Source organism: Pseudoalteromonas sp. CO325X (assembly GCF_004208955.1).
In the GTDB taxonomy this organism is placed as follows: Bacteria; Pseudomonadota; Gammaproteobacteria; order Enterobacterales; family Alteromonadaceae; genus Pseudoalteromonas; species Pseudoalteromonas ruthenica.
The window spans coordinates 57429-274675 of record NZ_SGPG01000022.1; the positions used below are offsets into that span (position 1 = coordinate 57429).

At 47.4% G+C, this 217247-nt stretch carries 191 protein-coding genes, 1 tRNA gene, 1 pseudogene and 1 riboswitch (1 of these 194 only partly in view); of the genes and pseudogenes, 126 read left to right on the forward strand and 67 right to left on the reverse strand.

From position 1 onward, the window contains the following. Nucleotides 1-372: the end of a sodium-dependent transporter gene (locus EXT46_RS12490; RefSeq protein ID WP_130147619.1), read on the forward strand. Its footprint begins 1053 nt before the window's first position; 372 of the gene's 1425 nt are visible here — the last part of the coding sequence; its start codon lies off the left edge, out of view; it ends in the stop codon at nucleotides 370-372. 20 nt (nucleotides 373-392) lie between these two features. Here EXT46_RS12490 and EXT46_RS12495 read toward each other — a convergent pair whose 3' ends face one another. Next, the gene (locus EXT46_RS12495; RefSeq protein WP_130147621.1) at nucleotides 393-1031 is read right to left on the reverse strand and encodes a CPBP family intramembrane glutamic endopeptidase; all 639 of its coding nucleotides are present in this window, start codon (nucleotides 1029-1031) and stop codon (nucleotides 393-395) included. A 59-nt stretch (nucleotides 1032-1090) separates the two neighbouring features. Further along, nucleotides 1091-1672 (reverse strand): inner membrane-spanning protein YciB, encoded by a 582-nt coding sequence (locus EXT46_RS12500; protein WP_130147623.1) that lies wholly within the window; start codon nucleotides 1670-1672, stop codon nucleotides 1091-1093. A gap of 133 nt (nucleotides 1673-1805) precedes the next feature. Between EXT46_RS12500 and EXT46_RS12505 the strand changes: the two genes are divergently transcribed. After that, nucleotides 1806-2084: an HU family DNA-binding protein gene (locus EXT46_RS12505; protein WP_022943797.1), complete on the forward strand. Its 279-nt coding sequence runs from the start codon at nucleotides 1806-1808 to the stop codon at nucleotides 2082-2084. Here the strand turns inward: EXT46_RS12505 and trpA are convergent. From trpA to EXT46_RS12535, 6 genes are read right to left on the reverse strand one after another with little or no spacing between them, the layout of a single operon-like run. Next, a complete protein-coding gene (gene trpA / locus EXT46_RS12510; protein WP_045978399.1) occupies nucleotides 2081-2887 on the reverse strand; it encodes a tryptophan synthase subunit alpha in 807 nt (268 codons plus the stop codon). The genes EXT46_RS12505 and trpA overlap by 4 nt on opposite strands. Further along, nucleotides 2884-4071: a tryptophan synthase subunit beta gene (gene trpB / locus EXT46_RS12515; RefSeq protein WP_045978473.1), complete on the reverse strand. Its 1188-nt coding sequence runs from the start codon at nucleotides 4069-4071 to the stop codon at nucleotides 2884-2886. Before trpB ends, trpA begins: the two co-directional genes overlap by 4 nt. Nucleotides 4072-4078: 7 nt before the next feature. Then, a complete protein-coding gene (gene trpCF, locus EXT46_RS12520) occupies nucleotides 4079-5443 on the reverse strand; it encodes a bifunctional indole-3-glycerol-phosphate synthase TrpC/phosphoribosylanthranilate isomerase TrpF (RefSeq protein ID WP_130147625.1) in 1365 nt (454 codons plus the stop codon). After that, entirely contained in the window at nucleotides 5436-6440 is a 1005-nt protein-coding gene (gene trpD, locus EXT46_RS12525; protein ID WP_053910392.1) for an anthranilate phosphoribosyltransferase, read from the reverse strand. The genes trpCF and trpD overlap by 8 nt, the downstream gene beginning before the upstream one ends. Nucleotides 6441-6443: 3 nt before the next feature. After that, nucleotides 6444-7034, reverse strand: coding sequence for an aminodeoxychorismate/anthranilate synthase component II (locus EXT46_RS12530; RefSeq protein WP_130147627.1), 591 nt, complete (start codon nucleotides 7032-7034; stop codon nucleotides 6444-6446). Then, nucleotides 7031-8608 (reverse strand): anthranilate synthase component 1, encoded by a 1578-nt coding sequence (locus EXT46_RS12535; RefSeq protein WP_130147629.1) that lies wholly within the window; start codon nucleotides 8606-8608, stop codon nucleotides 7031-7033. Before EXT46_RS12535 ends, EXT46_RS12530 begins: the two co-directional genes overlap by 4 nt. Before the next feature lie 483 nt (nucleotides 8609-9091). Here EXT46_RS12535 and EXT46_RS12540 point away from each other — a divergent pair, with 483 nt between their 5' ends. The 5 genes from EXT46_RS12540 to rluB are packed head-to-tail and all read left to right on the forward strand — an operon-like array spanning nucleotide 9092 to nucleotide 12898. Next, complete coding sequence (locus EXT46_RS12540; RefSeq protein ID WP_130147631.1) at nucleotides 9092-9925, forward strand: PHP domain-containing protein; 834 nt, start codon at nucleotides 9092-9094, stop codon at nucleotides 9923-9925. 25 nt (nucleotides 9926-9950) lie between these two features. Then, complete coding sequence (locus EXT46_RS12545; protein WP_022943563.1) at nucleotides 9951-10571, forward strand: L-threonylcarbamoyladenylate synthase; 621 nt, start codon at nucleotides 9951-9953, stop codon at nucleotides 10569-10571. Continuing rightward, nucleotides 10571-11389, forward strand: coding sequence for a ScpA family protein (locus EXT46_RS12550; RefSeq protein ID WP_130147633.1), 819 nt, complete (start codon nucleotides 10571-10573; stop codon nucleotides 11387-11389). The genes EXT46_RS12545 and EXT46_RS12550 overlap by 1 nt, the downstream gene beginning before the upstream one ends. A gap of 58 nt (nucleotides 11390-11447) precedes the next feature. Beyond that, complete coding sequence (gene scpB / locus EXT46_RS12555) at nucleotides 11448-12038, forward strand: SMC-Scp complex subunit ScpB (protein WP_022943561.1); 591 nt, start codon at nucleotides 11448-11450, stop codon at nucleotides 12036-12038. Then, the gene (gene rluB, locus EXT46_RS12560; protein WP_045978392.1) at nucleotides 12035-12898 is read left to right on the forward strand and encodes a 23S rRNA pseudouridine(2605) synthase RluB; all 864 of its coding nucleotides are present in this window, start codon (nucleotides 12035-12037) and stop codon (nucleotides 12896-12898) included. The genes scpB and rluB overlap by 4 nt, the downstream gene beginning before the upstream one ends. 58 nt (nucleotides 12899-12956) lie before the next feature. Here the strand turns inward: rluB and EXT46_RS12565 are convergent, their stop codons facing one another. After that, the gene (locus EXT46_RS12565) at nucleotides 12957-13706 is read right to left on the reverse strand and encodes a YciK family oxidoreductase (RefSeq protein WP_022943559.1); all 750 of its coding nucleotides are present in this window, start codon (nucleotides 13704-13706) and stop codon (nucleotides 12957-12959) included. Nucleotides 13707-13904: 198 nt separating this feature from the next. On the opposite strand from EXT46_RS12565, the gene EXT46_RS12570 reads away from it, so the two are divergent. Then, the gene (locus EXT46_RS12570; RefSeq protein WP_130147635.1) at nucleotides 13905-16310 is read left to right on the forward strand and encodes a VolA/Pla-1 family phospholipase; all 2406 of its coding nucleotides are present in this window, start codon (nucleotides 13905-13907) and stop codon (nucleotides 16308-16310) included. 100 nt (nucleotides 16311-16410) lie between these two features. After that, nucleotides 16411-17427 (forward strand): protease SohB, encoded by a 1017-nt coding sequence (gene sohB, locus EXT46_RS12575; RefSeq protein ID WP_130147637.1) that lies wholly within the window; start codon nucleotides 16411-16413, stop codon nucleotides 17425-17427. 54 nt (nucleotides 17428-17481) lie between these two features. Here the strand turns inward: sohB and EXT46_RS12580 are convergent, their stop codons facing one another. Further along, nucleotides 17482-18816 carry a dicarboxylate/amino acid:cation symporter gene (locus EXT46_RS12580; RefSeq protein WP_045978389.1) on the reverse strand — a complete coding sequence of 445 codons (1335 nt, stop codon included), beginning with the start codon at nucleotides 18814-18816 and terminating at the stop codon, nucleotides 17482-17484. A 165-nt stretch (nucleotides 18817-18981) separates the two neighbouring features. Between EXT46_RS12580 and EXT46_RS12585 the strand changes: the two genes are divergently transcribed. The 3 genes from EXT46_RS12585 (at nucleotide 18982) to topA (ending at nucleotide 25400) form a co-directional block, all read left to right on the forward strand. Further along, the gene (locus EXT46_RS12585; RefSeq protein WP_130147639.1) at nucleotides 18982-21873 is read left to right on the forward strand and encodes an Ig-like domain-containing protein; all 2892 of its coding nucleotides are present in this window, start codon (nucleotides 18982-18984) and stop codon (nucleotides 21871-21873) included. A gap of 168 nt (nucleotides 21874-22041) precedes the next feature. Further along, nucleotides 22042-22476, forward strand: a complete 435-nt coding sequence (tnpA, locus tag EXT46_RS12590; RefSeq protein WP_130147641.1) for an IS200/IS605 family transposase — start codon at nucleotides 22042-22044, stop codon at nucleotides 22474-22476. 278 nt (nucleotides 22477-22754) lie between these two features. Then, on the forward strand, nucleotides 22755-25400 hold the full coding sequence (gene topA / locus EXT46_RS12595; protein WP_130147643.1) for a type I DNA topoisomerase: 2646 nt from the start codon (nucleotides 22755-22757) through the stop codon (nucleotides 25398-25400). 75 nt (nucleotides 25401-25475) lie between these two features. On the opposite strand, the gene EXT46_RS12600 is transcribed toward topA, so the two are convergent. Continuing rightward, complete coding sequence (locus EXT46_RS12600) at nucleotides 25476-25712, reverse strand: hypothetical protein (RefSeq protein ID WP_130147645.1); 237 nt, start codon at nucleotides 25710-25712, stop codon at nucleotides 25476-25478. A gap of 187 nt (nucleotides 25713-25899) precedes the next feature. Continuing rightward, nucleotides 25900-27519: an alpha-glucosidase family protein gene (locus EXT46_RS12605; protein ID WP_130147647.1), complete on the reverse strand. Its 1620-nt coding sequence runs from the start codon at nucleotides 27517-27519 to the stop codon at nucleotides 25900-25902. Between the two features lie 652 nt (nucleotides 27520-28171). On the opposite strand from EXT46_RS12605, the gene EXT46_RS12610 reads away from it, so the two are divergent. The 6 genes from EXT46_RS12610 to EXT46_RS12635 all read left to right on the forward strand — a co-directional run bounded on the left by EXT46_RS12610 (nucleotide 28172) and on the right by EXT46_RS12635 (nucleotide 40172). Then, nucleotides 28172-30976: a TonB-dependent receptor gene (locus tag EXT46_RS12610; RefSeq protein ID WP_130147649.1), complete on the forward strand. Its 2805-nt coding sequence runs from the start codon at nucleotides 28172-28174 to the stop codon at nucleotides 30974-30976. Nucleotides 30977-31062: 86 nt separating this feature from the next. Beyond that, nucleotides 31063-32556 carry a tryptophan halogenase family protein gene (locus tag EXT46_RS12615; RefSeq protein WP_130147651.1) on the forward strand — a complete coding sequence of 498 codons (1494 nt, stop codon included), beginning with the start codon at nucleotides 31063-31065 and terminating at the stop codon, nucleotides 32554-32556. Further along, a complete protein-coding gene (locus EXT46_RS12620) occupies nucleotides 32556-34370 on the forward strand; it encodes a glycoside hydrolase family 13 protein (protein WP_130147653.1) in 1815 nt (604 codons plus the stop codon). The genes EXT46_RS12615 and EXT46_RS12620 overlap by 1 nt, the downstream gene beginning before the upstream one ends. An 82-nt stretch (nucleotides 34371-34452) precedes the next feature. After that, entirely contained in the window at nucleotides 34453-36285 is a 1833-nt protein-coding gene (locus tag EXT46_RS12625) for an alpha-amylase family glycosyl hydrolase (RefSeq protein ID WP_130147655.1), read from the forward strand. Then, entirely contained in the window at nucleotides 36285-37772 is a 1488-nt protein-coding gene (locus EXT46_RS12630; RefSeq protein ID WP_130147657.1) for an MFS transporter, read from the forward strand. Before EXT46_RS12625 ends, EXT46_RS12630 begins: the two co-directional genes overlap by 1 nt. Before the next feature lie 45 nt (nucleotides 37773-37817). Continuing rightward, nucleotides 37818-40172 (forward strand): glycoside hydrolase family 15 protein, encoded by a 2355-nt coding sequence (locus EXT46_RS12635; RefSeq protein ID WP_130147868.1) that lies wholly within the window; start codon nucleotides 37818-37820, stop codon nucleotides 40170-40172. 86 nt (nucleotides 40173-40258) lie between these two features. Here the strand turns inward: EXT46_RS12635 and EXT46_RS12640 are convergent, their stop codons facing one another. Next, nucleotides 40259-41284, reverse strand: coding sequence for a LacI family DNA-binding transcriptional regulator (locus tag EXT46_RS12640; protein ID WP_130147659.1), 1026 nt, complete (start codon nucleotides 41282-41284; stop codon nucleotides 40259-40261). Nucleotides 41285-41631: 347 nt separating this feature from the next. Between EXT46_RS12640 and glk the strand changes: the two genes are divergently transcribed. The 11 genes from glk to EXT46_RS12695 all read left to right on the forward strand — a co-directional run bounded on the left by glk (nucleotide 41632) and on the right by EXT46_RS12695 (nucleotide 53666). Then, complete coding sequence (glk, locus tag EXT46_RS12645; RefSeq protein ID WP_022945104.1) at nucleotides 41632-42648, forward strand: glucokinase; 1017 nt, start codon at nucleotides 41632-41634, stop codon at nucleotides 42646-42648. 12 nt (nucleotides 42649-42660) lie between these two features. Next, entirely contained in the window at nucleotides 42661-43701 is a 1041-nt protein-coding gene (locus EXT46_RS12650) for a LacI family DNA-binding transcriptional regulator (protein ID WP_022945105.1), read from the forward strand. Nucleotides 43702-44061: 360 nt separating this feature from the next. Then, on the forward strand, nucleotides 44062-45924 hold the full coding sequence (gene edd, locus EXT46_RS12655) for a phosphogluconate dehydratase (RefSeq protein WP_130147661.1): 1863 nt from the start codon (nucleotides 44062-44064) through the stop codon (nucleotides 45922-45924). Nucleotides 45925-45948: 24 nt separating this feature from the next. Then, nucleotides 45949-46569, forward strand: a complete 621-nt coding sequence (locus EXT46_RS12660; RefSeq protein ID WP_022945107.1) for a bifunctional 4-hydroxy-2-oxoglutarate aldolase/2-dehydro-3-deoxy-phosphogluconate aldolase — start codon at nucleotides 45949-45951, stop codon at nucleotides 46567-46569. A 16-nt stretch (nucleotides 46570-46585) separates the two neighbouring features. Continuing rightward, nucleotides 46586-47590 (forward strand): type I glyceraldehyde-3-phosphate dehydrogenase, encoded by a 1005-nt coding sequence (gap, locus tag EXT46_RS12665; RefSeq protein ID WP_022945108.1) that lies wholly within the window; start codon nucleotides 46586-46588, stop codon nucleotides 47588-47590. A gap of 113 nt (nucleotides 47591-47703) precedes the next feature. After that, the gene (locus tag EXT46_RS12670) at nucleotides 47704-49497 is read left to right on the forward strand and encodes a HAMP domain-containing sensor histidine kinase (protein WP_130147663.1); all 1794 of its coding nucleotides are present in this window, start codon (nucleotides 47704-47706) and stop codon (nucleotides 49495-49497) included. An 89-nt stretch (nucleotides 49498-49586) separates the two neighbouring features. Continuing rightward, nucleotides 49587-49919 (forward strand): metalloregulator ArsR/SmtB family transcription factor, encoded by a 333-nt coding sequence (locus EXT46_RS12675; RefSeq protein ID WP_130147665.1) that lies wholly within the window; start codon nucleotides 49587-49589, stop codon nucleotides 49917-49919. Between the two features lie 11 nt (nucleotides 49920-49930). Continuing rightward, on the forward strand, nucleotides 49931-50935 hold the full coding sequence (locus EXT46_RS12680) for an ArsJ-associated glyceraldehyde-3-phosphate dehydrogenase (protein ID WP_130147667.1): 1005 nt from the start codon (nucleotides 49931-49933) through the stop codon (nucleotides 50933-50935). 9 nt (nucleotides 50936-50944) lie between these two features. Further along, nucleotides 50945-52138 (forward strand): organoarsenical effux MFS transporter ArsJ, encoded by a 1194-nt coding sequence (arsJ, locus tag EXT46_RS12685; protein WP_130147669.1) that lies wholly within the window; start codon nucleotides 50945-50947, stop codon nucleotides 52136-52138. A 145-nt stretch (nucleotides 52139-52283) separates the two neighbouring features. Next, nucleotides 52284-52970 carry a signal peptidase I gene (gene lepB / locus EXT46_RS12690; protein WP_130147671.1) on the forward strand — a complete coding sequence of 229 codons (687 nt, stop codon included), beginning with the start codon at nucleotides 52284-52286 and terminating at the stop codon, nucleotides 52968-52970. A gap of 3 nt (nucleotides 52971-52973) precedes the next feature. Beyond that, nucleotides 52974-53666 carry an aspartate/glutamate racemase family protein gene (locus EXT46_RS12695; RefSeq protein ID WP_130147673.1) on the forward strand — a complete coding sequence of 231 codons (693 nt, stop codon included), beginning with the start codon at nucleotides 52974-52976 and terminating at the stop codon, nucleotides 53664-53666. 17 nt (nucleotides 53667-53683) lie between these two features. On the opposite strand, the gene EXT46_RS12700 is transcribed toward EXT46_RS12695, so the two are convergent. From EXT46_RS12700 to EXT46_RS12720, 5 genes are all read right to left on the reverse strand, one after another. Continuing rightward, nucleotides 53684-54280, reverse strand: coding sequence for a DUF998 domain-containing protein (locus EXT46_RS12700; RefSeq protein ID WP_130147675.1), 597 nt, complete (start codon nucleotides 54278-54280; stop codon nucleotides 53684-53686). Nucleotides 54281-54338: 58 nt separating this feature from the next. After that, nucleotides 54339-54818 carry a hypothetical protein gene (locus EXT46_RS12705; RefSeq protein WP_130147677.1) on the reverse strand — a complete coding sequence of 160 codons (480 nt, stop codon included), beginning with the start codon at nucleotides 54816-54818 and terminating at the stop codon, nucleotides 54339-54341. Nucleotides 54819-54886: 68 nt separating this feature from the next. Further along, complete coding sequence (locus EXT46_RS12710; protein ID WP_130147679.1) at nucleotides 54887-57673, reverse strand: ATPase; 2787 nt, start codon at nucleotides 57671-57673, stop codon at nucleotides 54887-54889. Then, a complete protein-coding gene (locus EXT46_RS12715; protein ID WP_022945119.1) occupies nucleotides 57674-58222 on the reverse strand; it encodes a hypothetical protein in 549 nt (182 codons plus the stop codon). Next, nucleotides 58219-59493, reverse strand: coding sequence for a hypothetical protein (locus EXT46_RS12720; protein ID WP_130147681.1), 1275 nt, complete (start codon nucleotides 59491-59493; stop codon nucleotides 58219-58221). The genes EXT46_RS12715 and EXT46_RS12720 overlap by 4 nt, the downstream gene beginning before the upstream one ends. 314 nt (nucleotides 59494-59807) lie before the next feature. Between EXT46_RS12720 and nhaD the strand changes: the two genes are divergently transcribed. From nhaD to lysC, 7 genes are all read left to right on the forward strand, one after another. After that, on the forward strand, nucleotides 59808-61055 hold the full coding sequence (gene nhaD / locus EXT46_RS12725; RefSeq protein ID WP_045978368.1) for a sodium:proton antiporter NhaD: 1248 nt from the start codon (nucleotides 59808-59810) through the stop codon (nucleotides 61053-61055). A 247-nt stretch (nucleotides 61056-61302) separates the two neighbouring features. Next, on the forward strand, nucleotides 61303-61722 hold the full coding sequence (locus EXT46_RS12730) for a GNAT family N-acetyltransferase (protein WP_130147683.1): 420 nt from the start codon (nucleotides 61303-61305) through the stop codon (nucleotides 61720-61722). A gap of 37 nt (nucleotides 61723-61759) precedes the next feature. Continuing rightward, a complete protein-coding gene (locus EXT46_RS12735; protein ID WP_240701131.1) occupies nucleotides 61760-62251 on the forward strand; it encodes a M23 family metallopeptidase in 492 nt (163 codons plus the stop codon). Nucleotides 62252-62262: 11 nt separating this feature from the next. Further along, complete coding sequence (locus tag EXT46_RS12740; protein WP_053910420.1) at nucleotides 62263-62607, forward strand: hypothetical protein; 345 nt, start codon at nucleotides 62263-62265, stop codon at nucleotides 62605-62607. Nucleotides 62608-62638: 31 nt separating this feature from the next. Continuing rightward, nucleotides 62639-63094, forward strand: a complete 456-nt coding sequence (locus tag EXT46_RS12745) for a hypothetical protein (RefSeq protein ID WP_130147687.1) — start codon at nucleotides 62639-62641, stop codon at nucleotides 63092-63094. A gap of 300 nt (nucleotides 63095-63394) precedes the next feature. Then, nucleotides 63395-63868, forward strand: a complete 474-nt coding sequence (locus EXT46_RS12750; protein ID WP_130147689.1) for a hypothetical protein — start codon at nucleotides 63395-63397, stop codon at nucleotides 63866-63868. Between the two features lie 157 nt (nucleotides 63869-64025). Next, nucleotides 64026-64198: riboswitch (Lysine riboswitch) on the forward strand. 80 nt (nucleotides 64199-64278) lie between these two features. Beyond that, the gene (lysC, locus tag EXT46_RS12755; RefSeq protein WP_130147691.1) at nucleotides 64279-65628 is read left to right on the forward strand and encodes a lysine-sensitive aspartokinase 3; all 1350 of its coding nucleotides are present in this window, start codon (nucleotides 64279-64281) and stop codon (nucleotides 65626-65628) included. Here the strand turns inward: lysC and EXT46_RS12760 are convergent. Further along, the gene (locus EXT46_RS12760; protein WP_165381120.1) at nucleotides 65600-66313 is read right to left on the reverse strand and encodes a 4'-phosphopantetheinyl transferase superfamily protein; all 714 of its coding nucleotides are present in this window, start codon (nucleotides 66311-66313) and stop codon (nucleotides 65600-65602) included. The two genes, lysC and EXT46_RS12760, sit on opposite strands and share 29 nt — an antisense overlap. A 90-nt stretch (nucleotides 66314-66403) precedes the next feature. Between EXT46_RS12760 and EXT46_RS12765 the strand changes: the two genes are divergently transcribed. Further along, nucleotides 66404-67726 carry a sodium-dependent transporter gene (locus tag EXT46_RS12765; protein WP_130147695.1) on the forward strand — a complete coding sequence of 441 codons (1323 nt, stop codon included), beginning with the start codon at nucleotides 66404-66406 and terminating at the stop codon, nucleotides 67724-67726. 18 nt (nucleotides 67727-67744) lie between these two features. Here EXT46_RS12765 and EXT46_RS12770 read toward each other — a convergent pair whose 3' ends face one another. Next, nucleotides 67745-68725, reverse strand: a complete 981-nt coding sequence (locus tag EXT46_RS12770; protein WP_130147697.1) for a 2-hydroxyacid dehydrogenase — start codon at nucleotides 68723-68725, stop codon at nucleotides 67745-67747. Continuing rightward, the gene (locus EXT46_RS12775; RefSeq protein ID WP_130147699.1) at nucleotides 68691-69203 is read right to left on the reverse strand and encodes a glutathione peroxidase; all 513 of its coding nucleotides are present in this window, start codon (nucleotides 69201-69203) and stop codon (nucleotides 68691-68693) included. Before EXT46_RS12775 ends, EXT46_RS12770 begins: the two co-directional genes overlap by 35 nt. A gap of 97 nt (nucleotides 69204-69300) precedes the next feature. Between EXT46_RS12775 and EXT46_RS12780 the strand changes: the two genes are divergently transcribed. Beyond that, the gene (locus EXT46_RS12780; protein WP_130147701.1) at nucleotides 69301-70185 is read left to right on the forward strand and encodes an NAD(P)-dependent oxidoreductase; all 885 of its coding nucleotides are present in this window, start codon (nucleotides 69301-69303) and stop codon (nucleotides 70183-70185) included. A gap of 16 nt (nucleotides 70186-70201) precedes the next feature. Here the strand turns inward: EXT46_RS12780 and sbcB are convergent, their stop codons facing one another. Further along, the gene (gene sbcB, locus EXT46_RS12785; protein WP_130147703.1) at nucleotides 70202-71653 is read right to left on the reverse strand and encodes an exodeoxyribonuclease I; all 1452 of its coding nucleotides are present in this window, start codon (nucleotides 71651-71653) and stop codon (nucleotides 70202-70204) included. A gap of 416 nt (nucleotides 71654-72069) precedes the next feature. Between sbcB and EXT46_RS19110 the strand changes: the two genes are divergently transcribed. The 4 genes from EXT46_RS19110 to EXT46_RS12800 all read left to right on the forward strand — a co-directional run bounded on the left by EXT46_RS19110 (nucleotide 72070) and on the right by EXT46_RS12800 (nucleotide 74144). Continuing rightward, nucleotides 72070-72201 (forward strand): hypothetical protein, encoded by a 132-nt coding sequence (locus EXT46_RS19110; protein WP_276319721.1) that lies wholly within the window; start codon nucleotides 72070-72072, stop codon nucleotides 72199-72201. A gap of 165 nt (nucleotides 72202-72366) precedes the next feature. Continuing rightward, the gene (locus EXT46_RS12790; RefSeq protein WP_130147705.1) at nucleotides 72367-72672 is read left to right on the forward strand and encodes a hypothetical protein; all 306 of its coding nucleotides are present in this window, start codon (nucleotides 72367-72369) and stop codon (nucleotides 72670-72672) included. Between the two features lie 153 nt (nucleotides 72673-72825). After that, entirely contained in the window at nucleotides 72826-73569 is a 744-nt protein-coding gene (locus EXT46_RS12795) for an AHH domain-containing protein (protein WP_130147707.1), read from the forward strand. Between the two features lie 8 nt (nucleotides 73570-73577). Then, a complete protein-coding gene (locus EXT46_RS12800; RefSeq protein ID WP_130147709.1) occupies nucleotides 73578-74144 on the forward strand; it encodes a hypothetical protein in 567 nt (188 codons plus the stop codon). A 364-nt stretch (nucleotides 74145-74508) separates the two neighbouring features. On the opposite strand, the gene EXT46_RS12805 is transcribed toward EXT46_RS12800, so the two are convergent. From EXT46_RS12805 to EXT46_RS18960, 3 genes are all read right to left on the reverse strand, one after another. Next, complete coding sequence (locus EXT46_RS12805) at nucleotides 74509-75036, reverse strand: cytochrome b/b6 domain-containing protein (RefSeq protein WP_130147711.1); 528 nt, start codon at nucleotides 75034-75036, stop codon at nucleotides 74509-74511. Continuing rightward, the gene (locus EXT46_RS12810) at nucleotides 75036-75311 is read right to left on the reverse strand and encodes a PepSY domain-containing protein (protein WP_205988243.1); all 276 of its coding nucleotides are present in this window, start codon (nucleotides 75309-75311) and stop codon (nucleotides 75036-75038) included. The genes EXT46_RS12805 and EXT46_RS12810 overlap by 1 nt, the downstream gene beginning before the upstream one ends. A gap of 138 nt (nucleotides 75312-75449) precedes the next feature. Next, nucleotides 75450-76673 carry an HD domain-containing phosphohydrolase gene (locus EXT46_RS18960; RefSeq protein WP_205988240.1) on the reverse strand — a complete coding sequence of 408 codons (1224 nt, stop codon included), beginning with the start codon at nucleotides 76671-76673 and terminating at the stop codon, nucleotides 75450-75452. A gap of 230 nt (nucleotides 76674-76903) precedes the next feature. Here EXT46_RS18960 and EXT46_RS12820 point away from each other — a divergent pair, with 230 nt between their 5' ends. Beyond that, complete coding sequence (locus EXT46_RS12820; RefSeq protein WP_053910432.1) at nucleotides 76904-78217, forward strand: PAS domain-containing methyl-accepting chemotaxis protein; 1314 nt, start codon at nucleotides 76904-76906, stop codon at nucleotides 78215-78217. A 17-nt stretch (nucleotides 78218-78234) separates the two neighbouring features. Here EXT46_RS12820 and EXT46_RS12825 read toward each other — a convergent pair whose 3' ends face one another. Beyond that, entirely contained in the window at nucleotides 78235-78978 is a 744-nt protein-coding gene (locus EXT46_RS12825) for an EAL domain-containing protein (protein WP_022946515.1), read from the reverse strand. A 223-nt stretch (nucleotides 78979-79201) separates the two neighbouring features. On the opposite strand from EXT46_RS12825, the gene EXT46_RS12830 reads away from it, so the two are divergent. Continuing rightward, entirely contained in the window at nucleotides 79202-79756 is a 555-nt protein-coding gene (locus tag EXT46_RS12830; protein WP_165381122.1) for a DUF922 domain-containing protein, read from the forward strand. An 82-nt stretch (nucleotides 79757-79838) separates the two neighbouring features. On the opposite strand, the gene EXT46_RS12835 is transcribed toward EXT46_RS12830, so the two are convergent. The 4 genes from EXT46_RS12835 to EXT46_RS12850 all read right to left on the reverse strand — a co-directional run bounded on the left by EXT46_RS12835 (nucleotide 79839) and on the right by EXT46_RS12850 (nucleotide 82859). After that, nucleotides 79839-80378: a DUF2937 family protein gene (locus tag EXT46_RS12835; RefSeq protein ID WP_165381124.1), complete on the reverse strand. Its 540-nt coding sequence runs from the start codon at nucleotides 80376-80378 to the stop codon at nucleotides 79839-79841. 92 nt (nucleotides 80379-80470) lie between these two features. Continuing rightward, entirely contained in the window at nucleotides 80471-81145 is a 675-nt protein-coding gene (locus EXT46_RS12840; RefSeq protein ID WP_022946520.1) for a lytic transglycosylase domain-containing protein, read from the reverse strand. A gap of 100 nt (nucleotides 81146-81245) precedes the next feature. Further along, entirely contained in the window at nucleotides 81246-82598 is a 1353-nt protein-coding gene (astB, locus tag EXT46_RS12845) for an N-succinylarginine dihydrolase (RefSeq protein WP_130147720.1), read from the reverse strand. Between the two features lie 45 nt (nucleotides 82599-82643). Then, entirely contained in the window at nucleotides 82644-82859 is a 216-nt protein-coding gene (locus EXT46_RS12850) for a hypothetical protein (protein ID WP_022946522.1), read from the reverse strand. Between the two features lie 439 nt (nucleotides 82860-83298). Here EXT46_RS12850 and EXT46_RS12855 point away from each other — a divergent pair, with 439 nt between their 5' ends. From EXT46_RS12855 to EXT46_RS12930, 16 genes and pseudogenes are all read left to right on the forward strand, one after another. Then, entirely contained in the window at nucleotides 83299-83859 is a 561-nt protein-coding gene (locus EXT46_RS12855) for a type 1 glutamine amidotransferase domain-containing protein (RefSeq protein WP_130147722.1), read from the forward strand. Nucleotides 83860-84390: 531 nt separating this feature from the next. Continuing rightward, nucleotides 84391-85341: a PIN domain-containing protein gene (locus tag EXT46_RS12860; protein ID WP_130147724.1), complete on the forward strand. Its 951-nt coding sequence runs from the start codon at nucleotides 84391-84393 to the stop codon at nucleotides 85339-85341. A gap of 120 nt (nucleotides 85342-85461) precedes the next feature. Continuing rightward, the gene (locus EXT46_RS12865) at nucleotides 85462-87135 is read left to right on the forward strand and encodes an AIPR family protein (protein WP_130147726.1); all 1674 of its coding nucleotides are present in this window, start codon (nucleotides 85462-85464) and stop codon (nucleotides 87133-87135) included. Nucleotides 87136-87207: 72 nt separating this feature from the next. Continuing rightward, nucleotides 87208-88221: a 5'-nucleotidase gene (locus tag EXT46_RS12870; RefSeq protein WP_130147728.1), complete on the forward strand. Its 1014-nt coding sequence runs from the start codon at nucleotides 87208-87210 to the stop codon at nucleotides 88219-88221. A 40-nt stretch (nucleotides 88222-88261) separates the two neighbouring features. Beyond that, nucleotides 88262-88522 (forward strand): hypothetical protein, encoded by a 261-nt coding sequence (locus EXT46_RS12875; RefSeq protein WP_130147730.1) that lies wholly within the window; start codon nucleotides 88262-88264, stop codon nucleotides 88520-88522. Between the two features lie 26 nt (nucleotides 88523-88548). Beyond that, nucleotides 88549-88917 (forward strand): hypothetical protein, encoded by a 369-nt coding sequence (locus EXT46_RS12880; protein ID WP_130147732.1) that lies wholly within the window; start codon nucleotides 88549-88551, stop codon nucleotides 88915-88917. A gap of 73 nt (nucleotides 88918-88990) precedes the next feature. Continuing rightward, nucleotides 88991-89380, forward strand: coding sequence for a hypothetical protein (locus EXT46_RS12885; protein WP_130147734.1), 390 nt, complete (start codon nucleotides 88991-88993; stop codon nucleotides 89378-89380). A gap of 242 nt (nucleotides 89381-89622) precedes the next feature. Beyond that, nucleotides 89623-89796: pseudogene (locus EXT46_RS19045) on the forward strand (colicin V production protein); the annotation flags it as partial. A gap of 12 nt (nucleotides 89797-89808) precedes the next feature. Continuing rightward, entirely contained in the window at nucleotides 89809-90897 is a 1089-nt protein-coding gene (locus EXT46_RS12895) for a hypothetical protein (RefSeq protein WP_130147738.1), read from the forward strand. A gap of 669 nt (nucleotides 90898-91566) precedes the next feature. Beyond that, a complete protein-coding gene (locus EXT46_RS12900) occupies nucleotides 91567-91869 on the forward strand; it encodes an isoamylase early set domain-containing protein (protein WP_053910444.1) in 303 nt (100 codons plus the stop codon). 2 nt (nucleotides 91870-91871) lie between these two features. After that, nucleotides 91872-93875 (forward strand): 4-alpha-glucanotransferase, encoded by a 2004-nt coding sequence (gene malQ, locus EXT46_RS12905; RefSeq protein WP_130147740.1) that lies wholly within the window; start codon nucleotides 91872-91874, stop codon nucleotides 93873-93875. Then, nucleotides 93856-96132 carry a 1,4-alpha-glucan branching protein GlgB gene (glgB, locus tag EXT46_RS12910; RefSeq protein WP_240701132.1) on the forward strand — a complete coding sequence of 759 codons (2277 nt, stop codon included), beginning with the start codon at nucleotides 93856-93858 and terminating at the stop codon, nucleotides 96130-96132. The genes malQ and glgB overlap by 20 nt, the downstream gene beginning before the upstream one ends. Beyond that, entirely contained in the window at nucleotides 96125-98200 is a 2076-nt protein-coding gene (gene glgX / locus EXT46_RS12915) for a glycogen debranching protein GlgX (protein WP_130147742.1), read from the forward strand. The genes glgB and glgX overlap by 8 nt, the downstream gene beginning before the upstream one ends. Continuing rightward, nucleotides 98197-100692, forward strand: a complete 2496-nt coding sequence (locus EXT46_RS12920) for a glycogen/starch/alpha-glucan phosphorylase (protein ID WP_130147744.1) — start codon at nucleotides 98197-98199, stop codon at nucleotides 100690-100692. Before glgX ends, EXT46_RS12920 begins: the two co-directional genes overlap by 4 nt. A gap of 2 nt (nucleotides 100693-100694) precedes the next feature. Further along, nucleotides 100695-101987, forward strand: coding sequence for a glucose-1-phosphate adenylyltransferase (gene glgC, locus EXT46_RS12925; RefSeq protein WP_130147746.1), 1293 nt, complete (start codon nucleotides 100695-100697; stop codon nucleotides 101985-101987). 2 nt (nucleotides 101988-101989) lie between these two features. After that, complete coding sequence (locus EXT46_RS12930) at nucleotides 101990-103507, forward strand: glycogen/starch synthase (protein WP_130147748.1); 1518 nt, start codon at nucleotides 101990-101992, stop codon at nucleotides 103505-103507. A 39-nt stretch (nucleotides 103508-103546) separates the two neighbouring features. Here the strand turns inward: EXT46_RS12930 and EXT46_RS12935 are convergent, their stop codons facing one another. Then, nucleotides 103547-104581, reverse strand: a complete 1035-nt coding sequence (locus EXT46_RS12935; protein WP_130147750.1) for a GGDEF domain-containing protein — start codon at nucleotides 104579-104581, stop codon at nucleotides 103547-103549. A gap of 318 nt (nucleotides 104582-104899) precedes the next feature. Between EXT46_RS12935 and EXT46_RS12940 the strand changes: the two genes are divergently transcribed. Beyond that, a complete protein-coding gene (locus tag EXT46_RS12940; RefSeq protein WP_130147752.1) occupies nucleotides 104900-107704 on the forward strand; it encodes a collagenase in 2805 nt (934 codons plus the stop codon). Nucleotides 107705-107758: 54 nt separating this feature from the next. Here EXT46_RS12940 and fur read toward each other — a convergent pair whose 3' ends face one another. The 5 genes from fur to EXT46_RS12965 form a co-directional block, all read right to left on the reverse strand. Continuing rightward, nucleotides 107759-108205: a ferric iron uptake transcriptional regulator gene (fur, locus tag EXT46_RS12945; RefSeq protein WP_053910451.1), complete on the reverse strand. Its 447-nt coding sequence runs from the start codon at nucleotides 108203-108205 to the stop codon at nucleotides 107759-107761. A gap of 137 nt (nucleotides 108206-108342) precedes the next feature. Then, complete coding sequence (fldA, locus tag EXT46_RS12950; protein ID WP_022946543.1) at nucleotides 108343-108870, reverse strand: flavodoxin FldA; 528 nt, start codon at nucleotides 108868-108870, stop codon at nucleotides 108343-108345. Nucleotides 108871-108884: 14 nt separating this feature from the next. Then, a complete protein-coding gene (ybfE, locus tag EXT46_RS12955; RefSeq protein ID WP_022946544.1) occupies nucleotides 108885-109163 on the reverse strand; it encodes a LexA regulated protein in 279 nt (92 codons plus the stop codon). Nucleotides 109164-109165: 2 nt separating this feature from the next. Then, nucleotides 109166-109387, reverse strand: coding sequence for a DUF2788 domain-containing protein (locus EXT46_RS12960; RefSeq protein WP_022946545.1), 222 nt, complete (start codon nucleotides 109385-109387; stop codon nucleotides 109166-109168). A gap of 125 nt (nucleotides 109388-109512) precedes the next feature. Beyond that, complete coding sequence (locus EXT46_RS12965; RefSeq protein WP_130147754.1) at nucleotides 109513-110289, reverse strand: alpha/beta fold hydrolase; 777 nt, start codon at nucleotides 110287-110289, stop codon at nucleotides 109513-109515. Between the two features lie 182 nt (nucleotides 110290-110471). Between EXT46_RS12965 and seqA the strand changes: the two genes are divergently transcribed. The 7 genes from seqA to EXT46_RS13000 all read left to right on the forward strand — a co-directional run bounded on the left by seqA (nucleotide 110472) and on the right by EXT46_RS13000 (nucleotide 118404). Further along, complete coding sequence (gene seqA / locus EXT46_RS12970; RefSeq protein ID WP_045978461.1) at nucleotides 110472-111017, forward strand: replication initiation negative regulator SeqA; 546 nt, start codon at nucleotides 110472-110474, stop codon at nucleotides 111015-111017. 10 nt (nucleotides 111018-111027) lie between these two features. After that, nucleotides 111028-112668: a phosphoglucomutase (alpha-D-glucose-1,6-bisphosphate-dependent) gene (gene pgm / locus EXT46_RS12975; RefSeq protein ID WP_130147756.1), complete on the forward strand. Its 1641-nt coding sequence runs from the start codon at nucleotides 111028-111030 to the stop codon at nucleotides 112666-112668. Between the two features lie 95 nt (nucleotides 112669-112763). Further along, a complete protein-coding gene (gene astE, locus EXT46_RS12980; RefSeq protein WP_022946549.1) occupies nucleotides 112764-113798 on the forward strand; it encodes a succinylglutamate desuccinylase in 1035 nt (344 codons plus the stop codon). A gap of 291 nt (nucleotides 113799-114089) precedes the next feature. Further along, on the forward strand, nucleotides 114090-115307 hold the full coding sequence (locus EXT46_RS12985; protein WP_022946550.1) for a thiamine pyrophosphate-dependent dehydrogenase E1 component subunit alpha: 1218 nt from the start codon (nucleotides 114090-114092) through the stop codon (nucleotides 115305-115307). After that, nucleotides 115307-116284: a transketolase C-terminal domain-containing protein gene (locus tag EXT46_RS12990; RefSeq protein WP_022946551.1), complete on the forward strand. Its 978-nt coding sequence runs from the start codon at nucleotides 115307-115309 to the stop codon at nucleotides 116282-116284. The genes EXT46_RS12985 and EXT46_RS12990 overlap by 1 nt, the downstream gene beginning before the upstream one ends. 10 nt (nucleotides 116285-116294) lie before the next feature. Then, nucleotides 116295-117872: a dihydrolipoyllysine-residue acetyltransferase gene (locus EXT46_RS12995; protein WP_130147758.1), complete on the forward strand. Its 1578-nt coding sequence runs from the start codon at nucleotides 116295-116297 to the stop codon at nucleotides 117870-117872. A 166-nt stretch (nucleotides 117873-118038) separates the two neighbouring features. Then, nucleotides 118039-118404: a DUF805 domain-containing protein gene (locus EXT46_RS13000; protein ID WP_022946553.1), complete on the forward strand. Its 366-nt coding sequence runs from the start codon at nucleotides 118039-118041 to the stop codon at nucleotides 118402-118404. A gap of 42 nt (nucleotides 118405-118446) precedes the next feature. Here EXT46_RS13000 and EXT46_RS13005 read toward each other — a convergent pair whose 3' ends face one another. Next, the gene (locus tag EXT46_RS13005; RefSeq protein ID WP_130147760.1) at nucleotides 118447-119622 is read right to left on the reverse strand and encodes a putative manganese transporter; all 1176 of its coding nucleotides are present in this window, start codon (nucleotides 119620-119622) and stop codon (nucleotides 118447-118449) included. Between the two features lie 61 nt (nucleotides 119623-119683). After that, on the reverse strand, nucleotides 119684-121312 hold the full coding sequence (locus EXT46_RS13010) for a M28 family metallopeptidase (protein ID WP_130147762.1): 1629 nt from the start codon (nucleotides 121310-121312) through the stop codon (nucleotides 119684-119686). Between the two features lie 108 nt (nucleotides 121313-121420). Here EXT46_RS13010 and EXT46_RS13015 point away from each other — a divergent pair, with 108 nt between their 5' ends. The 13 genes from EXT46_RS13015 to EXT46_RS13075 all read left to right on the forward strand — a co-directional run bounded on the left by EXT46_RS13015 (nucleotide 121421) and on the right by EXT46_RS13075 (nucleotide 133925). Then, a complete protein-coding gene (locus EXT46_RS13015; RefSeq protein WP_130147764.1) occupies nucleotides 121421-122230 on the forward strand; it encodes a DUF3025 domain-containing protein in 810 nt (269 codons plus the stop codon). After that, a complete protein-coding gene (locus EXT46_RS13020; protein ID WP_045978335.1) occupies nucleotides 122230-123021 on the forward strand; it encodes an ATP-binding cassette domain-containing protein in 792 nt (263 codons plus the stop codon). The genes EXT46_RS13015 and EXT46_RS13020 overlap by 1 nt, the downstream gene beginning before the upstream one ends. Beyond that, nucleotides 123014-124222, forward strand: coding sequence for an ABC transporter permease (locus tag EXT46_RS13025; RefSeq protein WP_053910460.1), 1209 nt, complete (start codon nucleotides 123014-123016; stop codon nucleotides 124220-124222). The genes EXT46_RS13020 and EXT46_RS13025 overlap by 8 nt, the downstream gene beginning before the upstream one ends. 100 nt (nucleotides 124223-124322) lie before the next feature. Further along, on the forward strand, nucleotides 124323-125597 hold the full coding sequence (locus EXT46_RS13030; RefSeq protein ID WP_130147766.1) for a hypothetical protein: 1275 nt from the start codon (nucleotides 124323-124325) through the stop codon (nucleotides 125595-125597). Between the two features lie 106 nt (nucleotides 125598-125703). Then, nucleotides 125704-126459, forward strand: a complete 756-nt coding sequence (locus EXT46_RS13035; protein ID WP_130147768.1) for a hypothetical protein — start codon at nucleotides 125704-125706, stop codon at nucleotides 126457-126459. Further along, complete coding sequence (locus EXT46_RS13040; protein ID WP_130147770.1) at nucleotides 126452-128440, forward strand: hypothetical protein; 1989 nt, start codon at nucleotides 126452-126454, stop codon at nucleotides 128438-128440. Before EXT46_RS13035 ends, EXT46_RS13040 begins: the two co-directional genes overlap by 8 nt. 135 nt (nucleotides 128441-128575) lie before the next feature. After that, nucleotides 128576-129016 carry a hypothetical protein gene (locus EXT46_RS13045; protein ID WP_130147772.1) on the forward strand — a complete coding sequence of 147 codons (441 nt, stop codon included), beginning with the start codon at nucleotides 128576-128578 and terminating at the stop codon, nucleotides 129014-129016. Beyond that, nucleotides 129016-129249: a hypothetical protein gene (locus EXT46_RS13050; RefSeq protein ID WP_130147774.1), complete on the forward strand. Its 234-nt coding sequence runs from the start codon at nucleotides 129016-129018 to the stop codon at nucleotides 129247-129249. Before EXT46_RS13045 ends, EXT46_RS13050 begins: the two co-directional genes overlap by 1 nt. Before the next feature lie 99 nt (nucleotides 129250-129348). Next, on the forward strand, nucleotides 129349-131019 hold the full coding sequence (locus EXT46_RS13055) for a hypothetical protein (RefSeq protein WP_130147776.1): 1671 nt from the start codon (nucleotides 129349-129351) through the stop codon (nucleotides 131017-131019). Nucleotides 131020-131469: 450 nt separating this feature from the next. Next, a complete protein-coding gene (locus tag EXT46_RS13060; RefSeq protein WP_130147778.1) occupies nucleotides 131470-131898 on the forward strand; it encodes a hypothetical protein in 429 nt (142 codons plus the stop codon). Nucleotides 131899-131976: 78 nt separating this feature from the next. Next, entirely contained in the window at nucleotides 131977-133116 is a 1140-nt protein-coding gene (locus tag EXT46_RS13065) for a hypothetical protein (RefSeq protein ID WP_130147780.1), read from the forward strand. Between the two features lie 12 nt (nucleotides 133117-133128). After that, the gene (locus tag EXT46_RS13070; RefSeq protein WP_130147782.1) at nucleotides 133129-133668 is read left to right on the forward strand and encodes a tetratricopeptide repeat protein; all 540 of its coding nucleotides are present in this window, start codon (nucleotides 133129-133131) and stop codon (nucleotides 133666-133668) included. A gap of 71 nt (nucleotides 133669-133739) precedes the next feature. After that, a complete protein-coding gene (locus EXT46_RS13075; RefSeq protein WP_130147784.1) occupies nucleotides 133740-133925 on the forward strand; it encodes a hypothetical protein in 186 nt (61 codons plus the stop codon). A 79-nt stretch (nucleotides 133926-134004) separates the two neighbouring features. On the opposite strand, the gene EXT46_RS13080 is transcribed toward EXT46_RS13075, so the two are convergent. From EXT46_RS13080 to EXT46_RS13090, 3 genes are all read right to left on the reverse strand, one after another. Then, nucleotides 134005-135261, reverse strand: coding sequence for an aromatic amino acid transport family protein (locus tag EXT46_RS13080; RefSeq protein ID WP_130147786.1), 1257 nt, complete (start codon nucleotides 135259-135261; stop codon nucleotides 134005-134007). Between the two features lie 209 nt (nucleotides 135262-135470). Further along, nucleotides 135471-137048 (reverse strand): peptide MFS transporter, encoded by a 1578-nt coding sequence (locus tag EXT46_RS13085; RefSeq protein ID WP_022946566.1) that lies wholly within the window; start codon nucleotides 137046-137048, stop codon nucleotides 135471-135473. Between the two features lie 177 nt (nucleotides 137049-137225). Next, a complete protein-coding gene (locus tag EXT46_RS13090; protein ID WP_130147788.1) occupies nucleotides 137226-138026 on the reverse strand; it encodes a UDP-2,3-diacylglucosamine diphosphatase in 801 nt (266 codons plus the stop codon). A gap of 356 nt (nucleotides 138027-138382) precedes the next feature. Between EXT46_RS13090 and EXT46_RS13095 the strand changes: the two genes are divergently transcribed. Further along, complete coding sequence (locus EXT46_RS13095) at nucleotides 138383-138589, forward strand: DUF333 domain-containing protein (protein ID WP_130147790.1); 207 nt, start codon at nucleotides 138383-138385, stop codon at nucleotides 138587-138589. 34 nt (nucleotides 138590-138623) lie between these two features. Here EXT46_RS13095 and EXT46_RS13100 read toward each other — a convergent pair whose 3' ends face one another. The 5 genes from EXT46_RS13100 to EXT46_RS13120 all read right to left on the reverse strand — a co-directional run bounded on the left by EXT46_RS13100 (nucleotide 138624) and on the right by EXT46_RS13120 (nucleotide 144304). Continuing rightward, nucleotides 138624-140351, reverse strand: a complete 1728-nt coding sequence (locus EXT46_RS13100) for a proline--tRNA ligase (RefSeq protein ID WP_130147792.1) — start codon at nucleotides 140349-140351, stop codon at nucleotides 138624-138626. A 75-nt stretch (nucleotides 140352-140426) separates the two neighbouring features. Further along, entirely contained in the window at nucleotides 140427-141134 is a 708-nt protein-coding gene (gene tsaA / locus EXT46_RS13105; RefSeq protein WP_130147794.1) for a tRNA (N6-threonylcarbamoyladenosine(37)-N6)-methyltransferase TrmO, read from the reverse strand. A 104-nt stretch (nucleotides 141135-141238) separates the two neighbouring features. Continuing rightward, nucleotides 141239-141835 carry an outer membrane beta-barrel protein gene (locus EXT46_RS13110; protein WP_053910470.1) on the reverse strand — a complete coding sequence of 199 codons (597 nt, stop codon included), beginning with the start codon at nucleotides 141833-141835 and terminating at the stop codon, nucleotides 141239-141241. A 249-nt stretch (nucleotides 141836-142084) separates the two neighbouring features. After that, nucleotides 142085-142552 carry an acyl-CoA thioesterase gene (locus EXT46_RS13115; protein ID WP_022946572.1) on the reverse strand — a complete coding sequence of 156 codons (468 nt, stop codon included), beginning with the start codon at nucleotides 142550-142552 and terminating at the stop codon, nucleotides 142085-142087. 105 nt (nucleotides 142553-142657) lie between these two features. Beyond that, a complete protein-coding gene (locus EXT46_RS13120) occupies nucleotides 142658-144304 on the reverse strand; it encodes an electron transfer flavoprotein-ubiquinone oxidoreductase (RefSeq protein WP_130147796.1) in 1647 nt (548 codons plus the stop codon). Nucleotides 144305-144535: 231 nt separating this feature from the next. On the opposite strand from EXT46_RS13120, the gene EXT46_RS13125 reads away from it, so the two are divergent. Beyond that, nucleotides 144536-145288, forward strand: coding sequence for an electron transfer flavoprotein subunit beta/FixA family protein (locus EXT46_RS13125; RefSeq protein ID WP_130147798.1), 753 nt, complete (start codon nucleotides 144536-144538; stop codon nucleotides 145286-145288). Further along, nucleotides 145285-146211, forward strand: a complete 927-nt coding sequence (locus EXT46_RS13130) for an FAD-binding protein (protein ID WP_045978322.1) — start codon at nucleotides 145285-145287, stop codon at nucleotides 146209-146211. Before EXT46_RS13125 ends, EXT46_RS13130 begins: the two co-directional genes overlap by 4 nt. Nucleotides 146212-146350: 139 nt before the next feature. Here EXT46_RS13130 and asnS read toward each other — a convergent pair whose 3' ends face one another. Beyond that, the gene (asnS, locus tag EXT46_RS13135; protein ID WP_130147800.1) at nucleotides 146351-147748 is read right to left on the reverse strand and encodes an asparagine--tRNA ligase; all 1398 of its coding nucleotides are present in this window, start codon (nucleotides 147746-147748) and stop codon (nucleotides 146351-146353) included. A 550-nt stretch (nucleotides 147749-148298) separates the two neighbouring features. Here asnS and EXT46_RS13140 point away from each other — a divergent pair. Then, complete coding sequence (locus tag EXT46_RS13140) at nucleotides 148299-148730, forward strand: ATP-binding protein (protein WP_022946577.1); 432 nt, start codon at nucleotides 148299-148301, stop codon at nucleotides 148728-148730. A 41-nt stretch (nucleotides 148731-148771) separates the two neighbouring features. Here EXT46_RS13140 and EXT46_RS13145 read toward each other — a convergent pair whose 3' ends face one another. After that, nucleotides 148772-150109 carry a lysine 2,3-aminomutase gene (locus EXT46_RS13145; protein ID WP_053910474.1) on the reverse strand — a complete coding sequence of 446 codons (1338 nt, stop codon included), beginning with the start codon at nucleotides 150107-150109 and terminating at the stop codon, nucleotides 148772-148774. 239 nt (nucleotides 150110-150348) lie between these two features. After that, entirely contained in the window at nucleotides 150349-151641 is a 1293-nt protein-coding gene (gene bioA, locus EXT46_RS13150; RefSeq protein WP_053910475.1) for an adenosylmethionine--8-amino-7-oxononanoate transaminase, read from the reverse strand. A gap of 97 nt (nucleotides 151642-151738) precedes the next feature. Between bioA and bioB the strand changes: the two genes are divergently transcribed. The 5 genes from bioB to htpX all read left to right on the forward strand — a co-directional run bounded on the left by bioB (nucleotide 151739) and on the right by htpX (nucleotide 156359). Further along, nucleotides 151739-152782, forward strand: coding sequence for a biotin synthase BioB (bioB, locus tag EXT46_RS13155; protein WP_130147802.1), 1044 nt, complete (start codon nucleotides 151739-151741; stop codon nucleotides 152780-152782). Continuing rightward, nucleotides 152782-153903 (forward strand): 8-amino-7-oxononanoate synthase, encoded by a 1122-nt coding sequence (locus tag EXT46_RS13160; RefSeq protein ID WP_130147804.1) that lies wholly within the window; start codon nucleotides 152782-152784, stop codon nucleotides 153901-153903. The genes bioB and EXT46_RS13160 overlap by 1 nt, the downstream gene beginning before the upstream one ends. Beyond that, nucleotides 153900-154655, forward strand: a complete 756-nt coding sequence (locus EXT46_RS13165; protein ID WP_165381126.1) for a methyltransferase domain-containing protein — start codon at nucleotides 153900-153902, stop codon at nucleotides 154653-154655. The genes EXT46_RS13160 and EXT46_RS13165 overlap by 4 nt, the downstream gene beginning before the upstream one ends. Next, the gene (gene bioD / locus EXT46_RS13170; RefSeq protein WP_130147808.1) at nucleotides 154652-155332 is read left to right on the forward strand and encodes a dethiobiotin synthase; all 681 of its coding nucleotides are present in this window, start codon (nucleotides 154652-154654) and stop codon (nucleotides 155330-155332) included. Before EXT46_RS13165 ends, bioD begins: the two co-directional genes overlap by 4 nt. Before the next feature lie 157 nt (nucleotides 155333-155489). Further along, entirely contained in the window at nucleotides 155490-156359 is an 870-nt protein-coding gene (htpX, locus tag EXT46_RS13175) for a protease HtpX (RefSeq protein WP_022946584.1), read from the forward strand. Nucleotides 156360-156422: 63 nt separating this feature from the next. On the opposite strand, the gene EXT46_RS13180 is transcribed toward htpX, so the two are convergent. Continuing rightward, nucleotides 156423-156626 carry a hypothetical protein gene (locus tag EXT46_RS13180; protein ID WP_022946585.1) on the reverse strand — a complete coding sequence of 68 codons (204 nt, stop codon included), beginning with the start codon at nucleotides 156624-156626 and terminating at the stop codon, nucleotides 156423-156425. Nucleotides 156627-156711: 85 nt separating this feature from the next. Between EXT46_RS13180 and EXT46_RS13185 the strand changes: the two genes are divergently transcribed. Beyond that, a complete protein-coding gene (locus EXT46_RS13185; protein ID WP_130147810.1) occupies nucleotides 156712-157230 on the forward strand; it encodes a GNAT family N-acetyltransferase in 519 nt (172 codons plus the stop codon). Between the two features lie 6 nt (nucleotides 157231-157236). Here the strand turns inward: EXT46_RS13185 and EXT46_RS13190 are convergent, their stop codons facing one another. Next, a complete protein-coding gene (locus EXT46_RS13190; protein WP_240701133.1) occupies nucleotides 157237-157773 on the reverse strand; it encodes a TetR/AcrR family transcriptional regulator in 537 nt (178 codons plus the stop codon). Nucleotides 157774-157855: 82 nt separating this feature from the next. On the opposite strand from EXT46_RS13190, the gene EXT46_RS13195 reads away from it, so the two are divergent. The 5 genes from EXT46_RS13195 to EXT46_RS13215 all read left to right on the forward strand — a co-directional run bounded on the left by EXT46_RS13195 (nucleotide 157856) and on the right by EXT46_RS13215 (nucleotide 163889). Next, complete coding sequence (locus EXT46_RS13195) at nucleotides 157856-158044, forward strand: hypothetical protein (protein ID WP_022946588.1); 189 nt, start codon at nucleotides 157856-157858, stop codon at nucleotides 158042-158044. 173 nt (nucleotides 158045-158217) lie between these two features. Beyond that, the gene (purE, locus tag EXT46_RS13200; protein ID WP_130147814.1) at nucleotides 158218-158700 is read left to right on the forward strand and encodes a 5-(carboxyamino)imidazole ribonucleotide mutase; all 483 of its coding nucleotides are present in this window, start codon (nucleotides 158218-158220) and stop codon (nucleotides 158698-158700) included. Nucleotides 158701-158711: 11 nt separating this feature from the next. Then, on the forward strand, nucleotides 158712-159851 hold the full coding sequence (locus EXT46_RS13205) for a 5-(carboxyamino)imidazole ribonucleotide synthase (RefSeq protein ID WP_045978314.1): 1140 nt from the start codon (nucleotides 158712-158714) through the stop codon (nucleotides 159849-159851). Between the two features lie 158 nt (nucleotides 159852-160009). Then, complete coding sequence (locus EXT46_RS13210) at nucleotides 160010-161203, forward strand: endonuclease/exonuclease/phosphatase family protein (protein ID WP_130147816.1); 1194 nt, start codon at nucleotides 160010-160012, stop codon at nucleotides 161201-161203. 199 nt (nucleotides 161204-161402) lie between these two features. After that, nucleotides 161403-163889, forward strand: coding sequence for a prolyl oligopeptidase family serine peptidase (locus tag EXT46_RS13215; protein WP_130147818.1), 2487 nt, complete (start codon nucleotides 161403-161405; stop codon nucleotides 163887-163889). A gap of 20 nt (nucleotides 163890-163909) precedes the next feature. On the opposite strand, the gene rrtA is transcribed toward EXT46_RS13215, so the two are convergent. Next, the gene (gene rrtA, locus EXT46_RS13220; protein WP_130147820.1) at nucleotides 163910-164500 is read right to left on the reverse strand and encodes a rhombosortase; all 591 of its coding nucleotides are present in this window, start codon (nucleotides 164498-164500) and stop codon (nucleotides 163910-163912) included. Between the two features lie 89 nt (nucleotides 164501-164589). Between rrtA and ggt the strand changes: the two genes are divergently transcribed. The 4 genes from ggt to EXT46_RS13240 all read left to right on the forward strand — a co-directional run bounded on the left by ggt (nucleotide 164590) and on the right by EXT46_RS13240 (nucleotide 170317). Further along, nucleotides 164590-166347: a gamma-glutamyltransferase gene (ggt, locus tag EXT46_RS13225; RefSeq protein WP_130147822.1), complete on the forward strand. Its 1758-nt coding sequence runs from the start codon at nucleotides 164590-164592 to the stop codon at nucleotides 166345-166347. Between the two features lie 184 nt (nucleotides 166348-166531). Continuing rightward, nucleotides 166532-168250 carry an NAD-dependent malic enzyme gene (locus tag EXT46_RS13230; protein ID WP_130147824.1) on the forward strand — a complete coding sequence of 573 codons (1719 nt, stop codon included), beginning with the start codon at nucleotides 166532-166534 and terminating at the stop codon, nucleotides 168248-168250. 169 nt (nucleotides 168251-168419) lie between these two features. Continuing rightward, nucleotides 168420-169493, forward strand: a complete 1074-nt coding sequence (locus tag EXT46_RS13235; RefSeq protein ID WP_045978310.1) for a histidine kinase — start codon at nucleotides 168420-168422, stop codon at nucleotides 169491-169493. Continuing rightward, nucleotides 169490-170317, forward strand: a complete 828-nt coding sequence (locus tag EXT46_RS13240; protein ID WP_022946597.1) for a LytTR family DNA-binding domain-containing protein — start codon at nucleotides 169490-169492, stop codon at nucleotides 170315-170317. The genes EXT46_RS13235 and EXT46_RS13240 overlap by 4 nt, the downstream gene beginning before the upstream one ends. Here EXT46_RS13240 and EXT46_RS13245 read toward each other — a convergent pair. Together EXT46_RS13245 and pyk are read right to left on the reverse strand one after the other, a co-directional pair. Continuing rightward, entirely contained in the window at nucleotides 170314-171303 is a 990-nt protein-coding gene (locus EXT46_RS13245) for an ATP-dependent 6-phosphofructokinase (protein WP_130147826.1), read from the reverse strand. The two genes, EXT46_RS13240 and EXT46_RS13245, sit on opposite strands and share 4 nt — an antisense overlap. Before the next feature lie 37 nt (nucleotides 171304-171340). Beyond that, nucleotides 171341-172777 (reverse strand): pyruvate kinase, encoded by a 1437-nt coding sequence (pyk, locus tag EXT46_RS13250; protein ID WP_022946599.1) that lies wholly within the window; start codon nucleotides 172775-172777, stop codon nucleotides 171341-171343. Between the two features lie 276 nt (nucleotides 172778-173053). Between pyk and gndA the strand changes: the two genes are divergently transcribed. Further along, nucleotides 173054-174427: an NADP-dependent phosphogluconate dehydrogenase gene (gene gndA / locus EXT46_RS13255; protein WP_053910488.1), complete on the forward strand. Its 1374-nt coding sequence runs from the start codon at nucleotides 173054-173056 to the stop codon at nucleotides 174425-174427. A 99-nt stretch (nucleotides 174428-174526) separates the two neighbouring features. Beyond that, on the forward strand, nucleotides 174527-176260 hold the full coding sequence (locus EXT46_RS13260; protein ID WP_130147828.1) for an amidohydrolase: 1734 nt from the start codon (nucleotides 174527-174529) through the stop codon (nucleotides 176258-176260). A gap of 123 nt (nucleotides 176261-176383) precedes the next feature. On the opposite strand, the gene ansA is transcribed toward EXT46_RS13260, so the two are convergent. Further along, nucleotides 176384-177394 carry an asparaginase gene (ansA, locus tag EXT46_RS13265; RefSeq protein ID WP_022946602.1) on the reverse strand — a complete coding sequence of 337 codons (1011 nt, stop codon included), beginning with the start codon at nucleotides 177392-177394 and terminating at the stop codon, nucleotides 176384-176386. Between the two features lie 54 nt (nucleotides 177395-177448). Further along, a complete protein-coding gene (sppA, locus tag EXT46_RS13270; RefSeq protein WP_022946603.1) occupies nucleotides 177449-179314 on the reverse strand; it encodes a signal peptide peptidase SppA in 1866 nt (621 codons plus the stop codon). 198 nt (nucleotides 179315-179512) lie between these two features. Between sppA and EXT46_RS13275 the strand changes: the two genes are divergently transcribed. The 7 genes from EXT46_RS13275 to EXT46_RS13305 all read left to right on the forward strand — a co-directional run bounded on the left by EXT46_RS13275 (nucleotide 179513) and on the right by EXT46_RS13305 (nucleotide 184863). Beyond that, complete coding sequence (locus EXT46_RS13275; RefSeq protein ID WP_130147830.1) at nucleotides 179513-181480, forward strand: NADPH-dependent 2,4-dienoyl-CoA reductase; 1968 nt, start codon at nucleotides 179513-179515, stop codon at nucleotides 181478-181480. A gap of 111 nt (nucleotides 181481-181591) precedes the next feature. After that, nucleotides 181592-182275, forward strand: a complete 684-nt coding sequence (locus tag EXT46_RS13280; protein WP_130147832.1) for a DoxX family protein — start codon at nucleotides 181592-181594, stop codon at nucleotides 182273-182275. A gap of 118 nt (nucleotides 182276-182393) precedes the next feature. Continuing rightward, nucleotides 182394-182945, forward strand: coding sequence for an NAD(P)H nitroreductase (locus EXT46_RS13285; protein ID WP_130147834.1), 552 nt, complete (start codon nucleotides 182394-182396; stop codon nucleotides 182943-182945). Nucleotides 182946-183174: 229 nt separating this feature from the next. Next, nucleotides 183175-183552 carry a hypothetical protein gene (locus tag EXT46_RS13290; RefSeq protein WP_130147836.1) on the forward strand — a complete coding sequence of 126 codons (378 nt, stop codon included), beginning with the start codon at nucleotides 183175-183177 and terminating at the stop codon, nucleotides 183550-183552. Between the two features lie 56 nt (nucleotides 183553-183608). Next, nucleotides 183609-183699, forward strand: a tRNA-Ser gene (locus EXT46_RS13295). A 90-nt stretch (nucleotides 183700-183789) separates the two neighbouring features. Beyond that, nucleotides 183790-184164, forward strand: a complete 375-nt coding sequence (locus tag EXT46_RS13300; protein ID WP_022946608.1) for a hypothetical protein — start codon at nucleotides 183790-183792, stop codon at nucleotides 184162-184164. Nucleotides 184165-184245: 81 nt separating this feature from the next. Then, nucleotides 184246-184863, forward strand: a complete 618-nt coding sequence (locus EXT46_RS13305; RefSeq protein ID WP_026111357.1) for an FKBP-type peptidyl-prolyl cis-trans isomerase — start codon at nucleotides 184246-184248, stop codon at nucleotides 184861-184863. A gap of 52 nt (nucleotides 184864-184915) precedes the next feature. On the opposite strand, the gene EXT46_RS13310 is transcribed toward EXT46_RS13305, so the two are convergent. Continuing rightward, a complete protein-coding gene (locus EXT46_RS13310; RefSeq protein ID WP_053910494.1) occupies nucleotides 184916-185434 on the reverse strand; it encodes a DUF2062 domain-containing protein in 519 nt (172 codons plus the stop codon). A gap of 108 nt (nucleotides 185435-185542) precedes the next feature. On the opposite strand from EXT46_RS13310, the gene EXT46_RS13315 reads away from it, so the two are divergent. From EXT46_RS13315 to tcdA, 7 genes are read left to right on the forward strand one after another with little or no spacing between them, the layout of a single operon-like run. After that, nucleotides 185543-187672 (forward strand): DNA internalization-related competence protein ComEC/Rec2, encoded by a 2130-nt coding sequence (locus EXT46_RS13315; protein WP_130147838.1) that lies wholly within the window; start codon nucleotides 185543-185545, stop codon nucleotides 187670-187672. Nucleotides 187673-187731: 59 nt separating this feature from the next. Next, the gene (gene msbA, locus EXT46_RS13320) at nucleotides 187732-189477 is read left to right on the forward strand and encodes a lipid A export permease/ATP-binding protein MsbA (RefSeq protein ID WP_130147840.1); all 1746 of its coding nucleotides are present in this window, start codon (nucleotides 187732-187734) and stop codon (nucleotides 189475-189477) included. Continuing rightward, nucleotides 189474-190472 carry a tetraacyldisaccharide 4'-kinase gene (gene lpxK / locus EXT46_RS13325; RefSeq protein ID WP_205988241.1) on the forward strand — a complete coding sequence of 333 codons (999 nt, stop codon included), beginning with the start codon at nucleotides 189474-189476 and terminating at the stop codon, nucleotides 190470-190472. The genes msbA and lpxK overlap by 4 nt, the downstream gene beginning before the upstream one ends. Next, nucleotides 190473-190670, forward strand: a complete 198-nt coding sequence (locus tag EXT46_RS13330) for a Trm112 family protein (RefSeq protein ID WP_022944513.1) — start codon at nucleotides 190473-190475, stop codon at nucleotides 190668-190670. It abuts the gene before it with no gap. Further along, the gene (kdsB, locus tag EXT46_RS13335; RefSeq protein ID WP_045978842.1) at nucleotides 190658-191407 is read left to right on the forward strand and encodes a 3-deoxy-manno-octulosonate cytidylyltransferase; all 750 of its coding nucleotides are present in this window, start codon (nucleotides 190658-190660) and stop codon (nucleotides 191405-191407) included. The genes EXT46_RS13330 and kdsB overlap by 13 nt, the downstream gene beginning before the upstream one ends. Next, entirely contained in the window at nucleotides 191404-192069 is a 666-nt protein-coding gene (locus EXT46_RS13340; RefSeq protein WP_130147842.1) for a TIGR01621 family pseudouridine synthase, read from the forward strand. Before kdsB ends, EXT46_RS13340 begins: the two co-directional genes overlap by 4 nt. A 5-nt stretch (nucleotides 192070-192074) precedes the next feature. Further along, a complete protein-coding gene (gene tcdA, locus EXT46_RS13345) occupies nucleotides 192075-192884 on the forward strand; it encodes a tRNA cyclic N6-threonylcarbamoyladenosine(37) synthase TcdA (RefSeq protein ID WP_130147844.1) in 810 nt (269 codons plus the stop codon). Here tcdA and EXT46_RS13350 read toward each other — a convergent pair. The 3 genes from EXT46_RS13350 to EXT46_RS13360 all read right to left on the reverse strand — a co-directional run bounded on the left by EXT46_RS13350 (nucleotide 192881) and on the right by EXT46_RS13360 (nucleotide 195903). Next, nucleotides 192881-193297: a SufE family protein gene (locus EXT46_RS13350; protein WP_053910499.1), complete on the reverse strand. Its 417-nt coding sequence runs from the start codon at nucleotides 193295-193297 to the stop codon at nucleotides 192881-192883. The genes tcdA and EXT46_RS13350 overlap by 4 nt on opposite strands. Beyond that, the gene (locus EXT46_RS13355) at nucleotides 193294-194541 is read right to left on the reverse strand and encodes a cysteine desulfurase (RefSeq protein ID WP_240701134.1); all 1248 of its coding nucleotides are present in this window, start codon (nucleotides 194539-194541) and stop codon (nucleotides 193294-193296) included. Before EXT46_RS13355 ends, EXT46_RS13350 begins: the two co-directional genes overlap by 4 nt. A 75-nt stretch (nucleotides 194542-194616) precedes the next feature. Further along, nucleotides 194617-195903, reverse strand: a complete 1287-nt coding sequence (locus tag EXT46_RS13360; RefSeq protein ID WP_045978838.1) for a citrate synthase — start codon at nucleotides 195901-195903, stop codon at nucleotides 194617-194619. Between the two features lie 428 nt (nucleotides 195904-196331). Between EXT46_RS13360 and sdhC the strand changes: the two genes are divergently transcribed. From sdhC to EXT46_RS13405, 9 genes are all read left to right on the forward strand, one after another. Then, nucleotides 196332-196709: a succinate dehydrogenase, cytochrome b556 subunit gene (gene sdhC / locus EXT46_RS13365; RefSeq protein WP_051034453.1), complete on the forward strand. Its 378-nt coding sequence runs from the start codon at nucleotides 196332-196334 to the stop codon at nucleotides 196707-196709. Further along, nucleotides 196700-197047 (forward strand): succinate dehydrogenase, hydrophobic membrane anchor protein, encoded by a 348-nt coding sequence (gene sdhD, locus EXT46_RS13370; protein ID WP_022944506.1) that lies wholly within the window; start codon nucleotides 196700-196702, stop codon nucleotides 197045-197047. The genes sdhC and sdhD overlap by 10 nt, the downstream gene beginning before the upstream one ends. Then, nucleotides 197048-198820, forward strand: coding sequence for a succinate dehydrogenase flavoprotein subunit (sdhA, locus tag EXT46_RS13375; RefSeq protein ID WP_045978836.1), 1773 nt, complete (start codon nucleotides 197048-197050; stop codon nucleotides 198818-198820). It abuts the gene before it with no gap. Nucleotides 198821-198831: 11 nt separating this feature from the next. Continuing rightward, a complete protein-coding gene (locus tag EXT46_RS13380) occupies nucleotides 198832-199548 on the forward strand; it encodes a succinate dehydrogenase iron-sulfur subunit (protein WP_022946093.1) in 717 nt (238 codons plus the stop codon). A 115-nt stretch (nucleotides 199549-199663) separates the two neighbouring features. Next, a complete protein-coding gene (locus tag EXT46_RS13385) occupies nucleotides 199664-202477 on the forward strand; it encodes a 2-oxoglutarate dehydrogenase E1 component (RefSeq protein ID WP_130147846.1) in 2814 nt (937 codons plus the stop codon). A 10-nt stretch (nucleotides 202478-202487) separates the two neighbouring features. Beyond that, entirely contained in the window at nucleotides 202488-204014 is a 1527-nt protein-coding gene (gene odhB, locus EXT46_RS13390) for a 2-oxoglutarate dehydrogenase complex dihydrolipoyllysine-residue succinyltransferase (protein ID WP_130147848.1), read from the forward strand. 180 nt (nucleotides 204015-204194) lie between these two features. Next, nucleotides 204195-205361 (forward strand): ADP-forming succinate--CoA ligase subunit beta, encoded by a 1167-nt coding sequence (gene sucC, locus EXT46_RS13395; RefSeq protein WP_022946096.1) that lies wholly within the window; start codon nucleotides 204195-204197, stop codon nucleotides 205359-205361. Further along, a complete protein-coding gene (gene sucD / locus EXT46_RS13400) occupies nucleotides 205361-206233 on the forward strand; it encodes a succinate--CoA ligase subunit alpha (RefSeq protein ID WP_045978833.1) in 873 nt (290 codons plus the stop codon). The genes sucC and sucD overlap by 1 nt, the downstream gene beginning before the upstream one ends. Nucleotides 206234-206592: 359 nt before the next feature. Next, complete coding sequence (locus tag EXT46_RS13405) at nucleotides 206593-208020, forward strand: DEAD/DEAH box helicase (RefSeq protein WP_130147880.1); 1428 nt, start codon at nucleotides 206593-206595, stop codon at nucleotides 208018-208020. A gap of 93 nt (nucleotides 208021-208113) precedes the next feature. Here the strand turns inward: EXT46_RS13405 and EXT46_RS19050 are convergent, their stop codons facing one another. The 7 genes from EXT46_RS19050 to EXT46_RS13435 form a co-directional block, all read right to left on the reverse strand. Next, nucleotides 208114-208260: a hypothetical protein gene (locus EXT46_RS19050; RefSeq protein WP_240701135.1), complete on the reverse strand. Its 147-nt coding sequence runs from the start codon at nucleotides 208258-208260 to the stop codon at nucleotides 208114-208116. A gap of 25 nt (nucleotides 208261-208285) precedes the next feature. Beyond that, the gene (locus EXT46_RS13410; protein WP_240701136.1) at nucleotides 208286-208588 is read right to left on the reverse strand and encodes an SRPBCC domain-containing protein; all 303 of its coding nucleotides are present in this window, start codon (nucleotides 208586-208588) and stop codon (nucleotides 208286-208288) included. A gap of 179 nt (nucleotides 208589-208767) precedes the next feature. Beyond that, nucleotides 208768-209139 (reverse strand): hypothetical protein, encoded by a 372-nt coding sequence (locus EXT46_RS13415; protein ID WP_130147850.1) that lies wholly within the window; start codon nucleotides 209137-209139, stop codon nucleotides 208768-208770. After that, nucleotides 209136-209987 carry an AAA family ATPase gene (locus EXT46_RS13420; protein WP_130147852.1) on the reverse strand — a complete coding sequence of 284 codons (852 nt, stop codon included), beginning with the start codon at nucleotides 209985-209987 and terminating at the stop codon, nucleotides 209136-209138. The genes EXT46_RS13415 and EXT46_RS13420 overlap by 4 nt, the downstream gene beginning before the upstream one ends. Nucleotides 209988-210322: 335 nt before the next feature. After that, nucleotides 210323-211891: an ATP-binding cassette domain-containing protein gene (locus EXT46_RS13425; protein WP_130147854.1), complete on the reverse strand. Its 1569-nt coding sequence runs from the start codon at nucleotides 211889-211891 to the stop codon at nucleotides 210323-210325. Between the two features lie 632 nt (nucleotides 211892-212523). After that, on the reverse strand, nucleotides 212524-214095 hold the full coding sequence (locus EXT46_RS13430; RefSeq protein WP_130147856.1) for a PepSY-associated TM helix domain-containing protein: 1572 nt from the start codon (nucleotides 214093-214095) through the stop codon (nucleotides 212524-212526). Beyond that, nucleotides 214092-214382 (reverse strand): hypothetical protein, encoded by a 291-nt coding sequence (locus tag EXT46_RS13435; protein WP_130147858.1) that lies wholly within the window; start codon nucleotides 214380-214382, stop codon nucleotides 214092-214094. Before EXT46_RS13435 ends, EXT46_RS13430 begins: the two co-directional genes overlap by 4 nt. A gap of 403 nt (nucleotides 214383-214785) precedes the next feature. Here EXT46_RS13435 and EXT46_RS13440 point away from each other — a divergent pair, with 403 nt between their 5' ends. Beyond that, nucleotides 214786-216840, forward strand: coding sequence for a TonB-dependent receptor (locus tag EXT46_RS13440; protein WP_130147860.1), 2055 nt, complete (start codon nucleotides 214786-214788; stop codon nucleotides 216838-216840). Nucleotides 216841-217247: the final 407 nt, after the last annotated feature.

The window sequence follows — 217247 nt, forward strand, 5'->3', positions numbered from 1 at the left end:
TTGTTAGTTCTAGCTGGCGCTATCGGCTTACTCACCATTGGCTGTACCGTATCATTTGGCATGGTCGACTGGTTGACTCAGTTCACCCACTACGGTGGTGATGATAAGAGCTTCTTTGATGTGGTTTATGACGTGTTTTATGACACCATTTTACCTCTTAACGGCTTGATGGTGTGTTTGTTTGTTATGTATCGTTGGAAGAAGGCGCGTTTGAATGATGAACTTTCGCAAGGCTGCGCTAGTTACGAAGGCTGCTTTATGCAAAAGTACGTGAATTTCTCACTATCAACCTTTATCCCAGGGATTTTGCTGCTGATTTTCATCAATACTGTGGCAACAAAGTTTTTCGCCATCAGTATTTTCGGCTTTTAATTTGCCGGTCGGGGGCTGGTTTAAATAGCCCCCGAATCTAAATAACTGCCAAGCCCCAAAGTAAACATCCACAACCCCCACAAACTATGTTCTAGTACACACACAAGTGTGGAGCGAGAGTGCGCATAGGTATAAGAAAACAACAGCCCACCGCAAAACGACAATACTATCGCAACCCAATTCCCATAAACCATGTGTGCCAAGGAAAATACGCTTGCACTTAACCAAATACGCCAAGTTTTGCTAGGAATGATGGGTTTATAGCGGTGAAAGAAATAAGTGCGAAAAATCAGCTCTTGTGGCAACACCGAGAGCAGCGGGTATAAAATCAGTAGCATCAACCAGCTCAATGGTGATTGCAGCGGGTAGCTAAACCAGTTTTCCTGATTGAGAATGCCATAGAGCACACCCGAGAATAATGCTCCGGTGAGGAAAAACGTGGCAATGCGCTTACGCACCGCTGAGAACTGCCCCATGGATGTGATGCGAAAGCGTTTAAAGTGGGGATCGGTAAGCAGAATAAAACAGCATACGGCGGTCAGGGTGATTAACGCAGGGATCAGCCAGTTATGCAAATACTCGCGCATCAGCAAGCCGGCAACCGGTAATAGGATAAAGATACAGAACAGTTCTAGCCAGCGATACTGCGCGTTATTCAATGTTTCAGCCCATTGCTACACTCAATATGTACTCAGTGTAGCAGGGCTGTACGACAGCTTTATGACTCTTCTTCAGGAAAGTAAGGGTAAAGACGCATAATTGTGGCAATAATAGCCACAAAGGTGATGCCGATAAGGCCGAACACTTTAAAGTTTACCCAAAAGTCGAGCGAGAAATTGTAGGCAACATAAATGTTGAGCACTGCAATAACGGCAAATAAAATAACCCAGAAAATGTTTAACTGCTCCCAAATCCGCTCTGGTACCGTAATCTCTTGGCCTTGTTCACCGCCTTGTTTCTCTTCTACCGACTTGAGCAACCCAGTGAGTGCCTTTTGCACTAGGTTCTTTTTGAAAAACAGCCGTGCGGCTAATAACACCAGCGCTAACAGCGCATAAATGAAGGTGGCCTTCCATTGGATAAAATGCTCATCTCGAAACAGAATGGTCATGGTTCCTAACACCAGGGCGATAGCGAAAAACACCCAATGACGCTTAGCAATATGGCCCTCTTTGAAATAGCCATAAGCAAGCTGCAGGGCACTGGTGCCGATTAATACGCCCGTTGCCCAGTAGATATCAACGAGTTTATAAACAGCGAAAAATAAAATTAGCGGAATGTATTCAATTAAAGTACTCATTCACGACGTCCATTACATCAGGTAGCAGCCGTTTTACCAGTATCTGAGAGCAAGCTCAAGCATCAGAGCGACATTGACATTTTCATTGTCGCCTTTTAGGCTGCGCGGCTTTGAGTTTTCAGTAGGTAGCACCGTGAATAAAAAGCAACTAATTGACGCCATGCATGGGCGCAGTGGATTAACTAAGCAACAATCTGCGGCAGCGTTAACATCTCTCATTGAGGCGATAACGCGGTCTTTACACGAAGGAGATGCGGTATTTATACCTAAGTTTGGTAACTTTTCGCTTAGCTATCACCCGGCGAAACGCGGTCGTAACCCGCAAACAGGAGAGGAAATAGAAATAGCAGGGCAAAATAAAGTGGCCTTTAAATGCGCCAAGGCATTAAAAGACCACATACAGCCAGGCTAACCCTTGGTCGCTTCTTTCATGGCGATAGTAAACACTTTCAGCTCTTCGCACATGGCCTCAGGGTGGTCCAAGTTGGCGGCAATAATTTTTACCACAGCTGAGCCACTGATAGCCCCGGCAGCACCACTGCTCAAGGCTTGGCTCACATCATCCGGAGTGCTGATACCAAAGCCAAGCAACGCGGGGGCAGCATGATATTCTTTTAGCTTGGCAATCATCGAGTCTGCCGGCATTTGTGCTTTGGTTTCAGTGCCGGTGACGCCTGCTCGGGAGAGCAAGTAGGTGTAACCTCGCCCGTAAGAGGCGCATTGTCGAAGGGTGTCGTCATCGGCATTGGGGGTGGCGATAAAAATCGGCTCAATGGCGGTTTCAGTGGCCGCTTGACGGAACATTTTCGACTCATGTAAGGGCACATCAGCAACCAAGATTGAGTCTACCCCAGCGTCTTTCGCTTGTTGGTAAAACTGCTGCGGTCCACGGGCTAATACCAAGTTAGAATACAGTAGTAAACCAATTGGAATATCTGCGTTATAGGCACGAATTTCGCGAATGATGTCAAAGCAATCATCGGTGCTAATGTTCGCCTCTAAGGCGCGAATATTGGCGGCCTGAATCACCGGGCCATCGGCAATTGGGTCGGAGTAGGGAATGCCCAACTCTAATGCATCGGCACCGCCATCAATCAGGCTTTTAATAATGGCAATACTTTGTGCTTTACCTGGATCGCCCAAGGTCACAAAGGGCACAAACGCGCCTTCATTGTGCTCGGCGAGGTTGGCGAAGGTGGTGGCATAACGACTCATGATATATCTCCTTTAGCAGCAAGCACTTGATGCACATGGGCCAAGTCTTTGTCACCTCGGCCGCTGAGGTTTACAACAATAATACACTCTTCACTTTGTTGCTCCGCGTACTGGAGGGCATAGGCCAGTGCGTGGCTCGACTCAAGTGCCGGTATAATGCCCTCATGGCGTGCCAGCGCCTTAAACGCATCGAGCGCCTCATCATCGGTGATCCCCACATATTGGGCGCGGCCGCTTTCATGCAGATGCGCGTGCTGAGGCCCCACTGCGGGGTAGTCTAAGCCTGCCGATACTGAGTAAGACTCTTCAATTTGGCCTTGCTCAGTTTGCATGATGTAGGTGTAAGCGCCATGCAAAATTCCTTTGCTACCACGACATAAGGTCGCGCCATGTTCACCGCTATCAAGGCCCTTACCTGCGGGTTCAACGCCGATCAGCTTGACGCTCGGCTCATCAATGAAATCGGTAAACATGCCAATGGCGTTAGAGCCGCCGCCGACACAAGCAATGACCGCATCGGGTAAACGCCCTTCGGTTTCAAGAACCTGTTGTTTGGCTTCTTCACCAATCATTTTTTGGAACTCGCGCACCACCGTTGGGAAAGGGTGTGGTCCGGCAGCGGTGCCGAGCAGATAGTGCGCCGTTTTATAATTCGCTGACCAGTCACGCAGCGCTTCGTTCACGGCGTCTTTCAAGGTGCCAGAGCCGGCGGTAACGGGTATCACTTCAGCGCCCATCAAGCGCATACGAAATACATTAGGCTGCTGGCGCTCGACGTCTTTAGCGCCCATATAAATGCGGCACTTTAAACCCAACAGCGCACAGGCTAAAGCCGTAGCCACACCGTGCTGACCAGCGCCGGTCTCGGCGATGACTTCCTCTTTGCCCATGCGTTTGGTGAGCAACGCCTGGCCCAACACTTGGTTGGTTTTATGGGCGCCACCGTGAAGTAAATCCTCACGCTTAAGGTACAGTTTGACCTTGGGGTTTTTCACCAAGTTACGGGTTAATGTTAAAGGTGTCGGACGGCCGGCATATTCATTGAGCAAAGAGTGAAACTCTTTTTCAAAAAGCGGGTCGTGTTGTGATTTATTAAACTCGGCTTCTAGCTGTTTAAGCGCCGGCACCAAAAGCTCCGGCACAAACATGCCGCCAAAATCGCCAAAATAGGCTGAATTACTCATAACCACCTCAATAATTCCGAATTGCCGCAAAGGCAGCATTAATTTTCTGTGTACATTTTTTACCGGGTGCGCTTTCTACGCCGGAATTAATATCCAGCCCGGTTGCGTTGTGTGCTAAAGCGTCAGCAATATTGCCAGGGGTCAAGCCGCCTGCCAGCATGAAAGGGGACTCAGCCTGCGCCAGCAGTTGCCAGTTAAATTGCTCACCGGTACCACCTTTCGCTTGTTTGCTATACGTGTCATAGAGAATACGGTCGACGCCCGCGAGCGCTTTAGGCAGCTGCGCAGCCACCGCTTGGGCTTTCCAAATTTGGCACGATAACGGCAGCGCTTGGCGTAACGACTGAATATAACGCTCATCCTCCACTCCATGCAGCTGCACGGCGGCCAGTTTTAATCGCGTGGCATAGTCGCTGACTTGCGTAATCGGTGCGTCAACGAAAACCCCTACGTAATGCAGCGGCGCACTATCAACAATGGCCTTAGCGCAATCAATGTCAACATAGCGGGGTGAGCCTGGGTAGAAAATCAGGCCACCATAATAGGCACCAGCTTGATATACCGCTTGTGCGTCTTGTGAGCGCGTTAGACCACAGACTTTATGCTCGCCAAAAATTAAGGCGCGACAAGCGCTTTCAATATCTGCTTGGGCCATAATAGAACTGCCAACCAGAAACCCGTCACACAAGGGGCTTAAGCGCTGCACGTCTTGATGGCTGTAAATGCCCGACTCAGAAATCACCACTTTATCACTGGGGATCAATTGGCGAAGCCGTTCAGTGGTCGCCAAATCGGTCGATAAGTCGCGTAAGTCACGGTTATTGATACCGATGATCTCGGCGTTCAACGCCAGCGCCCGAGTTACTTCCTGCTCATTACTCACCTCAGTTAATACATCCATATTCAGTGACTTAGCCAGTTTGCTAAGCGCCGTGTAGGTGTCGTCATCAAGCACTGAGAGCATCAATAAAATAGCATCACCGCCGTGTAAACGAGCCAAATAAACTTGATAAGGGTCGATAAAGAAATCTTTGCAAATCAGTGGCTGGCTGACTTTTTGTCGTACCTGGGTTAAGTAGTCAAAATGGCCTTGAAAGTACTTTTCGTCGGTCAGCACACTAATACAGCTGGCGTACTTTTTATAGACGGCAGTGATTTCATCTAGGTTAAATACATCGCGAATAAGCCCTTTTGAGGGCGATGCCTTTTTGCATTCCAGAATAAAGCTCGTTGGGCTCTGTTTCAGGGCACGATAAAAATCACGGTCGCTCGCAGTGATGTCGTCAATAAAGCTCGCTAACGGTTGCGTGCGTTGACGCTGCGCTACCTCATGGCGTTTATCGGCAACAATTTTTTCTAATACATTAGCCATGACTGACCTCAATGATGGTATCAAGCGTGCGTTGTGCTTGCTGGGATTGTAAAACGTCTTGAACCTGCGCGCTGGCCTCTTTGAAATTAGCCGCTTTGCCGGTCAATACTAATAACGCTGCGACATTGATCACCACCGCACTGGTGTGCGCCGGCTCTCCTTGGCCGCTTAAAATCGCCCGCGTGGCATTGGCGTTGTAGTCTGGCCCTTGACCACTGAGTTGCGCAAGTGAATAGTTTGCAAGTCCGAAGTCACTGGGGTTTAAGGTGTACTCATGCAGTTGCCCTTGGTTGAGTTCAACCACTTGAGTCTCACCGTGTAAGGCGATTTCATCGGTGCCGGCACCATGGACAACCATCGCCCGTTTGCACCCTAAGGTCTGCAGGGTCTTTGCCATAGGTAAGCATAAGGCAGGGTCGTACACCCCGAGTAATTGATAATCCGGTGCTGCCGGGTTAGCAAGCGGCCCGAGAATATTAAATAGGGTTCGTGTTTTAAGGGTGGTACGCACCGCCATCGCGTGCTTGACCCCTTGGTGGTAAAGCGGAGCGAACAAAAACGCAAAGCCGGTTTGCTCTAGCATCGCGGCGGCTTGCTCTGGGCTCATGTCGATATTGATCCCCAGGCTTTGTAACAAATCAGACGACCCTGAGTTACTCGATACACTGCGGTTACCATGTTTAACCATATTAATTCCACAGGCGGCGGCTACAAGCGCTGCCGTGGTGCTGATATTAATAGTGTTGGCACCATCACCACCGGTGCCACAGGCATCGACCAAGTGTTGCGCCGAGGTGTTAAAGGGCAGGGCATTGGCGCGCATAGCGGCGGCGGCCCCGGCAATCTCGTCGGCGCATTCACCCTTAATTTTCAGCGCGGTAAGCATGGCCGACAGGGTGATATCATCAATATCGCCGCGCATTACGCTATCGAACAGTTGCTGTGACTCTGCAAAGGTTAAGTCCTGCTGCTGATACAGCTTATTCATTACATCCATGAGCTACCCCTGTGCTGTTAAATATTCAAGGCTTTGCTGCAATAGTTGCGCACCATGAGGAGTTAGAATCGACTCTGGGTGAAACTGATAGCCAAGCACCTTATCTTGATGCTGACACACAGCCATCGGCATGCCCTGATAATGCGCGATAATCGCTAATTGCTCGCTTACCTTGGTAGCCACTAAGGAATGGTAACGGGCCACCACGAGGTGCTCGCCAAAACCATTAAAAGCGGGGTGGGGCATTAGGCTAATGGTGGATGATTTACCATGCACCGTTTGCTGGGCATGGCCAATTTCACCCCCATACGCCTGCGTTAATGCTTGTTGCCCGAGACAAATCCCAAGCATTGGGAAGCGTCCCCGACACAGGTCAATGAGCGCCATTAAACATCCCGCGCTGTCGGGCGCGCCGGGTCCGGGGGACAGCACGAGCACCACCGGCTGTGTTTCTGCGCACATGCGCTCGAATATGACTTCCGCCGCCACGGTATTGCGATACACCACCAACTCTTGGCGCAACTGCGCAAATTCATCCACCAAGTTATAACTGAAAGAGTCTTCGTTATCTAAGAAGTAAATCTTATAATTCATGCGTTTGTTGCTCCTTGGCTGGTGGCGATAGCGCGCAGTACGGCGCCGGCTTTAGCGCGGGTTTCATCGGCTTCACTTTGCGGGTCTGAGTCATAAACCACCCCAGCACCGGCTTGCACATGGGCCAGGCCATCTTTGACAAAAGCACTGCGGATAACAATGCAAGAGTCCATGGCTCCCTCACCAGTGAGGTAGCCGACGGCACCGCCATAGCTGCCTCGGCGTTTCTTTTCTACTTCACGAATTAAGCGCGCAGCGCTGACCTTGGGGGCGCCAACCAAAGTACCCATATTCATACAGGCAGAGTAAGCGTGCAGCGCATCAAGGTCCTCTTTTAACTGTCCCACCACTCGCGAAACAAGGTGCATGACATGGGAATATCTATCGACCTTGAGTAGCTCTTTGACGTGACGCGTGCCGGCCTGGCTGATACGAGCGACGTCGTTACGCGCTAAATCGACAAGCATGATGTGCTCGGCGCGCTCTTTGCCATCATTGCGCAAATCGAGCTCGATGCGCGAATCGAGGTCTAAATTTAAACGTCCATCGGCATGCTTACCACGCGGGCGCGTGCCCGCTATCGGATACACCTCAACTTGATTGCTCTGGGCGCAGTATTTTAAGGCCGATTCAGGCGAGGCGCCGAACAGCGTAAAATCTTGGTCGCGCAAATAGAACATATAGGGGCTGGGGTTCTGTGTTTTCAGCTGGGCATAGGCCGCTAATGGCCGTTGGCAAGGCAAGGTAAAGGTGCGTGAAGGCACCACCTGAAAAATATCACCGTCGATAATATGTTGCTTTAGTTGGCTAACTTGCGCCTTGAAGTCTTCGTCACTGATATCGACACTGGCTTGTACAGGCTGCGCCGTGGCCTGTGGGGGCGGTAGTACCTCAACGTCATCACAGAGGGTGTTTAAGCGTTCGACTTTTTGTCCCACCTCAAAGCAATTGGCATGCACTTGCGGGCCATTGAACACGTTACCGATAATTTCCGTGCTCTGTGCTTGGTGATCAACCACCACTAGGGTTTCAGCAAGGTAGAAAACATAGTCTGGGCAGCTGTTATCTTTTGCCTCGACGGCGGGCAGTTGCTCAACATTCGCGACCATGTCGTAGCCCATTACGCCGCCTAAGAAAATGGCAAACGGATTGTCAGAGTTGTTGCTGATGCGATTAATGCACTGACGTAGGGTATCAAAGGCGTTGGCCGCTTTGAGCTTAGCATGCTCATCTAAATCGCTGGCCACGGGCGGGTAGCTGATTTGCAAGGTGGTGTTATCGAGTGTGGTGGTGCCGGCATCGATGTGGCGCTGCAAATAAGGCAGCAGTTGCGCACCGTTATTGGATAGCGCGACGACACTGACCTCGCTGCCGTTACACTCTATGCGCAATGCGCTATCAACTAATACGATACTTTTTAAATTGGCTTTGGAGTCTATTTCTGCGGACTCCAGTAACAGGCTATTATCGGTATCGAGCTTGGCGAACAGGCTCAGCGCAGAGGGGATGTAGTCTCGCCGCTGGCTAATGCTGGTCACCTGACCGGGCTCGGTCGAGATGTGGCTAAAAATCATAAAAAGTCCTCATTCCCAAAATGTATTGCCATCGGTTTTATTGCTGCTAGCAATGATGATGGCCTAAAAACAAAAAAACCCGCATACTTCGAAAAGCTGCGGGTTGCAATTATGCTCAGCCGTAACAAGGCCCACCCGCTATCTCGAGTGCCACCACCAAATTACTGTTACGAACTGCGTTAAAATCATGTTACTTACCTTTGTTTAGATACAAAAAAACCCGCTTGCTGCGGGTTTTGTTAATCAGGCAGTACTCACTGCGCACGACTAATTCCACCCGCGTTTACGAGCGCCACCACCATGTCATATGTGTGTTATTAGCCTGTGACTGCATGAGCTTGATAATCCTAATTAATTGATGGCTGTTAGTTAAACCTAGCTGAGCATCAGTGTCAACCATTTTATAAATAAAAAGTTATTGCCGCGCTGCGGGGTGAAAAATGATAAGCTAATGGCATTATTGATAGCTGTTAAGAGGGCTGTGTGCTTAAGTACGATTTACATTGCCACAGTAATTTTTCCGACGGGACTTTAAGTGTTGATGAGCTGGTATCGAGAGCCGCCGACAAGGGGGTTGATGTACTCGCGCTCACCGATCACGATACCATTGCTGGTATCGCTCCAGCGCGCGCCGCGATTGCTGCACAGGCGCTCGACCTGGAATTGGTCGCCGGAGTAGAAATATCCACGCGCTGGCACAGCTTTGAAATTCATATTGTTGGCTTGCAGGTTGACACCCAGGCTCCGGAGTTGACAGCATTGTTGGCTGAACAGCAGCAAAAGCGCAGTGAACGAGCGATAAAAATAGGCGAACGTCTGCAAAAGGCAGGGTTTGAAAACACCTATGAACAAGCCTGTGAGCTGGCCGCTGAGGCGCAAGTAACGCGTGCCCATTTTGCCCGGGTGTTAATGGCGCAAGGCGCAGCGAAGACCTTTCAAGGCATCTTCAAAAAATACCTCAGTCGCGGCAACACCGGGTATGTACCAAGTACGTGGTGTGACATGCACACCGCCACTAAGGCCATTGCCGCAGCGGGCGGGCAAAGTGTGCTCGCGCATCCGGCTCGATACAAAATGTCGAATAAGTGGCTGCGTAAGTTAGTAAACGAATTCGCCACGCTCGGTGGCGATGCAATGGAAGTGGCCCAAACCCAACAAGCGCCTTGTGAAAGGCAGTTTTTAGGGCAGCTTGCGCGTGAGCATGGGCTGCTGTGCTCGCAAGGTTCTGATTTCCATTTTCCTTTACCTTACATAGAATTAGGAAAGAACCTATACTTACCTAAAGACTGTGAAGGCGTATGGCAGCGTTGGCAGTAGTCGTTATCACAAAGCAAGGATAAACATGAGTCAATTTTTTCATATTCACCCGCAAAACCCGCAGCCACGGCTGATCCAACAAGCGGTGGATATTGTGCGCAAAGGCGGCGTAATGGTCTATCCCACTGATTCTGGGTATGCCATAGGGTGCCAACTAGGGGAAAAGGCCGCGCAAGAGCGGATCACCCGAATTCGGGGTATCGAAAAGCACCATAATTTTACTTTGATGTGTCGCGATTTATCAGAGCTTGCGACCTATGCGCGCGTTGATAACCAGATGTTTCGGTTGATCAAGAATAATACCCCAGGCCCTTATACCTTTATTTTCAAAGGCACTAAGGAAGTACCACGACGAGTATTAAACGATAAAAAGAAAACCATTGGTATTCGGGTCACCGATCATCCTATTAGTAAGGCGTTGCTTGAAGAGCTTGGCGCACCCTTAATGTCGTGTTCATTGATTTTGCCTGGCGCTGAATTCACCGAGTCAGACCCCGATGAAATTCGCGATCGTTTAGAGAAGCACGTCGATGTGATCATCCATGGTGGTTTTTTGAGTGAACAGGCCACTACTGTGGTGGATTTGTCCGATGACGCAGTGGAGATTTTGCGTGTCGGTTGTGGTGATCCCAGTCCCTTTAAATAATGACCCAAGATACTTTGGTAGAGCAGCAAAAGCTGCCGCTGGCGTTTATTCGCGGCGAGGCCGTGGTTGAAAAGCCAGAAGATTTATATATTCCACCGGATGCCCTAGAAGTCGTACTCGAGACTTTTGAAGGGCCTTTGGACTTGCTGCTTTATCTTATCAAAAAGCACAAACTCGATGTCCTCGAGCTGTCTATTTTTAGCATCACCGAGCAATATATGCGCTATGTGGAAATGATGCGTGAGTTTCAATTGGAGCTCGCCGGTGAGTATTTGGTGATGGCGGCGCTATTGGCGCAGATAAAATCACGTTTACTGTTACCTGTGCACGAAGAGCTCGGTGAGGAAGAGGAAGACCCTCGTGCCGAGCTGGTCAGACGGTTGCAAGAATACGAGCAGTTTAAAAAGGCGGCGGAGCAGCTCGATGAATTGCCGCGCATGGAGCGCGATATTTTTACCGCTCATGCGTTAGTTGAAGAAGCGGCTATGCCTGAACCTTTATTTCCCGAAGTAGCACTGGAAGAATTAATGTTGGCATTGAGTGATGTTATGGCCCGAGCCAAAACCTTTGAGCATCATCATATCACCCCAGAGCAGCTATCGACCCGGGCACGCATGAGCGCTATTTTAGCGCAATTACAAAACCACTCCGGTTATGTTGATTTTGCCTTGCTATTTACCCCACAAGAAGGGCGCGCCGGTGTGGTGGTGACCTTTATAGCCATATTAGAGCTCACCAAAGAAGGGCTTATTCATTGCCAACAAGCTAATAGCGAAAGTGCCATACATGTGCGTTTAAAAGAGCATGCTGCAGCGTGATTTGCATTGCCTTATGGTGTAGCTCTGCCATAATAGCGCCCGCGATGGAGGTCTGAGCATGAGCACGCGACGCATTAGTGACGAGCAGCTTATAGAGTTGCTAGAGGCGGCAATTTTCGTTGCCCCTAAACCGCTGACAAAAAAACAACTCAAAGAAACTGTACTCAGTGATATTAATGTGTCTTCTAAGCGCGTTAATGAAGCTTTAGAGGCCATCAGCGCGCATTATCAAACCCGAGGGATCCGCTTAGTGCACGTTGGCTCAGGCTATCGCTTTCAAGCGTGCAGCAGCTTAAGCCCTTGGCTCAGCAAGCTATTCCAAGAACGCGCACCGAAATATTCAAGGGCGTTAATGGAAACCCTGTCACTGATAGCCTATCGTCAACCGATAACCCGAGGCGAAATTGAGCAAGTGCGTGGTGTGACTGTTGCTAGCAATATTATGAAAACATTGCAGGAGCGCGGTTGGGTGAAGGTGATTGGCCATAAGGAAGTCCCTGGTCGCCCCGCGTTATATGCGACGACGAATGAGTTTTTAGATTATTTTTCGTTATCTGGCTTAGAGCAATTACCGCCGCTCCCTGAGCAGCAACAAAGCCAGATAGACAAGTTATTACACGATCCTTCTGTGAGAGAACCATCTGAATGAGTGAAAAGTTACAAAAAGTCCTAGCCAGAGCCGGTGTCGGCTCCCGTCGCGAGATGGAAAAGTACATCGAAGCTAACCGCGTGAGTGTTGATGGCAAAGTGGCGCGCTTAGGCGATCGCGTTGAGCCCAATCAAACCATTCGTGTTGATGGCCACATTGTTAAAGTTGAAGAGCCACAAGAGCGAGTATGTCGGGTATTAATGTACCACAAACCTGAAGGTGAGCTGTGCACTCGTAAAGACCCTGAAGGGCGTCGTACAGTATTTGACAGACTACCGCGAATTGAAGGCGACCGCTGGATTGCCATTGGCCGTTTAGATATTAACACCTCAGGTTTGCTGCTATTTACTAATGATGGAGAGCTCGCCAATAGGGTGATGCACCCGAGCTACGAAATTGAGCGTGAATACTCGGTGCGCGTATTTGGTGATGTAACCAAAGAAGCTGTTCGCAACCTCACCAAAGGCGTGGAGCTCGATGATGGGCCGGCACGTTTTCACAGTGTTAAGCCTATGGGCGGTGAGGGCATCAATAAATGGTTTAACGTTACATTGAGCGAGGGACGAAATCGTGAGGTACGTCGTATGTGGCAATCTCAAGGGGTGGAAGTATCGCGCCTGATCCGCGTACGTTATGGCGAGCTGGAGCTCAATAAGCGCTTACCACAAGGTGGCTGGGAAGAACTTGAACTCAGTAAAGTGAATTACCTGCGTAAGACCGTTAAGTTAAAGCCTGAAACACAAACTAAGTTATCGGTTGACCCTATCAAGCGAAAAGACAAACGCGCTAAAGTGAACCGCATAAGAAAGGCTGTTAAAAAGCACAATCAGCGCGTGCAACAACAAAAGAAACGCCGTTAATTCAGACACAAAAAACGCCGCAATCAACGCGGCGTTTTTTACCTCTATGATGTGCTAATTATTTCTTTTTAATTTGCGCATCCAACGACTGACCATTAACGTCACTAGAGTCATCACTCATTAAATAAAGGTACGTGGGCATCAAGTCTTCAGGCGTTGCTAGCTTGTCTTTGTCTTCTCCCGGGTAAGCACTGGCACGCATACTCGTGCGGGTGGCGCCTGGGTTAATACAATTGATGCGAATATTGGTTTTATCGACTTCTTTCGACCACGTCTGCATCATGCCTTCGGTGGCAAATTTAGAAATAGCATAAGCCCCCCAAAATTCGCGGCCTTCGCGGCCAACGCCCGACGACGTAAACACAACCGATGCATTGTTTGATTTCTTTAACACAGGAAACAACGCTTTGGTCAGCATTGCTTGCGCAGTGACATTGACCTTCATGATGTTCTCGAAAGTGGATGTACAGAAATGTTCCATTGGGCCTAATGCACCCAGGATACCCGCATTGTTTAATAAGCCATCGAGCTTACCAAATTGCTGATCAATAGTGGCGGCCAGGTCACGGTAATTTTGCTGCGTGGCGCCTTTTAAATCTAATGGAACAATCGCTGGTTGTGGGCCACCTGCAGCGACGATTTCATCGTAAACTGCTTCGAGTTTTTTAGTTGTTTTACCTAATAAAATTACTGTAGCACCGTATTTGGCATAGGTTAACGCGGCAACCCGGCCGATGCCGTCGCCAGCCCCAGTAATTAATATGACTTTTTCATCTAATGCATTTGCACTTGCTTGGTAGTTTTGCATAAGCTGCACCTAGAGCATGATCTTTTTAAGAATTTTACCATACTCAAATAACAAGTAATCGATTTAATTACAAAATTAAGTGGCGAAAGGCATAGGTTTACGTTAAGTTAAACTGGTCTAATGTGTCATTAACATTTTGCTATCTTTAATACACACATAATAAGCAGATAACAATAAAAAAGGTTTGGAGCCAACAACATGAAAAAATTGCTACTTCCTCTCGCTGTAGCGTCTGCGCTCGCTGGCTGTGGTGGCGGAGAAACGCTCGAAGACGTTAAAAATGAAACACCTACGGTTGTTCCGCAATCCACAGTGGTGTTTGACCCCGGTGCCGGGGAAATCTCCGTACCCAATGATCTGCTTTTAAGCGGCACCACCGATGGCACCTTGAATATTCCTGGTGAAGGCGATGATTACACTAACCCTCAACTGGCGCTCGGCGCGTTAGATGGGTGGTCGACGCAAATGCCATATGCCATTGATTTCGATTTTTCCCCTGGTGTAAGCCTTGATGCAACATCGGCTGCAACACCGGGTAATGTGCGTATTTTTGAAGTTGTTATGGGCGCCGACCAAAGCTCACAAACCTGCGCTCAAGTACCGGCAGGCATTGCCTGTGAATATGTTAAAGAACTTAACTTTGGCGTTGACTTTATCACCCAAGCCAGTGGCAATTCCGTGGCTGTGGTGCCACTTAAGCCATTTACTCAAGGGCGCTCGTACATTACGGTATTGACCAACGGCTTGACCGATTCAGCCGGTAACGCCATTGCCCCGTCATCGACCTATGCTAGCGTTAGCAGTGAAGACCCACTTGTTACTGAGCAGCAACTGAGTTTGCAAGCGGTGATCAACAGTTATGAAGACGTTATTGTTGGCGGCAGTGACCTAAGCAAAGACGATATTATTTACTCAGCGGCGATGACCATGCAAAGTGCAGGTGAAGTGCTCGGCACGATTAAAAGCTTGCTTGCTGCGTCGCTCACTCAAGATAGCTTACCTAAGCCTGAAATGATGATCCCGCAACAGCCTGCGCTCACAGTAGGGCAGATTTTTGCGGCTCAAGGCATGCAAGACATTAATCCTGCATTTAACGCAGTGAGCTATGAAAAAGGCAGCATTGTTCTTCCTTACTACTTAAAAAGCCCACAAGGCAAAGAGCTCAGTGATTTAAACAACACTTACTGGCAAGCAAACTGCGACAGCGCTGTAACCGTGCTTGGTTATAAAGAGCAGGCTGGCGAAGCATTCCCTGAGCAACCAGTGAGTGAAAATGATGCAATATGTGCCGCTCTCAGCGGCGGTCAATTGCGTGATTTGAGCTTGGATGACAAACGTCACCTAACGAAATACAACACCATTCCGAAAGTGCAGAGCTATCGAAATATACCTGTACAGGTTACAAAACCGGCAGATTTAATGACCTTAAACGCTATCCGCAGTCAGCTTGGGCTTGATGCCATGAGCATGCCTGCTGCTGGCTGGCCAGTTGTTATCATGCAACATGGTATTACCAGCCGCAAAGAGGATATGTTGGCATTGACTGCGGCGCTAAGCATTCAAGGTTTTGCGACCGTTGCTATCGACCATCCGGCTCACGGTGAGCGTGGAATCGATGTCGACAACGATGGCACTGACGATTTTAATGCGACCACAGGCTCTGTGCTTGCGTATATGAATTTGAATTCATTGCTGGTGGCGCGTGATAACCTACGCCAATCAGCTGCGGATTTACTGGGTTTGCGTCTAGGTCTTAATTTTGCCAACGACCCCATGCTCAACACGATGGATGTGGGCTTCGTCGGTCACTCCTTAGGTGCGGTTGTGGCCCCGGCTTTCTTATCTATGACGAATGCGGAGCTTGACCCTCAGGTTGATCCATTGTTTAAAGTGAACACTGTGGCACTTGGCAGTGGCGGCGGCGGTATCGCCAATTTCTTACTTGCTTCAGATTCATTTGGGCCATTTATCCAAGGTTCAGTATTAGCTGGTGCAGGAACCGATGAGTCAGCAGCGTTTGGCGCATTCCTACAAGAAGGCGCAGTCTCTAGCTGTGCACAATTTATTGATAACCAAGAGGCGTATGTTGGCTGTGGTTACCAAGCGTTTTTAGCGCAGTTAACAGCTCAAGGTGACACTGCCAGCTTGGCTAATATTCAAGGGTTGTTAACGCAGTTTACCTACGCTGCACAAACATTGCTTGATGCTGGAGACCCAACCAACTACGCAATGCGTGTAAACGCACAGCAAACCCCAGTTTACACCAGCGTGGTTGTGGGTGATGGCATGGAAAACAAGCCGGATACGGTGATCCCGCCTATGGTTGAGAGCAACCCCATTGCCGGAACTATTCCACTTGCAATGATGATGGGCGCTGACAATGCAGCACAAACGCAGTTAGCAGATAGCCCACAAAGCTACCTTGTACGCTTTAGTAAAGGCCACCATGGTACACTTTTGACGCCAGCTGCAAACCCGCAAGCAGGAGCAAGTGCAGCAGATAGCGCTGCAGCGAATGCTGAAATGCAACAGCAAGTAGCGACCTATCTGAAATCCAAAGGTACGATATTGCCTATCACTAATGAAGATGTGATAGCTCAGTAAGCCCACTGGTTTCGACTATCAGCCGCGCAATTGCGCGGCTTTTTTGTGGCTAATGGCTGTGCTACATTGCCGTGCATCAACAATGAAAGAGGGACTCTAGGTGGAGTATATTTATGAATACGGGTTATTTTTTGCAAAAACCCTGACTTTTTTAGTGGCAATCGTCATTATCATCGCAATGATTGCAGGAGCGGCAAATAAACCTAAAAGTAAAGAAGGATCACTTCAGGTTGACGATCTCTCAGCAAAGTTAAAACAGTTGAAAGATGATTTTTTAGCAAACACCCTGGATAAAAAAGCCTTAAAAGCGCTCAAGAAAGAACAGAAAAAGGCAGCTAAAAGTGACAGCAGTGACATACAGCAAGGGCGCCTATACGTGATTGATTTTGTTGGCTCCATGGATGCTCATGAAGTCGAGAGCCTACGTGAGGAAGTCACGGCGATTTTAACATTGGCCGATAAGCAAAAAGATAAGGTATTAGTGCGCTTGGAAAGCGGCGGAGGCGTTGTCCATGGGTATGGCTTAGCAGCGTCGCAACTGGCCCGTTTGAAAGAGGCGCACATACCACTGACCATCGCCATTGATAAGGTCGCCGCCAGTGGTGGATATATGATGGCATGTGTTGCCGATGAAATCATTGCTGCGCCTTTTGCTATTGTCGGCTCTATTGGCGTGGTTGCGCAAATACCAAACTTTAATAAGGTGCTGAAAAAGAACGATATTGATCTAGAGCTCATTACCGCAGGGCAGTATAAGCGGACCCTTACTTTGTTTGGCGAAAACACCGATGAAGGGCGAGAAAAGTTCCGCCAAGAAATTGAGCAAACGCACCAATTGTTCAAACACTTTGTCAGCGAGCATCGCCCTGAATTAGACTTAGGCGCCGTCGCTACCGGGGAGCACTGGTTTGCGATTGATGCCAAAGAAAAAGGGTTGGTGGATAGAATCACGACCAGCGATGATGAGCTACTGGCACTGAGTAAAGAGCGACAAGCTTACAAAGTGAGCTATAAGAAAAAACAAGGCTTGGCGGATAAAGTCGCGCATAGCCTAAGCCTCGCGGTGGAAAAAGCAGGTTTAAAGATATGGTCTAAGGGTCAGCGCCTGAGACCTTAATTTAGACTTAAAAAAACCTCGCCACAACGGCGAGGTTTTTTTATACAAGTAAGGTTAGCTTCTTGCTTTAGGCTTATACTCTTCCAGTTCTTTAGCCGACTCGAGATCGTTAAAGACGGTCTCATCAAGCTGCCCTTCAGATTTGGCAACAACGCAGGTAACCATACAATCACCGGTCACATTAACCGCTGTACGCGTCATATCTAACAATCTATCGACGCCGATAATAATCGCGATACCTTCGACGGGGAGGCCCACCTGATTCAGTACCATCGCCAGCATAATCAAGCCAACCCCAGGCACTCCAGCGGTTCCAACGGATGCCAATGTGGCGGTAAGAATAACCATTAGGTAATCTGAAATACTTAAATCGACACCAAATACTTGAGCGATAAACACGGTTGCACAGCCTTGCATAATGGCGGTGCCATCCATATTAATAGTGGCTCCCAATGGCACAGTGAATGAGGCAACGGAGTTACTGGCACCGAGCTTTTTGGTCGCGGTCTCAAGTGTAATAGGCATGGTTGCACTGGAACTTGAGGTGCTAAACGCAAACAAACAAGTGTGCTTCATTTGTGATAAAAAGGTGACAGGATTTAAGCCAGTCAGCACTTTCAATAGGATAGAGTAGTTAATTAACCCATGGATCAGCAGCGCTGCGACCACCACACCGAAATACTTCATCAGGCTCCAAATAAGCCCCAGCTCAATGGTCGTAAATAGTTTTGCCATCAAACAAAAGACCCCGTAAGGGGCAATATTCATAAGTAAGGTAACCAATTTAAGAATGACATTATTGAGGTCCTCAAAAACGGCGCTTAGGCGCTGACCCGCTTCGCCACTGAGGGCCATAGCAATACCGAATAGTAGCGCAAAAACAATGACCTGCAACATGTTACCACTGGCCATAGCATCAATAGGGTTGGTGGGGAACATATTGATGATGACCTGAGCCAACGTCGGCGCTTCTTTCGCATCAAAGGTCGCATCATTTGGCAAGGTGACGCCATCGCCAGGGCTTACTAACAGCGCTAAGGTAATGGCGACGGTGATGGCAATGGCAGTGGTACCCACATACATGGCGATGGACTTACCACCTAAACGGCCTAAGGTTTTCGGATCACTGAGGCTACAAGTACCACAAACGAGGGACACAAATACCAGTGGCACCACCAACATTTTTAAGCTGGCAATGAAGATTTGCCCGCCAATATTGAATAAACCGTCAACAAAAAAGCCTTTAACAGGAAAGGCAAACAAGCCTAAATCAAGTAATAATTCGTCTTCACCGGCCAAAATCAACTTGAACAAAAAGCCGACAACAACACCTAGCGCCATACCAATCATAATACGCGTGGTGAGAGACATTGAACCTTTTTCAGACATAGGTATGATTCATCTTCGTTATTGTAATTCGCTATAGCCTATCAGCGAAAATCACTCAATGCAGCGAAAAACGACAACTTTTTTCAAAAAAGGAATGCGTAATTCACTCATCCTGGGTTAATATTAAGTAAATAATTTAAACAATAAAACGTTAGGGAGAAGTCAATGCGTTTTGTGCGATTGCTCAGTGCCTCTTTACTGAGTTTACTTCTAGTCGCCTGCGGTGGCGGCGGCAGTTTAGAAGAAGGTGGTGACACGGGGGGAGATGGTAGTTCTTCCGGTAGTTATTCCATTACCGTAACCGTGGTGGACAGTGAAGGCAATGCAATATCTGCCGAAAATCCTATTTCTAATGATAACCCGGCGCAAGCAGTAGCAACGCTCAGCGCAACTTCAGGCTCGGTCTCTGGTAAGGCCATTGAGTTTAGTCTGCAGCAAGTAAGTGGCAATACCTTAGGTGAGCTAAAACCTGCTTCTGCACAAACGAACGCAGATGGGGTTGCACAGGTCACCATTGGCCCAGGTCAAGTGAAAGGCGCGGGTCGTGTAACCGCAACTTACATTCCGGCTGCTGGTAACGAGGTAACAGCGCAAGCGGATTTTACCACCCAAGGTGATGACGTTGTTGTGACCGAGGAAACCGCCGATGTTGACGTGTTACTGCTCACTGGTTGTAACGCTGGTTGGGATGATGACCGTGATAACGTGATGCTTGACCCTCGTGACCCAAATACCGGTTGTAATATCGTAAACAGTATTTCTTCTAATGAAGTGGGCGAGATTTACGTTGAAGTAACCAGCATTCAAAGTGGCGACGGCGTAGGCTCGGCAATCGTTAATGCCGAGACATCTGTGGGTACGGTATTACCGTCGTCTGGTACTGCATTAACCGACTCATTTGGCCGCGCACTATTGCGTTTACAGCCAGGCAACCAAGGTGGCGCAGGCACGATTACCGCCGAAGCATTGGGCGTAACCGACACCACTAACTTTGCTGTGGGTGTGGTAGATTTAGAGCTGACAGTTGATAATGGCTTGGCTACGGATAACAACAATAATGTTATTCCACTTAAAGCCGGTGGCAGTACGGTTATCGAAGTGCAGCTTCGCGATGAGGAAGGCAACCTATTCCAAACTCCGACCGATGTGGAATTTAGCTCTACTTGTGCCGCCAGTGGTCAATCAACCCTGGATGACAAAGTAAAATCGCGTGCAGGTATTGCTACAGCAACGTACCGCGCAAACGGCTGTAATATTGACGACAATATTATTGTGACAGTTGAGACTGGTGGCAAAAACTATACTGAATCTACAACCATTCCCGTTGAGGCCTCACCTGTACAGTCTATCCAGTTTATGGATGTAAGCGAGGCGTTTATCGCTCTTCCTCCAGGTGAAGGCGGTGTACCTACACAATCTGTGGTGCGCTTTAAACTTCTTGATGAAGATGGCAACCCAGTCGCTCAAGACCGTATCGATTTTCGTTTGACTGACGGCACTGGTGAAGCAGCATTGACTCAGGCAACAGGTAATACCGATAACAACGGTGTTGTGCAAACTACAGTAACCTCTGGTGTGGTCCCAGGCGCCCTAGTAGTAAAAGCTTGCTATGTGCCAAAAGCCGATGTTGCCGCCTTGCCTGAAGGTGATGATTTGACCTGTTGGGTTGATGAGTATGAAGCGTGTCAAGCAGCCGATGCGCCAAGCTCTTGCCCTGAAGGCGAACTTCGACTTATTCCCCTAAGTGAGCAAATCAGCTCAGTGTCTAGCTTGCTTACTTTAAGCTCAGGTGTGACCGATCAGAACAGCTTCGATTTAAGCACCGACGTTATTAACTCTAACTCGCTTTATTACAACGGTGTTACTTCAAATTTAACGGTGTATTTTGGCGACCAGTTTAATCAGCTAAGTGGTGATGGTGTTGAAGCAACCGTATTAACTGAAGCCGGTGTTACTGGGGTGATCGATGGTACGCAGTTCAACCCCACCTTTAAATGTCAAACCACCGATGCCGTCTGTACCATCCAATGGCGCAGTCAAGGCGATCGACCGTTTTGGGATTATAAATGGGGCAACCGTATCGGCGATATCGATGGTGACCCTGCCACCACTGAGGGGATTAACCCTAAAACTGGTGTGCAAAACTGTGACCCGTACTTTGGCGGAGCTGCGCCTTGTATCAATGGTATGGTGCGCGCTAAAAATGACCCAAATGGTATCGCTATGGGTGGTCGCGTTACCGTGATAGCGGTAGCCAAAGGCCAAGAAAACTTTGTTGATGAAGAGTCGAGCGGTGGTGTCACTCGCCGTAATGGCCTGTTCGATATTGGTGAGTACTATCAAGAATATGACTTAACCGAGGCCTTTATCGACCATAACGAAAACGGCACCTTCGATAAAGCTAATTGTGACCCTGCACCTGGGCCTACTGATCCTTGCTCAGAGCTAATCTCGCGGGGTGGTCACAATGAAACTTGGCGTGACCTTAATAACAATGGCATCTTTGATGAAGCGGATGGTAAATACAATGGCTTATTGTGTTCACAAGAAGCTGAAGCGGCCGGAGAATGTACTCGTGAGCTGATTGAGGTGCGCAGCAGTGTTGAGCTGGTGATGTCTGGTGATGAGCCCTATGTGCGCTTTGCGATTGATTCGAATAGCTGTACAACCGATGCGCAGCGTGTGCTCGAGTCTACTAACGTTGATGGTAAATGTGATATTAGTCGTGTGAACGTAAGCACTGAAGCGAATAATGGTCTTGCTTCTCAAGACATCTATATTTACTACAGTGATGAGTTTGGTAACCCATTACCTGCCGGGACTGAAGTAGAAATCACCTCGACCAATGGTGAATTGGACTTTGTGAGCCATAGTGAAACTGTAGGCAATACAAGTCGTGATAAACCTTTAATGTCTATTGTTAAGGTATCTCGGGAGTCACAAGGAAACCAAAAAAGTGTAGGTGCTTTGACAATTACCTTCACTATTCCATCAGGATTTGATGATGGTGATGCCAAGGTTGTATCTGCATCAATGACTGTTGTTGATGATCAGTAGCAAGTTGCTTGATTAAACAAAATGCCAACCACTCGGTTGGCATTTTTGTTTTCGGCCCCTAAACCACCTACTTCAGTAGGTGGTTATCATCAATTTAGGCTTGGCCTGAAAAAGCTACCCATGTTAATTGCTCTGTTGATTTTTAGCGAAGTCAAAAGGACAAGAAACATGAGTAGATACGAGAAAGCATCGCATGTGTATTGGCGATGTCAATATCATATAGTTTGGACCCCAAAATACCGTTTCAGAATCCTGAAGAACAAGGTAGGTAAAGATGTCTATCGCTGTATTCACGTTTACAGTGAGCAACTTGGTTGCAAAGTGGTAGAGCTCAATGTGCAGTTAGACCATGTTCATTTAGTTATCAAGGTCCCACCGAAGTTGTCGATATCGAGCCTGAGGGGGACACTCAAAGGTAAAATAGCACTAAAGCTATTTAGTAAATACCCGTACTTGAGAAAAAATAAGATGTGGGGCAACCATTTTTGGCAACGAGGATACTTTGTCGATACGGTTGGAATAAATGAAGAGGTAATAAGGCGTTACGTCAGGCATCAAGAGAAAGAAGAGAAGCAAGAGCAAGCCCAATTAACGCTGGAGTAAACAACGCCCCCTTTGAGGGGGCAATCACAAAGCCACCTTCTTCAGAAGGTGGATTCTTTACTTTTATTCCTATATATTGCCCGGCGTTAGCCTGTGCATCGGTGATTAATCACCATAACGGACAAAATCACAGCAACAGCTGGTCAAAAAATCGCTGATTAGATAAAAGTTTAGCGTCAAAGCTTGTAACAATAGGTGTTTGTAGATATACCTATATTTATTCGTGCCCACGAACAAGGGCAATCATTATAAAAAGAGATAGGTCAACTTAGGCTATTATGGGCAAATCGCTAGTCATTGTAGAGTCTCCTGCAAAAGCAAAAACAATTAATAAATACCTAGGCAAGGACTATGTTGTTAAGTCCAGCGTAGGTCACGTACGCGACCTTCCCACCTCAGGGTCAGGTAAGGCGAAGGCGCCTGCGGCAAAATCTCCCGCCGAAGTGCGCAAAATGGCCCCTGAGGAAAAAGCCGCCTATAAAAAGAAGCGTGACTATCAAAACCTAGTTGCACGCATGGGTATTGACCCAGAAAAAGGTTGGGAGCCTCACTATGAGGTGCTACCCGGCAAAGAAAAAGTTGTTCAAGAATTAAAAAAACTCGCCGAAACGGCAGATGAAATTTATCTTGCAACGGATTTGGATAGAGAAGGGGAAGCCATAGCATGGCACCTTGAAGAGATTATCGGCGGTGATAAGTCGAAGTACAAACGGGTGGTTTTTAACGAAATCACCAAAAATGCCATTCAACAGGCCTTTTCTACCCCGGGCGAGCTGAATACCGATATGGTACAGGCTCAGCAAGCGCGACGCTTCCTAGACCGTGTTGTTGGCTTTATGGTCTCGCCTTTGTTGTGGCAAAAGGTGGCGCGCGGGTTATCTGCTGGGCGCGTGCAGTCCGTTGCCGTTCGTCTTCTCGTGGAACGCGAGCGCGAAATCAAGGCCTTTATCCCGCAAGAGTTTTGGGATATTCATGCTGATGTACAAGCCAAAGCCGATGCGTTACGTCTTCTGGTAACCAAAGAGCAAGGTAAAGCCTTTAAACCGGTTAATAAAGACCAGGCAGAGGCCGCTGTGGCGCAGCTGCAATCGGCTCAGTACCAAGTTGCCGACGTTGAAGAAAAACCGAGTAAAAGCCGCCCAAGTGCGCCTTTTATCACCTCCACCATGCAACAAGCGGCCAGTACGCGCTTAGGCTATGGCGTTAAAAAGACCATGATGCTAGCGCAGCGTCTTTACGAAGCCGGTTATATTACCTATATGCGTACCGACTCGACTAACTTGTCACAAGACGCTATCGCCATGTGTCGCGGTTATGTGGCCGATAATTTTGGCGACAATTACCTGCCGGAAAAAGCCAATATTTACAGCGCAAAAGGCAACGCACAAGAAGCGCACGAAGCAATCCGACCGTCAGATGTAAACGTTCTTTCAGGGCATGTTGAGGGTGTTGATGCTGACGCGAAGAAACTGTATGAGCTTATTTGGCGTCAATTTGTTGCCTGCCAGATGGTGCCAGCGCAATACGATTTAACCACAGTGACGGTCACAGCGGGTGAGTTTGAGCTTAAAGCCAAAGGCCGTGTATTGCGCTTTGATGGTTGGACCCGAGTGCAACCTGCTGTGCGCAAGAAAAGCGATGAAGAGCAAGCGCTGCCAGCATTGAGTGTCGGTGACGAATTAAGCTTAGATAAGCTGGACCCACAACAGCACTTTACCAAGCCGCCAGCGCGATACAGTGAAGCAAGCTTGGTTAAAGAGCTTGAGAAGCGCGGTATCGGTCGACCCTCAACCTATGCTTCGATCATCGGCACTATTCAGGACAGAGGCTATGTGCGGGTGGAAAACCGTCGTTTCTTCGCTGAAAAAATGGGTGAAATCGTCACCGATCGCCTTGTTGAGAACTTTACCGAGCTGTTGAACTACGACTTTACCGCCAAAATGGAAGAGCGCCTGGATGATATTGCCGAGGGCGAGCGTCAGTGGACTCAAGTGCTGGATAACTTTTATGCCGACTTCTCGGAAAAGTTAGCCATTGCCAGTGGCGATGAGGCGCAAGGCGGAATGCGTCAAAACCAAATGGTCGAGACTGACATTGATTGTCCTAGCTGTGGCAGAAAAATGGGGATCCGCACAGCATCAACCGGTGTGTTCCTAGGTTGTACTGGGTATAACTTGCCCCCTAAAGAGCGCTGCACCACCACCATGAACCTCACGCCTGGTGAGGAAGCGGTCAATGCCGATGAAGTTGAAGATGTTGAAACATCAACACTGATGCAAATGAAGCGTTGCCCTAAATGTGAAACCGCCATGGATTCATATTTAATTGATGAAACCCGAAAACTGCATGTCTGTGGTAATAATCCCGCGTGCAGTGGCTACCTCATTGAACAAGGGCAGTTTAAGCTCAAGGGCTATGATGGTCCGATTATTGAGTGCGATAAGTGTGGCGCCGATATGGAGCTGAAAAACGGTCGCTTCGGTAAGTATTTTGGCTGTACCAATGAAGACTGTAAAAATACTCGTAAACTGCTTAAAAATGGCGAGCCAGCACCACCTAAAGAGGACCCTGTGCACTTGCCAGAGCTTGAATGCGAGAAATCGGATGCCTATTTCGTGCTGCGTGATGGCGCTGCTGGTATATTCTTGGCTGCTTCTACGTTTCCTAAGTCACGGGAGACTCGGGCACCTAAGGTTTCTGAATTAAAGCGTTTTCGCGATCGTATATCACCTAAATTTTACTATTTAGCCGATGCGCCAGAGACTGACTCTGATGGTAACCCAGCGGTAGTACGTTTTAGCCGTAAGACTAAGTCGCAGTATGTAATGACAGAAGTCGATGGTAAAGCGACCGGCTGGAAGGCAACCTACGAAAATGGTAAATGGGTTGAAGAAGAGAAAAAGAAAGCGAAAAAGAAAAAGTAACCCGCAAAAAAGAAAAAGCCGCTCACAATGATTGAGCGGCTTTTTTATTCCCCTAGGCCCATATCAGGCAAGTGGCTATTTGATATTCACTTGTTGTACGTGCTGGTAACCATTGTCACTGAGTTCGTCATTGACACAGTCGAGCACATACTGATACTGGCTTTGCGCATCAATGTCATCTTCCGTGGCCCAGTCTAGGCACATCTGCGTGTGCTCCTTGATTATCTCCTCGGGGGCGACTGGTAGGTCATCGCTGGCAAAAGCACTGTGTAAGCTAATAGCAAACAGCGCACTTAAAACAAGGTATTTCATTGCATAGTTCCTCTTTGGAAAGTGCTTTATTTTTAGCGTAATCGTTGGTTTTTAGAAAGTGAGTTATTTTTATCGTCAAGATAACCGACGTTGTCCTTGGGTGAGCAACATGACTTTTGAGCAAGCACAAAAAAAGCACCCCGTAGGGTGCTAAAAAATGTCACGTTTTATGACACAAGGGAAGGGGTTAAAGACGAGCAAACCAACAGCCAAATGCAGGTAAATGCAGTGTTTGGCCTTGCAATCGCCCAGTGTGATGGCGCAACGAATCTTGATATTGATGACTGGGCGCGTGCGTTACTTCGACACTCACGGGTTGCTCCGATAGGTTAAAATAACAACATATGGACTCATCACCGTGGTTGCGGGTAAAGGCAAGAACGGGCTCATGAGTATCAATAAAGTGAATGTCACCTTCAATTAACGCACGATGCTGACGCCGCCAAGCCATAAATTCGCTGTAGGCATTGAGCGTTGAATGAGCATCCTGTTGTTGTTTGGCAACATGGTGTAGGCTGTGAGCATGGCTTACCGGCAGCCATGGTTTTACCGTGCTAAACCCGGCGTGCTCACCGTCTTGCCAAGGCATCGGCGTGCGACAACCATCACGGCCTTTGAAGTTGGGCCAAAAAGTGATGCCATAGGGGTCTTGCAAATCTTCGAATGCAACATCCGCTTCGCCTAATGCCAGTTCTTCACCTTGATACATACATACACTGCCACGTAGGGAGCCAAGCAGTGCGGTCAACATTTTTACTTGTTCAGGGTTAACTTCGCCGTTTTTTGCCCAACGACTGGCAACACGCTCCACATCATGATTACTAAACGCCCAGCAAGGCCAGCCCTCGAGCATATTCGCCTCTAAGGTCTCGACCGTTTTACGAATATAGGCGCTGCTGTAATCATCGGTTAGTAGCTCGAAACTATATCCCATATGCAGCTTGTCACCGCCGCTGGTGTATTCGGCCATGGTCGCAAGGGAATCCTCAGACGAGATCTCCCCAAGTGCTACCGTACCCGGGTACTTGTCGAGTAAGGCACGAATATCGCGCATAAAGTCGAGGTTTTCAGGTTGCGTGTTGTTGTAGTAATGGTATTGAAAAGCGTACGGGTTATCTTCGCTAAAACCACGGCCTTGACGCTTTTCTTTTGGCTTTGCCGGGTTATCACGTAATTGAGCGTCGTGATAACAAAAGTTAATGGCATCTAAGCGGAAGCCATCAACCCCTTTTTTGAGCCAAAACTCCACGTTATCAAGCACCGCTTGACGCACTTGCGGGTTATGAAAATTAAGGTCTGGCTGCTCGGTGAGGAAGTTATGCAAATAATACTGTTCGCGACGAGGTTCCCATTGCCATGCCGGGCCGCCGAAAATGGATAGCCAATTGTTAGGCTGCGTGCCATCTTCTTTAGCGTCTGCCCACACGTACCAATCGGCATACTCATTATTGTTTGATTCGCGGCTTTGCAAGAACCAGGGATGTTGATCAGAGGTGTGGCTCAATACCTGATCAATAATGATTTTAATATCGCGCTGATGTGCTTCGGCGATCAGTTCATCGAAGTCTGTAAGATCGCCAAAAATAGGGTCAATATCCCGATAGTCGCTGATGTCATAACCGAAATCCTTCATTGGCGATTTGAAAAACGGTGAGATCCACACCGCATCCACACCCAAGCTCTTTATGTAATCAAGGCGGTTAATAATACCTCGGAGGTCGCCAATTCCATCGCCGTTTGTATCTTGAAAGCTGCGGGGGTAAATCTGATAAATTACCGCACCTTTCCACCAAAGAGGGTTCGCCATGTTTCGCTCCAGAACATCGGTTAATTTTTTTGCTTGGCAAAGAATACGGCAACCTCAGAACGCTTGTAAAAAATCTGCATACGTATGCATGATGTATTCGTATGCAAAAGCGCATTAGGTGGCTTTAGTGTTTGCTTGGCTTTGTCACCAAATTGATACCAAAAGGCTGTTTACCAATGGAAACAGTGCCATTGAGTTGGCTGGTTCCGGTAATCGGGTCTTGCACTTATTTAAGGCGATTCAGCCCACTGATGCACTAAAGTAGTGCAAAAATAAATGGTAAGACCAATTACCACGCCACAGTATGGGCTCTTACTATCATGTTCTCAGTAGCCCTAACAGTAAGGGATGTGGGCTTATTTATGGGTTCAGGGAGCTGGCGTAGGCTAGGGCAGCGTATTGTTGGGGGTGTTAAACTGTAACTGTGCTGTAAAGGCTAGCAAGCTCGCATATTTACTGGATTGTTGCTAATTTTGATGTAACTAAAATGTAAAATATTGCAGCTGCAATTACATTGAATACGTATGCATAAGTTTGTTAATAATTTAAGACGAGCGTTAGTATTTTTTGCGACAACAACACGAGCCAAATTGGTGCAGCGCTAACTATCACCAATTGGTCCTAATAAAATGGTTAATCGGGATAAAACACTATGTCTATGTTCAAACCAAGTATGCTAACGCTTGCACTGTTGAGTGCCGGTTTAGGTAGCCAAGTCGCGTATGCTCAAGGCAACGAAGCGCAGGCGCAAGCCGATGAGCAGCAAGATGTTGAAGTGATTGAAGTACGTGGCTTTCGCCGCAGTGTCGTCGAGTCAATCAATACCAAGCGTTTTGCAACAGAAGTGGTAGAGTCAGTGTCTGCTGAAGACATTGGTAAATTACCAGATTCGTCTATTGCTGAATCTATTGCTCGCTTACCTGGTTTGACTGCACAGCGCTTAGACGGTCGCGCATCACGTGTCAGCGTACGTGGTTTTAGCGAAAACGAGAGCGCCACCACCTTTAATGGTCGTGAACAAGTTTCTATCAGCGACAACCGTGGCGTAGAATTCGACCTTTACCCGTCAGAAATTATGAGCGGTGTAACGGTTTATAAAACACCGAGTGCATCACTTGATGCTGAAGGCATTGCCGGTGTTATTGATATGCAAACAGTCCGCCCGCTAAGCAAGGGTGAGCAGGTCATTCAGTTTAACGGTCAGCTTGAGCAAACGAGTTTCGATAAACTAAATCCAGACGGCGATGACAAAGGCTTCCGTGGTACGGTTTCTTACATTGATCAGTTCGCTGATGATACCTTTGGCGTTGCTTTTGCCTATACAACAATGAGTTCACCCAACCAGGAGAAGCGTTGGAACTCATGGGGCTACCCTGAATTTACCACAGACTCAGGGGATACGTATTCAATCTTGGGTGGGGCGAAACCTTTTGTGCGCTCATCAACGCTCGAGCGTGACTCGGCGATGTTAGTGCTTGAATACGCGCCTAGCAGCGACTTGAGCATGACCTTTGATGCGCTTTATGTTGATTTTACTGACGAAAAAATTCTTCGTGGTATTGAAGTCCCGTTTGCATGGGGTCAAGGCTCAATCTCTCCTGAGAGCGCAACGGTTGATGCAGACAGCGGCTTTATCACCAGCGCCTTAACAGAAGGTCAACGCGTTGTCGTTCGTAACGATTTTGAAGAGCGTAAAGCGGATCTGAGTCAGTTTGGCTTTAATGTAGAATACCTCCTTAGTAACGACTGGGAGCTGGAATTTGATGCCAGCCGCTCCGAAGTAGAGCGTCAAGTATGGAGTATCGAAAGCTACTCAGGTACAGGTCGTGGTGATAATAACGGTATTTCCGATAACATCGGCTATGCCTTTGATGATGGCAACACCGGCGCCCAATTCTCGCACCAGCTTGATTACAGCGACTTCAATCTTATTCAATTAGGTGGGCCTTTATCTTGGGGTTCTAGTGCGGCATTAAATAATCAATATGGCTTAACCGGCACACCGTATGAGAATACCGCACAAGATGGCTTTATTAATGCCCCAGAAGTGGAAGACGAATTAACTACGTTGAAATTGGCCGCTAGCAAGGCAATGGATAACGCCTACATCAGCGGTGTGGAATTTGGCGTCTCTTATCGCGACCGTGAGAAAACCAAGGTCTCTGAAGGCTACTTTATGACCTTGGCTGATTTCTCTTACCCAGAGAACGTCGGCATGCTCGAAGTGCCTGAGCAGTATCGTCTAGGTAGTGCCGATTTAAGCTTTATTGGCATGGGCCCAATGGTCGCTTACGATACTCGTGCGCTCGTGGATGACGGTTACTATAATCTACTGCGTGAAAGCCTTACGGACTCTAAGCACTTAACACGTTCATGGACAGTGCAAGAAGAAGTCACCGCCGCTTTTGTACAAGCCAATATTAATGCAGAGCTAGGTGATATCCCAGTAACGGGTAATGTCGGTGTGCGTTATGTGTATACCAAACAGTCGTCACAGGGTAATGCCTTTAATGTCGTTGATGGCCTCGTTGTGGCCGAACCCACCGATATTAGCCACGACTATAGCAATCTACTGCCGAGCCTAAACCTTAACTTTGCTCTAGATGAGCAGCAAACGCTGCGTTTTGGTGCGGCGAAAACCATTTCTCGTGCGCGCTTAGATGAAATGAATGCCTCAATCAGCGCGTCGTACAATGCCCAGCAGCCAGATGAAAACGGCAATTATTGGTCGGTATCCGGCGGCAACCCGGAGCTTGAACCCAAAGAGGCGACGGGCTTCGACTTAAGCTATGAGAACTACTTTAGTGAAGAAGGTTACTTCTCGGCAGCGGTGTTTTATAAAGACCTGAACCAATGGATTTTTGACGGTAACTATGAGATTGACATGAGCGGCGTGGCGGACCCGGCTACTGGTGAAATTCCACCAAACAGCACCGGCACCGGCTCAGGTAAAATCAATGGCGGTGGCGGTGATCTATGGGGTTACGAGCTTTCCGTGGCATTACCGTTTAACTTATTCGCCGATGAGCTAGAAGGTTTTGGCCTACTGGCTAGCCATACCGGTGTTGAGCAGGATATGGAAGACCCCAATGGCAACGACTATGAATTGCCAGGTTTGTCTGACAGCATTCAAAGCTTAACCTTGTACTATGAGCGCTATGGTTTCACCGCACGTACGAGCATGCGTAAGCGTAGTGACTTTAAAGGCGATATCTACGGTGTGGGTTTTTCAACTGACCAAGTCGATATCCAAGGTGAAACCATCTGGGATGCACAGCTTGGGTATGACTTTGCTGATTCCGGTATTCAAGGCCTAGAGAGTCTAGAGATTACTTTCCAAGTGCAAAACATCACCGAAGAGCCGTTTATCTCGCTACAAGGTGACAATGCCCTGCAAGTACGTGATTACCAAGATTATGGTCGTACCTACTTGCTCGGTTTCAAGTATGAGCTATAACTCTTAACTGTCGTAACTTTTTTAAAAAGCCCTTGAATTTTCAAGGGCTTTTTTGAAGTTAACAGCTAATAGCGGGGCACACAGAGATGGCAAATATTAACCGGGTGGTGATCTTAGGAGGCGGAACAGCAGGGTGGTTAAGTGCCGCTTTGTTGGCAAAAATGCTGGGCAAACAGCTGAGTATTACCCTAGTAGAGTCCAGTGATATTGGAACTGTCGGCGTCGGTGAAGCGACCATTCCGCCGATTGTCGCCTTTAACAACGCCTTGGGTATTGATGAAAAAACGCTGATACAGCGCACCGGGGCGACGATTAAATTGGGGATCCAGTTTGAAAACTGGGGCCGCAAGGGCGACAGCTACATGCATGCGTTTGGTCATTTAGGTAAAGCGCTGCCCTTTTGTGATTTTCATCACCTTTTTCACCATGCAAAAGAGCAAGGGCTTGGCCATTCGTTGTGGGATTACTCACTTAATTTCCAAGCAGCAAAAGCAGGGCGCTTTGCACCACTGCGGCATTTACCCAATACCCAGTTAGCTGGTACTGAGCATGCGTATCATTTTGACGCCAGCTTGTATGCGCAACTGTTGCGCGAGCGCGCCGAACACTTTGGCGTTCAGCGTATAGACGCTAAGGTTAATAAGGTTGAGCAAAGTGATAACGGCGATGTGCAGGCGTTGGTGTTACAATCAGGCGAGCGCGTAGAAGGGGACTTATTCATTGATTGCAGCGGTCAACGAGCACTGTTGATAGCGCAAACCTTAGGGGTCGGTTTTGAGGATTGGTCACACTGGTTACCGTGCGACCGCGCCATCGCTGTGCAATCGCATCACGGCGACGATAAAGACCCGCTACCTTATACCCGCTCCATCGCTCATGATGGCGGTTGGCAGTGGCAAATCCCGTTGCAGCATCGCGTTGGTAATGGCTTAGTTTACTGCTCTCGCTATCTCGATGACGACCAAGCCAAGGCGCAGTTACTGGCAAACCTTCCCGGTGAGGCATTGCACGAGCCCCGGGTGATCCCATTTCGCACTGGTGCTAGGCGCCAGCAATGGCACAAAAATGTGGTCGCCATCGGTTTAAGCAGTGGCTTCCTTGAGCCCCTTGAGTCCACCAGTATCCATTTGATTCAAACTGCGGTGATCCGCTTATTGAAACATTTTCCACACCAAGGCATTGCCCCCGCCTCGGTGCGTGCATTTAACCGCTTATTTAGCACCGAAATGGCGCAAATTCGCGACTTTATCATTCTCCATTATGCCCAAAACCAGCGCCAAGATAGTCGTTTTTGGCGTTACTGCGCCGATATGGAACTGCCGCCATCTCTTGGCGAGCGTATCGCCCAGTTCCAACAAAGCGGGCAGGTGCATCGTTATCAAGATGAGCTCTTTGCCGAAGTGGCCTGGCAACAGGTATTTATCGGTCAAAACTGTTGGCCCCAACAGCACCACCCGTTGGCTGAGCAATTATCAAATGAGCAACTTGATGAATTACTGCAAAGTTTGCGCACACTGATTAATCAGGCAGTGCAAAGCATGCCGAGCCACCAACAATTTATTAAAAGGAATCTAAGCTAATGCGTGTATTTATGGTGTTATTAGCCTTATTGGCGCTACCCTGTCAGGGCATTGAAGTGGCGCCAAAACATTGGTGGGTAGGAATGCAAAACCCCGATGTGCAATTGCTGCTGCGTGCACCAAATACTGCCCAGCGGCAGTGGCAGTTACGCCCATACGACGGCGTTACACTAACGCGTCAGCATCATCTTGACTCCGACAACTATCAGTTTCTCAGTGTGCATATCGGTGTCCAGGCGCGTCCAGGTACACTGCAGTTTGTCGCCGACGATGGCGCGCAATTTGACTATCAACTCAAGGCGCGGGCGCACGATTCAAAGCAGCGTCAAGGGTTTAGCAGTGATGATGTGATATACCTTATCAACCCCGATCGCTTTGCTAATGGCGACGTGCATAACGATAATCACCCCAGCATGATAGAAAAAGCCGACCGTCAGGCGCGCGACGGCCGCCGTGGCGGTGATTTACAAGGGATAACCGAGCGTCTCGATTACCTAAAACGCATGGGCTTTACGCAACTATGGCTCACTCCAGCACGAGAGAATAATATGGCCTCAGGGTCATACCATGGGTATGCGATGACCAACCTGTATGCCATCGACCCACGCATGGGCGGCAACGAGGCCTATTTTGATATGGTGGCACAAGCTGCCGAGCGGGGGATCGGGGTGATCATGGATATGGTGCCCAATCACATTGGCGCCAATCATCCATGGGTGGCCGATAAACCGAGCCGAGATTGGATAAACAACGGCGGTGAGTTTTTGGCTAATAATCATCGCCGACAAACGGTGATGGACCCCCACAGCAGCGCATACGATCGCACTCGCTTTAACGACGCGTGGTTTGTGCCGGCAATGCCCGACCTGAATCAGCGTGTAGACGAGCTGAGCACTTATTTGATTCAGCACAGTATATGGTGGATTGAGCAGGCCGGGCTTAGCGGTATTCGCGTCGATACCAATTCTTATTCCGATAAAGCCTTTATGGCCCGTTGGAGTCAGGCCATTATGGCCGAGTATCCCAACTTCAGTATTGTTGGTGAAGAGTGGACCACCAATCCAGGAATTATTGCTTATTGGCAGCGCGGCAAACACAACCAAGACGGTTTTAGCACCGCCATCAATTCAATGATGGACTTCCCGTTGCAGGCGGCTCTAGTCAAGGCCCTCAATGAAGAGCCTGGTTGGCACACCGGCTGGGTGCGGGTGTATCAAAGTCTCGGTAATGACTTTATGTATGCCAACGCCGATGACTTGCTGGTGTTTGCCGATAACCATGACATGAGCCGCATATACACCCAGCTAGGGCAAAGCCTTAACAAAACCAAGTTGGCAATGACACTGATGCTCACTATTCGTGGCATTCCCCAAGTCTATTATGGTACGGAGGTGTTACTTGATAACACCCCTTCGGATGCCCATGGGGATATTCGTATTGAGTTCCCCGGCGGTTTCAGTGGCCATCAAGCCGATGCCATCACTGGGCAAGGCTTGAGCGTAGAGCAAACACAGATGCAAGGCTATCTGCGCACCTTATTGCAGTTGCGCAAACAATATAGCGCGCTGCGTCAAGGTCGGATGGTGCACTTTGCTCCTAAGGACAATGTCTACCTGTATGCCCGTATTGATAGTGAGCAGCGCATTGTGGTGATATTGAACAAAGGCGGCAAACAGCACCTAGAACTGGCGCCTTTTGCCGAGATTTTACAAGGCGCAAAGCAGGCTAAAAATCTGCTGAGTGGTGAGATATTACAGTTAAATCAAACGCTGGCAATCGGCGCTGAACAAGCCATGATTTTAGCACTGCAATAGAGTGAATACGTATGCACGGCATATCAAAGGGGCCGTGGAGAACGTAGTATTTTTGTCATAAAAGAAATAACAAAGTGTACCCATGAAAGACAACAAGTTAACAACCACGCTACTGGCTGGGTCATTGGCTGTAGCCCTGCTAGGCTGCTCTGAAAACACCAGTTCCTCGCACAGCAAAGACGCTGAAAAAGAGCTGCAACAAGATGCCGAGCAAGTACAAAAGCCGGTGGTCTACCAAGTGTTTACGCGCTTATTTGGTAACACCCAGCAAACTAATAAACCATGGGGCACGCTAAGCGAAAATGGCGTAGGCAAATTTGCCGATTTTGATGACAAAGCCCTCGCGGGGATTAAAGAGTTGGGAGTGACTCATATTTGGTATACCGGGGTGTTACACCACGCCACGGTCACAGACTACAGTGACTTCGGACTACCAGGTGATGACCCTGATGTGGTCAAGGGGCGGGCGGGCTCACCCTATGCCATTAAAGATTATTATAACGTTAACCCCGACCTAGCCGCGAAACCAAGCGATCGCTTGCAAGAGTTCGAGGCCTTGATTGCTCGTACTCATGAGCAGGGCATGAAAGTGCTTATCGATATTGTGCCTAACCATGTCGCCCGTGATTATCACTCGGTATCTAAGCCCGAGGGAGTAGCGGATTTCGGCGCCAATGACGATACCAGCGTCAGCTATCGCCGCGATAACAACTTTTATTACGTGGTCGGTGAGTCATTTAAAGTACCGCAGTCGCCGCAGTATCAAGTACTCGGGGGGATGAGCCACCCCAAGGCCGATGGTCATTTTGCGGAAACCCCAGCGAAATGGACCGGCAATGGCGCACGCAAGGCGCAGCCTGATATCAATGATTGGTACGAGACGGTAAAGATCAATTATGGTGTCAAACCCGATGGCAGCTATGATTTCCCGCGTTTGCCAAAGGACTATGCGAACAAAGATTACCGTGCTCACTACCAGTTTTGGCAAGATAAATCCCTACCGGATAGCTGGTATAAATTCCGCGATATCACTCAGTACTGGCTGGCCAAAGGCGTAGATGGCTTTCGCTATGATATGGCAGAAATGGTGCCGGTAGAGTTTTGGAGCTTCCTAAACTCCGCTATTAAAATGACCAACCCCGATGCCTTCTTACTTGCCGAAGTGTATAACCCAAGCCTATATCGCCCTTATATTCACCAAGGGAAAATGGATTACCTGTACGACAAGGTCGGGTTCTATGACACCTTAAAGGCCATTATTCAGGGCCAACAAGGTGCGGATGCTCTGCTTGCTAAGCACCACGAGGTGGCGGATATTGAGCAGCATATGTTGCACTTTTTAGAAAACCACGACGAGCAGCGTATCGCCAGCAGTGATTTCGCCGGCGACATGAACTGGGGCAAGCCCGCGATGACGGTATCGACCCTAATCGGACGCTCGCCAAGCATGCTCTATTTTGGCCAAACGGTGGGCGAGGATGGCTCCGAAGAGCCCGGGTTTGGCGACCCAACGCGCACCAGTATTTTTGACTACATTGGGGTGCCTGCTCATCAACAGTGGATGAATAACGGCGCTTTTGACGGTGCATTGCTGAGCCCAGAGCAGCGCCAATTACGGCAGTTTTATGTCCAACTTATGGCCCTTAATTCGTTGCCTGCCATTGTCGGCGGTGAGCTGCAAAGCGTGGCTAATTCACAACCAAAGCAGGTGGTTAGCTTTGTGCGCCAACTTGCGCAGCAGCGCATTCTCGTGGTGGCTAACTTCGCGCAGCAGCCACAGTCTGTGCGTATTGATATCCCCAGTGGCGAGGGGGAAACCTTATTAGGCACAGAGCCACAGTTCGATGCCCAAGGTATCAGCTTAACGTTGCCATATCAGGGTGTCAGTGTGGTGCAATTAGGAAGTAAACAATAATGCAAAATGAAAGACCCAGCTTAAGCTTTTGGCAAATATGGAATATGTGCCTCGGATTCATGGGGATCCAGTTTGGCTTTGCGTTGCAAAACGCTAATGTCAGCCGTATTTTCCAAACGCTCGGAGCAAAAATCGATGACATCCCCATTTTATGGGTGGCGGCGCCGCTTACCGGGCTTATCGTGCAACCCATTATTGGCTATATGAGTGACAAAACCTGGGGGCGCTTAGGACGTCGCCGTCCGTATTTCTTTTACGGTGCGATCGTCACCACGGCGGCCTTAGTGGTAATGCCTAACTCACCAACACTGTGGGTTGCGGCGGGCATGTTATGGATTATGGATGCGTCAATTAACGTCACCATGGAACCCTTTCGCGCATTAGTCGGTGATAACTTGCCGAACAAGCAACGTGCGCTCGGCTACTCTCTACAGAGCTTTTTCATTGGCGTGGGTGCGGTGGTCGCTTCCAGTTTACCGTGGATCTTGAGCAATTGGTTTGATGTCAGTAATACTGCGGCTGCCGGAGTAATTCCCCCTTCAGTGCAGTATGCCTTTTACGTCGGCGGTGCGTTTTTGTTGGGATGTGTTATGTGGACGGTGTTTACCACCAAGGAATACAGCCCAGAGCAGCTCGCGGCGTTTAATGATGACGCACAGGCCAATACCACTATCGATACCACGCAGATCATTAACTTTGCTCGCACTTTAGTGGTCAGCGGCCTATCAGGGGCGGCGATTATCGCTGCCGTTGGGGTGATGGACTTAGAGAAAGAGTTGTACTTGCTCGGGGGCTTACTGCTGGCCTTTGCCATGTTACAAGGTATCGCCGCTTGGCAACAGCGCCAAGGCTACACGGGTAACGGCTTCTTTGCGGTGGTACACGATGTTTTCACTATGCCCAAGGCCATGCGTCAACTTGCCTGGGTGCAGTTTTTTAGTTGGTTTTCGCTCTTTGCGATGTGGATTTACACCACGGCTGCGGTGACCAGCCACCACTATGGCAGTGTTGATGTTACTTCTAAAGCTTACAATGATGGTGCTGACTGGGTTGGCGTGCTGTTTGCCGCTTATAACGGCTTTGCTGCGCTGGCCGCACTGGTGATCCCGGTGATGGTGAAGCGCGTCGGTATTCGCATCGCCCATGCCCTTAACTTGCTCTTAGGCGCACTGTCGCTGGTCAGCTTTTTGGTTATTAGTGACCCAGCCTGGCTGATGCTGCCCATGGTGGGAATTGGTTTTGCGTGGGCGTCTATTCTTTCGTTGCCTTATGCCATGCTTTCGAGCGCGCTACCGAGCTCGAAAATGGGCGTGTATATGGGTATTTTCAATTTCTTTATCGTTATTCCGCAGTTGCTTGCAGCCAGTATTCTCGGGCTTATTTTAAAGCATGGCTTTGCCAATCAACCTATTTACGCGCTCATCATTGGTGGCGTGTCTTTTGTGTTGGCAGCGCTTGCACTTACGCGGGTGAAACTTAATCATTAATCTAAGGGTGATACAGTGAAAGTATTAAACGCAATTGCCAGTGCTATGGTACTGGCAACGGTGGCGGGGTGTAACAGTGCCGCCTCCACAGCGAACAGCGATAGCGCGCCGGGGGCTCCTGGCGATAAACCGTTTTGGGCGTATTCGGGCAAAACCGGTATTGGTACCTCTTATGAGGCTTATCAACAAGGTCGTTACGATGACAACAGTGCCACAGGCACGGTATCAAAAGTGTGGTTCTCCTTGGCAAAAGGGATGATCACCGAAACCATGTTTGGGTTGATTCACCAAGCGCAAATTCGTGACATGCAATTTATGGTCAGTGGTGCGGACTTCGTTGTCGCTGAAAGCGATGGTCTTAGCAATCGCGTGGAATACCTTGATGTCGACCCCCAAGGGCGACCGACATCATTGGCATACCGGGTAACTAGTGAGGATAGCCAAGGGCGCTTTCGCATTATTAAAGATATCTTTACCGACCCGGATGCGCAGTCACTGATGGTGCGCGTGCGTTTTCAGGCCAATGAGCCGGGGCTGCGAGCACATGTGCAGGTGAACCCTTATGTGAACAATGATGGCGTTGATGACCGGGCCAAAGTTGCTGACGATGCCCTTATTGCCTATTCCGGTGCCCATTATCTAAGCTTGCAAAGCGCCAAAGGTCTTAATGACGGCTCCGTTGGTTTTGTTGGTCAATCGGATCGCTACTCGCAGCTTAAAGCGCGCGGCGAATTTACGCGTTATCAGAGCACGGGCGAGCAAGCGGGGAATGTCGCCATGAGTGCCACACTCGGCGAGATAAGTGAAAACAGCCAGTTTGATCTGGTGTTAAGTTATGGCAGCAGTGAGCAAGAGGCGCTTGCCCAGGGTCAGAAGACGCTGAAGCGCGGCTATGACACGGTGCTTGCGCACTATAATGGCGATGGCGATGCCATCGGCTGGCAGGATTATTTGCAGAGCTTGCAGCTCGAGCGTCTCTATGATGCCAGCACCGATGGCGGCAAATTACTCAATACCAGCGCCTTAGTGCTCAAAGCGCAAGAAGACAAAACCCATGCTGGGGCATTGATTGCCTCTTTATCAAACCCATGGGGTGATACTGTGGCCGCAGAGCAAGGGCATACTGGCTATAAGGCGGTATGGGTACGCGACTTTTACCAAGTTGCTATGGCTTTTCTAGCTATGGGGGATACGCAAACGGCAAAAGCGGCGTTTAACTATTTACCTAAGGTCCAGGTACGAGAGGACACCCCAGGCAACCAAGGCGATACCGGCTGGTTTTTACAAAAGACCCATGTTGATGGTGAATTAGAGTGGGTGGGGGTGCAGCTGGATCAAACCGCAATGCCCATCATGCTCGCCTGGAAACTATACAAAGGAGGGGTGCTGTCGAAAAACGAACTCGCTCAGTGGTATCGCACCATGCTGCAGCCGGCTGCAGACTTTTTGGTCGATGGGGGATTGGCAAAAATCCTGTGGAATAACACCCAGATCACCCCGCCTTATACGCAGCAGGAGCGTTGGGAAGAGCAAGCAGGCTACTCGCCTTCTACTACCGCCGCCGTAGTGGCTGGATTGGTCAGTGCCGGGGAAATTGCCAAGCTAAGCGGTGATACCGACAATGCCCAGCGTTATTTGGCAACAGCGAAGCAGTATGAGCAAGACATTGAAGCCTTAATGTTTACTAGTAAAGGTACATTAACGGGTGAAGCCAGCGATGGCCGCTATTTTGTGCGTATCGCTCAGGATGAAAATACCAATGGTGATACCCTGCTGGCAGCAAACAATGGTCGTGCCGGTATGGACAAAAAGCAGATTCTAGATGGCGGCTTTTTAGAACTGGTGCGCTATGGCGTGCGTGGTGCAGACAGCGACTCGGTGACGGCGTCTCTGCCTGAGTACGACGACCAAAGCCTCGTCGATAATCTGCGAGTCAAATATACCTTTACCGATGAGCAGGGACGCGCTTATCCCGGTTGGCGTCGCTATGGTAATGACGGTTACGGCGAAGATGAAAAACGGGGCAGCAACTATGCCGAGGGCGGCAACAATACCGATGGTCAGCGCGGTCGGGTATGGCCCTTTTTCACCGGTGAGCGGGGTCACTATGAAATTGCCGCAGCCAATGCCGTACGTGGCGGGCTCACAGCGCAAGACTATCAGCGTATTCAGCACACCTATGTGTTCGGTATGGAAGCCTTTGCTAATAAGGGTATGATGCTGCCAGAGCAAGTGTGGGATGGTGTCGGCGTTAACCCGTTTGGCTATGAGCTTGGCGAGGGCACAAACTCGGCCACGCCACTGGCGTGGACCCACGCCGAATACGTGAAGCTACTGCGCTCATTGACTGATAAGACGGTATGGGACCATTACCCCATTGTTGAGCAAGCGTTGCAGTAAACGACTTTGATAAGTACAAGCCGCTGGCGTTATCGCAGCGGCTTTTTTATGAGTAACTTATCGGCAAAAGGCTGCGCGCAGTGGGACTAACGGCTGGATTGGCGCACGATAAGCTGCGGTGGCAAAATGCTATTCGCTAAGTCGACTTCTTGCTCACCAATCAGGTTGAGTAAGTTAGCCACCAACATCTGTCCGGCCAAAGTGGTATTTTGTTGGACGGTAGACAGCGGGGGCGTACAGAAGCGCGCCACAGCTAAGTCATCGAAACCAACGACAGACACATCATGAGGGACCCGAAGTCCCGCCTCTTGCAAAGCACGAATAGCGCCTATGGCGATTAAGTCGCTAGCACCGAATAAAGCGTTAAAGGTTATGTTGTTGGCCAGTAAGGATTTGGTCGCTTGATACCCCGATTCTTCGGTAGAAATAGCGGTGGCCATTTTACGCTCGCTTACATGTTTGCCGTTATCTTGTAAGCGCTGCTCGAAGCCCTTAAAGCGAGCGCTAAATTCTGGACTGTGGTGTGACGCATCTCCAATAAACGCACAATCAGTGCGACCCAATTCAATAAAGTGCTCTGCCACTAAGCGCCCCCCATACTGGTTATCACAGCTTACGGTGAGCTCTGGACGGCCATCCACATTAGCGCCCCAGCAAACGAACTTAGTATTGGTATCTAATAAGCGGGCAAATTTGGCTTGGTAGTCAATGTAATCGCCGTAGCCAAGCAAAATAATGCCATCGGCACGATGACTTTCAGCGTAATCGGCATGCCAGTCATTACTACTGGATTGAAAAGACACTAACAGGTCATAGCCTTCTTTGGCGCAAGCGCGGGTAATAGATCCCAGCATGGATAAAAAGAAAGGGTTAATTTGCGACTCGTCTGAAGTTGGGTCTTCAAACAAGAGTACCGCCAAAGTCGAGCTTTGTTGTGCTCGTAAATTACTGGCGTTTTTGTCCACCTTGTAATTTAGCTTGCGCGCGACTTCAACCACTTTACGCCGTGTCTCCTCATTGACCAATGGGCTCCCTCTTAGGGCACGGGAAACCGTGGACTGAGAAACCCCAGCATAGTGGGCAATGTCGAAAGAGGTGGCTTTACCTTTCATGTATTTCCTCATAGAGCGCTCGCAATAGTCCACGACAATACAGCCAAGTACCATTAAAGAGAAGCGAAGTGTCTGCAAAAAACGGGCATTTTGCTACATTTTTGCCGCAAACTGAAAATTTTTATTGATTCATAGCTGACACCGGTGTCATAATGTCGGCGTTTTATCATTTTGTTGTCACAAAACGGTTTGGCTGCCCGCTGCCCGGGCAGCACTTTTTTCAGTAGCGCGAAAAAAGTACAGCTAACATAAAGTTAATAAGTTTATACCAGTTAAGTCAATGGTGAAGAAAAGCGCGGCCTACACACCCACACCATGACGCTGGATAAATAACAAGAGAATACATTATGAGTCCAGCGAGTACACAGGCAGAGAGCAAGGTGCCATTCGCACCCATTTTGGTCGCTGATATTGGCGGCACTAATGCGCGTTTTGCGCTGATCACCGACTACCTACCCAACGACAACGAGTTTGTCATTAGCCATCGCCATACCTTTCCTAGCAGCGATTTCAGCACCTTTGAAGATGCGATCAGTGAATACCTAGCGCAATTATCAGAAATCACCATAAGCCGTGCTTGCCTCGCCGTTGCAGGGCCAGTTAAGGGTGAAGAGGTCATGCTGACTAATCTCGGCTGGCACTTCAACGTCACCCAGCTAAAAGCGCGCTTCGACTTTAGTAATTTACAAGTTATCAATGACTTCGCAGCGTTTGCCTATGCCGCGCCTTATCTTAATGCCAGCGATAACATTGTTGTTAAACAAGGCCAAGCACAGGCACAGGCTAATATTGCTGTGTTTGGTCCCGGCACCGGTTTCGGCGCGGCTTGTTTGGTGCGCTCTCAAGGGAATCAAGCGGTGATGAGCTGTGAAGCAGGGCATATTAGTCTTGCACCGGTGACAGAGCTGGACCGACAACTCCATAACGTGCTGCGCGATGAGTTGCAGCATGTTTCTGTTGAGAATGTGTTTGCCGGCCCCGGCATAGCGAGGCTGTATCAGGCCATGGCTAAGGTTGAAGGGGCGCAGGTCAATGAACTCGATGCAGCGCAAATTGCTGCACTTGCACAAAGTGGCGAGTGTCATATTGCTACCAAAACACTGAATCACTTCTGTGACTGGATAGGCAGTGTGGCTGGTGATATCGCCTTGAGCTTTGGCGCTCTGGGCGGTGTGTATATTGGCGGTGGTATTTTGCCGCGCATGCACGAGCGCTTGCTTAATAGTCGCTTTAACGAGCGTTTTATCGCCAAAGGCATGATGTCACAGTACAATAGTCAAATTCCGGTGACCTTGGTGTGCCAAGAGAATATTCCCTTTATTGGCGCTGCGGCGTGTATCCACCAAGGGCAGAGTAAGGACTAAGTTGCGCGGATTATGAAAAAGATAACAATTAATAGTGTTGCCAGTTACGCCGGCGTATCCAAAAAAACTGTGTCTCGGGTATTAAATAACGAGCCTAATGTCAGTGATGCGACCCGAGAAAAGGTGCTTAAAGCCTTTAAAGAGCTGGATTATACGCCGAATCCCATTGCCCGGGGGCTAGCGCGCAATCGCAGCTTTATTATTGGTTGTCTTTACGATAATCCGTCAAAAAGTTATATCACGCGTTTGCAAAGCGGTGCGCTGGCAGCGTGCCATGAGCATGGCTTTAATTTGTTGATCCATCCTTGTGAGTTGCGCGCAGAGGCGTTACTTGAAAATATAGAACAGCTGCTGCAAACCTCGCGTCTGGATGGTTTGGTATTAACGCCGCCATTTTCAGATCATGCGGAGTTGGTGGCGTTTTTGCGCAAAAAAGGCGTGCCATTCGCCCGTGTCGCCTCGGTGAAACTTGATGACGACTCTATTTCTGTGCGCAGTAATGACGAGCAGGGCGCTTTTGAGATTACCGAGCTATTGATTAATATGGGGCACAAAGATATCGCCTTTATCAAAGGTCACCCCGATCACAGTGCTACCGAGCAGCGCTTTAATGGTTATCGACGAGCGCTCAAGCAACACGGTATTGAATATCAAGAACGGTTAGTGGAAGAGGGTAACTTCTCCTACCATTCTGGTGCCGACAGTGCACGCACCATTTTACATTTAAACCCTCGGCCTACGGCGGTTTTTGCCTCGAACGATTACATGGCCGCTGCGGCGCTCAAGTTAGCAACGCAAATGAACTTGAAAGTACCGGATGATATTTCCATTGCGGGTTTCGATAACGCGCCGATAGCCCGTCATATTTGGCCCGGTTTGACGACCATCGCACAACCGGTTGAGGAAATGACGCGTCTTGCGGTTGACCACCTGATAGAACAAATCAATCATGCCACCGATGAGCAGCAAGAAGGCGAGCAACGTCAACCTCTGCAGCTGACCCTCGAAGCAGAATTGATCACCCGTGAGTCTACGGCGGCACCAAAAGCCTAAACAGCACCCAAATCCCAATTGCAACTGGCCCATATTCAGCTCGCTGATATGGGCCTTTTTGTGATCTAACCAACTATACTTTGAGTCACATTACACTCTGACTAGCGCTGTTATTTTTTCGTTTTTATTTGGTAAATAACTCGCAACATAGAAATTTTAAACTAAATTTATAGACAGGGTTGACACCGGTGTCAAAGGTGTGAGTTAATAACCCTGACACCGGTGTCAGCTTGGTTGTGAGAGACGAGTTGGCAGCGTACCTTTGAACGGGTAAATCAAAGCTGCTCAGTACTTCATTGCCTTGGAGTCGGTATTGAAGTACTGAGCCTTTTATCCACCAACGGCAAGAAGAGCAGAATTATGTTGCATCCGCGTATTAAAGAAGTCACCGAACGAGTTATAGAGCGCAGCAAGGCGACACGCCAAGCGTATCTAGCTCGTATGAACGAAGCCAAATCTCAAGAGCGCGTTCGAGCCGGTATCGGGTGTGGCAATTTGGCCCACGTGATGGCCGCCTGTAGCAGCGATGATAAAGCCCGCTTAAGTGGCGACGAAAAACCAAACCTCGCTGTCATTAACGCCTACAATGACATGCTTTCCGCGCATGTACCTTATAAAGAATACCCTGACCTTATTAAACAAGTAGCGAAAAAGTTTGATGCCACTGCGCAAGTCGCTGGTGGCGTACCTGCGATGTGTGATGGTGTGACCCAAGGCCGTGATGGCATGGACCTATCGTTATTCTCCCGTGATGTTATTGCTATGTCCACGGCAGTGGCATTGTCTCATGATGTATTTGATGGTGTGTTTTGCCTCGGGGTGTGCGACAAAATCGTCCCAGGCCTAGTGATTGGCGCTTTATCATTCGGTCATTTACCGGTTTACTTTTTACCAGCGGGGCCCATGCCTTCAGGCATTCCAAATAAAGAAAAAGCCCGTATTCGTCAAAAATTCGCGCAAGGATTAGTGAGTCGTGAAGAGCTCCTTAAGGCCGAGAGCGAGTCTTACCATAGCGCCGGTACATGTACCTTCTATGGCACCGCAAACTCCAACCAAATGCTAATGGAAATCATGGGCTTACATTTACCTGGAAGCTCCTTCATTAATCCTTATACAGAGTTACGCGATGGTCTTACTGCCAATGCGGTAGAAACCATGCTTAAGCAATTAGTAGAGAGTAAAGACGCAGTGCCCATGGCTGAGGTGATGAGCGAGAAAACCATCATTAACGGTCTAGTTGGTCTATTGGCGACGGGTGGCTCAACCAATCACGCCATTCACCTTGTGGCTATTGCCAAGGCGGCAGGGGTGGAACTGACGTGGAAAGACATGTCGGACCTATCTGAAATCGTGCCGCTGTTGACGCGCATTTACCCCAACGGCCATGCCGATGTAAACCATTTCCAAGCCGCAGGCGGTATGGGCTTTTTAATGAAGCAACTACGCGACAAAGGCCTATTGCATAACGATGTAAAAACCATCCTCGGAGAAGGGCTCGACCCTTACACCACAGAGCCTCGCTTAGATAAAGACAGCAACCTGATCGTTTCTGACGCCAGTGGCCCAAGTAAAGTGAAATGGGTGCCATGCCCTGAGAATTCTCATGATGAGGATGTGTTACGTCCAGCGGACAATCCTTTCCATCGTAGCGGGGGTTTACAGCTACTAAGCGGTAATTTAGGTAAAGCAGTCATTAAAGTGTCTGCGGTACAAGAGCAGCACCAGGTAGTGAGTGCGCCAGCCAAGGTGTTCTCAGATCAGGCCGAGCTTCAAGCCGCCTTTGGGCGTGGTGAATTAAACCAAGACTTTATCGCGGTTATCAAAGAGCAAGGTCCAAAAGCCAAAGGTATGCCGGAATTACATAAGCTGACACCCGTTATGGCCAGCCTGCAAGACCAAGGTTATAAAGTGGCGATTGTCACTGACGGGCGCATGTCTGGTGCTTCAGGCAAAGTGCCTGCGGCGATTCACTTGGCGCCCGAGGCAGTTGAAGGTGGCCTAATCGCAAAAATTCGCGAAGGCGATTTAATTACCTTAGATGCGCCAAGCGGCGAGCTAAAAGTACACGTCAGCGATGAAGAGCTTGCCCAGCGTGAAGTGGAGCTGGTGCACACAGGGCCAACCTTTGGCACCGGTCGTGAGCTTTTCGCTGGTTTTAGAAATATTGTCAGCAGTGCAGATTTAGGCGCGAGCGCCTTTGCGCCAGCTTACGAACAACAATAATTGCGCTGGGAATGAGGACAAACTATGTCAATTGAACAGATTTTAACATCGGCACCGGTCGTGCCAGTGGTTGTTATCGACCGCTTAGAAGATGCCGAGCCACTAGCGAAAGCTTTATACAACGGCGGTCTTAAAGCACTGGAGATCACCTTGCGTACACCCGTTGCTGCAGAAGCAGTGAAGGTGATGAAACAAGCCGTTCCTGATGCCTATGTAGGCACCGGTACGGTGATTGATAAAGCCACATTTGATGCCTCTATTGCAGCCGGAGCTGACTTTATGGTTAGCCCCGGTGTTAACGACCAACTGCTGGAGCTTGCTAGCCAGTGCGACACCCCTTTCTTGCCCGGAGCGGCCACGCCAAGCGAAGTAATGAGGCTCGCTGAGCGTGGCTTCTCTTTTTTGAAGTTTTTCCCTGCCCAGGCAGCAGGAGGCCCAGCGATGCTTAAGTCTATTGGTGGGCCATTACCTGGAGTGAAGTTTTGCCCTACAGGTGGCATTAGTTTAGATACCGCACCTCAGTATTTGGCCCTTAACAACGTAGTCTGTGTGGGCGGAACTTGGATGCTAGATAAAACACTTATTGAAAAACAGGACTGGCACGCAATTGAGCAGCTCGCACGTCAAGCCAGCCAACTGAAATAGTCGAGGGGAGAGTAAGATGATTAAAGTTGCTATTAACGGATATGGCCGTATTGGTCGCAACACTTTGCGTGCACTGTACGAGTCTGGTTTAAATACTGATATTCAAATTGTTGCCATTAATGACTTGGCGCCGGCGAACGTCAATGCACACCTAACACAGTTCGATTCCGTGCACGGCCAATTTTCGCAAAAAGTAACCTTGCAAGATGATGTGATGGTGATTGGCAGTGATGAAATTAAGCTGGTACAAGAGCGTGACCCAGCCAACTTGCCGTGGGCAGAGCTGGGCGTCGATATTGTCCTCGAGTGCACAGGCTTATTCACCAAACGTGAAGGCGCCGCTAAGCACATTGAGGCGGGTGCCAAGAAGGTGATTGTCTCAGCGCCAGGTACTGATATGGACGCCACCGTCGTTCATGGTGTTAACGATGATGTTCTCGATGCCAGCAGCACGATTATCTCTAATGCCTCTTGCACCACCAACTGTTTAGCACCGGTGGCCAAAGCACTCAACGACAGCATCGGTATAGAGCAAGGCAGCATGACGACGATTCATGCTTACACCAATGACCAAAATTTATCTGATGTATATCACCCCGACCTTTACCGTGCCCGTAGCGCCACGCAGTCGATGATCCCTACCAAAACTGGCGCTGCTAAGGCCGTTGGTTTGGTACTTCCAGAGCTGGCAGGCAAACTTGATGGCATGGCGGTACGCGTACCGACCATCAACGTGTCTTTGGTAGATTTGACCTTTGTTGCCAAACGCGACACCAGTGCAAGCGAAGTCAATGAAATTGTCAAAGCCGCAGCCCAAGGTGCGATGAGCCAAGTGCTTGATTATAACGAGCTACCGCTGGTTTCTATCGATTTTAATCATAACCCTGCATCATCAGTGTTTGATTCAACGCAAACCAAGGTCGATGGTAAATTGGTTAAAGTAATGGCTTGGTATGACAACGAATGGGGATTCTCAAATCGGATGTTAGATCAAGTGAAAAACTTAGCACAGTTTTTATAGTTCCATTGTTGTTAAGTGAAGCCGCCTTGAGCGGCTTTTTTTATGCTTGGCATTTTGACTTGTAGTTGAAGCCAACTATGCTCTTAACTACGCCAACTCTATAAATCAATACATTGAAATTACAACGTTTTGCAACCTGGCTTTTGGGCTCAGCTGTGCTCATTATTGGCTCCTTAATTGCCGCCACAACTTATGTTTACTTCAGTTTGCACACCTTAACTGACGTGCAGCGTCAGGTGCAGCAATATCAGTCTTCTGTAGACCGATTAGTGATATTAAAAAACGAGCTGTTACTGAATCGCGACGAAGCCAGCGTGCAGGCACTGCATCGGCAAATAGACAGTCATATTGCCGCGCAATTAAGTAACCCTTTTAATGCCCAAACGCATGCCCAATCTGCACTTATCACTGAAACTCAGCAAGCCCTAGAGGAATACATCGCACACCTCAATACCTTGGTGAGTTTGTTAACGCGTATGGGACTCAATGAGGATAAAGGTCTACGCCAGCACTTTCGTGCCCAAGCACATAAACTGCAAGAGTTAGCCGAAGAGCAGAACAACGTCACACTTAATAACGAAGTATTAGAGCTAAGAAGGCGTGAAAAGGATTACTTAATGCGCTTTGATGACCAGTACCTGGCGCAGCATCGCCAGCATTATGACGCCATCCTCACCCTCATAGAGCGCCAGCAACTAGGCAATAGTGCGTCTCTTATACTTAAAAGTTATGGGCAAAACTTTGCAGAAGTGGTGGCGCTGTTTAACCGCATTGGTGTGCATGGTGATGAGGGGATAAGGCAGACGTTGAGGCAGCAGGAAAGCCGCATCGAGGACCTACTGCAGCGACTCGATATTCAATATACTCAAACGCAAATCGATGATGCGTTGCTTGCGATTACTGCTACCTTGGTGGTTGTGGTTCTTGTTGCCGTGGTGCTGTTAGCGTTCTTGCAGCTTTTGAGTATGCGCGTCAATGATTCACTCACGCGCTTACACCGACAAATCAGGCAAGTCATGGACGAAGAGGACTTCTCCTCACGCACTGGCCTGGATGGGCGCGATGAAATAGGGCGGTTAGGTCAGGATATCGATCAACTCTTCGCCTTTATTGAAGAGCTACTTGAACGCTTAGCGAACGCACAAAATAAGCTGGTCGAGGAGGCTAAGCTTGCCAGTTTAGGCAGTATGGTCAGTGGTTTTGCCCATGAGCTTAATACGCCAATTGGCGTTGCCATTACTAGCCAGTCATTGTTGAAAGACCAATTTTCCTTACTGAAAACAGATTTTTCCTCCGGTAAGTTGAAAAAACATACTCTCAGCGCGCTTATTGATAACGCCGAGCAATCATTAGCGCTGTTGGAAAATAACCTCAACCGCAGCGCTAGTTTGATTGATACATTTAAAATGATGGCGGCACAAAACCAGTATGACAAAGAAGGTCTATTTAATGTGCGCACTACTGTGAGCCATATCATGACTAGTTTGCAGTCTGAGTTTGATTCGGCTGTGGCTATCTACCACATTGATATTGATGAGCAGCTTGAGTTAGTTTCTTCACCCGCAGCGCTGACCCATATTATAACCTGCTGTGTGCGCAATAGCTTGATGCATGGTAAGACAAACGAGCGCACGCTGGAAGTCGGTATCAGAGTGAAAGAGCAAAATGGCGCGTTGCACTTGTTTATAGAAGACAATGGGCCCGGCATTGAGGAGCCGTTATTGAACAAAGCATTTGAGCCTTTCATTACCACTAAGCGTCATGAAGGTGGCACAGGGTTGGGTTTGGCGATTGTTTACAACCTAGTCCGTAGTAATTTAGATGGCCAAATCACCTTGCACAACCTACCACAACGAGGTTTAAGCGTGCATGTGACCTTCACACCAAAGTCTATCCAGCGCGGGTAGCTTATATATAAGTTTCCATATATACGTTATTGCATATATCCAACGTTAAGAGTAAGCTAGGTATATTCGATATTTCGTATATATAGTCTATGGCTGTACTTTTTTTTAAAGCGCTCAGTGATGATACCCGTCTACAGACGTGTTTACTTATTGCCGAGCAAAAAGAGCTATGTGTGTGTGAGTTGGTTTGCGCCTTGGCACTGAGCCAACCGAAAATATCTCGCCATTTGGCGCTGCTAAAAGAGGCGGGAGTATTGGCGACACGGCGAGACCGCCAATGGGTGTATTATCGTATTGACGACACCCAACCACAGTGGCGGCAGCAGATTATAACCACCACGCTAAATAACCAAGCTGAATTAATAGAAGATGCACTGGCGCGATTACAGGCAATGGATAATCGCCCTTCGTGCTGCGATTAATGGAGAAAATCATGACATTGAAAGTAGGCATTAATGGCTTTGGCCGCATGGGCCGGTTGGTGTTGCGCGCGGCCTATGACTGGCCGGAAATAGAGTTTGTTCATATCAACGACCCTGCCGGTGATGCTGCTACACTCGCGCACTTATTGGAATTTGATTCGGTGCACGGACGTTGGCAATATCCAGTTAGCGCTGATGGTGAGGTTTTGTGCATCAATGAGCAGCGAATCCAATGCAGCGCTAATAAGGCGATTGCTGATACCGACTGGTCGCAGTGCGATATTGTTATAGAAGCATCAGGAAAGATGAAAAGTACCGAGCTGCTGCGCCAATATCTCGCCCAAGGTGTGCGTAAAGTGGTGGTCACCGCTCCGGTTAAAGAGCAAGGCGTCCTGAATGTGGTGATGGGTGTTAATGATGCGCTTTATTGCCCAGATAGCCATGATATTGTCACAGCGGCTTCATGCACCACTAACTGTCTCGCGCCGGTGGTTAAAGTGTTGCAAGATAAAATTGGTATTAAGCATGGCTCCATGACCACTATCCACGATATCACCAATACGCAAACGATTTTGGATGCCCCTCATAAGGACTTACGCCGAGCGCGCGCCTGCGGTATGAGCCTGATCCCAACCACTACTGGCTCGGCTACAGCCATCACCCATATCTTTCCTGAACTGAAGGGCAAGCTTAATGGTCACGCAGTGCGAGTGCCTTTGGCAAATGCGTCGATCACCGACTGCGTGTTTGAGCTTAACCGTGAAACCACTGAACAAGAGTTAAATACCTGGTTTAAAGAGGCTGCTCAGGGCGAGCTCAAGGGCATCCTAGGTTATGAAGAAAAGCCACTGGTATCCATAGACTATCGCACCGACCCGCGTTCAAGCATCGTCGATGCACTATCGACCATGGTGGTCAATGGCACCCAGGCGAAGCTGTACTTGTGGTATGACAACGAGTGGGGGTATGCCAATCGCACCGCCGAGCTGATGCGCAAAGTCGCCAATAGCCTGTAGGGACCCGCTATGAACGCATCGCCAATTCAGCAGTATGGCGTGATCACCGCAAATTATTGGGCCTTTACGCTCAGCGATGGCGCGCTGCGCATGCTGGTGGTTTTGTACTTCTACCAGCTTGGCTATGCGCCCTTGGCCATTGCCATGCTGTTTTTGTTTTACGAGTTTTTTGGCGTGGTAACCAACCTTGTGGGGGGGTGGCTTGGGGCCCGTATCGGCCTCAATCGCACCATGCAAATAGGCATGGCATTGCAACTGATTGCTCTGGCCATGTTGTTAGTGGATAAAAACTGGCTCAGTGTGCCCTGGGTGATGGCGGCGCAAGCACTCAGTGGCATTGCCAAAGATCTCAATAAAATGAGTGCGAAAAGTGCCATTAAAACCGTGGTCAGTGACACACAACAAGGGCGCTTATACCGCTGGATAGCGTTACTTACCGGTTCTAAAAATGCCTTAAAAGGAGCGGGCTACTTTGCCGGTGGTGCGCTGCTGTCGTTACTCGGTTTTAGCGGTGCGGTGATTGCGTTAATGGCTTTGGTGGGAGCCGGTTTTATCCTCAGTGCCCTGTTGCTCGGCGAGGATTTAGGCCGTAGTAAGTTTAAACCTAAATTTCGGCAATTGTTTTCTAAAAACGCGGCACTGAATCGCCTCGCAGCTGCGCGTATGTTGCTCTTTGCCTCTCGCGATGTCTGGTTTGTGGTGGCCTTACCGGTGTTTTTTATTAGCGAGCTAGGATGGCAACACACCGAGGTTGGCAGTTTTATGGCGCTGTGGATTATCGGCTATGGCGTCGTGCAAAGTATCGCGCCGCGCTTGAGCCGTCATGCCCGAGTGTCGGTGTTTCACCAAGCAACTGGATTTAGTGCGTTGTTGACGCTAACAACGGCATTGTTAATAGCTGTGTGGTTGCTGTTTGCCACCACCCAGGGTATGCAAAATCTTGTCTTGGTGGTCGGGTTATTTTGTTTTGGTGCGGTGTTTGCGGTTAACTCATCGCTGCATAGCTACCTGGTCGTCAAACTCGCAGACAGAGATGCGGTGTCTTTGGATGTGGGCTTTTATTATATGGCCAACGCCATGGGAAGGCTTATTGGCACCGTGTTATCGGGATGGTTATACCAACAAAGCGGCCTACTGGCTTGTTTAGTCAGCGCGTTATTGATGCAAATAGCCACCTGGTGGGTGATCCGAAAGATAGTCTAAATATGCGGCCAAGCACTCGTTAGCGGCCGCTCTGGCAGCATTGTCGCTTTGTTTCTTGTCAATCAGGGGCAACCGCACACACTCTTTTACATTTTTCGCCGAACTTTTTGTGCTCGCGTCCACCTAAGGCAAAAAGGAGTGAACCATGTCTCGACCAGCTAAACGCACCCATTGGGCTGCGCAATTAATTAAAAATAACCGTGGATTTATCTGTTTTATTATCGGCATGTCGGTATTTCGCAGCGCTTTTGCCGATTGGTATAGCGTACCGAGCGGCTCTATGCTGCCAACAATAGAAGTGGGTGACCGTATTACCGTCAATAAGATGGCCTATGATTTGCGGGTGCCTTTTAGTGATGTTTCACTGTTACGAATGGGCGAGCCTGAGCGTGGCGATATTGTGGTGTTTGATTCCAAAGCAGCGGATAACCGCCTCATTAAGCGTGTTGTGGGAGTGCCTGGCGATACCATCGCGATGCGCGATGAGGTGTTAATTATCAATGGCCAGGCGCAGCGTTATAAGGTGACAAAGGAGGATGCTAAGGCGTTATTTGCCACCGAGTTGCTCGGTGAGCTTGCCCATGCCATTCGTATCGATAAAACCCGTGCCATGCATGCTGGTAACTTTGCGCCGATACTCATCCCTAACGATCACTATCTAATGATGGGCGATAACCGCCGTAACAGTGCCGACTCACGCTATTATGGCTTAGTGCCACGGGGAGAGTTAAAAGGGAAAGCTCATCACGTGGCCTTTTCTTTGGACTATGACCATTATTACCTGCCTAAGCGAGAGCGCTTTGGTGAATCCTTATACAGCTACAGTGAGTAAGCGATGAACACCCTAGGCATAATCGGCGGCATGAGCTGGCAAAGTACACAAAGTTACTATCAACTTATTAATCAAGGCGTAGCGCAGCGATTAGGGGGGCTGCACAGTGCTCAATTAATTCTCAATAGTGTCGACTTTGCCACTATAGCGCAGCTACAGCACGACAATCAGTGGTCGCAACTGGCGGATCGCCTCGGCTATGCTGCAACACAGTTACAGCGTGCAGGTGCTGACTGTGTGCTTATCGCCACCAATACCATGCATAAAGTGGCCGATGAGGTAAGCGCCCATATTGATATACCACTTTTGCATATCGTTGATGCGGTCGGTGAAGCGCTGCAACAACAGGGGGTTACCACCGTAGGTCTATTGGGCACGGCGTTTACCATGGAGCAGCCTTTTTACCGTCAGCGCTTGTATGAGCAGTTCAATATCAGTGTCCTAGTGCCGAATGCTCAGCAGCGCCAGCGCGTTCACGAGGTGATTTACCAGCAATTGTGTAAAGGGCATATATGTCAGCAGGCCAAGTCTGATTACCTAAACATTGTCACTGAGCTCGGCCACCAAGGAGCTCAAGGCGTCATCTTAGGGTGTACAGAAATCGGGTTGTTGCTAAAGCAACAAGACACCGCCATGGCATTATTTGACACCACGGCACTGCATGCGCAAGCGGCGGTCAATTTTGCCTTGCGCTAAATGACACAGCGGTGTGTCTAGTCAGTTATATAAAATGAGAACGCCACCAACCATAAGATTTGCCAGCCGTAACTCAAACGTTGATATAGGCCTGGGTAAGTGCGGGCTTTAAAAGCTAGATGAAGCCGATAGCAAAAATATAAGCAGGCGCAGACACACAGTAGCGAGAATCCCCGCATAAGCGATGTGAACTCCGATGATAAGGCGACTATGCTCGGGGCAATGAGTAATGAAAGCAACATCAGCGCCCCACAATAGGAGTGAATGGTGCAGCGCAGGGTAGGGTGCTCAGTATAGGGGTCGCTATCCATCGCAAACAGCCCGCATCCCCAGGTTGATACCCCATGCACAATGACTAAGATGCCGATACTCAGATAGGCGAGTGAACCGTCGCTGACGCTGATGACATAAGCGCCAAACAGAGTAAAGAGCAGCCCTAATGGATAATTATTTATCAGCGGTGAGAGGGTATGTGTCGGGCTGCCTGTGGCGCCAAGCTCGCTACAAAACTGGCGAGTATGGCTGTATTGAGGATAGAACAGTGACGCAACATAGACCCCAATGATGAGCCAGATAGAGGCAGCGATCCCCGAATATTGCAACATGCTTTGCATCGTTTTCTTCCCTGATTCGTTACTATTAACGTGTAGCTATCAAAGTATCACTTTTTACTTAATCACACATGATAAACGCTTTTTGAGCCTGGTCACTGCGAGCATCGGCTAGTTGAGCAACTTGGAGTAGCTCGGGGGGTGTTGCAAATTCGGCTCCTGTGCCTGGCCAATAGAAGTCGCTAGGGATGCTATCATCATCGTTTAAGCACAGTGTTAGTAACACCGGAGTTGCAGGGAGCACCGCTTCTTCGCTTTTTTCCACCGCCATTGCGTAGCTAATATCACCACTTTGTTGCCCCCGTATCGGGGTAATAATTTCGCCACGGTAGATATGCCACACCATAGTTGCATCATCGGCAACGGCGGTACTACTGACGCTATGCACGTGCACCACCGCGCTAAATGGGGTTTGTTGTACACTTCTTTGCAAAAAGCGTTGCTGGGCATCAACCACACTCGCGCTTGGCGCTTGCCCAGCATAACTGCAATTAAACGGCAAAAACGCCGCGACTAACAAAGACAAAAATCCTTTTCTCATTCTATGCTCCCAGCGTGGTAGCTAATTTAAAGGCGACAGAAATAAGTGCCTTCCATCGCAGTCATTTTTTAGCTAGCTTGGTCTTGCTCTACTTTAATCCAGTCACGCTCGTCAACCCAGTTCTGTTTACCATCACCTAGGGTGCGAATTGGGACGATATAGTCGCAGCTTATTTGCGGCTTCACCGAAGCAAAAATAGGCACAAAGCCAAAGCTCAGTGCGGTTTCAATGATCGCCTGTTGGTTTTGTGGGTCAATATCAGCCGCCTCATCAATATATAAAGGCACGCGATAAAGGCTCTTTTCTTTGTCGGATAGCAAATGGCGTATAAATAGCATGCCACATAGCAGTTTAATGGTGATACGGGTGCCATTGGAGCCAGCGGAGTCTATTTTATCGAAGTATTCGGTTTCGCCAGCGCGATTAATCACCTGAAAGCGAATATCGAATAAATCACTCAATGTCAGCCCAGCCTTTTCCGAGGCGAGCTTAATTAATTGATCTTTCGCCTCATTCACCTGCGACTCGTTGATATGCTGCTCTGAGAGTAAATCAAGGCTGTCACCTTGTTCATAGAGATCAGAGGTCGCCAAAATGGTATCAATGCTTTGCACTAGCATCTGCCTAGGCAGCACATCAATTTTAAAACCTTGCAGGTTAGAGATTTGCTGCTCGCTGATGCCATCGTTAAATAACCGCATCTCTGCCGTTAACCTATCCAGGTCTTGGCGTAACCCTTTGATCGTTGCCGCTACCTCAGTGAGGGCCACACGGGCCTGACGGTTGACGGCTTCGCGTTCGTTATCAATGTTGTGATAGGCACTGATGAGTTTTTGATATTTACTCAGCTCATCGCTTTCGTTGTCGAACTTGGTAATACCAGCATTGTAGATGTGCAAGTAGGTGTTGCGAATATTAATATCGAAGTTGCGCAGCTCTTGGCAATCTTTGTTAAAGGTATGAATGGTGTCAGCCAGTGAATCAAAATCAAAGGTAATGTCGATTAAGTACGGCGTCACCTTACCGCCTACAACATCTAACGTGTGGTCGATACGCTCGCTTTTAACCTGCTCTAAGCGTGCCTTTTGTCGTGCCAGGGCTTCAATCTTGGAGTTCACAATCGCGCGGCTATCGGCAATCCCCGCTGCACTTTGCTGTACCTCGCTGAGATAACCATCCACCTCTTCTTGTTCACCGTTCAGGGTCTCCATCAGTGCCTGCTGCGCTTGCTGCGAGCGCTGCATCACTTGGTATTGCTCATAGCGCTTTAATGCTGCCTCTTGGGCCATCAACTGTTCATAAAGGGCGTCACGCTCAGCTTGTTTGCCGGCGACATCGGCGGCTACGTCACGCTGCGCTTTTAAATCGGTTAATGAATGCTCCAATGACTGCAATTGCTCGGTGAGCTGCGCTTTATCGGCGCCACTTTGCATTTGCACCACAGGCAGTTTTTTAAGCTTGATGGTGGCACCGGGCAGCACTAACTCACCGCCGCGTATCGCCTCGCTCAACAGGCTTAAGAAGTCGCCAAAGGCGTGCTCATCGTCTATGCTAATTTCGCCGCCGCTGGTGGTGGCAAAAGAGAGCAAGTCTGGGTTTAAAATGCGCGAAATTTCTTCAACCTCTTTAAGCGATAAATCTTCGCGCATACGAGTAAACAGGTTGTACTCAAGGTTTTTGAGTTGTAATTTCAGGCTTTTAATTTGCTTTTGCGTTTCCTTAATACGGAAATCTAAGGTGTGTAAGCTTTGTCCTTCGGCGCTTTTCAACGAGTGACTAAGGGTTTCATATTCACCTTTCAGTGCTTTGAGCTCGCTGTGTAAGGTATCACTATTAGCGAGTTCAAACTCATGATGCAGGGCATCGAAATCACTAAACCAGGCGTTGAGTTCGGTAATTTTACGCTCAATATCCCGAGATTGTTGCACATATAAACGCTGTTTTTGCTCAAACTCGTGCTTTTGCGACTCAATGGCCGAGAGTTGCTCATTGAGCTCGTCATTTTGCGCGTCAAAATACTCGGCGTACTCACCCAAGGCAACATCTATTTTCGGCCCATAGGCGCCTAGCTTCCCCTTGAGCGCGCTTTGATGTTCCAGCATATTTTCCAAGGCGGCAATGGGCTCTTGCATGGTCTCTAAGGCATTGAGCTCGCGGCGGGCTCGGTTAACCTTATCAAAGGCGCGTTGCCACACTTCGTAGAAGTCTACATGGGCATTGGACATATGGCGTTCAAATACACGCAGCATAAAGCGTTTAACATCGCCGGCCCCAAGCTTATGAAGATTAAGCATACGGCGAAAAATTTCTTTGTAAGTAGGCGCGTCGCTGACATTATTAAGCGGGATCATGCGTAAATTGATATCGCCGTCAAAGGGTGTAGCACCGCCAATCAGCAAGGCATTGAGCTCTTGCGCCTTAAGCTCGAGCGGCTTATAGCCTTTGTCTTGTAAATGCTTAAATAACCGGGTGTACTTAACGATGCGTTTATTGTCGGTAAAATCCTCTAAATTTAAAGCGCCGTTATAGCAAAAGTACTGATGAGCGAAGCCCGCGATTTTACCCAACCCAGCGACGCCGATGACCACTTTGCCATGGGGAAGATCGGCCTCCAATAAAATGTAGGATTGGTCGGAGGCAAAATAAAACTTTCGGGTTTCCTCTAAGTCATGGCCGTCCCACTCGGTGAGCCGCAAATCGTTAATCAAAGGAAACTGTAAGGCATTAATGACCGAGCTTTTTCCGGTGTTGTTAGGGGCACATATGGAGCTACTTTTATGCAAAGGGATAACGCACTTGGCATAGCCGGCAGTATTTAACAAGGCGAGTTTGCTTAATCCGTGTAACTGCTGCATTTATAGCTCCTCGGCGCTTTCTAGCGCATCACTGTTTACTTCTAATAGGGCATCTAAATAGCGATGGATAGGCGCGAGCAGGCGAAAGGCATGGTCTTTTTCTTTGCATAGCCCTAAGCGCACCATGCGCATTAACACGTCTTTGCGCAGGTCGGTGCCGGAGAAAATCTCCAGTTGGTCAAACAGCACCTTGTTGTGTAATACCAACTCTTGGCATAGCTCTAAATCCACCTCACTGTCGAAGAGTGCACGCATTGGATCTTTACCGGCATTGGCGTAGTGTTCGATTAAGGTGTAGATAAAAAGCGCAATGGCCCGCGATATTTTGCCCATATTGGCGGTGCCTTCATCCATAGCGAAGTAATAAAAGCCTCGCGCATCATGCACAAGGGTGTGGCCTAAAGCCGTAAATAGCAGCTCGTATTGGTCTCGCTGTTGGTCTAGCTCTTGCCAGGCCAAGTTGTCTTGCTCGCTGATGTGGTAGCCACTGACTAGTTTTTTGTTAATGTAATGCAGTTGCGTTAGCTGCGATAAATCAATCTGACTCATACCGGGTCATTACTCTCATTAGTGGGCTCGCTGGCGGCAACGAAGGGATACAAGGTAAAGCGCTTGCCAGCGAAGGTCTTTTGTTCGGGGTGGGTATCTTGCTCGAGTGCTAAGCTCGCGTCGTTAATAAGCTTTTGATACAGATAAAGTAGCTCATCGGCTTCTAGTTCTGGGTAGGAGCCACTGAGTACATCGATAACCTGTTGTTTGCCTGCGCGCTTTTTATTGTTGCTTTTAAACAGTGCGCGTACATCGCCATAAGCGGGGATCGCTGGCGGTGTATAGGGCGCAGCTTGGTCGCCATCGGGCAGCTCAAAGTCGTGCTCTTCAAATTCAGCCAACCCAGCCATATAGGCTGTTAGCTGAGCATTGCTGCCGAGCTGGTGGCGCATCGGATCGGAGGCGAAAAACGGCTGGTGGGCACTCATAACCGTGTCTAACCCGCGCTTTCTTATGTGTGCCAGTACTTTTGCTGCCTGACGGGTGAACAATGTGTTTTGTCGTAACTCCTCACGCAGTGGCATGAGAATATCGGCGCTGTGGCGCAAGCTTTGCTGACCCACTTGATGCATATCGAGGATACGAGTGCGCAGCTGCTCAAGCATGCGAATACTGGCGCTGTCACGGCCACTTTGCTTTAGCGTGTACAAGTGCGTGCTGAGGCCCTGCTCAATGGCATCAAAGCACAGCTGAAATGGGCCGTTAATATCGAGCATGGCTAACATCGGCTCGATGTACTCATCGAATGCTTCAATAACGGCTTTGTAGCGTTTTGCCAGCGACAAGTGCGAGGCGTCAGACTTGGCTTGTTCAACCAAGTTGTAAATGGCATTTTCGTTATGTCGATAGAGCTTAACGATTTTGCGAACCCGTTCATCCATAATTCGGCTGTAACGACTAATATCCATGTAATCAGCATCATCTACCGCTTGTGCCAATTTAGTGCTTAAGCGTTGCAGGTCCTCCACCAAAACGTGAATCTCTGCGGCCACACCGAGACTTTCATCTTGCAGCAAGTAAGCGGCAAAATCACTAATGGCGCGGTTAATCTCCAACTGCGAAGACTTGGCCAAGGGCACCAAGATATCTTGATTGAGTAGGCGGTTAGTTTCTTTGTATATTTGCGCGCCGGAATAGTGGGGAAAGTGCTGCTTCACTATACTCTGCACTTCTTTAATACTGAAATCGCCCATCTTGTAGCGTTTGATCAGAGTTTCCAGCACCGGCCATAGCTCTGTCAGCGTATTGAGAACGCGCTTGGCTAGTATCATGTTATGTATTCTTTGTGCTTGGCAATGGGGAGCGATTATAACGAAAGCGAACTAAGGGTAAAACAGCTTTTGCGCCGTTGCGCAAGCTTTACACGAGGGGAGTAAAAAAATTGTCATATTAGCGTATTTGGTAATAGCCCCGGGACATAAGCGGTGTTAGAATTCGCGCCGCTTGCAGACCAAAAACTTGTTATTGGTCTGACAATTAACCCAGGGTACTCCTAAGTTTGTTTTTTGTAGCGCGGGTGTGTGCATACGGGCAGTAAACTTAGCAGTATTGTTCTATTCGCCTATAGCAAGGAAAAATACCAAAAATGGTCAGTGCGCTCATCTTGACGCTCATTGCCGTGGCCTTTGTGCTTATTGTCGTGGAAGATGTCATCCACGTGAATAAGGCTAAAACCACGCTGTTTTTCGGCACCCTGTGCTGGATCATCCTCTTTATCTCCCCACTAAACGGTCACTCCCTCGACCACATTAAGCATGAACTCAATGAGAATATTTTAGAAATTGCCACCCTTTGGCTATTTTTAATGGCGGCAATGACCTTTGTTGCCTATCTCAATTCCAAAGGGTTCATTCAAAACTTAGTGCAACGCGTATTGCCCAGCGAGATCAGTGAGCGTAAATTAATGTTCCTGATTGCTGGTTTTGCCTTTTTGTTTTCGTCGATTTCCGACAATATCACCGCAACCTTAGTGTCGCTGGCGGTGGTGATGTCGTTGAAGTTAGATGGGCGCAAACTGGTCAAGTACGCCACGTTAATCATCTTCGCGGTTAACTCAGGGGGGGTGTCGCTTATTACCGGTGATGTCACTACGCTCATGATCTTCCTTGCTGATAAAGTCACCATCGCCAACTTACTGCTGCTAGTGGCCCCAGCAGCACTGAGCGTTATTGTACTCGCTGCGTTGCTATCGATGAAAATGAATGGTCGAGTGAGCTTCGCTTTGGGCGAGCCTAAAGCGATAGAAAAGACCGATATCACCATTGCGGCGATTTTTATCTCCACCATTGTCGGTACTCTAACCATGAGTGTGCTGTATTCCATCCCGCCTTTGCTGACCTTTTTGTTCGGGCTTTCGGTGATGTTCCTAAGCGCCCAGTTCTTGATGCGTAAAAAAGACGTGAATAAAAAAATCATCGACTATATTCGTGAAATTGAATACGACACCTTACTGTTCTTTGTCGGTGTGTTGCTGTTGGTCGGCGCGCTAAAAGAGGTTGGGGTGCTGGCGCAATTTACCCACTTGTATGAAGTATTGGCACCAAATCAAGCCAACTACTTGATGGGCATACTCTCGGCAGCGGTGGATAATGTGCCACTGACCGCAGCGTTATTAAAAGCGGACATTCACATGCAAACCCGCGACTGGCTCGCGTTTACCTATGCCACTGGCGTGGGTGGGTCGATGCTGGTTATCGGCTCGGCGGCTGGGATCATTGCCATGAGTAAGGTGCGTGACCTTACCTTTATGAGCTATCTACGCAATACGGTGTACTTATTAATTGCTTATTCAGTAGGTTACAGCGGAGCCTACATGATGGGGGCGTTTGTTTAAGTACTACAAAGTGGTATATCATTGACAGCATGAGGGCCATTATTTTGGCCCTCATAATGCACACATATAGGCATGGATTGCGATTACACGGTAAAAAGGATTGGCGCCAATTTTTTAGTTATTAGCAGTGATGTGCACCTTGGTTCTTAGAACTGGTCGTTGATCGCTGCAAAACATTTCCTTTCTCTGTAAGCTTCGCTTTTTATATCGGTGTTTAATTAGTTGCATCTATGTATTCAGAGGTCATATGACGTTAGAAGTAATACAGAATCCAGAACAAGACTTACTCGACTTTATTGCTCAGCAAATCAGCCAATACAATTGGGCCCATTGGCAAAATGTAGAACGTAAGCCTATAGCGGTTAGCTGGCGCGATGAACAAGGCGAAGTAAAAGCCGGAGCCAGTGGCCGTACCTTTGGTCATTGGTTGCTATTGGATTATCTTTGGGTGAGTGACACATTACGTGGGCAAGGCATCGGCTCACAGTGTCTCACTGCCATAGAACAAGCCGCTAAGGCGCGCGGGTGCACGTATGTGCTGCTCGATACCTTGGATTTTCAGGCGCAACCGTTTTATGAACGCCATGGCTATGAAACACAATGGGTGCAACAGCAATATCCGCTTAACGGCAAAAAGTATTTTATGAGCAAACAGCTTCATGAATAAGCCGATACGGTACTTAAAAAGAACAAGGAGGTTAGTTTTGGCGGCATTACTGTTTGGTTTTATATTCGCGTTTCTAGTGCCCGAGCCGGTGACTATTCCCGTGCATGGGGCAAGTAGTGCTGATTGGCATCAAGATACTTTTTGGTATGAACCTTGGGGAAGCTCTGGGGTGCATAAAGGGGTCGATATTTTTGCCAATAAAGGCACTGATGTGGTGGCCGCTTCACATCACTTGGTGATTTATCGTGGACAGTGGCCAAAGGGCGGCAATGTGATTATCGCCCTCGGACCAAAATGGCGATTACACTATTATGCTCATCTAGACAGCTTCAATGATAGCGATCGTCGTTGGTTTAGTGGCGGTGAGCAAATAGGCAGTGTTGGCACCAGCGGCAATGCCCAAGGTAAAGCTGCTCATTTACACTACTCATTGGTGACTTTAATTCCTTACTTTTGGCTCATTGATAGCGCCCCCCAAGGCGTCAAGAAAGCCTTCTACCTCAACCCAATAACTTATTTCGATAACTAACGGAGCAACGGATGCGATTAGTATTACTGGCTTTGGCGTTTATTTTACTGCTATGCAGTTGCGCAGAACCCGTCCCTGTGCAAAAGCGCGATTATGTCGGGCACTGGCAAAGTCCCAGCATGAGCTTATTGATTCTCGAAGATGGCACAGTGGCCTATAAACGCTATAAAAACGGGGGTTCTACCTCAGTGGAAGGGCCGTTGCAATCATTCGAGGGTGACGACTTCAGTGTTGGCATTGGTTTTTTCAGCACCACCTTCATCGTCAACGAGCCACCGAACAACAACGACGGTCAATGGACTATGGTCGTTGACAATGAACGGCTAATAAAACAACCGTCTGCCTACAGCCACTAAATTCAGTTTTCATCAAACAAGGAAGACCCCAGTGAGTCAACTTACCCGCAAAAAGCAATTTGCCACGCGTGCGGTGATCACCCGCGCTTTATACACCGGTGCATTGTTTATCTATGTACTGTTTTTTATTAACTTTATGATGGAGCAGAGCTTTTGGGCGCAAGCGATATCGGTGTTGATATTTAGCTTTATGCTCAGTGCCCAGTATCAATGGAGCATCGAGCCCATACGCAGTAGTGCCATATTTGTTGAGCATGGGGTACTGAACTTACTTGATACGCCGATAAAGCTCGCTGATGTCAAAGAGGTGATTTACTGCCAGCACCAGCGTTATGAACATATTGCTCGTTTTCGCTATCACAATAAAACTTTTCAAGACTTTGAGCTTTCCTCAAGTGACCTGATAGCTGATTTACAGCTTTATCATTTTTTAGTGGCCCAAGGCTTGGTGGTGCGCATGACTGAGGACAGTAGTCAGTTTTCTTAGATATTGGCGAGTGCTCACTATTAGCTTATTTCATGACGATTTTATTCACAGAAAAGGTAACTTTATTTTGCACACAATATCAGGCGTTTATTTCTTAAAATAAAGTTTTTATAAATTGATTGTTGCGTAATTAAGGAGTTACAACGTTGGCATTTTTAATGAAAAAGAGGTGTTTAGGTTTATTTTTTGTCGATAAGGTAATAGTGGTTTGGGTGAAAAATAATCAACTCAGTTTTTGTTTATATAAATGATAGTTTTATGTAGCATTTTTGTTTCCAAACTATTGTTAAGGAAATAAAAATGAGACAAAAAATTTTATCAGCTTGTGTGGTGGCGTTGCTCGTTTTCGTGGCCAATAATGTATTTTCATCTAGCTCACAAATAAAAGTAACAGACTACAATACCTTCTATGATACCCAAGTAAACAGTGCAAATTGTGGAGGGTATTGGGACGAGCGATTAGTGAGAGTCTGTGATTATAGAACCGAGTTAGTAGACGTTTCTTATAAACGTTGTCACTACAGGCTTACTGCTCCGGCTCCTAATAGCGATGCGCCAGAGTGGGAAACTCGCGTTGTATTATCAACACAAAGTTGCCCAGCAAACTGGACAATTGCCGGACCTTCTGGCCAGGCTCCCGGTGGCGTGTATATGCATCAACACAACTCCTATTTCACTCAACAAGAAGAGCAAACCGTCGAATATAATTGTCGTATGGAAACGCGAACTGTTTGGGTGCCAGTTGATGGTGAGCATTGCCCCATACAACCTTAATGAGAATCCATAATAGGCAATACACAGGCAGGCTGCGGCCAACCTGTGTATCCAAGCAATCATTAACCGCCAGAACACCATCCAGTGAAGTGTGATATTGACTTCTAGCCGTCTGCTAGGTACATTGCTGATTCACATTCGGTCTCAAGACCGAATGTGTCGCAGAAGAGGTGCGATAGCTAGGTAGTAAACGTGAGGCCGACGACCGCCAATGACCGTTTATGAGGGAGACTATCGCCGAGGAAGTGCATTGTGCGTCGCAATGGCTTTCGGTTCTTGAGGCTGAATCCTCGGAACTGTCACCTGTAGGGGTGGAGGGCTTCTGGCAATGGACATTCTTACCTTTTTAGTCTTGCCAAGTTCTCCTGATTGTATTTGAAAAATAACTCGTTTTTCATCTCGGAGAGATAATGAATCAGGAATATTCTGTCGCCAAGTTTGGCGGCACTTCAGTAGCCGATTATGGCGCTATGAGCCGGTGTGCACAAATCATCGCTGCTAATAATAATGTGCGTGTGGTGGTCGTCAGCGCCAGTGCCGGGGTCACCAATCACCTTGTAGCGTTATGCCAAAGTGCATTAACGCCTCAGCAGCGCCAAGCGCACATCGATGGGGTGATCGCTATCCAGCTTAATATTCTCGAATATGTTAGCCTTGATGCCGATTTAGCCCACGGCTTTGATGTCACCTTGAGCGCCTTTCGCAGCAGTGCTGAGCAAGCACCACAATCGAGCGCTCACAGCGATGAGCTACTGAGTTTTGGCGAGTGTTTCTCTTCTTATTTGTTTACTCAGGTATTACGCGAACATGGCGTGGCGGCAACGCGCTTTGATGTGCGTTCGGTGCTCAAAACAGATAGTCAGTTTGGCAAAGCCCAGCCCAATATTAAAACAACAGCGCAGCAAGCCCATGCCCAATTGCTGCCGTTGCTTAAAGATCAAGTGGTTGTCACTCAGGGCTTTATGGGCAGTGATGACTATGGCGATACCACTACCTTAGGGCGCGGGGGGTCGGATTACAGCGCGGCCCTACTAGCCGAGGCGATTGGCGCGAACAGCGTATATATTTGGACCGATGTGGTCGGTATTTTCAGTACCGATCCCAGAGTCTGTGCCAAAGCCGCACCCATTGCCTACTTAAGCTTTGACGAAGCCGCCGAAATGGCAACCTTTGGCGCTAAAGTCTTACACCCAGCGACTATTTTACCCGCTGCACGCAGTGGCATCAGTGTGTTTGTCGGCTCCAGTCGCGAACCACAAGGAGGCGGGACGTGGATACAAAAAACGCCACAAGAAGATACTTTAGCGGGTGTTCGCGCTGTGACTCAGCGTAAAAACCAAATTCTCTTAACCCTGAAAAGCCCAGAAATGTTACTAGCGAGCGGCTTTTTAGCGCGGGTGTTTACTATTTTGAGTGAGCATAACATTTCCGTTGATTTGGTCACGACTTCGGAGATAAGTGTCGCACTGACGCTCGATAATGCCCCGAATGCCAGCCGGCCGGAGCTGGATCAACAAGCTCTTGAGCGTTTAAGCGAGTTTTGTCATGTGTCAGTTGAGAATAACCTCACATTGGTGGCGTTAATTGGCTCGGAGATTGTGCTGCGCCAGAGCGAGTTGAATTTAATGCAGGTGCTCAGTGAGTTTGATATTCGCCTTATTTGTCACGGCGCATCGAAACATAACCTGTGCTTCTTGGTTGAGCAAAGTCAGTCTGATGCAGTGGTGCAAACTATTCATCAACGGCTGCTGGAAGGTTAACAGTGAGCACCGGGCGCTGCGTATCGGTGATAAGACTGATATCAAAGTGCCCGGCAAATAGCTTCTGACAATACACTTGGCCACCAAGGGGGGCGATAAGCTCCAAGATGGGTTGGCCTAACAAGGTGGCAATCGGTTGCTTAGTCGCTTTTGCGTAGGCTTCTTTTAATGTCCACACCCGGAAAAAGGTCTCAACATCGCTGCCAATATCTCTTGCCTCGGCCTCGGGATAATAGTGCGCTGCGAGCTTCTTAAAGGCGCGAGAGTTGTCAATTTTCTCAATATCCACACCTAATAAGGCTGCACCGCGCGTCATCGCTACGGCAATGTGGCCATGAGCGTGGCTGATGACTATCCGTGCATTGAGGGATTGGCCATCAATGCTCAATATCAGCTGCGCCTGGTCAACGTCAAATTCACTGCACCAGGCAGTAAGAGGGTAATCGCGATACTGCGGGTACAGTTGTCGCGCAAGCTGTTTTATGGCCCAGCGTGTGGCGCGATACTCCTGCTGCGCCTGCGTCTTTTTACGCTTTGCTAAGACCGCTTGCTCTGTACGGTGCAAATGTGAGTCATCTAATTCACCGTGCGCTTTAGCACAATAAAGCAACACCACGTCGCTGTGCTTGGCATGTTGCTCGGTATCGGTCGGTAAAGGTGAAAAGCAATAGGCAGGGTTTAGCATCAAGGACATTCCGATAAGCGTGGCTATGACTACTTTGTTACGGGTAATTATGATTTAATAGCGGCAAAACAATAACAGATATCCCTGCGAATGACGAATAAGCGTGACGGTTTCCAAAGCCGTATAGGTTTTGTACTAGCGGCAGCTGGTGCAGCAGTAGGCCTAGGTAATATTTGGGGTTTTCCAACTCAAGCAGCGAATCACGGTGGCGGTGCTTTTTTATTGGTGTATTTCATTGTCATCTTTGCCTTGGCACTACCGGCACTGTTCACTGAGCTGTACTTGGGCTACGCCGCTCAAGCCAACCCGGTACAAGCACTTAAACGTGCTTGGCAACCAAAAGCGGAAAAAATAGGGGCAGGGGCTGGTTATATCGGTTTAGCCGGGGCCATTGTCATGCTGAGCTTTTATTCTATCGTGGCTGGGTGGATGTTGGCCCATGCCTTAGCGCCGCTGTGCGAGATGCTAGGTATGAATGACGCTGCCGCATTTCTAAGTGGCGATTCTCTTGCCCGTAACCTTATTTTCACGCCGCTGATGTTGGTGTTAACCGCAAGCATTATTTTAAAAGGGGTTAAATCAGGGATTGAAGCTTGGTCGCGGCGATTAATGCCGTTGCTTTTGGTGCTGTTAGTTGGCTTGATTTTCTACATCGGCTCGTTACCCGGCGCCGGTGAAGGCTTTAGTAATTACCTGCAACCTGACTTCACTAAGGTGTGGGACCCAGATTTAATCATTGCTGCCATGGGACAAGCGTTTTTCTCATTGTCGCTGGGGGTAGGGTGCATGATGATCTACGGCTCTTACTTAAAGCCTGGGGCTAATATCGGCAAGCTGACCCTGAGTGTGGCCGCCCTTGATACATCGGTGGCGTTTTTGGCCGGCCTGCTTATTGTGCCCGCGATTTTTGTCGCCAGCCACAATGGCGTGGAAGTATTCCAAAACGGCAAACTCATTGGCGAAGGGCAACTGATCTTTGCGGTGCTCCCGCAATTGTTTAATACCATGGGCAGCATGGGGCTGGTGATTGCTTTGGCCTTTTTCGTTCTCATGTCTATTGCTTCGCTGACCTCGACCATTTCTTCGACCGAGATCCCGGTGGCGTTCTTGGTGGAAAATCATGGTATCGGCCGTAAAGCAGCCACTTGGCTGGTTAGCGCCGTAGTGATGTTGGCATCGCTCACCATCGTATTTAACTTCGATTGGCTGTTTGGCTTAGTGATCCAAGTATTTACTCAGTACCAGTTGCCTTTGATGGGATTGTTCTACTTTCTTACCCTCGGCTGGGTGTGGCGTCGTGGTAATCAATTAGCGCAATCTGACAAGATGAGTATAGTGGCGCTGCGCTGGTATATACGCTTAGTATGTCCAGTGCTGATGACCGCCGTGTTTATTAATGTGGCGCTGAAATAGCCGGCGCCACTTAGTGTTTTAAGGGGCGCAAACGCGATTGGTTAGCATTTCACCCTTGGCGTATTGCAGTAAATTATCAAAGGTGGTTTGCACTATTTGCTGCAACGCTTCTTCGGTGAAAAAACCCTGATGCCCGGTGATCAACACATTTTGGAAGGTAAGCAGGCGGGCGAAGACATCATCTTGAAGAATCTCCTCTGAGCGGTCTTTAAAAAACAATTCCGACTCTTGCTCGTACACATCTAACCCCAAATATCCAAGCTGACCGCTTTTTAGCGCATTGATACAGGCTTTGGTATCGAGCAGCGCGCCGCGCCCGGTGTTAATCAACATAGCACCGCGTTTCATGTGGCTCAGTGCGTCGCCGTTTATAATATGGTGGGTTTGCTCGGTTAACGGGCAATGCAAGCTAATAATATCGCTTTGCGCTAATAATGTGGCTTTATCAACCAGGGTAAAGTCGCCTTCAGGTTTTGCTGGGTCGACCACCAGTACCTTGGCACCAAAGCCGTTCAGTATGCGGCACAGCGCCAGCCCTATTTTACCACAGCCGATAAGCCCCACGGTTTTGCCGTGTAAGTTAAAACCCAGCAGGCCGTTGAGGTCGAAGTTATCCTCACGCACACGGTTATAGGCTTTGTGGGTTTTACGCGATAGGGTCAAAATCAGAGCGACACAATGCTCAGCTACAGCCTCTGGACTGTAGGCGGGCACCCGCGCAACCTCAATACCTAAGCGTGCGGCGTGGTCTAAGTCAACGTTGTTAAAACCTGCACAGCGCAGTAAAACCAGCTTAATACTTAGCTCGCTGAGCTTATCAAGTACCTGCTTATTGACCACGTCATTTACAAATACGCAGACGCTGTCGCACCCTTGCGCCAGCGAGGCAGTGAGCTCACTCAGTTGAGCATCAAAGAAATGGACCTCGACGTTATCTGGACAATGTTCGCTGAATGCGTGTCGCTCATACCTTTGCGAGCTGAATAGGGCTAATTTCATCAAGTTGACTCTCTATTACCGCACGAAGGGTATCGGGCTTGGTCCGAGGTGCGTAGCGGTTCACCAGTTGGCCCTGAGAGTTTATTAGAAATTTAGTAAAATTCCATTTTATTGCCCGGTTTTGTGCAATACCCCGAGTGTGTTCTTTTAAATAATTAAACAGCGGGTGGGCGTCAGGACCGTTGACCATTACCTTACTAAACAATGGAAAGCTAACATTAAATGTGCTGGTGCAAAAGGCTTTTATATCCTCATTTGAGCCTTGCTCATGGCGGCCAAATTGATTGCAAGGAAATCCCAATACCACTAAGCCCCGCTCTTGGTAGTCACTAAAAACACGCTCTAACGCACTATATTGATTACTAAAGTTACAGGTACTGGCGGTGTTTACAATGAGTGCTACGCGTCCTTGTAACTGTTTAAATGAATAGGGCGTGCCATCGATAAGGGTGGCATTGAAATGGTAAATACTATCCATTGTGAGCTCCATAACTCAAAACAAGGCGTTTTTGTAAGATGCCTTTGTTATACTTTTTTGCGTATTCTCGAGGCTATCAGGCAAATAGGTCAAAATTATGTCAAAAATGTGTACCTTTATTGGTTTAGGCGTCATGGGCTACCCCATGGCCGGGCACCTGCAACAAGCAGGGTTTGATGTGTGCGTATACAACCGTACAGCGTCAAAGTCGCAGCAGTGGGTTGAGCAATATGGCGGGCGCAGTGCCGCAACGCCAAAACAAGCGGCTCAAGGCGCAGACTTTGTGCTTGTGTGTGTTGGTAATGATGATGACGTGCGCAGCGTGATTTATGGTGAACAGGGAGCGCTGGCGGGCATGCACGAGGGCGCCTTGCTTGTTGATCACACCACCACCTCCGCCGAGCTTGCCCGTGAGTTGGGTGATGCCGCTAAAGCCCAAGGTATTGCCTTTATCGATGCGCCGGTCTCAGGTGGTCAGGCGGGGGCCGAAAATGGCGTACTAACCGTGATGTGTGGTGGCAGCGATGCGGCTTTTGCCAAGGTGCAACCGGTGATGGCAGCCTACAGTCGCTTTAGCCAATTACAAGGTGATATTGGCAGCGGCCAGCTCTGTAAAATGGTAAATCAGATTTGTATTGCCGGTGTGGTACAGGGCCTGGCAGAAGGTTTACATTTTGCGAAGAAAGCCGGGCTCGATGGGGATAAGGTGGTAGAGACCATCGCCAAGGGAGCCGCTGGGTCTTGGCAAATGGAGAATCGCCACCAAAGCATGTGGCAAGGAGAGTATGAGTTTGGTTTTGCCGTCGATTGGATGCGCAAAGACCTAGGTATTGCTCTTGATGAGGCGCGCAACAACGGTGCCAGCCTAGGTCTTACGGCATTGGTGGATCAATACTACAGTGACGTACAAGCCATGGGCGGTGGCCGTTTCGATACCTCCAGCTTACTGGCGCGGCTGGAAAAGCTAAACCCCAGTAAGTAGCGGTATACGCCATAAGCTACAGGCTTTGGGCGTAGTGGTACAGAGCTTTGAGTACCGCCATATTGCGCTCATTGCCTTCATTCTCGTGCACTAGGTTTTCTAGGCTGAGCATGAAGTCTTGCGCGCCAATAGAGGGGCTGTCCTCGCCATTCATTAGTTTGTTTTGACAGTACTTTCGCCACGAATCAAGCTCGCTGGGGGTCAGCGTTTCCGGCCAATTACGGGCGCGATAACGAAACAGCAAGGTGGCGAACTTATCATCTTCAAAGTCTATGTCTAAACCGGCGAGCTGCATGGGTTCAGTGGCGCGAATAATATCAAACTTAGCCTTATCACTGTTACTGATAAAACCACTATAAAGTTGATAGTCGGGGTTGCCGGTATTAGCAAAATGACGCGTGTCGTTAAACACTTCGGCGACCTTATCGCGTAGCTCGGGGTGGGCCTTAAGCACCTTTAAATGGGCTAAACACTGTTCGCGATCGATCCCCAAACGTTCGGCGTTCTCTGGCAACAAGGTTTTCGCAGGGGCAAGAATAGGGCATTTATTGACATGCACTAATTTCAAGCCAATCGGCGCTTGCCCAGGGGGCAGTTCATCGTGACGGGTATAGAGATACTCCCGTAACTGATCGACACTTAGATCCAACAGCGGTTGCGGGTCTTGCGTTAAATTAAAGCACACCACCGCGTTTTTATTACTGGGATGAAAGCTCATTGGCGCAATCCAAGTCGTGCAGCCTTGGCTTGCAGGAATACGCGATGAGGTATGCACTAGTGGCGTCATGTTATAAACGTCCACCAAATCAAGCAGCGCTTTTTTATGGCGCAACGAAAAAAAGAAGTGATACAGCTTGGGCTGCGTGTCTTTAATCAGTTTTGCCAGTGCAATTGTGGCTTTTACATCGCTCAGGGCATCGTGGGCATCGGCGTGCTCAATGCCATTGGCTTTGGTTAGGTCTTCAAGGCGGAAGCTGACGCTGCCATCTTCTTTTTGCGGCCAGTTAATACCTTGCGGGCGTAGGGCATAACAGGCACGTACTAAATCAATAATATCCCAACGGCTATTGCCATTTTGCCATTCACGAGCGTAAGGGTCATAAAAATTACGGTATAAAGTGTAGCGGCTAACCTCATCATCAAAACGAATACTGTTGTAACCAGCCACACAGGTATTGGGGCGGGCGAATTCGTCATGAATTTTAGCGATAAATTCTGCTTCATTAAGGCCATGACGCAGCGCATGCTGCGGCGTGATCCCCGTGACTAAACAGGCCTCGGGGTGGGGGAGATAATCCGGCGCCGGACGGCAATACTCAATAAGCGGCTCACCAATGATATTCAGATCTAAATCGGTGCGAATACCAGCAAACTGACTGGGACGATCTTTTTGCGGGTTTGCCCCCCAAGTCTCATAATCGTGCCAGTAGATTGTACTCTGGTCATTGTCGTTTCTGAGTTCTGCCATATTATTACTTTTCCATATAAATCAGTGTCTTGCTGCTTTACTACTTTGCCTGTTGTTATTATGTGTCGTCGTAATCGTCGCGCTGTGTGTATAAATATGTGTATACTTTTTCGCGAAAAAGGTGTCTATTTTTAACGCTGCTTAGCGGCATACGATGATGCAAATTGCTCGGCAAAGAATATGCACTAGGCATACTAACACATTGGAATAGCCAGAGAGTAATACTGTCAAAGAAGCGCAGTCTTATATTTCGGAGTTTAAAAGTGGCTGGCTAAAGCTTTGGCTTGGGCACCGTGAACACTTTAGGTTGTATCATAATAGTGGTACAAATAGAGCTGTAAAAAGAAAGAGCAAAAGCCTAGCAGGTGTATAAATACAGTAAGTGAAAGCAACCCCATGTAACAAAGTAGATGCGCATGGCTATTTATGTCGGAACACGAGACTTAAGTGGTTTAGCTAAAGGAACCCACCAATTTATTGTTCTTGCTTTTGAAAGTCCAACCCCTCCTTTGCAGATTGGACTAAAAATGGTGGCTGCAAACCGTTAGGTAGAGTAATTCACGGTATTGTCATTGGCGCCCAAAACAGAGTTACTGTAGATGGAGATATTAAAGGCCTCGACATATCAAACTCAAAGAGAGTACCAAGAACTTACTTTATGCCATTTTGTCCAGTAGCACCTCGCGTTAAAGTTAACTAAATGGTGACCAAAGATGAATAAGAAAAAATTTATTACAGCGGTACTGATTTGGTTCTTGGGCTTACCGCTAGGTATTGCACTAAGTTATGGATTAAGAGTGGTTGGTGATTTTCACAGTCTAGGCATGCCAGAATTAGTATGGTTCACAATGCATATAAGTCTATACATAGTATCGGTGGTGGCTATATACATCTCATTACAAGGGGTTACATTGATGAATAAGCTGCTAACGATGGTGACCATGTCACTTATTTACGCAATCACCTACTTTGGCGTTACCTGGTTCTACATCATCGAATCAAATGTAGATTCTATGTAATGAAAATCGCATGTATACAAACACAAGCTTAATATTAGACACCTAGGCTTTGAATTTCTTGGCTCAGCTTATTTCAGTGTTGGCAGAATACTTGAACTGGTAATCATTATAGGTAAGAATTCAAGCTCATCATTAATAGTGAAAGGAAATACTATGTTAGACCCTCATTTATATCCTAAGCCTGACCGGCCTGATAACCCTACACCATTAGAAATGGCTATTTATAACTACGAGCTAAAAGCTCGTTCACATTATGAACAAAGAATGGGTGGCTCAACAGATGGGGAGCTTTTAGAAAAACTGGAGCGCGATTTGAAGCACCTACAAAACGAGAAACGGCGATTGTTGTCGATTGCAGTCGCCCAAGAATCGCTGGAAGGGTATCGTAAGTATACGGAAAGCTCTTCTACCGGTGAACTTGAATCAGAAGGCCATCACCCCACAGATAAACTAGCCAAATTTTTAACAGCTGAAGGGGAATTTAAGCCTACGCGAAATCACCAAGCCCATCATATAGTTCCAGGCAAAGGACAATATCAACAAATGCTAATGCTAGATGCAAGGTTATCTCTGCACCAGTGCGGTATTGGCATAAACGATCCACGAAACGGAGTTTGGATGTTGAATTATAAAAAGAACAAAGAGGATGATTGGGCGACCGCAGACTCTGTGCCCCATGCGAATATTCACCGTTATAACTACGAGACTTGGATAGGGGAGCGGTTTGCTTCATTGCAGCAGACAATTTTTAGTGGAATAGACCCAAACATAACGCATGAAAAACAAAGAGCAATTGTTATTGGTCGGCTGAAAGATGTGAAAACAAGGATAAAGCTTAATTCAATGCCCTCAGAAGTAATGACAAAGAAAAACATTACGTGGGATGGTAAATCATGATTTACAGAATGAATCGTGAAAGTGGTAAAGCAGATATTATTGACTTAGACGTCCGACAGCTAACCAATAGATTAAAGCCATTTGCTCCCGAAAAGTTGGACTTAATGGAGTATATACTCAGGGCGCCAAGCACGAATAATCGGCTTTCGGATATCTGGCCTGAACAAAGCCTGGAGTGTAACTTCTTTGCTAACTCTAAGAACACTTATAAGGATATCAACCCATACTCCCGCTTTCTCGTTTTGACCGAAAATGCGTATCAAACTTTGCGGAAAATTTTGGAACAATCCGGTGAATGCCTGAAGTTAAATGTTGAGGGTGTACCTATGGTTTTGTTCAACCCTTTGGTTTTTGGGAATGAAGATCCCGAGTTAACGGTAATGGAATACGAACAAGGCGTCATGGTGGGAGTCAAGAAACTAATTTTTAAAAAGGAAGTCGAAAACTTACCCATATTTAAGTCAAAATATACTGCAAACATGTGCATGTATTGTAATGAGGAATTTAGAAATATAGTTAAGGAAAATGGCTTTGAAGGGATCTGTTTCCAAGAAGATTTGGACAATATTTTTTAAGCTCCAGCAACCCCCTAATAAAATTATGTTTTAATTTCACTTAATGAGTTATTTATCGAGCCTATTAATGCGTCTATGGCGAAACTGCTTACGCTAGTTTTTTTAAGGAGAAATGCATGACTGAACCAAGCAACTTAAAAGCTATCTCTAAAGCTCACTATTTGAAATAAATACATGCTTAACATTGATTTCGGATGGCTCTGGAGGTTATGAACTTGAGAGAACATAGATAGATGCCTTACTACTTTTTTAACTGCTAAATGAGTGTTTAGGGCCATAACGGGGAATGAGAGCCTAAAGGCACTCACTATAAAACGCGTGTAAACAGCTCGTTTATTTAAGCTTTCAACCTATTCGCCAAAGGCTAGTCGCGTTTTTTTCGTTGCCCGGTGATCATGGGTGGTATTAGCGGGATGCGCCCCCACCAGCCAACCACGATAACCGCAATAATATGGATAATGGCGATAGCATACAGGGTATTAGCTGCCAAGGCATGGAAGTCTTGCAGTAGCGAGTTACCGAATAGGGCATCGATTTCCTCAAGCATAAACCCAGTTACGGCAAGTGCAATAAATAGCAGCCAAGTTGCAAATACCATTAGCCAGCCAATAGGGTTGTGGCCGGATTCGGTGGGGATATGGCGCTCTTTGAGGTGAGTGATGTGCGCGCTTATCGCAGCGCGGTTGATAATGGCTGCGCGAATACGGGCGTAGCCCGAGGGAAAGAGGCCCCAAATTAGTCGCAGTAACACCAGGGTGGCAGCGCTGTAACCTAGCCACTGATGCCACGAGCCACCAGCTTCAATAATGAAGTAATTGGTAATAAAGATGCCAACGAGGGACCAATGGACGATACGTACCACCGGATCCCATATTTTAATTGTGCTGCTCACTAGTGCGCTTCTTGTTTAACTACCGAGCCGTCGACTGGATTAAAGTAAATTTCTACCTTGTTGTTATCTTTATCGGTGCCATAAATTTCATAGCAGCTGCCATCGGTCACTTTAAACTCATTGATGCTATAGCCCTTGGCTTGCAGTGTTGTTTTAAAGTCGCTTTGATCCAGCCATTGGCTTTGCGGCGCATCAGTACAGACGGTGACATCATTGGCAACGCCACAGCCAGATAGCATTAATATCGCTGCTGTAAGCGAAAGAGCTCGTTTAATACACATAACCCGTTTCTCCTTTTTTGCTGTTGTATCACTAAAACAAACCTGGGTCAGATGATCAATGCGCTTGATCAATAAATATGCAAATTACCTAATGCCGCCTACAAACCAAAAACACTATCAGCGTTGCCAAGCTTAGTTGGTGGGCTGCGAAAGCTGGTAGCCTTGCTCACGAAATAAGCTCAATGCCGCGTTAACAACCTGGGGGTCATATAATTTACCGGCGTTGGTTTCTATTTCCGTAAGGGCTGCGTCCAGTCCCAGTGCATGGCGGTAGGGCCGAGATGTGGCCATTGATTCAATCACATCGGCAACGGCAATAATGCGCGCTTCAAGCAAAATATCCTCGCCTTTCAAGCCTTGCGGGTAGCCGCTGCCATCCATGCGCTCATGGTGCTGATAAGCGACTTGGGCGATAGGCCAAGGAAAAGGAATACTCTTTAAAATTTGATAGCCATGCTCTGCATGCGTTTTAATAATGGCAAACTCGCTGTGGCTTAAGCGCGTGGGTTTGGTCAAATATTCAGAGGGGATGCTGATTTTGCCAATATCATGTACTAAGCCTGCAATGCGTAAACCGTATTGAGTGTCGGCGTTGAGCTGCATTTGCTTAGCAATTTGCACCGCTAAATCACCCACTCTGGACTCGTGGCCAGCCGTGTAGGGGTCGCGTAGTTCAACCATGCTTGAGATAGCTTCAACCGTGCCAAGTACGGTATTTTCTAACCGGCTAGAGTAGTGTCTTACCTGATTAAGCGCGCCTTCCTCGGCGCTAATATCGCACAAAATACCAATATAGCGCTGCGGGTGAGAGCCGCTCACTAAGTGCATTTCGTCATGAATATGAATATAGTGGCCATCTTTGTGCTTGATGCGGTAATAGTGGTGTCCGCCACCGGCGCCGATAATACGATGACTTTCTTCTTGAGCACGGAGTCTATCGTCTGGGTGTAGACTTTTCGACCACCAACCTATGGCCATTGCTTGCTCAGCTTGGTATCCCAGCACTTTGGTGACATTGTCACTTACCCACACGGTTTGGCTGCGCTGAGCAGACACCTCAATGGCGTAGGTGACAATAGGCATGTGTTTAAAGTAGTTGGGTAATTTGTACAGGAGCAGCTGCTCATCGCTTTTGGCGGCAGAGACCAAGGTTTGAGCGTTATTGAGCTTCTTCAGTAACAAGTGCAAGGCCACAGACATTAGCAGGACAAAACTCACTCCTTTGCCAATAGAAAGCGCCAACGAGTCCTCAAAGTCTCCCCATACTAATGCCAATAACCAATCGCTGGAAACTATCCAAAGAGTGCTAATGAGAGCATAGAGGACAACTATTTGATTTCGAGTTAGTCCTCTCATATATTGCTCTTTAAAGTATCCGCTGAACCCATTTTTTACACTCGTCGCATTTTACTGTTCGCTATATCTGCATAATAATACAATAATAAATCAAGGGTGAGCATTTAACTTAAGGGGAATGCTATGCGCTATATCAAATGGCGCAGCGATAAGCTGCTTTATGATCCACCGCACCATGCAAAACGTTCTTAAGCGCTAGCTCTTTTATTATTTACTTTGATGGTACCACCATGTTTCTGCGAAAAAGTCACCTCGCTGAGCTGAAAAGCTTGCAAGATGAAGTGCTTACTTACAAGCAAATATTCTCTAGTTTAAGTGAAGAGATGATCCATCTAACTTTGGATTTGCAGGGGGTGATTATCTCTGCCAACACACTTTTTGAAACTGAGACCCAGATTAGCAGCCACGCGTGGCAGGCCAAGGCGTTGCTCGACTTCGTGCCAAATTTGGCGCGCAACACAGAGCACTATAAGGCACTTAAAAATGCGCTAACTCAGCGCAAACACTGGGCTGGTGCTTTGGAAATGCAAAACAATGACCAGCACTTATGGTTACGTGTGATATTGCAGCCGATTGTGGATGCCAGTGGGCACTGTACGCACTTTGATCTGTTCGCATCGAACCTAACCCGCACCATTAATACCTCAAGGCACAATGAAAATGTCATCAACGCTATTGAGCGTTCTATGGCCGTGATCCGCTTTAACCCTCAAGGAAATATTATCGACGCTAACGACTTATTTCTAAACACTGTGGGTTATCGCCTTGAAGAAGTCAAAGGCAAGCACCACAGCATGTTTTGTGAGCCCGCACTGGCTAATAGCCATGAGTATCGTGAGTTTTGGCAAAAACTTAATCGCGGAGATTACATTGCCGATCGTTTTAAGCGTATCGACAAGCAGGGACGAGAAATTTATCTCGAAGCCTCTTATAACCCCATTTTCGACAGCCATGGTCAGCTTTATGAGATAGTTAAGTTTGCCACCGACATCACTGCGCAAGTAGAGCGCGAAAGCCAGGTAAATCATGCAGCTCAAATCGCTTACGACACCTCAATTAACACTCAAAGTAGTGCCAGTAGTGGGGCTGCGATTATGGAAGAAACCGCAGCGGTTATGAGCCAATTAGCGGCAAAGATGGATAGTGCGTCTGAGAAAATCAATGCCCTTGAAGCGCAATCGGCGCAAATTAATAAAATTGTTCAAGCTATCAGCGGTATCGCCGAGCAAACCAACTTATTGGCGCTTAACGCCGCCATTGAAGCTGCGCGGGCAGGTGAGCTTGGGCGCGGTTTTGCGGTCGTTGCCGATGAGGTCAGAGAGTTGGCCTCGCGAACCTCAAAGTCGACCGAAGAAATCATTGGGGTGGTCAATGATAACGCGCAACTGACCTTGGAAGCAGTGCAAACCATAGGTGAAAATAAAGACACAGCCACCGAGGTGGCTGAGAAAGTCAATGATGCCAGTGCGGTAATTGAGGAAATACGCGAAGCGTCTCAAAAAGTCGTGGATGCGGTATCACAATTTGCTAACCGGCTGTCTTAAGGCAGCCGCTCAAGCGTTCAGTGACTCGGTATATGTACCTCTGGGAGCCCTTCAAACTGGGGCTTCGCCAACAAATAACCCTGCATTAGATTAATGCCGGCTGCTCGCAACCAATGATATTCGCCCTCTGTTTCAATGCCTTCGGCAAGCACCTGAATACCCAGCTCACGCAGCAAATTCACGCAGTTTTTTATGATGATCTGTCGGGTTTTATCCTGGTCGATATTGCGGATCATCAACATGTCTAATTTAACAATGTCGGTTTGAAAGTCAGCTAATAAGTTAAGGCCTGAATAACCGGCGCCAAAATCATCCGTGGCGGTCATAAAACCCAATTTACGATAATACTCAACGATGCGTTTGATATGGTGCGCATCACCTACCTTTTCAGCTTCGGTAAACTCGAACATAATTCGCTCGATAGGAAACTGGTAACGCTCAGCGGCTTCCAGAGTTGTTTTGATACATCGTTCAGGTTCATAGATGGCATTCGGTAAAAAGTTAATGCTCAGCATCGACGGTATTTGCAGCTTGGCAGCCAAAGCAATGGCTTTAATGCGGCAATGCTGATCAAACATATATTTATTTTCATCGGTAAGCTGGCTTATTACCGCACCGGCCGGTTCATTGTTAACACCACGCACAAGCGCTTCATAACCAAATACCTCGCCTTGTTGGCAATCAACAATGGGTTGGAACGCCATGGTAAAATCAAAAGGGAGAGGGGGCGTGTTAATGCAGCGGCGACACTGAGATGCCATCAATGAATTCTCTTATTATTAACTTCAAACACTAGTATAAACACTAGCTGGTATTCGTGGACTGTACAAGCTAAGTCGATGATTTTTAGAAAGACCTGAGCATAATCTCCACAGTTAGCAGCAAATTTATGATATTTCACACAATTGTTATCTTTTAGTGGTACAAACCCACGTACTTGATAAAATAGCGGCGTTAACAAGCCAACGCCAAAAAGGAACTCTTGTGCGCTATCTCATCTTTTTACTTTTTTCATTTTCGCTTCATGCTCAACTTGTCATTGATGAAACCACACAAAACTATGCCGTCAGTGCCGACGCGCCCGATGGTCTTTTACACGCACTCGATAGTGCTTCGCCGGTAAAGCGTGATAACAAGGTTGTGCATGGTTACACCTACTACGATATCCGCTGGCAGTTTTGGTTTGATAGTAAGTCTCGCCAATGTGATATCAATAAGGTAACCACTACGTTAGAGCTGGAATACACGCTGCCACAATTAACAGATAGTACTGAGAGTGTGAAAAAAGCGTGGTCGCAGTGGTTTTCGTTTTTGGCCGAGCATGAGCATGAACATGGCCGTATGATAAAGGCGATGGCACAGCGCATCGACGAGCAACTAGAGGCCATTCCCGAGCTGGGCAGTTGCCGTGTGATTGAGCAACAGGCCGCGCTTATCGGCAATGCGCTGAAACAAGAACTAGCGCAGCAACTGCAAGCATACGACGAGCAAACCAATCATGGCCGCACTGAAAAGGCGTGGCTGGTGGATCACCTTTAGTACTTCACTTAAATGGCAACCGCAGCTGCTTTTTTCCTAGAGCAGCTGCCAATAACCCAGCTCAGCTATCTATGGTGTGGCTTTATGAAGGTTTGCTTCGCACATTTATAAACAGCGATAGCAAAACGAGTAGGGCACTGGTTAATAAAACAAACAGCCCTTCAACACACCAAGTAATCATTAACGCCACCACTAAGGCACTGCCCAAAGAGGCCATGTTCAGTTGGATTTGCGGGCGGTAGGATTGCCATACCGACTGGCCAACATCAATCACCGGCGCAGTCAGCAAGTGCCAATAAGGGTTACTTTGATAATCGGATACTGCGTTCTCTAGTTGCTCTTGGCGCTCCAAGAGTAAGGCTAAGTTGTTACCGCCTTTGGCGTAAATGCGGTCGTCACTTTGTTGATAGTGAGCCAACAGTTTTTCTAAGGATCCATCAAAGAATTGTTTTGCGTCGTCTTTAAACGGGGCAATGGCCTGTGTTACCTCGTCGCTGCTTGCACGCAGTGCATGGCCATAATCGTCAACGAAGCCCGGCACTTGCAAACCCAGCAACGCGGCAATAAAAAACACGCATAAACGCACATAATGACGACACCAACGAATAATATCTTTAAGCATACACATCCATCTACGGGCACATTGCCGCACTGACTCCAGTTATGGTGATTAAGTTATCACTTCACTTACACAATTGGTATGTCTGAGCTTAGCTAGCGCGCTGCACTGAGCAATCCGTTCGGGTATTGGCGTGGTACTGTTAAAGTTAATAGCTGTTGATGTTGGCGGTAACGATTATGGAGAATATCGACACGTTTAACGAAGTCGCGGGTTTGCTGAAAAGGAGGCACGCCACTGTAATGGGCAACGTTGCCAGGGCCGGCGTTATAGGCCGCTGCGGCCAGTTTCGTATTTCCTTTAAAGCGCTTTAATAGCTTCGCAAAATAGGCGCTGCCGGCGGCAATATTGCTATCGGGGTCGAAGGGGTTATCGATATTGTAGGCTTTGACTAGTAAAGGCATGAGTTGCATCAGCCCTTTGGCGCCCTTATGTGATTGCGCATTAGGGTTAAAGCCCGATTCGGCATGCACTATGGCTTGTAACAATGCCACATCTAAGTCATTTTTGAGCGCTTCTTCGTACAAGGTTTGACGAAACTTGTAGGGGTGCAAAGGGGTTGAATACCAGCTTTGATAACGCGATTGCTCGCAGCGTTGGCATTTTACTTCAACAACACGAAAGCCACTGACTTTTGGTTTTTGATCGGTGAATACCGCAATGCCCTCGCTGTTGTAATAGTGGTAGATCACCGGATCGTTGGCGCCAAAGGCGGATATGGAGCAGGCCATCCAAATACTGGAGGCGAAGATGATGCGCGTTAACAACATAGTGCCAAACCCTGTGATAAACGTTCTTTAAGCCTAGCACAGGGTCAGCCTTTTGGCTGATAAAATAGCCATTGCACGATCGCTTTAAGGCGCTAAGCGATCACTGCTGAAAATCATAAATACTGCCTAAATTCATAAGCTTAGTTAATTCATCTAAGGCGGCGTAAGATTCTTGGAACAGCAGTGGATCGCGCAGATCGTCCTGGCATAGCTGGTCACGATAATGACGCTTCACCCAATCACTTAGGGTGTGATGTAACTTGTCAGAGAATAAACAGGCTGGGTTTGTGGCAGCCAATTCCTGTTCATTTAACACCACTCGTAAGCGCAAACAAGCTGGGCCACCGCCATTTTGCATACTTTGTTTGATATCCACGTAATGGACTTCATCCAAGGTATCTGGCTGTGTGAGTAAATCATCTAAATACGCCTTAACCGCTGGGTTCTCAGCACACTCCTGCGGCGCAATCAGCGCTGTGGCATTGCTAGGCAGGGTAATAAGCTGGCTATTAAACAGATAACTGCTCACGGCATCGGCAACACTCACCGCCTCGGTGGGTACTTCAACAATACTAAGGCGATGGGCGTCGTTATACAGTGCACTGTAAGCAGAGCTTATTGTATCCAGGGCTTGGTGTTGCTTATAAAAGGCTTGCTCGTGGCAAAAAAGCAGCTGCTCATTACCAACGGCAATGACATCATTATGAAATACGCCTTGGTCGATCACCTCTGGATTCTGCTGAATATACAGCTGTTGGCTATCATCGAGCTGGTGCAAGCGGGCAATCGCAGCGCTGGCCTCAAGGGTATGGCGGGCAGGGAATTTTTGTGGTTTCACGCCGCCTTCATTAAAGGCCTCACGCCCATACACAAATAAATGCAAGCCTTTATCGCCGTGCTTTGGGCATAAGCGGGTATGATTTGCAGCGCCTTCATCGGCGAAATGGTCGTGCCCAGGTAAGGGGGCGTGATGGGCAAAATAGTTTGAACTAGCGAACGTTGCTTGTAATACCCGGCCTGTGGTTGGCGCTTCAATGGAACGATGCAACTTATTGCTTAAATTGGCCGCCGTAAAATGAACGCGGTTATCAGCACTGTCGCTTGAGGGGGATACGGTGGCAGCATTCGCACTCCACATTGCTGATGAAGAAAAGCACGCACTTAATAAAGTCGGGTTATATTTGTACGCTTTTTCGAGTATTTGTGCATCCGAGCCAGTAAACCCCAGCTGCTTTAACAATGCCATATGAGGGCGTGCGTGAGGGGCCAGTACACCTTGGTGTAAACCCAGCTGGCGCATCGTGCGCATTTTCTCAAGCCCCTGCAAGGCCGCTTGTTTAGGGTTAGATGGCTGCGCTGCAAAACGCTTAGAGGCAACATTACCAAAAGACAATCCGGCGTAGTTATGGGTGGGGCCCACTAAGCCGTCAAAGTTTACTTCATAGCTGTGCATAGTACTCCTTAAAAATGCCTGTAACAGTAAAGGGCAGCTTTAAACCTACCGGTGATGTTGTGCAAGTGCAATGTCAACGTCATTGAGTTGTTTTAATAGCTGCTGGCGCCGCTTGAGCAAAGTGCCCCGCGATGAGCTTTGGTCGTGCATGCGTAGCGCCTTATATATTTCCCGTTTAGAGAGCTTAGTATGAGCGGCCGCTTGCGAGACGCTAATTTGCTTATTCAACAAGCGGGGCATCACAGACGCGAGGCTATTCATCGTCTTTACCCTGCGCATAGTCATGAATTTGCCAAATACTAATATCGAAATGCCAAAGTAGGTAAAGGGTTTCACGTAGCTGTTGCATAACGGCGCTCCTAAGGTGGGTGACACAGTAGTTAATGAATAATCTGTGCCATTAATACAAAGAGTAATAAATACAGAGGCCTATAGCTTGATGGGGGTATTTAAAAGGGGTGTTAAGCACTGTTTTGGGTCATTTTTAACTGTGGTTGCACCATGCTTTTGCACAGTGTGTGCAAGTATTAAGCACCCGTCGTTTAGTCATGTAAGTGTTTCATTAAAGCCTGAAAGCTTTGCAGGCAAGCTGTCACTAAAAATATAGCCAAAAGATATAAAAGCTATTAACTTCAATGATTTATTAATTTGGCATGATGGCTGCTCATACTTAAATGTGTTTAATTTAAAGGAGATTAATATGAGTACACCTTTAGCAGGTAAGAAAGTAGCCATCCTAGCCACTGATGGGTTCGAACAAAGCGAACTGGTATCTCCTCGTAAAGCGTTACTCGATGCAGGTGCCGAGGTAGACATTATCTCTATTAAGCCAGGCACTATTCGAGGTTGGGAGGACGACCACTGGGGTGAAGAAATAAAAGTAGATAAGCTAGCGCAAGAAGTCAGCGCGGTTGAATACAACGCCTTGGTGCTGCCCGGCGGCTTATTTAACCCCGATGCACTGCGCCAAGACACTGAAGCAAAACGCTTCGTGGATGGTTTCTTCCAAGAAGATTACATCAAACCGGTTGCAGCTATATGCCACGGCCCGTGGATGCTAGCGGAAATTGATAAACTAAAAGGGCGCAAAGTCACCTCGTACCCAAGTATACGCACCGACTTAGAAAACGCCGGAGCCGATTGGGTAGACGAGCAAGTTGTGGTTGATAATGGCCTGGTCACTAGCCGCAAGCCTGGCGATTTGCAAGCCTTTAACAAAAAACTAGTTGAAGAGGTATGGGAAGGTCGCCACAGCGAATAATTAGCCCTTTTACTTCTCAATATAAAAGCCAGCAGCCTCACTGCTGGCTTTTTTGTGGATGCAATAAATGAAGCAATATTTTAGTAAACCCACGAGTAAACATAGCGAGATTGTTTATATGAAAAGCAGCAGACTCAGATTTTTAAGCGCTACTTTTTGGGTATTAATATTTCTTCTTAATAGCCATATGGTTTTTTATGCTTCACCACATTGGACATGCTCATAGGTGAAGCGCCCGAAAACCTATCCAACAGGGCGTGTTATGGAATGTAATACCAGCCAAAAAAAGTAAATAACAACTCCAAATATCTGAAATTAAAGAAGTTATCTATTTTCATAACATGCGAAGCTTATCTTATTGTGTGTTTTCCACAACAATCCCGGTATCGACATCAGCCCCAAGCGCTGATAGCTTAATGTTTTATTAATAATAAATGAACGTTAGCGTGGTAAAAATACAAAAAACCTATTCGGCTTAACCCGAAATGCACGCTAATAAGCTGTTATGCATCACAAGGACCTATCGAAGTAATGCAACTATTTATCGATACAAATATCTTTTTCACATTCTTTAATCTATCGAGCGAAAGTATTGATGAATTAAAAAAGGCTCTTGTTCTTCATGAACATGAACGCCTCACTCTATGGCTGCCTGAACAAGTAGAAGATGAGTTTTGGCGAAACAGGGAGTCTGTCATCAATCAGGTAATTTCAGAATTTAAGAAAGAGTCTCAGAACGGGCAAGTTCCACAGATTGTTAGATATTCTGATAAAGCAGATGATTTGATTCAGAATCTCAAGGAATACAAAAGGCTGAAGCAGAGTATTCTCAACGATGTTAGTGAAAAAATTGAAGCACAGAATTTAGAGGCAGACGAGGCAATTAATGAGATATTTAAATCTGGAAAAAAGATTGAACGAACACAGGAAATAACAGATTCTGCACTTCTTCGTTATGATCTTGGAAATCCTCCTGGAAAAAAAGGGTCTTACGGGGATGCAGTAAATTGGCTGAGTTTGTTGCAAGCAGTCCCGGACGATAATGACCTACACATAGTTACTGATGATGGAGACTACTTCAGTGAGCTTCAGAAAGACCAAGCAAATGAGTTCTTGAGACGAGAATGGAAGAAAAGAAAGAGCGGTGAACTATTCGTTTATAAGCGACTTTCTCAGTACATATCAAAAAACCATCCAGAAGCGACGAATGTGGCCGAGATAGAAAAGAACATTGCTATAGAAAACTTGCAAGATTCTGGGTCATTCCAGCGCACACATTCTGTCATTTCAGAGCTAAGTTCATTTGGGTCCTTTAATCAGTCTCAGGCAATGAAAATTATCGAAGCATATCTTATAAATGAACAAATTAACTGGATTGCAAAGGATGCTGATGTGAAAGCTTTTGGCGAAAAAATAGCAAAAGCCCATAAAGATGATATTGAAGAAGAAAAACTCAATGAATTTAAAGAGTTGTTCGTGTAAAAGCTTAACAAGCGCATGCTGAGGGAACGTTTTTCCGCTCCTTCGTAGCTATAAGTCGTCCGCAGTTGCGGGCGTTAGCTCCACCGAGAATAAACTTCATCACAAGGATCGAGAGTTCGAATGAATCAAAAAACAAACGACCAGATAATACTTGCACAGATAATCGAGGAAAAGTGTGCGGAATCAGCAGATGAACTTACAGTAGCTGAATATTTCGAGATTTACTCGTCCTCAGAAATTCTCAAAGATCACGACTTGACCTATGACGATGTAGCATACGGAATCGTTGGTGATGGCGGCGATGGTGGAATTGACTCAATATATACGTTTGTGAACGGAGAGTTACTTAAAGAAGACATGGAAATCAATCCTAACCAAAAAAAGAACCATATTGAGCTTGTTGTAATACAGTCAAAAACCTCTGCTTCATTCAAGGAAGACGCTGTTATAAAGTTCCGTGAATCGGCAGAGGATCTACTCAACCTTGCAAACGACCCAGATGACTTTACAGCCCGCTACAATGCAGATCTTATAGATAAAACAAAACTATTTAGAAATGCCTATTCCAAATTAGCTGGGACATTTCCTCGCCTGGAAATACATTATTACTACGCCACGCAGGGCGATGAAGTCCACCCTAATGTTGAAGGAAAGGTTCCTAAGCTTCATGAAGATTTAGGGAAAATGTTTGGTGGTGCTGAATTTTCCTTTGAGTTTGTGGGTGCTTCAAAGCTGCTAGAATTGACACGTAATATCCCTTCAACTTCGCGAATTCTGGATGTATCGGAATCGCCTATTGGAACCGATGCAGGAAGCTATTTATGTCTTGTTTCTCTGTCAAAGTACTATGAGTTTGTTTCTGATTCTGGGGCATTGGCTAGAAGTATATTTGAGTCTAATGTTCGTGATTATCAAGGAAGTGTTGTCGTAAATACAGGTATCAGGAAAACATTAGAAAATGCTGAATCTGAAAATTTTTGGTATCTCAATAATGGGGTTACCATAATTACACCCAAAGCAGTTTTAGCTGGAAAGCAATTGACTATTGAAGACCCACAAATTGTTAATGGGCTCCAAACATCTCATGAAATCTATCAACATTTTTCCCAGCTAGATGACCCAGCAGGTGATGAAAGGTCTGTTTTGGTTCGTGTTATTTGTGAAGAAGATGAAGAAGCGAGAGATAGAATAATTCGTGCAACAAATAGCCAAACCTCTATACCTCCTGCATCGCTAAGAAGCTCTGATGAAATACACCGCAATATAGAGGACTTCCTAAAAGCCAATGGTTTCTATTACGATAGAAAGAAAAATCATTATAAGAACCAAGGAATGCCAGTCGGTAAGATTATTAGCATCCCTTACATGGCACAAACAATGATGGCTACAACATTGTTAAAGCCAGACAGTGCTAGAGCTAGGCCATCTACACTTATAAACTCTGATACAGAGTATAGAAAAATATTTAGCTTAGATTTCCCTATTGATATTTATTTAAAAGTTATTCAGATAATGAAGTCAGTGGAAATCTACCTTAAACCAGACCAGTGCGGTATTGAATTAGAGAGAAAGACAATAACTAATATTAAATACTATGTAGCAATGATGGTTAGTATTGGTCTAGCTGGAGGGAAGGAAGACGTATCTGCAAAATTGTCTGCTCTTCCCGTAATTTCAATAACACCTAAATTGCTGGCGGAGTCGTTGGAAACCGTACTTAGTTGCTTCAATGATTTGGGGGCAACTGATCAAGTTGCGAAAGGTTCTGAGCTAGTCGGGAAGTTATTGAGCTAACAAGAAAAGGCAGGGGAGGGTGAACCGTCGCTGCTTTTGGAATTAGCTTCTCATCTGAAATAAGGGATATCTATGCCAATCGAACTATCAAATACGCTAGTTATTGGAATTTCAGCGACGGCACTATTTGATCTTTCAGACGCAGATAAAGTGTTCAGGAAGAAAATGGCTGAAGATCCGGAAACAGCGATTGTCGAATACCGAGAATATATGCTAGAGCATGAAAATGAACCATTGCAAGATGGTACAGGAATGCCACTAGTTAAAGCACTACTAGGTTTAAATAAGCATCAAGCCGAGAGTGATAAAGATCCAATTGTTGAAGTGGTTGTAATATCTAAAAACAGCCCAGAGACTGGCTTTAGGGTTTTAAAAGAGATAAGACGTCGAGATCTCGCAATAACTCGATCAGCATTCACAGCAGGGGAGCCGAGCTCCGATTATTTGGAAGCTTTTTATGTTGACCTATTTTTAACCACAGATGAGAAAGATGCTCAAAGTGTGGTTGACAGCAAAGTATGTGCAGGTGCGATTGTAAAGGAGCCCCCGAAATCTTCCCATGAACTGAGAGATGATCAAGTAAGGATTGCTTTTGATGCAGATGCAGTTCTATTTAGCGAAGAAAGTGAGTTAGTCAATCAGACTGAAGGTCTCGGCAAATTCTGGGAAACTGAAGACCTCCAAAAAGAAATCCCTCTCCAAGAAGGTCCTCATGCCAACTTACTTAGAAAGCTTTCAAAAATACAAGAAAGGCTTCCTGGCCGGATTGAGTACTCTCCGGTTAGACTAGCAATAATGACCGCCAGAAATAGTCCAGCGGAAATGAGGGTTATAAACACTATAAGAGCATGGAATGTTTATATTGATCAGGCATTTTTTCTTGGTGGGTTACAAAAAAGTAGGTTCTTGAAAGCGTTCAAGCCACATATTTTCTTTGATGATCAGGATTCACATTTGGATGCAGCGGCATTAGATGTACCGAGTGCTAAAGTCTTGTATCCAAGTGATTCTCCATTGAAAAAGATATTCGAAGAAAAACAGGCTAACAAATCAATCCACCCACCCGCAGACGCGCCGGCTGATTGAGGCATTCCCTCCAGGACTCGTAGATAAAAGGATTTATATTTTGCCTTCACAAAATGATGAAGATTTAAAACTCGTTCATATTCCTGCGTTAGTCGCAGTGCTATTAAACGCCGAAACGAAAAAAGGCGCTCCCTTAACTGAGCAAGAAGTGTTAGGTATAAGAGACTCTTCACAATGTATGGCAATGCCACTTGATGTTGCTGTGGAGCTGGCAGAAGAAAGAGGTTATGCCGATATCGACCCTGAGAATGCATGGGATGAATGGCAAAGTGTTAGATTGGAACTGCTTTATGGCACTTAAAGGTTGATTTGGACCACTCAGATCCCATGGAAAAATTAAAAACACTAATTCTAGGATTACTAGCCGCTTTTGTTTTGAGCTCATGCTCAACTATCCACTGGGCCAGTGTAAAAAATGCGACAGCTGAAGAGCTCATGGTCAAAGTAACTTTTAAAACCCAGTATGGGATTCAGGTAATGGACATGCCTTTACAAGCGGGTGAAGTGAATATTTGGCAATATGACCAGTCATCACGTGAGTCAAAAGCGATGGATAAAAACCTGCATTCAATTGAAATAAGTGGCGCAGGCAGTTGCTACTTAGTTTTTAACAAAGAGCAGATAAAAGAGAAGGTTAAACATACAACGCGGCAAATCGTCATTTCTGCTGAGGACTTTCAAAAAGCATGTGATTAAAAAGTATAGTAATTGATAGTTGTAAAATACTTGGTGTAGATATTAAACGGTTAATATGGGATTAGGTCATACAATGGAAAGAATAAGGCGTAGATCCGAGTATCTGTTGGGACTACCCATACTTATATTTCTTGGTGCGTGTTCAAATACGTATTGGGGGATAATAAAAAACGAGACCGATGGGGTTGTTAAAGTAAAGCTTACATTAGTCAATGAACACGGTACCCAAGTTTTGGAGCTATTGCCCATTGAACCTAAAGACAGCAGTATCTGGGAGTATGAACAATCATCATTTGTAATCAGCAAAATAGATAAAGATTTATCTTCGGTTGAGGCAACGAACACACAAGGGTGTACCGTTACATTTGCTCGCAAAGCAATAGAGGAACATGTTGCACGGCACAGACAAAAAATTGTCATTGGCCCTCAATACTTTATCGATGCTTGTGGAAAACAAAAATAGTCCATATGAACAGTTCGACAACTGCCCGATACCACCTAAGCAAGATGCTATTAGGCAGTTGTTTTATCAAATAAAATGATTAACCCAGCCAGTAGCTAGAAGCGCGTTTTAAGATACCTCAGGCTAGGTTTCGGTTTACTCACTCTTTCTAAACTTTAAACGCTTAATAACAAGCTTTCTCGGTCCTACTATGGGGTATATCTACTGCGCCTTTATGAGTTACAGGTTGGTTCGTGACCTATTATAGGAAACCCAAATTATTATTTTTGGATAAGGCTACTAGCCACCTTGACGTTGAATTAGAGAGGAAAATAAACGATTCAGTACGTCAACTAGATATAACGAGGGTAGTTATCGCCCACCGAAAAGAAACGATAGCAACATCAGACAGGGCTATTGCTCTTTGGGATCTATAGATAGGAAAGGTAATGAATAGTTTTAGTCGAAGTATTTTTGGTCTTCTTTCTATGATGTGTATGATGAGTGAAGGCCTTTTCGCAATGAGCCTGCCAGACATCCTTTCGACACATAATCTAAGAACACTTGATACGAGGAGCAACTATAATTTTCATAGCATGTATGTCGAAGTGGGCAGCGAAAAATTCATACTATTTGAACAGGTTGAAAACATAAATTTTGACCGAATAAATGTTAAGTTGTTTAACTTAAGTGCACATAATGACCTTAACTCACAGCCTATGGAAATAGAGGGATTTACAAAGCAACCAAATTATTTAACCTTAGTAGGTCATGAATATGAAGGCCCTATACTTTGGGTTTATTTCAGCTTTGCAGACGGTTACGATGAAGCAGCTCAAATCATGAAAGGTCGATTGACAAGGCAAGGTAAGTTGATTGATCTTGTTGCTTTGAATTTAGAGCAAGAGCTAATCGGAGGTAGCTGGCCTAGGTACCACAGATTAACTGAATCGACGAGTGCGATATCTCTTAGAGCACCGAAATGTTGCGGTTTAGCACTTATGAAAAGCAGCGATGGAGTTAGCTATGTTAGAGATAATTCGTTTCAGCAATCGGGAACGATGCCTGTCATAAGCTCTTTTGAAAGTGGAAACCTAATTTATAGTTATCAAAGGAGCTTCCCCACCGACAAAAAAACGAGTAAGGGTAAAACAAAATATGTGCAAAAATCTCGATTCAAAATAGCCCAACAAAATAGCTGGTCTCCAGAATATCTAGTTTCAGAAAAAACGTTTGAAATACACGATGCTTTTCCATTTAAACGACTGGACGGTAGGGTAGACCTTTACTACGTAAATGACTATGGTCGAGAGCCTAATCAATTATCAGTTTGGAGAAGGTGCGTCGATGAGCTTGGAAACTTGGGTAAAGAAGAACAGATCACAGATGAGCGTATTGGGAATGTAGCAAAGCCATACACATACAGAAATAGCAGAGGAGAAATTTTTTTTCTTTTTATAGAACAAGGGGAAGGGTTAAATACTGGCTCGATACAACAAGTTACTACATTGACCAAAGATGCAGCTTGCTCTTTATAACTTAGAGGGAATAAAATATGGGCCGGTAGCAAATAATCATTATTCTTTTCGCGATATTCCCGGGTCAAGTACAAATTAAATCTAAATTAATTGCCCCTGACTCAACTGTATACTCTTGTTATACCCCCGTAACGTATCCACCGGTAATCGCCACGTTCAATTGATAAGTTAGCTACGACATGGTGTTCTCTTTGCCACGAAAAATGAGCATGCAGCAACATCAACCAAGAGAGGTGCAAGGCTGGTTCAACTCATTTGAACGACAAAAACAAAGCGGACACTGCCCCGGGTTGTCGGTTGCAGCCAGCAATAGCGGACCTTTAACTTAAAGCGCACTTGCACAAATAGTTCTCGCTTAGCTGCTCGCAAGCACGCGTGAAAATATCTCATTATGCGTTTTGTTGGTTTGTTTCTATTATCCCTTGTATCTATTTGAGGTTCGCAGCAGCTGCCTTGGCACTTATCCTGCTAACAGCCTATAAGTGACGGGTGACGCCCTCACTTTTCGGCGTGATTGCACCGAGAAAGCGCATTTTATGCACTGTAATAATGCGTCCATATTTCTTTGCTAACCTCGCCATCAGACTTTGCAAAACACACCGATTTGCTGAGCAGTATCCATAGCACATTGATGTGGCGAACAAATATACACTTGTTTGGAGCCCAGCTATGTTAAAGAAGCGTTTTTTCAAAACAAAAAACGAAGCAGAAGTCACCTTTGAGTATGAGCACCCACACGCGGCCCGTGTTGCGCTCGTGGCGGAGTTTAATCAATGGCAACCGTTGCCCATGACCTGCTCGAAAAAAGGCAGCACATTTCGCGTTAAAACGCGCCTTCCTAAAAACAGCGAGTTTCATTTTCGTTACTTAATTGATGACCATGAGTGGGATAACGACCACCAAGCCGATGCTTATGTTGCCAATGCATATGGCACTGACAACAGTGTGGTATCAACCCACGTTCAGCCTTAACAATGCAGACGCTGGCACAAAGCCTCTATCTGATGGGGGTTGGCGACAGCTACGTGGATTACCAAGGGCAACAGCAACAATTTGATCAAGCGTTGCGGGTAAAAGTGCTTGAGGCCATGGGGGTCGATGTTGATAACCTCGACGCCTTAGCTGCGCTTAACTATCAGCTTGACGCGGCCCCTTGGCAGCAACTTTGCGATGACATTATGGTTATCTCGGAGCCTTCGCCTCGTTTAGTTATTCGCCTGAGCGAGGTGCAGTTTCAGCGGCAGCAGGTTGCGAGCTTGCACCTAGAGGTGAACGCACAACACGCTAACTGGCGCATTAGCCAAGGGCAAGTCACCGGTGACTACGTGATTGATGGCTGTCGCTACCTCTCACTTAGCTATGAACTGGGTCAAGGTTGGTTGGCGCCTGGGTTTTACGCCGCTCGGGTCCGCGTCGCAGAGCATAGCGCTGAGCTAGAGCTGTGGTGGGCGCCACAACACGTTTATCAAGGCGCTTATGGCCAGCAAGCAGCTGTTAAAGGTGTGGGGTTATCGTGCGGCTTGTACACCTTGGTAAGCGAATACGGGGTGGGCATGGGTGATTTTGCGGATCTCAAAGCGCTGCTGCGCGAAGCCGCTGCGTTATCCATAGATTATGTGCTACTTAATCCCTTGCACTTACTCGATTGTAATGATGCCAGTAGGCATAGCCCGTACAGCCCTAGCAGCCGCATGCTTATCCACCCGCTGTACATTGCCGTTCAGGATTCGCCCGAATGTGATGCGGCGATTTTAGCGCAGCTCAATGAGGCCAAAAGAAACTATAGCAATGTAGTAAGTGCGCCTTGGCTTGATTATGAGCAAGTCTATGCGCTTAAGCTGCCATTATTACGCGCTCTATTTGAGCGTTTTTGCACCACGGCAAGTGCTGAGCGCAAGGCCGAATTTGCACAGTTTAAAGAGCAGCACCGTGTGGCTCTTGATACCCTGGACGACCCAGATGATGAGCAGGCTTGTTATTGGCAATGGCAAGCCTGGCTGCAGCGCCAAGAATGCCAAAATATAGCGCAAGAGGCGGGTATGAAGTTGGGCCTTATCAATGATTTGGCCGTTGGCGTGAGCGATAGGGGTGGCGAGTTTAATCGTTACCGAGCACTGTTTACCCCCCATGCCTGTATTGGTGCGCCGCCGGATGATTTTGCGCCACAGGGGCAAAATTGGGGCATGCCAGCATTGTTGCCGCAAGCGATGAAGTGCCATCGGTTTGCCTATGCCAAAGCGTTATTTAGCGCCAATATGCAAGGGGCGGGGGCGCTGCGCATCGATCATGTGATGGCGTTGATGCGCATTTGGTGGTGTGTAGATGAGCAGGGCTGTTATGTCTACTACCCCTTCAACGAGCTGTTAGCGCTAATAAAAATACTCAGCCATCAACACCATTGCGTGGTGATTGGTGAGGATTTAGGAGTGGTGCCCGAGCAAGTACGACAGGCCTTGGCACAAGCGCAGATATTCTCCAATACCGTGTATTACTTTTGTTACCAGCACTCAGCCTTTAGCGCGCCGCAACACCTTGATGAGCAGACCTTATTGATGATCAGCAACCATGATTTACCGCCTTTTGCCCAGTGGTGGCAGGGTGATGATCTTAATCAAGCACTGCAACTGGCGCTTATCAGTGCAGAGCAAAAACAGTCGTTATATGAGCGACGTAAAAACCATAAAAGCGCGCTGATTGAGCGACTCACTCAACAAGGGCAGTTGGTCTCGTTACATAGCACCAGCGCCGATGTGTATCGCGCCTTGTGTCGGGCTCTCGCGCAGGGAAGTAGTAAGTTGTTGACCCTGCAACTTGATGATTTAGACGGCCAACATGCGCCGGTCAATATCCCCGGTACGCACCGTGAATACCCAAACTGGCGACGACAGTTGAGCCAATCTGCTGTCGCTATTTTACAGCAGCAACAGCAGTTTATCTGTGAACTGACTAGGAGTCGTCATGGAACATGCGATGATTGATAATACGCCACTTCCTGATTTAGCCGATGCTGTTTGCGCCCTTGAAGAGGCGCAAGTGGGTGAACCGCGACAGCTATTGGGCCATCAACGCATTGACGGCAGCTGGTATGTGATTCTCTACAAGCCCGGCGCTTTGGCGGTGGAGGTGCAATTTGCCACTCACACTTGTATTGCCCAGCGCTATTCAGACTCAGAGGTGTTTATCGCGCCGGCGCCGGCGGAATTTGTTCCGTATCAGCTCTGTGTTACTTACCCAGAGGCGGTGGTGGTTCAGGCCGACCCATTTTGCTTACCCTTAGGGCTCAGCGCCGCCGATTTATATTATTTCCGCCAAGGCACAGAGCAACAGGCACAGCGCCACCTTGGTGCTCATATGATGACGTTGCAAGGCCACCGTGGCGTGCGTTTTAGCGTGTGGGCTCCTAATGCCCTCGCGGTGAGCGTGACTGGGGATTTTAACCACTGGGATAGTCGCCAGCATCCTATGGCGCGGGTTGAAGACAGCGGTGTTTGGGCCATTTTTATACCTGATGTAGCGCCGGGCCAATGCTACAAATACCATATTCGCACGTTATCGGGTGAGGCCTTACTAAAAGCCGACCCCTATGCATTTGCTACAGAGCTGCCGCCAAATACCGCCTCACGCGTCAGTGCTGTTACGTTGCCCAAAGCGCTGGATGAGCAAAGCTATGAGCAACGCGAGCGCCGCAATGCCATCGATGCGGCCATTAGTATTTATGAGCTGCATATTGGCTCTTGGCGGCGCACCGCCGATAACCAATTTTTAAATTACCGTGAGTTAGCCGCGCAATTAATTCCGTATGTTGAAGAAATGGGGTTTACCCATATTCAATTAATGCCCGTTAGCGAGTTCCCCTTTGATGGCTCTTGGGGGTATCAGAGCACCGGCCTTTTCGCGCCCACCTCGCGCTTCGGCAGTGGCGATGATTTTGCCTATTTCTGCGCGCAATGCCGAGCGCACAATATTGGTGTGCTAATAGATTGGGTGCCGGGGCATTTCCCGGCAGATGCTCACGGTTTGGGGCGTTTTGATGGCACGCATTTGTATGAGCATGCCGATCATCGCCAAGGGTATCATCCAGATTGGCATACCTATATTTACAATTATGAGCGCCAAGAGGTACGTAGCTTTCTCACCTCTAGCGCCAGCTTTTGGTTAGAGCAATACGGGGTAGATGGGTTGCGCGTGGATGCCGTGGCATCGATGTTATACCTTGATTACAGCCGTGAGCATGGGCAGTGGTTGGCCAACCACTTGGGCGGGCGAGAAAACCTCGGCGCTATTGCTTGCCTTCAGCAAATCAACAGTGTGTGCTATGGGCGAAATCGCGGCATTATGATGGTCGCAGAGGAATCGACCGCGTGGCCTGGAGTCACACAAACCACCGACAGTGGCGGCTTAGGGTTCGGTTTTAAGTGGAATATGGGGTGGATGAATGACTCATTACGCTACATGCAGTTAGACCCGATTTACCGCCAATACCATCACCACGACATGACCTTTTCCATGGTCTATGCCTACAGCGAAAATTACATTTTGCCTTTAAGCCATGATGAAGTCGTTCATGGCAAAGGGTCGCTGCTTAGCAAAATGCCAGGAGATAGTTGGCAGCAACATGCGAACCTGCGCGCCTATTTAGGTTTTATGTGGGCTCATCCTGGCAAAAAGCTGCTATTTATGGGCGGCGAGTTCGCTCAGCAGCGCGAGTGGGATCATAACCATGCGCTGGATTGGCACCTGCTTGATGACCCAGCGCACCAAGGCATGCAGCGTTGGGTTAAATGCCTGAATCAGCTTTATCGTTCTTACCCGGCTCTGCATGAAAATGACTGTGATGAGCGTGGGTTTCGGTGGTTAGATGGGAATAATAGCCAGCAAAGCATTTACAGCTTTGTACGTATTGCCAGTAGCCTCCCGCAAGTCGTGCTCGCGGTTGTGAATATGACGCCTCAAGTACATCATGATTTTCGCATTGGTGTGCCTCACGCTGGTAGTTACCGAGTTATCGCTAATAGCGATGAGAGTCAATACTCCGGCAGTGGCGTTAGGGTGTGCGCTGAGCGACCTGCAAATGAGCAACCATCCCCTTCGGAGCCACTCCCATCGGAGCCACTCTATTCAGAGCCACTCCTTTCGGAGCCTCTACCCTGGCATGGGCAAAGTCAGTCTATCAGCATCTGTGTGCCGCCATTGGCTTGTGTTTATCTGTTGTGGGAGGCACCTGATCATGAGTAAATTTATTACCAAGCCTGGCGTTGGTGCTCCCTTGGGGGCTTATATTGATGACCAAGGGGTTAATTTTTGCTTGTACTCGCGTCATGCCAGTGCCGTGTACTTGTGTCTGTATGATGCTTCTGGGCACAGTGAAATTGCACGCATAGCCCTACATAAAGGTGAACCCGGGTATTGGCATGTTTATGTTGCAGGGGCTGTAAAAGGGCAGCTATATGGCTATCGTGTGGATGGTCCTTTTGCTCCTGAACAAGGGCAGTTGTTTAATATTAATAAGTTGCTGCTCGACCCTTATGCACACTCGCTATTTGGTGATTTTCAACACAGTATTCGCCACCGCGCTATTGATGAGCAAGGTAAGCTATGTCCGTTTGATAATGCTCACTTAATGCCTAAAGCACAGGTAACCGCGCTGAGCCAGTATAAAGGTAAACGCCCGGAGATTGCCTGGCATGAGACTGTTATTTACGAATGTCATGTTAAGGGGTGGTCGCAGCGCCACCCCGATATTGAGAACGCCCAACGCGGGTGTTTTGCAGCCTTGGCAACGCCGCAATTCATTGAGCATATCAAGGCGCTAGGTGTGACCAGCATTGAGCTTATGCCAGTGCAGCAGTTCATTAGTGAAGCGTTTTTACAGCCACTCGGGCTGAGTAATTATTGGGGCTATAACACCCTGAGCTTTTTCACTCCGCATAGTGATTATTTGGTTAGCGGCGATGTGCACGAATTTCAAGCCATGGTCGCGGAGTTACATCAACACAATATCGAAGTGCTGATTGATGTGGTTTACAACCACAGCTGTGAAGGCGAAGCCCTTGGCCCTTGTTGCCACCTAAGGGGCATCGATAATCGCAGTTATTATCGCCTTGATGAGCAAGGTCATTACATTAACGACACCGGCTGCGGTAACACCTTAGATTTAACCCAACAGGGTGCGTTGCGCTTGGTCATGGACAGCTTACGGCATTGGTATCAGGTATATGGGGTTGATGGCTTTCGCTTTGACTTGGCCAGTATTTTAGGCCGAGAGCGCCATGGTTTTAGCCCTGAACATGTCTTTTTTCAATGCCTTGCACAAGACCCGGTATTACAACACGCGAAACTGATTGCCGAGCCTTGGGATATTGGCCCCGGAGGTTACCAGCTTGGCGCTTTTCCTGCTCCATGGCGACAGTGGAATGACCAATATCGCGATGTTGTCAGGCGGTTTTGGCGCGGCGATAGCGATTTACTGGGCGTGTTAGCCAAGCGCTTGCATGGCTCTGCCGACATTTTCAGCGCCACCGGGATGGTGCCAAGCTACAGCATTAATTTTATCACCAGTCATGATGGCTATACCTTGGCCGACCTTGTCAGCTACGAGCAAAAGCATAATCACGCCAACGGAGAGCACAATCAAGACGGCCATAATGCCAACTACAGTTGTAATTATGGTGTGGAAGGGCACAGCGACGATGCCCACATCAAGTTACTGCGTTTGCGAGCACAAAAAAACTTACTGCTCACCTTATTACTTTCCAAAGGCGTGCCTATGCTCAGCGCTGGCTCGGAAATGGGGCACTCACAGGGGGGCAACAATAATGCATATTGCCAAGATAACGCCATTAATTGGCTTAGTTGGCACGATGTCTCTCGCCACCATCCGTTAGCTCTGTTTATCAGCGATGTGCAAAGGCTGCGTCGTGAATTCGCCATTTTTACGCACCCGGAGTACATCCATGACAACGACCCGCGCTTTGTGATTGCTTGGTATCGCCCTGACGGGCAGCCGATGAGCAATGACGATTGGCATGACCCCTCGCTGCATACCTTGGTGTATTACAGTATCGATACCCAGGCCCATCACTATTTATGTGTGGTACTGCATCGCGGCGGGCGCGAGCAAACGCTGCGCTTAGTGAGCCCTGATAATACGCCACTGCAATGGCACCTGCGCTTGAGTACGGATGAACACAGTGTGTCTGCAACGCAGGGCATCGCTGTGGATCAAGAAATAACCTTAACTCCCTGTAGTGGTTGGGTGTTTAGTAACGTTGAAAACAAACACAATACAAGGCAAACACTATGACTACGTCTGGCACTGTATGCCACCCTGTGGATTGGCAGGATGCGCCGCTACTTGATAGCGAAACGTTGGCCGATGATTTGGCTCGTCATTTTCACTATACCCTCGGGCGCGACAAGGTGGGCGAATCGCAGCATTATTTGTATCAAGCACTGGCGCTGACAATACGTGATAGGCTGGTGGCCCGCATGCGACAAACCCGCAATGTCACCACCTCAGTGCCAACACGAAGAGTGGCCTACCTGTCGTTAGAGTTTCTCATCGGACGTAGCTTAAATAACGCTATTTTAAACCTAGATATGGCTGCTGAGGTGAGCGCCGCATTAGCCAATTACTGCGCCGAGCTCGAACATATAGCCAGCGCTGAGCACGACGCCGGTTTAGGAAATGGTGGTTTAGGGCGTTTGGCTGCGTGCTTCTTAGATAGCTGTGCGACCATGGCCTTACCGGTCACAGGTTATGGTATTCGTTATGAATACGGCATGTTTAATCAACGCATTGATAATGGTCAGCAAATAGAGCAGCCCGATCATTGGCTGCGTGAAGGCCATCCGTGGGAATTACCGGCACCGGATAAAACCGTGCGGGTGAAGTTTTTTGGTCATGTCGATATTTATCGAGACCAACAAGGCCGCGAGCACCGCCAATGGCTGGACACCCAAGATGTGTTAGCTGTGCCTTATGATGTGCCCGTGCCAGGCTATGGTAATGATATCGTCAATACCTTACGGCTGTTTAAAAGTGAGGCCACCGATGAGTTTGACCTTGGTGAGTTCAATGCTGGTGGCTATGCCGAGGCTGTGGCGCAAAAAAACCTCGCTGAGCAAATTTCCATGGTGCTGTATCCGAACGACAGCAGTGAAAATGGCAAAGAGCTGCGCCTGCGCCAACAATATTTTCTCTGTAGTGCCGCACTGCAAGACCGGCTCAACCAATGGATAGCAATTAAAGGCGCACAGTTTACAGATTTTGCCGATTATCATGTATTTCAACTCAACGATACGCATCCCAGTATTGCCGTAGCTGAATTAATGCGCCTGCTTATCGACGAACACTGCTTGAGTTGGGACGATGCTTGGCAGATAACCACTCGTACCATGGCCTACACCAACCACACCTTGCTACCTGAAGCGCTGGAAAAATGGTCTGTGGCTTTAATGCAACGGCTACTGCCGCGTTTGATGCAAATTATCTATGAAATTAACGCACGGTTCTTAATCTTAGTCGCCAAACAGTGGCCCGGGTGTGCACAAAAACAGCGAGCTTTGTCGCTTATTGAAGAGGGGCCAAACCCTCAGGTGCGTATGGCTTATTTAGCCATTGTTGGCAGCTATTCCGTCAATGGGGTGGCGGCGCTGCATAGCCGCTTACTGAAAGAACAGCTGTTTGCAGATTTTTATGCGCTGTGGCCACAGAAGTTTAATAACAAGACCAATGGGGTCACCCCCAGGCGTTGGCTATCTCATTGTAACCCCGAGTTGGCACAATTGATCACCGCCAAAATAGGCGATGATTGGGTAAAAGATTTCGCGCATATTAACCGTATTCGCCGTTACTACGATGATGATAGTTTTATTGCCGCGTGGCAAAAGGTAAAACAAGCCAACAAAGCGCGGCTGTGCGAGTTGGTGCAACAGCGCTGCGCTGTGCAATTTGACTCGACCATGCTATTTGATGTACAGGTCAAGCGCATTCATGAATATAAACGCCAGTTGCTCAATATTTTGCATGTAATTCATTTATACCGGCGCATTTGTGATGGCGATACGCAAGGCATGGTGCCCCGTTGTGTGCTGTTCGGGGGCAAAGCGGCCCCCGGTTACGATATGGCTAAGCGCATTATTAAGTTGATATGTAATGTTGCTAACACCATTAACGATGACCCTCGTGCGAAGGCGTGGTTAAGGGTGGCGTTTTTACCGAATTACAATGTCACCGCGATGGAAACAATTTGCCCTGGAGCGGATTTATCAGAGCAAATATCCACGGCGGGTAAGGAAGCGTCAGGCACCGGCAATATGAAGTTTATGATGAATGGCGCACTGACCATAGGCACCCTGGATGGCGCCAATGTGGAAATGCTTGAAGCACTCGGTGGCGAGCACTTTTTTACTTTTGGCGCCAAGATTGAGCAAATTGACGATATCCGCAGGCACTATAGCGCACGCGCTATTATTGAGAACGACCCGCAGCTGCAAAAAGTAATCGCCTTGCTACAAAGCGGTCATTTTAATTTGTGTGAGCCGGATATTTTCGCTCCCATTATTAATCTCCTTTATGACGATAGCGACCCTTGGCTGACCTGTTATGACTTTGCCAGTTACTGCCAAGCTCAACAAGCTGTCAGCGAAGCTTATCAAGACCCTAAACACTGGACTCAAATGAGTATTTTAAATACCGCTGCCTCTGGTCAGTTTTCCAGTGATCGCACTATTGCCCAATACAGTGAAGACATATGGCAGTTACAGGCCATGCCAACGCGCCAAGGAGAATAACCATGCCAAGTTATGCAAATCGATACATTAGTACTTTAACCCGTGATACTTACGCCTTGATCCTCGCCGGAGGCAGGGGATCGCGGTTACATGAGCTGACCAACTGGCGCGCCAAGCCGGCCGTGTATTTTGGGGGTAAACATCGCATCATCGATTTTCCACTGTCGAACTGCATCAATTCGGGGATACGCAGGGTCGGGGTGGCGACTCAATATAAGTCGCACTCGTTAATTCGTCATGTGCATCGCGCTTGGGGGCATTTCAAAAAAGAGCTCGGTGAGTCAGTAGAGATTTTACCTGCGTCACAGCGCTACGGCGATGAGTGGTATTGTGGCACCGCCGATGCGGTATTTCAGAATATGGACATCATTCGTCATGAGCTACCCCGTTATGTCATGATTTTATCAGGCGATCATGTTTACCGTATGGACTACGGGGCGTTACTGGCAAAACATGTGGAAACGGGCGCCGATATGACGGTGTGCTGTATTGAAGTCGACACCGAAGAGGCTGCCAACACCTTTGGCGTTATGACCGTGGACGAACAAAACCGTATTCGTCGCTTTGATGAAAAGCCCGCTGTGCCGAATGAAATTCCAGCAAAGCCGGGTCGCTGCTTAGCGTCGATGGGCAACTACGTGTTCAACACTGAATTTCTATTTGAACAATTGCAAAAAGATGCGCAAAACAGCTGTTCGGGGCGTGATTTTGGTCACGATATCATTCCGGCAATCATCGACAATCACCAGGTATATGCCTTTCCATTTACCGATCCGGGCATGTCTGGGCAGCCCTATTGGCGTGATGTTGGCACCTTAGATTCGTTTTGGGAAGCGAATATGGAGTTGGTTGAACCGGAGCCGAAATTGGATTTGTACGACCCTAGCTGGCCAATTTGGACCTACCAAGAGCAATTACCGCCAGCGAAGTTTATTTTTGATGACGATGAACGCCGGGGGATGGCGGTGGATTCAACGGTTTCCGGTGGCTGTATTATTTCCGGCTCGCAAGTGCGCAAGTCGCTATTATTTTCTAATGTGCACGTGCACTCTTTTTGTCAAATTGAGCAAGCGGTGGTGCTGCCGGGTGTGGTCGTTCATCGCGGTTGCCATATTAAGCGAGCGATCATTGACCGGGGCTGTGAAATACCAGAAGGACTGACCATTGGCTTAGATCATGAGGAAGATATTGAACACGGCTTTCGCGTATCCAAAAATGGCATTGTGCTGGTAACGCGCGATATGTTGGCGGCGCTTGCGCAAAAAACCGATGCCCAGAGTCAGCAGCGAGCGTAATAATGAAGTCAGTGTTATTTGTTTGTGCTGAAAGCAGCGCCATTGTCGGCGCAAAAGTGGGTGGGGTGGCTGATGTGGTGGGCAATGTGTCAAAAGCGCTGGCCGAGCAAGGCACCCGAGTCGATGTGATCTTACCGCATTACCAATGTATGGAGCTCATTGAGGCGCAGCCCTGCGCCGAGGTGCAGGTTCACTTTGCCCACCAACGGCTTAATATACAACTTTTGTTGGTGAGCAAACGCGATGGGGTCAGTCACTATGTGTTATCGCATCCGTGGCTGTGCAGTGAGCATGTTTATCACCACGATGAAGACGGCCGGCCCTTTGCTGCTGATGCCAGTAAGTTTGCCTTATTTTGCTTGGCGGTGGCACAGGCGATAGAGCAAGGTGTGCTAGCGGCTGATGTGTTGCATTTACATGATTGGCACAGCGCCACGTTGGCGGTGCTTCGTGCTTATGGCAATGATTTTCAAAGACTAAAAGCCATGCACACGGTGTACACCATTCACAACTTAGCATTGCAAGGAGTGAGGCCGTTTGCCCACGACCCGTCGGCGCTTGAATCGTGGTTTCCATGGTTAAGTTACGATGGCCAGCGTATTTGCGATCCGCGCTATCCCCATTGCTACAATCCGATGCGCGCCGCCATTGAACTATGTGACAAAGTACATGTGGTCTCGCCCCAGTATATGCAAGAAATTCAGCGTCCAAGCAATATGCAACACGGTTTTATCGGTGGAGAAGGGTTGGAAAATCAGTTGGTTGCCGCGCAGCAGCAAAATCGGTTGGTGGGCATCCTCAATGGCTGTGACTACCAAAGCGAGTCGGTAAATTACACTCAAAAACGGTTATGGCAGCTCGCTGAGCAGGCTGTATTACAATGGATGGGCAAGGCCAATCAGTTAAGCGCGAGTCATTACATCGCCCATGTTCGCCTGCAACAATGGCGTGCCAACGAGGTCACACCTTGGCTATGCTCTGTAGGGCGGATCAGCCCGCAAAAAGTCGCGCTATTGCTTGATGATGATACGCTGGGTGAACTGTTGCGATGTTTAGCTGAGCAAGGCAAGCACTTTATGATGCTGGGCTCTGGCGACCCGGCGCTTGAAGCGTTGCTAACACAGGCGATGGCCGAGCATGACAACTTCTTGTTTTTACGTGGTTTCGCCCTGGAATTGGGTGATGCGATGTACCAGCTTGGGTCATTATTTTGTATGCCCAGCTCATTTGAACCATGTGGCATCAGTCAGCTTTTAGCGATGCGCGAGGGCACGCCCTGCTTAGTACATCAAGTGGGCGGCCTTAAAGACACCATTGCCGAAGGCGTCAATGGTTTCACCTTCACGGGGAATAGCCCAAAACAGCAAAGTCGGCAGCTACTCACTGCCTTGCAGCGTGCTCTTGCTGTTTACCATAACGAGCCAGCTCAGTGGCAGACATTGTGCGCGCAAGCCAAAAACACGCGCTTTGACTGGCACCAAGTCGCCGTCAGTTACCTTGAGCAGTTGTACACCCATTAGCTGCGGCGCAAACGACTCAGCGACACCTTGGGGAGCGGCCTAAAACAGGTCGATATCCCCTTCATCCTGATTAGCATTGTCCGGTGAAATCGCACCGGATTGCACAAGATCATCAAAAAAGTGCAGCTGATCACGGCCATAATTTTTTGCATAATAAAGTGCTTTGTCGGCGTTCTCTAATACGCTGATGGGGAAGTCATAAGGGCTGATACGAGCCATCCCCACACTGACTGTCAGCGTTTTTACAAAGGGGAAGTGGGTGTTGCGCACATGGTCCATAAACGCCTGCATTTTTTCATTGATATCTTCTTGTTTGCAAGGCTCAAATATAAGTACAAATTCTTCGCCGCCGAAGCGAAACATTAAGTCTGAAGCGCGGAAGAAGCCGCGCATCTGCTGCGCCAAGATAAGCAATACCTCATCACCACAGACATGACCATAGTTATCATTAACTTGTTTGAAGTGGTCGATATCCACCATTGCTAACCACGAGTAACTCTCGGGTTGGCGCTTGCGGTTATTATTCGCTCTGTTTTGGGCTTTTTGGTTCATCACTTGCTTTTCTAGCAGGCGTTTAAATTTACGCTCAAAGGTTTGCCGATTTAATAATCCGGTCAGCTTGTCGCGCTCATTCTCATGTAAAATGGTTAGGTAATTTTCGTAAATACGGCAAAAGGCGTTTAGTAACACTTGCTGTGATGAGCTCAAGTGATTACTGACCACCTTGATGGCGACCACAGGTTTATCAAAAATCGAAATGGGCAGCCAGCGATGCTCAATGCCATTGTTGTTCTGTACGGTAATGATACAAGCAGATTGTAAACACGAGAGAAGTTCAGATTCAGGGGATTCTACAATGTGTGTGTCGTGCCATTGATATTGACCGGCATTCTCATGGTGGAGCACCAGGCTGCACTCGATGACCTTGCGGCCAAAGTCTTGTAAGTCCTTATAGACTGCTATCTCTTGGCACTGTATGAATTCTTGTAGGGTGGTTACTAGGCTGTATTCGAGGGAGTTTACATCTCTGGTTTTAGTGATTTTGATAACCGAGTTTAATAATTCTTCTTGCATGATTCGGTAGGCCCTATAAATTTACCACATAATGCGACCTACATGGTCGCTAGCCCTGAGTATAGTCAATATATAAAAACCGGGACGTCCATTTCCGTCATTGTCATATTTTCTTCTCTTTATTGTTCCGACCCGTACCGTACGCTTGGCATCTTGCAGCTCGGCTCGCAGCGAGCAATGGCCTAACATGTCGCTTGTAATCAAAAAAGGGAATTTGAATCTAACGATATAACCACAACGAATATAAAATATATTGTATACACTATTAACTGGGTGTTAACTTTGCCCCGAGTTCAATCAACCCAGAAAAGGTACATTATGAGAAAATCAGCAATTACGTCGGCACTGATGGTTACGCTTGGCTGCGTAGCTGGCCACGTTAGTGCGCACCCGGGCACCAGTGATGGCAAGCGATTGTTTAAACCTATAAGTGCACAGCATTCATTGGCCGTTGCCCATGAGGCGGATCAGCAGAGGCAACATATCGCGCCACCAACGGCTGATAGGCAAAAGCAGCTTTCTTCAGTCCATTTAGTTAATGAGCTATCACATTCCAGCTTGATGGCAGATGCGAGTGCGCAGTGTGCCTTGCAGCAACTGGCTGACGCGTCGAGCGCTACCATCGCCGAGCAAGTGACCAGCCAAGGTGTGGATTGCGTCAACGCGCTATTTAGTGCCAGCAATGAAGTCGCTGGACAAATTGTTACTGATGGTAAAATGTTAGCAGTTGCTGATAGAGCGCTTGTGCTTGCCAGCAATTATAACGGCCAAGGCAGTGCTGATTTGGAAGCGCTATTTTTGTTTCTGCGCGCTGGCTTCTATGTTGAGTTCTATAACGATCAGGTAAGCTTATCGCCAGCTGCAACTGAGGCGACCCAGCAAGCACTGGATGCGTTTGTTGCCAATACCCACTTTTATGCCAACAGCGACGCCCATGGCAAGACGCTTAGTGAAGTGATCATCACTATGGATAGCGCTGAATTACAACACCGCTACTTACCGCAAGTTAAACAATGGCTAAGTCGTTGGGACCAAAGTTATGGTAATAGCTGGCATATGCGCTCGGCGGTAAATGGTATTTTTACCATTTTGTTCCGAGGCCAATGGAATGATGAATTCATGGCGCTGGCAAAAACCGATACTGAGCTGGCACGACTGTTAGGTGAGTTCACAGCGCAAACCTGGATGATAGGTAGCGACAGTGAATATCTGATCACCAATGCGGCAAGGGAGTTAGCGCGGTTAAAAATGCACAGCGGTGAGCCAATAGAAGATGAGGCCGATAAGCAGCTTAGCGCACTATTTGCCCGTTATAACATGGTTGGCTACGGTGATGCCCTCTGGTTAGGCGCAGCCGATATCGTCGATTACTACGGTGCCTGCGCGCAGTTTGAGGTGTGTGGTTTTAAAGAACAGGTTGAGCAGCAGGTATTGGGTCAAATTCACCAATGCAGTGACACCATTCGCATTCGGGCACAACAATTAAGTGCCAGCCAACAACAAGCAGCCTGTGAAAAAATGGCCTACGAAGAAGGGGTATTCCACGACAAGTTAGCCACTAATAATCAACCTGTTGCCGATGATTTGAACTCCTTCTTACAGGTGAATGTGTTCAATAGCAGCGACGATTATAAAAAATATGCTGGGGTTATTTTTGGCATCGATACCAACAATGGCGGTATGTATTTAGAGGGGGATCCGAGTAACCCGGACAATCAGGCCAACTTTGTTGCTTACGAGGCCAGCTATGCCAACGCTGAACACTATGTCTGGAATTTAGAGCATGAATATGTTCACTACTTAGACGGGCGCTTTAATCTTTATGGTGACTTTAACGCCCCGACAGCCGATATAGTTTGGTGGAGTGAGGGAGTGGCTGAATATGTCTCGTTACTTGAGGACAACAGCGCTGCAATTGAGACCATAAAAGATGGCAGCACCTACCAATTAGGTGAGGTGTTTGCCACCACGTATGCCGGTTTTGACCAAGATAGAATTTATCGCTGGGGATACTTGGGGGTGCGCTTTATGTTTGAGCGTCACCGCAGCGAGTTGGCCAACATGCTAGCGAATACTCGCCAGGGCAACTGGCAAGGCTATCAAAGCCAAGTGAATAGCTGGGCGGCGAGTTATGGCAATGAATTCACAACTTGGACACAAGCGCTCGCCGGTGGCGAGAACAATACCGCGCCAACGGCCCGTATTAACGCCCTCGATACCGGGGTTGTGAATCAAAGTATGACCTTTGATGGCAGTGCGAGCAGCGACAACGAAGGCGCTATCGCAAGTTATCTTTGGGACTTTGGCGATGGCACATCAGGGCGAGGGGCTATTGCACAGCACAGTTATAATCAGCCGGGCAGTTACACCGTGACCTTGAGTGTGAGTGATGAGCAGGGCCTGAGCCACAGTGTTAGTCACAGTATTACCATTGAGGCCGATAGCAGCGGCGGTATTACTGAGCTGAGCAATGGGCAAAGCGTATCTATCAGTGGAGCACAAGATAGCGAGCAAGTGTTCCGTATCACATTGCCGCAAGGCACTTCAGCGCTTGATGTGACCCTTTCAGGAGGCAGTGGTGATGCTGACCTTTATGTTCGTGAACAGCAATCCCCCACCACAGATGAGTTTGACTGTCGTCCGTATATTGGTGGTAATGAGGAACAATGCCAGCTCAATCTAGGTAGCGCGACCAGTGAAGTGTATATCATGGTCAGAGGGTATAATGCGTTTGTAGATGTGAGCCTAACAGCCAGCTATCAGGCGTCTTCTCACATCGATGATATGTGCGCGCAACAAGGACCGCGTACTGATGGGCACTTAGTGGCCGGTGAGACTATCTGCTTAGGTGCGCAGGCACCGATGTGGTTTAGTATTGAAAATGTCGCCGCAGCGCAAAGTGTGCGTATCGAAGCGGCCCATGGCAGTGGCGATTTAATGCTGGAATATGCCAACCAAGGCTGGCCCAACGGCAGCAATGTTGAGGCGCGCAGCGATACATCAGGAAACGTGGAGTGTTTATCGGTGAGTGGTCAAAGCAACTACTGGGGGTATTTAAAAGTATCTGGCAACAGCGCTGGAGCGAGCTTGAAACTTAGTATTGATGAAGGCCATTGTCAGTAAACTAAAGACACAAAAAAAAACCTGCGTTAGCGCAGGTTTTTTTCATATAAGCAATTAGTTATTGCTTATCTCGGCGTAGTTCTTACACGCTTCAACATCTTTACACTCGCCGTATAAATAGAGTGAGTGATTGGTTAGCGTAATGCCGTTTTCTTCTGCGATTTCTACCTGACGACGTTCAATCATGTCGTCTTCAAACTCGATCACTCGACCACATTTCAAACACACTAAATGGTCGTGGTGCGTAGAGCCGGCCAATTCAAATACCGATTTGCCGCCTTCGAAGTGGTGGCGGGTGACAATGCCAGCGTCATCGAACTGGTTTAAAACGCGATAAACAGTAGCCAGACCGATCTCTTCGCTGTTATCAAGCAGGATTTTGTAGACGTCCTCGGCACTGATGTGCTGGTTATCCGGAGACTGGAGGATTTCTAGGATTTTAATACGCGGTAGCGTGACCTTTAAGCCCGCTTTTTTAAGCTCTAGATTATGATCAGTCATTCAACTTGTTCTCGATTTTAGATTCTTGGTTGCACCGCTAAGGGACAGCAAGCGGTGCGTGCGACGCATAATAATGGCTAAGAATAACGTGCTTTACTATCAAGTGTAAAGCCAAGTTACCCTTAGCGTTTTTGTTCTTAGTCGGCAAGTTCTGCTAGGCACATTTCATCAAAAATCTGCTTACACCAGGTTTTCACACGCTCATCGGTCAGCTCTGGTTGACGGTCTTCATCAATGCCCAAGCCAACGAAATGCTCGTCATCAACCAGCCCTTTTGATGCTTCAAAATCATAGCCTTCGGTAGGCCAATTACCGACTACAATAGCACCACGCTCGGTGATAATGTCGTTGACCATGCCCATGGCATCAAGGAAGTACTCGGCGTAATCTTCTTGATCACCACAACCAAAGATAGCACATAGCTTGCCGTCAAAGTCGATTTCTTCTAGTTCAGGGAAAAAGTCATCCCAGTCACACTGCGCTTCGCCGTAGTACCATGTGGGGATACCAAAGAGCAGCAGGTCAAACTCTGCAATCTCTTCTTTGCTGCTTTTCGCGATGTCGTGCACGGCTACCATGTTCTTGCCGAGCTCTTTTTGGATCATTTTTGCAACGTGCTCAGTGTTACCCGTATCACTACCAAAAAATATACCTACACTTGCCATGAATAAATAACCTTTTATGTATCTATAGCCAATCGTTCTTGCAAAATGGTTTCAATCAACGCACTACGGCTAATATTTTGCGCATCTGCCATATCATTTAATGCTTGATACAGCTCTGATGAAACTTTAAATTCGACGCGTTTCAAGCCCCGCGCTTTATCGCGCTTGAGCTGGTTACGCTTATTTACTTTCAGTTGTAACTCCCGAGGGAGCGGGTTAGTTTTTGGACGACCCGGGCGTCGCTCATACTCGAATAAATCGAGCGTGGTTCTATCTAGCTCTGACTTGGCCATGGTTAACCCACACCTGCTCCTTGCCAGAAGACTTGAATAAGCCCTTTGGCGATAAAGCCGGAACAGCCTAAAAACAACACAAGCCAGACAATATAACGACCAAATTTAGGCACATCGCCTTTTTTAAGTACGTCTTGAATTGCCATGCCGATGAAAAAAAAGATGCCAGCAAGGCCAAAATATAACCCGAGGGTATCGATCTCATTGATTAATTGGTCGACCATTGACTGCTACCTATCTGTAAAACGGCGCGCATTGTAGCACAGAAAAATCCAATAATTTAGGTGATATTGAGGCTTTTAGCCTCCGTTATACTAACCCTAAATTACGCCCATACTATTGATATGGATTAACGTGTTAAAAAATCAACGATGGATTTATTTACTGCTGCCGGTTTTTCAGCGTGTAGCCAATGTCCGGTGCCTTGAATTACTTTTGCTTTGGCATTCGGGAACAGGGTCATGATCTGTTCTTTGTGCTCAGGCAAAATATAATCTGAGTCGCCACCTTTAACGAACAGTGTATCACACAAACAAGAATCATTTACAACTGGCTGCGATAGGATATTAGCATATTGCTGTTTTAGCACTGGCAAATTAAATTGCCATTCTAAGGAGCCTTTGTCGGTTTTTTTCAAACTTTTAGCCAAAAACTGGCGTACACCCGGTGTGGCTATGTATTCACTCATTAACTCATCCGCTTGCGAACGTGAGCTAACCGATGCACTGGCAACGCTTTCAAGCGCTTGAAAAATGGCGTCATGACGGGAGTGGTAACTCACTGGAGCCACGTCAAGTACAACGAGCTTGCTGACGCGCTCGGGTGCATCTATTGCTACTTGCATAGCCACTTTGCCGCCCATGGAATGACCCACAATGTGCGCTTGCGCGATCTCCAGCTCATCCATCAGCGCAATAATGTCCTCGGCAATAGCCGGGTAGGTCATGGTCTCACTGTGAAAAGATTGACCGTGATTGCGCACGTCCACGTTAATTACATGAAACTGCTCACTGAGGGCTCTGGCAACGACTTTAAGATTATCTAATGAGCCAAATAAACCATGAATAACAAGCACAGTGGGCGCATTTTTCGGCGCCTCAGAGCTGCTTTGATAATTTAGTAACATAAACACGTTATCATCGATGAAAGTAGGTAAATTGTGCCCACTGGGCGCGCGCAATGCAACACTTGGTCAAACACTGCTCAGTTGCTAAGGGCCTATACAGGGCACGCCCCCTAGCTTATTCAGGTAACTTGGGTATAATTCTGCAAAGCATTTGTAAACTTGGCAGTAATGACAGGAATATCATGAAAAAAATAGAAATAGACGACGAGCTATACCAATATATTGCCAGCAATACCCAAAGCATTGGCGAAAGTGCCTCTGAGATTTTGCGTCGTTTATTGAATTTGCAAAGCGCAGCGCCCATAGCTGCGCCAGCCACTGTAGAAACCGATGTAAGCGATGAGCCCGAGCAGCAGCAAGCGCAGCCCATAGCTGAAGCTGATGATAGCCAAGCCAGCGTGTTCGACATTCTTAATAAAGAAGAACTGGCGATGCAAAAGGGCGTTGTTGGCCGCTTCTTGTTTATTCTTGCAGCGCTGCACCGCACCCATAAAACCACATTCCACCGCGTACTGAATATTAAAGGCCGTGACCGTCGATACTTTGGTAAAAGTAAAGAGGAGTTGCAGGCCAGTGGTAGCAGTCTAAACCCAAAGAATATCGATGACAGTCCTTTTTGGGTAATGACCAACTCTAATACCACCCGTAAGAAAATGATGTTGCATGAAGCGGCGTTAGAGCTGGGTTACACTAAAGAGCAAGCAGAAACTATTCGCGACTATTTATAAGGAATCAGGTATGGCCCTTCACCCCAATGCCGGAAAACTCGCCAAGCAAGCCGATCTTGTTAATGTACCTAAATTAATGAGCGCTTATTATCTCAACGAGCCTGATGTGGAGCAATTTCCAGAGCACCGGGTCGCATTTGGTACTTCCGGTCATCGTGGTTGTTCTTTTAATACGCAATTTAATGAATCTCACATTTTGGCTATTACCCAGGCTATTTGTGATTACCGCAAAAAAGAGAATATTTTCGGGCCACTGTTTTTAGGCAAAGATACGCATGCGTTGTCGGAGTCGGCGTTTAATTCTGCCATTGAGGTATTGGTCGCCAACGAAGTGCAAATCATTACCCAGCAAGACGATGACTTTACCCCCACTCCGGTGATAAGCCATGCGGTAGTGAGCCACAATAAAGCCCACCCACATGAATTGGCCGACGGCATTGTGGTGACGCCCTCACATAATCCACCTCAAGATGGTGGTTTTAAATATAATGCACCCAATGGTGGGCCTGCTGATACCAACGCTACAAAATGGATTGAAGATAGAGCGAATCAGTTACTCATTGAAGATCTGGTGGAAGTGGAGCTTTTCCCCTTTGCTAAGGCCGTGCGCTCTGGTTTTATCAAATACGTGGACTTAATAACCCCATTTGTTGCTGATTTAGCCAATGTCGTTGATATGCACGCGATCGCCAAATCAGGGATCACCATAGGTATCGACCCCCTCGGTGGTTCGGGAATTCATTATTGGCCGCATATTGCCAAGCAATATGGATTAAACCTCACGGTTGTGAACGACGCGATAGACCCGCGTTTTGCGTTTATGCCACAAGACAAAGATGGCAAAATCCGAATGGATTGCTCATCCCCTTATGCGATGACCAATTTGGTCGCACTAAAAGACCGCTTCGATATTGGCATTGGTAACGACCCAGATTATGACCGCCACGGTATTGTTACCCCAGACGGATTGATGAATCCCAACCACTTTCTTGCCGTCGCTATTGATTACCTATTAACTCATCGCAGTGCGTGGCCGGGCGATGTGAAAGTCGGTAAAACCCTGGTTTCCAGTGCGATGATTGATAAAGTGGTACAAAGCCACGGTAAAACCTTGTTTGAAGTCCCTGTGGGCTTTAAGTGGTTTGTTGACGGTTTGCACAGCAGAGAATTGTGCTTCGGCGGTGAAGAAAGTGCCGGAGCTTCGTATCTACGCTTAGACGGCTCGGTATGGAACACCGATAAAGACGGATTTGTTATGGGGTTACTTGCTGCTGAGATTCTCGCCGTTACCGGTAAAACGCCTTCGCAGTATTACCAGCAGCTAGTGGCAAAATTTGGTGAGCCAGTTTACAAACGCATTGACGCCCCTGCTAATAGTGAGCAAAAAGCGAAACTGAAAGCACTCAGTGCTGAGGCCATTACGGCCACTGAACTGGCCGGAGATGCGATCACAGCCAAGCTGACTCATGCGCCAGGTAATGATGCTCCGATTGGTGGTCTAAAAGTAGTGACTGAAAATGGCTGGTTTGCGGCCAGACCGTCAGGCACCGAAGACATTTACAAGATTTACCTTGAGTCCTTCCAAGGTGAAGAACATTTACAACAATTAGAACAAGCAGCCAAGGCGTTGGTTGATAACGCCATTGCTTAACCCGCTCATATAAGCCAGTCGTTCGACTGGCTTTTTACTGTTTATCTTGATAACGCTGCCGATAGGCGGCGAAGCTCTCACAATAAAGGTGTACTATGTATTTACAGCGTCTGAAAGAGACCGGTGACTTCCTTAGCATAACCCGTGAAAATGAATTCAATCTGCCGCCAGAGCAGTTCACGCTTGATAATGGCACAATTGTAAAGGTCCTTGACACAGGAGTCATTGAATTCACTCCAGCGCAATACGGTGATAAGGATTTTGTTTTCTCCAGTGCCGTGCATGGCAATGAAACTGCGCCTATAGAAATTTGTGATCAACTGATACAAGCCATTATCGCTGAACACATTACTTTAACTCACCGTGTGCTGTTCATTTTTGGTAATCCGAAATCAATTAATATTGGTCAGCGTTTTGTCGATGAAAACCTTAATCGTCTATTCTGCGGCAAGCACAGCGAGGGTGGGGTAGATAACCCTGAGCGTCAGCGCGCGAAAAAGCTTGAACACTATGTAGAGCAGTTCTTTACCATGGCGGGGCAAGGGCGCTATCGTGCACATTATGACCTGCATACCGCGATTCGCGACTCCAAGAACGAGAAATTTGCGGTGTATCCGTTTTTACATGGTAAACCCCATAAACGCGAACAACTACAGTTTTTGCTTAGTTGTGGTGTACAAACGGTGTTGCTAATGTCTGAACCCGCATCCACCTTCAGTTATTTTTCTTCCCGTCATTTTGATGCAGATGCGTTTACTATTGAATTAGGGAAAGTGCGTCCTTTTGGTGACAACGACATGAGCCGTTTCGCTAAAGCCAAAGCCACCCTTGAGGCATTGATCACGCAAGAAACCGTGACTTACCCTGAACTTCATGCGGATGATGTTGAGTTATTTTCGGTTTATCGCACCATTAATCGCCATCATGAAGATTTCAGCTTTACCTTTGCCGACGATGTGCCTAATTTCACTGGCTTCGCCAAAGGTGAATTATTAGGTCATGATGGTGAGCAAGAAATTCGTGCCGAGGTAGAGGGTGAGGCGATTATTTTCCCTAACGCTAAAGTCGCATTGGGGCAACGAGCTTTGCTCACAGTTGTCCCCACAAAACTCACCGATGAGTTCATCTGATCCGACCACTTTGCTCCGTAATATTCATTTATTTCAATACGTTACGGAGCGTACACGGAACTTGCCAAGGCCCCATTCTCAATGATGTGAATATTCGGCTATCATTAGTTGAATATACCTTTACGTTGACGTAAAGTGGCGGCAGCATAATTTAAACTAAGCGCGTGTAGTGGAAGATTTAGACCACTATTTACTAACTGAAAGACTAACTATTGCAAGTTAGTCTTTCAGCAAAGCAACAATAACAACATCTCAACGCTTAGCTTGGTGACAACAACAGAAGGGAAGGTTATGACTAACCCCAATAATGTTTCGTTGAATATTAATCACGAACTAGAATTTATTGATGGCCATGGCCTCGATGTGCCTACTTATCGCGTTCTTAGTGAACAAGGTAGTGTGCTTGAGGGCGCAAAAGAGCCAGAAATTGATAAGCAAACAGCGCTAAAAATATACGATACCATGCGCTTCATTCGTGCCTTAGACGAGCGTATGCAAGCAGCACAACGCCAAGGGCGTGTCAGCTTTTATATGCAGTGTTTAGGTGAAGAAGCTGCGGTAACCGCCAGTGCGGCGGCGCTTGATGATAATGATATGATCATGGCGCAGTATCGTGAGCAGGCGGCGCTACGCTACCGAGGTTTTACCCTAGAGCAGTTCATGAATCAGATGTTCTCAAACGAGCAGGACTTGGGTAAAGGCCGCCAAATGCCAATCCACTATGGCTCACGTGAACTCAACTACATGACCATCTCGTCACCGCTGGGCACGCAAATTCCACAAGCGACTGGGTATGCTTATGGGCAGAAACTGAAGCACGTCAACAAAGACTCCGGCGAGCTCGATAGCACTATTGATAATGTCACCATTTGCTATTTTGGCGAAGGGGCGGCATCAGAGGGTGATTTTCATGCCGGGTTAAATATGGCCGCTGTACATAAAGCGCCAGTGCTGTTTTTTGCTCGTAACAACGGTTATGCGATTTCCACCCCCGCCGATGAGCAGTTTGCCGGCGACGGTATTGCATCGCGTGGTGTGGGTTATGGTATTAAAGCTATCCGTGTAGATGGAGCCGATGCCTTAGCCGTTTATGCGGCGACCAAAAAGGCACGTGAAATTGCCACCGAAACCGGTGAACCTGTGCTAATTGAATCCCTCGCTTACCGTTTAGGGGCGCACTCAACTTCGGATGACCCGAGCGGCTACCGCTCTAAAGATGAAGAAGCAGGCTTTCGTGAAAACTGTCCAGTCGCACGTTTTCGCAATTGGTTGCTGAGTAAAGGCTGGCTTGATGAACAAGAAGACGAGCAAGTTAAAGAGAAAGTGCGTGAGCAAATTCTTGAAGCTTTGAAGGCGGCAGAGAAAGTGGCTAAGCCACCGTTGGAGGACCTTATTAGCGACGTGTATGACACGCCCATCCCGAGTCTTGAAAAGCAATACAATGAATTAAAGACTCATATTAAGAAGTACCCCGATGCCTATCCAACAACAGCAGGGAGATTGAAATAATGAAAACAATGAACATGCTTCATGCTATCAACTCGGCGTTGGATATCACCATGGCGGAGCACGACCATGCCTGTATTTTCGGTGAGGATGTTGGCTACTTTGGCGGTGTATTTCGGGCCACGTCCGGATTACAAGAGAAATACGGGAAACACCGGGTATTCAACACGCCGCTAACCGAACAAGGGATTGCTGGATTCGCCAATGGTTTAGCTGCGTTTGGTGCGCCAGCGATTGCTGAAATTCAGTTTGCGGATTACATTTTCCCTGCGTTTGACCAAATCGTTAATGAGTCAGCGAAGTTCCGTTACCGCAGCGGTAACGAGTTCAATGTCGGTAATCTTACCATTCGTACACCTTATGGTGGTGGCATTGCCGGTGGTTTATACCATTCGCAATCGCCTGAAGCGTATTTTGCGCACACCCCGGGGTTAAAGATTGTAGTACCGCGTAACCCATATCAAGCCAAAGGCTTACTGCGCGCTGCTATCAAAGATGACAACCCAGTGCTGTTCTTCGAACCAAAGCGTCTCTATCGGGCCTCTACTGGCGAAGTGCCTGAGGAAGATTACACCATTGAGCTGGGCAAAGCTGAAGTGGTGCAAGAAGGTAAAGACGTGACTGTATTGGCCTGGGGTGCACAGATGGAAATCATTGCAGCAGCGGCTGAGAAAGCTAAAGAGCAGGGGATCAGTGTGGAGCTGATAGACTTGCGCAGCATCCTTCCTTGGGACGTCGATACCGTTGCTGAGTCTGTGAAAAAGACCGGTCGACTCGTGGTGAGTCATGAAGCGCCTATTACTAACGGTTTTGGCGCCGAGATTGTGGCGACCATCCAGCAACAATGCTTCCTTTACTTGGAATCACCCATCACGCGTGTGTGTGGCTTGGATACACCGTATCCATTAGCATTAGAAAAAGAATATATTCCAGATGCGCTGAAGGTATTCGAAGCCATTAAAAACGCGGTTGAGTTTTAAGGGGATAATCATGGCAAGAGATTTTATTTTACCAGATATTGGTGAAGGCATTGTTGAATGTGAAGTGGTTGAGTGGTTGGTGGCAGTCGGTGACGAAGTCAAAGAAGACCAGCCTATTTGCGATGTCATGACTGACAAAGCCCTAGTGCAAATCCCAGCGGTACATGATGGCGTGATCACTGAGCTTTATTATGCCAAAGGGGATATTGCTAAAGTACATCAACCCTTGTTTGCAATGGATGTAAACGGCGAGCAAGAAGACAGCTCCAAGGCGCAAAGCACCGAGCAAGAGCCCGAAGTGAAGCAAGCGAGTGCAACGTCTAACAGCGCGGGTACTCAGCGCGAGGACTTTATCTTGCCTGATATTGGCGAGGGCATTGTCGAGTGTGAAATAGTTGAATGGTTGGTGAGTGAAGGCGATACCATTAAAGAAGACCAAGCGGTATGTGATGTGATGACCGACAAGGCGTTGGTACAAATCCCTGCTAAGTACGACGGTCAAGTGGTCAAGCTCTATTATCAAAAGGGTGATATTGCTAAGGTGCACAGCCCGCTATTCCAAATGGAAATTGCCGGTTCGACAAACGCCGAGCAAAGCAGCGAGAGCAGCGACTCGGCAGCGCAATCACAGCACAATGAAGCAGCCTCAGAGACCTATACTGACACCTCAGTTGCCCAAGGCAAAGCATTAGCCTCACCGGCTGTGCGTCGCCGTGCGCGTGAGCATGATATTGACATCAGTAAAGTTCCTGGCAGCGGTAAAAATGGCCGTGTATACAAAGAAGACATTGAACGCTTCTTGGCATCTGGTGACACAGCGCAAAGTGCTTCGCAGCAAGGACCTAGCAACACTATATCGAGTAACGCCAATCAACAAAGTGGCGGGTCTCGTGTAGAGCCGATCAAAGGTATGAAAGCGGCCATGGCGAAGCAGATGTCGGCGTCGGTTTCCACGATTCCGCACTTTACATACAGTGACGAAATTGACCTTACGGACTTAATCGCATTGCGCGGCGCGCTCAAAGAGCAGTATAAGCAGCAAGGCGTGAAGTTAACTATGATGCCATTTTTCATCAAGGCGTTATCACTGGCGATGCAAGAATTCCCAGTGTTAAACGCGCAAGTCAATGATGAGTGTACCGAGTTAACTTATTTCGATGACCACAACATTGGCATGGCCGTTGACTCTAAACTTGGATTGCTGGTACCGAATGTAAAACAAGTGCAGAACAAATCGATTGTTGATGTGGCTAACGAAGTAACTCGCCTTACCGACAGTGCCCGAGAAGGGCGTGTGGCGCCAGCCGATTTGAAATCAGGGACTATCTCTATTTCTAACATCGGTGCTATTGGCGGCACGACAGCTACACCGATTATCAATAAGCCTGAAGTAGCCATTGTTGCCCTTGGTAAAGTACAGCAATTGCCGCGCTTTAACGAAGCTGGTGATGTTGAAGCGCGTGCAATAATGCAGGTCAGTTGGTCAGGGGATCACCGTGTAATTGATGGCGGCACCATCGCCCGCTTTAATAATCTATGGAAAGATTTCCTAGAGCAGCCAAGTAAAATGCTGATGGCAATGCGCTAACTGGTCCAATTAGCTGAACAAAAACTGAAAAAACTAGCTCCGGCTAGTTTTTTTTATAGCCATTTTCCTCTATTATTATCCTAACTTTTGCGCTGCAAAGGTGGCTTGCTCTGACGTACATCGCTCAGGACAAAGGAATTTCAAAATAACTAATAGGAAAATAGTGATGAACTATTATATTGAAGCGTTTCAACGCTTTGCTGATTTTAAAGGCCGTATCCGTCGTAAAGCTTACTGGATGTTCTTTTTATTCAACTTCATCTTTAGCATCGTTACTGCGGTGATTGATGGCGTTTTAGGCACGGCTTTTATCGGTTCAATCTACTCGTTAGTGCTACTTGTTCCAAGTTTAGCTGCGGGTGCTCGTCGCTTACACGATACTGGCCGTTCTGGTTGGTGGCAACTACTTTACCTTATTCCAATTATCGGTTTTATCGTAGTTATTATCTTCCTTGCGCAAGACAGCCAAGAAGGTGACAACGATTGGGGTGCAAACCCTAAAGAAGGTGATATCGAAGGCGCCACTGCCTAATCGATAACGAGATATATAGAGCCGGTTTAGTACCGGCTTTTTTTATGTCCACAGCTTTATAAAATACCAGCCATAGCCTAAAACGAGCGCCGGTATCAAGGTATAGACTGTAGCAATAAATGCGGCCTTGGGTGACAGGGCGATGGCAGGGAATAAGGCATCCCCATCATTTGAGATGGCATTGGCCAACAAGGCACTGAATGGGAGCCCACCTTGAAGGTATAGGCCAGTGACAACGATCTGCGGGCCACAACCGGGGATTAAACCAATCAGCGCAGCGATTAAGGGCGTCCATAGTGCATACTGATTAAACCACACCGTTAAATCAAGCCCTGCGAGGGTGCTGACAAGTTCAAAAGCAATAAACGCAGCCACCACCCAGACAGTAATAAAATGGGTATCTTGTATGGCTTTGAGAGTTGCAGATTCAGGCTCGGGCGGACAGTCTTCACAGGCAATAGATTGATAATTACCCTCATTTTTGGTGAGCGCCCACACCAGCATCGACGCCACCGCTAAAAAACTACCGCCATACAGCACCATGGTATCGGCACCTTGGAATAGGGTTGCCGGCTCGATATTAAACGCCAAAACGAGGGCAACAAGTAATAGCAATGGTAATGCCCATATCCATATTTGCTTTGTCGCCATCAGTAACGGGCTTGCAGGCTTGCCTTGCAATACATCGGGGTCTGGTTTTTTATGGTGAAATTCGATATCAGCGTGTATTTTATTAACTAGCGTGCCCATTAACGCGCCCGCCACCAGGCTAATAGCAAGGACTAACAGGGCATCAAAAGGACTGGCTGCCAAGAGCAAAAAGGCTGCATCCCCCATTGTGGCGCTTAACACCGCAACAACGGCACCGAAACTGACTTGCCCCCGGGTAAATTGGGTCACGACAATAATGGCGCCACCACAGCCAGGCAACGCGCCTAAGAACGCCGCGAATAACACTTCAAATTTAGGGTAACGCTGAGAGAACTGCCCTAATTCCAGTAAAGGATAACGCTTTATCAGCAGGTAGTAGAGCAGTAGGGTAGCAGCGACAAAGACACTGACCTGAAAGAACGCATCACTGAGCGCCGTTAACGTCAGTTCGCGGGTGCTAGGTAAGGCCAACAGTAGCGCCAAACCAAGAGGGAAAAATAACCGTTTATTAATGACTTTCATCCAATTGGTTGTAAGAACACAGGGTGAGAGAGTCGATACGGGCATAATGTGTAACCTAGATCATAAACTAGGTTACACTATAATTTAATCTAAATGATAATTAAACCTATTTAGATCTTTGGAATTCTGCGTCTGCATACCACTGCGGCCATTCGCTTTGCTGTGAGATGTCATAGCCCACTTTGTAGAACAGCTGCAAATCCTGTACTGCACCGGATAAATCCCATTCATCGCGATAGCGATCGCAAGGTTGGTGATAACAGCCGCGCAACACTAGACCCATACGTTTACGATACTTAGCCGTTTGCGCATCTGCAGGCTCACTGCCACCCCCGGCGTACATCGCCGGCACACCCATGTTGGCAAAGGCAAAGTGATCAGAGCGATAATACCCACCTGAGCTTGGTTTAGGATCGCCAGACACACTACGCTGCTGCATTTTCGCGGCTTCGCTTAGCATATCATCAAGTTCAGACTTACCCATGCCGACAACGCTGATGTCTTTAACTTTACCGAGTAGGTTCAAGCTGTCCATATTGATATTGGCAACGGTTTTATCAATATCGATAACTGGATTAGCAGCGTAGTATTTTGCCCCTAACAGACCTTGCTCTTCAGCAGTAACGGCTAAAAACGTCATCGAACGGTCTGGGTTTTTGGGCAATGTGGCAAAGGCTTCAGCGACTTCAATCATACCGCCAGTGCCGGTGGCATTATCATGTGCGCCATTATAAATCTGGTCGCCCTTACGATTCTTATCGGTTCCTAAGTGATCCCAGTGCGCGGAGTAGATAATGTGCTCATCAGGTTTCGTGCTGCCCGGTAGCGTGGCGATAAAGTTATAGGAAATCGATTTTTTTATTTCGCTGTTTACTTCAACGCTGGCAGTTAAATCGCCCATATCAACATGGTAAGCACCTTCGCTTGCACGTTGTTTAGCTTGGTCAAAATCCAGACCGGCTTTTGCGAATAGCTCTTTGGCTACATCCACAGTCACCCAGCCTTCCACCGCTACGCGGTCCATATTGTTGTTATCTTTTTGGAAGCCAAACTGGGGGCCGCTCCACGAGTTTTCGACCACCGACCACGGATAAGATGCAGGTGCGGTCTCGTGCACAATAATAGCACCAGCAGCGCCTTGGCGGCTTGCTTCTTCATATTTATATGTCCAGCGGCCATAGTAGGTCATGGCATCGCCGGTGAACAACTCCGGATCCTTGGTAGCGAATCCTGGGTCGTTAACTAGCATCACTACGGTTTTACCTTTTACATCAAGACCTTCATAGTCGTTCCAGCCATATTCTGGGGCGTTCACACCATAGCCGACAAATACCAGCTCAGAATCGTTAATGGCCTCTTTAGCGCTAATACGGCTGGTCCCCATGACCATGTCTTTTTTATATTGGTAGTCTTTTCCGCCAATATTGAGGGTCATGTTGGGGTCGGCTTCAATCGAGACCAGCGGCACTTCTTGTAAGAAGCTATTACTATTGCCGGGCTTAAAGCCTAGGGCCGTAAATTGTTCGGTTAAGTAGGCGAGTGTGAGTTCTTCACCTTTGGTTGACGGAGCTCGTCCGCCAAATTCATCCGAAGCCAGTGTTTTAACGTGCTGCGCGAGTTGTTCAGCATTGATGCTGTTCCAGCCCGCCATAACGTCTTGTTCAGTAATTTGTGTGCTTGCACAGCCAGCAAGGATGCCGCCAGCAAGTAAAGTCAGTGGGAAATAGCGTTTCATATTTATTCATTTCATTGCTATAAGACGACAGCCAGTATAAGGATAGCGATGAAATTACACCAGTTTTTGCGCTAAACTAGGCAAAATTTACGGTTAAAATAAGTAGTAATGAAACGTTTTACCCCCTATCCGCAGTGGCGCACTGATTGTTTACAAGGCGGTGCATTTGCCCACCTCAACGCCCTGTTTGCCTTAGAGCAATATCGCGACTGGCCGAGTTTGAGAGAGTTAAACCAAGATCAATTGGTGAACGCCCAAGGTTTGGCTATAGAATTTATAGCCAATAGCGAGTTTGAACTGGATGGGCGCTATTATGAGCAATTCATTTATGAAACTGGCAAAGTCCCCACGCGCAGCGAAAACTGGCATGACTTATTTGGTGCCTATATATGGCGGCTATTTCCTAAAACCAAGGCCTTACTCAATCGCTTACATATTGAGGAAATGGCTCTGCAAACCTGCTCTAAGCGCAGTAAAAAACGTAATGCACTGACCTTATTTGATGAATGTGCCGTGGTATTAGCGGTGAGTGATCCCAGTTGGATAACCGCCTTTCGCCAACACCAGTGGCAGGAGGTATTCGTAGAACGCAAAGAGCAGTGGCAACATAGCATTCGTGCCTATACCTTTGGCCATGCCAATTATGAAATGCTGACACAGCCGTTTATTGGCTTAACAGGTAAAGCGTTATTTATCGACGTTGACGCTGATATATTTTGTAAAGATTTAAGTGCCCAATACCGCTACCTCGATGCGCGCCTATATGAGATGATAGCCGAGCAAAATGTGTTGGCTGATAACTCTCAGCTATCCCCGCTTCCCTTGCTCGGGGTACCGGGATGGTATGACGATAATGTCGACCCAAATTTTTATGCCAATACGGATTACTTTCGACCAAAACGAAGGAACACAAAATAATGATAAGAGTGAATGGGCTACAAAAAAAGTTCAAACTCACCAAAGACCATAAGAAAAATGTCAAAGAGTCGCAGCAAGACCCCCGTGAAGACAAAGACTTTTTCCATTCGGTACGCGATGTCAGTTTTCATTGCAATCAAGGTGAAGTACTAGGGTTACTTGGGCCTAATGGCGCCGGTAAAACCACCACGCTACGAATGTTATCAACCGCATTAAAACCCGACTCAGGAAGCATTGAAGTTAATGGCGTGGACGCGGTTAAAAAGCCCTTAGCGGGGCGCAAAGCCATTGGTTTTCTCTCAGGGTCTACAGGCTTGTATGGGCGCTTAACAGCGAAAGAAAATGTTGAGTACTTCGCCAAGCTCCATGGCCTCAGAGGTTCGGCGCTCGCAGAACGTTGTGAAGAGCTATTTACCTTGTTGGATATGCACAGCTTTTTGGATAAACGAGCCGATAATCTGTCTACCGGAATGAAGCAAAAAACCAATATCGCCAGAGCCGTGGTACATAAGCCCGATGTGGTGATATTGGATGAGCCCACCACAGGCTTGGATATCATGACCACGCAAACGGTGATTAACTTTATTAAAGGCCTTAAAGAGCAGGGCACACCGGTGATTTTCTCGACCCATCATCTCGATGAAGTTGCGTTATTGTGTGACCGCGTCAGTGTTATTGACTTAGGGGTCACTTGCTTTGACGGCACCTTAGCGCAGTTTAGCGAGCAAGGGCGCGCGACAGCGCTGAACGACGCGTTTATGAACATTCTTGAGGATCATCGCCATGTATGAAGTATTTTTAAAGGAAATAAAAGAGCTGTTACGCGATAGAAAAACGCTGATGTTCGTGGTTGCGCTGCCGCTGCTTATTTTTCCGATAATTTTTGCGCTTATTGGCTTTTTAGCATCGCAGGCCGCGCTTGAGGCCAAGCAGGAAGTGCACACATATGCCATCGTTAATGCCCAATATGCAGAGCCTTTCGCGAAGGAAGTCTTTTTTCATAAAAGCTTTAAAGAGCTTGAACAAAAGCATTCATACCAGAGCATTGATGACTTAAAAGCGGCGGTGGAAGCAGGAACCATCGATGTCGGTATTTATATTCCACACGATGCGCAAGGCGCGCTGGATAACGGTGAACAGAGCACCTGGCAAGTTATATTTAATGATGCGCAAACCATCAACTTCTTATTTACCAACTTGAAAGAAGTGGCGGACAAATACGCGCAGCAACTACAAAGTGCCAAGCTTATTGAGCTTGGGGTCAGTGAAGATGCCCAGGCGGCGTTGCTACAGCCCATCGAGCTTGAGAAGGTCAATACCGCCGATCAGCGCGAAAATCTCGGTGAGAAAATCGGTGCCTATATCCCTTATCTGCTGCTACCTTTAGTGCTGACGGGCGCCATGTATCCAGCCATTGACTTAGGGGCCGGTGAAAAAGAACGCGGTACTTTGGAAACGCTGTTATTGACGCCTCTATCACGTACTCAAGTGGTGCTCGGTAAATTCTTAACGGTATTTTGCAGTGGCATTACCAGTGCCATGGTCACCGTACTCAGTTTTGGCTTATGGATCACCCTGGCTGGGCAATTTATTGAGCTTGATATGCTTAAAGAAGCCTTTGGTACGGTAATGGTGACCGACTTATTATTGATTTTGTTGCTATTAATTCCGGTTGCCGCGATTTTTGGCTCTTTAGCGCTGACCATTTCTATTTATGCGCGCAGCTTTAAAGAGGCACAAAACTACATGTCGCCGCTGTCATTTTTAGTGTTCATCCCTATCATTGTCGCCATCATGCCGAATATGGAATTGACCGCTAAAACAGCGCTGATCCCTATCACTAATATTTGCCTGGCTATCAAAGAGATCATTAAAGGCACAGTTGATTTGGGCTTAGTGGGACTTATCTTTGCAGCCACAGTGGTGCTTGCCGGGGCGTTACTGGCATTTTGTACCTACTGGTTTAATAAAGAGGATGTGCTGTTTCGCTAAGTTAGGTAATTTAGTTAACTAATTGTTACCCGATGTAATATCTATATAAGGCGTTCCTTCTATACTCAGCACTACGCTAAATGGTATAGAAGGAACCGTCATGAATCTTACCCAACCGCTCATCTTGGCGACTAGCATCGCGCTGGTGCTTAGTGGCTGTAACAATGCGACCCCAGTGGCTGATGAAATCCAAAGCGGTGATCCGCTGTTTTGCAAGGCCAGTCAGCAGTGGGTTACCAACCCCAGCAACCCACCGGCAGAAATTCCGGGGGAGGGTGAGAACCTATGCCAGTTTTATCAATTTTCTTGGCAGTGGTTTATCAATCTAATGGCAGCGCCACAATCGACACGCAATTTCCTTGATTCCGTCCAATATCCCGTGTTTTTGGGGACTGAACAAAACTCCTGTGCAACAAATACCGTTGCGTCAAAGCTTTTTATTCGCACTCAGAAAGACAGCCACACTAGCAGCAGTGATTTCACTTTGCCTAGCGGCACCAACCAGGCGCTCAACGACGCAGTTATTTATGACCAACAAGGTAACGTCGTTCTCTACGAGGCTCGCTTTAATAAGAACATGTGTAATGTTGCATCAACCTCGACAACACTGCCTGCTGGCACGACAGAGATAAAGTCGTCTTGGCGCAAGATCAGCGAACAAGAGAAAAGCGACTATGTGTGGATCCAATCTGATACTAACGCCAACGGCAAGCTTGAGAGCGACGAGATTTACGGTATGGTGGGTTTTCATTTAGTAAAAAGTACGGCGCTGCACCCAGAGTTTATTTGGGCTACGTTCGAGCACCGTAGCAACGCCCCCGACTGTCAAACTAAGCCACAAACGTCGCAAGGGTGGAGTTTTGCCAGTAGCCAATGCGCAAGTTCCTTACCTAACCCGAAAGCGGGCTGTGACTTCAATAAAACAGCGGATATCTCCGGCAGCACCCCCTTAACTGGCACGCCAACCGAAATTTGCCAAGTTTACGCACAAGGTACACGCGCAGGAGATAACCAAGCGACAAAAAATCGCGCTAATATCACTACCATTAATAAGCAGTTACAAAGCAGCTTTGCCGCCTTGCCTAGTAGTAGTGAGCTCCAGGTACTCAGCCAATACAAGTTAGTTGGGGCATTGTGGGTCAGTGATCCCAGTCAACCCAGTAGCCTTGAGAATCAACGAGGCTCTATTCAACTTGCTAATACCACCATGGAGACCAATGCTCAGCAAGGCTTTGGTGAATTGAGTTACAGTGGTAATAGTAACCTGCAACCCGCAGCTAATTGTTTTGCTTGTCATGGCTATAGCGGACCGCAAAGTAATGCGCAAGTTAGTCATATCTTCACCCATATTCACGGTAGCGGCGAAGGAAAATAGTTAAAGGGTTTTTTAGCCATGCGCCCTTAGCGGCGCTTTACTTGGCAGCCTAGTTTGCTAATATCGTCCATTATTCAAAGGATTGCTTTATCAGTGGACGATATCTATGCGCTTATTATTGGTATGGCTGGCGATGGTAGCCAGCTCTGCTTCAGCCCAGTCACTTACCCTCGTTTATCAAGTGGACAATCGCCACACCAGTGAGCGCGGTGAAGCGGTGTTACATATATCCAATTCGGCCATTGCCAACCACTACCGCTTGCCCGATATGCAGTTATCGCAAATCACCCGGCAAGGTGAGGGTCAGTATGTGCTTATTCATAGCCACAAGCAGATCTTGTTTCGCGACTTTCAGCCTTTTTATGAAAATGCCAGTCGCCAACTTAAAGCGATGGCCGAGAGAATGGGCAAGAGTGAGCAACAATTATGGAAGATGATGCTCGACCCTAGCAACGACCCCAGTGCGGCCACTTTCTCTCAAATAAACACACAGCAATACCAAGGAGTACGTGATGAGGTTGTGGTATATCGTGTGCAGACTGAGCAATCGCGACTTAGTGCCTCCGAGCTTGATTGGCTCAAAACTCGTTTAGAGCAGCAGATGAGAATTCCCCAGTCAGGACTGGGGTTAATGGCCGACAACGTCGATGAGTTACTGCGATTATTTACCTATGATCACAATGCGATTCCAAGTCGCATTGAGGATCTTGATAGCGGCTATGTATTGACACTACAAAAGCAAAAATGGGGGGCGCTAGAGCCGTCTGCCTTTTCTTTGCCCGCAGGGTATCTCAAAAAAGACATCACTGAACAAACTCTCAACCTCATGAAATATTTACAAGGCTTGAACAAGGATGAATAAAGTAACTATTTTGCTGAACCTATGTGCGTTACTGGTATTAACGTCGAATATGTCAATGGCTTCTACTAAGTCATCAAGCACTCCCCCAGAAGTGAAAGGTTCATGGGCCAATAAGGATGAAGATGGCGATGGTATAGCAGATGAGCTTGATAGTGCGCCATTTGACGACAGTGTTGGCGAGTGGGTTGTGTTGAGTGATATTGAGCCCAACAATTCACACCTTAGTGCAAATAACGAAGACGTGAATTTACCTTTTAAAGTTGAAGGAGTGATTAGTCAGCGAGAGGACAAAGATACTTATCGTTTCACAGTATTAGCTCCAACTCAGTTGAGTGTTGTGATTCACAGCCAAAACTCAGTCTTCAGCCCTCGTGCATTTATTCTGGGCAAGGATAATTCATCACTTCAAGCTTACAAAGGCATTGCCGAGCCTTTCGGCCAGATGAGGTTTATAGCATCGTATCAAATTCAAGAACCAGGAGATTACCATCTTTCCGTGTCTGATTTGCATTTTAGGGGGAAGCAATCATTCTCTTATGATGTAGCAGTCTTTGAGGATAGCTCTGTTAATGGCGTCCCAGACTCTATTGAGAATGCGCTCAGAATGACAGGAAGATATAGCCATGATAAGGATGGCGATGGAATAAAAGATGCCGCAGAATTTTACATTTATAAATATGACCGTAATTATGATCATGATGTAGACCGAGATGGCATCCCCAATTGGCAAGACGAAGACGCAGACGGCGACAGTCTACCTGATAGTTTAGAAGGTGCTACAGATACCGACAAGGATGGGCGCCCAGCGTTTGCTGACCTGGACTCTGATGCCGATGGCCGCGATGACTCGGCGCATAGCAATGAAACTCCTCTTAAAGATGCTGATTTTGATGGCCAGCCAGATTACAGAGACATAGATGATGACGGGGATTTAGTCAACGACAATCATGATAGTGACATCACTCAGAAGGTATCAGTACCAGAGTTCCTGAGTGATGATTATATTGAGATTAGTAATATTAACTACAACTATCAGAATACTGTTTTAATACCAGATTTGGCTATCGAAAACGAATCAGCCATATTACGCATTAACGGTTCTATTAGTGATGGTTGGCTCTCCATTCAGTTCGATGAAGGATTTATCAACATACCTGCAAAATCTGTTAATGGCCGAGTCAAGTTTGATATTCCTTACGGCGCTAGAGCAGTGTTTTTCACTGACGGTTCACGCAAAACCAATACAATAGAAGTAGCAGCATCCCCTAAAGGTATTCCAATAGTTCTGTCTGATCAAGATATCCTAGATGGGAAGAAACGTATCTCTAAACATGTTGGAACTACACTTGTTATCGAAGGTGACTACTTCTACTCAGACTCTCTAATAGTAATCGGTGATGAGGAGTACACTCCCAAATCGCAATCGCTGAAAGAATTAACAATAGACCTAAATTCAGAAATAGAATCAGGTGAGTTGCGTGTAAAAACTAGTTATGGCTATTCAAATAGTGTGAGTTTGCAGGTAATAGAGTCTAAGGTAGTCAACCTAGCGCCGATATTTGAAAATATTGAAAGTGAAATAGTTTTGAGCTCTTTTACTGGTCAAGACCATGAGTTTAAAAATGGTGTAGCGACACTATCAACACAAGGGCACTTTTATTCTGGGTTTTATGTTGCAAGTAAGTCTAATGTTAATATGCCTTTTTATATGTACCTAGAGGGGTTGGAGAATCCGTTTTCACCCTTACATTTGGCTATATCGAGTATCTGGCATGACGTCAGGCCAGATCAAGTGCTTTCAGAGAAAGACTCGCTGGACTATTACAACCTTTTATCTAGCATGGATGAAGTACTTTTATTGTCAGAATACATAAATGCCCACTCAAATACGGTTAATATCATTAATGATGAATATGAGCGACTACGTACACTAGCTATCAAAAGGGCACAAAAGCAAATTGCTTCTTTCGATAAAAGATGAATAACATGATTTGTTTTTAATATAAGTTAAAATTTATAAGGGAATTATTTTTACCTCTCATTTCGAGGGGGAATAGCAAGCCTTTAAATTTCAAAATTTAATTGTTGACTAATAAAAAAGGTGAGTTGATATATTATGGATAAACTTATAGTTATACCTTGTTTGGTTATTCTTTCTTTGCTTTCAATGCCGGCTAGGGCTAATGATATTCCGCCAGAGTTGGTGGTCAAAAGTAAAGCAGTTATTGATAGCTATTTTACCGGTGACAGTAGTGAATTCTTAAAGCAGTATCATCCTGTGCTTGGCAAAGCGATGGAGGAACACTCAAAAGGCATGGTTGAGAGATTATACCATAGTAAACGTGAGGAAATAGTTGAGTATGATGATTGGGATAACATTGCTTTAGAATATAGTAAATCAGGCGCTCGACGGTTTGATTCGCCGATGAAGAAGCGTTTTTTCCCGGCTATGGAAACTAAGCATGTTATCTTTTTTGTATTTGAAAGAGAAAAACTGACAGTAACAGAGAGTTTGTCTTATGTTAAAGATGATGGTAAATGGTACTTAGTAAACTAATGAAAGACTCACTTTCAAAGCTTATTAACAATAATATGGAATTACCTGCTTTTGCGAAAGCAGGTAATTACCAGCTTAGAAACACTGGATTTTGGCCACAGAAAACTAAGTTACAGTGGGCGATATTTTTTATTGTCAATTTTGCCGTATCTTTAGGTCTTGCATCACTGGCCTTAGACCTTTTCTCACAGCAGCGTAATCAAAGCACTACTGAACCCACATGCGACTTTTGAAAGGCGAATGCTTTTTCTTGTTAGCGCGTGGGGTCATGGCACCAAACATAACCCAACAAACTCTCAACCTCATGGAATATTTATAAGGCTTGAACAAGGATGAATAAGGTAACTATTTTACTGAACGTATGTGCGGTACTGGTATTAACGTCGAATATGTCAATGGCTTCTACTGAGTCATCAAACATTCACCCAGATTTGAAAGGTTCATGGGCCAATAAAGATGAAGATGGCGATGGCGTATTGGACGCTGAAGATGACTTTCCTTTTCTACCCCAATACACCAAGTACCCTCACACCGTAGAGAAAGAATTCAATAATAATGTGGCCCAAGCGAACACTGTGGGTAAGCTTCCCTTCTCAGTTGAAGGGGTGCTTTCTCTTTCTGCCGATATCGACGACTTTAAGTTTATTATAACAGATGCTGATGTTGAAGCTGGTAAGTCTGTTAGTTTTGTGGTTATTGAGCAATCACCGCGATTCCACCCTCAATTGGGTATATTTAAAAATAATGGCCGAGTTGTACAACATATAGATATTGCTATAGATAAGGTTACGCCTATTGGCACTGCTATTGCCTTTACGCCAAAACAAAGCGGTGAATATAACCTCTCAGTGCTTGATTATCATGCTAACCATGCAGATGACTTTAAGTATCAAGCCTACGGATTTGTGGACACCGATAAAGACGGTGTACCTGATAATAAGGAACAAGCACTAGGCCTGAATTACAAGATTCAAGACTCCGATGGTGATGGAATTGCTGATGGTAATGAATACTGGATATTGAGTGAAAACGGTGAATTTGTTCATGATGTAGATGCGGATTCGAAGCCGAATTGGTCTGATGATGATTCAGATGGCGATGGTATCTTAGACACATTAGAGGGGACTGTTGATGATGACAGGGATCAGTTGCCAGCATTTGCTGATTTAGATAGCGATAACAATGATATTTCAGACTCTGAAGAGCAACGAAATAATGCTGGTATCCTTATAGACACTGATAACGACGCTCTACCCGATTATATAGATATTGACGATGATGGTGATGCGGTCCTCGACATTAATGACAGTAGACCAAAGGAGACGCTCTTCTATAATCGGCTGACGAGTGAACCAAAAATAAAACTTGGCGTCACTATTTATGAGTTAACTAAAAAAATTAAGTTCATCAACAAAGCAAGGGTCTCAAAACACTTAAAACTCAAGGGCGAAAATATACCGCAACAAGGTGGGTTAGCTGTTATTACCAAGGGAGATGAGCGACTTCCAGTCGTCAATATTCCGCTTGAACCGCAAAGTCAGCAACAGGCGAGCATTATCTTGCCCCATTATGACGATGTTTCCCTTGGAGGTGAGGAGCTCACACTGTTCATTGTTAATGATAATATTCGTAGCAACGACATCACAATCAAGCTGTTGCACCCAAAAACACCGCTCATAAAGTCAATTTCTACTCATCGGGCAGAACCAAGTGAACAGGTTCAAGTTAGAGGGGAAAATATAGATGATTTCGCAGAGCTTGTGATGGGAGAAAATCATTATGAAGTTGACTGGATATCTAGCAAGTTAGCTACGTTTGATGTTCCAAAGGAAGCGATAAGCGGCCGCTTTTACCTTCAAAATGTATATGGTAAGAGCAATTCACTCCACATTAATATCGTGAATAATCGCGATGTAAAAATTGAAATAGCAGCTCCAAGTGCCTATGAATCGTTGCATGGCGAGGTTAAGGTGCTTCCGCATGAAAAAAGTATGCAGAATTAAATAGTGTTGCTGGTCAGCAATTAGAGGTAGATAGGCGTACTTCAAGCATCTCTATTTGGCATAACGGAATGGCCGTTTTGTCCTCCGTTTTAGTCGGTAACGAAAACTCATTGACCATGAGCCTTGTGAGCACTGCTGAGCACTATGTACTCCAACCGCTGTTTATCTCGGCTTCGATTGGCAAAAGAAAAAAGCTGCTAAGTTGTCTGCGCTCGTCATCACACTACGAGAGTTATATAAACTATTTCAAGGGAGGCGTAGAAGAAAACTATAAAGCCTTTTTTTCCGATAACAACGTAAAGCGCTCACTTAAGGTGATAAATCTGAGAAATAGAGTTAACTCCTGCGCACGCTCGAGATAGTTGAATATGGGGCTGTGCTTTCTTGCCCTTGTAATGAAAATACTCTACTGAATTGAATTTTAAACTAACCAAAATGATGGATCAGGTGATGTTAAAAGAACGAGTGTTGTGTACTTCTTTGCTATTTTTGAGTGCAGTTGCAATGGCAGATGAACCGAATGTAGAGTTTTATGCCAAAGACAATCAGGCAAAAATTTTCATTGAAAAATGTCATCTTTGGCGCGGTGCTATGCGAGATGACAATAAAGAATTGATGTGGAGTTTTGTTGAAGAAAAATATAAAGGCACCCTCAAGCCTAAAATGGCCAATAAAATGGGTAAGGTCGCAGAAAATTATCGCGAAGCGCTCGCCTCAGCAGGAAATTATGTAGGAGAGAAAGTCGCTTTGTCTAAAAAAGCGCCAGCGAATTATTCAGAGGTTATATTGAAGTGGAGTAATGGGGACAAGAAACATTTCAGGGATAGCTGTATATTCGAACGACTACCAAACACATCTAAATGGGTGTTAGATATATAAAAAACGATTTAACAATCGTATAAATGCTTAAGCCAGCGGCCAGCGTCGCTGGTTATTTAGTGCACACAAGGAATAAAAATGAGCCAAGGATTACAGATAAAATCGTTGCGGGAGTGGATAGCGACCATTTTAGCTGGCTTCTTTTCACTGTTAGTCGTCCTAGCTATCGTGAGCGGTGATATTGAGTCAGTTTTAATAAACACGCTGCTTACCTTGTTGCTTGCGGCTTATCAGCGGCGCTTTATACTCGATAACGACGCTCTGCTAATTCGCAGCCAACTAAAGTTGTTTGGCATCGGGATGATAACCTTTAGCGTAAAGCGTATTGCGCTGTCATCGCTCAATGAGCTTGTGCTAACGTTTGGACGCGCTAAAAACGAGTTAATGCTTACCTTTTCATCTGAGCATAGCACCCAAGTGGAGCGCTTCGACTTTAGAGGCCAAGGTGAACTGATCAAGCGTTTACTCGCGGACTCAGGCATTGATTATACCCTACGTAGTAAGGGGACAGCGAGTAAAAAGGGGCACAAAGCCGGTGCAGCCAGCAAAGACACTGTAGCTGATATTTTCTATCGCCATACCTCTCCTGGCGAGATACTCTCAAGCCATAGCGTGTCGCGCTTTGCGATGCCACTGCCAAACAGCCAACGTAAGACTGTATATATTGCGGTCGCTTTTGGTTTGCTAATAACTATAGGCGTTGTGAGCTCATCCCAAAACTGGATTGCTGGGTGTGTTCTTTTAGCGCTGACCTACCTGAGTTATTGGCTGGTTCGAGCCCATTTATGTAATCAGTATTACTTTATCGCCCAATCACCTCAAAGCGATATTGTGGTTGACGAGCAGTATTTACAACTCCCGGCACTGCTGTTTGCAGATAAAAAAGCGCGTAAGGTAGCAAAGGAGCACGTCCGCTCGATAGAGGCAAGATGGAATTATTACGTAGTAGATAGCGATTCCATTGGCTGGTCTCGACGCAAAATTAAACGCCCACACGTGGTGTCATTAACCTTTATAACCGACGAAGGCCCGACTATTGCTGTGAGCAATATGGCCATCAATGGTCAAGCGCTGTTATTAGCGCTTACGCATAAGAATTATCCGGTATCGCTTGAGCGCTCAACAAAACAGGCACTGCCGATGCTGTTTCATATACGTATTGCCGTTTTATTGGGCGTTGTTGGCATTATCATCTCATCGATGATTCGTTTTCTATAAATAAGGATTGTTATGAAAAAACTAACGTTAATAGTCTTGCTGGGGATTATCAGTAGCACCGCATCTTATGCTCAACAAGTGAAAACTGATAACTCACTGAAAGCCACGTTGTTTGGCAAAGACGATAGTAATCTTGATATCCAACTGGAGAAAGCTAAACAGGGGGATGCACAAGCTATGGCTCGCTCTGGTTGGCTTTTTGCTCTAGGGTTGAAGCCAGATTATGATAAGTCGCACTATTGGCTCAATAAAGCTATCGAAAACGGAAACACAACCGCGTTCTATTTTTATGCAAAATTATATGAAGAGGGAAATTTTGGGGAAAAGAATCCTAAAAAGGCGTTCGATTATTATCAGCAGGGCGCTGACAATGGCAATTTAACCGCTATGTACTACGTATATGAAGCCTATCGAGATGGCAAAGGTGTTGCCGTGGATGAGCAAAAAGCCGAGGAAGTGCTCAATGAGTGTGCCAAGGCCGGTGGAGAGCTTTGTTCTGGATGGAAAGAGTTTAAAGACAACCTCAAACGTTCAAGAAAACAATCAAACTAAGCGGGGACAGCTAATCTAGCACTGTTCGCTCAGTTTCAATGTGCATAAAGATAAAAGAAGGAAAGAAATAAATGAAAGGACAAGGATTAGGGCTGTTAGTGGGGACTGTGGGGATCTCATTACTGTCATTTGCTGCGATGAAGCTATTTTTATTTGTTGAACCCCCTGGATTTATCAATATTGGAATGATGGCCGTGGGCAGTATACTGTGTTTATCGAGTCTCTTTCTCGTTACGCGTAAATCCCTAAATCTTTAAGCGTTCCGCTTTCTAGATAAAGGTATAAAAGGGTTTACGGGAAATCAGCGGCAGCCGTCATGGTTGCCGCTGCAAATAACTAACCTATCAAGTTATACAGAAGCGCAGAGACCGCCAGTACACCTACAAGTAACACAAAGTAGGTACTGAGCTTGCCTTTGTAACGTGCAAGGGAAGGGACTTTGTACACTGCAATCATCGGCATAATAAATAAGATCATCGCGATGATTGGACCTGAAATCGCCCCCATCATATCCAAAATACTGGGGTTATAGATGGCGCAAATCCAAATCGCCACAAACATCAAGGCAACACCTAGCTTATCCGCCCCCTGATAACTTAACTTCGAATGCTTAACCGCTAAGCCATTAAAGCTCTCGCGTGCTCCCAAGAAGTGACCAAAAAACGACGAGGTGATGGCAATAAAGGCCACCAAGGGGCCAACATAGGCCAAAAGGGGGTTGTCATAGGTATTAGCAAGATAAGAGAGCACGGAAATATTGGCTTCCTTTGCGGCTTCAAGTTGTTCAGCACTGAGCGCAAAAACACATGAAAATACAAAAAGAAGTACAAAACTTATCAGCATAATTGCAGTGTACTTGAGGGTTTTGTCAGACTTTACACGTGCACTTTGGCCATAATGACGACGCTGTGCATTGGCAAAGCTGGAGATCGCCGCAGCATGACTAAAAGAAAATACGATAACAGGCACGGCCAGCCATAAGTTCTCAATAAACTGCGGTGCTTGGGCGATATCTGTACTGGGGATCTGCCAGTGTGGCATTAAATACAGAGATAAACCAAACAGTACCGCAACTAAAGGGTAAACCAGGATGGCAAAGGCGCGCAGCATTAGCTTTTCGCCTCCGAGCATCACGGCCACCATGGCCGCCACCAGTACGCCGGAGAGTAGCGCTCGAGGCGGTTGTGCAAAGCCCAGTTGATGCACGATAAAGTCATTCACGGTGTTGGTCAGGCCGACTCCGTAAATAAGTAAAATAGGGAAGATAGATAAAAAATACAGCAGTGAGATTAATCTGCCCGCGCCAGCACCGAAGTGTTCTTGCACCACATCAGTGAAGTCACTGTCGTCGTGTTTAGACGATAACACAAAGCGTGCTAAGCCTCGGTGCGCGAGGTAGGTCATTGGGAATGCGGCACAGGCCATAATGATGAGAGGCCAAAAGCCGCCGAGGCCGACATTAATGGGTAAGAATAAAATACCTGCACCTACTGCGGTGCCAAATAAACTTAATACCCAATGGGTATCGTGGCGAGACCACGCCGGTGCTGTGGTGGTGCCTTCACCGCCGAGCACATGTTGAGAGGAACTCATAGATACTACCTTTGAACTGCATAAAAACGTGGCAATCATACAGAATTTGGCAAGGTAATTCATACTTATGCCAAAAATTGTTATAGCAATCCAACTTTGGTCGTATTAATTAGAATAACTAGCTAAATGATGTTCGTTTTTCAGCCAAAGAGTGTGGTGTTGAAATAAAAACGGCCCTATTAAGGGCCGTTGGCAGTTGTGATTTGGTATTAAATCTTTTGCTCTGCAGGTTGTTCGCTTGGGTTTGGTTCAGGAACTTCTGGGGCATTTTGGCCCGCACGCTCCCAATACTTCGCTTTGAAGTTAAACAATACCAAGATAATACCTACACCAATACTGAACAAGGCAATTTGCATGTACAGACCAGGGATTTCTTGAACGTTCTCTGGGTCAAAGCTACCAGCTAGTAAGCCAGAAATAATATTACCAATGGAGTAGGTAAGAACAAATACGCCCATCATTTGGCCCACATAACGTGCTGGTGACAAGCGGCTTACCGCACTGAGTGCGACTGGGCTTAGGCATAGCTCACCTACCGTATGTAGGAAGTAAGTGGTAATAAGCCAGTAAGGTGCGACTTTCAGACCATCAGCAGCATATTGCGCGGCAAAGAACATGACCAAAAAGCCGGTTGCCATAATGATAAGACCCACGGCACATTTAACGCTGTACGATGGCGTGATCATGCGTTTGGCAAGGTTAATCCACAGTGCTGCAAAAAATGGTGACAGTATGATGATGAAAAATGAGTTCGCTGACTGGAACCATGCTGTTGGGATCTCAAAAGAGCCCAGCATACGGTCGGTGTAGTCGCGAGCGAACAAGTTCAAGGACGAACCAGCCTGTTCGAACCCTGACCAAAAACACGCTGAGGCCACACAGACTAAGAACAGTGCCCACATGCGTTGCTTTTCATCGTCTGTTAGCTCACCTAAAAAGTAGATGTAGCCAAAGTAAATGAAAAAGGTGATGGTAAAGACGATGGCTACCGAGCCCGCTAAAGCGACCGGGTCAATGACCAGCCAGCCATTGTGTGCAGCGTAAACAGTCAGTGCGACCATCGCAATTGACGCGCCAATAACAGTCCAAGCAAGCGATGCGCCCTTGGTCGACAATGGGTTTGCTGGCTTATCATTGATGCCGCGAATACTACCTTGAGTCAGGCGGTACTGCACTAAACCGATGGCCATGCCCACGGCTGCCGCACCAAAGGCCCAGTGCCAACCGACATTTTCCATAAAGTAGCCACATACACCGTAGCCAATCATAGAGCCGAGGTTGATGCCCATGTAATAAATCGCGTAGCCACTGTCGCGACGCTCATCTTCGGTTTTATACAGCTGACCTACCATGGCACTGATGTTTGGTTTTAATAAACCGGTACCGGTAGCAACAAATATTAAGCCGATAAAGAACGAACTAGGGTGGGGAATTGCGAGGATAATATGGCCGATCATAATAACGATACCGCCATACCAGACAGTTCGCTGACCGCCTAACAGGCGATCTGAGATCCAACCACCGGGTAAGCCAAGGAAGTAGACTGCACCGGTATAGAGGCCGTAAATTGCCGCAGCAGACGCTACCGTGAAGGCCAAACCTTCCTCTTGCAGCGATGCGGTCATAAACAGCACTAGCATGGCACGCATGCCGTAGTAACTCATGCGTTCCCACATTTCTGTGAAAAATAGGGTTTGTAACCCTTTGGGATGACCGAAAAAGGCGGTATCCAATTTTGAATCCCCAGCCGCCGAAGTCGGTGGCGTGGGTATCTGCTCATCAGACATAGATTCACTTCCATTATTGTCGTTATAGTGAGCAGTTATTAGTACGTGAAATAAGCTCAATATGCAACCAAATCGCGCCTTACAGAGGCTAGATGGTTAGATTTATAGCAATAGCTGTGAATAAATTAATCAACCTCGGGCGTGTCGTTGAATAATGCCTACGGTCACGTAATGAATTTATGCTGCCTTGCTATTCACTTCGCTTAACGGGTTTGAAGCCATCACATGCTGGGTGTCTGACCAATGTAAAAGCTCAATACGGCCCTGATGATTCTCTACCAAGGCGCTACAGTTCTCTATCCAGTCGCCGTCGTTACAGTAAATAATACCATCACTGACACGTAGTTTGGGTTGGTGAATATGACCACAGACAATGCCATCATAGCCCCGGCGCTTGGCCTCGTAAATGGCCGCATCCTCGAATGCAGTAATCGCTTGTTGAGCCTTGTGTACACGAGATTTTAACCACGCTGCTAAAGACCAATAGCGGCCACCAAAAAGGCGGCGTACGCGATTATGCCAACGATTTAAAAACAGCAAAAAGTCATAGGCGGCGTCGCCGATAATACTAATCAGTTTGCTGTAACGCGTTGCAGAATCAAAGTCATCACCGTGCAAGATAACAAAGCGCTTCCCATTACCTGTGGTATGCACAAACTGACGGTGTACTTCCACGCCCATGAGCAACTCTTTATCATATTTACGAAAGGTCTCATCGTGATTACCTGGTACGTAAATGACCCGTGTGCCTGCTTTTACTTTCTCCTGCAGCGCTTGCAATACATGGTAGTGACTGGAATGCCAAAAAAACCGCCTTTTCATTGACCATAAATCAATAATATCGCCCACTAAATAAAGTGTATCGCACTGAATATGGGCTAAGAAATCGAGTAAATAGTCGGCTTTACAATCTTTGCAACCTAAATGAATATCAGAGATAAATACGGCCGGGTAATGGGTGGTTTTACGTTGTTTCATAATGGTGTGACTCGCAGCGTAATAATAGTGAGGCTAGAGCGTAGCGATGACAAAAAAAAGACTAAAAAAAGAACAATTCGTGACAACTATCGGATCTGCTTGTCTAACGGTATGAGCCTGATTATTATTGCGACCTTCAGCCAGCCTTGGTGAGCAAGTGCTGGGAGACAATGAGCCAATATGACAGCAAAGCAATGATTTATTCGCTTTAACAGGCTTTACGCTTTGCAAGAGCCGGTCATTTTGTCAATGCTTTAGCAGTGCCTCGTCGATCACAAACACTTGTGTAACGAGGATAAACGCGTAAAGCGTAATAGGAGAGCAACATGAAGTATCGTTTAGCTGGGCTGTGAATCGTGTTAACAGCTGCGCTTAGCGGTTGCCAAGACGAGCCATTAACGCAACAATTGCCTGTGGATATGAGTAATCCCGCTGCAAAATTCTGTGTTGATCAGGGCGGTCAATACCTTGTTGAGCACCAGCCCCAAGGCGAGAGCAGCTTTTGTGTATTGGATAACGGCTCAAAAGTTGACGCGTGGGAGTTTTTCCGCAAATACCAGTAACAAAAAAGCCAGTCTCTCGACTGGCTTTTTTCGTTTATGCTTTAGCAAGCTCGGCAACAATGGCGGCTACCGCACCATCAATATCCAGCAACTGCTTTTCACCTGTACGGCGGTTTTTAAGCTCTACCTGATCGTTATCGAGATTACGCTCACCAATCACTAAGGTCAGCGGCACACCCAGTAGTTCCATATCGTTAAACATGACCCCAGGGCGCTCTTTGCGGTCGTCAAAGAGTACATCAACGCCAGCTTGTTGCAATTCGCTGTAAAAGCGCTCAGCAATATCAGGGATACGATGTGACTTGTGCATATTCATGGGCACGATAGCCAGTTCGTATGGAGCGATATTTTTCGGCCAAATAATGCCGTATTTATCATTGTTTTGCTCGATGGCAGCGGCAACGATACGGGACACACCGATACCATAACAGCCCATGGTCATGGTCTGGTTTTTACCACTTTCTGCCAAGACTCCGGCTTTCATAGCTTCGGAATACTTGGTGCCAAGCTGGAAGATATGACCAACTTCAATCCCTCGTTTAATACTCAAAGTACCGTGACCACAAGGGCTCGGATCGCCATCAACCACGTTACGAATATCCGCAACTTGGTAGTCATTGACGTCGCGGTCCCAGTTGATGCCACTGAAGTGCACATCATCTTCGTTGGCACCGGCGACAAAATCTGCCATCACCGCCGCTGAGCGATCAACAATAATCGCCGTATTTAAGCCAACAGGGCCTAAAGAGCCGGGATGAGCGCCTACTGTTTTAACAATGTCCGCTTCGCTCGCCATTTCCAGTGGAGCCTGCACGCCTTCAAGCTTCTCTGCTTTGAGTTCGTTGAGCTCATGATCGCCACGCAGTACTAAAGCAACCAATGGGCGTTGCTCTTGCTCGTCTGCTTCGCCGTAAACAAATAAAGTTTTTACGCCACGGTGCGGCTTAACGCCATAATGCTCTTTAAGGTCAGCAATGGTTTTTGCTTTCGGGGTATCGAACTTTTGCAATTCTTTGCTCGGCTCAGGACGGGCTTCGCTCGGGGCTTTTGCCTCTGCCTTTTCGATATTTGCGGCATAATCACTGCCATCACTGAAGGCGATAGCATCTTCACCGGATTCGGCCAATACGTGGAATTCATGAGACAAATTACCACCAATGGAACCAGTGTCTGCAAGAACTGGGCGGTAATCTAAGCCTAAACGGTCAAAAATATTGCAATATGCTTGGTGTAGCTTTTCATACGTTTGCGCTAAACACTCGTCACTTAGGTGGAACGAGTAAGCGTCTTTCATAACGAACTCGCGCGAGCGCATGATGCCAAAACGAGGACGAATTTCATCGCGCACTTTGGTTTGTATTTGGTATAAGGTGATTGGCAGCTGTTTGTAGCTACTAATTTCTTTACGCACGCAATCAGTGATCACTTCTTCGTGGGTAGGTCCTAGCGCAAAAGGGCGTTTATGACGGTCTTCAATACGCAAAAGCTCAGGACCATACTGTTCCCAACGGCCCGACTCCTGCCACAACTCTGCAGGTTGAATGATGGGCATGAGCATCTCAATGGCGCCAGCCTTATTCATTTCTTCACGAACAATGTTTTCAACTTTTTTCAGCACTTTAACGCCGGAAGGCAGCCAAGTGTATAGGCCGGAGGCGAGTTTGCGGATCATGCCCGCACGAAGCATGAGCTGGTGGCTCACCACCTCGGCATCTGAGGGCGTCTCTTTCAGGGTCGCAAGTAAATACTGACTGGTACGCATGAATATTCCGTTTTTTATTTAATGATTAATAGGTAAGAGCGCTAGTTTAGCAGCGCTCGGGCGCAGGGCAAAGCGCTAAAGCGGGCAAATTTCGAGAACATGATTGTGCTCACCGTCTACTTGCCAGCGAATATTAAAATCATACAAGGTCATGCCGTAGTGCTGCACCCCAGCTTGACTCTTTTTGTACGCTGGCCGTGGGTCTTGCTGAAGCACTTGCGTGATAAAATGCTCAAGCACTAGAGCGGGGTCGCTGTTGTCGATAACACTTTGTGCTTGTTCAGAAAAGCTGACACTCATCTGGGTGTGTGGCCGGGTATCGGCAAAGCCAGCACTGGCATCCATCATGGCATCGGAATAAGGCAGATAGGGCTTGATATCAATAATTGGGGTGCCATCGAGTAAGTCGATTCCCCCTAAACGAAGACTAAGCTGCCCGTGTTGGTAATTCACACCCAGTAGTTCGACAGCGCTCATGCCAATGGCGTTGGGACGGAATGTTGCTCGGGTAGCGAACACGCCTTTGCGAGCGTTACCTCCTAAGCGAGGAGGGCGAACTAACGGTGAATAGCCTTTATCAGCCGTTTCATGAAAACGAAACAACAGCCATAGGTGGCTAAACTCCTCGATACCACGCACAAACTCTTCTCTATTAAATTCATCGGTAAAGATAAGATCAGCGCGCGCCGCGCTAACTAGCCGGGGTTGCCGGGGAATAGCAAACTTTTGTTTATACGGAGAGCGAATATGGCCAATGGCGGTGATTTGATACTGGGAAGACACAATGTTTTACACAGCGAATTAAGGTGAGCGCAGTGTAATCATGGCATCGGGTAAAAACAAGGGGCACAGGGCCCCTTGTACAAGTAGGGAAAGCGCAGTGCTACTTAGAATAGGTATTCAACCGAAACAGACGCAACGTCCATTTCAGGGTCAATTTGTTCGTCTAGTTCATAACGCTCGTATTCAAGGTTGAAGCGTACTTGCTCTGTCATCGCGAACTGTACGCCAGCGCCATAAAACACATCGCCGCCATCAGCTTCCGTAGTAGCAATAGTTAAGTCATCAAGTTGCGCACGTAGGTCTGCATCCCATTCTAGCCAACCGGCGGTTGCGTAAACTTTGAAACGCTCACTAACAGGCAGAGCGAGTTTGGTTGATAGCGAAACACCATCTAATTCTGCTTGTTGGTCGATATCAGACACTTCATCAAAGTTGTGATAGCCGAGCTCGAAACTCCAATAATCATTGAGCTGTGTGCCTACGTAAGCTTCAAGCATACCGGCATCGTCATCAAATTCAGTATCTAGGTCATCATTGTCGAACTCAAATGAGTATTGGCCGTAACCGATACCGGTGTAGAAACGAGGGTTCACTTCACTGCTTGGTTCATAACTTGAAGGGGCAGCCATCGCTGTGGTTGTCGTCAAAGCCATCGCTAAAGCGCAAAGGGAAAAGCGAGCAGTTTTGTTAGTGTGTTTCATCTTGATTCTCCATTTTGTTAGTTCATGCCTAACAAAGCAGAGGCCATGCCAAGAGTCTTAAAACAACTAAAATAAGGTGTTTTATTAATATATAATTCAGTTAGTTACACAAAAGCGCAGGGTTATTTACAAAGCCTTAAGGAGTGTAACGCGCCGCTGTTTTGTGTGGACCTGAAAAAGGTGTAAAATTTTCCGGTAAATGTCAAAATTACACCCTGAATTAAACCTAACTAATTGATTAATAGTCGATTAACAGGTCTTCTGTAAAAGTGTTTCGGTTTCGATGGCTATCTCTTTCATTTTAATCGCATACGCCTCTAGGCGCTTCTGCTCTTCTGTTTTTGCCTTAAAGCATGGCACCTCTACTGGGTAGCCAGCTTGGTCCATAGCGACAAAACTGATCACGCAATGGTTAGTCTCGACCATATGTTGCGTCTTGGGGTCACCACAGCGTACTTGTATAAATATTTGCATACTGGTTTTACCGGTATGCGCAATAGAGGCGTTAACTTCAACTAATTGACCCACTAACACTGGCCGGCGAAATTTTACTCCCGCCACAGATACCGTGACACAGTAATGACCGCTCCAACCTGCCGCACAGGCATAGCCAGCTTGATCTATCCATTTCATGACGACTCCGCCGTGGACCTTACCGCCGAAATTGACATCAGTAGGCTCGGCTAAAAATCGAAAAGTAACCGTATCTTGACTCATAGAGCTCCCCAAATATGCTCAACCTGTTACAGCAAGTGTAGTGTATATAAATAAAAAAGGGGCTTACGCCCCAGTTGCAACTTAGGATAAAGTACTTAATAACAACTACATATTAGGGTAGTTGGGACCACCCGCTCCCTCAGGGGTGACCCAGGTGATGTTCTGGCTGGGATCTTTGATGTCACAGGTTTTACAGTGCACACAGTTTTGCGCATTGATCACAAACTTTGCCTCACCTTTACTGTCATCCACTTCGTAAACCCCAGCTGGGCAGTAGCGCTGTGCGGGTTCATCAAAGCGTGGCAAATTAACCGTAATAGGTATCGCAGCATCCTTTAATTGTAAGTGACACGGCTGAGACTCTTCGTGATTGGTATTAGACAAAAAGACCGATGAGAGTTTGTCAAAACTAAGCTCACCATCTGGCTTTGGGTAGTCAATTTTCGGTGCTTGTGAGCTGCTCAGCAGGGTCGCGTAATCAGGGGTGTTGTCCTTAAAGGTAAAAGGCAGCTTTCCTGCGAATAGGTTTTGGTCCAGCGTGTTATATGCGCCCCCGAAGAACTTACCCAATTTGTGCATCGCCGGCCCAAAATTTCGTGAGCGGTAAAGCTCATCATACACCCAAGAGGACTCAAAACGCTGCGCGTAGTCAGCCAAATCAGTGTGCTGATCACCGGCTTTTATTGCCGCGAAAATACTTTCGGCTGCCAACATACCGGATTTCATTGCAGTGTGATTGCCTTTGATTTTGGCAAAATTCAGCGTACCTGCGTCACAGCCCACGAGTAGGCCGCCTGGGAAGTGCATTTTCGGTAGCGAATGTAACCCGCCTTTGGCTATTGCACGCGCGCCGTAGGCTAAGCGTTTACCGCCATTGAGCACATCAGCGAATACAGGATGATGTTTCATACGCTGAAACTCATCAAAAGGACTTAAGTGCGGGTTGGTGTAGTTAAGGTCGACAATGAGGCCCACCACCACTTGATTATCTTCGCAGTGGTACATAAATGCACCGCCATTGGTATCTCCACTAAGCGGCCACCCCGTGCCATGAACTACTTTTCCTTGTTGATGTTGCTGTGCATCAACTTGCCAGATTTCTTTAAAACCCAGACCGTAGTGTTGCACAGAGCGGTCTTTATCTAGGGCAAATTGGTTGATCAGTTGTTTACCCAAGTGGCCACGGCAGCCTTCTGCGAAAATGGTGTATTTTGCTCTGAGCTCCATCCCCGGCATAAACCCAGGCTTTTCATTGCCCTCTTTGTCACGGCCCATATCACCGGTAATGATGCCTTTGACGCTGTCGTCTTCAATAACTAGCTCGTGCGCGGAAAAACCAGGGAAAATTTCGACGCCTAATTGTTCTGCTTGCTCGGCTAAAAAACGACAAACGTTGCCCATAGAGACGATATAGTTGCCATTATTATGAAAGGTTTTTGGCACCATAAAGTGGGGCAGGGATTTAGCTTTTTGCTCATCACTGAACCATAAAATTTCGTCTTCGGTGACTTGGGTATGCAATGGCGCGCCTAGCTCCTGCCAATTAGGGAGTAGCTCATCGAGTGCGCGAGTTTCGAAAACGGCACCAGAGAGCACATGAGCACCTACCTCAGAGCCTTTTTCAACCACGCAAATCATCAATTCTTGTTGTTGTTCTTGTGCTAATTGCGCGAGCTTAATGGCGCTAGCAAGGCCGCTAGGCCCTGCACCGACGATGACCACGTCAAATTCCATGGTTTCGCGTTCTACCATAATGATCCCCTGCTTTATATGACGGTATAAGGTGTTACGAAATGCAAATTAATCGTTACACAAAAGGTTATTGTCCAAGGTTATTTTAGGTTGACGTTTACGTCAACAGGAAGTAGTCTGATTTCATCAAATAAATAAGTTTACGTTAACGTCAGGTGTGGGCGTGTCAGTAGTAACCGCGCAGGTTACAGCCGCTTTAAAACGTCCACTCGCGTGTCAACAGGAGCAAATATGAAAGTATTAGTGCCCATCAAACGTGTCATCGACTACAACGTCAAAGTACGCGTAAAGGCAGATAACAGCGATGTCGATTTGGCGAATGTGAAAATGGCGATGAACCCATTTTGCGAAATCGCCATAGAAGAAGCTATTCGCCTAAAAGAATCAGGTAAGGCAACGGAAGTGGTTGCTGTGACTATTGGTGATAAGTCATCGCAAGAGCAGTTGCGCACTGCACTGGCTCTGGGTGCCGACAGCGCCATTCATATCGAAAGTGATGAGAAGCTAGACTCACTGCATGTGGCAAAACTACTCGACAAGTTAATTGATGAGCAGCAACCCGATTTGGTTATCTTAGGGAAGCAAAGTATCGACTCAGACAATAACCAAACTGGGCAAATGCTGGCTGCACTACGCGGATGGGGGCAGGGTACTTTTGCCTCAAAAGTGGATATTAACGATGGCAAAGTGAACGTGACGCGTGAGGTTGATGGTGGCTTACAAACTGTAGCGCTCGCGCTTCCTGCGATTGTCACGACTGATTTGCGTTTGAACGAACCCCGTTATGCATCATTGCCTAACATTATGAAAGCAAAACGCAAACCTTTAGATGTGAAAAGCGCTGCGGATATGGGCGTCGACCTTGCTGCGCGAGTGCAGTTGGTGAGCGTGGAAGAGCCTGCTCAGCGTCAAAGTGGTGAAATCGTCGAAGACGTTGAAACCTTAGTGAATAAGTTAAAAAATGAAGCAAAGGTGGTGTCATGAAAGCATTAGTGGTAGCTGAGCACGAGTACGGTGAACTAAAGCCTGAAACCGCGAAGACATTAAGCGCGGCGCACAAAGTAGGCGCTGATATTGATGTGTTGCTGGTTGGTGAAAACCTTAATGACGCAGCCGAACAGGCCAGCAAGCTAAGCGGTGTCAGTCGCGTGTTGGTCGCTGACAGCAGTGACTATGCACACCAACTAGCTGAAAACACCGCTGATTTAATTGTGAGCCTAGCGGGTGATTACAGCCATTTATTTGCCAGTGCGACGACCACCGGCAAAAACATTATGCCACGGGTTGCGGCGCTGTTAGACAAAGCGCAAGTATCGGACATTATTGATGTTATCGACGCTGATACGTTCAAACGCCCGATTTATGCTGGTAACGCCATTGCGACGGTGAAGTCACTTGAGTCTGTGCATGTTATTACTGTGCGTGCCAGTGCCTTTGATGCGGTGAGTAGCGACGGCAGTGCCAGCATCGAAAAGATTGACAATAGCATGGCCTCAACGAACAGTGAGTTTGTCTCTAAAGAGCAAACTGAGTCTGAACGCCCTGAATTAACCGCTGCTGATGTGGTTATTTCCGGCGGTCGAGGCATGCAAAATGGTGAAAACTTCAAACTGTTAGAAGGTATTGCCGATAAGCTCGGTGCGGCTATTGGCGCTTCACGCGCTGCGGTAGACGCGGGCTTTGTGCCGAACGATATGCAAGTAGGGCAAACCGGCAAAATTGTCGCTCCTGATTTGTACATAGCCGTGGGTATCAGTGGTGCCATCCAGCATTTGGCAGGTATGAAAGACTCAAAGGTCATTGTAGCTATCAACAAAGACCCAGAGGCACCGATTTTCCAAGTAGCTGACTATGGGTTAGTGGCTGATTTATTCGATGTTCTACCTGAGTTAGAAGCCAAGCTTTAAAGCGCAACTAATTTACAAAAAGCCCGCGACTGTTTTTGTGTTGTGGGCTTTTTTGTAGGTAATGTTGTTTCAACAGCTTAGGCGCAAATAAAAACCCGCTACGTGAGCGGGTTTTTGATGTCTATAGCGTGCGCCGTTATTAGTAAGTAGCGCTGCCTTTAGTGCGTGGGAAGGCAATCACGTCACGGACATTGCCCATACCGGTCACGTAAGCGACTAAACGTTCAAAACCTAAACCAAAGCCTGAGTGAGGCACCGTGCCGTAGCGGCGTAAGTCGCGATACCAGCTATAGTCTTCTTTGTTTAAGCCCATTTCCTCTAAACGAGCATCAAGTACATCTAAACGTTCTTCACGCTGCGAGCCACCGATGATCTCGCCAATCCCTGGGGCAACGACATCCATTGCTGCAACGGTTTTGCCGTCTTCATTCTGGCGCATGTAGAAGGCTTTGATATCGCGCGGGTAGTTTTTGATAACCACAGGTGCTTTGAAGTGCTCTTCAGCCAGATAACGCTCATGTTCAGACTGTAAATCCACACCCCACTCAACAGCGTATTCAAACTTCTTACCGCACGCCTTAAGAATCTCGATAGCGTCGGTGTAATCAACCTGTGCAAAGTCCTTGCTGACGAATTCCTCGAGACGACTGATGGCGGTTTTCTCGATACGTTGCGCGAAGAACTCCATATCATCACGACGCTCTTCCAATACCGCAGCAAAGACATACTTAAGCATGTCTTCTGCAAGCTTAGCGATGTCGTTTAAATCGGCGAAGGCCACTTCCGGCTCGACCATCCAGAACTCTGCCAGGTGGCGCGAGGTGTTAGAGTTTTCAGCACGGAAGGTGGGGCCAAAGGTGTAGATCTTTGACATTGCGCTGGCATAGGTTTCACCGTTGAGCTGGCCTGATACCGTTAAAAATGCTTCTTTACCGAAAAAGTCTTCGCTGTAGTCAATATCGCCCTTATCAGTACGTGGTAGGTTCTGCATATCCAATGTCGACACTCGGAACATTTCACCAGCGCCTTCGCAGTCACTGGCGGTAATGATGGGAGTGCTGATCCACATATAGCCACGCTCATGGAAAAAGCGGTGGATAGCCTGCGATAAGCAGTTACGAACACGGGTAACCGCGCCAATCACGTTGGTACGTGGACGCAGGTGGGCGTGCTCACGTAGGTACTCAATACTATGGCGCTTTGCTGCCATAGGGTACGTATCAGGATTTTCTACCCAGCCAATTACTTCAACGCTGTCCGCTTGAATTTCAAAGGCCTGACCTTTACCGGCTGACGCAACGAGCTTACCGGTTACGCTTACCGAGCAGCCGGCCGTTAAACGGGTTACTTCATCATAATTATTGAGCGAATTAGGCACTACAGCTTGGATAGGATCAAAACTCGAACCGTCATGAACGGCTAGAAACGAAATACCTGCTTTAGAATCGCGACGTGTGCGCACCCAACCTTTAATGTTGACCTGGGTGTCCACGGCAACGGCGCCTTTTAATAGCTCGGCGATTGCTGTATGGCTCATTTTCACTCCAATGATTACTATTGCCCACTGTGCTGCACCTTGGCAGCAGCAGTATTATGATGAAAGTTAAGAGGCCTATCTTAACCGTGATTTAGGGAGAAAAAAACTGCCAATTGCCTCAATCAGGGCAGAAATACGTAAAAGCGTAGAAAATATCACCTAAACTAATCATATATAACTTATTATTGAGACGCTTTAGCATGTTGAGGGGAGATAAACCGGGCCCTTTTCGATTAGTCGCTTGGTGTGCAGGTGTAGGCTGGGTGCTTTTTGTTGTGGTATTAGTATTGATTCACTACGCTCGCCCTGATGTAGATTACGGCATATTACGTTATTTCGACGTGCCCATTCGCGAGCATTGGCTCTTAAAACCGAAAAATAGCGCCTTAATCATGCTAATGCTGTGTGGTCTTTGCTGCGTTTGTGGCATTATAAGGGCAAGAAATATAAATAAAATGATGCATCTGGCTGCACTTTCGCTTATTGCTTTAGCGTTTTTGTGTGTCAGCTTTACCCTTGCAATCTTAAGTTAAAACGCAGTGAGTAGTTAATGAAACAAGCTTTTATCCTACGCGGCTTGCCAGGTAGTGGTAAAACCCACTATGCGCAGAGCCTTGCCGACGACCTCGTTGCCGGCGATGCTAGCCAATACTTTATTTGCAGTACCGACGATTTCTTCGTGCAAGATGGCCACTATCAATTTGATAAGCACAAGTTACCTGAATATCACAATCTTAATTTAGCCCGTTATATTAAAGCGCTCGCGGAGGGCATTCCGTTAGTGATTGTTGATAACACCAATATCAAAAAGTGGGAATTTATCGCCTACATTGAAGCCGCGCATGCGCTCGGTTATCAAGTCAAAGAGGTGATCGTTGGCGAGGTAAAAGACAAAGCAATGCAACACCTATATGCTCAGCGCAACACCCACAAAGTAGCGCTGCGGACGATAGCGAAAATGGCCTATCAATTTGAGTGGTAACTATAAGTCGTAAAAAAACCGCCTCAAGGGCGGTTTTTTTATTACATGGCGTTGTATTCGTCTTCCCAGAAGAACTTTTCTTCGCCAAATGCAGGTTTTAAGTCATTAAGCCATGTGGCGTTTTCGTCATACTTAGCAAAGAAAGGACGCTGAACCCAATCTGGGTTGCGAGCTTGAATAAAGCGCAGTACGAAGACCTTTTCACCGGCAATCTCGCTGACGCCAGATACTTCCACTTTACCTGGGCCGGCACTCATAGATGGGCCGCGCACGGTACGACTGACACCGGATACCTGTTTATAAGCTTCGCGGAAGGTTTCCCAAGTTTTATAAAGTGGTAGCTCAAAGTAACGCTTGGCCCCGGTATCACGTTCAATAAACATGTAGTACGGGATCATCCCTAGCTGCGTTTGCTCTTTCCACATTTCCGCCCACATATTCGGGTCGGTATTAATGTTATTAAGGAGTGGTGCTTGGGTACGGATTTGCGCGCCGGTTTTGCGCAATAGGGCAATCGCTTCACGTGTAGCGGCGGTGCGCAGCTCTTGCTTATGGTTTATGTGGGCCATAATGGAAACGTGCTTGCCTGCATCCACAAGCTCTTTAATCAAGGCCAGTAAGTCTTGCGCATCAGGATCGGTTAAATAACGGAACGGCCAGAAAGTCAGTGACTTGGTGCCAATACGGATGGTGCGAATATGGTCAAATTCGGGCTCTTTAAGCTTTTCAAGGTAGCCACGAAGCTTGACGGTACGCATTACCATTGGGTCACCGCCAGTGACGAGTAGATCGGTAACCTCTTTGTGCTCACGCAGATAGTTATGCAGTAAGTCCGCATCGTTGTTATTGAAACGTGTCGCTTTACCAACAAACTGCGCCCAGCGGAAGCAGAAAGTACAGTAAGAATGACAATATTGTCCTTGTGCTGGGAAGAACAACACGGTTTCTTTGTACTTATGTTGGATGCCTTCAACGCGCTCACCATCGAGCTCGGGCACATTCTTTTCCATTTGCCCGGCAGGGTGCGGGTTCAGCTTGTTACGGATCTGTTGTGCCAGTTCCATTACCTGTTCAGCGGTTGGGTCCGTTCTATGCAGCGCAGCCATTTGCTCGTACGACTCGTCATCTAACATACCACGCTGAGGAAACGTAAGTTGGAATACCGGATCATTGGGAACTTTATCCCAATCAATCAATTCTTCAATTACAAAGTTATTTACGCGGAATGGGAATACACTGGCCACGACCTTCATCTCAAAGCGCATATGCTCTGGTAGTTGGTGTAGGGCTTCAATTTTATCAATTTGACGGTGTTGATACACGGTAAACCTAGGCGGGACAAAGGTTTCCGCTGGCTGTATTTGAACGGTTTGCTGCATATATTTTCACTTGCTAGTTGAAAAGGTTGGTACTCTAACAAAAAGGTCAAGCCAATTCCTAGTCCTAAGTGCGAATATAATTGCGCTGTAACACGCAAAGAGCGGCCTTTGGCGCGCTCAAGCGTGTGTGAAATTGCTACGCAGTGAAACTAATTGTTCAGCGAAAAGTAAGCTAACTCTTTGAGCTGATTATAAACTGTGGCGATAGCCAGCTCAAAGGGGCAACAGTCACCACCTCATTAGTAATGGCCCTGAGCGATAGCATCGTATATTGCCGTGGCTAAGCGCTGAATGTCGCTTTCGCTGCTAACAAACGGCGGCATAAGATAAATCAATTTACCAAAGGGGCGGATCCAGACTCCTTGGCTGACAAAGAACTGCTGGATCTTGGCGACATCCACAGCGCTATTGAGCTCAACTACACCGATGGCGCCAAGGCGGCGTACATCAACCACGGCGGCTAATTCGCGGCAGCGCTCTAAGGCACCAAGCCAATGATGAATATCCTTTATTTGTCCATGCCAATTATTATCGAGCAACAATTCGAGACTTTTGTTGGCCACGGCGCAGGCCAGCGGGTTACCCATAAAGGTGGGACCGTGCATCAAAACGCCTGCTTCGCCTTCGCAAATACCGCGTGCTACATGACTCGTGGTCAGTGTTGCGGCTAAGGTCATATAGCCACCGGTAAGAGCTTTACCCACACACATAATATCTGGAGTAATATCGGCGTGTTCAACAGCGAACAAGGTACCGGTGCGGCCAAAGCCAGTGGCAATTTCGTCGCAAATAAGCAATATCTCGTAGCGGTCGCACAACTGGCGCACAGTTTTTAAATAGTCGGGATGATAAAAGTTCATACCGCCGGCATTTTGGACGATGGGCTCAATGATAAAAGCCGCCACTTCATGATGATGTTTGGCAAAGTATTGCTCTAGGGTGTGCGCCTCTTCTGCGTCGAAGTGTTCATTAAAACGGCTACGGGGTGGCGGCACAAAGATTTGTTCGGGTAAAAATCCGCGATACATACTGTGCATTGAGTTGACCGGGTCGCACACACTCATCGCGGCAAAGGTATCGCCGTGATAGCCCTTTTGCGGGGTCATAAGCTTATGCTTTTGTTTATGGCCTTGGCTATACCAATATTGCACTGCCATTTTTATTGCCACTTCCACACTTACTGAGCCGCCATCGGCAAGAAACACCTTGTCGAGCGCTTTAGGAGTCATCGCCACTAATTTTTTACACAGTTCAACTGCTGGCGCGTGAGTGATACCGCCAAACATAACATGGCTCATATTGTTGCTTTGGCTTTGCAGCGCTTCATTTAGTTTGGGGTGATTGTAGCCATGCAGGGCACTCCACCACGATGCCATACCATCAATTAAGGCTTCGCCACTTTGCAGATAAATGCGGGTTCCCTCAGCATGGGTAACGGGGTAATTGGGAAGAGGGTTGAGCATTGATGTGTAGGGGTGCCAAATGTGCTCACGATCAAACTCAGTGTCGATATGTGTATAATTATTGCTCATAGGTAAACTTCAAATGTCATTGCAGCGTTGACAATACTAAGGCAACTCGTAGACTGATACAAAATTAAATTCTACCGTCGATAATAAAGAGAACTCTATGGAACAGGCCGAAATCCGTTATAACTGGACGCACGAACAAGTTAAAGCCCTTTTTGACATGCCATTTAATGATTTGCTGTTCAAAGCGGCAAGCATTCACCGTCAACACTTTAACCCTAACGAAGTGCAAATTTCGACTTTATTATCGATTAAAACCGGCGCCTGCCCAGAAGATTGTAAATATTGCCCTCAGTCAGGGCACTACAAAACCGACCTCGAGCGTGAACGCTTGATGGAAGTAGAAAAAGTGGTTGAGCAGGCCAGGGCCGCCAAGTCAAAAGGCGCGACCCGTTTTTGCATGGGCGCTGCATGGTCAGACCCTAAAGACCGCGATATGCCCTACATTGAACGCATGGTCCGCGAAGTAAAAGAGCTTGGTTTAGAGACCTGTATGACACTGGGTAAGCTCGATAACGATAAAGCCAAGCAGCTGCGCGGGGCGGGGTTAGACTACTATAACCATAACCTTGATACTTCACCTGAATACTATGAGCAGATTATCACGACGCGCACTTACCAAGACCGTTTAGACACACTGGATCATGTGCGTGATGCCGGCATGAAGGTTTGCTCCGGTGGCATTATCGGTATGGGAGAGCAGGCTTCTGATCGCTACGGCCTACTGATCCAACTGGCAAACTTGCCTAAGCAACCGGAAAGTGTACCGATTAATATGCTGGTCAAGGTTAAGGGCACGCCTTTAGAAAACGTCGATGATTTAGACCAGTTCGAGTTCATTCGCACCATTGCTGTGGCGCGTATCATGATGCCGAAAAGCTACGTGCGTTTATCAGCAGGGCGCACGGCAATGAATGAGCAGATGCAAAGCATGTGTTTCTTTGCCGGAGCAAACTCCATCTTCTATGGTGACAAATTGCTGACCACCGATAACCCAGAAGCCGATGCCGATATGAACCTTATTCGCAAACTGGGGATGCGCCCAGAGCAGGCTCAGGATTACTCAGACGAGGCCTATGAAGCGTCATTAAGTTCAGCTATCGCTGATAAGAAAACATCAGAGCTGTTTTACGAAGCACCCTAATGGCGTTTGAATACATTGATAATGTGCTCGAGGGGGCCAAAGAGCAGCACTTACTGCGTCAGCGCGTGGTCGTCGATGACATGTGTGCGCGCACCTTGGCCGTAGATGGTCGACGCTATTTAAATTTTGCGTCCAATGACTATCTTGCCTTAGGCGATCGGCCGCTGCCGCCATTAAAAGGGCGCAGTGGCGGGCACAGTTCGCCGTTGGTTACTGGGTACAGTCGTCAGCAAGCAGAGCTAGAGCAACGTTTTTGCGCACTTTATGGCTTTGAGTCAGCGCTGCTGTTTGCCAGCGGTTTTAGTGCGAATGCCAGTGTGCTAAAAGCCTTGTTTGCTCAAGCCCGTGAAGGCTTGATTGTGCAAGACAAACTGAATCATGCCAGTTTAGTCGATGGCGGCCTTGCTGCTAACGCACAGATGCAGCGCTTTAATCACAATAATATGGCGCATCTGGATGCGCGCTTGGGCAAATCCAAAGCCCACCATAAGCTGGTGGTGAGCGAGGGCGTGTTCTCAATGGATGGCGACTGCGCGCCCCTTGAACAGCTGCGAAGTCAATGTGAGAAGCACCGGGCCTGGTTAATGCTTGATGATGCCCATGGGTTTGGGGTACTCGGTGGAGGCAAAGGCAGCGCTGCAGTGCTTAAGCCCGATATTTTAGTGCTCACCTTTGGTAAAGCACTAGCCGCTAATGGTGCTATTGTACTAGCTAGCAACAAGGTCATTGATTTGCTGCTGCAAAGTAATCGCGATTACACTTACTCCACGGCACTGTCCGCTTTGCAATGTGAGGTGATTGACGAGCGACTAACGCAGTTGTTGGCGGCCGACGCCGAGCGCCAACATTTATCAGCACTGATTGATTACTTTAAAAGCCAATGTGCGGCGGCTCATTTAGCGCTGATGCCCTCAGATACACCGATACAGCCGTTGATCGTCGGCGATAGTGAATCAGCGTTGGTGATGCAAAATCAACTTCGTGAAAAAGGCATATGGCTTAGTGCTATACGACCGCCCACTGTGGCCCACAATACTGCGCGTTTGCGTATTACCTTAACGGCGGCTCATACTGAGCAAGATATCGACACCTTAGTCAGCGCCTTGGAGCAATGCCGATGAGTGCGGCGTTAAAACTCACTACCCAGCGGCAATTCTCCAAAGCGGCAACGAATTATCAGCAGCATGCGCGGGTGCAAGCCGCGAGCAGTAATGTTTTGTTAGACTACATTGGCCCCAGACATTTGGGTGTATGTTTAGACTTAGGCGCGGGTCCCGGCGTCAATAGCCATGCGCTCAGTGTCAGGGCACAGCAGTTAGTGTCTCTTGATTTATCAGAATCCATGCTCCAGTGTGCACGAACCTTAGGTGGCGATGACAATCATGTGGTGTGCGCAGATATGGACACGCTACCAATACACAGTGCAGCGATAGATACCGTCTTTAGTAACTTTGCGATGCAATGGTCTGCTGATTTAGCTGCCTTACTTTGCGAGTTACACCGTATTTTAACGGCGAATGGGCGGGCATATATTGCCGTGGTGAGCGAGGGCTCCCTTGAGGAAGTGAAAGCTGCTTTTGCCACGGCAGGGGTGCCAGCCATTAACCAATTTATACGTGTTGGCGATTTGACCCTAGCGGCAAAGCTAGCTGGGTTTAAGGTGCAATGGCAGCATGAAGCAAGGTTATTCGATCGCTTTGACAGTGCTAAACAGGCGTTAAAAAGTTTGTCGGCTATTGGTGCCAATAGCTGTGAGCATGGCCACCGTCACTTATCGAAGAATCAGTATATGCAGATTCTCAACCATTTGCAGGGATCGCAGCCGGGCGTGGAGTTAAGCTATAACGTCGCATTTTTGGAGCTCATTAAATGAAACAGTTTTTTGTTACCGCAACCGACACCGATGCAGGTAAAACCCATGTTACCAGCTTGCTACTGAAACTCGCTGTACAGCATAAAAAGAAGGCGGCCGGGTTTAAGCCCATCGCCGCTGGTGCTGAGGAGGCGTTTGGCCGACTGGTCAATACTGATGCACTGACACTCATCGAAAGCGGCAACACCAATGTGCTCTATGAGCAAGTAAATCCGTTTATTTTTGCGCCACCGATTGCACCTCATATTGCTGCTGCGCAGCAAGGAGAACATATTAGCATTAGCAAGTTACGCAGCGCATACAACGAGTTTAAAAGTTGCGGTGCCGATATTCTCATTACCGAAGGCGCCGGAGGTTGGCTACTACCCATCAACGACACGGAGCTGTTAAGTGATTGGGTGCTTGCTGAGCAGCTGCCAGTCATTTTAGTGGTGGGTATGAAACTCGGTTGCCTCAACCATGCATTATTAACGATGGAAGTGCTGGCGCATCAAGGTGTACACGTCGCTGGGTGGGTAGCCAACCAAGTGGATCCACAGATGCAGGAATACGATGCCAATTTGGCCACTTTGAAAGCAAGGCTGCCAGCTCCATTTCTTGGTGAAAGCCCTTATACCGAGCACACACCAAAGCTAAAAATCCACCGCGCTCTAATGGAGCTATTCGAGTTAGGTTAAGGTTACAGTTGCTTACAAATCCGTTTGCCGAAATAACTTGATACCGTAAACATCTGCCTATATATATTGAGCATAACGCGTCGATAGGGTGACGCTATCCATTATGGATCACTCGATGATCCCTAATGAATAATCTTACCCGTTGGAGAAATGTAGTATGAAACGTGTTGTGCTCTTTTTATTGACCAACCTTGCCGTTATGTTAGTGCTGGGTGTGGTGTTATCTATCGTATTCTCGGTGCTGGGGATATCAAGTCGCAGTATGGGAGGGATCCTCATCATCGCCGCTGTGTTTGGTTTTGGTGGCTCCTTTATCTCATTGTTGATGTCTAAGTGGATAGCTAAACGCTCCACTGGCGCATATGTTATTGAGCAGCCGCGCTCCGGTACCGAGCAGTGGCTGGTAAACACGGTTGCCGAGCAAGCGCGTCAACGCGGTATCAACATGCCAGAGGTTGCTATTTACGACAGCCCAGAAATCAATGCTTTTGCTACTGGACCATCGAAAAACAACGCGTTAGTCGCGGTAAGCAGTGGCTTGCTTCACAACATGAGCCAAGAAGAAGCCGAAGCGGTACTCGCTCATGAAGTCTCTCATGTGGCCAATGGCGACATGGTGACATTGACGTTGATTCAAGGAGTCGTGAATACCTTCGTTATCTTCTTTGCTAAGGTATTGGCTGGCATCGTTGATAATTTCCTCAATGGCGATGAGGAGCAAAGTGGCCCCAGCTGGACCTATTTTATTTTCGATATGGTTTTTCAGGTGTTATTTGGCATACTCGCTTCTGTGGTCGTTGCTTACTTCAGCCGCAAACGTGAATTTGCCGCAGACAGAGGCGCAGCCGAGTTAGTGGGCGCACATAAAATGCGTGCCGCACTAGAGCGCTTAAAAGGCAACCATGAGTCACAGCTAGAAGGCTCAATGATGGCCTTTGGTATCGCACCAGGGCGCTCTATTGGTGAGCTATTTGCTTCACACCCGCCATTGGATGCGCGAATTCATGCACTGTCAACGCAAAGCTAACGGCTGTTGTGGAACTAAAAAAAGCGCACTTTGGAGTGCGCTTTTTTGTTTTCAGTTAAGCAATTACGCGCTTTGTTGCTGGCGTTGCTGCTGGTTGGGGATCAACTCCTCAACCACCTCTTTGGCGCTTAGGGTGTAGCGGACGCCATCAAACATCACTGAAACGAACTCCTCAATGCCAGTGATCCCTGTTAACGTCCAGCCCTCGCCGCGTTTAGGGCAGTACACCGTGGTAGTAGGAGGAACCATAATAAAATCATCAGCCATGAGTGTTTTTAACTTCTAGTGCTTGCTCTTGAGCATAGTTTAAGGCAATAATTCGCTAACTCAAGCCCGATATACTCTTACCGCTATGAATCGCTGCCCATCTCGCGGGCTCAGTTTACGCCCCATAGGCCACAAAGATGCACCGGCAATGTTTGCTATTCTCTCGCAGCCTTTGGTTTTTCGCTTTAATGATTATTTACCACCGAAAACTAAAACTGAGGTGCGTAGTATGATTCAAGCGGACATCGAACTACTTCTAAAAGGGCAAGGCGTGCGCTTTGCTATCATTCACCAGCACCAGGTCATTGGTAGCTGCGGCTTATATAATATCGCCCAAGGTTGCGCGGAGCTCGGCTTTGAACTTCATCCTCAGCATTGGGGTAAAGGTTATATGCAAGCAGCAATAGCTTTGCTATTAGCCGAATACGGCCGCTATATTGATAAGCCGCTCACGCGTATCCAAGCACGAGTGATGGTCGAAAATCACCGCAGTATCAATACGCTTACCCGTGCAGGCTTCAAACCAATTAGCGCGCAACTCTATAGTTTAGCGTTACCGGCCTGTGCACTCGATATTGGCGAGCAACTCAATCAAGCAAGTTAATCCTGATTAGAGTAGGGCGAGCTTGGCACTTAAGCGACGTACCATAGCATTAGCGTTAGGGGCTGGCTGATTTAACCCCTCTATCAAAGTCATAAAGTAACAGTCCATCATGGCTGCGGCACGCACCTCGTCATACTGGGGAGCCGATGCAAATAACAACGCTTTAAATTGCTGTATTTGCTCATCGAAAAACTGTCCTTGCCAAATCAAACTCTGTAGTAGGGTCTTACTGAATTCCACATGCTGCAAATAAAACGCATACAGGTGCGTGGCATAGTGGCGCATTTTCAGTTTTGGCTGCTGATGGTCGTCACTGCGTTGGGCATCAGCGATGACGTTATCAATCTGCGCAATCATTAACACCTTGAGCAACTCATCTTTATTCGCAAAATGGCTAAACAAGGTACCATTTGCTATCCCTGCAGCCTTGGCAATATCACGTGTTGACGTGCTCTCAAACCCGTTGGCAATAAACAGCTCCCACGCGGTTTGGCAGATCCGTGTTCGTGTTTGCAGTTTTTTAGGCGTTAATTGGTTACTCAAAACAAACCCTTTTGCTTGATATTGAGCGTGCTCAATTATTATAATGAGCGCGCTCATTTTTATAGGTTAATGGAAAACTACAATGGAATCAGTCGTTAATATAGTATCACGGATAATCGGTTATGTGTTGTTTGTGCCCTTTATATGCTTTTACAGCTATGTGTTAGGGCCGGTGCTAAAGGCGGTGCTCATCCCCGGAGGGGTGGTGGTTTTGGCATTGATAATGGGGCCTGCTAAGGCATGGCGAGTTTGGAAAGCAGCGAATGGATAACTTTGTTCATTGCCCCTAGCAACAAAACTTAGCCATGCTTTTTATCGGGCTTTTTAGTATAATACGCGACAATTTTTGCGGTGAAAGAGAATCACTGCGGCGCTAACCCCCCTTGATGCTTGGTCATCATACGGCGTAATTTACATTTATATCGTTCATACTGAGGAGTGGCAATGAAAGTAGGAATTATTATGGGCTCAAAGTCAGACTGGCCCACCATGCAACATGCGGCGGACATGCTGGATAAATTCGGTGTCGAGTATGAAACCAAAGTGGTTTCTGCGCATCGCACTCCTCAACTTTTAGCTGATTATGCGAGCTCAGCTGCTGAGCGTGGTATTAAAGTGATCATCGCCGGTGCTGGCGGGGCTGCGCATTTACCGGGTATGGCGGCCGCTTTTACCTCGCTACCGGTATTGGGCGTGCCAGTAAAATCGAAAGCGCTCAATGGTGTTGACTCGTTATTATCAATCTGCCAAATGCCAAAAGGTGTGGCGGTAGGTACTTTAGCTATTGGTGATGCCGGTGCCGCGAATGCGGGACTGTTGGCAGCGCAAATCTTGGGCTGTCAGCAACCAGAGCTACTGGCGAAAATTGACCAATTTCGTGCCGAGCAGACAGACACTGTTTTAGCTAACCCTAACCCAGCTGAATAAGCGAGTTGTATATGCAAATGTTAGTTCTGGGCGCGGGCCAACTAGCGCGTATGATGGCGCTTGTAGCAGCGCCGCTGGATATCCATATTCGTGCTTATGACGTCGCTAGCAAACAAGTGGTGCACCCGGTAACCGGTGAGCACTATACGCAAACGTTAGAGCAAGCAATCGCAAGTAGCGACCGTATTACTGCTGAGTTTGAGCATATTCCCAGCGATGTGCTTGCGGCCTGTGAGCAAAGCGGCAAATTCTTCCCCGGTAAAAAAGCAATTGAATGCGGCGGCGATCGCGCCAAAGAGAAGGCGCTGCTCGATAATGCTGGCGTACCGAGTGCTCCGTATATTTTAGTGAGTGAACGTACTCACCTTGAGCAAGCGGTGAATGAACTGGGTTTACCTTTGGTGATCAAAACTTGTCAGGCTGGGTACGACGGCAAAGGCCAATGGCGCTTAAAAAGCATCGACCAGACTGATGAAATCTGGCAAGAAATGCAGGCATTTTTAGATAAAGATGCGTCGCATCGCATTATTTGTGAAAAGATGATTGCGTTTGACCGTGAAGTTTCAGTGATAGGTGCGCGCGATGCACAAGGGAATGTAAAAGTATACCCGGTCACCGAAAATGAACACACTGACGGGGTGTTGACGCTGTCGGTCGCAGGCATCGTCAGCCAAGACATGCAATCTCAGGCGGTTGATGCCTACAGCAAAATAGCCAATGCGCTGGATTATGTTGGCGTGCTTGCTATCGAGTTTTTCGATGTTGACGGTGAATTGCTAGTCAATGAGATTGCGCCGCGTGTTCACAACTCGGGTCATTGGACACAGCAAGGCGCTTATTGTTGCCAGTTCGAGAACCATGTGCGTGCTGTTGCCGGTTTGCCTTTGGGCTGTACTTATCTATTGCAGCCGAGTGCGATGATTAACGTTTTGGGTCAGCCAGCGATCCCGGCAGAGGTATTGGCCACCACTGGCGTTCGCAGTCACTGGTATGGTAAAGCGGTAAAACCAGGGCGAAAAATGGGTCATATCAATGTCAGTGCTAATACCTTGCATGAGCTTGGGGAGCGTCTCGGTGAATTGCATGAGCACCTCAGCGAGCAGGATTATCCTGGTATTGAAGCACGAGCCCATCAGTTAATTCTCAATTAGCACCTGTGGTTGCAAAGTACAGATGGCAACCAACAAGACTATTTAAGCGAATAAACCGAGCCTTGAAGCTCGGTTTTTTCATCCCAAACGCTGACACAATGTCATTAACAGCTGCTAGTATGGCGTTTTCATTTTGCTTATATAAGAGAAAACCCTAAATGACCTTGTGCAAACGTTTTGGCCTTATTGGCTCCTTGTGTCTGTTCGTTGCGGCCTGTGCGCAACCTCATTCGTCTGTGCCAACAACGCTGCGTATCGCGACCTTTAACGTCAGTATGGATGGCTCGAACTACGTTACTAACCCCAGTGAGCTAAGTGAGTCGCCTTTGCCTGCCTTGCTAGCCCAGGGGCAACACCCGCAAATTCACAATATCGCGCATATTATTCAACGGGTGCGTCCTGATGTGATATTGCTCAATGAATTCGATTATAACGAGAATTGGCGCGAACAAGTTGATGCTTTTCAACGCCACTATCTAGGCAAAGATCATGGCAGTATAAAAGCCATTCATTACCCCTACAGCTATAGTGCGCCCGTTAATACCGGTGTTGCCAGCGACTACGACTTTGACGGTAATGGTAAGCTCTCTGGCAATGGCGGGGATGCTTATGGCTTTGGTTTCTACCCTGGCCAATACGGCATGGTGATCTTAAGCCGCTACCCCATTGACTATGAGCGCGTGCGCACGTTTGCACAATTGAAATGGGCGCAACAACCGCAGGCGCAGATGCCCATGCTTGATGGCAATGCTTTTTATGATAACCGTACATGGCAAGCTGCGCGCTTAAGCTCTAAGTCATTCTGGGATGTACCTATCAGCGTTGATGGTAAACGTGTACATCTACTGGCATCTCATCCTACACCACCGGTGTTCGATGGTCCGGAAGATAGAAACGGTCTGCGTAATAAAGCTGAGATTAAACTAATAGCCGATTATTTAGATAATCAAAGCGATTATTTGGTGGATGACCAAGGCCGCCAAGGAGGCCTCAATGACAACAGCCGATTTGTTATCTTGGGGGATTTGAACGCTGCACCGCAAGGCGATAAAGCGCGTCCTGAGGCCATTAATCAAGTGTTAGCGCATGATAAAGTGGATGCCAGCATGGTGCCCGAGAGCTCCGGAGGAGCAGGGGTGGATGAGCAAGCGTATGCGCGTTATTACACCGCCAGCTGGCGTGCTAGAGCTGATTATGTGTTGCCATCAAAGTTCGGTTTTGAGCCAATCTCGGCAGGTGTATATTGGCCGACGGAGCAAGACCCGGCACAATATAAATTAATTAGTGATAGAAAAGCCTCGTCAGATCATCGTCTTGTGTGGATGGACCTAAAATTAATAAAAAAACAGTGAACCATTTAGCCGCTTAGTACTCTATATATATGTGAAGCAGGTTCCGTACTTGTTTCGTTATTGCTAGCGCAGAGTTTTGGTCAGCATCCCTTGCTGACCTTTTTTTTGTCTAAGTAAACTGCCGTTGGTCTTAAAACACTGTCTTTGCTTGTGAGTTTTTGCTTAAATCAGGGCACCGTGTATTTAGTTGAAGACAATCATGTTCCATAAATCAGTACTGGCGGCGACCATTGCTTCCAGTTTTATCCTCAGCGGCTGTCAAAGCACCGCACAACAAAGCAACACGCAAGTAGAAACGAATCAAACTCCCGTCCCAAGCCAAGTGGAGACACCGGCAAAACCAGGTTCAGTGGCTATTACCCTTGAACAAGCTATGGCTGATCCGGACTGGATAGGTAACCAGCCAGAAGGCGCGTTTTGGCACAGCGATTCAAACACCGTTGTTTATCAGCAAAAACAACAAGGTAATCAACTACGCGACACCTACACACAGGCCGTTGGCGCAGACAGTGCAACCAAAGTAACGCTGGCGCAGCTACACACGTTGGGCGATGATAAGGCCGTATACAGTCAAGATAACCGCTTACAGGCCTATGTATTTAAAGGGGATGTATTTGTTCGTGATACCTCTGCCAACACCTTAGTGCAAATCACCAAAACGTCGGCATTTGAATCTGCGCCGCAGTTTTTAAATGATAACAGCCTAGTATATCGCCGTGGTAACGTGTTTATGCATGTAGACTTAGGCACCGGGCTGCATAGTGAGTTGGCCAACCTTAAGCTCGAAGATAAGCCAATCAAGGTTAATGAGCCGAAAAGCTACATTGCTAAGGAACAACATAAGCTTATTGACTATGTTGCACTGCAGCTAAAAAATCAAAAAGATGCCCTCGAGCGCGACCAGCAGTTAGCGAATGAAAATAGCGCGGTAGTCGATGCCACCATTTATCTAGGCGATAAAAAGCGTTTAGTGGATGCCCAGCTCTCTCCCGATGGCAGTAAGCTTATCGTTGCGTTAACCGATGATAGAAGCTGGCGCGCAGACACCGACATCATGCCTAATTACATTACCCAAGATGCAGGGGTAGAATCGGTACCAGCCCGTCGCCGGGTTGCGGATGCCAAGCCACAGGGCACAGAATTGGTGTATATCGACTTGCCGAGCAAAGCAAAAACAACGCTGACCTATAATACCTTGCCCGGTTGGAATGAAGATGTGCTTGCCGAGGTGAAGCGTGAAAACTATGCGCGCCAAGGCAAAGAGTATGAAAGCGAAACTAAGCGCCGTGAAATCAATTTAATGATGGATTGGGGCTGGGGTCAAAGTGCCATTCAATGGAACCGCAGTGGCTCGCAAGTTGCCGTTATGCTTGAGGCTTGGGATAACAAAGACCGCTGGATAGCGACCGTTGACTTTAAAGGCAAAAAGTTAGTGAACCAACATCGTTTACACGACGATGCCTGGATCAACTACACCTTTAATGATTTTGGCTGGTTAAACACCAGCGACACCTTGTATTTCTTGTCAGAGCAATCCGGTTATAGCCACATCTACACTAAGCCGTTAACAGGTAAAGCAACCCAGCGTACCGACGGCCAATTTGAGGTGTCTAACCTGACCTTGAGCGAAAATGACCAATATCTTTACTACAAAGCGAATAAAAAGCACCCAGGTATTTACGAGGTGTATCGCTTAAACTTGGATAGCGGCAACAGCGAGGCGCTAACCAGCCTTGATGGCATGACTGATTATAGTTTGAGTCCTGATGAGCAAAAACTGTTGTTACAGCACTCAAAAATCATGCACCCGCCGGAGCTTTATGTCATGGATGCGGCACCGGGGGCTAAGGTTACGCAGCTAACTCACACCGTATCGGAGCAATTCAAAGCAACTAAGCTGGTGGCTCCGAAAGTCGTTGCCGTACCGTCAAGCCATGGTGAGCAACCGGTGTATGCGAAAGTGTATTACCCCAGCGATTACCAAAGCGATGAAAGCGGTAATACCCGTAAGGCGGTTATTTTCAACCACGGCGCCGGTTATTTGCAAAATTCACACTTTGGCTGGTCCGGTTACTTCCGCGAGTTTATGTTCCACTCGTTGCTTGCCAGTGAAGGCTACGTAGTTATGGATATGGACTACCGCGCCTCGAAAGGGTATGGCCGCGACTGGCGTACTGCCATTTATCGACAAATGGGAACGCCAGAGACGCAAGACTTGGTTGATGGTGTAAAATGGATGCAGGCTAACGCCAATGTTGACGTTGAGCGGGTCGGTACTTACGGCGGCTCATACGGTGGCTTTATGACCTTTATGGCGCTTTTCACCGAGCCTGAACTGTTCCAAGCCGGAGCGGCGCTGCGCCCTGTGAGCGATTGGGCACATTATAACGCCCCGTATACCTCTAATATTCTCAATCACCCAGATGTTGACCCTATTGCCTACGAGCGTAGCTCGCCTATCTACTTCGCTGAAGGGTTAGAGAAGCCGCTATTGATCAATGCGCCTATGGTTGATGACAACGTGTTCTTCCAAGATGTTGTGCGCCTAGTGCAGCGCTTGATTGAACTGGAGAAAGAGGACTTTGAAACGGCTATCTTCCCAGTTGAACCGCACGGATTTGTCCAGCCTTCAAGTTGGTTAGATGAATACCGCCGCATTTATAAGTTGTTTGAAGAGAACCTTTAATTGCTAATGAAAAACCCGAGCTAAGCCTCGGGTTTTTTTATGCCTCGCCACTCTAACAGCGCTAAGCCCAAGCCACACAATAGCCCGAATAGATGAGCTTCAATCGCCACGCGGGAGTCAATCAATGCCTCAACGTCACTACTGGCGCCGACAATTTGCTCATAAGCCACCTTGGCGATTACGCCTACGATAATTAAATACCCGGTTTTTTCACCGCTGCGAATATCTTTCACCGCACCATAGGCAATCAAGCCGTGCAATGAACCACTTAAGCCGACATATAAAGATATGTTCGGGCTAAAGCCGTATAAACAGAGGCCAACCCCAAAAGACAAGAGCAGCAAATAAAGCCAATATTGACGCACACTAAAAAAGTGGCCATGGAGCGACCACAGCACTAGAGCACCTGCCATGTTCATGCCTAAATGTGGCCAATTGCTGTGTAAAAAGTGCCCCGTTAGCAAGCGATACCACTGGCCCTCAGCGATAGCGGGGCGCTGAAAAGACAATGCCCCAGCGGCATCAATTACCATAAGCAGTGTACATAGTGCGATCAGTGGCCAGACAGACAGCATTGCGCGGCGCGAAAAGAGGGTTTTAAACACAGTCATAACTTAACAGTGATCGTTATTTTTTGCCTATTGTGCCCCTTTGCCTTTAAGATGCCAATTAATTAACCACGACAATAACACTCAGCGCTATGTTACGAACTTATACCCAGATAGCAGCGGCTCTCTCGTTGCTTATTAGCTCTGGCTGCACAGCCACCACGACCACTAATAAACAGGTGCTCGCCGATAGAGAGCCTGAGGCCACTACAGCGGTGGTAACAAAACAACAAGTGAGCGGTGAGCATTACATGGTTGCCGCTGCCAATCCCTATGCGGTGCGCGCCGGTGAAGCGATTTTAGCTGAAGGGGGCAGTGCCATAGACGCAGCCATTGCCGTGCAATTGGTACTGACATTGGTCGAGCCGCAATCGTCCGGTATTGGCGGTGGGGCCTTTATTTTGCACTATGATGCAAAGCAACGCCGACTCACCACCTATGATGGCCGCGAGCAAGCTCCTAGCAAGGCGACACCGGAGTTATTTGTTGATGGCAATGGCAAGGCTGTACGCTGGATTGATGCAGTGGTTGGTGGGCGCTCAGTGGGGGCTCCTGGGGTCTTGAAGGCGCTAGCGAAAGCCCATCAACGTGATGGCAAATTACCTTGGTCCCGTTTATTTGAGGAGGCCATTACTTTAGCCGAGCAAGGGTTTAAGGTGTCACCGCGATTACACAAGCTTTTAGCGCGGCGTATTAACCCGGGAGTGGAAAAAATGCCTGCGGCGCGGGCGTATTTCTTTCCCGGTGGTGCGCCTTTGGCTATTGGCAGCGTAAAGCAAAACCCCGCCTTGGCATCGCTTTATAAACGCTTGGCCAGCGAGGGAGTGGATGCCTTTTATCATGGCGACAATGCCAAAGCCATTGCAGAAGCAGTACAAACAAGTCCTATCGCCCCAGGTTTACTTACTGAGCAAGACATTAACAACTATGTCGCCAAAGAGCGTGCCCCGGTGTGTGTGGGCTATCATCAATACCGAGTGTGCTCGATGGCACCGCCTAGCAGCGGGGGCATGGCGGTTTTGCAAATCTTGAAACTGCTGGAGGATAAAAATCTCAGCCAATATGCGGTTAATAGCCCCAAAGCGCTGCATTACTTCACCCAAGCGTCGCGCTTAGCCTTCGCTGACCGCGAGGTCTATATGGCTGACCCCGACTACCAACCCGTGCCGACGCAAGCGCTACTCGACAATAGCTACCTTGAAAAACGTGCCTTATTGATGCTTGAGCATGATGCTAAAAAGCAAGCCGGACACCCGGGTGTGGGGATTGCCTATGGTAAAGACGATGCCTTTGAGCTGCCTAATACCAGCCACATTTCCATTGTTGATAATCAAGGCAACGCGGTGTCGATGACCACCTCCATTGAAATGGCATTTGGCTCCACCGTGATGGTCAATGGCTATCTGCTCAATAACCAGCTCACCGATTTTGCGTTGTCGCCGAAGCGTGATGGCAAATATGTATTAAATCGTGTTGAAGGCGGTAAGCGCCCGCGCAGCTCTATGGCCCCAGTGATGGTTTTTAATGAAGATGGTTCTTTGCGTTTAGTGATTGGCTCGCCAGGCGGCAGCCGTATCATTAATTACGTGGCCCATGCATTGGTTGGGGTGTTGGATTGGCAACTCAGCGCCCAGCAAGCAATCAATCTGCCTCGTATTACTAATCGTAACCATATCACCACCTTAGAGCAGGGCACTGAGCTGGTGGAGCTGCAAACGCAGCTCGAGCAATGGGGCCACAAAGTGCGTATTGGCGACCTGAACTCTGGCATTCATGCGGTCGAGGTGAAAGGCGGTAAGCTCTATGGCAGCGCCGATCCACGCCGAGAGGGAACCGCTCTCGGAAAATAAAGGTAATCAAACGGCAGGTATTTGAATGCCTGCTGTTTGTTAACAAAGATTCATTGGTGTGTATCAAAAATGATAATGCGCCAATCAGCGATAAATCAATGGTCTGATAAGCCCAAATGGGTTTGCAATTTGCGCGCTAAGGGCAATAATATCAGGCAATCTCCTTCTGTGCTAAGTAGGCAATATGACAGACAAATCCAACGATAAAACCAATACACACACCGATCCCAATTACTTGTACATTCCTTACGCTGGTCCGACCTTATTAGAAACGCCACTACTAAATAAAGGCAGTGCTTTTTCTCAGCGTGAGCGTGAGAGCTTCAACTTGGCAGGCTTACTGCCGCCACGTTTTGAGACCATTGAAGAGCAAGTAGAGCGCTGTTACCAACAGTACTCTAGCTTCCAAGATAACCTTAATAAGCATATCTACTTGCGCGCCATCCAAGACAATAACGAAACGCTTTACTATCGTTTGGTGCGAGACCACATTGAAGAGATGATGCCGATTATTTACACGCCAACAGTGGGTGATGCGTGTGAGCAGTTCTCAGATATCTATCGTAGCTCGCGCGGTTTGTTTATCTCCTATGAAGACCGCCACAATATTGATGATATTTTGCGTAATGCCACCAAAGGCAAGGTGAAGGTTATCGTTGTAACCGATGGTGAACGTATCCTTGGCCTAGGCGATCAGGGCATTGGTGGCATGGGTATCCCCATTGGTAAGTTGTCGTTATACACCGCGTGCGGTGGCATCAGCCCGGCCTACACGTTGCCGGTGATGCTGGATGTTGGCACTAATAACGAGAAACTACTGAACGACCCAATGTACATGGGCGCACGTCACCCACGTATTGGCCAGCAAGAGTATGACGAATTTTTAGAGTTGTTCATCAAAGCGGTGAAGCGCCGTTGGCCCAATGTCATGCTGCAATTTGAAGACTTTGCTCAGCCTAACGCGATGCCACTGCTGAAGCGCTACCGCGACGAAATTTGTAGCTTTAATGATGATATTCAAGGTACTGCCGCTGTCACTGTGGGCACCTTGCTGGCCGCGTGTCGAGTGAAGGGCACTCGTTTGAGTGACCAAAAGGTGGTGTTTGTTGGTGCTGGCTCCGCAGGATGTGGCATTGCCGAGCAGGTGATCAGTCAAATGGTCTCTGAAGGGATCAGTGAAGAGCAAGCGCGCAGTCAAATCTTTATGGTTGATCGTTTTGGCCTACTGAGTGAGGGCATGCAAGGCCTGCGTGACTTCCAACAGGCCTTGGTACAATCCAATGAAGCACTCTCGCAGTGGCAGTACAGCGGTGATTATGCCTCTTTGCTTGATGTGATGCATTGTGCTGAGCCAGGCATTATTATCGGCGTATCTGGGCAGCCGGGGCTATTCACCGAGCAGGTGATCCGCGCGATGGCATCAAGCCACGAAAATCCCATTATCTTCCCGCTTTCAAACCCGTCCAAACAGGTTGAAGCGCATCCGAGTGATGTGCTGGCTTGGACACAAGGGCGTGCCATTATCGCCACAGGTAGTCCATTTGGCACCGTGGACTATGATGGCCAGCAGAATGTTATTCCGCAGTGTAATAACAGTTATATCTTCCCTGGTATTGGCCTTGGTGCAATTGCTATTAAGGCTAAGCGCATTACCGATGAAATGTTGATGGCGGCCAGTGAAACCTTAGCGTCGAGCTCACCCCTTGCCAATGATGGCAAAGGGAGCCTACTGCCGCCACTGACTGAGATTGAATCGCTATCTAAACGTATCGCCTTTGCTGTGGCTAAAGTCGCCATTGCCCAAGGTGAAGCGTTGGAGTTTAGCGATGAGGATATTATCAAAGCCATCGATAATAATTACTGGCACCCAGAGTATCGTAACTACAAGCGAGTCAGCATCTAGCCTTCGCGAATATGAGCAAACGCCGTGCAACTGCACGGCGTTTTGCGTTGAAGGAAAGGTTAAGTAAGACCAATCACAGTGCCTTTTTAGTTGTCTTTATTAATAATGGCGTTAGATAAGTATGCAACCGCTGTGGATAAGGCTGCGTTGCAAAGGAGTAAAACGAATTTTGAATTGGCAGCAGCTAGTTGATAATCGCCAACGATTCTTTTGGGTGTTACAGATAGCCGGTTGGATAGGCTATGCTCTGGTGAATTACATTGGCTCCAAAGTATTTGAGATGCGCGACATCTATGTCTTTGTGATCTTGCTTAATGCCTATGCGGGCTGCTTAATGACGGTGCCGCTGCGTTACTTGTATCGCCGGGTGTGGAATGCCAAGCCGTGGCTGCTCGTGTTGGTGGTGTTCACCGCTTCCTACGCCACAGGGACCTTGTGGTCGGTGGTACAAAAATTTAATTTGTGGGAAATTTATCGCCATGGTTACCGCCCTGATGAGTGGTTTTATTACTTTCAACAGGGCCTGGATGCGGTCTATATCATCCTCTGTTGGAGTGGTTTGTACTTTGGCATTAAATATTACCAGTTGCTCCAAGGGGAGCGACAAAAAGCGCTAAAAGCCAATACCATGGCGCATGAGGCGCAATTAAAAATGTTGCGCTATCAGCTTAATCCGCATTTTTTGTTTAATACCCTCAATGCGATATCGACGCTGATTTTAGTGGAAGAGAATAAAGACGCCAACAAGATGGTGTCACGGTTAAGCGATTTTTTACGCTATACGCTCAATACCGATCCGATAAAGAAAGTGCCACTCGAGCAAGAGATCCATGCGTTGAGTCTGTATTTGGAAATCGAGCGAGTACGGTTTGATGACCGCCTAGCGGTGGACATGCAAGTCAGTGACGAAGCAAGCCATGCCTTGGTCCCGAGCTTGATTTTGCAACCGTTAATTGAAAACTCATTGAAGTATGCCATTGCGCAGATGACACAAGGCGGGGTGATCAGTATTAAAGCCCAAGTGTTTGCCAACGAGCTGTTACTGGAAGTGAGCGATAATGGCCCTGGCGCTGAGCTTAAAGATGGCCAATTGGTCAATGCCACCGGTGTCGGTGTGGCCAATACTAAAGATCGACTAAAGACACTTTACGAGAACAATTATTCATTTGTATTATCAGGGAATACGCCCACCGGTCTGACGGTAAACATACGTATCCCCTATGAAAAGGCTGTAGCAGAATGAATACCATAAAAACCCTCATCGTGGATGATGAATCGCTGGCCCGTAAAGGGTTGGCTATACGATTAGCTGATATTGAATGCATTGAGCTGGTACAGCAATGCGCTCAAGGGCAAGAGGCCGTCGACATTTGTCGCAGCGAGCCTATCGACTTGGTTTTTTTGGATATTCAGATGCCAGGTATGAATGGCTTTGAGGTCGCAGATGCGTTAGCGCAACTGCCAGACTCACAACAACCTTTGGTGGTGTTTGTCACTGCCTTCGACCGTTACGCCGTTCAAGCTTTTGAAGTCCATGCTTTGGACTATGTACTCAAACCCGTAGATGACAACAGACTAAAACAGGCGGTGGAGAAAGTGCAATCACATCTAAAAACACAACAAGACAACACCCATAAGAAAAAGCTAGCGAGTTTTGTGGCCGGGATCACAGGCAATAATTGCGAAGAAATTCTCAAGAAACTAGCCTCGGGTGACTCATTAGAAACTAAGCGCTACCCAGAGTCGCTGGCGGTGAAAGAGCAGGGCGAAATCATCCGTGTGCCTACCAATACCATCCAATGGGTTGATGCGGCAGGGGACTACATGTGCCTGCACTGTGGTGATGGGCAAACCCATATTCTACGTAAAACCATGAAAGAGCTTGAGCAAGAACTCGACCCTGGGTTGTTTGTTCGTGTGCACCGCAGCGCCATTGTTAATTCAAAACAAATCAACAAGCTGGTGACGCAAGTCAGTGGTGAATACCTGCTGGTGCTCACCAACGGACAGGAGCTTAAAGTCAGTCGCAGCTATCGAGATAAAGTCAAAGCGGCGCTGGCCAATTAACGGCGAAAGCGTTTTAAGCGGGCGACAAAATCACGATTACGCTGTTGTGTGTCGCTGGTGTGCTCAAAAGCCAAAGTTTTCAGCTGATTATTAACGACACCGACCATGACACCATCAGCGCCAGCATTAAGGTGCTCGATGGCGCTGCAGCCTAACTGCGTTGCTAATATGCGATCGCCAGCCACAGGAGCGCCGCCACGCTGTACATAGCCCAAAATGGCACTGCGGCTTTCAACGCCGCTGTGCTCGGTCAGCTGGGCCGCTAATTGTTCGGCGCTAATAGATAACGAGTGCTCCGCCATGACCAGCACGTAGCTATGGCCGGCATCATTATTAATATTCGCTTTCACTTGCTCATACAGTTTTTGTAAAAACTGCGGCTCGTCATCAATCAGTTCCTTACAAATTATTTGCTCCGCGCCACTGGCAAGGCCTGCTTCCATGGCAATGATGCCGCAATCTCGACCCATTACTTCGACAACAAAAGTACGTTCAAACGCTTGCGCGGTATCGCGAATTTTATCGATACACCCCAATGCGGTATCTATTGCGGTGTGAAAGCCGATGGTTTCATCGCTGCCATTAATATCGTTATCAATGGTACCGGGAATACCAATAATTTGCCCTGACCAGTGCTCTGCAAGTGCCTGAGCCCCTTTAAAACTGCCATCTCCGCCAATGACGACCAAGGCATCGATGTGGCACTTACGCAGGCTATTGGCAGCTTGTAACAAACCATCTGGGTGGTGCATTTGCGGGCAGCGGGCCGATTTCAAAATAGTGCCACCTCGGTGGATGATATCGGTTACGCTGGCAGCGTTGAGTTCAGTGAAGTGTTCGTTGATAAGGCCGTTGTAGCCACTAAAAAAGCCGAAGACCTGATGTTGATGAGATAGCGCGCTGAGCGTAACAGCGCGAATTGCAGCATTCATACCGGGGGCATCACCGCCGGAAGTGAGTACTGCAATTCGTTTTGAATGAGACATAAGTTGCTGCTTCAGATAGAAAACTTATGTCTACTATTTACCCTACAGTGACAATTTTCAAGGTATTTGTGGCACCGATGGTTTCCATTAAGTCACCGTGGGTGAGGATCACGGTATCGCCTTTTTGCAATTCGCCAAGCTCTACTAAGGTATTCATCGCTTCACTAACAATACATTCTTTGGTGAAGTTAGTAGAGTCAAAACGCACTGGGTATACGCCGCGATACAGCGCGGTCTGACCCAGTGTTTTGCCATGGCGTGAAAGTGAATAAATAGGCAGACCCGAAGAGATGCGTGACATCAGCTTAGAGGTGTTGCCTGATTCAGTGAGCGCGACAATGGCTTTCACTGTACCCAGGTGGTTAGCCGCATACATAGCAGATAGTGCGATGGTTTCTGCATTATCGGCAAACATGCTATCAAGGCGGTGCTTCGAAATGTGCGTTTCTTTTTGTGACTCAGCACCTAGGCAAACACGGGCCATGGTGGCAACTGTTTGCTCAGGGTAATCCCCTGCGGCTGTTTCAGCAGAGAGCATGACCGCATCGGTGCCATCAAGCACGGCGTTAGCAACGTCCATGACTTCAGCGCGCGTGGGCATGGGGTTATCAATCATTGATTCCATCATCTGTGTTGCGGTGATCACCACACGGTTCAATGAACGAGCTCGGCTGATAATGGTTTTTTGTTTACCCACTAACTCCGCATCACCGATTTCAACGCCTAAATCTCCGCGCGCGACCATCACTGCGTCGGATGCAAGGATAATGTCGTCTATGGCTTCAACCGTCTCTACCGCTTCTGCACGTTCGATTTTCGCTAGCAATTGAGCATCCGAACCGGCCTTTTCTGCCAATGAACGCACATAGCGCATGTCATCGCCAGAGCGGGGGAAAGACACGGCGATATAATCGACACCAATTTTAGTCGCGGTGATAAGATCTTCTTTATCTTTATCAGTAAATGCAGGGGCTGTTAGGCCACCACCGAGGCGATTGATGCCTTTGTTGTTAGACAATACGCCGCCGACTTTGACGCTGCAGTGTACTTTTTGTCCTTCGACACGCTCCACGGTAAGCTGGATTAAACCGTCGTTAAGTAACAATAGGTCGCCGGCTTTAACGTCTTGAGGTAATTCTTTATAGTCGATCCCGACGCCATTAACATCACCCTCACCTGGGGCAAGCGCTGCATCAAGGATAAAAGGGGCGCCAGGGGCGAGGTTCACTTTTCCTTCTTTAAAGGTGCTTACGCGGATTTTCGGGCCTTGTAAGTCAGCAAGGATGGCAACATGAGTGCCTAGGCGCTGAGCGATCTCACGCACGGCCTCGGCACGTGCTTGGTGGTCACTGGCCACCCCATGAGAGAAGTTTAAGCGCACGACATTGGCGCCAGCGCGGATGATTTTTTCTAAGTTATTATCTCTGTCCGTGGCAGGGCCAAGGGTGGCCACAATTTTCGTACGTCTTGGCATGCATTTCTCCTGTAGGCATTATTGCTTATAGCATGTTAGAGCAGGGAAGGACGCTCCGCCAGCTCTAATTCCTATTATTCGTTAACAAGATTTCAGCATTATGACACCGGTGTCAGATTCAGTCAATTAAGCTGACCCGCAAACTTTATCCATGTACCTTGCGTTAATTTGATATAATTCAGCGCCAGGGATTGAATGGGGCATCGTATGCCCTATAATGCCCGCCGTATTTACGTTGAATTACCCAGTCGTACGTTTTACCGAGGAGGAAACTGGATGCAAGTTGCATTAGTAGGTCTTGGGGTGATGGGCAAAAATCTCGCCCTGAACTTAATCGAAAAAGGGCTCACCCTAGTAGCCTATGATACCAACCCCGATGCCGGGGAAGAATTGTTAAGCTGCGCCAAATCGCAAGGAATGGCCGAGCGCTTGCACATTGTTTCAGACCTTCACGACATGGTGCGTCGTTTAGAAACGCCGCGCTCTATCCTTTTGTTGGTACCGGCAGGCGAGTTGGTTGACAAAGTCTGCCACGACTTGGTCGATGCCGGTGTCAGTAAAGACGATATCATCATCGATTGCGGTAACAGTAATTATAAAGACGGCATTGCCCGCAAATTGAAATTCCAAAACAAATTTGAGTTTGCCACGATGGGGATTTCCGGTGGTGCCGAAGGCGCACGCCATGGTCCGGCAATGATGGCGAGCGGCTCCGAAGGGGGCTGGGAGCGCATTGAACCTTGGTTTGAGAAAGTAGCTGCCAGTTACAACGGCGACTCGTGTTTTGCCCGCGTTGGCCAATCCGCCAGTGGCCATTTTGTAAAAATGGTGCACAATGGCATCGAGTATGCCCTTATGCAGCTTATTGCCGAAACTTACCAGCTATTGCGCCTGGGCGCTGGCAAAACACCACAGCAAATTGCCGAGATTTTTGACACCTGGGCCGAGGGCGAGCTCAATAGCTATTTACTCTCTATCTCTAGCCATATCCTCAAGTTAGCAACCAAGGACAATACACCGCTGGTCGATTTAATCGATAACAAGGTGGGCGCCAAGGGCACCGGGTTATGGACGGCACAAAATGCCTTAGAGCTTGGTATTGCTGTGCCATCGCTTGTTGCTGCGGTGCAGGCACGTCACTTAACTAATACCGGTGATACCCACGCGGCTAAAGAAATGACCTATGCAGCAAAGCAAACGGACAGTATCGATATTGATATTGACCAGTTGCAGCAAGCGTTTCATTTAGCGAGCCTGCTTTGCTACCGCCAAGGTTTGGCACTGATCAAGGGTGCATCACGAAACCATCAATGGAAAGTTGATTTAAACAAAACACTGCAAACTTGGCGTGCAGGGTGCATTATTCGTGCAGATTACCTAGACCAAATTGCTCAGGGTGTTGAGTTTATTGATACCTTAGATGAGCAGGCGAAGGCGCTTCGTAGTGTGACTGGTGCGGCCGTGACCACTGGTTTGGCATTCCCGGTACTGTGTGCAACACAAAACTACTTAGCAACGCTAAGCACTCCAAGTAATGGTCATCTAGTGCAAGCGCAGCGTGACTACTTTGGTGAGCATGGCATAAAAACCCACACTGGTGAGTTATGTCATCTAACTGATCTGGTCGATATTGACGCTAAAGTACGCTAATTAATTAGCCGCTTTTTCAATCAAAAGAGCCCTGTCCATACAGGGCTTTATTGTATATGCTAAAAACACATTCCAAGTTTCTTTTTTGAGGACTTTAAAGTGTTACGCATTCTCTGTTTGGCACTGTTGAGCGCAGGTATTATTGCCTGCACTCAGCCTCAACAACCCGCAACTAAACTCGCAAATGCCGATACCCTATACTTTGGCGGCCCGATTATAACGATGGCCGGTGACGCCCCCCAGTATGTTGAAGCGCTTGCAACCAAAGATGGTCGGATCATATTTACCGGTCAACTTCATAAAGCGAATGACCATGTTGGCGAGCAGACTAAGCAAGTGAACTTACAAGGGCAAGCGCTACTGCCTGGGTTCATAGATGCCCACAGTCACCTTTTCAATGCTGGTTTAGCGCAGCTGAGTGCTGATTTACTCCCAGGGCCTGACGGCCAAGTAAATTCTATTGAGGCGCTGCTGAGCACCTTGACTCAATGGCACCAGGGTCAGCCTATGTTAGCGAAAAAGCTCGGCTGGATCGTTGGCATGGGGTATGACGATTCGCAGCTGGCGCAGCGCCGGCACCCAACTGCCACAGAGCTCGACACGGTCTCCAGCGAAATACCTATTTTGATTATGCACCAGTCCGGGCATTTGGGGGTTATGAATACCAAAGCCTTGGAAATGGTGGGTTACTTACCACAGGCCCCACACATTGATGGCGGCGTAATACGTATTGATGAACTTTCTAATCAAGCGAATGGGGTGCTTGAAGAAATGGCACTTTTTCAGCCCTTGTTTAGTGTTTTTTCGGCCATTGATAAGCAATTACAAGATGAAATAGCGAGCGCAGGGCTTGCCCTTTACATGGCCAATGGTTACACCACTGCTCAAGAAGGTCGTGCAGATAAAAGCACCAGTACATATTGGTTAGCACGGGCGCAAAAGCAGTCTTTGCCGATTGATGTGGCTATCTACCCTGATCTTGAGCAGGAATATGATTTTATGCTTGCACAAGGAGCGAGCAAAGATTACCAAGGCGGGGCACGAATAGCCGGCGTCAAATTGAGTTTTGATGGCTCGCCTCAAGGGAAAACAGCCTGGCTCAGTAAGCCTTATCTTCATCCGCCAGCAGGGCATAACTCTGAGTATCGTGGCTACCCAGCCATTGCCGATGATAAGGCTCGCTCTAAGCTCGTGGCACAGGCCTATGCCAACAACTGGCAACTGATTGTTCATACCAATGGCGACGCTGCAGCAGACGCCTTATTGCGAGATATAGAAAGCGCAGCGACAAGATTTGAGCAGGCAGGTCGCAGGACGGTGATGATCCACGCGCAAACTGTTCGTGAAGATCAGCTTAAACGTATGAAACAGCTAGCAGTGATCCCGTCTTTTTTCTCTATGCATACCTTCTATTGGGGAGATTGGCACCGAGATGAAGTATTAGGACTGGAGCGTGCTGAGAATATTTCTCCCACAGGGTGGGCGCAAAAACACGCCATGCGCTTTACCCAACATCATGATGCACCTGTGGTAAAGCCCAACCCATTACGCGTTTTATCGACCACCGTTAATCGTAAGACACGCTCTGGCAAAGTGTTGGGGGCGCACCATCAAGTGAGTCCTTATATCGCTTTGAAATCTATGACAGAGTGGGCGGCTTGGCAGTACTTTGAAGAGCCAAACAAAGGGACGTTAGAGGTAGGGAAATTAGCTGATTTCGTTATTCTTGATAAAGACCCACTGCGCGTTGAGCCAGAGCTACTTGAGCAATTACAGGTTCAGCAAACCATAAAAGCAGACCGAGTGGTTTATGATGTGAATCACGCCTTTTGATGGGGCCTGCGCAAAGCGAGTTGGTACAGGCAGCGGCTTATTTGTTGCACTACTGAACTACGCGTGCAGATAGATACCACTATGCAATAAAAGGCACAGTCGCTGCTGTGCCAAAAATATCACTTAGCGACTCAACTCTCCGCGCAAGTTATCTTGCATTAAATGGCGAATACTTTGCGGGCTTGCGTTTTTGCTTAGCAAGTAGTGTAACTTACTGAGGCAGGCCTCTAGGGTCATATCATAGCCACTGATCACACCGACGTTTAGCAGTGCATTGCCCGTAGCGTAGCCGCCCATATTAACTTGCCCTTGCAAGCACTGGGTAAGGTTTACGACGATAATGCCACGTTCGTTCGCATTTGCCAAAAGCTCCAAAAACTCGTGGTTTTGAGGTGCATTACCGACACCAAAACTCAGTAAGATGAGCGCTTTAATATCGTCATTAATTATAGAGCTGACCACATCGGCGCTGATCCCTGGGTATAAGTGCAGCACGGCAATAGCTTGCGGGGTGATGCGCGAGACTTGTAAATCGTTGTCGATATAGGGGCTAAGCTGGCCTTCTAGGAGCCGAATGTTAATCCCTGCTTTTGCCAGCGGCGGCAAATTTGGAGAGTCAAACGCATTGAATCCATCGGCGTGGATTTTGGTGGCGCGATTGCCTCTAAATAGCTGATTATTGAAAAATAAGCTTACTTCTGCAATGGGGTAGTTAGCTGCTAAATACATCGCATTTAGGAGGTTCACTTGGCCATCTGAGCGCAGCTGTGACAACGGTATTTGCGAGCCGGTAATAATGACCGGTTTGGTCAGGTTTTCAAACATAAAGGATAAGGCAGACGCGGTGTAGGCCATGGTATCAGTACCATGTAGTACCACAAAACCATCGTAGTCGTGGTACTTGGCTTTAATATCGTCGGCTATCATCTGCCAGTGCGCCGGTGACATATCAGAAGAATCGATCAGCGGGCAGTATTCTTCAATGTCAAACAGCGGCATCTCGTCGCGATTAAATTCAGCACTGTTTTTCACCGTCTCGGTTAAAAACCCCGCCGCTGGCACATAGCCTTGACTGGATTTTTTCATACCGATGGTGCCGCCTGTATAAGCGATATAAATGCGTTTACGTTTCATAAAAAAAGCCCGATGAAATTCATCGGGCTAGTATATCATTCCAGGCTTTAAGCGCTAGTTAGAAACACGACATACCAAGCACTTAGCGTAGATGCCATCAGGGTCATTGTAGTTTTGTAAACTCTGAACCTGCTGCTCGACCTGTTTTAGTAAGCTGTTGACCTGCATGGTCGCACCAAGGTTTGCGCTTGCCGGGGTCTGCTTATCGATTAGCGTGCTAACCATGGATGAGCTCAATAAGCTATTTAACAGTTGCTCACGCGGCGTCAGCTGTTGCTCAATGAGTTTAACGTCATACTGCTTGAGGCTGGCCATTTCAGCGGCAGCGCTGATGGCTGCGTCTTTATCACCAAGCTTGTCCACTAACCCGAGCTCTTTTGCTTGCGTTGCAATCCACACTCGGCCTTGGGCGATATCATCCACCTCAGCAGGGCTCATGTTGCGAGATTGTGCAACCACATTCAAAAAGCGCTCGTAGGCATTCTCAACACTCATTTGAATCGCTTGTGCCATCTTATCTTTTAGGCCCAACAGAATGGATGAGCCTTTCAGTTCGGTCGTCCCCACACCATCAGAATACACGCCTAACTCGGCAGCACTGTCCTCAAATGTCATGATTGTGCCAAATACGCCGATTGAGCCGGTGATGGTGCTCGGAGCAGCCCAGATTTCATTGGCTGCAGAAGCAATCCAATAACCGCCGGAAGCTGCGACTGAACCCATGGACGCTACTACAGGTTTGCCTGCTTCTTTAAGAGCGATAACTTCACGACGAATAACTTCTGAGGCAAACATGCTGCCGCCACCGGAATCAATGCGTAATACCACGGCTTTAACTAGGTCATCTTCACGGGCTTCACGAAGTAGGGCAGCCGTACTGTCTCCCCCGATTTCGCCAGCGCGTCGCTCACCATCAACAATGGTTCCTTTAGCAACGATAACCGCCACCTTTTCTGTGATTGGGTTTTCGAATGGCATGGGCGATTTAAACGATGCGAGGTAGTCGTTAAAGCCAATTTGTAAAAAGTTTTTGCCTTCGTCGTCGTAACCGACTAGGTCGACCATCTGTTGACGAATTTGTTGATTATTTTTAAGTGCATCCACCCAACCAAAACGCTGCGCATACTCACCGCTGTTCCCGTCTACTTGCGAAAGCTTGCGTAAATAGTCGTCAAGGGTTTCATCAAAGTTGCTGGCATCGAAGCCACGTAGTGCAGTGATTTCATCTTTATACTGCTGCCACAATTCACCAAGCCACTCTTTATTTGCTTCTTTTGCAGCGGGGGACATGTCGTTACGAATCAAAGGTTCAACTGCAGACTTAAAGGTACCGACGCGGAAAACGTGTTGCGTCACTTTAAGTTTATCGAGTGCTTCTTTGAAATACACTGGGTAGACACCAAATCCATCGATTGAAACGCCGCCATAAGGATGTAAATTTACTTCGTCAGCATGCGCTGCTAAGTAATATTGGCTTTGGGTGTAATAATAGCCAGTAGCAATAACCGGTTTGCCCTGTGCTTTGAAAGCGTCAATGGCATCGGCAACGGCATTGAGTTTATTAATGTGCGCGCCACCCATCTGCTGTAAATCGAGCAGCATAGCGGTGATGCGATCATCTTTAGCAGCGTTATTGATCACATCAACAACGTCATCAACTAAAATTTCTGCCGGCTCATCTTGGCCCCCAAACGGTCCAGCAAATACTGCATCGAGAGGGTCAACATAGCGTTTCTGCTCCACTAAATAGCCATTTAGGTTAAGTGTCAGCACGGCACCGTCAGGGACGATAATCTCGCCTTCATCGCTTGCAATAGACGCTATAATAGCGATAACAAGCACTATAAAAAGAATGTTGACCAAAAGTTGGCGCGAGAAGTTAATTCCATGCCAAGTGGCCTTTACTGCTTTTTTAATCAAAATCAGATCCTTACTTTATCCATTTTGGGGGCGTACGGGATAGAATCCCATATTAGCCTAAAGGGTTAAAAAGTTTAAACAGAAAAAAGTAACGAAGTGTTTATATTGGCGAATACTGTATCGCTAGTGCTTGCTCAATGTGGCAAAGATCGCTACCCTGAAACAGGTATGACCAGATAATAGTAAAGGGGTAACACCATGCTAGAACAACCACTAAAATTGATGCATGGAGAATTAAGAAACCGGCTCGTGATGGGCTCTATGCACACCGGTTTAGAAGAGGGGTGGCATAATCGCAAACGCCTCGCTGCATTCTACGAAGAACGTGCGAAGGGAGGCGTGGGCCTCATCGTCACCGGCGGTTATAGTCCAAATATTCGCGGTAAGCTTACGCCTATTTCGTCCTCCTTTAACAGTGTATTTGATGTAGTAAAGCATAAAAAATACACGCAAGCCGTGCACAAGCATGGTGGCAAGATTTGTTTGCAACTGCTTCACGCCGGACGGTATGCCTACCACCCATTTAGCTGCGCGCCGAGCGCTATTCAGGCGCCTATTTCACCTTACACGCCGAAGGCTATGTCGGTGGGGATGATAAAAAGCACCATCAAAGACTTTGCCAAAAGCGCCAAGCTAGCGCAAAAAGCGGGTTATGATGGCGTCGAAATCATGGGCTCGGAAGGCTATCTAATCAACGAATTTATGGCACCGCATACCAATAAGCGTACCGACGAATACGGTGGTAGCAATGAAAACCGTATGCGTTTAGCTAAGGAAATCGTCTCAGCCGTGCGCGCTGCTGTCAGTGATGACTTTATGATTGTATTTCGCCTGTCGGTGATGGATTTAATTCCTGATGGTTCGACAGCCGAGGAGGTTACCGCTCAGGCCAAAGCGCTGGATGCGGCGGGCGTTGATATTTTTAATACCGGTATTGGCTGGCACGAGGCGCGCGTACCAACAATTGCTTCTATGGTGCCGCCAGGGGCCTTTAGAGAAGCGTCACAACGCCTTAAACAAGCAACAGATAAGCCCGTTATTGCCGTCAACCGTATCAACACGCCGGACATAGCCAATAGCATTTTAAACCAAGGTCAAGCCGATATGATATCCATGGCTCGGCCACTGCTTGCTGACCCAGAGCTCTTTAATAAGTATGCGCAGCAACGCAGCGAACAAATCAACATTTGCATAGGGTGTAACCAAGGCTGTCTGGATCACGTGTTTAAAGGGCAACGAGCCACTTGCTTGGTGAACCCACTGGCCGCATTCGAGCTTGACTACGCCATCACAAAAGCCGCAAAAGCGAAAAAGGTATTGGTTGTTGGCGCTGGGCCTGCGGGACTCGCAGCAAGTATTTATTTACGCCAACGTGGCCATAACGTCACCTTAATCGAAAAATCCAATGATTTAGGCGGTCAGTTCAATCTCGCCATGCGTATTCCGGGTAAAGAAGACTTTCAATTAGCACTCAAATACTTCAGTGAAGAGGTGGTGCGCCAAGGCGTTGATTTGCAAACCAATACGGCATATGAGCCGGCCATGCTTAGCAAATACGATGATGTGGTATTCGCCTGTGGAGTGTCGCCTCGTGAAGCGGATATTGAATGCGCCGATGGTAAACGAATCTTTCGTTATGACGAGGTTATTCGCGGTGACGTGACGCTCACCGACCGCATCGCTATTTTAGGTGCAGGTGGCATAGGCTTTGACATGGTTGCGTTTTTAACCGAGCAACATCACCAAAGCGTTGAGCATTTCAAAGCTCAGTGGGGCATTGAGCAACCCATTGAACTGCATAAAAGCGATAGAAAGATTTATATGCTTAAGCGCAGTGCCGGGCGCTTCGGTAAAGGGTTAGGGAAAACTACCGGTTGGATCCACCGTAAAGTGGCAAAAATGCACGACGTGGAGCAAATTGGTGAATGTCAGTATGAGCGTTTTGATAATGAAGGGTTACACATTCGTGTGAATGGCGAAGCAAAAGTGCTGAATGTCGATACTGTGATAGGTTGCATTGGGCAAACTGCCAATGATGCTCAATTTAAGCAAGCTGATCAGCAACATAGTGCTCAAGTCCATGTGATAGGTGGTGCTAAGCTGGCCGCAGAAATTGACGCTAAGCGAGCAATTAAAGAAGCCTTACTAGTAGCGAGAGAAATTTGATAGTGCCTAGCAAAGCAAAAGCTAACTGCTGTCAATAATATGAAATAACTTCCGGCACCCGGCGGTCTGTGTGCTATATCAATATTAGTTAATTCAGACCCAAGGTGCCCTATGCTCACCACCGTTACCGGTGTTTACCGTTCACTGCTATCACAACTCAGCTTTCTCGATGGGCTACCCTCGTTGTGTATGCGTTTAATCCTTGCCCCGGTGATGATCATCGCGGGCTTTAATAAACTCAACCTTGCTAATAGCGACCTTGCGTGGTCGCAACGATTGCTCGCCGATGCCAATGTCATTGCTTGGTTCGGTAATAGCGACTGGGGCTTGGGCCTACCATTTGCTGAGGTACTTGCTTTTTTAGCCGGGTGGACCGAGTTTTTAGGTGGATGGCTCATCCTTGTTGGCTTGTTTACACGCTTAGTGAGCATCCCTTTAATGTTTACCATGGTCGTGGCCGCTACAACCGTGCATTGGCATAATGGCTGGTTTGCCATTACACCAACTAACCCAGATACCAGTGCCGCAAAAGTGCTTGATTGGGTAGGGATTCCAGGAGCGCAGCAGAGTCTAGAGAACTCCATACAAGCTAAGCAGCGGCTCGATATTATGAAGCAGCTGATTGGCGAAAACGGCCGCCCTGAGTATTTATATGAAACTGGCAACATCGTCATTCTTAATAACGGTATTGAGTTTGCGAGTATCTATTTTGTCATGTTGTTGGCGCTATTTTTCTATGGTGGAGGTCGTTTTGTCAGCCTCGATTATTACCTGCGTCCAGCACCTCGTGAATAACGCCAGTTGCTAGCCACTCATTCTCAGTGACTACGACTCTATGGCCCGTTTGGGCCATTTTTATCATCGCTTGAATATGGTACTCTTTTGTTAATTATTCACATTCTCATATATAGCCATGAATGCAAAAGAGCTTTTATTAAATCGTCAATCTGATAGCCAGCTTTCTTTTCCCGGGCCCAATGCTCAGCAACTTGAACTTATTCAACAAGCGGCACTGAGAGTACCCGATCATGGCCATCTTGCGCCGTGGAAATTCATCGTTTTACAAGAGCGCCAGCGCGAGAAGTTAGGTGATATTTTCTTACAGGCGGCGCAAAAAGAAGGCATGGGCGAGCGAGTGATTGAGCGTGCAGCGTCATTGCCTGAGCGAGCTCCAATGGTGATCGTCTGTATCATGAAGTACATTGAACATGATAAAGTGCCGTGGGTTGAGCAAGTGGCCAGTGCTAGCTGCGCGACATTTGCGATGCAACAAGCGGCATTTGCTCAAGGTTTATCGGGTATTTGGCGAACGGGTGCATTTGCAAAATCAGCCACAGTTAAACAGGCTTTAAAGCTCACTGATGACGATGAAATTGTCGGCTTCCTTTATCTGGGAACGCCCACGGTGGATTGTCCTAAGAAGCGTCGCCACCAAGTCGCTGATTTTTTTACCGACTCGCTGTGAACTATTTTAATAAGTTAGTGTCAAACGCCCTGTGTGGGCAACGAGCATCGTATTGTGCCCGCAGCTACGAATGAGTCATCTTTCATTAACCTTTTATTTGTTATTGTGTGTCGAATTTCGCCAAATTAACGGGAAAATAATCTAAATGCTCGGTTTTTTATCATGATTATTTTTGTTAGGCTAAGTTTTGAGCAGACCCTAATAAATAATAAGAAGAAGATGTATTGCTATGGGTAACCTATTTTTAAGAGAGAAAGAACGCTGGGGCTTATGGACTTTCTGGGGTGTCGTTGGGGCGTTATTAACGACCTATGTGGCGATGCTAACCAAAGCGCCTCTTTACATCACCTTGAGCGCCATGGCCGTGGTCGTGTTTATTGCCATTTGGATGCTTTACACTAAACGTTTTGGCTTTTTACGAGCACTTAAGGTCTCCGCTTATATCTTGTGTTTCAGTGCATTACCGGCTTTATGTTTGCTCATTGTTCCTGCCAGTAAGAATCAACGGCCAGAACTTATTACCCAAAGTGTGATTTTTGCACTGTTGGCGCTTATAGGCTGTGTTATTTGTGCGCTGATAGCCAAGTGCCCTCGGCAATATTACTAAATTGATTTAAAACGCTTTACAGCGCCAGCAAAAGTCATTAATATGCGCGCCAATTCGGAGAGATGGCAGAGCGGTTGAATGCACCGGTCTTGAAAACCGGCATGGGTTAATAGCCCATCTAGGGTTCGAATCCCTATCTCTCCGCCACCTCATTCCCAAAACCGCCTCATTGGCGGTTTTTTTCGTTTTGCTTCCCGTTATAATGGCGGCTATTAACCTATTAGGATTTACTCGCTCATGCATAATGTAATGCGTATTGTTGCTTGGGGCATTGTGGCATTTTTATATGCACAGGGCTTGGATGTGGTGTTAACTCTCGTTCGCGATGCCGAGCTAAACTGGATTATGACGTTAACTGCCATTGCCGGTTTTAACCTGCTTACCGCCCATTTAATCACAAAATACGATAACACCTTGGCTATTTTAAGCGCACTGATCATAAGCTGTTTGGGCATCATCGTATTTGGGGTCATGATCCAGCCATTATTTGTAGGGCTCCCTTATTGGCTATGGGTATTTAGCATTGTCTCTTTGCTGCTTTTCGTTTGGTTAATGCCTTGGATCAGCGCAAAAGTGGCCAATAGTTCGGCAAATGAGCGCTCATCGTCTTAGATTTTCTAGCCAGCACTGACGTGCGTTTTTCAGTGTGTTACCCTGTGCAGGCATTTATAGAAACAAAAGATGAACAACTTTATGTCTGATAAATTTAATACCGACGCGGAAAAGGCAAGCTACGGCATTGGCCTACAAATGGGTGAGCAACTAAAAGCAACCCCTTTCGAAGGAATGAACGTAAATTCCGTGTTTGAAGGAATGAAGGATGCCTTTACCGGTGAAAGCTTCCAAGTAGAAATCCCTGAAATCCAGGCAGCGTTTGAAAAAATTAACGCTGAGATTCAGCAACGCCGCGAAGAAGAAGCAAAAGTATTGGCTGCAGAAGGCGAAGCTTTTCTAGCTGACAACGCTAAGCGTGCAGAAGTAACAGTGACTGAATCGGGTCTACAGTACGAAGTAATCGAACAGGGCGAAGGTGACAAGCCTAGCGCTGATGCGACCGTTCGCACTCATTACCACGGTGCACTTATCAACGGTACTGTATTTGATAGCTCTTACGAGCGCGGCGAACCTGCAGAGTTCCCAGTAGGTGGTGTTATTAAAGGTTGGACCGAGGCGTTACAAATGATGCCTACGGGTTCAAAGTGGCGCTTGTATGTGCCGCATGACCTTGCTTACGGTGAGCGCGGTGCAGGTGCAGCTATTGCTCCTTATTCAACACTTATTTTCGATATCGAGCTTATCGATATCCTGTAAGTGTTATACGCATAAAAAAACCGCCAACTGGCGGTTTTTTTATGGCTTAAATTTAGCTGTCATGGTCAGAGTTTCGAGCTTGCCATGCTTTTTTAACACCGCGACACCACAAAAAATCAACTACTATAAAGCTAATAAGCGCGGCGACTGTGCCACACACCAGCGAACCTACTAAAAACGCAGGCCCAATGGTTGTGAGGCTGTCACTCAGCCATTGCCAACTTGCCTCAAAGTAAAAGGCTTGCTCTTGATGTCCTAAAATCCACGTACCAACCAAATAAGAAAAATAGAAAATCGGCGGCATAGTCAAAGGGTTGGTGATCCACACTAGGGCGATGGACAAAGGCAGGTTGACCCGCAGAGGTATTGCCACAGCAGCCGCTAAAATCATCTGGAAGGGAACCGGAATGAATGCGAAAAATAGGCCTACGGAAAAGGCACCTCGCGCCGATCGTCTGTTTAAATGCCACAGATTAGCGTCATGTAAAAATCGCCCAAATATGCGTAGCGACTTTTGCTGTTTAATCTTATTGTGATCGGGTAAAAACCGTTGAATGGTTTTCTTCGCCATGGGATAGGGCCCTGTACATCTATTGCGGTGTGCAGTGGATTCGCGTTCGGGTGTATTTTGTCACTTTTCACCCCGTCACTGCCAGTACTTTTTATCATAATACCTATAATGGCAATAATCAGGGTGTATTGTGGTGTATTTTTAGGCTTTATTCGCGGTGTGGTCTTCGCCATTGGCTATACCCTGGTTTACCACCAACTTATATTTACCTGGCATGGACCATCGTTGAGTGGTGCATACGTTGAGGTGCATGGCACAGTTCAACAAACACGGGTATTGGGGGCAACTCAATTTGTCACCTTGCGCCTCAATGATGTGGCTGATTACGCTGTTCCTTTTTATCAAAACCATTTACTCAGTGTAGCGGTGCATGCCAATCAGCCTGTCGCAATGGGTGCTAAGCTGAGCGCTGATATGCGCGTCAAATCGAAACGCTGGCGTGTTAACTACGATGTGCTCGATAGGCGAATTTATGGGTTTCTACATGGGTTCAGTTTCACAGCAAGCTCACCTAAAAACATAACGACTACTCACGCATCGCCGTCGATAAGGCAGCGTTACCTGACTTGGTTGAAAGCGCAGCTGCAACCGCTTGAGTTAAAAGGCGTATACTTAGCACTACTAAGCGCAGAACGCAGTGATATAGAGCCCAAGCACAATCAGTTCTTCAAACACAGCGGTATTATCCATTTATTAGCTATTTCGGGGTTGCATATCTCTTTGCTGTACGGGTTGTGCTTTATAGGTATTAAGTGCGGGCTTTGGTGTGTAGCGCATGGGGTGCGCTCAGGACAATGGCAACAGGCCCTTACAAACCGATTAGTGGCAGGTGTGGCGCTTTTGATATCCGGTATATTTGTGCTGTTATGCGCGCTGCCTATCAGTGCTCAACGAGCTTGGCTGATGTTAGCCGTTTTTGTTTGGCTGTATTTTTCACGACAACACTATTCGTTGTCGCGCTGCTTGCTTATCGCCTTGGCCTGCGTGTTGTTAGCGAATCCTTTTGCGTTACTTAATATCGGGCTGTGGTTTTCTTTTTTAGCTGTGGCGGCCATTGTTATTGCTTTGGTGCAGTCGCAACGATGGCACTGGCTTAGTCGTTATATGTTCATTCAGCTATGGTTGTTTATTGCCTTAGCGCCATTGAGTGCAGCGACGTTCGGTGGATTTTCATGGGCCAGTGCCCCGGTGAATCTGGTTGCCGTGCCTTTTGTCAGCTTTATTTTATTGCCTTTACTGATTGTCGTGGTATTAACTGGGTTCAGCGAACCAATGCTGTGGCTGTTGCGTCAGTTGGACTTGGCGCTATCCTCGACGTTAGAAGGGGTGATAGAGCTTGGTCCTGCACTTTGGTTTTCCACCGGTGAACTTGATACCACAGTGGTTATTATTTATTACCTTGCAGTTACGTCCATACTGATAAAACCCAGTTTATGGCCTGTGTGTTATGCAGGGGGATTGTTTGTTGGCTATTGTGCACAGCAATGGGTTTATCAACCCAGATGGCAACTTGATGTGCTTGATGTCGGCCATGGGCTGAGCATAGTGATCAGCCGCCAAGGCAAAGCCGTGGTTTATGATCTCGGACCTAATTATTTCTCGCGCTACTCGATAGTTAAAAATACCTTGCTACCTATCATTAACGCACGAGGCTTGCAGGTCGAGCATACCATTATTTCACACAGCGATAATGACCATGCTGGCGGGCTAGAGCACTGGCTACAAGCAGGGTATGGGCACACCTTGAAACCCTTTCATAATGGTAATCCAGGTATCTGTAGAATGAGCGAATTGAGCTGGCGTGGCTTGACTGTTCGCTCTATTTGGCCGCATAGCAAACAGCAAACTGATAATGCTAACTCTTGTGTGGTGCACATCAGTGATGGCAAATACAATGTGCTACTAAGCGGTGATATCACCGAGCGAGAAGAGCAGCAGCTGTTAACGCAAGATAAAATAAGGCCAGTGGATGTCTTGGTCAGTGCCCATCATGGCAGTGATAGCTCTTCTAGTGCCGCGTTTATTAAACAAGCCAAGCCTAAGGTGGTGATTCACTCAAGTGGCGCCCGTCGTAATTGGCAGATGCCACACCCCGAGGTGTTCGCACGTTTTGCAGCGCATAATGCTGAGCAATACCAAACTAAATTGCAAGGTGGTATTCGGGTGCAATTTTATGACACCGAAATGCAGATAAAAACAGCAAAAGCAGACAAAAGCTATTGGTTTATCAGTGATTGAGTTTTGTTTTTGCTTTGCTAAAGCTACAATACCCGCTATTGCGTTGATTCGAGAGTATTATGCAGCAAAGCGCCTCCCAAAGTTATAAGCGACTACTTGGTTATGTAAAGACTTATAAAGCCGCCGCCATTGTCGCCATTATTGGCATGCTAGGGTATTCAGCAATGGATGCCACCTTTGTGTGGCTAATGCAGCCATTTATCGATGAAGGTTTAACTGAGCGCAACAGCGCTGTTTTGACTTGGGCTCCTTTTGTTGTGATTGCGTTGGTACTAGGTCGCGGCGCATTTAACTTTGTGTCCAGTTACTGTTTGGCCTATGTGGGTTCGCAAGTGGTGCGCTCATTGCGCCAAGACTTGTTCCAACACATGCTTAACCTCCCGGTGAGTTTTCATGATAAGCACTCCAATGGTGAGCTTATCTCAAAGATCACCTTTGATACCGAGCAGGTGCAACAGGCTATTACCAAAGCCTTGTTGGTGCTGGTGCGCGAAGGGGCGTATGTGGCGTTTTTATTGGTGGTGATGTTTGCTGCCAGTTGGAAGCTGTCGCTGGTGTTTTTAGTGATCACGCCGATTGTTGCCATCATCGTGACTGTGGTGTCTAAGCGTTTTCGCCGTATTTCCAAAAATATTCAAAATGCCATGGGTGATGTTACCCGTTGCTCAGAGCAGATGCTCTCAGGACACAAAGTGATCCATGGTTTTAATGGCCAGCAACAGGAAACCGAGCGCTTTGCCCATGTTAACAATATCAACCGCCTGCAACGGGTGAAAATGGATGCCACCAAAGCGCTGAGCGTATCGGTCATTCAAATTCTTGCTGCCTCATCTATGGCGGTGATCTTAGTGCTTATCTCCATGCCCAGCATGCTTAACTCAATCACTTCTGGGACTTTTGTCAGCCTGATCTCGTCGATGATGCTGATGCTACGCCCGCTGAAACAGCTATCGAACGTAAACAGCGAGCTGCAACGTGGTATCGCCGCTGCGCAAAGTATCTTCACCGTGCTTGATACCGAACAGGAAAAAGACACCGGCACGCAAGTACTAGAAAAAGCCAAAGGGCATATTCAAATTACCGACTTGACCTTCCATTACCCCGATGTTGCAGAGCCGGTATTAAAGTCATTGTCACTGGATATTACTCCGGGGCAAAATATCGCCCTGGTCGGGCGTTCGGGTTCGGGTAAATCGACGCTGTCGAATTTATTACCGCGCTACTATGACGTTGAGCCGGCATCGGCGATTAAACTCGATGGTATTGCCACCAATGAGCTAACTCTGGCGAGCCTGCGTCAACAGTTTGCTATTGTCTCGCAACAGGTGGTGCTATTTAACGATACTATTGCTAACAATATTATGTATGGCTTGGCACAACCGCTGAGCGAACAAGCCCTTATCGAAGTGGCTAAAAAAGCACATGTGTGGGAGTTTGTTAAAGACTTGCCGCAAGGCTTAAATACCATGATTGGTGAAGACGGTGTCATGCTCTCTGGAGGTCAGCGCCAGCGTATTGCCATTGCCAGGGCTCTGGTTAAAGATGCACCGATACTGATCCTTGATGAGGCCACCTCAGCGCTTGATACCGAGTCGGAAAAGTTAATCCAACAAGCGCTTGAGTCGCTGATGAAAGATAAAACCGCGATTATTATCGCCCACCGTTTGTCGACCATAGAGCAAGTAGATTGCATATATGTGCTCGACCATGGACAAATTATTGAACAGGGCACCCATGGCGAACTGTTAAATGCCAACGGCACCTATGCGGCGCTGGCAAAAATGCAGCAAGGCGAGGGGCAATGAGTCGCGCCGATAACGGCATCGGCGCTGCGATAGAGCGCTCTTGGTTTCGCCGACTGAGTCTGATTACGGTGCTGCTATTGCCGTTAACGGCCTTATACTGGCTGATTAGTCATGCTCGTCGCCTAGGCTATCGTTTGGGTCTATTCGCGGCCTACCGGGCGCCAGTGCCGGTGATTGTCGTGGGCAATATCAGTGTGGGTGGTAACGGTAAAACGCCCATGACACTCTATCTGGCCGAGCTGCTGCAGCAACACGGCAAGCGCGTTGGTATTATTTCCCGTGGCTATGGCAGCCACCCCCCAGAGATGCCCTTTGTGGTCACAGCGGATACCGAGCCCCATCAAGGTGGCGATGAGCCGGTGCTGCTGGCCAAACGCAGCGGATGTGCGGTGGTGATTGGCGGCGATCGCAAGGCCAGCATAGAAAAGCTGCTGGCGCTACAAAGTGTCGATGTCATTCTCAGCGATGATGGCCTGCAGCATTACGCGCTAGAGCGCGATATCGAATTATGTATAGTCGATGCCGCGCGGCGCTTTGGCAATGGCTTACTGCTCCCCGCAGGGCCGTTGCGCGAGGGGCAAGGGCGGCTAAAATCTGTCGATTTGGTGATCTACAATGGTGAGCAAGCAGGACAAGCCAGTTATCAGTTAGCCTCATCCGGGCTTTATGGGGTTGCCGATGAGCAGCCGCTATCGCCTCCGTTTGCAAAGGGCGTCGCCATCAGTGCTATTGGCAATCCGGAGCGCTTTGAGCAGAGCCTGCAAGCAATTGGCGTGGCAATTAGTGAAGCCGTGCATTATCGCGACCATCATCATTATCAAGCATCGGATTTAACCCAGTTTGGCGAACAGGCTGTCTATATGACAGAGAAAGATGCGGTAAAATGTCGTACTTTCGCTCACCGGCAGTGTTATTATTTACGCGTAGATGCCAAGGCCAATCAGGTTTTGGAAACTCAATTAACAACTATTTTAAAACGTAAAGGGGTGCTGTAAATGGCGTTCGATACTAAGCTCTTAGAAATTATTGCCTGCCCAGTTTGTAAGGGAAAGTTGCGCTACGATAAAGAAAACCAAGAACTCATTAGTACCGCTGCGAAACTGGCTTACCCAATTCGTGATGACATTCCGGTGTTGTTGGAAAACGAAGCGCGAGAGTTGAGCAGTGACGAGGTTGAGCAGTGGAATTCGTAGTTATTATTCCCGCACGCTATGCCTCTACACGCTTACCAGGCAAACCGCTGGCTGATATAGCCGGCAAGCCAATGATTCAGCACGTCTATGAGCGTGCGGTGTTATCTGGCGCGACGGCGGTTTATGTGGCCACCGATCACGTTGATGTGGCGACCGTGTGCGAGGGCTTCGGTGCCCCCGTGGTGATGACCCGGGAAGACCACCAATCTGGCACAGAGCGTTTAGCCGAGGTCGTAGCTAAGCTAGCGCTAGATGACGACACGCTGGTGGTTAATGTGCAAGGCGATGAGCCGTTACTAGCGCCAGAAAATGTCGCCCAAGTGGCGCAATTGCTCAGTGGTAACGACGCCCCGATGGCCACCCTGTCGACGGCGATTACAGACCGCGAAGAGGCGCTCAATCCCAATGCAGTAAAGGTGGTGAGTAACACCGCACAGCAAGCGCTTTATTTTTCCCGCGCGCCGATCCCTTATCATCGCGATGCGTTACTAACAAAAAGCTGCGAGTTAGACATTCGCCACATGCAACGCCATATCGGTATCTATGCCTATCGCGCAGGTTTTATTAATGAATATATTGGCTTGGCGCCATCTCCTTTAGAGCAACTGGAGTCGCTGGAGCAATTACGTGTGCTTTATCATGGCTTCACCATTAACGTGGCCGAAGCCAAACAGGTGCCCGCTGCGGGAGTGGATACCGAAGAAGACCTAGCGCGAGTGATAAGCGCACTTCAATGAGTACCCTCACAGTCATCAGTGATCACAGCGATTTCACCGTTGTATATAAACCGGCGGGGATGAATTTTCACTCGCAGGGTAACGAGCCGGGGCTGGTGGGCATAGCCCAGCAGCAATTGAACACTAAGTACTACCCCGTACATCGCCTTGATAAGGTGACCTCAGGTTTAGTGCTGCTACCAAAAAGCAGCGCGGCGGCGGCGACATTCACGGCGATGTTCAGTGCCCATGAAGTAGATAAATTCTATATGGCGCTCTGTACGGCAAAACCGAAAAAGAAGCAGGGGTGGATCAAAGGTGACATGGGCAAAGCCCGGCGCGGCGCTTTCAAGCTACTTAAAACCCAGGAAAACCCGGCCATTACCCGATTTTATAGCTACTCGCTGGCACCGGGACTAAGGGGCATGGTGTTAAAGCCTTTCAGTGGCAAAACACATCAGCTCCGTGTTGCCATGAAGTCATTATCGGCACCAATTCTGGGCGATACCCTGTATGGCGCCGAGGCCAGCGATCGCACCTATTTACATGCGTACGCGCTGCGTTTTCAATATCGCGACCAGCATTATTGTTTTTGTGCGCCGATGCAAGAAGGACAGCATGCAGCACAGCTAAATACACTTTTAAGCTTTTGTGACAACCAACCTTGGCAGTTAAATTGGTAGAGACAATGACACAAGATGATTATCAACTTCGCTTCGGTGGTATCAGCCGCCTTTACGGACAACAGCAAACCCAATGGCTGCAGCAGGCGCATTTCTGTGTCATCGGCATTGGCGGGGTCGGCAGTTGGGTAGCCGAGGCGCTGGCGCGTACCGGAGTAGGGCAGCTCACCCTTATCGACCTCGATGATATATGCGTTACCAACAGTAACCGGCAAATTCATGCGCATTCGCAATCGGTGGGCGAAGCCAAAGTGGAAGCCATGAAAGCGCGTTGCCAGCTTATCAATCCACAGATCACCGTGCATGTGATTGATGATTTCATCACTATGGATAACATTCGCGAACACATTCAAGGCTTTGACTACGTCATCGATGCCATTGATGCGGTGAAGGAAAAGGCGGCCTTGATTGCCCATTGCAGACGCAATAAGTTACCTATTATCACCACCGGCGGCGCGGGAGGGCAAACCGACCCCAGTGAGATAAAATTTGGCGATGTCGCCAAAACCACCCACGATCCGTTATTGGCCAAGGTTCGCTATTTACTGCGCAAACAATATAATTTTAGCAACAATCCGAAGCGTAAGTTTGATGTCGATTGTGTGTATTCCACCGAGCAGTTGGTCTATCCCGATGGTCATGGACAGGTATGTCGAGCTAAGCAAGGGGCCGATTCAACGATGAATATGGACTGTGCTAATGGCTTTGGATCGGCAACCATGGTGACCGGCAGCTTTGGCTTTTTCGCAGCGGCCAAAGCAGTACGCAAATACTTAAATAAGCGCCAACGTTTGAGTGAGCAAAGCCAGGGTTAACAGTGGCTTTTGGCAAATTGGTTAATCGCGCTGACAATGGCGCGAATGCCATTACCGCGCGAGGGGCTAAGGTGGCGCATCAACCCTAACTCCTCGAACTCTTGTTCGGCGTCAAGGGCCGCTGCTTGTTGCGGGGTTTTACCGTTGTACATCATGAGAATCAACGCCAGTAATCCTTTAACAATGCGAGTGTCAGAATCGGCCACCACAACCAGCTTATCTTCTTGGGGAGTGAAGTCGATATACAACCAGACATTACTTTCACAGCCGGAAACCTTAGCTTCATCGACTTTGAGCTCATTGGCGAGGACTGGCAAGCTTTTTCCCAACAGCATCAGCTCACGATAACGTTGTTGCCAGCCGTGAAGGGCTTGAAAAGCCTGTTTTAGCTCTGGGTAATTGCGATAACTCATGGTGCCATCATCTCCAAGGTATTACGTAGTGCACTGATAAAGTGGTCGATTTCTGCAAAGGTATTGTAAAACGCCAAGCTGACTCTCACCGTACCATTGACCCCTAACGCGTGCATTAATGGCTGCGCGCAGTGGTGGCCATGACGCAGGGCAATGCCTTCCATATCGAGTAAGGTGGCAATGTCATAGGGGTGCTCTGATTGTACATAAAAGCTGACGGTACCGACATTATGCTGCATGTCGCCAATCAAGGACACCGACTCAATGTCGCTTAAGTGCGCCACTAAATACTGCATTAAGCTACGCTCGTGCGCAGCTAGGGCGGCGCTATCAAGGTTATTTAAATACTCAATGGCGGCAGCAAAGCCAAGCACCGCACTGATATTCGGCGTGCCGGTTTCAAACTTACTCGGGGGCGGGTTAAATTCGGTATGCTCGATACGTACTTTAGCGACCATTTCGCCGCCAGTTTGAAAAACATCGAGTTGCTGAAGACAACTAAAGCGCCCGAACAGTCCGCCAAGGCCGGTAGGGCCAAGACATTTATGCGCCGAAAACACGAAAAAGTCGCAGCCCAAGTCGGCCATTTGTGGGCGCAAATGCAGCAGCGACTGGGCACCATCAACCAAGGTCCAAGCACCTTGTTGCTTGGCCTGACTGAGTAGCGCTTTAACGGGGTTAATGTTGCCAAGAGCATTAGAAACATGAGCCAGGGCAAATACCTTGGGTCGATACTGGGCAATCATTTGCTCCGCTTGAGCGATATCGAGTAGACCAGCCGGGGTGACTGGGACGGCCATCAATGTTGCACCGGTGCGCCTCGCCAGCTGCTGCCAGGGTACGATGTTGGCGTGGTGCTCAAGCTCGGTAATTAAAATCACGTCTTTGGGTTGTAGCTGCGCCGTCAGCCCATAGGCAACCAAGTTAATAGCCTCGGTGGCCCCTTTGGTCCATACCAGTTCGTTATGCTGACAGCCGATAAATTCGGCCACTTGCTGGCGAGCGTGCTCATAACGGCTGGTTGCTTGCTGACTTAATTGGTGTGCGCCGCGATGCACGTTGGCGTTTTCTTGGCTGTAAAAGCGCGTCAAGGTGTCAATCACACAGCGTGGTTTGTGCGCCGTTGCGGCCGAATCAAAATAAACACGTTCGGTGTCACCATGTTGAGTCAGGGCAGGGAAATCTTGGCGTATTGCGTCTATATCAAACATGGTTAGTAAAGCTGGCTGTACAAATGCCGCCATTGTAGAGAACTAGGCTGAAATGGCAATAAAAAAGGCCGCTTGGGAGCGACCTTTTTCAACTCTAAAACGCGTTGCTTAACGCTTGTCTTGAGCGACGTAATCGCGCTTCGTTGCGCCTTTGTATAGCTGACGTGGACGGCTGATCTTGTGACCAGGTTGAGACAGCATTTCATCCCAGTGCGAGATCCAACCGACAGTACGCGACATAGCGAAAATAACGGTGAACATGCTGGTTGGGATACCGATCGCCTTAAGAATGATACCAGAGTAGAAGTCTACGTTCGGGTATAGTTTCTTCTCAACGAAGTAAGGGTCTTCAAGAGCAATTTGCTCTAGGCGCATAGCAACATCTAGAAGTGGATCTTCGATGTTTAGCTCTTTCAATACTTCGTGGCAGGTGTCACGCATTACCGTGGCACGTGGGTCGAAGTTTTTGTAAACACGGTGACCGAAGCCCATTAGGCGGAACGGGTCGTTCTTATCTTTCGCTTTAGCGATGTATTCGTCAATGCGATCAACTGAGCCGATCTCTTGTAGCATGTTCAAACATGCTTCGTTAGCACCACCGTGCGCAGGGCCCCAAAGTGATGCGATACCCGCTGCGATACATGCATAAGGGTTAGCACCAGATGAACCAGCAATACGTACCGTTGAAGTTGATGCGTTTTGCTCGTGGTCAGCGTGCAACATGAAGATACGGTCCATGGCTTTAGCAAGCACAGGATTTACTTGGTAATCTTCAGAAGGCACTGAGAACATCATGTGTAAGAAGTTCTCTGCATAGCTCAGGTCGTTACGTGGGTAAACGAACGGTTGGCCAATGGTGTACTTGTACGCCATTGCTGCGATAGTCGGCAGCTTCGCAACTAGGCGAGTGGCACTGCGCTTACGCTGTGCTGGGTCTGAGATATCTAAGTCTTGGTGATAGAAAGAAGACATTGCACCAACCACACCACATAGCATCGCCATTGGGTGAGCATCAACGCGGAAACCTTGGAAGAAGGCCGCCACTTTCTCGTGCACCATAGTGCTTAGAGTGATTGACTTAGAGAATTCTTCAAGCTCTGCTTCTGACGGTAATTCGCCGTTAAGCAGTAAGTAGCAAAGTTCGACGTAGTTAGATTGTTCAGCAAGCTGATCAATGGGGTAACCACGGTGTAGCAATACGCCTTTACCACCGTCGATGTAGGTGATAGATGAGTCACAAGAGCCAGTCGACATGAACCCTGGGTCGTAGGTGAAGTAGCCGTGTGCGCCTAAGGTACGGACGTCGATAACGTCTTGACCCGCAGTACCTTCGTAAATGGGAAGTTCAATCGGGTCTTGTCCATCAATATGGACAGTGGCTTTCTTATCTGCCATCTAATTATCTCCTATAAGAATAACAAGCTAAAGCTGTTATGCGTGATACTAATGTTAAGCAAATTCCGATCATTCTAACGTACAAGAGGGGTAGAAAGTCAATTTTAATGCATTTGTGTATAATAAATATTCTGCAAAGATTAAATATTATACCAATGGCTAATTCGCAAACCTCCGTGACTAAACAAGAATTGTAATATCCGCTGCAGACTTATATACTGTCAGGGGTTCAATACCGTAACGTCTTTGAGTAAACCGTTTATGACAAACACGTGAAATTTCGCTTTAAAATTGAACAAATAAAGTGATCTTTTTTCGCGTCTGTGGGTTTATTTATGTGAGCGCATTTATGCAGTGATTGCATAAATGGTTATAACAACAATGTAGATGGCTCTATTTATCAATGTGAGCAAGATGGGCAAGTAACTGTGAAAAAGCAAAGACCTGTAAATCTCGATCTAACGACCATCTCTATGCCAGCAACGGCCAAAGCATCAATTCTGCACCGCGTCACCGGTGTCGCAATGTTCTTTGCCTTGACCTTTGTTATCTGGGCATGGGCTGTGTCACTGTCTTCTCCGGAAGGATTTGAATTTGTCAAAAGCCTGTTAACCGGGTTTGTTGCCAAATTTATCGCCTGGGGTACCCTCACCGTTCTCTCGTATCACTTCATCGCAGGTGTACGCCACTTAATCCAAGACTTGGGTCCGTGGAAAGAATTAGATTCAGGCAATGCAACCGCTAAAATCGGCTTTGTATTGTGGGTGATTGTTGCCGTATTGGCGGGAGTTTGGCTATGGTCTTAAATCAAGCATCTTTAAAGCGTGATGGTGTTCAGGATTTCGTATCGCTACGAGCGACGGCACTTATCATCAGCTCTTATGCACTATTTATTATTGGTTATCTGCTATGCACTCCAGCATTAACCTATGAAGCATGGTCGGGGTTATTCGGTAACTTCGCGATGAAGGTATATACCCTAATCGCCCTTGCGTGCATTATGGTGCACGCACGCATCGGCCTATGGCAGGTGCTGACCGACTATGTAAAGAACGCCAAACTACGCGCGTTTCTTGGCTTCGTATTAAACCTTATGGCCCTATCTTACGTAGTAGTTGGCCTGTTTGTTCTATGGGGTGTTTAAGTGAAATATTCAGTTCGCGAATTTGACGCAGTAGTGGTTGGCGCTGGCGGTGCAGGTATGCGCGCAGCGTTAGCAATCACTGAATCAGGCAAGTCTTGTGCGCTTATTTCCAAGGTTTTCCCAACCCGTTCACACACCGTGTCGGCTCAGGGTGGTATTACCGTAGCACTAGGTAACTCGCACGAGGATAACTGGGAATGGCACATGTACGATACCGTTAAGGGCTCCGACTACATCGGTGACCAAGACGCCATTGAGTACATGTGTAAAACTGGCCCAGAGGCAATCACCGAGCTTGAAAACATGGGCTTGCCTTTCTCACGCTTTGAGAACGGCCGCGTATATCAGCGCCCATTCGGTGGTCAGTCGAAAAACTTCGGCGGCGAGCAAGCAGCGCGTACAGCGGCTGCAGCGGACCGTACCGGTCACGCCTTGCTGCACTGCTTATATCAGCAAAACGTAAAGAACAAAACCAATGTATATTCTGAGTGGTATGCACTGGACCTTGTTAAAAACGACGACGGCGCGGTAGTGGGTTGTACAGCTATCGACATCGAGTCTGGTGAAGTGGTTTACTTCAAATCGAAAGTGGTTGTGCTTGCCACCGGTGGTGCAGGGCGTATTTATGCCTCGACCACTAACGCGCACATCAACACGGGTGACGGCGTGGGTATGGCCACACGTGCTGGCGTAGCCATGCAAGACATGGAAATGTGGCAGTTCCACCCAACCGGGATCGCCGGTGCCGGAACCCTGGTAACTGAAGGTTGCCGTGGTGAAGGGGGTTATCTTCTGAACAAAGATGGCGAGCGCTTCATGGAGCGTTATGCGCCTAATGCCAAAGACTTAGCGTCACGTGACGTAGTTGCCCGTTCAATGATGACCGAAATCCGCGAAGGTCGTGGTTGTGAAGGTCCATGGGGCCCGCACATTAAACTGAAACTGGATCACCTTGGTGAGGAAACGCTAAATCTACGTCTACCTGGCGTATGTGACCTAGCTAAAACCTTCGCCCACGTTGACCCAGCGAAAGAGCCAATTCCAGTTATTCCAACCTGTCACTACATGATGGGTGGTGTACCAACTAATGTGAACGGCCAAGTGCTAAGCGTTGATGCCCAAGGCAACGATACGCTAGTAGAAGGTCTATTCGCAGTCGGTGAAATCGCTTGTGTATCTGTACACGGTGCTAACCGCCTAGGTGGTAACTCTCTACTTGATTTGGTTGTATTTGGTCGTGCAGCAGGTAACTACCTAGGTGTTTACTTGAACGATTACCAAGCGCAACGTGATGCTTCAAGCGACAACATTGAAGGTGCATTGGCACGTTTCAACCGTTGGGAAACATCAAAAGAAGGCCAGGGCGAAGACCCAGTGCAAATCAAAAAAGACCTACAGCAATGTATGCAGCTTAACTTCTCGGTATTCCGTGAAGGGGATTCAATGGCAACGGGTCTTAAAGAGCTTAAAGAAATTCGCGAGCGTCTTCAGCATGCCCGCTTGGACGACAAATCAAGCGAGTTCAACACTCAACGTATCGAGTGTTTAGAGCTTGATAACTTGATGGAAACAGCTTACTCAACAGCGGTTGCTGCGAATTTCCGTACTGAGAGCCGTGGTGCGCACTCGCGCTTCGACTACCCGGACCGTGATGACGAAAATTGGCTGTGCCACAGTGTTTACAACCCCGAGACAGAAGAAATGTCTAAGCGTGATGTAAACTATGCACCTAAGCTTCGTGAAGCGTTCCCACCTAAAGCTCGTACTTACTAGGAGAGATGACGATGGCAACTTTAGAATTATCTGTTTATCGTTACAATCCAGACGTGGATGATGCGCCATTCATGAAAGACTACACCCTTGAGGTGGAAGAAGGTCGTGACATGATGGTGCTTGACGCACTGCTGATGTTAAAAGAGCAAGATCCAAGCCTGGCATTTCGTCGTTCCTGCCGTGAAGGGGTATGTGGCTCCGATGGTGTGAACATGAATGGTAAAAATGGCCTTGCCTGTATTACGCCAATTTCTGCATTGCAGACAAACGGCAAGGGCAAGGTAGTGATTCGTCCACTACCGGGTTTACCGGTTATTCGTGACCTTGTAATCGACATGTCGCAATTCTACACTCAGTACGAGAAAGTGAAGCCGTATCTCATTAATGATACGCCTCCAGCGGGTGAGCGTTTGCAGTCGATTGAAGATCGTGAAAAGCTAGATGGGCTATACGAATGTATTCTTTGTGCATGTTGTTCAACATCATGCCCAAGTTTCTGGTGGAATCCAGACAAATTTATCGGCCCGGCCGGCCTATTACACGCTTACCGCTTCTTAGCGGATAGCCGAGATACCGCCACCGATGAGCGCTTGGCAGATTTAGACGATGCATTCAGCGTATTCCGTTGTCACAATATCATGAACTGTGTCAATGTATGTCCGAAAGGTTTGAATCCGACCAAAGCGATTGGGCAAATCAAATCAATGCTTCTTAATCGTTCCGTTTAAGGGCATAATAGAACTAAGAATGGCTGGACGTCTGTCTGGCCATTCTTCGATCACTTACTTGAGTTTTAAGTAAGTCAGACAATGTAAATTCTGCGCTAGATAAAAGGGCTTATAAATGCACGATGGTGTGATGAAGGCATGGCTAGAGTCTTCTCATCTGTACGGCGGTAACGTTGCCTATGTTGAGGAGCTTTATGAAGCATATCTTGATGATGTGACTTCAGTGCCAGAAGAATGGCGTGAAGTGTTCGAGCAACTTCCCAAAGTGGAAGGGGTGGATGTAGAAACTAAGCATTCACAAGTAAGAGCTGAGTTCGCCAAGCTGGCAAAAAATAAACATCGCGAAGTAGTTGTTGCAGAAGGTGGTCAGGGTGACCCCAAACAGATCAAAGTATTGCAACTAATAAATGCTTTTCGATTCCGTGGTCACCAAAACGCGAATCTTGACCCACTCGGGATTTGGAAACGTGAACGCGTTCGCGATTTGGAGTTAGACTTCCACGGTCTTTCTGAAGACGATTTTGACACTGAGTTTTATGTAGGTTCGTTTGCCGCCGGCGGCGAAATGATGAAACTGGGTGACTTATACAAAGCATTGAAGGCAACCTATTGTGGTTCCATCGGTGCCGAGTACATGCACATCACATCTACCGAAGAAAAACGTTGGCTACAGCAACGCTTAGAATCGGTTCAAGCACGCCCTCAATTCGATAGCAAAACCAAGCAGCGCATTCTTAAAGGCTTGATTGCGGCCGATGGTCTTGAAAAGTACCTAGGCTCGAAATTCCCAGGTGCCAAACGCTTCTCATTGGAAGGTGGCGACGCCTTAGTGCCAATGCTTAAAGAGCTGATTCACCGCGCCGGTGAAAGTGGTCAACAAGAAGCGGTTATTGGTATGGCCCACCGTGGTCGTCTAAATGTGTTAGTGAACGTACTAGGTAAAAACCCATCGGCGCTGTTCGATGAGTTTGCTGGTAAACACGATGACACGCTGGGCTCTGGTGATGTGAAATACCATATGGGTTACTCATCAGACTTCGCCACTGAAGGCGGCAGCGTACACATGGCCTTGGCATTTAACCCCTCGCACCTAGAGATTGTTAATCCAGTGGTGATGGGCTCGGTACGCGCTCGTCTTGATCGTTTAGATTGTGAAAGTGGTTCGAAAGCACTGCCTATCACCATTCACGGTGACTCGGCCATCGCCGGCCAGGGGTGTGTGCAAGAAACCTTCAATATGTCGCAAACTAACGCCTTTAAAGTAGGCGGCAGTGTGCGCATCGTGGTCAATAACCAAGTTGGTTTCACCACGTCTAAGCAAGACGACACACGTTCTACTGATTACTGTACCGACATTGCTAAAATGGTGCAGTCACCGATTTTCCACGTTAACTCCGACGACCCTGAAGCGGTTGCCTTAGTGACGCAAATTGCACTTGATTTCCGTAATCAGTTCAAACGCGACGTGGTTATTGATTTAGTGTGTTACCGCCGTCATGGACACAACGAAGCGGATGAGCCAAGCGCCACGCAACCGTTGATGTACAAAAAGATCAAAAAGCACCCAGTGCCGCGCCAAATCTATGCTGATCAGCTGGTTAGCGAAGGCGTCTTGAGTGAAAAAGAGATCAAAAAGCTTGCTGATGACTATCGCAATGGCCTAGACGAAGGCAACTGCGTGGTTGAAGAAATCGAGCCAGAAACCAAGCACTCATCTGATTGGTCTAAATTCGTGGGCCATGACTGGGATACCGAGTATGAAACTCATATTCCAGTTGAAAAGCTTAAAGAGCTTGGCGAAAAGGTGGCTTCTTACCCAGAAGATCACCAAGCACAATCACGGGTTAAAAAGATTTACGACGACCGCAAAGCGATGGCCGCCGGCGAGAAAAAACTCGACTGGGGTATGGCTGAGACCCTTGCATATGCCACTATGGTTGAGCAGGGCACAGACATTCGTCTAACCGGCCAAGACTCAGGCCGTGGTACCTTCTTCCACCGTCATGCTGTGGTGCATAATCAAGAAGATGCATCCACCTATTTACCGCTGCAACACATCAAAGAAGACCAGGGTAAATTTGAAGTGTACGACTCGGTGCTCTCGGAAGAAGCCGTGCTCGCGTTTGAATATGGTTACGCCACCGCCGAGCCAACATCACTGGTGATGTGGGAAGCGCAGTTTGGTGATTTCGCCAATGGTGCGCAGGTAGTATTTGACCAATTCCTAAGCTCAGGCGAACAAAAATGGGGTCGTTTATGCGGCTTAACCTGTTTGCTACCTCATGGCTACGAAGGTCAAGGCCCAGAGCACAGCTCAGCCCGCCTAGAGCGTTTCTTGCAGCTATGTGCAGACCACAACATGCAAGTGTGTGTGCCGTCAACGCCAGCGCAGGTTTACGCTATGTTGCGTCGTCAATCAGTGCGTCCACTACGTCGTCCACTGATTGTAATGACCCCGAAATCATTGTTGCGTCACCCGTTAGCCGTTTCTACGCTAGAAGAGTTATCTGAAGGCGTATTCCACAATATGATCGACGAAATCGATGATATTGATGCTAAAAACGTTGAGCGCGTGGTGTTCTGTAGCGGTAAAGTTTACTACGAGCTGCTGCAAGAGCGTCGTAAGCAAGAGCTGGATAACATTGCCATCGTGCGTGTTGAGCAGCTTTACCCATTCCCGCATCAGGAAATGGCTGACATTATCGAACGCTACAGCCATGTGAAAGATTTCGTATGGTGTCAGGAAGAGCCACAAAACCAGGGTGCATGGTACTGCTCGCAGCACCATTTCTGGCAGGCAATTCCACAAGGTGCAAACCTAACTTATGCAGGACGTAACGCGTCCGCGTCACCGGCATGTGGTTACATGTCAGTACATACTAAAGAACAACAAGCGTTAGTCGCTGACGCGCTTACCATTAAAAAATAAGGGATAAGAGATGACCACAGAAATCAAGGTTCCTGTTCTTCCTGAGTCAGTTGCAGACGCCACCGTTGCAACTTGGCATGTCAGTGTTGGCGACAAAGTAAGTCGTGACCAGAACCTCGTAGACATCGAAACCGATAAAGTCGTACTTGAAGTAGCGGCGCCGGCAGACGGTGTGATCAGCGAGATTAAAGAGCAAGAAGGCGCAACGGTACTTGCTGAGCAAGTGCTAGCCATTGTTGGCGAAGCCGACGATGCGCCTGCTGCTGATGAGAACAGCAGCGACGATAACGCTAAAAGTGAAGAAAAAGCTGATTCAGCACCAGCCAAAGACAGCGGTGCTTCCGAAGGTAAAGAAGTGGATATTAAAGTACCTGTACTTCCTGAATCTGTTGCCGATGCCACCATCGCAACATGGCATGTGCAACCAGGTGAAGCGGTAAGCCGCGACCAGAACTTGGTTGATATCGAAACTGACAAAGTTGTACTTGAAGTGGTAGCCCCGGATGACGGTGTCATGGGCGAGCACGTTCACGGTGAAGGCGATACGGTCACAGCCGAGCAAGTTATCGGTAAAGTGAAAGTAGGCGCTAAAGCTGCTGGCGGTAGCAAAGAAGAGTCTGCTCCGGCTGCCGAGCAAAGTGGTGATGACAGTGCCAGTGATGCATTGACTCCCTCAGTACGCCGCCTCATTGCTGAAAAAGGCCTAGATGCGTCAAAAATCAAAGGTTCAGGCAAAAACGGTCGTGTTACTAAAGAAGACGTAGACAAGTTCCTTAAGCAAGCGCCGGCTAAGCAAGAAAGCAAAGCCGATGATGCTCAGTCAGCGCCTGTGGGTAACCGCACGCAAAAACGCGTACCGATGACACGTTTGCGTAAGACCATCGCTAACCGCCTACTTGAAGCGAAAAACTCAACGGCGATGTTGACCACCTTTAACGAAGTGAACATGAAGCCAATCATGGACCTTCGTAAGCAATACAAAGACGCCTTTGAAGAGCGCCATGGCATCCGTTTAGGCTTCATGTCGTTCTATGTTAAAGCGGTAGTAGAAGCGCTTAAACGCTTCCCAGATGTGAACGCATCAATCGATGGCGACGACATCGTTTATCACAACTACTTCGATATCAGCATTGCGGTATCAACACCGCGTGGCTTGGTAACGCCAGTACTACGCGATTGTGACAAGCTGTCGGTTGCAGAAATCGAAGCCGGTATTCGCGAACTAGCGCTTAAAGGCCGTGATGGTAAGCTAACGGTTGAAGACATGACCGGTGGTAACTTCACTATCACCAACGGTGGTGTATTTGGCTCACTACTATCAACGCCAATCATCAACTTGCCACAGTCTTCAATCTTGGGTATGCACAAAATCCAAGAACGTCCTATGGCGGTGAATGGCAAAGTTGAGATTCTACCTATGATGTATTTGGCCCTGTCTTATGACCACCGCCAAATCGATGGTAAAGAGTCTGTTGGCTTCTTAGTGACCATTAAAGAGATGTTAGAAGATCCAACACGTCTTCTACTTGATGTATAAACATCGAGAATGAATAAAAATTAAGCTGTGGCCCGCGCCGCAGCTTTTTTTTGCCGCCTTTAGTCCCACTAGGGTTTTCAAGCATAGCCATGGGATCTATACTAGGTGCGCAATTTGGGATGGTTGGGTAAATTGCATATTTATTCAGCTCTTTTAGTACAAAAAATTGGATAAAGCATCATGAATTTGCATGAGTATCAGGCAAAACAACTTTTTGCCGAATATGGTTTACCAGTTTCTGAAGGTTACGCATGTGACACACCTCAAGAAGCTGCTGAAGCTGCTGATAAAATCGGCGGTGATAAATGGGTTGTTAAATGTCAGGTTCACGCCGGTGGCCGTGGTAAAGCGGGCGGTGTAAAACTTGCTGACAGCAAACAAGAAATCAAAGAGTTTGCACAGAACTGGCTAGGTAAAAACCTAGTAACTTTCCAAACTGACGAAAATGGTCAGCCTGTTGCAAAGATCCTTGTTGAAAGCTGCACTGACATTGCAAACGAACTCTACCTTGGTGCTGTTGTCGACCGCGCTTCACGTAAAGTTGTTTTCATGGCGTCTACCGAAGGCGGTGTTGAAATCGAAACTGTTGCTGAAGAAACGCCAGAGCTTATCCACAAAGCTGAGATCGACCCACTTGTAGGTCCTCAGGCTTACCAAGGCCGTGAGCTTGCTTTCAAACTTGGCTTGAACCCAACTCAACTTAAGCAGTTCGTTAAGATCTTCATGGGTCTTGGCAACATGTTTATCGATCACGATTTCGCGCTACTTGAAATCAACCCACTGGTTATCACTGACGAAGGCAACCTACACTGCCTAGACGGTAAAATCGGTGTTGATGGCAACGCACTATATCGTCAGCCTAAAATCCGCGCGATGCACGATCCTTCGCAAGAAGACGAGCGTGAAGCACACGCAGCACAGTGGGAACTAAACTACGTAGCGCTAGACGGTACTGTAGGCTGCATGGTAAATGGTGCGGGTCTTGCGATGGGTACTATGGACATCGTTAACCTACACGGCGGCAAGCCAGCTAACTTCCTAGATGTGGGCGGCGGTGCAACTAAAGAGCGCGTTGCTGAAGCATTTAAGATCATCCTTTCTGATGACAATGTTAAAGCAGTACTTGTTAACATCTTCGGCGGTATCGTACGTTGTGACATGATCGCAGAAGGTATTATCGGTGCGGTTAAAGAAGTTGGCGTAAACGTACCTGTAGTTGTACGTCTTGAAGGTACTAACGCTGAACTAGGCCGTGACGTTCTTGCTAACTCAGGTCTAGACATCATTGCTGCAGAATCTCTAACAGACGCAGCTGAAAAAGTTGTTGCTGCTGCGGAGGGCAAATAATGTCTGTACTAATTAATAAAGACACTAAGGTAATCTGCCAAGGTTTCACTGGTGGTCAGGGTACGTTCCACTCTGAGCAAGCAATCGAATACGGTACGCAGATGGTTGGTGGTGTATCACCAGGTAAAGGTGGTCAAACGCACCTAGGTCTGCCGGTATTTAACACTGTACGTGACGCTGTTGAAGAAACAGGCGCAACGGCTTCTGTTATCTACGTACCAGCGCCTTTCTGTAAAGATGCAATCCTAGAAGCGATCGATGCGGGCATCGAGCTAATCGTTTGTATCACTGAAGGTATCCCAACGCTAGACATGGTTGACGTTAAAGTTAAGCTTGATGAAACTGGCGTGCGTATGATTGGTCCTAACTGCCCAGGTGTAATCACTCCGGGTGAGTCTAAGATTGGTATCATGCCTGGTCACATCCACAAGCCTGGTAAAGTGGGCATCGTATCACGTTCTGGTACTTTGACTTATGAAGCCGTTAAGCAAACAACTGACGCTGGCTTTGGTCAATCTTCATGTGTTGGTATCGGTGGTGACCCAATTCCTGGTACTAACTTCATCGACGTACTAGAGATGTTCGAAAAAGATCCGCAAACCGAAGCTATCGTAATGATCGGTGAGATCGGCGGTACAGCTGAAGAAGAAGCGGCTGCGTACATCAAAGACAACGTCACTAAGCCCGTTGTTTCATACATTGCCGGTGTAACTGCACCTCCAGGCAAACGTATGGGTCACGCTGGTGCGATTATCGCAGGCGGTAAAGGTACTGCTGACGAGAAATTTGCAGCCTTAGAAGCAGCGGGCGTACAAACTGTACGTTCACTTGCTGAAATTGGCAACGCACTAAAAGAGAAAACCGGTTGGTAAGCTCTGCTAGTGAGTGACTAAAAACCCGCCTTGAGCGGGTTTTTTTATGGCTGCACTGATGCTCAGTTACAAGTGAGTAGGGGAAATGCCAACGGGAGCGAGCACCGGATCTACGCTTTCTTTTTTTGCCATGCACTGTATTACCCCAGAGTGTGTTATGATGGCAGCGTGATCAGTAAAGAGCATACCTTGAGGCGCCATTGCGCTGACGCTCTTTACGCCTGTGTAGCAAGTCGCTACGCCTTTTTAATTTTTTGGTGATGCAATCGGGTTTAAGCTTGTTTCGCCATGTATACCGAGTTTATATGACCGAACAGCAAGTACCATCAGCGAACAACACCATCAAAACCGAAGACACCATCCAATTCAGTGACTTAAAACTACAACCTAAACTACTTCAAGCGATCGAACGCCAAGGCTACCAGCATCCTTCACCAATACAGGCGCAAGGCATTCCTGCGGTTTTATCCGGCCACGATGTGATGGCCGCAGCGCAAACTGGCACCGGTAAAACGGCGGGTTTTACCTTGCCGATGCTAGAAATATTAAGTAAAGGGCAGCGTGCTCGCGGTAATAACGTGCGAGCTTTAGTGCTTGCTCCTACCCGTGAGCTGGCCGCTCAGGTCGGCGCCAGTGTCGCCACGTATGGTAAAGAGTTAGCGCTGAGCTATTGCGTGGCCTTTGGCGGCGTTAAAATTAACCCGCAAATGATGCAACTGCGTCGCGGGGCCGATATTCTCGTGGCCACGCCCGGACGGTTAATGGATTTGTATCAGCAAAATGCCATTAAATTTGAGCAACTGGAAATGCTGGTGCTTGATGAAGCCGACCGCATGTTAGATATGGGCTTTATCCACGATATTCGCCGCATTATTAAGTTATTGCCGCCGAAACGACAAAACCTCCTGTACTCGGCGACCTTCTCGGACGAGATCCGTGAATTGGCGAAAACCATAGTCCACCAGCCGCTAGAGATTTCTGTGGTGCCTGCCAATACCACGGCAAAAACCATAGAGCAGTGGGTTTACCCAGTGGATAAATCGCGTAAAACAGCGCTGCTAAGTCATTTAATTAAAGAAAATGATTGGCAGCAGGTGTTGGTGTTTAGCCGCACCAAGCATGGCGCGAATCGCATTGCCACTAATTTGGAAAAGCGTGGCATTCACTCTGCCGCGATTCATGGCAACAAGAGCCAAGGCGCCAGAACCAAAGCGTTGGCCGGATTTAAAGACGGCAGTATTAAAGTTCTGGTGGCCACCGATATCGCCGCGCGCGGCATTGATATTGACCAGCTTCCTTGTGTGATCAACTTTGACTTGCCCAATGTTGCCGAAGACTATGTTCACCGTATCGGACGAACCGGTCGGGCAGGGGCCTCAGGGTTGGCTATCTCATTTGTCACAGCCGATGAAGCAAAAGACTTAAACGGCATTGAAAACCTTATTCAAGAATTATTGCCACGGCAAACCATCACGGGTTTTGAGCCCACGAATGAGGTGGCACCAAGCACATTGCGGGCGCCGAAAAAGCCTAAAAAACCCAAAAAGCCGAAAGCAGCCAAAGCTGAGCAGCCAGGCAACACCGCTAAGCAAGCAGTGAAAAAGAAGCTTTCGCACGCAAAAAAAGCGGCGAGTGCGCCGAAGCAGGGTAAAGCGCCGCAGCAAGGTAAAGAGCAAGGCGGTGCTAATAAACCCAAAGGGCGCGATGGCGAGTCACCCCAAGCGAAAGGCCCGGCAAGAAGGAATAACCGCTGGAGAACACGGCGCGCCAAAACCGGCAGCAGCTAGGTTCTAGCACTTATCTAAAAAAAGCGAGCCCCTTAGAGGCTCGCTTTTTTGGTTATATTGCCAAGGCTAGTGTGAACTTTCGGCTCGTAGTGGCTAGCTGATGCGGTCGCGACCGCCGCGCTCGGCGGTAAATTTGTTTGTCAGCAGCACCTTGTTAGTTGCTTTTGTTTTCAACGTGTTTTTTGAAGTTGTGGAGGAGACTTTGCCAACCTTGTTTTTGCTGCTCAGCGGAATTCTCATCTTATGCCTCAAAGGTTTCTACGACCTAAACGCCATTGATTGTTTCTATGAACTCAACTATCACAACACGGTTATCACCAAGCTTAAAATGAATCGATTCGTTTGATTCAATTTTGGTAAATGTACCTTCAAAATCGAATCCCTTCGAGCTGTCTTTTGCTTCCATCCTGTAATTGAAATTACCACCAACTTCCAGATTTACCTCTGCTCTAGGACAACACCAATCGTCTATAGCAAAGTTCCAGTTTGTTATATCATTGGGAGTGACCCAAGTATCCCAAACAGTGGCCAGTGGTGCTTGTACTTCTGTTTCAATAACAATTTTCATATCGACTCCATTGAATGGTTAAAAACTAAACAGTCCGGCCCATAATATGGCGTCAATGGATAGTCGATTAGACCGACCTAAATTCGACAATATGGTGAAATATTTTCGCAAACGAATAACAACTAACGCTTGCGTCAGGCGCCGCCGAAGGCGGTCGCCTGGACGCAATTGTTAAATGCTTATTCTTGGTTGATAAAGACATCCTTTGTTCGTTTAGAAACTTGATCAGCAATGAATTCGGCTAATTTAGGAACTGAATTCAGTTTCGTGTTTCCTAAACTGAAACTCTTGATTATGAACTTTAACTCTTCCTTGTTAAAGGATGATAGCTCAGATTCAATTTCGCTTTTCTTTTTATCTTTAAATTCATCGAAGATGTTTAGGGTTTTTGCCTTGTCGCCAACTTCTTCCTTGTCTTCTTTTGGTTTAGCACTTTTGTTTGTGCTGATAAGTACATCAAGTAGGATGCTAGGGTTCTCTTCTAGAGCTATACCTATTTCGGCTAAGACTTTCCCAAACGTTTCAATATCTTTCTTTGTAATATTGCTCATTCATCACCTCCAATACGGTATAAAAACTCTTCAGTTAGTGAAGAAATTATACGCTTTGTAGCATGAAAATCTGCTTTTCCTCGTGCAGTTGGAGATGTTAAGAAAGGCTTAGAATCGACGGGCGCTTCAGCAACAGAAATTCTTTGAGGAAACTCGGATTCAAAGACACTTCCTCGATGATCACCAGACCGCAGCTCACGCATCGTCGATTTGTGTAAGTTTGTACGATTGTCTACCTTAGTAAAGATGATTCCAGCCAAATCAATTTTGCAGCTATGCTTTCTCTTTTTGAAATTATTAATTCTATTCAATATTAAGCTGATACCAATCTTTGACAGAATATCTGGGACAGTTGGAACAACGTAATAATCGCTTATGCTAATTCCGTTTAATGTTATGGCTCCAAGGTTTGGCGGGCAATCTATGAGAATAAAGTCATAGTCGTTTTTAATGCTCTCGATTGTGTTCCCCAAGACATCAACATGGCTTACATATGCCTTGTTGTCCATATCAGGTATATCATCTTGAATTTCTACCAAATGAATGCTTGAAGGAATTAGATCTAAGTCATTTAAACCACCAACATTTTGAATTACTGCATCATTTATATCAAATCTGTCTTCACCTTTTAGCATGTCATTGAACAAATGATATAAAGTCTGTCCGCTATCATGGCACTCTTGCCATTCTTCCTGATTGATTAGTGAAACGGTTGCATTTGTCTGTGGGTCTAAATCTATTACTAAGACTTTATATCCATCATCAGCAAGATTGGCTGCAATATTAACTGTTGTAGTGGTTTTACCAACTCCACCTTTCAAATTAATAAAGCTTACTACTTTTGCCATTTATTACTCCTAATGTTGATGTTTAGTGGCATTTAACAATTTAATATCGAGCGATTGGGTCGTTTTTCTGCCGCAATCATTCTCGTTTTTGTCCTTAGACCAGTAATAGCAAATTTAAGAAGTACTTACCAGCATTGAAGTTAGGCGATATTGCTCTAACCGTGGACACGACAAAACGACCCAATGGGTCGTTTTCCTGACTATAGGAGAAACCCAAGGAATATGGTGTATAAATAGTTATTTCCGTGGGGTGAAAGAGGGCATACCGCCCATGGCAGATAGCTCGTTTAATCCCATGGACGATATAGTTCGTTTCTAGATGGCAGTTATACAAGTTAAATATCGATTTGCATCTGAACCCCTGATTCACGAACGAAGTCCTCATCATGGCTAACGAGAATAAAGCCTCCAGGGTATTGATTAAGCGCTTGGGCCAGCATAAGTTTTGACTCAAGGTCGAGGTGATTATCAGGCTCATCGAGCAGTAAAAAAGGGTGCGCCGCCTGGTGACTAACAATAAGCATGGCTAACTTCATCTTCTCACCGCCACTAAGCATGTGGCCAAGACGAAATACATTATCGCGACTAAAACCAACGCCCGCTAGTAATATTCTGGCATCACTCTCCATAAGACCACCGCAAAGTGTTACAAGGTTATCGAGTAGCGATAAATCCCCTCGAATCACTCCAAAATGTTGGTCAAGGTAATATAATGGGGTATTGAGTTGCAGCTCGCCTTGCTGGAGAGAAATTTCGCCCAATAGTGTTTTCAGAAGCGTTGATTTACCACTGCCGTTTTTACCTGCCAGATAAATCTTATCATGAGCGTATGCTTGAAATGAGATAGGCTCGGTGCGACCAAACGGCAATACGCCTTGACGCATTGAAATGACTTTACGTGAGCGAATAGGGGTATGCCCTAAATAGAGTTTTTGGCTTCTCTGTGACTCTTTGTGTGCCTTGAGTGAGCGCTCTGTATTGGCTAAATGAGTTCGACGAAGCTGCTCATTTTTAGTTCGATTAGCTGCCTGTGCCGTTGCTTTGTCTTTTTTAGCATCAAGCAATACTTTGGGCTGACTGCCATTCTTTCGTAACTGCGTACCTTGAGCCGCTCTTTGCTCTGCCTTTTCACGGTTTTTCTGCGTTTGTAATTGTAACTGCTTTTTTTGTTTATCAACGCTTGCCAGTTTTCGTTCAAGCGCTTGTAACTCGGCCCTTTTTTGTTCGGCGTACAGAGTATAGTTGCCGCCAAATACCTGTAACCCAAGCTCTGAAAGCTGCCAAATTTCGTCCATTTCGTGCAGTAACTTTCGCTCATGACTGACAAGTAAAATTGCCCCTTTGAAGGCGCGCATAGACTGAATTAACCAGTGTTTAGCCTGCACATCTAGGTGATTGGATGGCTCATCAAGTATGAGTAATTCAACATTGCTTGCAAACAACTGCCAAAGCTTTAAACGGGCGAATTGCCCACCACTGAGTTGAGCGCATGGAAAATCTACATCTGTTGGTAAGCCTTGCTCTTTTAATTGCCGAGTGAGTTTTGAGGGCAAGTCCCATTGTTCCTTTATTATATCAAACCAATGCTGTGAACAATCACCCGACTCAACCTGCTTTATCGCTTTAAGCACCTGGTCTTTACCCAAGAACTGAGCAATCGTCAGTTCGCTAGATAATAGCGGGGGTGGCTGCTGATGATACACCGCCACTGATTGAGGCAAAGCAACAGCCCCACTTGATGGTTGTTGTTCACCACTTAAAATTGACGCGAGTATTGATTTTCCAACACCGTTACGGCCAACTAAGCCAACACGCTTATTAGACAGTGAACATGACAGTTGCTGAAAGAGAAAATCGCCGTTATCCAATTGATAACTTATATTGTAAGCCTGTAGTAATGGCATAAAGTGCCTCCTGTATGAAAGGGGCAACAGTCGCAGCTAGCTATCTTAGAGAGGTGATTAATACCACTATACGCTTTTTGCCAATGGGCAAAATACATAATGCGCTTGTACAGACATATCGGAATATGAGCTACGCCTACTAACCCTGTAAATCCAAAAAGAAAATAAGAAATGGATGACAGGTTTAGTTGTTCATGTTGGCGCAATCTCCTTAGAAGTGATAAGCCAAGGTTACAGTATCCTTTTCGGCTGGGTCAAGATGTATCCTACAGGCAAAACTATGATGCGCACCAACTCTGGTTGGGGAAGTGCGCACTACCAGAATGCTCAAAAGGCTCACCGCTTAGGCATTACATGCGAGTGTACTACCGCGAATAGTGAATTATCTTCGCGCTTTTGGTGCATGCCACTTTAGTTGGTTTCAATTTACTCCACATATTTATTTTTAACTTCGTTGACGTGCTACAAGCGAACGTTGGGAACAAGCACTTTGCACCATGCAAGACCTGACACCATCACTTGTTATTACTGCTGTTTTATAGGGCAAGAAATGCTTTCATTAAACGGGAGCGAATCGTGGATAAGGCAAAAGGGTGGGTATCAAATCGCTCTGATACCCATGCTAGGAGTGCTTAAGTTTGGCTAACCTGTTCAAAGGCTGGCATGATGCTTTGTGTGGCCTGTTTTTGCTGCTGATGTTTCGACATTTTAAAGAAAATAACAGCAAAAATAGCGGCGACGATATCAACCGTATAGCTTGAGTAGAAGAGCGTATTCCCGTCATTTAGTGCAAGTTTCACTAGCGTTGATAACACCATTAATGCACACAAACTCGCGAGTAAATAAAGGCCAACCGTCGTTGCCTTTTGTACAGGTTTTATGAAGCTATATATCACAAAAGCAAAAAAGGCGGCGTAGTAACTGTATAGACTGGCGTAGTTTGTGTTAGCAACAAATGTAGGTAGCCATTTAGCTGCAACTAACGTGAAAGCAACGGCAATCATCGACCCTAAACAAACACCCATAGTGAGTTTTGCCATAAACAACGTACTGCGTTTGTTGGGATCTTTTTTGAAGCGCTTATCTATCCATAATAAATTGCCTGAATAGAACAAAAATGCTCCAAGTAAGCCCATTATAAAGTAACCCCAGCGCCCCCATTCTCCACCATAGGTGCCAAAGTGGAGTGAGAAAATACTGGCCACCATATTACCCCACACTGCATCTTCGCCTTGTGGATAGCTTGAGTTAACGACCTCTAAGGTGTACGGGTTCATAAATAAATAGTCAGTATCTGGGCCGCGCACAACCGCATTGTTGTTACTCATCATAAACACCGCAGAGGGCGAAGCGGAATTTAAATTACTGTAGCGAATGTGGATAGGCTCATAGCCAGGCGCATAGCTTTTAGCTGCAAGCACTTGCTCGTCGATACTAGGTAAGTTGTCAATGTGAAAACTTTGCGCAGCGGGAGTAGGGCGCTGAAAAAGCGGTTTATCATCATAAAATTGCGCTAAGCCGCCGTAAATAAAATCATGAAATGCAAACACCACCACAGTGAAGGCTATGACTAAATGAAACGGTAAGCTGGCAATCCCCACAAGGTTATGACTGTCGAGCCAAAACCGGCTTGGCCCTTTTTCTTTACGCAATGCAAAAAAGGTTTTAACGAGTGTTGGCAGTAAAATAATGACCCCAGAGACCAAAGCTAAAAAATACAACACACTGGCAATACCTAGAATATAAACCCCTGATTGGTCATGGCCAATTTCACCAATAAAGCCTGCTGTGCGATGTAAGTAATCAATTAAATCGCCAAGTTCGTTTTCAGTTTGCGCGCCAACGTTTAATGTGCCATCAGCATTGAGGTGGGCGTAGTTGAGCTGTTTATCAAGCTCCATGCCACGGGCACTGCCTTTGATATACCAAGAAAGAGGCGCGTCTTGGGTATGTAAGTCTAGGTTAAAGCCTTTAGCAAGTTGTTCACCACGCACACTTAATACCGTATCTACCAGTTTTTGGTAGTCATAATCAGAACTGGTTACTTTAGGCGCGGTAACCGGTGCAGCCCACCGTTGTATTTCGTGTTTAAACATGGTCAGGCTGCCGGCATAAAAACCAATAAACAGCACTAAGCCAGCAATAATGCCCGTCCATGTATGTACACCTTGATAGGTGCGTAAAATATCCGATCTTACTTTCATAGTGCGTTCCTTAGCATGAAAAATACGCCATAAAGCAGCACAGTTAAGCTGCCAAGGACAAGCCAAGCTTGCTTTGCAGAGTTGAACAAATAGCTAAAACTAAAAATGGTTAGCCAAATAGGGGTGATCATCCACATGTTAAATTGCACTTTATCTCGAGCTTCAATGCCTCCAGGGCCATACCAAGCAAAAAAAGCAATGAATATAAATGACAGTGCCAACCCTAAAAAGGCACCGGCTAGCGTTTTACCTAACCACGTTGGTTGGCGCTTTGATGAGTTTTTCATGAATTACCCTTTGTTTGCAGCAGGCTAATAAAAGGGATCAGCATTAGCATAAGCATCACGCTAAAGATTATGTAGAACACAGCTGCTGTGGCTGATAGCTGCACAAAGGCAAGTGTTAGTGCACACGCTATTAATGCAAACGATAGTAATCGCCAATGTTTTTTTATCGGTTTTTTTAAAAATCGCTGTTGTTTTCTGGTGCAGTAAAAAGTGCTGACAGCGAAAACATTGAGTAAAGTAACGGTGAAAATGAGCATAAAATGAGAGTTAGAATTTATTTTACATCGTATTGTAAATGATAACTAAACTCAATTGCAATATCATTAAGCCTGTGTTAATTTCCTCGCGCTTTTTATCAAGCTCGATTTGTTTAATTCTAATAATCTCTTACGGGGAAAGGACATTGGCTACTGCATTAAAACTCAACACAATAACCAAGGTTATTTTTGCATCGTTACTTGTTGCTCAAGGCTCGGCTTGGGCTGACGACGAGCAAAGCAGTCGAGAATCAATGGACACTATTGTTGTTACCGGTGAAAAAACGGAAAAGTCTCTTAAAGAAACCATGTCGTCGGTGGCGGTTGTTGATAAGGCGCGACTAGAAAACGGCCAGCTTGCGTCTATATCCGAAGCGCTCTCAGAAATGGCAAACGTGGTGGTGTTAACGGGTTCGGTGCCTGATATGCGAGGGGTGTCTGGTAATGGTGGGGCAACCGGTTTTAACTCATTTAGCGGAGGTTCAAAAGCCCGTGTTTCAACGTTAATTGATGGTGTAAGCCAACCCTTTGTTGCTGACTTAACGGGTGATACCGGCCTTTGGGATGTAGAGCAAATTGAGGTTTACCGGGGGCCGCAATCAACTAGCAATGGTCGCAATAGCATCGCAGGTGCGGTGTACATGACAACGAAAGCGCCAACTCAGGATTTTGAAGGGGCAGTACGCGTAGGTTATCGCAATCAAGATAGCTACCTTGATACTGCCGCAGTGGTATCGGGAGCATTAGTAGAGGATGTATTAGCATTTCGCTTATCAACTCAGTATGTCGATGGCGAAACTTTTTCAAACCCGTCGGTATACGAAACAAACCCAACTGATCGTGAATTAAACAAGTTAAATACCAGCAGTACGCGCGCTAAATTACTTTACACGCCAAGCAAAGACCTTGCCGTGCAGCTGACTTACTCAACTTACAGTGAAGAGGGGAACTCCGGTCGTAAATACTTTGTTGCGGACGAACCATTTGATTATAAGCCCCTATATCAACGTATTGTGGATACAGACTCTGATACTACGCAAGTAAATGTCGATTACAGTATTAATGATGATTTTTCGTTAGACGTATTAGTTGCTTACATGGATTATCAATGGAGTTTTGAGGCATACGAGCCAGTTGAAAGCGCCGAATCTGACGTATCAATGGACGAGAGCAATATCACCGTCGATACCAAGCTCAACTTTGGGCTAAACAACCACTTTTACTCCGGGTTTATCGGCCTTGCTTACTTTGATCGCGACCAAGAATTTGAAAGTGTGGGGGCAACAAACTACTACGGTGACGATAGCAGTAAATCGACCGCAGTTTATGGCGAAACAAGCTTTAACTTAAGCCAAGAATTAACACTAACAGCGGGCCTTCGTATTGAGCGTGAAGAACAATTACGTAATTTCAATATGGCGTTTCGTGGCGATCAGCTCGTTGAGCAACTTGATAATTCACACACAGTGCGTTTACCAAAGTTAGCGATTCAATATGATGTTAGCGACGAAACGACCTTATTTGCCAGTGCTCGCCGTGGCTATAACGCAGGGGGCGGTGCGCTCGATTTTACCGCTGAAGATTACTACTACTACGACGAAGAAACGGTTAATACCTATGAAATAGGTTCGCGCAGCGTAATAGATAATGGCGACATCAATATTAGCGCTAATGTGTTTTACAACAATTTTAACGGGTATCAAGCATTAAGTTCAGCGCGCAGAATCACGAATGTAGAAGATGCTCATAGCTACGGTTTAGAGGTCGATGCTTACAGTATGCTTGGAGAGCAGTGGCAGCTCCATGGTGGTTTTGGTTTATTAAAAACTAACATTGATGAATCATCAGCCTTTCCAGATGCCGTTGGCAGTGATTTAAACTCTGCACCCGAACTAACGGCGAGTTTAGGTCTTTCACACTGGTTTACCGATAGCCTAAAAGTAAATTTAAGCGCCAACTATGTGGGTGAGTATTATGGTGACTTAACAAACATAGAAGAGCGCATTGCAGGTGATTACACTATTACTCGTTTATCGATGACCTACGACACCGAGCATTGGTTGATCAGTGCCTTCATCAATAACGCCCTAGATGAAGAGGCATATACTTCACAAGAGCCGGCAAGTGGCCGTTACCCACAAGGTTATGCGGCCGTTGTGAACCCGCAAACAGTCGGTGCATCAGTTACTTACCGATTCTAATCTAACAAGATAGCTAGTCGCTGATGAACCAGCGACTAGCTTAATTTAAATCGTTTCCGTACATTAATCCCGCAATTAAGTAATAGCGCTTTTTCATACACGACATTATTTCTTTGACTTATTCTGGTGTCAGAAGAACGGAAAAATAGGCTAGTTGAATACCTAAGCTACCAAGATCAGTATTGGGGTATGTTGTTTGGTAACCCTAAAAATTTCCCCTGTACCATGAAGGTTTAGACAGTCATATTAAAAGGGTACGTATTTCATTGTCGTAGCATTAGGATTGTTTTTCGGCTTATTCATATATCTCATTGTTGCAAACGGCTTATAACAAGTTGCTAAAAAGGACGCAAAACGCTTGGCTTGCGTTCCTTTGTCGCTAATTATAGCCAAGCATTTTTGCGCCC

Coding starts and splice junctions, on each gene's coding strand:
- EXT46_RS13040 (WP_130147770.1), top strand. CDS start 126,452: ATGAATAAAGTAACTATTTTGCTGAACCTATGTGCGTTACTGGTATTA.
- ggt (WP_130147822.1), top strand. CDS start 164,590: ATGTTACGAACTTATACCCAGATAGCAGCGGCTCTCTCGTTGCTTATT.
- EXT46_RS12840 (WP_022946520.1), bottom strand. CDS start 81,145: ATGTTGTTAACGCGCATCATCTTCGCCTCCAGTATTTGGATGGCCTGC.
- EXT46_RS13060 (WP_130147778.1), top strand. CDS start 131,470: ATGTTAAAAGAACGAGTGTTGTGTACTTCTTTGCTATTTTTGAGTGCA.
- EXT46_RS12960 (WP_022946545.1), bottom strand. CDS start 109,387: ATGGTCGACCAATTAATCAATGAGATCGATACCCTCGGGTTATATTTT.
- EXT46_RS13435 (WP_130147858.1), bottom strand. CDS start 214,382: ATGAAAAACTCATCAAAGCGCCAACCAACGTGGTTAGGTAAAACGCTA.
- EXT46_RS19110 (WP_276319721.1), top strand. CDS start 72,070: ATGGCTATTTATGTCGGAACACGAGACTTAAGTGGTTTAGCTAAAGGA.
- EXT46_RS12640 (WP_130147659.1), bottom strand. CDS start 41,284: ATGAAAGGTAAAGCCACCTCTTTCGACATTGCCCACTATGCTGGGGTT.
- EXT46_RS12740 (WP_053910420.1), top strand. CDS start 62,263: ATGCGATTAGTATTACTGGCTTTGGCGTTTATTTTACTGCTATGCAGT.
- EXT46_RS12530 (WP_130147627.1), bottom strand. CDS start 7,034: ATGAATTATAAGATTTACTTCTTAGATAACGAAGACTCTTTCAGTTAT.
- EXT46_RS12500 (WP_130147623.1), bottom strand. CDS start 1,672: ATGAGTACTTTAATTGAATACATTCCGCTAATTTTATTTTTCGCTGTT.
- EXT46_RS12650 (WP_022945105.1), top strand. CDS start 42,661: ATGAAAAAGATAACAATTAATAGTGTTGCCAGTTACGCCGGCGTATCC.
- EXT46_RS12775 (WP_130147699.1), bottom strand. CDS start 69,203: ATGGATAGTATTTACCATTTCAATGCCACCCTTATCGATGGCACGCCC.
- sbcB (WP_130147703.1), bottom strand. CDS start 71,653: ATGGCAGAACTCAGAAACGACAATGACCAGAGTACAATCTACTGGCAC.
- trpD (WP_053910392.1), bottom strand. CDS start 6,440: ATGGATGTAATGAATAAGCTGTATCAGCAGCAGGACTTAACCTTTGCA.
- lysC (WP_130147691.1), top strand. CDS start 64,279: ATGAATCAGGAATATTCTGTCGCCAAGTTTGGCGGCACTTCAGTAGCC.
- fur (WP_053910451.1), bottom strand. CDS start 108,205: ATGACTGATCATAATCTAGAGCTTAAAAAAGCGGGCTTAAAGGTCACG.
- EXT46_RS12865 (WP_130147726.1), top strand. CDS start 85,462: ATGAATCAAAAAACAAACGACCAGATAATACTTGCACAGATAATCGAG.
- EXT46_RS13355 (WP_240701134.1), bottom strand. CDS start 194,541: ATGGCGGCATTTGTACAGCCAGCTTTACTAACCATGTTTGATATAGAC.
- EXT46_RS12770 (WP_130147697.1), bottom strand. CDS start 68,725: ATGAAATTAGCCCTATTCAGCTCGCAAAGGTATGAGCGACACGCATTC.
- EXT46_RS12930 (WP_130147748.1), top strand. CDS start 101,990: ATGAAGTCAGTGTTATTTGTTTGTGCTGAAAGCAGCGCCATTGTCGGC.
- bioA (WP_053910475.1), bottom strand. CDS start 151,641: ATGAGCAATAATTATACACATATCGACACTGAGTTTGATCGTGAGCAC.
- EXT46_RS12535 (WP_130147629.1), bottom strand. CDS start 8,608: ATGATTTTTAGCCACATCTCGACCGAGCCCGGTCAGGTGACCAGCATT.
- EXT46_RS12895 (WP_130147738.1), top strand. CDS start 89,809: ATGAATAGTTTTAGTCGAAGTATTTTTGGTCTTCTTTCTATGATGTGT.
- EXT46_RS12900 (WP_053910444.1), top strand. CDS start 91,567: ATGTTAAAGAAGCGTTTTTTCAAAACAAAAAACGAAGCAGAAGTCACC.
- EXT46_RS13005 (WP_130147760.1), bottom strand. CDS start 119,622: ATGCCCGTATCGACTCTCTCACCCTGTGTTCTTACAACCAATTGGATG.
- htpX (WP_022946584.1), top strand. CDS start 155,490: ATGAAACGTGTTGTGCTCTTTTTATTGACCAACCTTGCCGTTATGTTA.
- rrtA (WP_130147820.1), bottom strand. CDS start 164,500: ATGACTGTGTTTAAAACCCTCTTTTCGCGCCGCGCAATGCTGTCTGTC.
- EXT46_RS12790 (WP_130147705.1), top strand. CDS start 72,367: ATGAATAAGAAAAAATTTATTACAGCGGTACTGATTTGGTTCTTGGGC.
- EXT46_RS12850 (WP_022946522.1), bottom strand. CDS start 82,859: ATGAATAGCCTCGCGTCTGTGATGCCCCGCTTGTTGAATAAGCAAATT.
- EXT46_RS13010 (WP_130147762.1), bottom strand. CDS start 121,312: ATGAAACGCTATTTCCCACTGACTTTACTTGCTGGCGGCATCCTTGCT.
- EXT46_RS13410 (WP_240701136.1), bottom strand. CDS start 208,588: ATGAAAATTGTTATTGAAACAGAAGTACAAGCACCACTGGCCACTGTT.
- EXT46_RS13285 (WP_130147834.1), top strand. CDS start 182,394: ATGAATGCAAAAGAGCTTTTATTAAATCGTCAATCTGATAGCCAGCTT.
- glgC (WP_130147746.1), top strand. CDS start 100,695: ATGCCAAGTTATGCAAATCGATACATTAGTACTTTAACCCGTGATACT.
- seqA (WP_045978461.1), top strand. CDS start 110,472: ATGAAAAAAATAGAAATAGACGACGAGCTATACCAATATATTGCCAGC.
- asnS (WP_130147800.1), bottom strand. CDS start 147,748: ATGAGCCATACAGCAATCGCCGAGCTATTAAAAGGCGCCGTTGCCGTG.
- EXT46_RS13070 (WP_130147782.1), top strand. CDS start 133,129: ATGAAAAAACTAACGTTAATAGTCTTGCTGGGGATTATCAGTAGCACC.
- EXT46_RS12835 (WP_165381124.1), bottom strand. CDS start 80,378: ATGCTTAAAGATATTATTCGTTGGTGTCGTCATTATGTGCGTTTATGC.
- EXT46_RS19050 (WP_240701135.1), bottom strand. CDS start 208,260: ATGAGAATTCCGCTGAGCAGCAAAAACAAGGTTGGCAAAGTCTCCTCC.
- topA (WP_130147643.1), top strand. CDS start 22,755: ATGGGCAAATCGCTAGTCATTGTAGAGTCTCCTGCAAAAGCAAAAACA.
- EXT46_RS13115 (WP_022946572.1), bottom strand. CDS start 142,552: ATGAGTCAAGATACGGTTACTTTTCGATTTTTAGCCGAGCCTACTGAT.
- EXT46_RS13100 (WP_130147792.1), bottom strand. CDS start 140,351: ATGCGTACCAGTCAGTATTTACTTGCGACCCTGAAAGAGACGCCCTCA.
- EXT46_RS12730 (WP_130147683.1), top strand. CDS start 61,303: ATGACGTTAGAAGTAATACAGAATCCAGAACAAGACTTACTCGACTTT.
- nhaD (WP_045978368.1), top strand. CDS start 59,808: ATGGTCAGTGCGCTCATCTTGACGCTCATTGCCGTGGCCTTTGTGCTT.
- EXT46_RS12870 (WP_130147728.1), top strand. CDS start 87,208: ATGCCAATCGAACTATCAAATACGCTAGTTATTGGAATTTCAGCGACG.
- EXT46_RS13360 (WP_045978838.1), bottom strand. CDS start 195,903: ATGGCAGATAAGAAAGCCACTGTCCATATTGATGGACAAGACCCGATT.
- EXT46_RS12920 (WP_130147744.1), top strand. CDS start 98,197: ATGACTACGTCTGGCACTGTATGCCACCCTGTGGATTGGCAGGATGCG.
- trpB (WP_045978473.1), bottom strand. CDS start 4,071: ATGAGTAATTCAGCCTATTTTGGCGATTTTGGCGGCATGTTTGTGCCG.
- EXT46_RS13130 (WP_045978322.1), top strand. CDS start 145,285: ATGAAAGCATTAGTGGTAGCTGAGCACGAGTACGGTGAACTAAAGCCT.
- EXT46_RS13055 (WP_130147776.1), top strand. CDS start 129,349: ATGAATAAGGTAACTATTTTACTGAACGTATGTGCGGTACTGGTATTA.
- EXT46_RS12885 (WP_130147734.1), top strand. CDS start 88,991: ATGGAAAGAATAAGGCGTAGATCCGAGTATCTGTTGGGACTACCCATA.
- bioD (WP_130147808.1), top strand. CDS start 154,652: ATGAAACAGTTTTTTGTTACCGCAACCGACACCGATGCAGGTAAAACC.
- msbA (WP_130147840.1), top strand. CDS start 187,732: ATGCAGCAAAGCGCCTCCCAAAGTTATAAGCGACTACTTGGTTATGTA.
- pgm (WP_130147756.1), top strand. CDS start 111,028: ATGGCCCTTCACCCCAATGCCGGAAAACTCGCCAAGCAAGCCGATCTT.
- bioB (WP_130147802.1), top strand. CDS start 151,739: ATGGAACAGGCCGAAATCCGTTATAACTGGACGCACGAACAAGTTAAA.
- EXT46_RS12940 (WP_130147752.1), top strand. CDS start 104,900: ATGAGAAAATCAGCAATTACGTCGGCACTGATGGTTACGCTTGGCTGC.
- glgB (WP_240701132.1), top strand. CDS start 93,856: ATGGAACATGCGATGATTGATAATACGCCACTTCCTGATTTAGCCGAT.
- EXT46_RS12825 (WP_022946515.1), bottom strand. CDS start 78,978: ATGGCATCTCAGTGTCGCCGCTGCATTAACACGCCCCCTCTCCCTTTT.
- EXT46_RS13030 (WP_130147766.1), top strand. CDS start 124,323: ATGAATCTTACCCAACCGCTCATCTTGGCGACTAGCATCGCGCTGGTG.
- EXT46_RS13075 (WP_130147784.1), top strand. CDS start 133,740: ATGAAAGGACAAGGATTAGGGCTGTTAGTGGGGACTGTGGGGATCTCA.
- EXT46_RS12545 (WP_022943563.1), top strand. CDS start 9,951: ATGAGTCAATTTTTTCATATTCACCCGCAAAACCCGCAGCCACGGCTG.
- EXT46_RS13210 (WP_130147816.1), top strand. CDS start 160,010: ATGACCTTGTGCAAACGTTTTGGCCTTATTGGCTCCTTGTGTCTGTTC.
- EXT46_RS12580 (WP_045978389.1), bottom strand. CDS start 18,816: ATGTCTGAAAAAGGTTCAATGTCTCTCACCACGCGTATTATGATTGGT.
- EXT46_RS12620 (WP_130147653.1), top strand. CDS start 32,556: ATGCGTGTATTTATGGTGTTATTAGCCTTATTGGCGCTACCCTGTCAG.
- trpCF (WP_130147625.1), bottom strand. CDS start 5,443: ATGGCTAATGTATTAGAAAAAATTGTTGCCGATAAACGCCATGAGGTA.
- EXT46_RS12760 (WP_165381120.1), bottom strand. CDS start 66,313: ATGCTAAACCCTGCCTATTGCTTTTCACCTTTACCGACCGATACCGAG.
- sucD (WP_045978833.1), top strand. CDS start 205,361: ATGTCTGTACTAATTAATAAAGACACTAAGGTAATCTGCCAAGGTTTC.
- purE (WP_130147814.1), top strand. CDS start 158,218: ATGAAAGTAGGAATTATTATGGGCTCAAAGTCAGACTGGCCCACCATG.
- EXT46_RS13245 (WP_130147826.1), bottom strand. CDS start 171,303: ATGTCTCATTCAAAACGAATTGCAGTACTCACTTCCGGCGGTGATGCC.
- EXT46_RS13300 (WP_022946608.1), top strand. CDS start 183,790: ATGCATAATGTAATGCGTATTGTTGCTTGGGGCATTGTGGCATTTTTA.
- EXT46_RS13165 (WP_165381126.1), top strand. CDS start 153,900: ATGAGTGCGGCGTTAAAACTCACTACCCAGCGGCAATTCTCCAAAGCG.
- EXT46_RS12550 (WP_130147633.1), top strand. CDS start 10,571: ATGACCCAAGATACTTTGGTAGAGCAGCAAAAGCTGCCGCTGGCGTTT.
- EXT46_RS12765 (WP_130147695.1), top strand. CDS start 66,404: ATGACGAATAAGCGTGACGGTTTCCAAAGCCGTATAGGTTTTGTACTA.
- EXT46_RS13080 (WP_130147786.1), bottom strand. CDS start 135,261: ATGAGTTCCTCTCAACATGTGCTCGGCGGTGAAGGCACCACCACAGCA.
- EXT46_RS13420 (WP_130147852.1), bottom strand. CDS start 209,987: ATGGCAAAAGTAGTAAGCTTTATTAATTTGAAAGGTGGAGTTGGTAAA.
- EXT46_RS12635 (WP_130147868.1), top strand. CDS start 37,818: ATGGTACTGGCAACGGTGGCGGGGTGTAACAGTGCCGCCTCCACAGCG.
- EXT46_RS12985 (WP_022946550.1), top strand. CDS start 114,090: ATGACTAACCCCAATAATGTTTCGTTGAATATTAATCACGAACTAGAA.
- EXT46_RS12715 (WP_022945119.1), bottom strand. CDS start 58,222: ATGAGTCAGATTGATTTATCGCAGCTAACGCAACTGCATTACATTAAC.
- odhB (WP_130147848.1), top strand. CDS start 202,488: ATGACCACAGAAATCAAGGTTCCTGTTCTTCCTGAGTCAGTTGCAGAC.
- EXT46_RS13430 (WP_130147856.1), bottom strand. CDS start 214,095: ATGAAAGTAAGATCGGATATTTTACGCACCTATCAAGGTGTACATACA.
- gap (WP_022945108.1), top strand. CDS start 46,586: ATGATTAAAGTTGCTATTAACGGATATGGCCGTATTGGTCGCAACACT.
- EXT46_RS13035 (WP_130147768.1), top strand. CDS start 125,704: ATGCGCTTATTATTGGTATGGCTGGCGATGGTAGCCAGCTCTGCTTCA.
- trpA (WP_045978399.1), bottom strand. CDS start 2,887: ATGAGTCGTTATGCCACCACCTTCGCCAACCTCGCCGAGCACAATGAA.
- ybfE (WP_022946544.1), bottom strand. CDS start 109,163: ATGGCCAAGTCAGAGCTAGATAGAACCACGCTCGATTTATTCGAGTAT.
- EXT46_RS12700 (WP_130147675.1), bottom strand. CDS start 54,280: ATGCAAAGCATGTTGCAATATTCGGGGATCGCTGCCTCTATCTGGCTC.
- gndA (WP_053910488.1), top strand. CDS start 173,054: ATGCAAGTTGCATTAGTAGGTCTTGGGGTGATGGGCAAAAATCTCGCC.
- glgX (WP_130147742.1), top strand. CDS start 96,125: ATGAGTAAATTTATTACCAAGCCTGGCGTTGGTGCTCCCTTGGGGGCT.
- EXT46_RS13180 (WP_022946585.1), bottom strand. CDS start 156,626: ATGGCTGATGATTTTATTATGGTTCCTCCTACTACCACGGTGTACTGC.
- rluB (WP_045978392.1), top strand. CDS start 12,035: ATGAGTGAAAAGTTACAAAAAGTCCTAGCCAGAGCCGGTGTCGGCTCC.
- EXT46_RS12990 (WP_022946551.1), top strand. CDS start 115,307: ATGAAAACAATGAACATGCTTCATGCTATCAACTCGGCGTTGGATATC.
- EXT46_RS12570 (WP_130147635.1), top strand. CDS start 13,905: ATGAAAAAATTGCTACTTCCTCTCGCTGTAGCGTCTGCGCTCGCTGGC.
- EXT46_RS13140 (WP_022946577.1), top strand. CDS start 148,299: ATGAAACAAGCTTTTATCCTACGCGGCTTGCCAGGTAGTGGTAAAACC.
- EXT46_RS12720 (WP_130147681.1), bottom strand. CDS start 59,493: ATGATACTAGCCAAGCGCGTTCTCAATACGCTGACAGAGCTATGGCCG.
- EXT46_RS12935 (WP_130147750.1), bottom strand. CDS start 104,581: ATGCAAGAAGAATTATTAAACTCGGTTATCAAAATCACTAAAACCAGA.
- EXT46_RS13110 (WP_053910470.1), bottom strand. CDS start 141,835: ATGAAACACACTAACAAAACTGCTCGCTTTTCCCTTTGCGCTTTAGCG.
- EXT46_RS13310 (WP_053910494.1), bottom strand. CDS start 185,434: ATGGCGAAGAAAACCATTCAACGGTTTTTACCCGATCACAATAAGATT.
- EXT46_RS12675 (WP_130147665.1), top strand. CDS start 49,587: ATGGCTGTACTTTTTTTTAAAGCGCTCAGTGATGATACCCGTCTACAG.
- malQ (WP_130147740.1), top strand. CDS start 91,872: ATGCAGACGCTGGCACAAAGCCTCTATCTGATGGGGGTTGGCGACAGC.
- EXT46_RS12820 (WP_053910432.1), top strand. CDS start 76,904: ATGTTTCTGCGAAAAAGTCACCTCGCTGAGCTGAAAAGCTTGCAAGAT.
- sucC (WP_022946096.1), top strand. CDS start 204,195: ATGAATTTGCATGAGTATCAGGCAAAACAACTTTTTGCCGAATATGGT.
- EXT46_RS13025 (WP_053910460.1), top strand. CDS start 123,014: ATGTATGAAGTATTTTTAAAGGAAATAAAAGAGCTGTTACGCGATAGA.
- EXT46_RS13090 (WP_130147788.1), bottom strand. CDS start 138,026: ATGAAACAACGTAAAACCACCCATTACCCGGCCGTATTTATCTCTGAT.
- EXT46_RS13350 (WP_053910499.1), bottom strand. CDS start 193,297: ATGAGTTATCGCAATTACCCAGAGCTAAAACAGGCTTTTCAAGCCCTT.
- EXT46_RS12600 (WP_130147645.1), bottom strand. CDS start 25,712: ATGAAATACCTTGTTTTAAGTGCGCTGTTTGCTATTAGCTTACACAGT.
- EXT46_RS13385 (WP_130147846.1), top strand. CDS start 199,664: ATGCACGATGGTGTGATGAAGGCATGGCTAGAGTCTTCTCATCTGTAC.
- EXT46_RS13020 (WP_045978335.1), top strand. CDS start 122,230: ATGATAAGAGTGAATGGGCTACAAAAAAAGTTCAAACTCACCAAAGAC.
- EXT46_RS13000 (WP_022946553.1), top strand. CDS start 118,039: ATGAACTATTATATTGAAGCGTTTCAACGCTTTGCTGATTTTAAAGGC.
- EXT46_RS13160 (WP_130147804.1), top strand. CDS start 152,782: ATGGCGTTTGAATACATTGATAATGTGCTCGAGGGGGCCAAAGAGCAG.
- EXT46_RS13185 (WP_130147810.1), top strand. CDS start 156,712: ATGAATCGCTGCCCATCTCGCGGGCTCAGTTTACGCCCCATAGGCCAC.
- EXT46_RS12780 (WP_130147701.1), top strand. CDS start 69,301: ATGTCAAAAATGTGTACCTTTATTGGTTTAGGCGTCATGGGCTACCCC.
- EXT46_RS12995 (WP_130147758.1), top strand. CDS start 116,295: ATGGCAAGAGATTTTATTTTACCAGATATTGGTGAAGGCATTGTTGAA.
- EXT46_RS13145 (WP_053910474.1), bottom strand. CDS start 150,109: ATGCAGCAAACCGTTCAAATACAGCCAGCGGAAACCTTTGTCCCGCCT.
- EXT46_RS13085 (WP_022946566.1), bottom strand. CDS start 137,048: ATGTCTGATGAGCAGATACCCACGCCACCGACTTCGGCGGCTGGGGAT.
- EXT46_RS12610 (WP_130147649.1), top strand. CDS start 28,172: ATGTCTATGTTCAAACCAAGTATGCTAACGCTTGCACTGTTGAGTGCC.
- EXT46_RS12695 (WP_130147673.1), top strand. CDS start 52,974: ATGAACACCCTAGGCATAATCGGCGGCATGAGCTGGCAAAGTACACAA.
- EXT46_RS12860 (WP_130147724.1), top strand. CDS start 84,391: ATGCAACTATTTATCGATACAAATATCTTTTTCACATTCTTTAATCTA.
- EXT46_RS13380 (WP_022946093.1), top strand. CDS start 198,832: ATGGCAACTTTAGAATTATCTGTTTATCGTTACAATCCAGACGTGGAT.
- EXT46_RS12565 (WP_022943559.1), bottom strand. CDS start 13,706: ATGCAAAACTACCAAGCAAGTGCAAATGCATTAGATGAAAAAGTCATA.
- EXT46_RS12605 (WP_130147647.1), bottom strand. CDS start 27,519: ATGGCGAACCCTCTTTGGTGGAAAGGTGCGGTAATTTATCAGATTTAC.
- astB (WP_130147720.1), bottom strand. CDS start 82,598: ATGCACAGCTATGAAGTAAACTTTGACGGCTTAGTGGGCCCCACCCAT.
- EXT46_RS12615 (WP_130147651.1), top strand. CDS start 31,063: ATGGCAAATATTAACCGGGTGGTGATCTTAGGAGGCGGAACAGCAGGG.
- EXT46_RS12710 (WP_130147679.1), bottom strand. CDS start 57,673: ATGCAGCAGTTACACGGATTAAGCAAACTCGCCTTGTTAAATACTGCC.
- EXT46_RS13045 (WP_130147772.1), top strand. CDS start 128,576: ATGGATAAACTTATAGTTATACCTTGTTTGGTTATTCTTTCTTTGCTT.
- EXT46_RS13425 (WP_130147854.1), bottom strand. CDS start 211,891: ATGCCATTACTACAGGCTTACAATATAAGTTATCAATTGGATAACGGC.
- EXT46_RS12795 (WP_130147707.1), top strand. CDS start 72,826: ATGTTAGACCCTCATTTATATCCTAAGCCTGACCGGCCTGATAACCCT.
- EXT46_RS12660 (WP_022945107.1), top strand. CDS start 45,949: ATGTCAATTGAACAGATTTTAACATCGGCACCGGTCGTGCCAGTGGTT.
- EXT46_RS13195 (WP_022946588.1), top strand. CDS start 157,856: ATGGAATCAGTCGTTAATATAGTATCACGGATAATCGGTTATGTGTTG.
- EXT46_RS13205 (WP_045978314.1), top strand. CDS start 158,712: ATGCAAATGTTAGTTCTGGGCGCGGGCCAACTAGCGCGTATGATGGCG.
- EXT46_RS13290 (WP_130147836.1), top strand. CDS start 183,175: ATGGGTAACCTATTTTTAAGAGAGAAAGAACGCTGGGGCTTATGGACT.
- EXT46_RS12880 (WP_130147732.1), top strand. CDS start 88,549: ATGGAAAAATTAAAAACACTAATTCTAGGATTACTAGCCGCTTTTGTT.
- EXT46_RS12705 (WP_130147677.1), bottom strand. CDS start 54,818: ATGAGAAAAGGATTTTTGTCTTTGTTAGTCGCGGCGTTTTTGCCGTTT.
- EXT46_RS13065 (WP_130147780.1), top strand. CDS start 131,977: ATGAGCCAAGGATTACAGATAAAATCGTTGCGGGAGTGGATAGCGACC.
- fldA (WP_022946543.1), bottom strand. CDS start 108,870: ATGGCAAGTGTAGGTATATTTTTTGGTAGTGATACGGGTAACACTGAG.
- edd (WP_130147661.1), top strand. CDS start 44,062: ATGTTGCATCCGCGTATTAAAGAAGTCACCGAACGAGTTATAGAGCGC.
- EXT46_RS12965 (WP_130147754.1), bottom strand. CDS start 110,289: ATGTTACTAAATTATCAAAGCAGCTCTGAGGCGCCGAAAAATGCGCCC.
- EXT46_RS12750 (WP_130147689.1), top strand. CDS start 63,395: ATGAGACAAAAAATTTTATCAGCTTGTGTGGTGGCGTTGCTCGTTTTC.
- pyk (WP_022946599.1), bottom strand. CDS start 172,777: ATGCCAAGACGTACGAAAATTGTGGCCACCCTTGGCCCTGCCACGGAC.
- EXT46_RS12630 (WP_130147657.1), top strand. CDS start 36,285: ATGCAAAATGAAAGACCCAGCTTAAGCTTTTGGCAAATATGGAATATG.
- tnpA (WP_130147641.1), top strand. CDS start 22,042: ATGAGTAGATACGAGAAAGCATCGCATGTGTATTGGCGATGTCAATAT.
- EXT46_RS13330 (WP_022944513.1), top strand. CDS start 190,473: ATGGCGTTCGATACTAAGCTCTTAGAAATTATTGCCTGCCCAGTTTGT.
- EXT46_RS13240 (WP_022946597.1), top strand. CDS start 169,490: ATGAATACCATAAAAACCCTCATCGTGGATGATGAATCGCTGGCCCGT.
- EXT46_RS12585 (WP_130147639.1), top strand. CDS start 18,982: ATGCGTTTTGTGCGATTGCTCAGTGCCTCTTTACTGAGTTTACTTCTA.
- glk (WP_022945104.1), top strand. CDS start 41,632: ATGAGTCCAGCGAGTACACAGGCAGAGAGCAAGGTGCCATTCGCACCC.
- lepB (WP_130147671.1), top strand. CDS start 52,284: ATGTCTCGACCAGCTAAACGCACCCATTGGGCTGCGCAATTAATTAAA.
- astE (WP_022946549.1), top strand. CDS start 112,764: ATGTATTTACAGCGTCTGAAAGAGACCGGTGACTTCCTTAGCATAACC.
- EXT46_RS13015 (WP_130147764.1), top strand. CDS start 121,421: ATGAAACGTTTTACCCCCTATCCGCAGTGGCGCACTGATTGTTTACAA.
- EXT46_RS12680 (WP_130147667.1), top strand. CDS start 49,931: ATGACATTGAAAGTAGGCATTAATGGCTTTGGCCGCATGGGCCGGTTG.
- EXT46_RS13050 (WP_130147774.1), top strand. CDS start 129,016: ATGAAAGACTCACTTTCAAAGCTTATTAACAATAATATGGAATTACCT.
- EXT46_RS18960 (WP_205988240.1), bottom strand. CDS start 76,673: ATGAGAGGACTAACTCGAAATCAAATAGTTGTCCTCTATGCTCTCATT.
- EXT46_RS13415 (WP_130147850.1), bottom strand. CDS start 209,139: ATGAGCAATATTACAAAGAAAGATATTGAAACGTTTGGGAAAGTCTTA.
- EXT46_RS13315 (WP_130147838.1), top strand. CDS start 185,543: ATGGCAATAATCAGGGTGTATTGTGGTGTATTTTTAGGCTTTATTCGC.
- arsJ (WP_130147669.1), top strand. CDS start 50,945: ATGAACGCATCGCCAATTCAGCAGTATGGCGTGATCACCGCAAATTAT.
- tcdA (WP_130147844.1), top strand. CDS start 192,075: ATGACACAAGATGATTATCAACTTCGCTTCGGTGGTATCAGCCGCCTT.
- EXT46_RS13305 (WP_026111357.1), top strand. CDS start 184,246: ATGTCTGATAAATTTAATACCGACGCGGAAAAGGCAAGCTACGGCATT.
- scpB (WP_022943561.1), top strand. CDS start 11,448: ATGAGCACGCGACGCATTAGTGACGAGCAGCTTATAGAGTTGCTAGAG.
- EXT46_RS13275 (WP_130147830.1), top strand. CDS start 179,513: ATGCTAGAACAACCACTAAAATTGATGCATGGAGAATTAAGAAACCGG.
- lpxK (WP_205988241.1), top strand. CDS start 189,474: ATGAGTCGCGCCGATAACGGCATCGGCGCTGCGATAGAGCGCTCTTGG.
- EXT46_RS12625 (WP_130147655.1), top strand. CDS start 34,453: ATGAAAGACAACAAGTTAACAACCACGCTACTGGCTGGGTCATTGGCT.
- sdhD (WP_022944506.1), top strand. CDS start 196,700: ATGGTCTTAAATCAAGCATCTTTAAAGCGTGATGGTGTTCAGGATTTC.
- EXT46_RS13215 (WP_130147818.1), top strand. CDS start 161,403: ATGTTCCATAAATCAGTACTGGCGGCGACCATTGCTTCCAGTTTTATC.
- ansA (WP_022946602.1), bottom strand. CDS start 177,394: ATGAAACGTAAACGCATTTATATCGCTTATACAGGCGGCACCATCGGT.
- EXT46_RS13280 (WP_130147832.1), top strand. CDS start 181,592: ATGCTCACCACCGTTACCGGTGTTTACCGTTCACTGCTATCACAACTC.
- EXT46_RS12800 (WP_130147709.1), top strand. CDS start 73,578: ATGAATCGTGAAAGTGGTAAAGCAGATATTATTGACTTAGACGTCCGA.
- EXT46_RS12855 (WP_130147722.1), top strand. CDS start 83,299: ATGAGTACACCTTTAGCAGGTAAGAAAGTAGCCATCCTAGCCACTGAT.
- EXT46_RS13125 (WP_130147798.1), top strand. CDS start 144,536: ATGAAAGTATTAGTGCCCATCAAACGTGTCATCGACTACAACGTCAAA.
- EXT46_RS13230 (WP_130147824.1), top strand. CDS start 166,532: ATGACAGACAAATCCAACGATAAAACCAATACACACACCGATCCCAAT.
- EXT46_RS13120 (WP_130147796.1), bottom strand. CDS start 144,304: ATGGTAGAACGCGAAACCATGGAATTTGACGTGGTCATCGTCGGTGCA.
- EXT46_RS13340 (WP_130147842.1), top strand. CDS start 191,404: ATGAGTACCCTCACAGTCATCAGTGATCACAGCGATTTCACCGTTGTA.